The organism is Arthrobacter sp. NPDC058127, assembly GCF_042884555.1.
Lineage (GTDB): Bacteria > Actinomycetota > Actinomycetes > Actinomycetales > Micrococcaceae > Arthrobacter.
This window is the reverse complement of record NZ_JBHVTT010000001.1, coordinates 282,051-510,423: the sequence shown is the minus strand read 5'-3', so window position 1 is coordinate 510,423 and position 228,373 is coordinate 282,051. Positions and strand designations below refer to the sequence as shown.

The window sequence follows — 228,373 nt, the reverse complement described above, 5'->3', positions numbered from 1 at the left end:
GGCAGCGGCCTACCACCGGGGTACCTTGGTGATCGACCATGTGGAGCCGCACACTGACGCGATTGCCGGAGCGAAGGCCCGCTTCTCCTTCTTTGGCGAGCTCCTGGCGGGTGCGCTCCGCCGCGTCGGGGTGCAGGCCGCCGTCGGGGAGATCCCCGGCGAATACTGCCCTGGTGAGTTCAGCGTCCACGGCCTGGACCCGGATTTCCCAACGCACCAGATCAAGCTGGTCGGCACCGCCCAGAGGGTGGTTTCCGGGGGATGGCTGTTCAGCTCGGTGATCGTCGTCGAGAACTCGGCGCCCATCCGCGAAGTCCTCACTGCCAGCTATGAAGCCCTCGGACTGGAGTGGGACCCCGCCACCGCCGGTGCCGCCAATGACCTCTTGCCGCAACTGGACGTACCCACGGTGGAAGACGCCGTCGTCGCGGCTTACGCGGAATACGCCGAACTCATCGACGGCGATTTCCAGAGCCTGCTCCCGGTGACGAGCACCATTACGCCGTTGTAGCGGATTCCGGCCGGTACTACGCTTGAGGCCACAACCATGAGTACCGGGCGGTGGCTTCCTCCCGGAAATGGAATCTGCCGCCCTCCTGAAGCGAGGTAGAGCAATGGACAAGAAGCCATCCGTTGTCCACGATTCCGACGCGGACCTCACCGTCGGTCCGCCGAAGCGCTCTGCCGCGGGCTTGCCCAGCCTGGTGGACTCCTTGCCCCGCGCGGTGAGCCAGATGGGGCCGTCCCGCACCTGGAAGTCCTTGCTGGCCATGAACCAGAAGGACGGCTTCGACTGCATGAGCTGCGCGTGGCCGGATCCTCCCGAGCGGAAGCTGGCCGAGTTCTGTGAGAACGGTGCAAAGGCCGTCGGGTGGGAGGCGGATCCGCTCAAGGTTCCGTCCACCTTCTGGGACGAGAACGACGTCGACTCCCTCGCCGGGCGCTCGGAATACTGGCTGGGACAGCAGGGCAGGCTCGTGGAACCCGTCTACAAACCCGCAGGGTCGAACCACTACCGTCCCATCAGTTGGGACAATGCGTTCCGGATTGTGGCCCGTGAACTGAATGCCCTGGAATCGCCCGACGAAGCCACCTTCTATACGAGCGGACGGACAAGCAACGAAGCCGCGTTTGTCTACCAGCTCTTCGTCCGCGCCTTCGGTACCAACAACCTGCCCGATTGCTCGAATATGTGCCATGAGTCCACCGGGCTGGCCCTCGGTGAGACGCTCGGCGTGGGCAAGTCCGCCGTGAGCTACACGGACTTTGCCAAGGCGGATTTGATCATCATCATGGGCCAAAACCCGGGGACCTGCCATCCGCGGATGCTCACGGCGTTGGAAGAGGCAAAGCTCGCCGGTGCCAGCATTGTGGCGGTGAACCCGCTGCCGGAGGCCGGACTCATCAACTTCAAGAACCCGCAACGTCCCCGTGGGCTGGTGGGCAAAGGAACGGACCTGGCGGACCAGTTCCTGCAGATCCGCCTCGCAGGGGACATGGCGTTGCTTCAAGCCGTTTCCAAGCGCGTCCTGGAAGCGGAGAAGGCGGCACCGGGGGCAGTTCTGGATCATGCGTTCATCGAGGAGCACTGCCAAGGCCTCGAAGCGTTCCGAGCCCATATCGACAACCTGGATGAGCGGGACGTCCTTGCCGCAACGGGCCTGGGGGTACAGGAAATCGACGAGCTTGCCTCCCGGTACCTGCGTGCGGAGAAGGTCATCATCACCTGGGCCATGGGCCTGACCCAGCACAAGAAGGCCGTGGCGACCATCAAAGAGATCGTCAACCTGCTCCTCCTCCGCGGGAACATCGGCAAACCGGGCGCCGGCCCGTCGCCGATCCGTGGGCACAGCAACGTCCAGGGGGACCGCACCATGGGCATTTGGGAGAAGATGCCCGAACCGTTCCTCAACGCCCTGCAGCGGGAATTCGGCTTCGACCCGCCGCGGCACCCGGGCGTCGATTCCGTGGACAGCATCCGAGGCATGCGCGACGGGCGGATCAAGGTGCTGGTTGCGCTCGGCGGAAACCTGGTCCACGCGATGTCGGACACCACGGCGGCTGAGGCCGCGGTCCGCAAGACCCGGTTGTCGGTCCAGATTTCCACGAAGCTCAACCGCTCCCACGCCGTGGTGGGGGAACAAGCGATGATCCTGCCGACGATGGGCCGCACGGAAATAGACCGCCAGGCCAGCGGCGAGCAATTCGTCACTGTGGAAGACACAGTCTGCGCGGTTCACCGTTCTGCGGGAAGGCTGGAGCCGATCTCCGACAAAGTCTTGTCCGAAGTGGCGATCGTGTGCCGCATGGCCGACACGGTGCTCGGCGATAAAGTCCCGGTTGACTGGGGAGCTTTCGAGGCGAACTACGATTCCGTGCGCGAGCACATTTCCCATGTGGTGCCGGGCTTTGAGGACTTCAACCAGAAAGCCCGGAGCCGTGACGGTTTCGTCCTTTCCCACGGACCCCGGGACGAGCGGAAGTTTCCCACCGCCACCGGGAAAGCAATGTTCACGGTCAACGATCTTGAGACCATCCACGTACCGGAGGGGCGCCTGCTGCTCCAGACAGTACGCTCCCACGACCAATTCAACACGACCACCTACAGCATGAATGACCGTTACCGGGGCGTGAAGAAGGGCCGCCTGGTGCTCTTTGCGCACCGCGACGACCTGGCGGATCTGGGCCTGGCCGACGGCGGCTATGTGGACGTGCACAGCGAAGCCGACGACGGCGTGGACAGGGTCCTGCGCCAGTTGCGGTTGATCGCGTACCCCACAGCCCGCGGTTGCGTGACTGCCTATTACCCGGAAGCGAACGTCCTGGTACCGCTGGATTCGACCGCCGAAGGCAGCAACACGCCGGCGTCCAAGTCGGTAGTGGTGCGGCTGGAACCAGCCGCACCACCGGACTTCAGCGCCAGTGCCCACTAGCGTTCCCCAAAAGGGGGTGACGCACTTAGTGCCCCCTGGCGATCCATTCCTCCAATTGGGGCGCCTCGGCTCCAACCGTAGTGGAGCTGCCGTGGCCGGTCAGGACGAGGGTGCTTTCCGGCAACGGCAGGATCTTGGAACGGATGGAATCGATGATCGTGGGGAAATCGCTGTAGGAACGCCCGGTGGCACCGGGTCCGCCCTGGAACAGCGTGTCGCCACTGAACAGTATTCCTTCGCTCTCCAGATAGAAGGACACGGAACCGGGTGAGTGGCCCGGTGTGTGGATGACGCGGAGCCGGGTGCCGGCGACCTCGAAGATCCCGCCGTCGGCGATGCCGCCGTCGGGATTTGCCGCGGGGTACACCGCCTGCCACAGCATCCAGTCGTCACCATGCAAGTGGATGGGCGCCCGGACGATGTCCCGGAAAGCCCCCGCGGACCGGATGTGGTCGTCGTGGCCATGCGTAAGAAGGATGGCTTTGACGGTCCGGTCCCCGACCGCCTCCGCGATGGACTCGGGCTGGTGCGCGGGATCGATCACGATGCACTCGGAATCGTCTCCGACAATCCAGACGTTGTTGTCCACGTCCCAGGTACCGCCGTCGAGCGAGAAGGTGCCGGAGGTGACGACGCGGTCAACACGAACGGTCTTGCTTTCCTCGGTCACAGTTCAACCACCGATCGAAGGACAGACCCTGAATGCATCTTGTCGAAAGCCTCCTCGATATCGGCGATGCCGATCCGTTCCGTGACGAAGGCGTCGAGATCGAGCTTGCCTTGCCGGTACAGGCTGACGAGCATGGGGAAGTCGCGGGACGGCAGGCAGTCGCCGTACCACGAGGACTTCAGCGAGCCGCCCCGGCCGAAGACGTCCAGCAACGGGAGTTCGAGCGTCATTTCCGGCGTCGGGACTCCCACCAGCACCACCGTGCCGGCGAGGTCACGCGCGTAGAACGCTTGCTTGTAGGTCTCGGGGCGGCCGACGGCGTCAATCACCACGTCCGCTCCAAAGCCGCCGGTGAGTTCGCGGATTTGTTCCACGGGATCGCCTTGCGAGGAGTCCACCACATGGGTGGCTCCGAGCTCGCGTGCACGGTCCAGCTTCTTGGCGTCGATGTCGACGGCGATGATGGTGGTGGCGCCTGCCAAGGCAGCGCCGGCGATGGCGGCCACGCCGACACCGCCGCAGCCGATCACGGCCACCGAATCGCCGCGTTTCACGCCTCCCGTGTTGATTGCGGCGCCCAGCCCGGCCATCACACCGCAACCGAGCAAGCCGACGGCGGCAGCATCGGCGTCGGGATCAACCTTGGTGCACTGCCCCGCGGCGACGAGCGTCTTCTCCGCGAAGGCGCCGATGCCCAGCGCGGGGGAGAGGACCGTGCCGTCCTCGAGTGTCATCTTCTGTGTGGCATTGTGCGTGTTGAAACAGTACTGGGCCTGGCCGCGGTTGCAGGCGCGGCAATTGCCGCAGACTGCCCGCCAGTTCAGGATCACGCGGTCTCCCGGGACGATGTCGGTGACATCCGGACCGACGGCGCTCACAACGCCGGTGGCCTCATGGCCGAGAAGGAAAGGGAAATCATCGCTGATGCCACCGAGTTTGTAATGCAGGTCGGTGTGGCACACGCCGCTGGTGAGGATGTCCACCAAGGCTTCGCCCGGGCCGGGCTCCGGGATGAGGATCGTTTCGAGGGTGACAGGTGCGCCTTTCGAGCGGACTACTGCCCCTTTGACTGCGTGGACCATGGATAACTCCCCTGTGAGGTTCGTGGACCGCGGACTGGTGTCCGGGTCTGATCCCAAACTGTCTATCACACGGGCCGGACTGCGGTCCGGGGGTTGCTGCGCATTCAGCGTGTGGCGTAGCTGCCTGCGAACGACGGAGGCCGGTAGCACGGACACCCTGCGTCCGTGCTACCGGCCTCCGGAAAATCAGGCGGCGAGGCGCGCTTCGACCTCGGCGGCGGAGGGGTTGGTGGCCGCGGTGCCGTCAGGGAAAAGGACCGTGGGGACGGTCTGGTTGCCGCCGTTCAGCTTCTCCACGAGTTCGGCAGTGCCCTCAACCTCTTCGATGTTGATCTCGTTGTAGCCGATGCCCTTGGCATCCAGCTGCTTCTTGAGGCGGTTGCAATAGCCGCACCAAGTGGTCGAGAACATAGTGATGGTGCCGGATTCGGGGGTGAAGTCCACGGATTCTCCTGTCGTCTTTGTTATGAACTACTCGCGTCAACGGTAACCCGGCAGGCACTATTCCTCCGCGCGCATGTGTCACATGACACGCCAAGGCCAATCGGGCAGGGGTTTGGGCACCCGGGAAACTTCCCTGGACAGAGCCGAGCCGGCTCAGACGGTGACTTTGCCGCCGTCGTCGACTGTCCACGTCGGGTTGTAGGCAATCTCCCATCGGAAGCCATCGGGGTCCGCGAAGTAGCCGGTGTAGCCGCCCCAAGGTTGGGCCTTCGGGGGAGCGACGACGACGGCGCCCGCGGCCTGCGCTTCGGACATTGTGCGGTCCACGTCCCCGGGGCTGGAGACGTTGTGGCTCAGCGTGATGCACGGGACTCCCGACGGCGGATCGACGGCAGCTTCACCCTGCATCTGTTCCACATTCCAGAGGGACAACATCAGCCCGTGGTTGACCTGGAGGAACAAGACGTCGCCTGGAAACTCGGCGTGGACCGGCCAGCCAAGGCCGTCCACATAGAAACGGCGCGACACATCAATGTCGCGCACGCCCAACGAGATGAAATCGACGCGCGGTTCCATAGGACCGTAAGTATTCGGTCCTAGAGCGATTCTTCGACGGCGACGCCGGACTGGAATTCGCGGCCGTCGGCTTCACTGAAGGCCGTCATCACATGTCCCTTGCCAAGGCCGTTGATCGCCGAGAGAGGGAAATGGCCCGTAATGGTGTTCCCGGAGTGCTCAACGCCCTTGAGGTCGTAGTTCTCTTCGGCACTTTGGTCATGGTTAAACGAGAAGAATGCGATCGCCTCCCCGTTCATGAACTCGATGCCCAGTCTTCGTTGAGAGGAATAGTCCGGAGTCGCCGCTACAAGGCCTACGACAAAGGCGCCGGAACCAGGGATGTTGCCCTCGATCTCGAACTTCGCCACGAGCGTGGCTTCCGTGGCGGTGATGCTGGCCTGCTTCAGAAGTGCCTCATGGATGCTCATGGCTCAATCCTGCTCTGTGCAACCTCCGCCGTCCACCCCTGATTCGGGATTTGTCAGTGCTTTGCCGTCGGCCGGATTCGATCGGACATATGGCCGAAATCCGCCCTGACCAGCCGGAAGACTCGGTGATACAGGTACCGGCAGGGCCTCCCTCGCGGCGCGGAAGGCTTCTAGGGTTGAGGACGTGGATAACCGGAATGAACGCATGCAGCGCTTGCTCGTCCCGTCTGCGGCGCTGCTGTGGGGGTTCCAGTTCGCGTTCCTCAACCCTGCGTTGGCACTACTGTTGGTGGCCCTGTTCAACGCCACACCAGCCGAGGTGGGGTGGGTCCTCGCTGTCTACAATGCCAGCGGCTTTGTCGCTTCCCTTCTCGTGCCTGCCTATGCAGACCGGGCGAACGACTACCTGCGGCCCATGCTGGCCTGCGGGGTCCTGACGCTGGCGCTGTCCGCCCTCCTGGCGGTGGGCACTTCGCTGCCGCTCGCCGTCGTGGGCTTGATCGTCCTTGGCGGTCCTGCGGGGGTAGGCAGCTCGCTCTTATTCGCCCACCTCAGGCACTCAGGTGCCGGAACGTCGGATGTGGTGAACACGCGCGCGATTGTCTCCTTCGCCTGGGTGGCGGGACCGCCCCTGGCGACGTTCATCATGGGCGCGCTGGGCAATCGGGCCATCCTGCTCGCCCTCGGTGTGGTGGCCGTCCTCAATGTCGCCACGACCGCTGCCATGATTTCCCGACGGCGGACTGCCGCCGTCGAGGATCGGCCCAGGGCCCAAGGCGACGAGGACGGGCACCCGTTTTCGAAATTCGGGGTCGCCGCCGTCGTCTTCGCTTTTGTCGCCTTGCAGGCCACCAACAGCGCCGCTGTGTCCATCATGAGCCTGTTCGTGACGCAGGGGCTCGGCGTGGATGTCATCTGGGCGGGCATCGCGCTTGGTGTGTCGGCCGCGCTTGAGATCCCTGCGCTCTTCCTGATCGGGCGGCTCGCGCGCCGCTATTCCAGCCGGGCGCTCATCGCATCCGGCTGCGTGGCCGGGATGGCCTACTACGCGTCCATGGCGTTTGTCTCCAACCCCTTCACCCTGATCGCGCTCCAGGTCCTGAATGCCTGGTTCTTCGGGATTGTGGCGGGCGTGGGGCTGACCCTGTTCCAGCGGCTGATTCCCCGTCCCGGCCTGGCCTCGGGGCTCTACACCAACACCAGGCGCGTCGGCGCTATCGTTTCCGGCCCCATCATCGCTTTGGGATCGACGACGGCGCTCGGCTACCAAGGCATCTTCGCGGCCTGTGCGGCCCTCACCGTCCTGGCGCTGCTGGTCATCGTGCTGGCCGGACGGCCGTCGCGGCGGATGCCGCCGAAAGAGCGGCTTGCCGCCTCGGCTCCCGGTGCCCGCTCTTGACGCTATCGATTGAGCCTGACCACGCGCAGGATGATGCCTGCCGCGAACATGAGGACGCCCAGGCCCGCCGATAGCGGCGGAAGCGTGGCCACGAGGATTACGCAAGCAAGGGCTCCGAACACCTGGAGCGCTTTGGGGTATCGGCGGTCTTCGGCCGGCTGGGTGAACGCCGCAACGTTGGCCACCAGGTAGTAAATGAGCACGCCGAAGGAGGAGAAGCCGATCGCGCCGCGCAGGTCGGCGACCGCGACGATCAAGCAGATCACGACGGCGAGGGCGACTTCGGCCCGGTGCGGGACACGATAGCGGGGGTGGACGGCGGCGAGCCAATGCGGCAGGTCGTGGTGCCTGGCCATTGCCAGGGTAGTGCGGCCCAAGCCCGCGATGAGGGCCAAGAGGGCACCGAGGGAAGCCACGGCGGCTCCCACGCGGACCACCGGAACGGCCCAGGCGAAGGTCCCGGCACCGACGGCGGCAGCGAGCGGCGTCGGGGTGCCTGCAACGCCGTCCGGACCGAGAGCGGCGAGAAGAGTCACGGCGATGATCGCGTAGACGACGACGGCGATGCCCAACGCGATCCCGATGGCACGCGGAATGGCAAGGCGGGGATTGCGGACTTCCTCTCCCATGGTCGCGATCCTCGCGTAGCCGGCGAAGGCGAAGAACAGCAAACCGGCGGATTGGAGGATCCCGTACCAGCCGTGAGCAAGCAGCCCATCCCCGGGGATGTTCGCCGGGGAGGGAGCAGAACTACTCCAGCAGGCTGCCACCCCAATGGCGAGGGCCGCCAGCACGGCGAGAACCAGGATGCGTGTCAGGCCCGCCGTGCGGGTCACCCCGTGATAATTCACGGCGGCGAGGACGACGACGGCGGCGATGGCCACGGGACGTTCCCACCCCGGAGGGGCCGCATAGGCGGCGAATGTCATGGCCATGGCCGCCGCGCTGGCGGTCTTGCCGATGACGAATCCCCATCCGGCCAGGTATCCGGACCACGGTCCCAGCCGTTCGCGACCGTAAATGTACGTTCCACCCGATGTGGGATATGCGGCGGCGAGCTGTGCGGAGGACGTCGCATTGCAGAATGCCACCGCCGCCGCGACGACGAGTCCAATCAGCAGGCCTGAACCCGCTGCGGAAGCGGCCGGGGTGAAGGCCGCGAACACGCCGGCGCCGATCATGGAGCCTAATCCGATCACGACCGCGTCGAAGGTACCCAGCCGACGGGCCAGGGCCTGCGGGTTGCTCATGACCCTAGGACTTCCCCGCGACTGTCAGTACGATGAGGACGCAGTTGAGGCCCACGATGAGGGCGGCACTGGTCCACCCGGCAATCTTCAATGGCGTGGAATCCGTATGGATGCCCATGACCTCGCGCTTGCCGGTGAGCCGGATCAGTGGAATCAAAGCGAAAGGTATGCCGAAGCTCAAAAGGACTTGGCTCAGCACGAGTGCCAGGGTGGGTTCTATGCCCGCGCCGAGAATGACCAGGGCCGGGACCAAGGTGACCACGCGGCGTATCAGCAAGGGCACCCGGATCTTGAGGAGTCCGCCCATGACCGTTGCGCCGGCGTAGCATCCGACGGACGTCGAAGCAAGGCCCGAGGCAAGCAAACCGACGCCGAAAGCCACGCCGATGATTGGTCCAAGGGCCGAAGTAACAGCGGCGTGGGCCCCGGCGATGGTGTCGGTTCCTTCTACTCCCCGCAGGCTGGAGGCGGCCAAAAGGAGCATGGCGATGTTCACGACGCCGGCCAGCATCAAGGCCCCCACGACATCCACGCGGGTGGTCTTGATGAGCCTCGTCCGTACAGCGGGATCTTCCGAGAAGCCATGCCGGTCCCGGGCCAGGGCCGAATGGAGGTAGATGGCGTGCGGCATGACGGTGGCTCCGAGCATGCTGGCAGCGAGGAGGACGGTGTCCGTGCCCTCGAATCGCGGCACCAAACCGGCCAACACGCCACCGGTCTCCGGGGGATTGACGAAGAGCCCCGAAACGAAACCGACGGCTATGACGGCCAGGAGCATCATGATGGCGTACTCAAAGGACTTCTGGCCTCGTGACGACTGGAGCGCCAAGAGCAACATGGATGCCAGGCCGATGATGATTCCGCCCATGAGAAGCGGCAGCCCGAACAGAAGATTGAGGGCTACCGCTCCGCCGATGACTTCGGCCATGTCGGTAGCCCCGGCAACCACCTCTGCCTGGACCCAGAACAGTCTGCGGCGGTGGGTTCCCAAGCGCTTGCCCAGGAGTTCCGGAAGGCTGTGGCCAGTGGCCAGGCCGAGCTTCGCCGACTGGTACTGCACCAAGACCGCCATGATGTTCGCCGCCACCAGGACCCACACGAGCAGGTAGCCGTAATTCGCTCCCGCAGTGAGGTTTGCCGCGACGTTGCCCGGATCCACGTATGCGATCGCAGCCACGAAGGCCGGACCCAACAAGAGCAGCCGGGACCTCCACCGGGTCTTGCTCGCCGGTCGCTCAACAATCGTGGCAGCCATGGTTTCCTCAACGTCGGGGATACGGTCATGAAGAGGATACCGTTAAGTTAGGCGTACCGAAAAGTAGTTTTTAGGTATGGCTTAGGCGTGGGTGGGTTCTTCCACCAATGCCGTGGCGATGCTATCCGCATCCTCGAGGGCGGCGAGGTACCGTTCGGCATCCAAGGCCGCGGCGCAACCCGTGCCGGCGGCCGTAATGGCTTGGCGATAGCGGTGGTCCACGGCGTCACCGCAAGCGAAGACTCCTGACAGATTGGTGACAGTGGTGGGGGAATCGACCTTGATGTATCCCTCGGCGTCGAGTTCCACTTGTCCCGCAACAAGGTCCGTCCGCGGGACATGTCCAACGGCAACGAATATGCCCGTCGCCGCATGTTCGCGCGATTCACCGGAACGCGTGTCGGCCAGGGTTACCCCGGTGACTTTGGCGTCGCCGTGGATGGCGGTGATGGCCGAGTTCCACGCGAAGCGGATTTTCGGATTGTCCTTGGCCCGCTGCGCCATGATCCGGGAGGCCCGGAGCTCCTCCCTGCGGACGACGACGGTCACGGTCTTCGCGAACCGGGTCAGGAACATCGCTTCTTCCATGGCGGAATCCCCGCCGCCCACCACGATGATTTCCTGTTCGCGGAAGAAGAAGCCATCGCATGTGGCGCACCACGAAACGCCGTGTCCGCTCAGCCTCTTCTCTTCGGGCAAGCCGAGTTCCTTGTAGGCGGAACCGGTCGCAAGGATCACGGCGGGTGCCTCGTGGGTGTCACCCGAGCCGGTGACCACGCGCTTGAGGTGGCCAAACAGCCGGACTTCAGTGGCGTCGTCGAACACTATCTTGGCGCCGAAGCGCTCGGCCTGCTCCTGCAGGCCATCCATGAGCTCGGGACCCTGGATCCCGGCGGGGAAGCCGGGGAAGTTCTCCACCTCCGTGGTGTTCATCAACGCGCCGCCGGCGGTGACTGATCCGGCAAGGACGAGGGGGCTCAGGCCCGCCCGGGCGGCATAAATTGCCGCGGTGTAGCCGGCGGGGCCGGACCCGATGATGATCAGCTGTTCTTTGCTCATGGGACAAGTGCAACAAGGTCGAGGGATTCAATCAAGGGGCTCGTCAATCCACGTGCATAATGGGTGAATGTTTAACGAAGCCGGAGCCGTTCTGATCCGGCCCATGAGTCACGAGGATTGGCCCGAGGTCCGTGCGATTTTCACGGAGGGTATCGAGACCGGGCAAGCAACCTTTGAAGCAGCGGCACCCGAGTGGGAGCAATTCAACGGGAGCCGCCTTCCCGATCACCGATTCGTGGCTGTTGCATCCGGCCGCGTGGTGGGGTGGACGGCCGTTTCCGCTGTGTCTACGCGTCCGGCGTATGCCGGCGTCGTCGAACACTCCGTCTATGTCGCCGGTTCTGCCCGCGGACGGGGCGTCGGAAGCCTGCTCCTGCAAGCGCTCGCTGCGTCGACCGAAGAGCACGGCATCTGGACCATCCAATCGAGCATTTTCCCCGAAAACCAGGCCAGCATCCGCTTTCACCAAGCGAATGGCTTCACGATCGTTGGCCGCCGTGTACGCATCGCTCGCATGAGTGCCGGGCCCCTCGCCGGCCAGTGGCGGGATACGCTCCTGCTCGAACGCCGCTCACTCCGGGTCTGAGCAGCGAGGTTTGAGCGGCGCGCCAGTGCCGCGCACCGGGGGCGCCTCATGGCACTTGGCAGAGGCTGTTGAGGGCTGCCCATTGGAGGAGCATGATCGACTTTCCGTCCACGATGCGGCCGTCGTGGATCATGGCGAGGGCGTCGGCGAACGCAATCTCGATGATTTCGATGTCTTCACCCTCCGCGGCTACTCCACCGCCGGGGCCTGTCTGGTCCGCAGGGGTATAGGGCGCGACGTAGAAGTGCAGCCTTTCGGTGACCGATCCGGGGCTCATGTATGCGTCGAAGACGTGCCGCAGCGCTCCGACGTCGACGCCCAGCTCCTCGCTGGCCTCGCGACGGATAGCGGTTTCGGGATCGTCGTCGTCCAGCAATCCGGCAGCGGTCTCGATCAGCATCCCGTCCGGATGATTGTTGACATAGGCCGGGAAGCGGAACTGCCGGGTGAGTAGAACCGTGCCCCGGCCGGCGTCGTACAACAGAATCGTCGCGCCATTCCCGCGATCGTAGCTTTCGCGTTGCTCCGTGACCCATCGGCCGTCCCTGCGGCGGTAGTCGAAGGTGGTGCGACGCAGCACGTGCCAACCGTCGGAAGTCACTTCGACGTCGCGCACCACCACGGCGGGATTGCGGTCGAGGCCTCGGCCGGCCTGGTCGAGACCGGTGCGGCCGCGGTGGTCGGGTACATCAATTCCAGGACGCAACGTTGTGGGTGGGGCATCGTTTCTCGGAGTCATCCCGCTAGAATAGTGCATGATCGTGCAACATCAGGAAGGAATGGGCATGCTTGCTGCCGAACGGCACAAATTTCTACTCTCGCGGCTTGCGGCCGATGGCAAGGTGATCGCCAAAGACATCGCCCACGAACTTGGATTATCCGAAGACAGCGTGCGCCGCGATCTCCGCGAGCTTGCGGCGGCCGGGCTCTGCCAACGTGTCTACGGCGGTGCCCTGCCGGTTTCCCCCGCCATCGCCGACTATGCCGCCCGCGCTACGGTCGAGCCGGAGAGCAAGGGCCGCATTGCTGCCCGCGCCGCTTCGATGATCCAGCCGGGTTCCGCCGTGATCCTCGACGGCGGCACCAGCACCCTCGCGGTGGTTCACGCGTTGCCCGCCGAACTCGACTGCACAGTGATTACCCACAGCCCGACCATCGCCTCGGCGCTTGTCGAGCATCCCCTCGTCGAGGTGTTCCTCCTCGGTGGCCGCTTGTTCAAACACTCTGCCGTGACCTGCGGGGCCGCGGCCGTCGAGGCCACCCAGGCCATTTCCGCCGAGCTGTTCTTCCTCGGTGTCACCGGAGTCCACCCCGTCCACGGACTCACCACCGCCGACGCCGACGAAGCCGCCATGAAACGCGCCCTGGCTGCCCGTGCGGCAGACACCTACGTCCTCGCGAGCACCGAGAAAATCGGGGCCGCTTCGCGCTATTCGGTGTTGCCCTTCACCAGCATCGCCGGCATCATCACCGATGCGCCAGCCAACGATCCAACCATGAGGCAGCTCTCGCGCCTTGGCGTAGCCCTTGTTGGCGCCGGTTGACCCTGGTTCGCGCTATTCCACACGGTCCTCGTGTGCACGGGTGACGAAGTGTTCAACGCGCCGGTCAGGAACCAGCCAGATCATGGCCACGACCGTGTAGGCCGCGACGCCAAGCAAAGGATGGAGCAGGCAGAGGCCCAGACCGGCCACATAGATGAGCGGCGAGGCCTTCCCCTTCCAGTCCCGGCCAATTGCCTGGGCGAGCGCACCCTGCCGCCCCTGGTGCCGGATCAACGACTGCTGCAGGACGAAGTAGGCAACGGCGGCGCATAGCAGGTTGAAACCGTATGCCAGCACAGGCACCTCGGCGAAGCCCGACTCGTCCATCCAACGTGTGCTGAACGGGAAGAGGGATATCCAGAACAACAAGTGCAGGTTCGCCCACAATATTCGGCCGTTGACCCGATCCGCCAGGTGGATCATGTGGTGGTGGTTGTTCCAGTAGATCCCCACGTAGACGAAGCTGAGCAAGTAGCTGAGGAACGTGGGAAATACGCTGAGCAGGGCATGCCAGCTCGGTTCCGCGGGCACCCGCAGCTCAAGCACCATGATGGTGATGACAATGGCGAGGACACCGTCGCTGAATGCCTCGAGCCGGTTCTTGTTCATCGCATTGCCTTCATGGGGACATCATCGTTGCTGCGGACGCCCGCGGCCAAGAGATTACGCCCGCCCTTCCCGCCTAGCCCAGTGTGGACGCGTCAATGACGAAGCGGTACCGCACATCGGAGGCGAGCACGCGCTCGTAGGCATCGTTGATCTTGTCCGCCGGGATGACCTCGATCTCGGCGCCAAGTCCATGTTCGGCGCAGAAGTCGAGCATGTCCTGGGTTTCCCGGATGCCGCCGATCGCCGATCCCGCGAAGGAACGCCGTCCCGTGATGAGTGAGAACACGTTGACAGGCAGCGGTTCGGCCGGTGCGCCGACGTTCACCAGCGCGCCGTCGAGCGTCAACAACTGAAGGTAGGAACTGATGTCGATCGGGGCGCTGACCGTGTTGATGATCAGGTCGAAGGTTCCCGCGAGCTTTTCGAAGGTGGCCGGCTCGCTCGTGGCGAAATACTGGTCAGCGCCCAAGCGCAAGCCGTCTTCCATTTTCTTCAGCGATTGGGACAGCACCGTGACGTCGGCGCCCATGGCGTGGGCGAGCTTGACGGCCATGTGGCCCAGCCCGCCGAGTCCGACGACGCCGACCTTCTTGCCCGGGCCCGCACCCCAGTGCCGAAGCGGCGAATAGGTGGTGATGCCTGCGCACAGCAGGGGAGCGGCGGCGTCGAGCCCTATTCCTTCGGGGATGCGCACCACGAAGTCCTCGGTCACCACGACGTGGGTGGAGTAGCCGCCCTGGGTGATGGTCCCGTCGCGGTCGACGGCGCCGTAGGTCCCGGTCATGCCTTTCAGGCAGTACTGCTCCTCGCCCTTGCGGCAGTTACCGCATTCGCGGCAGGAATTGACCATGCAGCCGACGCCGACGCGGTCGCCGACTTTGTGGCGCGTGACTTCGGAGCCGATTTCAGTGACGATTCCGGCGATTTCGTGGCCCGGCGCGAGTGGGTAGGACTGTGGTCCCCAGTCGCCGCGGACGGTGTGGATGTCTGAATGGCAGATGCCTGCGTACTTGATCTCGATGAGCACGTCGTGGGCACCGACGTCGCGGCGCTCAATGGTGGTCGGGACGAGGGCCTCGCTCGCGGACGGGGCGGCGTAAGCACTTACGGTCAGCATTTTTCTCCTGTGGGTGGACGGAGGATTGGCACTATCCATCCAACCGGAGATTTCCGACGTGAGGGAGTCCCTGCTGGTACGGGTACTGGCAGGGACTCCCTCAACTGAATCGGATCTGTTGCGGACTAGCTTGCGCCCAGGAAGATCGGGTTCGTCAAGGCTGCCATGGGGCCGAGCGGGATGACCGTTCCCATCTCCGTGCCGCTGCCGGACGTTCCGTCGATCTTCGGATGCCGGACTTCGACGCGCACGTACGCCGCGAGCTGCGGGGTGGTAAGCCACGTGCTCGTTCCCTGGCCCGACGCGGGAAGCGTGACTTGCTGGGTTTGTCCTTCATCCGTGATGAAGCGCACGACGCCGTTCGGCACGCCGGCGATTTTCGCCGTCACCGTGACCGGGGCGTCTACCGCGACGTTGAGCCGCTCGCCGACGGTTGCGCTCTTGCCGCCCGACGCGACTTGGAAGTCCACCGAGACGTCAGCCGACTCGGCGATCCAGTTCCGTCCGTTACGGATGCCGTCCAGCAGGGCATCCCGGGACAACGCCGCGGCGTTGACCACGTTGTGCGGGAGTCCGATGACCTGCGGGACACTGTGGGCGTCGCTGTTGCCCATCGCCGGGAGCCACCGGCCACCTGTGCGCGCGGAGTGGGCGAGCATCGAGTCCCAGGTGTTGACGGAGGACTCGTCGTCCAGGGTCCACGGGCCCGTCCATACCTCAACCGCATCGGCGTCGTCGTAACCGAACTTCCAGCGGCACGCGACGTAGGGGCAATAGGGGTGTGCCGGAACAACGATTCCACCCGAGGCGTGGATCCGCTGGGCTTCCTGCTCGAATCCCTTGTCGCGGGCCCGATAGCGCCAGTCGATCCATTCGCCCGGCTCCAAGCCGAGCGCGAGGTAGTGGCCGTTGCGCGTGGTGACTTCCTCGCCCGTGAGGATGAGCAGGTCGTTGCCGGCGAGCGGCCCCCAGGCGCCGTGCGATGCCGGCGTGTTGTGGTCCGTGGAGATCATGAAGTCGAGACGCGCAGTGCGGGCGCCGGCTGCGACTTCCTCGGGGGTTCGCTTTCCGTCCGAGTAGACGGTGTGCAGGTGCGCATCGCCGCGGTACCAGGCTGCGCCGCGGCCGGCGATCTGCTGTGGCGGGTACTGGGGCTTGAAAGGGGCGACGTCGGGTCCGTACTCAAGGGTGACGTTCACGGTGTAATCAAGGCCCTGCCCTGCCACCTGGTACGGGCCAAGAACAACGTTCCACGTGCCCTTTCCAATCGGCCCCGGCAGGTAGCCCGGAGTCGTTTCGCCCGCGCTGATGCTGAACTCGGTCCGGAAACCGCCGGACCAGCCGCGGAAACCCTTTCCGGCGAGGTCGGTGCCCTTCTCATCGAAGATTCCGATGTCGCAGGCGTTCGCGAGGAGTCCTGAGGCCACCTGGGGCTTGCTGTAGGTGTAGGAAACGCTGATTTTGTTGACGCCGGCCGGGACCTCGACCGGCAAATACACGAAGTCCGCTGCACCGGGATCCAGATGGCCGGTGATCGTCTTGCTCTTGCTGGTTCCGGTAGCGGCGGCCGCGAACGAAACCGGGGCCAGGGTCAGGGCCGCGCCGGTCAGTGCGGCGGCCAGGAAGCCGCGCCGGGTAGAGGAAAAGGAGGCATTGTCGCCCGAATGGGCTTTGCATGGTGAAGTCACCCGCTCGATGTTGCCCACCGTTACTGAACAGTAGGCAACGGAACCAAGAACGCAGCATGAAAGCAGGAGCGCCAGCAAGCGGCGTCCATTCAGTGGACCTGTCCCAAATTGACCCTTGCCACGAGCCATGCCCGGGCTTACTGTTCTTGGCATGCACCAAGGTCTGGGGCGACGGCGCAAACCTTTCCCATGGACCGAACAGGACGGTGTTTTAGATGTGCGATATTCCGGGTTTGATCAGTCGCCTTGAGGCCGAAGACCTCGCTCGATTGCGCGAGGCAGGCAAAGAAAAGCCCTTGGAACCGGGGATGGTCGCCGCCATAGACGCCGCGGCCGGCGGGCCAGGGGAAGGCCGCGGGTACTACGTGGTCAGTGGTTCCCTGTATCCGGTCGAAGCAAGGGACTACCACCTCAGGGAAGACGTAGCGGAGGCCGTGCTCGCAGCGGAAGGAACCTCTGTAGGCGTCACTGCATAGGCCCGGGGATGCCGGCATCCACGCCGCAATAACCCAAGCCGCTGGCACCGGCCCACACTGGAAAACCAGGTGGGCCGGTGCTTTGGGGTATAGGGTGCTTTCGGCTACAGGGTGCCCAGCAGCTCCTGCATTTCCTTGATCTCGGCCTCCTGGGCCGTCACGATATCCTTGCCGAGTTTGAGGGCATCGGCGTTCTCGCCCTCGGCGCCTTCCTTCTGTGCCATGGCCACGGCCCCTTGGTGGTGGGCGATCATGTGGGTCAGGAACAGCCTGGCTGCTTCTCGGCCTTGGGCGGCCTCGAGTTTCTTCAAGTCCTCGTTGTCCACCATTCCGTCCATGGCGTGTTCGCCCGACATCCCGGCGGGCTCGTTCCACTCCTTGAGCCAGCCCTCCATCTTCTCGATCTCGGGGCCTTGGGCTGCCTTGATCCTGCCGGCGAGCGCAGTCACTTGTGCAGGGACGCCCTTCTTGGCGAGCACAACATCGCTCATCTGAACGGCCTGGGCATGGTGGGGGATCATCATCCGGGCAAACCCTGCGTCCGCCGCGTTGTGGCCTCCGGCTGTGCCCGCGGCCGGACCGGATGGGGAGGCGCTTCCGTGGTTCATTCCCGGCATGCTGCTGTCACCGCCGGTTCCGGCCGAGCAGCCAGCAAGTGCGATCGCTGTAGCCACAGTAAAGGTGGTCATGGTCAGGTTTTTTCTCATGGTTTTGGGGTCCTTCAATCAATCAGCCTGCAGACTTGCGGCCGCGTGGGACGCGCACAGCAAGCCCACCTCGTGGGTGGCGCGTCATGGTGGAGTCTTGTGCAGCGGGCCGGCGGCTCGATGCGGCTGTGGATTTTACGTGCGACTGATGCAGAGATCACCCGGGGAAGGACTACCCGGGCGGTGCGAATATCCGGAGACCAGGACGCCGCCCCCGGCGGTGCCCGCATTGGCATATGGGGGGACGCCGGGTAAAGGAGCTGTCAGCGTGTTGTGGCCCGGAGCAGGCACGCAGACGGCGTGCAAGGCCGACATTCCGGTGCAGGTGCCTGGGCATGTACAGGGCGCCGCGGGTGACGAAGTCGCGTGCTGAACTGCGGCTTCATCCGGCAGCGACGCACGTTCAGCGTCCGTGTGGACACCATGCGACTGGCTCACGACGGCGGACTGGCTCACGACCGCGGACTGGCTCACGACGGGGGTGGCGTGCATGCTGTGGCCACCCGCCATGACATGCATCCCGACGATTCCGGCGATGATCGCCAGCAGTCCTGCCAACAGAGCTATGCGGAGAAGGAAGGCGGTGGCGCGGCCCCGTAGGGGGTCGGTCATGGTCTTCCTCCTTCCGCAGCTTGTGCGCTCTGTACCCAGGCTTTACGACGGGTTCAACGAGTATAGGCGCAGTTCCGTTTCACCCCGCCATGGTCCGTCCCGTCATGGTCCTTGGCGGTTGCGCGGCTTTCGCGGCGGCGGCTTCGCGGGCAAGGAATGCTCCGAGTTCGCCGATGGTGCTCATCAAGGGCGCGGGGAAGACGACGGTGGTGTTCTTGTCCACGCCGATCTCCACCATGGACTGCAGGTTGCGCAACTGCAGCGCCAAAGGGTGGGCCATCATGGTGTCAGAGGCCATGCCAAGTGCTGCGGCGGCGAGGGACTCGCCTTCGGCGGCGATGATCTTGGCGCGCTTCTCGCGCTCGGCCTCGGCCTGGCGGGCCATGGCGCGCTTCATGCTGTCCGGCAGTTGGATGTCCTTGAGTTCCACGAGGGTCACTTCGACGCCCCATTCCAAGGTCAGTCCATCCAGGATCTGGCGGATGTTGGCATTGATGACATCCGTTTCCGCGAGCGTTTCGTCAAGCGTGTGCTGGCCCACCACCTTGCGCAGCGTGGTTTGCGCGATCTGGTCTATTGCGGCGTAGACGTTTTCGATGGCGAGGACGGATTTGATGGCGTCCACCACCCGAAAGTACGCGACGGCGGAAATGTCCAGGCTGACGTTGTCCCGCGTGATGATGCCCTGGGACTGGATAGGCATGGTGACGATCCGCAGGGAGACTTTCCTCAACCGGTCGACGAACGGGATGATGAGGACAAGCCCCGGGGTCCGGAGGCCCTGGACCCTCCCAAGCCTCAACAGGACACCGCGCTCATACTGCGTGACAATGTGGACGGCCATCGCAAACCAGATGACCAGCAGGACAATCAAGACAATCAGCCAGGTGATGGCGTCCGCTGTCATGGCCGCCCACCGGCTTCATCGCGTAGTGCTGATGCGTTCATGACGGAGATCCTTCGGTGGCAGTGGAGGGAAAAGGGAGCCCACTTTCCGCAGCGAGGCAGGCGAACCCGCTTACGTTGTATCTCCAGTAAATACCTTGGATTCGCGGAGTTGTAGGGCCACACATGAAAGGAACGCCCCTGGGACGTTCCTTTCAATTTCGTGGCTTAGACCCTTTCGCGGGTCCGGTCGATAACCGGCTCCGGATCGTTCGTGAACTCACGATGGCGGCGTGGGAAGGCCCAGAACATGAAGTCCTTCGCGTCCACCTTGGGCTCAGGGCGTTCCTCGGGTTCCTGTGAGGCATCTTTCCTGGTGTCCCGCCGGAAATCCTTGTTGTAGCCGTAGCACATCACAGACCTCCTTCTAGCAACTGCCTTTTAATCGTCCTCCCGATTCGGCAAGCAGTCCACCTTTCAGGGTCGGATCCGCATATATGGACAATGGAGGAGTGAAATCCCCACTCGTTCCGCGGAACGCCGCGCTCGCATACCGCCCTTTCGACCTGGACCGGATTGGCGCGGGACTGGTCTTCGGAGAATCGCTGGGGGAACTCGCCGAAGCCCTCAGGGCGGGAGGATCGGCAGGAGCCGCCGTCGTGCAAGCGCCTCCGGGGACCGGCAAGACGACGCTCGTCCCGCCCTTGCTTGCCAATATGACCTTCGCCAACATCGCGGCCGGCGCCGTCACGGGGACAGAGCGCCCCCGGGTGATCGTGACCCAACCACGACGGGTCGCCGCGCGCTCAGCCGCACGGCGCCTCGCGGCCCTGGACGGTAGCCGGCTGGGCGATCGCGTCGGGTACACGGTCCGCGGAGAAAGCCAGGCGGGCCCCGGGACCATCATCGAGTTTGTCACTCCCGGAATCCTCCTGCGCCGCCTGCTCGCCGATCCGGGACTTGAGACTGCCGGCGCTGTGATCCTGGACGAGGTTCACGAACGCGGCCTGGAGACAGACCTATTGCTCGGGATGCTTATTGAAGTCCGTGAGCTGCGGGACGACCTCACTCTCGTCGCGATGTCGGCAACCCTGGACGCGCCACGGTTTGCCGCGCTGATTGGTCGGAGCGTCGGAGAAGGTACGGACGGAAGGCCCGACGGCGGCGGGCCGGCACCCGTCGTCGACTGTCCGTCCGCCCTGTATCCCTTGAAGGTGGACTGGGCGCCCACGTCCGCTCCACGGCTGGACGGACGCGGCGTAACCCGAGCCTTCCTGGACCATGTGGCGGACACGGCCGCGGCGTCGTACATGGACACGCTCGCAACTGATCCGGATATCGACGCCCTCGTGTTCGTCCCGGGCGCGGGGGAAGTCTCCTACGTCGCTTCCCGGTTGCGCGCCCGCCTTGCTGCGAGGCTACCGGACGCCGAGGTATTGGAGCTTCACGGCCAGGCAAGCCCGGCGGAACAAGACCGGGCGGTTTCCGGCCGTGAGCCCGGCGGACCTCCCCGGATTGTCATCTCGACTGCCCTGGCCGAATCCTCCCTGACCGTTCCGGGAGTCCGGCTCGTCATCGACTCCGGACTGTCCCGTGAGCTGCGTCGTGACGCCAACCGCGGCATGTCCGGCCTCGTGACGGTCTCCTGCTCCCGCGCCTCCGCCGAACAGCGCGCCGGACGCGCGGCGCGCCAAGGGCCTGGACGGGTGGTCCGCTGCTACGAGCAAAAAGCGTACGGCGCTGCACCGGCGCACCCCACCCCGGAAATCGCGGCCGCGGACCTGACGGGCGCCGCGCTCGTCCTGGCCTGTTGGGGGTCACCGGGTGGCCGGGGACTGGCTCTTCCGGACGCACCGCCCCAAGGCGCGATGGACGACGCCATCGAGGTATTGGGAGAGCTTGGCGCGATTAGCCCGGACGGACTTGCCACGGACGTGGGAAAGACCCTGGCCAGGATTCCCGCCGATCCACGTTTGGCCCGCGCACTGCTGGATGGTGCCGCCACTGTCGGGCACCGCGCGGCTGCCGAGGCGGTCGCCCTCGTAGCAGGGGATCAACGGGCTCCAGGAGCCGACCTGACGCGCCTCCTGGCCGCACTCCGGGCAGGCAAGGACCCTGCCGCCCGGCGTTGGGCGGAGGATGTCCGCCGCATGGAGGCGATCGCGCGCCAGGAGGGACCCGGCGTCGGGCCTTCCCTGGCCGCGCCGCCAAGCCGGTCTTCACCGGCGAGTCCCGCCGAAGCCTTGGGGTTCGTCGTCGCGCTCGCGTTCCCGGACCGTGTGGCGCGCCGCGTTCCAGGCACCGGCCCTGAACGGTACCTGCTGACGTCCGGGACACGTGCCGGACTGCCGGCGGGCAGTCCGCTCGCCGGGCACGAGTGGCTCGCCGTGGCCGAAGTGTCCCGTGCGGAGGGCCGGGATGCGGCAGGCACCGGCGCAGTCATCCGTTCCGCCGCGCCCTTGGCGGCGGATGCGGCGGAAGCTGCCGCCAGCCACCTCCTGCGCGACACGGTGGAGGCCGAATTCAAGCAGGGACGTGTCACCGCCAGGCGGGAACGGCGGCTGGGAGCGATCGTGCTTTCGTCGACGCCTGTACTGCCCTCCATCGACGACGGGCGCGCTGCCGTAGCCCGTGCCCTGGCGAAAGAGGGCTTGGGGACCATCGGATGGTCGACAGTAGCCGATGCCTTGCGCCGGCGACTGGCTTTGCTGCACAGGGAACTGGGCGATCCGTGGCCGGACGTCTCCGAACCGGCGTTGCTGGCCCGGCTGGACAAGTGGCTGGCGCCGGAGCTCGAAGCCCTCGCAGGAGGCGCTGCTACGAGCGGGATCGACCTGGCCGAGCCGTTGCGGCGGCTTTTACCGTGGCCGGAAGCGGCCCGTCTCGGCGAGCTGGTGCCGGAATGGCTTGAGGTGCCGAGCGGCTCCCGGGTGCGGATCGACTATCCGGACGCGGCAGACGACGGCGGGCGGCCGGTAGTGGCCGTGAAGTTGCAGGAGTGCTTCGGCTGGGCTGCAACGCCCCGTTTGGTGGGCGGACGGGTACCGGTGCTGTTCCATCTTCTTTCTCCGGCCAGGCGCCCGCTGGCCGTGACAGATGACCTGTCTTCCTTTTGGTCCGGCCCCTATGCCCAGGTCCGTGCCGAAATGCGCGGCCGCTATCCGAAGCATCCCTGGCCCGAGGACCCGTGGACAGCGCCCGCCACGGCCAGGACCAAGCGAAAGATGTGACTTCGGCTTGTCGGCAGTTCCAGCCATCTGGGTGGCATTCACAGGCTCGTTCTTTAGGATGCCACGGTGATGAACATGGAATTGCGTCCCGCTGACCTGGCCAACGACTGGTGGCAAGCCGTGCTGCGGGGATTCGCGACGCAAGAGGTCCCGAACCTTGCGACACCTGTTGTGCTGGGCATCCTCGCTGCGGCCGTCGTGCTGAGCATCCCGCGGGCCACCTGGCGCTGGTTCGGCCTGTACGTGACGTTTGTGCATGAACTGGGCCACGCTTTCGCCGCCCTCATGACGGGGCGGGTTGTCCACGGGCTCCGGATCGGGCTGGACCATTCAGGACAGCTCCTGAGCAGCGGGCGCGGCAAGTTCGGGGCGGCCTGGTCCGGTTTCTGGGGCTATCCGAGTCCGGCGGTGGTAGGCGTGGCGCTCATCTGGTCCGTGTCGGCCGGGCGCTCGGGAGCGGCCATGTCCATCGGCGCGCTTGTGTTGCTGCTCGCACTGATTTTTCTGCGGAACTTCACCGGAATCTTCGTGGCGCTCCTGAGCGCGGCGATTGCCCAGCTGCTTGTCATGTTCGCCACTGCCTCGACGGTGAGCCATGTGGTGCTGGGACTCGGCATAGCCCTCGAGGTGGGGGCCGTGCGGGATTGGTTCAAGGTGGCTTCGGTCCATACCCGCCGCCGGGACCGGCTTGCGTCGTCGGACGCCTACATCCTGGCCCGTGCCACCGGGGTGCCGTCCTTGCTGTGGCTGGTGGCTTTCGCCGTTGTCATTGCAGCGAGCGCGGCCTTTTCCGTTCGCCTGGTGTGGGTCATGCTCTCCTAAGCCTGCGGTTTCGGCACAGACGGCATGGATTGCTCTTGCCGTGCGCCGGTCCAGGGTGTGGAATCGGTTAGCAAAGGACGCGGGGGATCCGGCTTCTAACCCAGGAGGTGCTCATGTCGGTGAAAGGCCCAGGCAGTGCGACGAAGGGGTCGAACCGGACCAACCCCGATCTTCGACGCGCGGACCCCTCTTCGGTGCCGGCCGATCGGCCCGAGAATATCCGCAACGTCGTCCTGATTGGCCGCTCGGGCGCGGGAAAGACGATGCTGCTCGAATCGCTCCTTTACGCTGCCGGCGTTGTGTCCCGCATGGGTTCGATCGTGGATGGCACCACTGTGAGTGACTCGGAAGCGACGGCCATCCACCAGCAGCGGTCCATCGGGCTATCCGCGGCGCCGCTGGTCTTCGACGACGTCAAAGTGAACCTTCTCGACACCCCGGGCTACGCCGATTTCATGGGAGAGTTGCGCGCGGGGCTGCGTGCCGCGGATGCGGCGTTGTTCGTGGTGTCGGCAGTTGACGGCGTCGACGCCGGAACCACCGCCCTCTGGGGCGAATGCGAGCGCGTTCGCATGCCTCGGGCAGTCGTCATCAGCCGGCTTGACCATCCGCGGGCGAACTACGATGCTGTCCTGGCCGAATGCCGGGCCGCCTTCGGTGATTCCGTCCTTCCCCTTCACTTGCCTGTCCGCAAGGGTGACGCCGTCTCGGGAGTGCTCGGGCTGCTTTCGGGCTCGGTATCGGAGTACACCTCCGGGGAGCCCAGACCTGCTGTCCGTCCGGCGACCGCGGAGGAACTGGCCGGCGCGGAGGGTGTCCGGGGGGAACTCATCGAGGGCATCATCTCCGAGAGCGAGGACGAGACCTTGATGGACCGGTACCTCGGAGGCGAGGAGGTCCCCATCGACACGCTCGTGGAAGACTTGGAGACCGCGATCGTCCGCGGGACGTTCTTTCCCGTGCTGGCCAGCTCCTCGGTGACCGGGGTCGGCACGGCCGAACTGCTGGAAGTGCTGACCAGGGCGTTTCCGTCTCCAACCGAGGGAAGCCTCCCGACGGTAACCGACCTGGGAGGGACACCTGTCGCACCACTGACCTGCGATCCGGACGGTCCGCTCCTTGGCGAGGTCGTGCGGACTACCGTTGACCCGTTCCTGGGACGGGTGTGCTTGGTCCGGGTCTTCTCAGGGACGCTTCGCGAGGACTCCGCCGTGCATGTAGGCGGGCACGGCCTGGCCGAACGCGGCCACCCCGACCACGACAGCGACGAGCGGATCACTCATCTCTACTCGCCGCTGGGCTCCAACCTTCGGCACGTACAGTTTGCAGTGGCCGGGGACATTTGCGCGCTGGCGAAGGTGGCGAGCGCCGAGACGGGAGACACGGTTTCCGCCCGTGAGGCTCCCTTGCTCGTGGAAACCTGGGACATGCCCGAACCGCTGATGCCAGTGGCGATCGAAGCGGCCTCGCACGGAGATGAGGATGCGCTGTCCAAGAGCCTTGCGAAGGTCGCGGCAGGAGATCCTACCCTTCGGGTGGAGCGCAACTCCGAGACACACCAGCTGGTCCTGTGGTGCATGGGCGAGGCCCACTCGGAGGCAGTCCTGGACCGCTTGCGGGAACAGGGGGTGAAGCTGCAGACCGTGGACGTCGTCACGCCGCTCCGGGAAACATTCGCCGCACAGGCCGCCGGCCACGGGCGCTATGTCAAACAATCCGGCGGCCACGGACAGTACGCGATTTGCGATATTGAAGTGGAACCACTTGAACGCGGCGGAGGCTTCGAGTTCGTCGACAGGATCGTTGGTGGGGTCATCCCCGGCACGTACGTTGTGTCGGTCGAGAAAGGCGTCCGGGCCCAGATGGGCAAGGGGGTGCGGGCAGGTTTCCCGGTGGTCGACATCAGGGTGACCCTGGTAGGCGGCAAGACGCACAGCGTCGATTCATCGGACGCGGCTTTCCAGGCGGCCGGCGCGTTGGCCTTGCGGGAAGCCGCTGCGGCGGCCAGCATTCAACTCCTTGAACCGATTTCGGCCGTGACGGTCCTTGTGGCCGACGATCACGTGGGTGCGGTCATGAGCGATCTGTCCTCCCGCCGCGGGCGCGTCACCGGGACGACGTCCGTGGGCGGCGAGAGGACCGAGATCAGCGCCGAAGTCCCGGAACAGGAACTGCTGCGGTACGCGATCGTGCTGCGGGGGCTGACGTCGGGAAGCGGTCGGTTCCGCCGTGAGTACTTGCGGCATGAGCCGCTGCCTCCCGGCATCGCCGTTGCCGCGGCGAAAGCCTGAGGCTCAGCCGTTCTTTCGAAGGAACGCTGACACCGGAGCCGCCAATGAGGCTCCCACCTCCCCAGCGCTCTTCTTGACCCCGACACGTGCAAAGGAATGGTCGCCGCCTTCCCACCACTCGATAATGGCAGAGGGTCCAATCCGCGCCACGACGTCTTCGAGCAGCTCGGGCGTAGCGAAGGTGTCCCGGGTGCCCTGCAGGAAAAGCATGGGCAGCGTGAGCCCGTAAAGGTGCTCGTCACGGAGCTTCTCCGGTTTTCCCGGCGGGTGCAGGGGGTAGCCGAGGTAGACGAGTCCAGCGGCGGGCATGCCTTCGGCCACCGCCATCGACGCCATGCGACCACCGAAGGACTTGCCGGCCGCCCACAGCGGTTCGCCCTCCGAACGGGACGCCGCTTCCGCCATGACGGCCCGCCATGCCGCGATCGCGGCAGGCGGCCGGTCGGGGAACCGCTTGCCGGCTTCCCGGTAAGGGAAGTTGAAGCGCAAAGTCGCGACGCCGTCGTCGTTCAACGCTTGCGCGAGTCCGCCCAGGAACGGGTGCTCCATGCCTGCCCCGGCCCCGTGGGCGAGAACAAGGGTCGCGACCGGTTTGTCCGGCCTTGCGTAGATACCGGAGATCGGTGCGCCGTCGACGTCGATCGTGACACGGGATTCGGCGATGCTCATGCTCACTCGAATCGGGAGGGATCGCCGGTGCCGCGCCTGACCACTTCGGCCGTGCCGCTCGAGAAGTCCACCACGGTTGTCGGCTCGGCGCCGGTGTCCCCGGAATCGATCACGGCTTCCACCAGATTGTCCAGGCGTTCCTTGATTTCCCAGCCTTGGGTCAAGGGCTCCTCCTCGTCGGGGAGCAGCAAGGTGCTGGAAAGGAGCGGTTCGCCCAGTTCGGCCAGCAGGGCCTGGACAAAATTATGGTCCGGAATCCGCACGCCCACGGTCTTTTTCTTGGGGTGCAGGAGCCGGCGCGGCACTTCCTTCGTTGCAGGCAAGATGAATGTGTAGCTTCCCGGGGTGACGGCCTTGATGCTTCGGAACACATCGTTGTCGATCATGACGAACTGCCCGAGCTGCGCGAAGTCCTTGCAGACCAAGGTGAAATGGTGTTTGCTGTCGAGCTGCCGGATCGAGCGGATCCGATCGAGGGCTTCCCTGTTGCCGATTTGCGCCCCGAGTGCGTAGCAGGAATCGGTGGGGTAGGCGATGAGCCCGCCGGACTGGAGGATATTCACCACCTGGGCAATTGCGCGTGGTTGTGGGTCCTGGGGGTGGACATCGAAGAATCTTGCCATGCCACGAGCTTACGGGCAGGCAGTACTTCAGGACAGGACATCCTTGCTCGTGAACTTGCCATAAGCCAACGCCCCGGCCGCCACGATGTAGGCCGCCTGCAAGAGGGCGTTGTCGCCGAAGCTCGTCCACGAGATGGGTTGGCGCAAGAGATCGGCAAACCCCAGCCAGTAGTGGCTGAACAGCCACGGGTGCAGCCACTCAAGTTGCGGCAGGTTGTCGGCCACTTGCGACACCACGGACAAGACGATGGTTGCAGCCATGGCTCCGACCGGCACGTCCGTAAAAGTGGAAATTGCCAGCCCGATGGCGGACAGCCCCAACAGCGACACCGCGATGTACGCGGCAATCAGCAGGGAACGCACCACGGATTCGCCCACGCCGATTGTGTCGCCCGACAGCAGGGTGACGGGACCCACCGGGAAGAGCGCGACACCGGCCAGCGCACCGGCGGCGGCCACCGTGAGGGTCGCTGCGAGGCAGAACACCGCGGCGGCCCCGTATTTGATCAACAAGAGGCGGACGCGACCGGCCGGGGCGACCAGCAAGTACCTGAGCGTGCCCAGGTTCGCTTCACCGGCAATCGTGTCGCCTGCCACCACTCCGATCGTGAGGGGAAGGAACAAGGGCACGGAGACGATCATTGCCGTCACGCCGACGAAAAGCCCGTTTTGGGTGATGCGGTCCAGGAAAGGCGGGCCGCGGCCCGGCGCCACGGGATGCGAGCTCAGCTTGACCGCCGCAGCAATGAGGACGGGAATCGCCGCGAGGGCCAGGAGCATAGCCCACGTCCGCAGCCGCCTGAACAGCACCGAAAGCTCCGAGGCCATGAGTGACCACGAGCTTGATGCCCTGGCCGCTGGCTGGCCGGGTAAAGATTCGGTTCCGCGTTCAGCCGGCAATGTCGAAACCCTCTCCGGTGAGGGAGACGAAGCGCTCCTCCAGGCTGGCGTTCTCCACGCCGAAACCCCGGACCCGCACGCCGTCGGACACAAGGGCAGCCACAATCTCCTCGGGAGCCACCTCGTGCCCCGGCGGACCGGTGCTGACGAGGCTCTGGCCATCGGGCCCGTATGAGCCGGGCGGCGGAGCAGACAGCTCCGACTGCAGGCCCAGCCTGGAGAGGACACGGACAGCGGCCTCAATATCGGGCGTGTGGACCCGGATCGTGGCCTTTCCCGCGGCGCGCAGTTCGTGGAGGGTTCCTTGCGCCACGAGTTTGCCGACGCTCATGACGCCCACATGGGTGCACATCTGTTCCACTTCCGCGAGGAGATGGCTGGAAACGAACACCGTGGTGCCTCCTGCCGCCAGGGAACGGACCAGGCTGCGCACCTCCCGGGTACCTTGCGGATCCAGGCCGTTGGTAGGTTCATCCAGGACAAGCAGTTCCCTCGGCCGCAGCAAGGCATGCGCAATCCCCAGGCGTTGCTTCATCCCGAGGGAATAGGCCCGGACCTTCTTGCCTGCGGCATGGGACAACCCCACCCTCTCGAGCGCTTCATCCACCCTTGCGGCCCTGGTTCGCGGGGAGGCATGAAGGTCGGCGCTGTCCAAGCGCCGAAGGTTGGCCGCCCCGGACAGGAAAGGGTAGAAGGCCGGGCCTTCCACCAGCGAGCCCACATTGGGCAGGACCGTCGCCAGCTGGCGCGGCATTTCGCCGCCAAGAACCCGGATGCGGCCGTTCGTGGCGGCCGCCAAGCCAAGCAGCAACCGGATGGTCGTGGTCTTGCCGGAGCCGTTTGGACCAAGGAAACCAAAAACTGAACCGCGGGGAACCGCCAAGTCGACACTGTCGACGGCGGCCCGGTGGCCGAAGCGCTTGCTGAGGCCTTGCGTCTCTATCGCCAGTTCAGCCGGCGGGGATGCCTCCGTCATTTCGCGGCGGCTGCGGCCTGCAACCGCTCAAGTGGCACCATTCCCGCGAAGACGCGGCCGTCGTCGAGCATCAAGACAGTTACCAGGCTGGTGGTCAGCGCACGGCCGCCCGGCACCGCTTGGGTGAGCTGGGTCAACATCGGAGCCGAGCGGACATCAGGGGTCATCGTGCCCGCGGGCAGGCCCATCACGGCGTCCCAGCCGGTGCCCGTGATCGTGGGCCGGCTCGCTGTTGCCTTTGCCTGCGGTGCCTGCCCGGTCTTACCGGGGAGGGTGCGCGGCTGCGGGCTTGCCTTCTCTTCCACGGCGGCACCGCGGGGCGGAGTGAAACTGAACAGGGCGGCGTCGGGCGCGGACAAGCTCAAGTCAGTGAACGCGAGCGAAAAGGCCGCTGCGGCCTGGCCCCGTGCCCGCACATCGACGCTGAGCGGCAAGCCCGAGGCGGAGTCGACGGCGATTGTCACTGAATCGACGAGCGTGCCGGTACTGCGCGGCTTGATCGCCAATGGGTACGCCGTGCGGCCGGCCACCGTGGTTCCGTCGCCCACGGTCACGTCTGTGGTGGGCCCGACGGCGGCGAGGAAGTGTTGCGCGACGACGTCAGGCGTGGTTACTCCGGGAGTCGGTGTCGCGTGTGGCGCCGCAGCGCGCGCCGGCTCTGCGGGCATTGTCATGTGCGCCGCACTGTTGTCGGCCGAGTTGTAGAGCCAGAGATCGTTGCCATTGCGGACGAGGTCGCGCTCGGCGAGCATGTCCATCACCTGGAACCTGGCTTTGGCGGGACCGTCAATGTAGACCCGGGCCGTGTGTGAACCGCTCAAAAGCTCCATGACCGACGCGGGGCCTTGGGTTGCCGTTGGCCCGACCGAGGGGAGCTGGGGGAGTCCCAGATCGGAACTTTGTTGAAGGGTCCCGGACAAGGCACGGACGTCGGCTCGGCCGATCATCGCGATGACTTCCTCGGCGGTTTTGTGCGGCAGGCTCGTCGCAGCTCCTGCCTGGTAGGAACCAGCCAGGGCCGCCGCAGCAAGGGCTGCCGGAACCAGCGCGGCCGGCAACCAACGCAACCAGGCGCGGGTCATGGCAACCTCGCGAACCATCCACCATCGGGGAAGTTCATGGTTCCAGACTACTCCTGGTGCCCGGAGTGATCACGTGCCCATGGCCTCCTTGTCCGTGCCGGGCAGCGCGGAGATTCGATTCCCGATCATCGGTAAGCGCATGGCGCCGGTCACACGAAAACCGCGAGTGTTGATCTCCTCACCCCCGGATCTCCGTCCGTACAGAGACAATGCCGTCCCAAGGAGAAACCCCATGGCAATAACCACCCGGAAACTGGCAACGATGCGCAAAACCCCCGGAAAAGCAGCCCTCGCGTCGTTCCTCGGGAGCACCCTCGAGTATTACGACTTCTTCATTTACGGCTCTGCGGCCGCGCTGGTCTTCGGGCCGCTGTTCTTTCCCTCCGACGATCCCGCCGTCGGCCTGATTGGCGCCTTTGCCACGTTCGGCGTCGCTTACATAGCGCGCCCGGTGGGAGGGCTTGTGATGGGCCATTTCGGCGACAAATTGGGAAGGAAGAAGATCCTGCTCATCACGCTCGGCGTCATGGGCCTTTCTTCGCTGGGCATCGGCTTCCTGCCGAGCTACAGCCAGATAGGGTACTGGGCGCCGGTCCTGCTGGTTGCCGGTCGCCTGGCGCAGGGTTTCTCTGCCGGGGCTGAGTCTGCGGGAGCATCGACGCTGACACTGGAACACTCGCCGGAAGGCCGCCGCGGCTTCTTTACCAGTTTCGTGATGACCGGCTACGCCTCCGGGATGGTCCTCGCCACCTTGGTCTTCATTCCGGTCGCCGCCTTGCCCCGCGACGCACTCATGAGCTGGGGGTGGAGGATCCCCTTCTGGCTGTCGATTGTGGTCCTGGCCATCGCCTACTGGGTCCGCACCCATCTGGATGAGACTCCCGTCTTCGAAGACGCAAAAGAGAAGGATGCGGTGGCTTCCTTGCCGATCCGCGATGTGCTCAAGTTCCAGTCCATGGACGTGGTGCGCGTTATTGGGATGTCCATCATGTCGGTCATGCAGACCATCTTCACCGTCTTCGGTTTGGCCTATGCAACGGGTGCGGCCGGCTTCGACAAGACGGCAATCCTTACGGTGAATGCCGTGGCGATCGGACTGTCAATGTTCGTCATGCCCCTCGTCGCGAGGCTATCGGACAAAGTGGGGCGGCGACCATTGCTCCTGACCGCAGCCATCGGCTGCTCGGCTACGATCTTTGCCTACTTCTGGACGCTGTCCACCGGCAACATCTGGCTGGTTTTCGCCGCGGCCTTCGTCAACATGACACTGCTCTACTCATGCTTCAACGGCATCTGGCCTTCATACTTCGCCGAACTGTTCGCGGCCCCCGTCCGCTACTCCGGCATGGCCATTGGCAACCAGCTAGGACTGGTGGTCGCGGGTTTCGGCCCGCTGATCGCCGGGCTGCTGCTCGGCAAAGGCGCTGACGGCTGGGTGCCCGTGGCGGTGTTCGCGTGCGCCTGCATGGCTATTGCCGCTGTCTGCGTAGCTTTGTCGAGGGAAACAGCGAAGACGCCGATCGGGGAGCTAGGCGCGCCCTACCTGCTGGGCATGGAGCTTCGGGCGTCCCAAAAGGATGGCAGCGGCTATGCCTCCAACATCGTCCGGACGAACTCCGCGCTTGGCCGTGAATAGGCGGCTCCCAGATGCTCGAACAAGGCGATTCCCGCCGTGCCGGGCCAATCCTCGGGAAGGAACTCCGCCGGCAGCCCCGGATCCAGGTACGGAATGATCCGCCACCGGTCAATGCATCGGACATAACGGGCGAAGATTTCGGCGGAGGCCGGGCCGCCGTCGGAATCGTTGCCCTGGCCGCCTTCTTCGGCCGCGGAACCGTGATGCCGGATGAAGTCGCGATGCAGTTCTGCCACGGCGTCCAGGTCCCACCACGCGGATGCGGCATCGCGGAGGCTGCCGCCCACCAAGGGAGTATCCGTGACGAAAACCGTGGCCATGCCGCGCAGTTCCAGGTCCTCCAGGATCTCCTCCACTTCCTCCCGAAGGGAATCCGGGCAGATCCACAGCCCTGCTGCCACCGTGCCGCAGCCGATCCAGTGCAATCGCCGCCGCAATTGGTGCCGTTTTTCGCGCTCCGTTTCCGGAATGGAAAAGGACACGAGGCACCAGCGGTCCTCCGAGGACATAAGGCGGGGGTTGAATATCCGCCGGTCGCCGCGGGCAAGCATCGATGCGGCGCCCTCGGTGACGGCGAAGCCGGGAACACCGTGACGCTGCTGCGGAAGGACGATTTCCTTCTTCTTCAACCGTGACAAGGCCGTCCGGGAAACAGCCGCGGTCACGCCAAGGGCCTCCATGAGGGCGATGATGTGCCTGGTGGACATCCATCCGCCGGCGTCGCGCAGGTACAAGCCGATCACCGTGCGCAGCAACGACGTGGTACTCCCGGGCCGGGAGTCCATGTCGTCGAGGACGGCACTCACAGGAGCTCGGCGAGGGCGTCCCGGATGGCGGTCACGCCCAGCTCAACCTCCGCGTAGCTGGTGCTGAGCGGCGAGAGGCCGATCCGCAGTCCGTGCGGGGGGCGGAAATCCGGAATGACACCCCGCTCCCAAAGCGTCTGGGTCACCTCGCCGAACAACGGATGGTCCACCGTGATGTGCGAGCCACGCTCTGCGGTGTTGCGCGGGCTGACAATCTCGGCACCGAGGGGGACCAACATGTCCTCGGCCAAGGCAGCTGCGTACTCGGTGAGTTTGATGGACTTCTCCCGCACGGCGTCCATGCCCACCGACGCGATCAGCTCAACCATGTCCTTGAGCGGCTGCATGGCCAGCACCGGGGGTGTGCCGGTGATGAAGCTGCGGATCCCCTTGGCGGGTGCGTAGCTCTCTGTCATGCCGAAAGGGTTGTCGGCGCCCATCCAGCCCCAAATGGGCTGCTGCAAGCGGTCCTGCTGCGCCGCGCTGACATACGCGAACGCGGGAGAGCCCGGGCCGCCATTGAGGTACTTGTACGTGCAACCCACAGCAAGGTCCACGCCCCAGGCGTCCAGTTCGAGGGGGACCGAGCCTACCGAGTGGCACAGGTCCCAGAGCATGAGAGCACCGGATTCCTTGACCATCGCGGTGATTGCCGCGGCATCCGCCAGGAAACCGGAACGGTAAGCCACGTGGCTGAGCACGACGACGGCGGTCCGCTCGCTGAGCAGTCCCTCAAGGTCCGTGGTCCGGACGCCGCTGGCCGGATTGGAAGCGACCCACTTGATGGTGGCGCCCTTCTCAGCGGCGATGCCCTCGATGATGAAACGGTCAGTGGGGAAGTTGTCCCGGTCCACCACAATCTCATCGCGGCCCGGCTGGGCGTCTACCGCTGCCCGGATGAGCTTGTAGAGCATCACGGACGTGGAATCTCCCACGGTGACCTGGCCGGCGGCCGCACCCAAGGTGACGACGCCGATCCGGTCGCCCACCGTAGTGGGCTCGTCCATCCACTGTTCGTCCCAGCCGCGGATAAGTCGGCTGCCCCAGGCGTCCTCGACGAAGGACGCGAGCTTTGCCGACGTCGCCTTGAGCGGCCTTCCGAGCGAGTTCCCGTCAAGGTAGGCGGTGAGCTGGCCGTCCGCCGGGGAGTAAAAGGCCTCGCGCTGCCCGGCGAGGGGATCCGCGGCGTCGAGTTCCGCCGACGTCGGCCGTTGCGTTTGCTGCGCGCTGTTCATGTCTCTCCTGAAACTGCTGGGGTTGCTTGGAATTACTGTTCAGTTGCCGATTTCGGTGCGGACGGCGTAGAGCTCCGGGAAGAAAGTCAGGTCAAGGGCCCGCTTGAGGAAGTCGACGCCGGAGGAGCCTCCCGTGCCCACCTTGAATCCGATGGTTCGCTGCACTGTCCGCAAGTGGCGGAAGCGCCAGGCATGGAAGTTGTCCTCGATGTCCACGAGGTCTTCGCAGGCCTCGTAAAAACCCCAAGGCGTGGCTTCCGATTCGTAGATCTCCTGGAAGACCGGGACAAGGTCCTTCTGGAATGTCCACGGTTCGCTCGTGTCACGTTCCAGGATGTCGGCGGGAACGGCATAACCGGCCCTCGCCAGCACTGCGAGGAAGGCGTCATAAAGAGTCGGCTCCTCCAAGAGGGTGCTGAGCTGGCTGTGCGCCGCCGGATCGCTCTCGAAGACCCGGAGCATGTCGCGGTTCTTGTTGCCCAGGAGGAACTCGACGCCGCGGTACTGGTGGGACTGGAAGCCTGATGAACTGCCCAGGAAGCGCCGGAATTCGGAGTACTCGCGCGGAGTGAGCGTGCCCAGGACAGACCACTGCTCGGTCATGGTCCGCTGGATCGCCTTGACGCGCGCGATGCATTTGAGGGCCTTGGCAAGGTTGTCCACATCAAGGAGCCGGCGGGCTTCAAGAAGCTCATGCAGGATCAGTTTGAGCCACAGTTCGCTGGTCTGGTGCTGGATGATGAACAGCAATTCGTCGTGGTGTTCGGGTGTGCTCAATGGGTGCTGGGCAGTGAGGAGGCGGTCAAGGTCCAGATACCCGCCGTAGGACATGGCCTGGCTGAAGTCGGTGCGGACCGAATCCTCGATAGGCCTGATGCTTTGGGCGGAGTGGCCGGTACGGTTTTCCATACATTGATCGTATCACTATCATGACGAACGTCAAGATAATGAAAATCTGAGGATGCGTGACTGACGTTCCAAGGCCACTTTTTGTTGCCTAAGTGAACCGCTGGCGGAGTCTGTACGTCGTAAGATCGGCAGGGGGGTATGCGGGCTCCAGGAGGCTCCATGTACCAGCAGACAGTCAGCATTCGGGATTTACCAGCAGACCGTCGGCATCCGGAGGTAGACGGCCTAGAACACTTCCTCGGTCTCGAACAGATGGCGTTACGTACACGCTCAAAGCTTCGGGCCCGGGACCTCATAGTGCAGAAATACGGGGGCTCCTCCGTAGCCGATGCGGCAGCCATCAAGCGGGTCGCCCGGCGGATCGCCGAGACCCGGGAGGCCGGACACCCGCTGGTGGTGGTGGTTTCGGCCATGGGCGACACCACCGACGAACTGCTTGACCTGGCCGTGTCACTCAGCCCCAGTCCTCCCGCCAGCGAACTTGACGCGTTGCTGACCACGGGTGAACGGATTTCCGTGACGCTCCTGGCGATTGCCCTGTCCGACCTTGGTGTCCCTTCCCGAACCTTCAGCGGAAAGAAGGCCGGACTGATTACCGACGGCATCCACGGCAAGGCGCACATCGTCAACGTTGACCCGCACCATATCCGCGCCTGCCTGAAACGCGAAGAAGTTGCCATCGTCGCTGGTTTCCAAGGGAAGGGCCTCAAGAAGAAAGAGGTCACCACGCTGGGCCGGGGCGGTTCGGACATCACGGCCGTCGCCTTGGCGGCCGCGTTGGGGGCCGGTATGTGCGAAATCTATACCGACGTCGATGGCGTTTATACCGCGGACCCGCGGGTCGTTCCCCGCGCGCGGAAAATCGATGTCATTTCAAACGAGGAAATGCTGGAATTGGCTGCGTCCGGTTCCAAAGTGGTGCATGCCAGATGCCTTGAGTATGCCCGCCGTTTTGGCGTCCCCATCCATGTGCGTTCGTCTTTCAACCGTGTCATGGGCACCCTGATCCTCCCAAGCCAGGACCAAGAGGCGGTGTGGGACCACAAGCCGGTCTGGGAACGGGCTCCGGCCGTTGAGCAGCCAGTGGTCTCTGCAGTTCTCTGTGACCGGTCCGTGGCGAAGCTAAAGGTCATAGGCGTCGCGGATGGGGTGGGAAAGTCTGCGGAAATCTTCGGGCTTCTTGCCGACGCGCGCGCCCAGGTTGACATGGTCGTTCAAAACAGCTCGGCCGCGCGTGCCGGCGGCAGCGACATTTCGCTGGCGATTCCCAGCCGGGACGGATTCCGTGTCCGTGAGGCCTTGTCCGCTGCCCAGGGGGCCATCGGCTTCATCGACCTCCAGTACGACGGCCAGATCGGCAGGCTGTCGCTGATCGGGGTGGGCCTGCGCACTGACGCCCAGGTCTTTTCGCGGCTCTTCAAGGCCCTTTCGGACGCGGGAGCCGAGATCGAGCTGATCTCGGCCTCCGACATGCGCATCGACGTCGTTGTCCGCGCGGCAGCGCTCGAGGACGCGCAGCGCTCCGTGCGGTTCGCCTTCGGGCTGGACCATGCAGGAAAGGACCCGGCAGGACAGGACCCGGCAGGACAGGAGCAGGCAGGGCAGGACCAGTCAGGAGAGGAGGCCAGCAAAGCGCCGTAGCGGGGCCGCAGCACCGGCACCCCATCTTCCCCGCGTCGCAAAAGGCACGGCAGCGGGACGCGCTCAGTCATTGATCCGCCGCCGCGGATCCACGGGATAAGGACCCGATCGCCATGCACACACACCCGCAGCAGGCTACCTTGACCTCGGCACATGTAACCGGGCCCCTGCCAGGACCCGGATCTGCTGAATTGTTGGCTCGCCAGGAACTCCACGAATCCAATGCCCGTACCTATCCGCGGCATCTTCCCATCGCCATTGCCGAGGGCTCCGGTGCCTTTGTGCGGGACGTCGATGGCAATGTCTTCATTGATTTCCTAGCCGGTGCCGGGGTTTTGTCCCTCGGGCACAGCCATCCGGAGCTGGTCGAGGTCGTGGCGGAACAAGTGCGGATCTTGAGCCATGGGCTTGATTTCCCGACGCCGGTGAAGGACGCCTTCACGAGCGCACAGCTGTCCATGCTTCCTTGGGGACTTGGCGATCGGATGAAGATCCACTTCTGCGGACCAACCGGTGCAAATGCCGTGGATGCTGCCATCAAATTGTGCAAGACCGCCACCGGACGCGGGGACATCGTGTGCTTCCAGGGAGCATTCCATGGCAGCAGTGCCGTGGGGATGGCGTTGACTGGACTAGTTGAACAGAAGCAACCGGTGGCGAACGGGATGCCCGGAGTTCACTTCTTCCCCTATTCCTACTGTGCGCAGTGTCCCGTAGGCCTGCGCCCGGAGACTTGTGCGACCAACTGTGTCCAATTCTTCGAACATTCCCTCAAAGACCCGCTCGGGGGCATTCCACTTCCCGCAGCCGTCATCATGGAAATGGTCCAGGGCGAGGGGGGAGTTGTACCGGCCACCGTCGAATTCGCGCGAACCGTGCGCAGGGTGACCCGTGAGCTGGACATCCCGCTGATTATCGATGAGATCCAGACCGGGTGCGGGCGCACCGGAACGTGGTTCGCGTTCGAGCAGTACGGGATCGAGCCCGATGTCATCGTGGCATCCAAGGCCCTTAGCGGAATAGGCCTCCCCGTTGCGCTGATCATCTACAACAAGGACCTCGACCTCTGGCTCCCGGGTGCCCACACCGGGACATTCCGCGGAAACCAGTTGGCATTCGCCGCGGGGGCTGCAGCCGTGGAGATCATCCGGCGCGACGACGTTCTCGGCAACGTCCGTAGCCGCGGCGCGCAGATTGCCCGGCTCCTCGCGCCCTTGACCGCAAACCCCTGGGTGCGCGAGGTACGGGGCCGGGGCCTGATGTGGGGAATCGAGTTCCGCGATCCGGGGACAGGACGTCCTGCCGGACACCTGGCCCGCGCAGTGCAGCGAAATGCCCTGGAGCGGGGCCTGATCCTGGAATGCGGCGGGCGGGACGACTGCGTGGTCCGGCTCTTGCCGCCGCTGAACATCACGGCGGAACTCGTCGACGCCGCTTGCGGGCTGCTGCTGGCTGCCATTGCCGAACAAAGTTCCATCGCAGGACAGAGTGCCAAGGCAGGGGCGGTCCGATAGGGCCCGCCGGCCGGACACAGGGACAGGACCAGGAGGGGAACATGGGAAGGCACGTGACTGCTCAGGGCAGTACGACACAGGGCAACACAACGCAGGGCAACACAAGGCAGGGCAACACAACGCGGGGCAACACGATCCGGTGGAGCCCGGGCGAGCGGCTTGAGGAGCTCTTCGAGGACCGGTGCGACCGGCAACGAGCCGAAGGCGGCAGCCGCCATCCGGCAGTGGAAACAGCGGATGGTTCGCTCAGCTATGAAGAACTCGACTCCCGGGCCAACCGGCTCGCCCGCTACCTCCTTGCGCGCGGTGTGAGCCCGGGCGAAAGAATCGCACTGCTGTTCGATGACCCGGTGTGGTCCTATGTCAGCATGCTCGCGGTCCTCAAGGCCCATGCCGTCTACGTGCCCCTCGACCCGGCGTTCCCTCCAGAGAGAATTGCCTACATTGCCGCCGACGCGGACGTCACCATGATCCTGACTGTCTCCCGCCTCGCGGACAGCCTCCTGACCGGGACTGCGGCCCCCGCGGTTCGCATGGACAAGGAGGACCGCCGCATTGCCGCGTTCGAACCCTCCCGCTTGGGCTGGGCGGGACAGGAGTCCCCGGCCAACGGACTGGCCTACATCATCTACACCTCGGGATCCACCGGACGGCCAAAGGGAGTAGCCATAGCCCACGCCAGCATCTGCCACTTCGTACGGATTGCCGCCGAAACCTACGGCTACGATTCCGGCGACCGGGTCTACCAGGGCATGACCACGGCTTTCGACTTCTCCGTGGAGGAGATCTGGGTGCCTTGGATGGTGGGGGCCACCTTGGTGCCCCGACCGCCCGGGAACAACCTCCTCGGGCCGGATCTTGCCGAGTTCATCGAGGCCCGGAACATCACCGCCCTTTGCTGCGTGCCGACCCTGCTCGCCACGCTCGATGACGACCTGCCCGGGTTGCGGTTCCTGCTCGTCTCCGGTGAAGCCTGCCCGGAGGACCTTGTGGAGCGTTGGCACCGGCCCGGCCGGCGGTTCCTGAATGTCTACGGGCCCACCGAAGCGACCGTGACGGCAACCTGGGGCACGGCGGAGCCCGGCAAGCCCGTGACCCTGGGCAAACCGTTGCCCGGCTACTCGGCGGTCATCCTGGATCCCGTCCAGGACCGCGCCTTGCCTCACGGCGAGCTGGGCGAAATCGGTCTGGCGGGGGTGGGGCTCGCCAGGGGGTACATCAACCGGCCCGAGCTGACAGAAAGGGCCTTCATTCCCGATTTCCTGGGCTTGGCGGACAACCCCTCCCATCGCATTTACCGCACGGGTGACCTGGGCCGGTTCAACGACGACGACGAGATCGAGTACCACGGCCGCGCCGACACACAGGTGAAGGTCCGAGGCTATCGGATTGAGCTGAGCGAAATCGAAAACGTCCTTCTGCAGATACCCGGGATAGCGATGGCCGTTGTGAAGACGTGGGAGCCCGAGCCGGGAATCACGGAACTTGCCGCCTACTACACGATGCACCAGAACGTCCCCGAGGTGGCAGGAGGAGACATCCGTGCCTGGCTGCGCGAGCGGCTTCCCGCCTACATGGTGCCGGGCTATTTCCAGTCCCTCCGGACCATGCCGATGATGGTCAGCGGGAAAGTGGACCGCAGCCGCCTTCCACATCCCGCCGGGCCGCGCACGGTCAGTACAGACTTCGCTGACACCAGTCCGGTGACGCCCACGGAACGGATCCTCGCCCCGGCTTTGGCTGCGGCGCTCCGGCTCACGTCGGTTTCCACCACCGCCAACTTCTTCAACGACCTCGGGGCAAACTCCCTGCTGATGGCGCATTTCTGCGCCAACGTCCGCAAGGAAGCCAACTCACCCTCAGTCTCGATGCGCGAGATCTATGCATATCCGACCATCGCCGCATTGGCGGCCGCCCTCGACGCCGCGAACGACGAGGCACTGGCGGGGGTCGGCGCCGGAGGGAGGGGAACTGCGACGGCTGAACCGTTCCTGCGAGTGGGGACTGCCCAGTACCTGCTGTGCGGGGTTTTGCAGGCGTTGGCCGCCCTGGCCTACGCGTACGTCGTCGTGCTCATCCCCTCCGCCGGCGAACAGTGGATCGGCGGGTCCCGGCAGCCGGGCGTCCTCGTGGCGCGCTCCGTCGTCGTCGGCACCATATCGTTCCTGGCCCTGGCAGTCATGCCCATTGCGCTCAAATGGGCGCTCATCGGCCGGTGGAAGGCCGAGGAGTTCCCTCTCTGGTCCTTGCGGTACGTCCGCTTCTGGTTCGTGAAGACATTAGTCAACACAAGCCCTGTCCGCTTGTTCGTCGGGACACCGGTCTTCCCCCTGTACCTCAGGGCGCTGGGGGCCAGGATCGGCCCGAGGGTAACCATCCTCTCCTCAAGGATTCCGGCCTGCACCGACTTGCTGACAGTGGGAGCGGACACAGTGATCCGGAGGGACTCAACGTTCAGCTGCTACCGTGCCCACGCCGGCCGGATCCAGACGGGGCCCGTCATCCTAGGCCGAAACGTCCTGATCGGCGAACAAACGACGCTGGAGATTGACACAGCCATGGGCGACGACGCCCAACTGGGGCACAGCTCCTGCCTGCATCGCTTCCAGAGTATTCCGCCCGGCGGCGCCTGGGCCGGCTCCCCGGCCGAGCCCACCAACACCAGCTATCGCAGGGCGGGACAAGCCGCGTCCGGGACGGCCAGCCGGGCCAGTTTCAGTTTCTGGACCGTGGTGGTCCACGTGGTACTGGTGTCGTCCATCGGGCTTGGAGTCATCGACGTCGTACTCGCTTCCCTCCCCACGGGCGAAACAAACCCGGCCAAGCCGCTATTCTGGCAAGCGCTCCTGCTGATCTCCGCCGTCCTTCTTTTCGGCAGCATCCTGGCCGCTTTCGCCGTCGCCGCCACCGTTCCGAGGCTGCTGGCGTTGCTTCTGGTTCCAGGCAAGGACTACCCCCTCTACGGCGTCCGCTTCGGACTGTTGCGGACAGCCCAGCGGCTGACCAACCTCAAAGCACTCCTCCAGCTCACCGGAGACAGTTCCCTGATCGTGTACTACCTGGACGTCCTGGGCTATCACCAACCGGACATGGTGCAGACCGGATCCAATTTCGGCGTCGGGCTGAAGCATGACAGCCCCACACTGACTACGGTCGGCAGCGGCACCATGGTCTCGGATGGGCTTTCAATCATCAATGCCGACTACTCGAACACCGCTTTCCGCCTTTCGCCCGCCACCATCGGGGCCAGGAGCTTCTTCGGCAACAACATCGCCTATCCCGCCGGAGCCAGGATGGGGGACAACTGCCTCCTGGGGACCAAGACCATGGTGCCTTTGGACGGTCCGCTACGCGAGGGGGTGGGCCTCCTGGGCTCACCGCCCTTTGAAATACCGCGCACCGTGGACCGTGACAACACCTTTGATCGGTTCAGGACGGCGGAGGAATTGCGGCGCCGGATCCCTGCAAAGAACGTACACAACACCGTGACGGTGATCCTCTACCTGCTTGCCCGGTGGGCTGAACTGTACGTGATTCTCCTCGCCGCCTGGGCATCGCAGGCCTTCCTTCCCGCCGCAGGGGGACTCGCTGCGGTGGCGGCGCTGGGAACAATGGTCATTACCACGGGCGTCCTGATGGTCCTCGTGGAACGGGCGTCCCTCGGCTTTGGACGACTTTCGCCGACCTTCTGCTCCATCTACGAAGTGCCCTTCTGGCGGCACGAGCGCTACTGGAAACTCGGCGCCGGGGGAATCGTGCAAATGTTCAACGGCACGCCCTTCAAACCCGTGATCTGGCGAATCCTGGGCGTCCGGATGGGCAAGAAGGTCTTCGACGACGGTTGCGGGATCCCGGAAAAGACCCTCGTCACCATCGGGGACTACTGCACCCTCAACGCTTACGCCGTGGCGCAATGCCACTCCATGGAGGACGGCGCGTTCAAACTCGATGCCATCACCCTTGGCGCCGGCTGCACCCTGGGCGTGGGTGCGTTCGTCCATTACGGCACCACCATGCATGACGGCTCGGAACTCGAAGCCGACTCGTTCCTGATGAAGGGCGAGGATGTCCCGGCCGGCGGCATCTTCGGCGGCAATCCTGCACGCGAACTGACCCGGCAAACGGTCCCCGGACTGCTATAACGCCAACGCGTGGCTTACGCTGGCCTTGTTGGCACGTCCGGGAGGGGGACTGCATGACCACCGTGTCGCTGTATCTGGACGTCGACGGCGTGGTGAACCCCTTCGGTCCCATGGGCTTCACTGATTGGGGTACGGAATGGAAAATCGCCGACGCCGGAATCCTCGACGTCGTGTACGCGTCCGAACTGGTTGGCGAACTCAATGAGCTGGCCGCGCACCCCGCGGCGAGGTTTGTTTGGCTGACCACGTGGCAGCGGCTCGCCCCTGAGTTCCTGTGCCCTGCAATCGGTCTCCATGGCGAGCATTGGCCCGTCCTGACCAGCGACGGTTGGGACCAGACCGCCGATTGGTGGAAGCTGGACGTCTTGCAGAAGGACGTCCAGGAATCCGGAGCCGAACGCATCGTGTGGATGGACGATCAGCTGAACCATGAAGCCGCTGCCCGGTCCTGGGCCGAGTTCCTCGGCAACCGTGTGCTTTGGATCTCACCGGACCCGCGGCGGGGCCTGTCACGCAGCGATATCGCGGCTGTTCGGCAATTCCTTGGATGATGCTGGGCCTACGTTTTGCCATGCCGGCAATGGCACGTAAGATTCTTAAGGTTTCACGCCCGCCATAGTTAATTCCGCCAGTACAGTCAGATGAACGCGTGCTGAACTGTTTTTTGTTGGGCAGGCCCGGGGAAGTGGAACTGCGCATCATCGACTCTGCAGATTGGGCACCAGGTGGGAATCACCTTCATGGTCGCGCTTGTCATAGCGCTGGCCTTATTTTTTGACTTCACCAACGGCTTCCACGACACTGCGAACGCCATGGCGACTCCGATCGCCACGGGTGCCATCAAACCCAAGACGGCTGTTGCCTTGGCCGCGGTGCTCAACCTCGTGGGCGCGTTCCTCTCGACCGAAGTGGCGAAGACCATTTCGGGAGGACTTATCCGAGAGGGCACGGACGGTATCCACATCACGCCGGAGATCATCTTCGCCGGGCTGATGGGGGCCGTCCTGTGGAACATGTTCACGTGGCTCAAGGGGCTGCCGTCGAGTTCTTCGCACGCGCTTTTTGGCGGCCTCATCGGGGCGGCGATCGTCGGCATCGGATTCCACGCCGTCAACTTCGATACCGTGCTCCAGAAGGTCATCCTTCCGGCCGTCTTCTCGCCACTGCTCGCCGGTGCCGTGGCCTATCTATGCACCAAGCTGGCCTACGCCCTGACGTCCCGGCATGACCCCGAAACCGGCGACAAGCTGACCCAGAAGCGCGGCGGATTCCGTACCGGCCAGATCTTCACCTCAAGCCTTGTCGCCTTGGCGCACGGTACCAACGACGCGCAAAAGACCATGGGCATCATCACCCTCGTCCTGATCGCCGCCGGAACCCAGCCGGCCGGCAGCGGCCCGCAGTTCTGGGTCATCGGGGCCTGCGCACTCGCTATCGCCATCGGAACCTACGCCGGCGGATGGCGCATCATCCGGACGATGGGTTCCGGGCTGACCGACGTCAAGCCGGCCCAAGGCTTCTCTGCCGAAGCGAGCACCGCTTCGGCCATCCTCGCTTCCTCCCACCTCGGCTTCGCGCTCTCCACCACGCAGGTGGCCTCCGGGTCGGTCATTGGCTCGGGCCTCGGGCGCAAAGGCACCACGGTGCGCTGGGGAACCGTGGGGCGCATCGCCACCGGCTGGCTCTTCACCCTCCCTGCGGCTGCGATCGTGGGCGCCTTGACCGCGTTCCTCATCGGTACAGGCACTGTCGGCGTGGTTATCGCTGCAGTCGTGGGCACCGCCGTCGTCGTCTACATGTTCATCTACTCGAGGAAGTCGCACGTGGGCCACCACAACGCCGTCGAAGTCGAAGAAGCCGGCACCGCAGTCCGCTTCCGCAAGAAGAACGCCAAGAAACAGAGTCTGAGCAAAAGCATGAGTAAGGACATCCAGGCATGAAGTGGTTGGATCTGGTGCAGGTGGCCGGCGCGACCCTTGTGGCAGCCGTGCTCCTCGTAGTGCTGTATTCGCTCGGTGTCCGCCTCACCGCCATCGCGGGCGACGCCCGGCAGAAGTCGCCGGTCATGGTGCGGTCCCTTGCGTACGTGTGTTTCGCGGCTTGCGGAATCGCCGTGCTTTTCGGGATCTATCTGATCGTTCCGTACTTCACGAAGTAGCTGGGAACGCCGCCGCCTCATGGGTAGGGTGGGGCCATGGCGGATTTCCAGTACTACGTGGCATCCTCGCTTGACGGGTTCATCGCTACCAAGGATGACGATCTCGGCTGGCTGCTCCAGTTCGAAGAGGCCGAGGGTGTCACCGAAAGCTACGAAGACTTCATGGCGGGCATCGGCTGCATAGTCATGGGCGGCCAGACCTATCGCTGGCTCATGGAACATGAACCGGGCAAATGGCCGTATCCGGGTGTTCCATGCTGGATCTTCACCCACCGCGAATACGCGGCGCCGCCCGGCGCGGACGTCACGTTCGTGCGTGGCGAGGTTGAGGAATTCGCGCCGGACCTGATTGCCGACGCCGGCGGCAAGAACGTGTGGCTGGTTGGCGGTGGAAACCTGGTAGCCCAGTTCGCCAAGGCCGGCCTGCTGGACGAGATGATTGTCACCCTTATCCCGGTCGCCTTGGGTTCCGGTAAGCGCTTGTTGCCTGTCGAGAGCCCGACGGCGCCGCTTGAGTTGATCTCGTCCCGCACCCTGGGTGGCGCGGCAGTCGAGGTGCGCTACAGGTTCCCCAAGCGTGCCGGGTCAGCGGGCCCTGTTCTCCCGGATCATGTTGGTAATCCGGGCAGTTGACAGCCGTCGGCCGTGTTCGTCGGTCATGACGATTTCATGGGTGGCGAGCGTACCGCCCAAGTGGATGGCAGTGCACGTACCGGTGACCAGGCCGCTTGCTATGGAGCGATGGTGGGTAGCGCCCACCTCGATCCCTACGACGTGGCGTCCAGCTCCGGCATGCAGGGCCGCCGCGAAGGAGCCCAGGGTTTCGGCGAGAACCACGTGGGCTCCGCCGTGGAGGATGCCCGCAACCTGGGTGTTGCCTTCCACCGGCATGGTGGCGACGGTCCGTTCAGGGCCCAGTTCAAGGAACTTGATGCCCATCTTCGCCACGAGCGAGCCTACGCCATAGCGGGAAAGCCAACCGTGCAACTCCTGCGGAACGCCGGCCGCATTGAGTTCGTCGGTGAACGGGCCCGGCGTGAAATTGTCCATCATGGCAACTAGGCTGGCACCTGTGAGCGAAACAACCAAACCGGACTCAGTTCCAACGGCAACGCCAGTGTCAACTGGAACAACAACATCAACTGCAACAGCAACGTCAACTGGAACAGCAACATCAACTGCCACTGCAACGGCACCAGACCCTTCAACAAGCATTGCGGACACCGCGGCAGGTGGCCGGCCGAGGCTCTTGGTCCTTGATGGCCACTCGATGGCGTTCCGGGCGTTCTATGCCCTGCCGGCTGAAAACTTCGCCACATCCTCGGGTCAGCACACCAACGCGGTGCATGGCTTCACGTCGATGTTGATCAACCTCATCAAGGATCAGAAGCCCACCCACGTTGCGGTGGCATTCGATGTCTCGGACGACACGACGTTCCGCAAGGCGGAGTACAGCGAATACAAGGGTGGCCGAAACGAGACGCCGCCGGAGTTCCGCGGACAGATCGACCTCATCGACCAAGTCATGGAAGCGTGGGGCATCAAGACCATCAAGATGCCCGGATACGAGGCCGACGATATCCTCGCCACGCTCGCGGCGCGAGGGGAGGCCGCTGGCTACGAAGTCCTCCTGGTTTCAGGGGACCGCGACGCTTTCCAGCTCATCACCGACAACGTGTTCGTCCTGTACCCGAAGCAGGGCGTGTCCAATATTCCCCGCATGGACTCGGCAGCCATCGAAGAGAAGTACTTCGTTCCCCCGTCCCGCTACTCCGATCTGGCCGCGCTGGTAGGGGAGTCCGCTGACAACCTCGCCGGCGTTCCCGGCGTCGGCCCCAAGACCGCAGCCAAGTGGATCAACCTTTACGGCGGCCTGGAAGGGATCCTGGAGAACCTGGATTCCATCGGCGGCAAAGTCGGAGGAGCCCTCCGGGAAAACATCGACGCCGTCAAGCGCAATCGCCGCCTCAACCAGCTCCTCAAAGACCTTGAGCTCCCAGTGACGCTCGCCGAACTCGAGGAGCCGCGCCCGAACCGCCAGGAGGTCGAGACACTCTTCGACACCCTCGAATTCAGGACCCTCCGTGCCCGGCTGTTCGCACTCTACGGCGACGACACAGCCGGAGCGCCTCCCGAGACCATCGACGCGCCCGACTACGCGGTCCTGCAGGACGCCGCCGCCTTGGAGGCCTTTTTCGCTGCGGGCTCGGGCAGCCGCGCCGCAGTTGCCGTGCAGTTGGTTCCCGGGCGGATTGGCGACGACGCCGCTGCCCTCGCCGTCGTTCGGTCCAACGGGGCCGCTTATATCGAGCTGTCGTCCTTGGACGCTGCGGCTGATGCCGTCCTGGCCAAATGGCTGCGGGATCCCGAAGAAGCCAAGGTCATGCACGAGTTCAAGGACGCTCTGAAGGCCTTGCACCACCGAGGACTTGGCCTGGAAGGCGTGGTGGACGACACCGCCATTTCGGGCTACTTGATCCAGCCGGACCGCCGCAGCTACGAGCTCGCCGAACTCGCCCAGCACCACTTGAGGATCACCATCACGGCTGTGGCGGCCCAAACCGGCCAGCTGGAACTCGATCTTGGTGATGGGCCGGACGGTGCCGCGGCCAGCGCGCTCGTCCAGCAGGCCGCCGTCGTGCACGCACTGAGCAAGCACTTCGAAAGCGAGCTCGCCGAGCGCAAGGCCGAGGCGCTCCTGACCACGCTGGAGCTGCCGGTCGCACGGGTCCTGGCCCAGATGGAACTCTCCGGCATTGCCATCTCTACGGAACGCCTGAACGAACAGCTCGCGGACCTCGCGAAGGTGATCGACAACGCCCAGGAGCAGGCATTTGCCGCAATCGGCCACGAGGTCAATCTTGGCTCTCCCAAGCAGCTCCAGACCGTCCTCTTCGAAGAACTTGGCCTGCCCAAAACCAAGAAGATCAAGTCCGGCTACACCACGGACGCCGCCTCGCTGAAGGCGCTCCTTGAGAAGACCGGCCACGAGTTCCTGGTGCAGCTCATGGCTCACCGGGAATCCTCCAAGCTGGCCCAAATGCTGGAGACGCTCAAGAAATCAGTGGCTGAGGACGGACGTATCCACACTACGTACGCGCAGAACGTCGCGGCCACGGGGCGCATTTCCTCGAACAACCCCAATCTGCAGAACATCCCGGTGCGCAGTGAGGAAGGCCGGCGCGTCCGCGGGATCTTCGTCGTCAGTGAGGGCTACGAATGCCTGCTATCGGCTGACTACTCGCAGATCGAAATGCGTATCATGGCGCACCTGTCCGGCGACGAAGGACTCATCCAGGCGTACAAGGAGGGTGAAGACCTGCACCGCTATGTCGGCTCGCACATCTTCAACGTTGCGCCGGAAGAGGTCACCAGTGCCATGCGCTCCAAGGTCAAGGCGATGTCCTACGGATTGGCCTACGGGCTTACCTCGTTCGGCCTGTCCAAGCAACTGGAAATCTCCGTCGACGAGGCCAGGACCCTCATGAAGGACTACTTCGACCGCTTCGGCGCAGTGCGCGACTATCTGCGTGGCGTGGTGGAGCAGGCCCGGATCGACGGCTACACCTCCACGATCGAGGGCCGCCGCCGCTATCTTCCGGACCTGACCAGCACGGACCGCCAGCACCGGGAGATCGCCGAACGCATCGCGCTGAACTCGCCCATCCAGGGCTCGGCGGCGGACCTCATGAAGCGGGCCATGCTCGGCGTCTCTGCCGAGTTGACCAGCCAGGGGCTGAAGTCCCGGATGCTGCTGCAGGTCCATGACGAGCTCGTGCTCGAGGTAGCCCACGGCGAACGCGAAGCGGTCGAAAAGCTCGTCACCGAGCAAATGGGGACGGCAGCCCAGCTCACGGTCCCGCTGGACGTGCAGGTAGGTGTCGGCTCCAGCTGGTACGACGCCGGCCACTAGCAGGCGCACCGGCCTGCTTGCAGGCTCGCACGGGGCACGCCGCCGCTATGGTGGCGTGCCCCGTGCTGTCTGGCTAGGCTCGGGACGTGGCTGATCCCAAGGAAACCAAGGAAAAATACAACGTCAAGCGCTTTCGTTCCGTCGACAAGGAGAACCCTGACTACGGACAAGCACGTGATTGGCTCCGGGCCGTCGGCTTCGGATTCCACGACGAGCAACGAAGCGATGAGCTCATCGACAAGATCCTCGCGATGTACCAAGCGGACAACCGTGAGCTGACGGGCGTCTACGTCAACGACGAACCACCGTTGCACGCGCTCAACCCGGGGTTTCCGGTGGCTACCTTTGGAACGCTGGAAAACAAGCTGAATGTTGGCTTCGGCCAGGAACTGCGGACCCGCCAGATCACGGCTGTCACCGTCCGCGGAACGCACCGGCGGCACGGCATCCTGCGGGGGATGATGACCGTGGATCTCGCCGATGCCAAGGATGACGGCTTCGCCATGGCCGCCCTGACCGCGTCCGAGGCATCCATCTACGGCCGCTTTGGCTTTGGCGTCGCAACCTTTGAGCGGAGCATCAAGGTTGACACCGGTCCGAAATTCCGCGTCCGGCACGAGCCCGTTGGCCGGGTGGAGATCGCAGATCCAAGAGTCCTTCTCGAACTCGCGCCCGAGGTTTTCGAACGCGCTCACCACCGCACGCCGGGGTCCATCGTGAGGCAGGACTCCTACCGCCATCACGTGTCCGGGGCCATGAAGCGCGACGGCAGTGAGGACAAGGCCATCAAATGTGCGCTCCACTACGCACCCGATGGCACCATTGACGGCTACGTGTCCTACAAGTTCGCCGGCTGGGAAACGAAGCCATACACCGTGGAAGTCGTGGACCTTGTCGCCGCGACGGACTCCGCGTACCTGGAACTGTGGCAATTCCTGGGCAGCATCGATCTCATCGAACAGGTCTCCTGGCCTGAAGCCCCCGTTGAAGACCCGCTGGCGTGGGCGCTCGAGGACGGACGTTGCGTCACGTCCTCCGACTATCGCGACATGTTGTGGTTGCGCGTCCTGGACGTCCCTGCGGCCTTGTCAGCCCGCCGCTACGGCGCCGATGGACGCTTGGTGCTGGAAGTCCGGGATGCGCTTGGTTTTGCCGACGGTATGTGGGAATTGACGTCCGACGGCGGCGTCGTCACCGTCAGTGAGTCGAGTGGCGGGAGCCAGGAATCGGGCCCGGACCTGAGCATGGATGTCACGGACCTGGGGTCTGTCTATTTGGGTGCCGTCAGTCCTGTAATCTTGGCTTCGGCAGGCCGGATCCGTGAGCACACGCCCGGAGCAGCATTGGCTGCCCAGCACATGTTCGCCGTCGAACGCCCCGCCCATTGCCTGACGCACTTCTAGGCACATCTCCACACGCAGGATCAACAACAGAAGAAGGATTCCATGGGGGAATTCCAGCCGGGGGGCCGCTCCTCCGGCACATCAGGGCTGCCGGGCCGGAGGTCGTTGCTGGCGGTCGCCGCCGGACTCGCGGTGACCGGCCTGGCCGCCTGCGCCCAGCAACCGGCAGGTGCACCGTCGCTTCGCCCCACATCGGCTTCAACGCCGGTCGTCGAAGCGGTGGGCCAGCGTCCGGTCGTGCCCGAAACGCGGCCCGCGCCGCCGTCGAGGTCCCAGGTTGTGGCCGAATTCTCCGGGCGCAAGCCCGTCGAATGGGGGCTTGATGTCACTGGCGTTGTTTCAAAAACACCGTCCACGCATGCGGTCTTGACGTTTGATGCCTGCGGTGGCCCCCACGGCTCGGACTGCGATCAACGCTTGCTCAAGACCCTGCGCATGCTCAACGTTCCCGCCACGTTGTTCGTCAACGGCCGTTGGATCAAGGCCAATCCCGGGCTGGCGGCCGATCTCGCGGCCGATCCGTTGTTCGAACTCGGCAACCACGGCTTCCGGCACGAACCCTTGTCGGTCACCGGTCGCTCAGCGTACGGCATTCCGGGCACGGCCAGCGCGGGAGAGGTTTATGACGAAATCATGGGCAACCAGGAAGTCATGGAGCATCTCTGCGGCAAGGCCCCCCGCTTCTTCAGGGCGGGCACTGCCTACTACGACGACGTCGCGGCGGCGATCACCAATGCCCTCGGACTGGTGCCGGTGAGCTTCACCGTGAACGGCGACGGCGGCGCCACCTTCCCGGCCCCTACTGTCGCCACGGAAGTGGGAAAAATCGCCGCGGGACGGGGCTCAGGCCAGATTGTGATCTCGCACTTCAACCAGCCCGCCGGCGGCACTGCGGAGGGCTATGCACGTGTCCTGCCAAGCTTGTTGGACCGCGGTGTGACGTTCGCTCGGCTGGGTGACACGCTGCCGCTTTGACCCTCCTTGAGGCGAACGACTAGAATGAACGGGCGCATGCTACGTGCGCGCAAATTTACAATCCACAATTCAGGATGACCCGGCGTTTTGCCGTGTCCTGCGGACCGGCGACGGAAAGCGGGCGGTTTGCCTGACCGATACTCTATCCACAACGGAGCCCCTACTACATGACCATCACCTCCACCGAGAAGCCCGGTACCCCCGTAGTCGCCATCAACGACATCGGTACCGCTGAGGACTTCCTCGCAGCTGTCGACGCCACCATCAAGTACTTCAACGACGGAGACCTCGTCGAAGGTATCGTCGTCAAGGTTGACCGCGACGAAGTCCTGCTCGACATCGGTTACAAGACCGAAGGTGTCATCCCTTCCCGCGAGCTTTCCATCAAGCACGACGTTGACCCCGGGGACGTCGTCTCCGTTGGCGATCAGGTCGAAGCCCTGGTGCTCACCAAGGAAGACAAAGAAGGCCGACTGATCCTCTCCAAGAAGCGTGCTCAGTACGAGCGTGCCTGGGGCGACATCGAGAAGGTCAAGGAAGAAGACGGTGTTGTCACCGGCACCGTCATCGAGGTTGTCAAGGGTGGTCTTATCCTCGACATCGGTCTGCGCGGCTTCCTGCCCGCATCCCTCGTCGAGATGCGCCGCGTCCGCGACCTCGCTCCGTACATCGGTCAGCAGATCGAAGCCAAGATCATCGAGCTGGACAAGAACCGCAACAACGTTGTTCTTTCCCGCCGTGCATGGCTCGAGCAGACCCAGTCCGAGGTTCGCTCCACGTTCCTCAACAAGCTGGAAAAGGGCCAGGTTCGTCCCGGCGTCGTTTCCTCCATCGTCAACTTCGGTGCATTCGTGGACCTTGGCGGCGTCGACGGTCTGGTTCACGTTTCCGAGCTGTCCTGGAAGCACATCGACCACCCGTCCGAGGTTGTCGAGGTTGGCCAGGAAGTCACCGTCGAGGTTCTCGAAGTGGATCTGGACCGCGAGCGCGTGTCCCTGTCCCTCAAGGCCACGCAGGAAGACCCGTGGCAGACCTTCGCCCGCACCCACGCCCTCGGCCAGGTTGTTCCGGGTAAGGTCACCAAGCTGGTTCCGTTCGGTGCGTTCGTTCGCGTCGAAGACGGCATCGAAGGCCTCGTTCACATCTCCGAGCTGGCTGTCCGCCACGTTGAGCTTGCTGAGCAGGTCGTCTCCGTTGGCGACGAGCTCTTCGTCAAGGTCATCGACATCGACCTCGAGCGCCGCCGCATCTCCCTCTCCCTCAAGCAGGCTAACGAGGGCGTTGACGCTGACAGCACCGAGTTCGACCCGGCTCTGTACGGCATGGCCGCTGAGTACGACGAAGAGGGCAACTACAAGTACCCCGAGGGCTTCGACCCCGAGTCGAACGAATGGCTCGAGGGCTACGAGACGCAGCGCGCCGCTTGGGAGCAGCAGTACGCTGACGCCCAGGCGCGTTGGGAAGCTCACAAGAAGCAGGTTTCCCAGCACGCTGCTGACGACGCCGCTGCTGCCGCTTCCGGCGAGAGCGACTCCGGCACCACCAGCTACTCCTCCGAGCCGGCTGCTGCCGAGTCCAACGCGGGCACCCTGGCATCCGACGAGGCCCTCGCAGCTCTGCGCGAGAAGCTGACCGGCAACTAATTCAGCCGAAAAGCCACGAAGGCGCCCCTTCCACTTGGAGGGGGCGCCTTCCGTTTAACCCAACGCGGGGTCACTTACGGCCCGTGTTGGCGCCCGACATGGGCCGTAAGTGACCCCGCGTTGGCAGCGAGGAGTGGGCATATGCCCACTATGTCCAGTGGTGGCGGGCACGGGAGGGCATGTCCCTGTGGGGTGGACGCTCGGCCCTGGACGTCGACCGATTTGAGTCCCGACGAGCTGCCGGTCACGGATGCCAGCCCTTCACCGGGATCGCACCGGAGATTTGGGGATAACTAACTGATGACGATCTATCAGATACGTCGCACGCGCTGCTAGCATGTGGTTGGCTCTTTGGACAAGGTCAATGAAACCAAGGGGAAAGTCATTGTGCTAAAACATCTCAGGACCGGCCTTGTGATCGCTTCGCTATCGACCTTGCTGGCTGCGGGGGCAGCCGTTCCGGCCTATGCCGCGACTTCCGAGAAAACCGTCGAGAACGTGACGAGGAGTTCAGGTTCGCGGGTATAAGCGTGACGAAGGTTCGCCTGACCGGGACGTACGTTACGGGAAGCGGCGTCGTGTTGAGCACGAACGGTGCAACTGCACATGTTGTGCACTCATACGAGCCCGGATCGAGCATATCCTTTAGTAACTTCAGCCACTACGTTTCTGGTGGGCGGGGCTATTTCCAGACCACAGTGACCGTGACCCGGTCCATTTTCGGGTGGAACCACTCCACGAGATCCGCTAATCTCCGACTGGTTACCAGCGGCCCCGGAGTAGTCTCGTGCGGATGGGCGTGATCAGACTTATGAACCCCTTGGTTCCAACTTTTTCAGAGGCGGTACTTTCTTTTGCCCCGCTGGCTTTCCTCTTGCTGGCAGCGCTGGCGATCATGACTTTCTATACGATCAAGCTATTCCGAAAGGCAAGATCCAGGGCGCGCCCGCAGAGTTCACTCGGAAGGACTGCATCGCAGGATTACCACGATCTGAAATAACAGTTTGCCAGGATCCAAGCGTCAACCACAGGACATGCCCCTCGTTGACTGCAAGGAGTGGACATATGCCCACAATGTCCAATGGTGGTGGTCAGGGGAGGGCATGTCCCTAGCGCGGGTGCTCAGGCCTGGACGTCGACCCATTCCGTTCCCCGCAATTGGAGGCCCGAGGCGCCGCCGGTCATGGATGCCAGCCGCTCACCGGCGTCCGCGATTGCGCCTGGATCATCGGGTAGCGCCACGCGCAGGATCGTCTCCGAGGGCTCGTAGCTTGTTTCGGCCATGACGTAGCCCGCGGAGCGCAGATCGTTTTCAAGCCTCCCGGCCGCTTGGTGGGGCACGGGGATGTCGCAAATCCGCAGGCGGCGTCGCTGAACCAGGGGAGCAGAGTCCAGTGCGGCCGAGACTGACTCGGAGTAGGCGCGGACCAGTCCGCCGGCGCCCAGGAGTATGCCACCGAAATAGCGCACGACGACGGCGCTGACGTCGCTGAGGTCAGTCACCCCGGGCAGTGTCTCGCGTTTGATGAGCGCCTCAAGCATGGGGATGCCGGCAGTTCCGGAGGGCTCGCCGTCGTCGTTGGAACGCTGGATGACGCGATCCGGACCGAGGACGAATGCCGAGCAGTGGTGCCGGGCGTCATGGAACTCCTTGCGCAGTTCCGCCACCAAGGCGCGGGCGGAGTCCTCGTCGGAGGCGCGGCGCAGCACCGTGATGAAGCGCGAACGCTTGATCTCGAGTTCGTGGCGGAAATCGTCTCCCGGCGCCAACGTTGTGTACGCCGTCGCCCGGCTTTCTTCCTGTTCTGCCACCGACCCAGTCTAGTGTGGAGGGGTGCTGAAGATTGGACTTACCGGCGGGATCGCCTCCGGCAAATCACTCGTGTCCGCCCGGCTGAGGGAGTTGGGCGCTGTCTTGATCGATGCCGATGCGCTTGCCCGCGAGGTCGTGGAGCCGGGCAGTCCAGGCCTGGCGGGGGTCATGGCCGAGTTCGGTGAAGACATCGTCGACGCCGAGGGTCGCCTTGACCGGGCACGCCTCGGCGCGATCGTGTTCGCTGAGCCGGATCGCCGGGAAGCGCTCAACGCGATCATCCATCCGCGCGTCAGGGAGAAGGCTGCGGCGATGCTCGCGACCGCAAAACCCGGAGACATCGTCGTCCAGGATATTCCGCTCCTGGTCGAAACCGGGCAGGGCAGCAGCTTCCACCTGGTGCTGGTGGTCGATGCGCCGGACGAAGAACGGATCCGGCGCATGACGGAGATCCGCGGCATGACCGTCAAGGACGCGGTGTCCCGGATGGCCGCGCAAGCCAGCAGGGATGAACGGCTGGCGGCGGCGGACATTGTGCTGGACAACTCCGGAAGCGTTGAGGATGTCACGGAGCTTGTGGAAAACCTATGGGAAGAACGCTTGGCGCCGTTTGCCCGCAATCTTGCAGCCGGCCGCCCGGCACCACGATCCGGCGGCCCCGTGTTGTCACCGCCAAACCCCGGCTGGCCGGTCCAGGCTGAACGGCTGCTTGCCAGGATCCGCCGGGCATCCCCGGAGGTGTTGGGCGCAGACCACATCGGTTCGACATCGGTACCCGGTCTTCCTGCTAAAGACATCATCGACCTGCAGGTAAATGTGTCCTCGCTGGAAGCCGCGGACCGGATAGCACGGGACTTGGGTGAGGCCGGATTCCCGTTGCGGGAGGCCTCCGCCTGGGATACGCCCAAGCCGCCGGACCTGGATCCATCGGCATGGCAAAAACGTTTCCATTGCAATGCGGACCCCGGGCGGCCGGCCAATGTCCATGTCAGGGTCCTCGGAAGCTCTGGCTGGCGATATGCGTTGTTGTTCCGGGACTGGCTCCGCGCCAACCCCGACGCCGTGGGAATGTATGCGGCGATGAAACAGGAGCTTGCCGTGCAGCACGCCGGTGACGGCCGGACCTTGGCATATGCGGAAGCCAAGGAGCCCTGGTTCACCGAGGTCGCCTGGCCGCTCATGGATGCCTGGGCCAGCAGAAGCGGGTGGCAGCCGCCGTCGTACTCGGTGGCGCAACGCTAGGCATGGCACGCATGGCCGGGAAACGGAGAATCACGCCGCATCTTGACGGGCAGCGCCTTGGCGCCGTTCGCGGCCTGGCGTGGGCCGGCGTCGTTCTCATGGCCGGCGCTGCGCTGTTGTGGTTCCTGGCCGGCGGCCGCGAGGAGTTCGTCGCCGGAACCCAGACGCCGACGTGGCGCGTTCTCGTGCCGGCCGCAGCCTTCTGGCTCGCATGGACCGTCTGGCTTGTGTCCGGAGTGTGGTTCGCCATCAAGATGTTCCGTTCCATCATGGGGCGGCTCGACGACAGCTGGATCCGGCCCGGCGGCGACGGTTCAACCCGAAAACGCGGACAGTAGCTGTCCGCGGGCAGGGGTACATTGGATTCATGAGTCTTGCCCAGGAGATCAACCGTGTCGTCGCGCCCTTCGAGGTCATCAGCGAATTCAAGCCGGCAGGTGACCAGCCGGCCGCTATCGCGGAGCTGACCGAACGGATCAACAACGGCGAGAAAGACGTGGTCCTGCTCGGCGCCACCGGTACGGGCAAGAGTGCCACCACCGCCTGGTTGATCGAACAAGTGCAGCGGCCCACGTTGGTGATGGTCCAAAACAAGACCCTGGCCGCGCAGCTCGCCAACGAGTTCCGGGAGCTGCTGCCCAACAACGCGGTGGAGTACTTCGTTTCCTATTACGACTACTACCAGCCCGAAGCCTACGTTCCCCAGACGGATACCTTCATCGAAAAGGACTCTTCCGTCAATGAGGAGGTCGAGCGGCTGCGGCACTCGGCAACCAACGCGCTGTTGACCCGGCGGGATGTCGTCGTGGTGGCTACCGTGTCCTGCATTTACGGCCTCGGTACCCCGGAGGAATACATCGCCGGGATGGTCACTCTCAGCAAGGGCGCCGAGATGAACCGGGACGATCTCCTGCGCAGGTTCGTCGCCATGCAATACACCCGCAATGACATGGACTTCCACCGCGGCACTTTCCGCGTCCGCGGAGACACCGTGGAAATCATCCCCATGTACGAAGAGCTGGCCCTGCGCATCGAGTTCTTCGGCGACGAGATCGAGAACATTTACACTTTGCATCCGGTCACGGGCGACGTCATCCGCGAGGAAACGGAGATGTACATCTTCCCGGCCTCACACTACGTCGCCGGGCCCGAACGCATGTCCCGCGCCATCACCGCCATCGAAGAAGAGCTCGCGGAACGGCTCAAAGTGCTCGAAGGCCAGAACAAGCTGGTGGAGGCCCAGAGGCTGCGCATGCGCACCACCTACGACCTCGAAATGATGCAGCAAATGGGTTTCTGCAACGGCATCGAGAACTACTCACGCCACATCGATGGCCGCGGCTCCGGCACAGCCCCGCACTGCCTCATCGACTACTTCCCGGACGACTTCCTGCTGGTCATCGACGAATCGCACGTTACGGTTCCACAGATCGGCGCCATGTACGAGGGCGACATGTCGCGCAAGCGCACCCTCGTGGACCACGGCTTCCGGCTTCCTTCCGCCATGGACAACAGGCCGCTCAAATGGGATGAATTCCTGGAGCGGGTGGGCCAGACCGTCTATCTTTCCGCGACCCCCGGCAAGTACGAACTGGGCAAGGCGGACGGGTTCGTCCAGCAGATCATCCGCCCCACCGGCCTGATCGATCCCGAAGTCATCGTGAAGCCGACCAAGGGCCAGATCGACGACCTCCTTGGCGAAATCCGGACGCGGGTGGAGCGCGACGAACGCGTGTTGGTCACCACGTTGACCAAGCGAATGGCCGAGGACCTCACCGACTACCTGCTGGGCCACGGGGTCAAGGTCCAATACCTGCACTCCGACGTCGACACCCTCCGGCGTGTGGAACTGCTCCGTGAACTCCGCATGGGCAGCTTTGACGTCCTGGTGGGCATCAACCTTCTCCGCGAGGGCCTCGACCTGCCCGAAGTGTCACTTGTCAGCATCCTCGACGCCGACAAGGAGGGTTTCCTCCGATCGGCCACCTCCCTCATCCAGACCATCGGCCGCGCCGCCCGAAACGTCTCAGGCCAGGTCCACATGTACGCCGACCGGATCACGGACTCGATGGCCAAGGCCATCGAGGAAACCAATCGCCGCCGGGAAATCCAGGTCAAATACAACACGGACAACGGTGTCGATCCCCAGCCGTTGCGCAAGAAGATCGCAGATATCACCGATCAGCTTGCCCGCGAAGACGCCGACACCCGCGAGTTGCTGGCCGCAGCCGGAAAGGGCGGCAGGACCGGCAAGGGCAAGGGCGCTTCGAAGGTCCGGCAAGATGGCCTGGCCGCGGCGCCGGCCGAAGACCTGGTGGGTCTGATCGAACAGCTGACCGAGCAGATGCACGCGGCCGCCGCCGAGCTCCAATTTGAGATCGCTGCGAGGATCCGTGACGAGGTGGGCGACCTTAAGCGCGAGCTCCGCCAAATGCAGTCCGCCGGGCACGCTTAGGGTAAAGTTGGGGCTACGTAGGGGAGTATCCCAAGCGCTAAGTCCGTCAACACGCAAGGCACAGACGCCTCGCCGGGCCTAGCGGATTGCCATTTGAGCGTTGTTGCCTTCGGGCATGGAGACGCAGGCAGGTCGGAGAGACTTACGCCGTTTTGGCGTACCTGCGAAAGGCATTTTAGATGCAACTCCCCGCCTGGTTTGAGATCGGCTCTTTCGTCGTTCTCGGAATCATCCTCCTTGTCGACCTTCTCCTGGTGGTCAAGCGTCCGCACGAACCCTCCATGAAGGAAGCAGGCCTCTGGGTCGCTTTCTACGTCACCCTCGCCTTGGTGTTCGCCGGAGCGATGTTCGCTTTTGCCGGCCCGGAGCATGGCAGCCAGTTCATCGCCGGTTGGGTGACCGAATACAGCCTGAGTATCGACAACCTCTTTGTCTTCATCATCATCATGGCGCGGTTCTCGGTGCCCCGTAAGTACCAGCAGGAAGTGCTGATGGTGGGCATCATCATTGCCCTCGTCCTACGGGGTATCTTCATTGCCCTTGGTGCCGTGGTGATTGAGCAGTTCAGTTGGGTCTTCTACATCTTCGGCGCGTTCCTGCTGTGGACCGCGTGGAAGCAGGCCACGGACAACGGCGAAGACGAGGAAGAAACCTCCGAGAATCCGCTTATCGCCCGCATCCGCAAAGTTGTCCCGATGTCGGAGAAGTTCGACGGAGGCAAGCTTCGAACCACGGTCAACGGCAAGAAGCTGTTCACGCCCATGCTGATCGTCTTCATGACCATCGGCATGACGGACCTCTTGTTCGCCGTGGATTCCATTCCGGCGATCTTCGGACTGACGCAGAGCGCCTTTATCGTCTTCACGGCCAACATCTTCGCCCTCATGGGCCTGCGCCAGCTCTACTTCCTGCTTGGCGGGCTCATGAGCCGGCTGATCTACCTCAAGCACGCACTGTCGGTCATCCTCGCGTTCATCGGCGTGAAGCTGGTCCTGCACGCCATGCACGTCAACGAACTGCCCTTCATCAACGGCGGCCACCATATTGAATGGGCTCCGGAGATCCCGACCTATGTGTCCCTGGCCGTCATCCTCGGCACGATCGTGGTGGCGGTTGTCGCGAGCCTCCTGACCCCGGCCGCCAGCAAGTCCAAGCTGGACGCTCGGCTCGAGGAAGATTCCCGCAAGAGCATGAACAAGGTTTCCGGGCACTAGTTACTACGGAGCCGCTGACAACTGCGGAACGCTTCTGAGCCCCGGTCACTATGGTGGCCGGGGCTCAGTTCGTGCCGCGGGCCATTCCCAGGAGTCGTTTGAAGATTCCTTCCCCGTCTTCGCCGATGCCATCGTGATGAAAGTCCCCTGTGGTCCAGGCCTGCAGTCCGCGCACGGCCGCCGCGGTTTCCATGGAGAGCTGGTAGTCCACATAGATGTCGTCGCGATACACAGCAGCCGCGACGGGCACGGTGTTCGCCTTCAACCGGGACACATCGTAGAGGGGTTTCCAGTCTTGCTTGCCGGCCAACAGCGCTGCCACTTCCTGCAGTGGCACAAGCGCCGGATCCTGTTCGAAATACCAGGGGTAGACCATTTCGCCCGTCAGGAGCGGCTCTGCGGCATCGGGATGGAACTCGGGGAACTCCTCGCGCACCCGCCACGCCGCCCAGTCGGTGGCTTGCCCTTGGCCGTAGATGGACTCGTGCAAAACCGCGTACAGGGGATTCGATGCCCGGGAAACGAGGCCGTGGACCTGTTCCAGAAACGCGTCGGAGAGGCGTTCTCCCCGGGGAGAGGGCACGAAAGCATCCTCCAGGAGCGAGTGCAGGGCATCCACACGGGCGTTCCCGCCCAGGAAGGATCCCACCATTTGGAAGCGTTCCGTGGTGAGGCGTTCCCCGCTGGGCAGGCGCTCCTCCGTGGAATCCAGATGCCGCGCGATCCGGGTGACCCGCTTGCGGTCCTCCGGATACCACGCGAAGTATTCCGCGTTGCGGTCCGCGACCCGTCGGAAGGTGGCGCGGTAGACGCGTTCGGCGGCACCTTCCAACGGGGCCAGACCTCCCGTGATGAGCACTTCGTTCAAACCTTCGGGCGCGAAGGACAAGTATGTCAGCGCGCAGAAACCGCCGAAGCTCTGGCCAAGGACGGTCCATGGCTCCGAACCCAAGGTCTTCCGGATAAGTTCAGCGTCGGCCACGATCGAGTCGGCACGGAAATGTGTGAGGTAGTCCGCCTGCGCCGCGGCATCGCCCCGGAGCGGCAAGGTGTTGCGGTCTGCCGGGGTGGACAAGCCCGTGCCCCGCTGATCCAGCATCAGGATGCGGAAACTCCTTGCGGCAGCCTTCATCCAGCCGGACAGGGTCGTGGTCCGGGTGCCGCGCCCGCCGGGCCCGCCCTGGAGGTAGAGCAACCACGGCAGCCGGGCCGTGTCCTCCTCCGAGTGCTCGGCGGAGACGAACTCCCGGGCGAAAACGGTGATCGTTTCCGCGTTGCCGGAAGCCGCCATACCTTCCAACGCCCAATGGTCGAGGGGGACCGTGAAGAAGTGCTCGGTGGTGCGGACACCCCGGAATTCGTGCCGTGCCCGGATCGTGTGCGCCGCTCGCTCAGCCACCCGCTCAGCCACGTGCCATGACCTTGTCATCGCTGCCGAATGCGCCCAGCGCTTCGCCGGTCAGCCGGAACGTCGACCAGCCGTCCATGGGCACGGCACCTAGGCTGCGGTAGAAGTTGATGGACGGTTCGTTCCAGTCCAGGACACTCCATTCCACCCGTGCATAACCACGTTCGACGGCGGTGGCCGCCAGATGCTGCAGGAGCGCCTTCCCGTGGCCCTCGCCCCGCGCACCCGGCGTGACGTAGAGGTCCTCGAGATAGATGCCGTGGACGCCTTCCCACGTGGAGTAGTTCAGGAACCACAAGGCGAATCCCTGGACGTCCCCGGCTGCGTTTTCCGCCATGTGCGCGTACACCCGCGGATTCTCGCCGAACAGGGCATCGCTCAGCATTTCCGGCGTGTTCTTCACGGCGTCGGGCTCTTTTTCGTAGACCGCAAGCTCATGGATCATCTGCAGGATCGCGGGTACATCGGACACTGTGGCAGGGCGGATAACACTCATGATTCGAGCTTACTAGGCGCCTAGAGGCGGTTGACGGCCGTCACCCTGACCACAGCGGTGCCGCTCTCGTCGGAGGCTGCCAAGTCCACTTCGGCGGAAACACCCCAGTCATGGTTGCGGGCCGGGTCATCGAAAATCTGCCGCACCCGCCAGATGCCGGGTTCCTCGGTGATCATGAGGAGTCCCGGGCCGCGGGCATCGGGGCCGGTTCCGATGTCGTCGTGTTCGTCGAAGTAGTCGTCCAAAGCGTCTTCCCAGCGCTCCGCATCCCAGCCGCTGCCGGCGTCGAGCTCGCCCAAAGCGGCCGCGTCCTCGTCCGCGAACAGCTCAACACGGCGGAACATTTCGTTGCGGACCATGACCCTGAAGGCGCGGATGTTGGACGTGAGCGACGGCGGTGGGGGAGGCGGAGCGTCGTGCGGCGTCGGAGCCACCCCGGAGGTGAGTTCTTCCCACTCGTCGAGCAGGCTGGAGTCGACTTGGCGGACCAGTTCACCCAGCCAGGCGATGAGGTCCTCGAGGTCTTCGCGGAGCGCGTCCTGCGGCACGGTCTGACGCAAGGCCTTGAAGCCGTCGGCCAAATACCGCAACACGATCCCCTCGGATCGGGCCAGCCCGTAGAACTGGACGAACTCACCGAAATTCATGGCGCGCTCATACATATCGCGGACCACCGACTTGGGAGCAAGCTCAAAGTCGCCCACCCAAGGGGCTGCCTTGCGATACACCTCGAACGCTTCGCCTAGGATCTCCGCGAGGGGCTGCGGGTAGCTCACCTCTTCGAGCATCGCCATACGCTGGTCGTAATCGATCCCATCGGCCTTCATCGCTGCGACGGCCTCGCCGCGTGCCTTCTTCTGCTGCGCGGAGAGGATCTGGCGGGGCTTCTCGAGGGTCGCTTCGATCACGGACACGACGTCCAAAGCGTACGACGGCGACTCCGGATCCAGGAGCTCGAGCGCGGCAAGGGCAAACGGCGAAAGCGGCTGGTTCAGCGCGAAGTTGGCTTGCAGGTGAACCGTCAGCCGCACGGAACGGCCTTCTTTCTCCTGCTCGGCCTCAGGAATGCGTTCAACCACTCCGGCTGCCAACAGCTCGCGGTAGATACTCAGGGCCTTCTTCATGAGCTGCAGTTGCGCGGGCCGTGCCTCGTGGTTTTCGGTGAGGAGACGGTGGGCAGCGGCGAAAGGATCTCCGGGGCGCTCCATCAAGTTGAGCAGCATTGCATGCGTCACGGTGAAACTCGAGGTCAACGGGTCCGGCACGGACTCCACCAAACGGGTGAAAGTGGGCTGCCCCCAGGAGACGAAGCCTTCCGGCGGCTTCTTCCGCACCACTTGCCGCAGTTTCTTCTGGTCGTCGCCGAACTTTGCGGTGGCTTTTGCCATCGCCTTCGCGTTCTCCACCACGTGTTCGGGAGCCTGCACCACTACCGTTCCGGCAGTGTCATAGCCCGCGCGGCCCGCGCGGCCGGCGATCTGGTGGAACTCCCGGGAGTTCAGCAGGCGGGTGCGAACGCCGTCGTACTTGCTGAGCGCCGTCAGGAGGACTGTGCGGATGGGAACGTTGATCCCGACGCCGAGCGTGTCGGTCCCGCAGATGACCTTCAGGAGCCCTGCCTGTGCCAATTGCTCCACGAGGCGGCGGTACTTCGGCAGCATGCCTGCGTGATGGACGCCGATGCCATGGCGGACCAGCCGGTTCAGGGTCTTGCCGAAGCCGGCGGCGAACCGGAAACCGGCAATCAGCTCGGCGATCTTGTCCTTTTCCTCGCGGGTGCACATGTTGACGCTCATGAGGTTCTGGGCACGCTCGATGGCCTCGACCTGGCTGAAATGCACTACGTACACGGGAACCTGCTTGGTGCTCAGCAGTTCCTCGAGGGTTTCGTGGACCGGCGTTTCCTGGAAGTAATAATGCAGCGGGATGGGCCGTTCGGCCGAACTGACGGTGGTCGTGGACCGTCCGGTGAGTTCGCTCAGGCCGGTCTCGAAGCGGCTGACGTCTCCCAGGGTGGCCGACATCAGCAGGAACTGGGCCTGGGGGAGTTCCAGGAGCGGCACCTGCCACGCCCAACCGCGCTGGGGATCGGAGTAGAAGTGGAATTCGTCCATGATGACAGTGCCGAGCTCGGCTTCCTTGCCTTCGCGCAAAGCGATGTTGGCGAGGATTTCGGCGGTGCAGCAGATGATCGGGGCGTCCTGGTTGACTCCTGAATCACCGGTGATCATGCCGACGTTCTCGGCTCCGAAAATGTCGCAGAGCGCGAAGAACTTTTCGGAGACCAAGGCCTTGATGGGGGCCGTGTAGTAGCTGCGCAAACCCCGGGACATCGCCTCGAAGTGCGCGGCGATCGCCACCAGCGATTTCCCGGAACCGGTGGGGGTAGCGAGGATGACATTGGAGCCGGACGCGAGTTCCATGATGGCCTCGTCCTGGGCTGGATAGAGCTGAAGCCCGCGGCTCTCCGTCCATTCGACGAAGCGGGTATAGATTTCGTCCGGGTCAACGGATCCGTCGCCGGGGAGCTGCTCAAGAAGTTTCATTGCCTTCCAGCTTAGTGTGGGTGGAGCAGACCACGGAGACCGACGATGGAGGATGCAGTGAAGTGGGATCCAGCCAAGTACATCGAGTTCGGCAATCACCGCGACCGGCCGTTTTTTGACCTGACCTCAAGGATCTTGGCGGAGGATCCGCGGCACGTCGTGGATCTGGGCTGCGGCCCGGGAAACTTGACGGCGACCCTCGCGACGCGATGGCCAGGTGCCGCCGTCGTCGGGCTGGATTACTCCGCCGAAATGCTGGCGAGGGCCCAAGTCCTCGCTGCCGCGCAACCGGGCCTTTCGTTCGTCCATGCCGACATTGCGGAGTGGGCACCGGAAGCGGACACCGACGTCGTGGTCAGCAACGCGGCGCTCCAATGGGTGCCAGGGCACTTGACGATGCTCGCCGCTTGGCTGGAAGCGCTGAAACCGGGCGCATGGTTTGCGCTCCAGGTCCCCGGAAACTTCGGCGCGCCTTCCCACGTGCTCATGCGCGAGCTGGCCGCTTCGCCGGAATGGTCCGGAAGGCTCTCCGGTGTGCTCCGCCACGACGATGCCGTCGGGGAGCCGGCCGACTACCTGCGGATCATGCTCGACGCCGGATGCGACGCCGACGCGTGGGAAACCACCTACCAGCAACTACTGCCGGGAGCCGATCCTGTACTGGAGTGGGTGCGGGGGACCGGCCTGCGCCCGGTGCTCGCCGCCCTTCCCGAAGACGAAGCGCGCACCTTCGAAAACCAATACGCAGCCGTGCTCCGCGAGGCCTATCCACGGGACCGGCACGGGACCGTGTTTGCATTCCGCCGGATTTTTGCCGTGGCGCAAAAGCGGGGCTGATCGGGCCCAGCTCCACACGCCTCCGGAAGTGCCGCCATTACAAGGTTTCGCACTGTGATCTGAACTACAATGGCAACGCGATCGCGGGGCGGCATCGTGTGGAATCCGCTGCTCCGGAGGCCAACGATTGGAGGCAGTGTGCTGGCATCCTTGCTGTTGCAGCGCTTGGCCCCCTACAAGTCCCACGTGCTGGCCATTGTTCTCCTGCAGCTGGTCCAGACCGGCGCCACACTCCTCCTGCCCACCCTCAACGCCAAGATCGTTGACGATGGCCTCGTCGCCGGAAACAGCGAGGTGATCCTGCGCTTGGGCGCTTGGATGCTGGTTCTCACGGTCGTCCAGGTGCTTGCCGCCGTGCTGGCCGGTTACCTTGGAGCGATTGTCGCCATGAAGATCGGCCGCGGGCTGCGGCAGGACCTCTTCGACAAGATTCACTCCCTGCCCGACCAGGACGTCGCGGCCTTCGGACCGGCCAGCCTCGTGGTCAGGACCACCAATGACGTCCTGCAACTGCAGAACATCACTGTGCTTGTTTTCAGCATGCTCGTGGCAGCACCCGTCATGGGCATCGGCGGCGTGATCCTGGCAGTCGAACAGGACGTTGCCCTGTCCTGGATCGTTTTCGCCATCGTTCCCGTGTTGCTGGTCATCATGCTGTTGATTGTCCGCAAGCTCGTCCCGCTGTATCGCGAGGGACAAGGCTTGGTGGACCGGATCAACGGCGTGCTCCGAGAACAGATCCTGGGGACCGCGGTCATCCGCGCTTTCGTCCGCCAGCCGTTCGAGATGAAACGGTTCGAGGCCGCCAACGACGCCCTGACAAAGAACAACCTCCGTTCTGCCCGGATAGTCGCTGCCATGCTTCCGCTCGTCATGACCGTGGTCAATCTCTCTTCCGCCGGCGTGGTCTGGCTCGGCGGCCATCGCATTATTGCCGGAGACATGCAGCTGGGTGCGCTGACTGCATTCATCGCGTACATCATGCAGATCCTCCTGGCGATCATGATGGCAATGTACGTGTTGAGCACTGCGCCCCGCGCGGCTGTCAGCGCCGAACGCGTCACCGAGGTGCTCAAGACGGAATCTGAAACGGTCCTGCCGGGAAACACAGCCGATGGGATGGCTGAAGGCACCTCGCAGGCGGAGGGCCTGCGCTTCGACAATGTCGTTTTCGCCTACCCGGGGGCCGAAACGCCCGTGTTGGAAAACATCACCTTCCATGCGGCCCCGGGAACCACGACGGCGGTCATCGGCTCCACGGGAAGCGGCAAGTCGACCATCGTCAGCCTTGTGCCAAGACTGCTTGAGGCGAGCAGCGGCAGCATCTCGCTCGATGGACGGGACATCGCTGGCGTTCCCCTCGGTGCCTTGCGCGACCAGCTCGGCGTCGTGCCCCAGGAGACCTGGCTGTTCCGCGGAACCATCGCCGAGAACCTGCGGATTTCACTACCGTCCGCGACAGATTCGCAATTGTGGCATGCCCTTGAGGCGGCCCAGGCAGCGGATTTCGTCAACGAGTTGCCGCAAGGACTGGAAACCACGTTGTCCCAAGGCGGTGCCGGCCTCTCCGGCGGTCAGCGACAGCGCCTATGCATAGCCCGCGCAATCCTGCGCCCCGCATCTGTCTACCTCTTTGACGACAGCTTCTCGGCGCTGGACACAGTGACGGAAGCAAAGCTCCGTGCAGCGCTTGAACCGGAACTCCGCGGGGCAACCGTCATCATCGTCGCCCAGCGCGTCAACACCGTAGTGTCGGCGGACCAGATACTGCTCATCGACGAGGGCCGCCTGGTGGCAAAGGGAACCCACGACGAACTTCTTGAGTCCTCGGAGACCTACCGGGAAATCGTGGCGTCCCAGCTGGAAACGGAAGAAGCCGCATGAGCAGCGAAGGCGAGCAACTCGCCGCCACAGGGAAACCATCGCGCTCGCTCCTCCGCCTGGTTGGCTTGATGAAGCCCGCCCGCGGAGTCATGACGGCGGCGATCCTGTGCATCTGCGGCTTTGTCACGCTCAATGTCGCCGCCCCCAAAATACTCGGAGACGCCACCGACGTCATCGCGGCTGCCGTGTTCGGCGCGCAGTTCGACACTGGGCGCTTCGTCTTCCTGCTGCTCGTGGCCGCGGCCATGTATTGCGTCACTTCATTGCTCAGCTGGGCGCAGGGCCGCCTCAACGCCCTTGCCGTCCAGCGGCTCGCGTACGAGCTGCGGGAAGCCGTGGAAGCGAAACTGCACCGGCTTCCCGTCGCCTACTACGACGGCCGCTCCCGGGGCGACGTCCTGAGCCGTGCCACGAACGACCTCGACAACGTGTCGCAAACGCTCAACCAACTCCTTTCCCAGCTCTTGACCTCGATGTTGATGGTCATCGGTTCCCTCGGGATGATGCTCCTGCTTTCGCCGCTCCTCGCCGTGGTGTCCCTCCTGGCTGTTCCGGTATCGGCCTTGGCATCGGTTATCGTGACCCGACGCTCGCAGAAACACTTCGTCCGGCAGTGGGAAGCCACGGGAGACGTGAACTCCCTCGTGGAGGAGACAGCCACAGGTCACGAGACCATCAAGCTTTTCAACGCCCAATCTGCGATGGCGGTCCGCTTCGCTACCCACAACGACGGCCTGTACGCCGCCAGTTCCAAGGCACAGTTCGCTTCGGGGTTGCTGGTACCCCTCATGGCCTTCGTCTCGAACGCCAGCTATGTGGGAGTTGCGATTGTTGGTGCCCTGCAGTTCCTCGCGGGGGCGATGAGCATTGGCGGCATTCAAGCGTTCATCCAATTCAACAGGCTCTTCAGCCAGCCGCTGGGCCAGATCGGCGGAATGGCCCAGGTCCTGCAATCGTGCGCAGTTTCCGCCAGCCGGGTCTTCGAGCTGTTGGACGCCGCCGAATTGACGGGGGAACCGGCGGAACGGGACGCTGGTTCCCGCGCCGACGCCGGTTCGGGGCTTGAGGCAGGGCTTGATCTCCAGTCCGATTCCCCTACGGGGAGGGTAGCCTTCGAACGCATCTCCTTCAGCTACCGGCAGGATGCGCCCCTGATCGAGGACCTGTCCTTCCACGTGGAACCGGGACAGACCGTTGCTATTGTCGGGCACACCGGAGCGGGGAAGACCACGCTAGTCAGCCTGCTCATGCGTTTCCACGAACTCGGATCCGGAAGGATCACCATCGACGGCGTGGACATCGCCGGCCTGGGACGTGACGCGCTCCGCCGGAATTTCGGCGTCGTTCTCCAGGATCCGTGGATTTTCACTGGCACCATCCGGGAGAACATTGAGTATGGACTTCCGGGCGCCAGCGAAGCAGAGATCGTGGCCGCGGCCGAGGCAAGCCATGTTGACCACTTTGTCCGCTCGCTGCCCAACGGCTACTCAACCATGCTCAGCAACGGAGGCGAACCCCTCAGCCAGGGCCAGAGGCAATTGCTGAGCATCGCGCGCGCAAGGCTCTCGGGCCGCCCCATTCTGATCCTGGACGAGGCGACAAGTTCGGTGGACACCCGCACGGAAGTCCTCATCCGCCAAGCGATGCACCGTCTGCGGAGCAACAAGACCTCATTCGTCATTGCGCACCGCTTGTCCACTATCCGCGACGCTGATCTAATTCTCGTCATGGACCACGGACGGATCGTTGAACACGGCACCCATCATTCGCTGTTGGAGCGCGGCGGGCACTACGCCCGCTTGCACGAAGCACAGTATGCCGCCGGTGGCGGCGAACTCGCCGCGATGCCCGTGAGGTCCGCCAAGCATCGCGCCAGCCAAGGGGAGAGGGAAGCCTCATGAGCCCGCTCGGGTTTCCCGGTTCGTGGCGTCCCAATCAGTCCAGCACCGTCGCACTGTATGAACAGCTTCGGCTCCGGATTATCGAGTTGGCCGACGGCGGCACCCTGGCTGTCGGTACCAAACTTCCCGCGGTGCGCAGCCTGGCTGAACAGTTGGATGTCGCCCCCCACACAGTGGCCCGGGCCTACAAGGAACTTGAAGCTGCGGGAGTGGTTGCAACCCGTGGCCGCAACGGAACAGTCGTGTGTGCCCGGGATGACCGCTGGAGCGCATTGGCAGCGGTCGCCGCGAGTTACTCGGCGGCGGCCAAAGCGCAGGGCGCCAGTTTCGCGGAGGCTGTCCAGCTTCTGGCAGCCGCTTATGACGCCGATTGATACCCATCGGTAGGGTGTGGGAAGCCACATGGAAATTCGAAGAAGTTTTCGATTAGCATTAGTGGGTGCCTAAAGCCGTAGCTGAAGTCCCCCCCGTCGAATCCTTCACAAGCGTTTCCGCGCAGCAACCTTCCACGCCCGTAAGACATGACCTGTCCCGGCTCGTGGTCAAGGGAGCGCGCGAACACAACCTCCGGAACGTCGATCTCGACCTTCCCCGTGACGCCATGATCGTTTTCACCGGTTTGTCGGGTTCAGGTAAGTCATCCTTGGCTTTCGACACCATCTTCGCCGAAGGCCAGCGCCGGTACGTGGAGTCATTGTCGGCCTATGCCCGCCAATTCCTGGGCCAAGTGGACAAACCGGACGTGGATTTCATCGAGGGTCTTTCCCCGGCAGTCTCCATCGACCAGAAGTCCACCAGCAAGAACCCGCGCTCCACCGTGGGCACCATCACCGAGATCTACGACTACATGCGCCTTCTCTGGGCACGTGTCGGCCGGCCGCATTGTCCGGTGTGCCACGAGCCGATCACGCGCCAGACGCCGCAGCAGATTGTCGACCAGTTGCTGGAACTCGAATCCGGCACCCGCTTCCAGATCCTCGCTCCCGTGGTCCGTGGACGCAAGGGTGAATTCGTCGAGCTCTTCAAAGAACTCACTGCCAAGGGATACTCGCGTGCCCGGGTGGACGGTGACCTCGTCCAGCTGAGCGATCCGCCCAAGCTCGGCAAGCAATTCAAGCACTCCATTGAAGTGGTTGTGGACCGGTTGGTGGTCAAGGAAGGGATCAGCCAGAGGCTGACCGACTCGATCGAAACCGCGCTCGGACTCGCGGAAGGACGCGTACTGGCCGAGTTCGTGGACCTCGACGCCGAAGACCCCGCCCGGATCCGGGCCTTCTCCGAACACCTTGCCTGCCCCAATGAGCACCCGCTGGCCATCGACGAAATCGAGCCACGCTCCTTCTCCTTCAACAACCCCTTCGGTGCATGTGCCGCGTGCAGCGGTATCGGCACCAAGCTCGAGGTCGACGAAGAATTGGTGGTCCCCAACCCGGAACTTTCCTTGAACCAGGGGGCCATCGCGCCCTGGTCGCTGGGCACTGCCACCACGGAATACTGGAACCGGCTCCTGGAAGGCCTTGCCTTGGAGCTCGACTTCTCCATGGACACGGCGTGGGAGAAACTGCCGCAGGAAGTGCGGCAAACCGTGCTGCATGGCAAGGACCACAAGGTTGTCGTGCAGTACCGCAACAGGTTCGGCCGGGAGCGCAAGTACAGTACGGGCTTCGAGGGCGCCATCCAGTATGTTCACCGCAAGCACGGTGAAACGGACTCCGATTGGGCGCGCGACCGCTACGAAGAGTACATGCGCCAGATTCCTTGCCCTGAATGCAATGGCGCCCGGCTCAACCCGGCATCGCTTTCCGTGCTGATCAACGGCAAGTCCATCGCTGAAGTAGCGGCCCTCCCGATGCGGGACTGCGCCGACTTCCTCGGCAGCCTCACGCTCACTGACCGCGAGGCCCAGATTGCCCACCAGGTCCTCAAGGAGATCCAGGCGCGCCTGACATTCCTCCTGGACGTCGGGCTCGAATACCTGAATCTCGAACGGCCGTCCGGGACTCTGTCCGGTGGCGAAGCCCAGCGCATCCGGCTTGCCACCCAGATCGGCTCCGGCTTGGTGGGCGTGCTGTACGTCCTGGATGAGCCGTCCATCGGCCTGCACCAAAAAGACAACCGCCGCCTCATCGAAACGCTGACCAGGCTTCGGGACCTGGGCAATACGCTGATCGTGGTCGAACACGACGAAGACACCATCCACGAGGCCGACTGGGTAGTGGATATCGGACCCGGCGCCGGTGAGCACGGCGGCCAGGTGGTTCACTCCGGTTCCTATAAGGAGCTTCTGGAAAACCGGAATTCGCTGACCGGTGACTACTTGTCCGGGCGACGCAAGATCGACATCCCGGCGAAGCGGCGCAAGTATGACAAGAAGCGCGAGCTCAAGGTCATCGGCGCACGCGAAAACAACCTGAACAACGTTGACGCCACCTTCCCGCTGGGCCTCTTCACGGCAGTCACGGGCGTCAGCGGCTCCGGGAAGTCCACCCTGGTGAACGAGATCCTTTACAAGGTTCTTGCCAACAAGCTGAACGGAGCAAAGCAGGTTGCCGGCCGGCATCGTTCCGTGGCAGGCCTCGAGCACCTCGACAAGGTGGTCCACGTGGACCAGAGCCCCATCGGGCGGACCCCGCGTTCCAACCCCGCCACGTACACCGGCGTGTTCGACAACATCCGGAAGCTTTTCGCGGAAACCACCGAAGCCAAGGTCCGCGGATACCAGCCCGGACGCTTCTCCTTCAACGTCAAGGGCGGCCGCTGCGAGGCGTGCTCCGGTGACGGCACCCTGAAGATCGAGATGAACTTCCTGCCGGACGTCTATGTTCCCTGCGAGGTTTGCCACGGTGCCAGGTACAACCGGGAGACCCTGGAAGTCCATTACAAGGGCAAGACCATCGCGGACGTCCTCAACATGCCCATCGAGGAGGGTGCCGAGTTCTTTGCCGCCTTCACCCCCATCGCCCGGCATTTGAACACCCTCGTCGACGTCGGTCTCGGCTATGTCCGGCTCGGACAGCCCGCCACCACGCTTTCAGGTGGCGAGGCGCAGCGCGTGAAGCTGGCCTCGGAACTGCAGAAGCGTTCGAATGGCCGGAGCGTATACGTCTTGGACGAGCCCACCACGGGCCTCCATTTCGAGGACATCCGCAAATTGCTCATGGTGCTCCAGGGTCTCGTGGACAAGGGCAACACGGTCATCACCATTGAACACAACCTCGACGTCATCAAATCCGCCGACTGGATCGTGGACCTTGGCCCCAATGGCGGTTCGGGCGGCGGGCGCATCGTGGCAACGGGCACGCCCGAACAGGTTGCAAAGTCCACGGAAAGCCATACCGCTGCCTTCCTGGCGGAGATTCTCGGCTAGTCCTGCGGGAAGGGCCGGGGAATATTTCGCTTGAAGCCGAAGTATTCCCTGGCCGGCATGTGAGTTTCAGGCATGCCTCAACTCGTGAGAAACTAACCCGGTGACTCAAACAATGGTGCCCGTAATCTTTGATCTGGACGGCACCCTTGTCGATCCTGCAGGTGGCATAACCGGTGGCATCGCCGCGGCCCTGCGCGAAATGGGCCTCCGTGTCCCGGAACAAGCAGTGCTGGACTCCATGGTCGGGCCCAAGCTCAGCGACTCCCTGGAGCACATTGCCGGGGTTCCCGCGGCAAAAGTCGACGAAGTCATTGGCCTTTACCGTGGTTACTACCGTTCTGTGGGAATCGGCCAAAGCCGGCTCTATCCCGGTATCCGTGAGCTCCTGGAGTTCTTCGCGGAGTCGCGGCGGCCGGTTGCCGTGGCCACCCAGAAACCCCAAGGCTTGGCGCACGTCGTGTTGGAGCACCACGGCATTGCCGATTTCTTTGCTTCCATTTGCGGTGCCTCGGACGACGAATCAATGGCGGCCAACACAGCTCCGGGCAAAGTGGCAATTGTCGGTGCGGCGCTGGCCACGTTGCGTTCCCAGCCCGCGGTGATGGTCGGGGACCGCCATCAGGATGTTGCCGGTGCGATGGCCAATGGCCTTGACTGCATTGGGGTCAGCTGGGGATTTGCGCCCGACGGCGAACTTCAGGAGGCAGGCGCCGTCGCCGTCGTGGACACCGCGGAGCAGCTGCTGAAGAAGATCGAAGAACTTGACGCTGTCCGCGCGGCGGCCCTGAGCGAGGTGCAGAACGATGGAAGCCTTTGATGTCATCCGCTGGACCACGCGCGGACTGATTTCCAGCACCTGCCGGCCCACGGTCATCGGGCTGGAAAACGTGCCCAAGGAAGGGCCCTTCATTGTGGCCCCGAACCATTTGTCCTTTCTGGACAGCGTGATTGTCCAGGCCTTGATGCCGCGCCCGGTGGGCTTCTTCGCCAAGGCCGAGTACTTCACCACCAAAGGCTTCAAAGGCCGCGCGATGAAGGCGTTCTTCGAGGCTGTCGGATCCATTCCGGTGGAACGCGGAGAGCAGGCGGCCAGTGTGCAGGCCCTCAAGACCCTCCTGGACATCCTGGAGAACGGCCGGGGCATCGGCATCTATCCGGAGGGGACGCGCTCCCGCGACGGCTTGCTGTACCGCGGGCGCACCGGGGTCGGCTGGCTTGCCCTGACCACGGGGGCACCCGTCGTGCCGGTTGGCCTTATCGGCACGGACAAGTTGCAGCCGGTGGACCGCAACACTGTCCGCCCGCAGCATTTCACCATGAAGGTGGGCGAGCCGCTGTACTTCGAGAAGACAGGCCCGGACCATTCCCTGCCTGCCCGGCGCGAAGTGACGGACAAGATCATGGATGCCATTGCGGTATTGAGCGGCCAGGAACGTTCCACCAGCTACAACCAGAGCAAATCCGCGGGGTAACTCTCCGCGAAGCCGGTGCGTACAGGGTGACGTCTTTCCCTTACTAGACTGGATCTGTGGCAGATCCAGCGAGTTATCGACCCCAGGCGGGAGAAATCCCCACCACCCCCGGTGTCTATCGGTTCCGGGATCCGCACGGCCGTGTCATCTATGTGGGCAAGGCGAAGAACCTCCGCTCCCGGTTGAACTCATACTTCGCCAACCCTGCGGGCTTGCTGCCGAAGACGCATGCGATGGTGCACGCGGCCAGTAGCGTCGAGTGGACGATGGTGGGCAGCGAGCTTGAGTCGCTTCAGCTCGAATACACCTGGATCAAGGAATTCAAGCCCCGCTTCAACGTCGTCTTCCGTGATGACAAGACTTATCCGTACCTTGCCGTGAGCATGGGGGAGAAGCTCCCCCGGGTCCAGGTCATGCGCGGGGAGCGCCGCAAGGGAACCCGCTACTTCGGACCGTATACGGCCGGCGCCATCCGCGAAACCATGGACACCTTGTTGCGGGTCTTTCCGGTCCGTAGCTGCAGTCCCGGCGTGCTGAAGCGCGCCCAAGCCAGTGGCCGGCCATGCTTGCTCGGCTACATCGACAAATGCTCGGCCCCGTGTGTCGGGCGTGTCACCGCCGAAGAGCACCGGGCCATCGCCGAAGACTTCTGCTCGTTCATGGGCGGCGAAGCGAAACGCTTCATTACCCGCCTCGAAAAGGACATGGGCGCCGCCGTCGCCGAGTTGGACTACGAGCGGGCCGCGCGGCTCCGGGATGACATCATCGCCCTCCGCAAAGTGTTCGAGCGCAACGCCGTGGTGCTTTCCGAAGACACCGACGCGGACGTCTTCGCCCTGCACGACGACGACCTCGAGGCGTCCGTGCAGGTATTCCACGTCAGGGGTGGCCGGGTGCGCGGCCAGCGGGGCTGGGTCGTGGAAAAGGTCGAAGACGCCACCACTCCGGAGCTCATCGAGCACCTGCTGCAACAGGTCTACGGAGAGGACAGCGACAACCAGGGCCGTATTCCGCGCGAAGTCCTCGTGCCGGAGATTCCGAGCAACCATCACGAACTGCTGGAATGGCTCGGTGGCCTCAGGGGCGCCAAGGTGGATATCCGGGTGCCGCAGCGCGGTGACAAGGCCGCCCTCATGTCCACCGTCCGAGAAAATGCCGAGCAGGCCCTGAAGCTCCACAAAGTCCGGCGCGCCGGCGATATCACCGTCCGCTCGCAGGCGCTGCAGGAACTGCAGGAAGCCCTCGAGCTTCCCGTGCCGCTGCTCCGGATCGAGTGCTACGACATTTCCCATGTGCAGGGCACCAACGTGGTTGCATCCATGGTGGTGGTGGAGGACGGCCTCCCCAAGAAGGCCGACTACCGGAAGTTCTCCATCACCGGCGCGGCGGCAACAGACGATACCGCTGCGATGCACGACGTCCTTACGAGGCGCTTCAGGCACTACTTGCAGGATAAATCCGCCCAGCTTCCCAAGAGCGGAGAAGTTCCGAACCCCGGTGTCGGGGAGCCGCCGTCGTCGTCGGACGATGCTGCCGTCACGGGAGCCAAGGCGAGATTCGCCTATCCGCCCAACCTCGTGGTCGTCGACGGCGGGCAGCCCCAGGTGAATGCGGCCGCGCGGGCACTCGCGGAACTGGGGATCGACGACGTCTACGTCGTGGGCCTCGCCAAGCGGCTCGAAGAAGTCTGGCTGCCGGACAGCGACTTCCCGGTGATTCTGCCCCGCACTTCGCAAGGACTCTACTTGCTCCAGCGCATCCGCGACGAGGCCCACCGTTTCGCCATCACCTTCCACCGGCAGAAGCGTGGAAAGGCCATGACGGTGTCCGCGCTCGACGGCGTTCCCGGCCTCGGCGAAGCAAAACGGAAGGCGCTCGTGGCGCATTTCGGCTCCCTCAAGAAAATCAAGGCAGCGACGGCACTCGAACTCACAGCCGCGAAGGGGATCGGCCCGGCATTGGCGGAAGCCGTCGTCAGCCATCTGGCGGCGGCGGGCGCCTCGGGCGAGGCCGCTCCGGCCGTGAACATGACCACCGGCGAAATCCTTGAAACTTAGCTAGGGTAATAGGCGGACCCCTCCTGAAGAGGTCCGCCTTTGGACCATCCCAGAAACTTTGGACCATCTCAGAACGGGGAAACTTGATGTCAGAGCCAACAGCAGGATCCGGCGCGGAGCAGGACGGTCTCGTACCCGTCAAGCCTGTCGAAGCGGAACTGCTGGTGGTGACCGGCATGTCCGGAGCAGGCCGCAGCACAGCGTCGGACGCCCTGGAGGACCACGGCTGGTACGTCGTCGAAAACCTCCCGCCGCAGATGCTGGGGACGCTGGCGGAAATCGTCTCGCACGCACCCCAGTCCATCCCGAAGCTTGCCGTCGTCGTGGACGTGCGCAGCAAAGGCCTCTTCACCGATATCAGGACGGCGCTCGGCGCCCTCAGCGCCAGCGGAATCACCTTCCGCGTCCTCTTCCTCGATGCCAGCGACAACGTCCTGGTACGGCGCTTTGAGCAGGGCCGCCGCCCGCACCCGCTCCAAGGCGGTGGACGGATCCTGGACGGCATCGCGGCGGAACGCGACGTCCTGAAGGAACTCCGCGAATCGGCCGACGTCGTCCTGGACACGAGCACATACAACGTCCACGGACTGGCGACAGCCATCACCGAACTTTTCACCGACACAGGCCCTGTGGCACTGCGCTTGAACGTCATGAGCTTCGGCTTCAAATACGGCCTGCCCGTGGACGCCAACTTCGTGGCGGATGCGCGCTTCATCCCCAACCCGCACTGGGTTCCGCAATTGCGACCGCACACGGGGCTCGACGCCGACGTCAGCGACTATGTGCTGGGCGCCGCGGGCGTGAAGGACTTCGTTGACCGCTACGTCCTTGCCCTGGAGCCTGTCCTCGATGGCTATCGGACGGAAAACAAGCACTACGCCACCATTGCTGTCGGTTGCACAGGCGGCAAGCACCGTTCAGTCGCGGTCGCCGTCGAACTCTCCAAACGGCTCGCGCAATATCCTCGCGTCACTGTCACCACAAGCCACCGCGATCTGGGTCGCGAGTAATGGGGGTCCTTACCGGACCCCTGCCGCTGGTTCCACCGAAGGGCACCCCAGGCAGCCAACCTGCCAAAGGCCCCACAGTAGTGGCACTCGGCGGCGGACACGGGCTTTCAGCATCATTGTCGGCGTTGCGGCTGCTGACCTCGGAGCTCACCGCGATTGTCACGGTTGCCGACGACGGCGGATCCTCCGGGCGGCTGCGCGAAGAGTACGGCGTCCTTCCGCCCGGCGATCTTCGAATGGCGCTGAGCGCCCTTTGTGACGACACGGATTGGGGGCGCACCTGGCGGGACGTCATGCAGCATCGCTTCAAGACCCCGAGTGGTCGCCAAGGCTCCTTGGACGACCATGCCATGGGGAACCTGCTCATTGTCACCCTCTGGGAGCTTCTGGGCGACGCCGTCGCGGGACTGAAATGGGCGGGCGCGCTCCTGGGTGCCCGCGGCCAGGTTCTTCCGATGTCCACCCAGCCACTGAACATCGAGGGTGACGTCAGGGTGCCCTTGCCCGGGGGCGGGTACGAGTTCCAGGCCGTCAAGGGCCAGGCCAAGTGCGCCGTTGCCGGATCCCTCGAAAACGTCAGGCTCTTTCCGGAGGACGCGCACGCCTGCATCGAAGCGCTGACGGCCATCGAGCTCGCGGACTGGATCATTCTGGGTCCCGGCTCCTGGTACACGTCCGTGTTGCCGCATTTGCTGCTGCCCGAAATGCGCCAGGCCTTGTGCGACACTCCTGCCAAACGCTGCCTCACCATGAACCTCGCCATGGACACCAAGGAAACCTCCGGGATGTCCGCCGCGGACCATCTGGATGCCTTGCGACACTACGCGCCGGAGTTCAGCGTGGACGTCGTCCTGGCCGATCCCTCCTCGATATCGGACCTCAAGGAATTCGAACGGGCTGCCGGGATGATCGGTGCGGAGGTGGTCTTGGGTAAAGTGGGGGCGTCGAGCCGCCGTCCAGTCCACGACCCGCTGCGTCTGGCATCGGCTTATCACGATATCTTCGGGAATAGTTAGGAACATGCGATGGCACTGACCGCATCGGTCAAGGAAGAACTTTCCCGGCTGGACATCAAGAAGTCGTCCGTCCGCAAGGCCGAAGTTTCGGCCATGCTGCGCTTCGCCGGCGGACTGCACATCATTTCGGGCCGTATCGTCATCGAGGCAGAGGTGGATCTCGCCTCCACTGCACGAAGGCTGCGCGCCGCGATCGCCGAAGTCTACGGGCACCAGAGCGAGATCATCGTCGTCTCCGGTGGTGGCCTCCGGCGCGGTAGCCGCTATGTTGTCCGCGTAGTGCGCGACGGCGAAGCCCTGGCCCGCCAGACCGGCCTCCTGGATGGCCGCGGACGGCCCGTACGTGGCCTGCCGTCCGCCGTCGTCAACGGTTCGGCGTCCGACGCGGAGGCCGTGTGGCGCGGCGCCTTCCTGGCTCACGGTTCCCTCACCGAACCCGGCCGGTCCTCTTCGCTTGAGGTCACGTGTCCCGGGCCGGAATCTGCGCTTGCCTTGGTTGGGGCTGCCCGGCGCCTCGGCATCCAGGCCAAGGCCCGGGAAGTGCGTGGCGTGGATCGCGTGGTTATCCGTGACGGCGACACCATCGCCGCGCTGCTCACCCGGATGGGTGCCCATGACGCCCTCATGGTGTGGGAAGAGCGCCGCATGCGGAAGGAAGTCCGTGCCACGGCCAACCGCCTCGCGAACTTCGACGACGCCAACCTGCGCCGCTCGGCCCAGGCCGCCGTCGCGGCCGGCGCCCGGGTGGACAGGGCCTTGGAAATCCTGGGCGACGACGTTCCGGACCACCTTAAGTACGCCGGTGAACTCCGCGTGGCGCACAAGCAGGCCAGCCTCGATGAACTGGGCCGGCTTGCCGATCCGCCCATGACCAAGGACGCCATCGCCGGGAGGATCCGCAGGCTGTTGGCCATGGCGGACAAGCGGGCCGGGGATCTGGGCATCCCGGGCACCGAGGCAAATGTGACCCCCGAAATGATGGACGAATAAAGCCCTCGCCCTAGAATCGTCAGGGTGTAGATTTCCGGCCGGTTCGCCGGTCGGATGAACAAAACGAGAGTTACCAACCGGACCCCGGTCCACTACATTGGAGGATTTCGTGACAGAGTACGTACTGCCCGAGCTCGGCTACGACTACGCAGCACTTGAGCCGCACATTTCGGCGAAGATCATGGAGCTGCACCACAGCAAGCACCACGCTGCCTATGTAGCAGGCGCCAACAACGCTTTGGCCCAGCTGGCCGAGGCCCGCGACAAGGGCGACTTCGCCAACATCAACCGCCTCTCCAAGGACCTCGCGTTCCACACCGGCGGCCACATCAACCACTCCGTCTTCTGGAACAACATCTCCCCGGACGGCGGCGACAAGCCTGAGGGCGAGCTGGCGGCGGCCATCGACGACGCCTTCGGCTCCTTCGATGCATTCCGTGCACAGTTCTCCGCAGCCGCGCTCGGCCTGCAGGGATCCGGCTGGGGCTTCCTCGCCTACGAGCCCATCGGCGGCAACCTCCTCATCGAGCAGCTCTACGACCAGCAGGGCAACGTCGCAGTGGGCACCACGCCCCTGCTCATGCTGGACATGTGGGAGCACGCTTTCTACCTGGATTACGTGAACGTCAAGGCTGACTATGTCAAGGCTTTCTGGAACATCGTCAACTGGGCCGACGTCGCAAAGCGCTTCGAGGCGGCCCGCGCGAACGCCACTGGACTGATCGTTCTCTAGGGAACTCCGCCCCGAATCGGTGAGTGACGCGGAATACACAGGGATGTAACAAACTTCACATTCAGGTGAATTTCGCCCAAATACCGGATTGTCTGCCCCCGCAGTTGCGGGGGCAGACGTAGTTAAACGTAAGATGGGTCACGGAAGGCGGTTAGCCTTCAGCAACGTGGCTGGTCGCCCTCCGATCTGATAATCACTTCTGCCCAATGATGTGCGGGAATTGTTAGTTGGAATCAAGATCCGACTCACTAGGTGTGCTTGCAAGAGCACCAAGGAGACTGAAATAGTGACCACCCGTATTGGTATCAACGGCTTTGGCCGCATCGGCCGCAACTACTTCCGCGCAGCACTCGCCCAGGGTGCAGACCTCGAAATTGTTGCGGTCAACGACCTCACGAGTCCCGAGGCACTTGCCCACCTTTTGAAGTACGACTCCGTCGGCGGCCGCCTGACCGAGTCCGTCGAAGTCAAAGAGGGCAACCTCATCGTCGACGGCAACATCATCAAGGTCCTTGCAGAGCGCGATCCTGCGAACCTCCCCTGGGCCGAACTGGGCGTCGACATCGTCATCGAGTCCACCGGCTTCTTCACCAAGGCCGCCGCGGCACAGAAGCACATCGATGCAGGTGCCAAGAAGGTCCTGATCTCCGCTCCGGCTTCGGACGAAGACATCACCATCGTCATGGGCGTCAACCACGAGCTCTACGACCCCGCAGCACACCACATCATTTCCAACGCTTCCTGCACCACCAACTGCCTCGGTCCGCTGGCCAAGGTCGTCAACGACGCCTTCGGCATCGAGCGCGGCCTCATGACCACGGTCCACGCCTACACGGCAGACCAGAACCTGCAGGACGGCCCCCACAGCGACCTTCGCCGTGCCCGCGCCGCAGCGATCAACATGGTCCCCACCTCCACGGGTGCCGCCAAGGCCATCGGCCTCGTCCTTCCGGAGCTCAAGGGCAAGCTGGACGGCTACGCCATCCGCGTTCCGGTCCCCACGGGTTCCGCCACGGACCTGACCGTCACGGTTTCCCGCGAAGTGACCGTTGAGGAAGTCAACGCTGCACTCAAGGCAGCTTCGGAGACCGAGCAGTTCAAGGGCATCCTGAGCTACACGGCAGACCCGATCGTCTCTTCGGACATCGTCGGCGACCCCTCTTCTTCGATCTTCGACTCCGGCCTCACCAAGGTCATCGGCAACCAGGTCAAGGTTGTTTCCTGGTATGACAACGAATGGGGCTACTCCAACCGCCTCGTTGACCTCACGGAGCTCGTCGCATCCAAGCTGGGCTAGGGTAGACACATGACATCTCACACCCTCAACGAACTGATCGCTGAAGGTGTCCGCGGGCGGTACATTCTTGTCAGAAGTGACCTGAATGTGCCGCTCGACGGCTCTACAGTGACCGACGACGGCCGCATCAAGGCCTCCCTCCCGGTCATCGAAAAGCTCTCGGACGCCGGTGCCCGCGTGCTCGTCACGGCCCACCTGGGACGCCCCAAGGGCTCTCCCGAGGCCAAGTATTCGCTCAAGCCCGCAGTAGCGCGCCTTGCGGAGCTCGCGCCATTCAAAGTCCAGCTCGCGGAAGACACCGTTGGTGAGTCCGCCAAGGAATTGGCCGGGTCCCTGGGCGACGGAGACGTCCTGGTCCTGGAGAACGTCCGCTTCGACGCCCGCGAAACCAGCAAGGACGACGCCGAGCGCGGCGCCTTCGCCGATGAACTCGTGGCGCTGACCGGCGACAACGGTGCCTTCGTGGATGACGCCTTCGGCGCTGTCCACCGCAAGCACGCCAGCGTCTACGACGTCGCCACCCGGCTCCCTTCCTACCAAGGGGACCTCGTGCACACCGAGGTGGAGGTTCTGCGCAAGCTCACCACGGACACCCAGCGCCCGTACGTCGTGGTTCTCGGCGGCTCCAAGGTCTCGGACAAGCTCGCGGTGATCGACAACCTCCTGGGCAAGGCTGACACGATCCTCGTCGGTGGCGGAATGCTCTTTACGTTCCTCGCGGCGGCCGGTCACAAGGTGGCGGGCAGCCTGCTTGAAGCCGACCAGATCCCCGTGGTCCAGGACTACCTCAAGCGCGCTTCCGACGCCGGTACCGCCTTCGTCATCCCCACCGACGTGGTTGTGGCCAGCCGCTTCGCCGCGGACGCTGAACACGAGGTGGTCGCCGCGGACGCGATCGAGGACAGCTCGTTCGGCGCCTCCGGGATTGGCCTGGACATCGGACCGGTATCCGCCGCGGCTTTCGCCGAGCAGATCAAGGCCGCCCAGACCGTGTTCTGGAACGGCCCCATGGGCGTCTTCGAATTCGAAGCCTTCTCGGGCGGCACCCGTGCCATCGCCCAGGCTTTGACCGAGACACCGGCATTCACCGTGGTTGGCGGCGGCGACTCCGCCGCGGCCGTCCGGACCCTCGGCTTTGAGGACTCCCAGTTCGGACACATTTCCACCGGCGGCGGCGCCAGCCTGGAATACCTTGAAGGCAAGGATCTTCCCGGCCTGAGCGTTCTGGACCGCTAAGGCTACACGGCCGGCGGGGCGCCCTTCCTTGAAGGCAAGCGCCCCGCCGGCTTTCCCTATCTCAACGCATCTTTGGAGCACACGTGACAACTTCTGCCAACGGAAACTTCATCCGCAAGCCCTTCATTGCCGGCAACTGGAAGATGAACATGGACCATGTCCAGGGCATCACCCTGCTGCAGAAGCTGGCATGGACCCTCTCCGACGCCAAGCACGACTACAGCCGGGTGGAGGTTTCGGTCTTCCCGCCGTTTACCGACCTCCGCGGTGTGCAGACCCTCGTCCAGGGCGACGAGTTGGACGTAGTCTACGGCGGACAGGACCTCTCGCAGTTCGACTCCGGAGCGTACACCGGCGATATCTCCGGCCAGTTCCTCAACAAGCTTGGTTGCGCCTATGTCCTGGTGGGCCACAGCGAACGCCGCACCATCCACAACGAGGACGACCAGGTGCTGAACGCGAAGGTCAAAGCCGCCTTCCGTCACGAGGTCACCCCGGTCCTCTGTGTCGGCGAGGGTCTTGAGATCCGCCAGGCCGGCACCCACGTGGAGCACACGCTGGCCCAGCTGCGCGCCGGCGTCGAGGGCCTCTCCGCAGACCAAGCGGGCGAACTGGTTGTCGCGTACGAGCCCGTCTGGGCCATCGGGACCGGCGAAGTCGCAGGTCCCGAAGACGCGCAGGAGATGTGCGCCGCGATCCGTTCAGAGCTTGCATCCTTGTTCGACGATGCAGTGGCTGCCAAGACCCGCCTCCTCTACGGCGGTTCGGTCAAGGCCAACAATGCGGCAGCGATCATGGCCGAAAGCGACGTCGACGGTCTGCTGGTGGGTGGCGCGAGCCTGGACCCCGCCGAATTTGCTAACATTGTCAGGTTCGAGAGCCACCTCAGCGCGGCTTAGTCCGTTTTTAGGTTCCGCTCCCGTTTTCCGTTCTTCTGAAAGGCCGTCGTGGACGTTCTTCAAGTCATTCTGCAGATCCTGCTGGGCATTACCAGCCTTCTGCTGACGCTGCTCATCCTCCTCCACAAGGGGCGTGGCGGCGGGTTGTCCGATATGTTTGGCGGTGGCATGAGCTCGGGGTTGAGTTCGTCAGGTGTCGCAGAGCGAAACCTCAACCGCTTCACCATCGTCTTGGGCTGCACTTGGGGCGTCGTGATCATTGGACTCGGCCTCATCATGCGTTTCACCGCCGGCGGAGACTCCTAGCACTGCCGTCGTCGGGATCCTCCCACTAGACTAGGCTGCATGGCCTTCACCGCCATGCAGCCGAACTCTTAAGGGGATCGACGATGGTTCATGGTACTTCTGGATTCCGGGGCACCCGGGCTGGCGTCACAGCTGGATCGGCCCCGAGAAACCAACCGGACTCGGTAGTCGGCGAAAGCTTGCCGCGTATTCGTGTTCCCTATTGGTGCGCCAAGGGACATGAAACGCGGCTTGTTTTCGTTAAGCTTCCGGAAGATCAAATTCCGCTTCGCTGGGACTGCCCGAAATGCGGTCTGATTGCCGTCCGCGAACAGGGCGAGGCCACGATGGAACGGGCAGACGACGAGGTCTTCAAGAGCCACCTGGATTACGTTAAAGAAAGACGCTCCAGCCAGGACGCGGAGATCGTCCTGGCCGGAGCGCTCAAGCGGCTACGCGCCCGCGGGGTCCTTGCGGACGAGCTGCTGGGGGACACGTGAGGCTGCGTTTTCGTCGATGAGCCATAGGGTCCTCGACCGGCCACTAGGGCCGGAAGCGGGAACCTGGACCGGGTTGGCCCCCGCGAGGGCCAGTCCCACGGCTCCGGCCTTGTCCTCGCCTGCCACAACCATCCAGATTTCCTGGGCGGAGTTGATGGCTGGCAACGTTAGGGAAATCCTCGACGGCGGTGGCTTGGGGGAGTTCTCGACCCCCACCACGGTGCGGTCCTGCACGCGGATACCGGCCTGCTCGGGGAAGAGCGAGGCGATGTGCGCGTCGGGACCCACTCCGAGCAACAGGATGTCGAATCGAGGCAACTCGCCGGCCTCCTCCGGACGATTGTCCGAAGTATCCGCGGCGTGCTCGGCTTCGGCAGCAGCCTTGAGCCGGGCAGCGTAGTCCGCTGCGGCGTCATCCGCCGTGGCGAACTCGTCCGATGAGCCCGGTTCGTGCACGCGGGCCGGATCCACCGGCAGGCTGGAAAGCAGTGCCTCATGCGCCTGCACGGTGTTGCGGTCCGTGCTGTCCTTGCCGACGAAGCGCTCGTCACCCCACCAGAAGTTCACGCGGGACCAGTCAACGGCGGGCGCCGCGGGCGAGTCGGCAACGGCTTTCAGGGTGCCGATACCCACGGTTCCGCCGGTGAGGACCACCGTGGCTTCGCCGTGCTTGTCCTGCACGTCCACCAGCTTGGTGATGAGCCGTGCTGCGATCGCGGCCATAAGGACGGCGGAGTCGGGATGGATGCTTACTCTGGGGTCAGCGCTCACTGGGACGGTCACTCCTTGCTATTGGTTCGGGGCAGTCCCATAGTAATCACTTCTCCGAAGACATCGTCCGGATCAAGGCGGCGCAGCTCTTCGGCGAGGCAGTCGCGGAGGCTGCGGCGCGGCAGTGAAATCCGCTGGGCGGGCTGGCCCGGCTGGGTCAGTTCCGCAACGGTGAGGCCGGGACGGATGAGCTGGACGTCCCCGGTGGCGCGGCTCAGCCGTACCCGGCGGATGCCGGTTCCTGCCGGGTCGGCGACGATCTGGACCGGCGCGTCGAGGAACAGCGTGAGCCAGGCGGCCAGCAGCAGGGTGCTGGGGGAGTCCGAAGCGCCCTCGACGGCGATGGCCGTGACGGGGGATTCATCCACCTGGTCCAGGGCTGCCGCGAGCTGGAGGCGCCAGTTGGTCAGGCGTGTCCAGGCGAGGTCCGTGTCGCCTGCCCGGTACGTTTTCCGGATCCGGGCGAGCGCTGCCGCGGGGTCGGGCTCGTTTGCGGAGTCCGTGATGCGGCGGTGCGCGATCCTGCCGATGGAGGTCTCGCAGGCGTTCTCGGGGGCTCCGTGCGGCCACCAGGCCACGATCGGCGCGTCCGGGAGCAGCAGCGCCGCGACGAGCGATTCGCTTTCCTTGGCGAGTTCACCGTAGCCGCGCAGGACGATGACCTCTGATGCTCCGGCGTCGCCGCCCACCCGGATCTGGGCGTCGAGGCGGTTGGGCGCTTCGCTTCCCGCGTCCGCGAGGACGATGATGCGGCAGGGGTGCTCCCGGCTGGCCTCGTTGGCGGCCTCGATGGCTTCTTCCTCGAGGCCGGACTTGGTGACGACCACGAGTGTCAGGACGCGTCCGAGGGCGATCACACCTCCCTGCTCGCGCAGGGAGGTGATCTTCTTGGAGATCTTGGAGGTGGTGGTGTCGGGAAGATCTACGATCATGGCCTTCTCCAGGTTCGTCCGTCGCGGGCAAGCAGCTCATCGGCCGAGGCCGGGCCCCAGCTGCCGGGAGCGTAGGGTTCGGGTTGTTCGTCGAGTCCGGCCCAGTATTCTTCGAAGGGGTCCAGGATCTTCCAGGACTCCTCGACTTCCTGGTGCCGGGGGAAGAGCGGCGGTTCACCCAGCAGCACGTCCAGGATGAGGCGTTCGTACGCTTCGGGGCTGGACTCGGTGAACGAGTGTCCGTAGCCGAAGTCCATCGTGACGTCGCGGACTTCCATCTGCGTTCCCGGTACCTTGGAGCCGAAGCGGATGGTGGCGCCCTCGTCGGGCTGGACACGGATGACCACGGCGTTCTGGCCGAAGTCGTCCTCGCCGTGGCCGCGGAAGAGCAGGTTGGGTGCCCGCTTGAACACCACGGCGATTTCGGTGACGCGGCGGCCCAGCCGCTTGCCGGCCCTCAGGTAGAACGGTGCCCCGGCCCAACGCCGGGTGTTGATGTCCAGGCGGATGGCCGCGTAGGTTTCCGTCTTGGAATCGGCGGGAATGCCTTCTTCCTCCAGGTAGCCCTGCACGAGCTCGCCGCCCTGCCAGCCGCCGGCGAACTGGCCGCGGGCGGAGTGGGTCGAGAGATCGTCGGGGAGCCTGACCGCTGCGAGGACCTTTTCCTTCTCGGCACGCAGGTCATCGGCGTTGAAGGAGATGGGCTCCTCCATCGCCGTCAGGGCCAGCAGCTGCAGCAGGTGGTTCTGGATAACGTCGCGTGCCGCGCCGACGCCGTCGTAATACCCTGCCCGGCCACCGGTGCCGATGTCCTCGGCCATGGTGATCTGGACGTGGTCAACGTAGTTGGCGTTCCAGAGCGGCTCGAACAGCTGGTTGGCGAAGCGCAGCGCCAGGATGTTCTGGACCGTCTCCTTGCCCAGGTAGTGGTCGATGCGGAAGACCGCGTCCGGCGGGAAGACCGACTCCACGATGTCGTTGAGCTTGCGCGCGGACGCCAAGTCGTGGCCGAAGGGCTTCTCGATGACCACCCGGCGCCACTGCCCGTCGCCGGCCTGCGCGAGCCCGTGCTTGGAGAGCTGTTGGCAGACCTGCTCGAACGCCTTGGGCGGAATGGACAGGTAGAAACCGTGATTGCCGCGGGTGCCGCGGGTCTCGTCCAGTTCGTCAAGGGTGGCGCTGAGGCGTTTGAACGCCTGGTCGTCGTCGAACTCCCCCTGCACGAAGCGGATGCCCTCGGAGAGCTGGTTCCAGACGGCGTCGTCGAACGGGGTGCGGGAGTGCGCCTTGACGTTCTCCTTGACTTCGTTCGCGAAGTCCTCGTTGCTCCAGTCCCGCCGGCCGAAGCCGACGAGCGCGAAGCTCGGCGGCAGCAGCCCGCGGTTGGCGAGGTCGTAGACCGCCGGCATGAGTTTCTTGCGGGCGAGGTCACCGGTGACTCCGAAGAACACCAATGACGAAGGCCCTGCGATGCGGTTCAGGCGCCGGTCCCGAGGATCCCGGAGGGGATTGCGGTGGCTTGCCTTTCCCGTGGACCTGTAACCGATTTCAGTTTCTGGCATGTTTGGGTTTGTGCCTTAGCTTTCGAGCGCGCTGGCCTGGCCGGCCAGCGCGGCGACGATGTCCTGGAGCTGGGCGACTCCGGCTCCACGATCCGTGAGGTGCAGCCGCAGGACCGGACGGCCGTGGTTCTCGAGAACCTGGGCGTCACCGGCGGCCTGGGCCGCAATCAGCTGACCGAAGGTGAACGGCCGTTCCGGGATGGCGATGTCGCCGCTCGCGGAAGCCGTCACCTGCAGGAAGGAACCGATGGCCGGTCCGCCCTTGTGGAACTGTCCGGTGGAGTGCAGGAAGCGCGGACCCCAGCCGAAAGTGACCGGACGGCGGCTGACTCCGGCGAGTTCGTCGCGGATGCCTTCCAGCTGAGCGAACGCGATCCGGTCGAAATAGGCCTGGACGCTCAGGTAGCCGTCCGTGCCGAGTTCGCCGAGAAGTGCCTTGACGGCATCGGCGGCCGTAGCCGCGTCGCCGAGCCACGCACCTCCGCGGACCTCGATCGCGCCGTCGACGAAGTTCGCCGGCGTCGGCTCGGGACGCGCGTCCAACAGGCCGCGCGCGGCAATCTTGGCTGCCTCGACGTCGGGCTGGTCAAAGGGGTTGATGCCCAACAGGCGCCCAGCGACCGAGGTGGCAAACTCCCAGACGAACATCTGGGTGGCCAGGCCACCGGCGATGGCGGCTTCGTTATCGCCGAGTTCGACGTCGGATTCCGCACCGACGAGGCGGATCACCAGGACGTCTTCGGCGCCGCTGCCGACCTCGGGTGCGGAAGGGCCTGCAACTACCGGCAGGACGCCCGTGCCGAGCTTGCCGGTGGATTCGGCGATGAGCTGTTCGGCCCAGTCCGCAAATCCCACGATTCCGGAACCGTCTTCGACGATGACGATCTTGTTGCGCAGCGGGGTGGTTCCGCCCAGCGCGGCACCGAGCCGGAGCCCGATGTTTTCGGCTGAGTCTTCGTTGAGGATTTCCGCAGCTTCCTCGGCCTCGTCCAGGAACGCCTGGATGTCGACCCCGGCGAGGCCACTGGGGACCAAGCCGAAAGCCGTCAGCGCCGAAAAGCGGCCGCCGACGTTAGGGTCGGCGTTGAAGACGGCACGGTAGCCGGCTTCACGGGAGGCCTTGTCCAGCGGGGAACCGGGATCGGTCACGATGATGATGCGGCTCTTGGCATCGATGCCGGCCTCGGTGAAGGCCTGCTCGAATACCCGTCGCTGCGAGTCGGTTTCCACGGTGGAGCCTGACTTGGAAGAGACCACGATGGCGGTCTCGGCCAGGCGGTCCGCGAGGGCAGCACCGACCTGTTCGGGGTCTGTGCTGTCCAGCACGGTCAGCTCGACGCCAGCGGTGCCGGCAATGACCTCGGGGGCAAGCGAAGAGCCGCCCATGCCACACAGGACAATGCGGGAGACGCCTTCGGCCCGGAGGGCGTCCCGGAGTTCCAGGATCCCTTCAACCAAGGGCTGGGAAACGGTTGCCGCTTCCACCCATCCGAGACGGATGGCGGATTCGGATTCAGCATCCGGACCCCACAAAGTGTGGTCCTTAGCGAAAATCCTGGTGGCAATCCGGTCTTCGACAAGTGCCGGTATGTGTTGCTCGATGGCCTGCTGTGCAGCGCCGCTGGCGTCGTAGCTGAGAGTGCTCATGTGGGTTAGGAAGCCTTCCGTGCAGAGGCGAGGGCGCCTTCGACGTCGGCCAGAAGTTCCTTCCAGCTGGCCACGAACTTGTCCAGGCCCTCGGATTCGAGGATTGCGACGACGTCGTTGTAGGAGATGCCGAGGCCCTCCAATGCGTTGAGGACGCTGTTTGCTTCCTCGTAGGTGCCGGAGACGGTGTCACCCGTGACGACGCCGTGGTCGAACGTGGCGTCGAGGGTCTTTTCCGGCATGGTGTTGACGACGCCGGCGGCGACCAGTTCGGTCACGTACAGGGTGTCCGGGTAGGCCGGGTCCTTGACGCCGGTGGAAGCCCACAGCGGACGCTGGGGGAGCGCGCCGGCTTCGGCCAGGACCGCCCAGCGCTCGGTGGAGAACAGCTCTTCGTAGACCTGGTAGGCGAGGCGGGCGTTGGCAACGCCTGCCTTGCCCTTGAGGGCCTTGGCCTCATCGGTGCCGAGGGCGTTGAGGCGCTTGTCGATCTCGGTGTCCACGCGGGAGACGAAGAAGGACGCCACGGAGTGGATCTTGGAGAGGTCGTGGCCGTTTTCCTTGGCCAGTTCGAGGCCGGACTGGAAAGCGTTGATGACGGCCCGGTAGCGCTCCAGGGAGAAGATCAGGGTCACGTTGACGCTGATGCCCTCGGCCAGGGTTGCCGTGATGGCGGCGAGGCCTTCCAGGGTTGCCGGGATCTTGATGTGGACGTTGTCCTTGTTGACCTTCTTGTAGAGGTGCTTGGCCTCGGCGATGGTGCCTTCGGTGTCCCATGCGAGGCGGGGGTCCACCTCGATGGAGACGCGGCCGTCCACGCCCTTGCTCGCTGCCGCGACCGGGGCGAAGAGGTCGCAGGCATCGGCGACGTCGGTGGTGGTGATCTCGAAGACAGTCTCTTCGACGGTTGCGCCCTTGGCAGCCTCTTCGGCAATCACGGCATCGTAGTCGCTGCCGGCGGTGATGGCGGCGTGGAAGATGGACGGGTTGGTGGTGACACCAACGACGTTCTTCTCTTCAATGAGCTTCTGCAGGCTGCCGCTGGAGAGGCGTTCCCGGGAAAGGTCGTCAAGCCAGATGGACACGCCGGCGTCGGAAAGCTGCTGGGTGGGAGTCGTAGTCATTTCTTTAATCTCCTTGGAAATCTGTTCGTTGCAGTCGGATTCGTCTCAGACGCGTTTTCAGCTACCGAGACCCGCGAGGGAGTCCTTGGCGGCGGCGGCGACTGCTTCCGCCGTGATGCCGAACTCCTTGAAGAGGCGCTTGTAGTCGGCCGAGGCGCCGAAGTGCTCAAGGCTGATGGAGCGTCCGGCGTCGCCGACGAATTCCTTCCAGCCCAGTGCCAGGCCGGCCTCGACCGAGACGCGGGCCTTCACGGCGGCCGGAAGCACGGACTCGCGGTACGCGGAGTCCTGCTTGTTGAACCACTCGACGCACGGCATGGAGACAACGCGGGTGGCGATGCCTTCGGCCTGGAGCGCTTCACGGGCGTTCACCGCGAGCTGGACTTCGGAACCGGTGCCGATCAGGATGACCTCGGCCGGGACCGTAGCGCCGTCCTTCGAAGCCTCCGCCAGGACGTAGCCGCCCTTTGCGACGCCGGCGGTGGAGCCGAAGGTGTCACCCTCGGCAACGCCCTCGCCGCGTGCGTAGGTCGGGATGTTCTGGCGGGTCAGCACGATGCCTGCCGGGTTCTCGTGGTTCTCCAGCATGGTCTTCCATGCTGCGGCAACCTCGTTGGCGTCGCCGGGACGGACGACGTCCAGGCCCGGGATGGCGCGCAGGGTGGACAGCTGTTCCACCGGCTGGTGGGTGGGGCCGTCTTCGCCCAGGCCGATGGAGTCGTGGGTCCACACATACAGCGACGGGACACCCATGAGGGCACCGAGGCGGATCGCGGGACGCTGGTAGTCACTGAAGATCAGGAAGGTACCGGAGAACGCCCGGGTGCGGCCGTGCAGCGAGATGCCGTTCACGATCGACGCGGCGGCGTGCTCGCGGATACCGAAGTGCAGCACCCGGCCGTACGGGTTTCCCTTCCAGGCGCCCGTGGAGCGCGAGGCCGGAATGAACGACGGCGAACCCTCGATGGTCGTGTTGTTGGACTCGGCGAGGTCGGCGGAGCCGCCCCACAGTTCCGGAAGGACCGGGCCGATCGCGTTCAGGACCTTGCCGGAGGCGGCGCGGGTGGAGACTTCCTTGCCTGCTTCGAACACCGGCAGGGCGGCGTCGAGCTCGACCGGAAGCTTCTTGGCCTCGATGCGCTCAAGCAGCGCAGCGTTCTCGGGGTTGGCGGTCTGCCAGGCCTCGAAGGATGCCTGCCATTCGCTGCGGGCGGATGCGCCGCGCTCGACGACGGCGCGGGCGTGTGCCAGGACGTCCTCGTCAACCTGGAAGGAACGCTCGGGGTCGAAGCCCAGGACTTCCTTCAGTGCTGCGACTTCCTCGGCGCCGAGGGCGGAACCGTGGATCTTGCCGGTGTTCTGCTTCTTGGGGGCTGGGTAGCCGATGATGGTGCGCAGCGAGATGATGGACGGCTTGGTGGTCTCGGCCTTGGCGGCGAGCAGGGCGCCGTAGAGTTCCTGGACGTCTTCGACGTATTCGCCGGTCTTGGTCCAGTCCACGCGCTGGGTGTGCCAGCCGTAGGCCTCGTAGCGCTTGAGCACGTCTTCGGTGAAGGCGATGTCGGTGTCGTCTTCGATGGAGATGTGGTTCTCGTCGTAGATCACCACGAGGTTGCCCAGTTCCTGGTGCCCAGCCAGCGAGGACGCCTCGGATGTGACGCCTTCCTGGAGGTCGCCGTCGGAGGCGATGACCCAGATGGTGTGGTCGAACGGGCTCTCGCCGGCGGGGGCGTCGGCGTCGAACAGGCCGCGCTGGCGGCGCTGGGAGTAGGCGAAGCCGACCGAGGAGGCCAGGCCCTGGCCGAGCGGGCCGGTGGTGATCTCGACGCCGGCGGTGTGCTTGTATTCCGGGTGGCCGGGGGTCAGCGAACCCCAGGTGCGGAGGGCCTCGAGGTCCTTCAGCTCCAGGCCGTAGCCGGAAAGGAACAACTGGATGTACAGGGTCAGGGATGTGTGCCCGGGGGACAGGATGAACCGGTCACGGCCGATCCAGTCAGGGTTCTTCGGGTCGTGGCGCATCAGCTTCTGGAACAGCAGGTAAGCGGCCGGTGCAAGGCTCATGGCCGTGCCGGGGTGACCGTTGCCGACCTTCTCGACGGCGTCAGCGGCCAAAACGCGGACGGTGTCCACGGCGCGCTGGTCCAGGCTGGTCCAAGTCAGTTCTTGCTCTTCCAAATGTGGCACGTAAACCGAGCCCCTCTCTGTGCTGACGGCTGGTGACGGCACATGGCAAACCTCGGGCACAGGATGGCGCCCGCTGCGAAGTGTCTACCAGCCGTTCACCATTGAAACGTTGATCTATCATCCAGACATGCAAATCTGAGAATACGCTTTCTCGGAAACCTTGCGTGAGCTGATCTGCAGACAGCTTAGCCCGGTTCGCGGGCCCAAATGGTGGGAATCTCAAAAAATGGACGCAAATTCCGTTTTATGAATCACCGCGACGTCAAAGTGCCGGTGAACTTTCGGAAACACACGAAAAATCCGGGTGCCGTGGCGTCGGACAGGCCACGGTATGATATCTGGAGGCCGAAGCGAGGTGCCGCCGCCGCGAGAAACCCGCCTTGACAACACCAGCAAAGAACAGAGTGACTGCCAACGTGAGCACAACAGATACGCCCCTCAATGCTTCCCCGGCTGTGGGGAAGGGCGGAATGTCCCGAAAGTTCAAGGCGTATCTGGCACTGACCAAACCCCGAGTGATCGAGTTGCTGCTGGTCAGCACCTTGCCCACCATGATCTTCGCGCAGCGGGGTTTTCCCTCCATCGGGTTGATCCTGGCCACATTGGTGGGCGGCGCCTTTGCCGCCGGCAGCGCAGGGGTCTTCAACTGTTACATCGACCGCGACATCGACAAGTTGATGCACCGCACTGAAAAGCGGCCCCTCGTAACGGGCGAAGTCACTCCCCGCGAAGCACTCGTCTTCGCTTGGATCCTTGGAGCTGCCTCGATTGCCATCCTGTGGTTCGGGGCCAACCCGCTCTCGGCTTGGCTCGGCCTTGGTGCGATTGTTTTCTACGTTGTCATCTACACGATGATCCTCAAGCGCCGCACGGCACAGAACATCGTGTGGGGCGGTGCTGCCGGCTGCTTCCCGGTGCTGATCGCCTGGGCAGCCGTGACAAACACGGTTGAGTGGCCCGCCATCGTGCTCTTCATGGTGATCTTCCTGTGGACTCCTCCGCACTACTGGCCGCTGTCCATGCGGTACGGCGAGGACTACCGCAACGCCAACGTCCCCATGCTGGGTGCCATCGCCGGCGCCAAGGTGGTTTCGGTCCAGGTGGTCCTGTACGCGTGGGCCATGGTTGCGTGCTCGCTGCTTTTGGTGCCGGTGGGCCGCGCGGGTTGGGTGTACACCATCGCCGCCGTCCTCGCGGGCGCCTGGTTCCTGTATGAATCACACGCCCTCTACAACCGTGCACAGGGCGGCGACGTCTCGAACAAGGGAGCCATGAAGGTCTTCCACGGTTCCATCAGCTACCTGACGCTTCTCTTCATTGCCCTTGCGGTGGACCCGTTCATCGGCTCCCCGATCATCGGCGGCTGACCCCCGTTACGCGCGCCGTTCATCTGCTCCTCGATCATCGGCCGCTGACGGCCCCGTCACCGTGGGACGCTCGCTCACTTATGACGCCGTTTCCCCAAACGCCCGCTCACCTTTAGGCGTAAAACAGAAGACCCTCTTTCACATCGCATGATGCGAAAGAGGGTCTTCCCTTTGGCTAAGGCGGAGGCGGGCAACCGCCCGGGGGCTAGAGCTTAGGTCTGAACTAGACTTTCGGGCTGAACCGGGCCACATCCGCGGCGTTCGTTGCGGCACTCATGAGCAGGGCGGCACCCAACATGTGTGCGCCTACCAGGAGGGCAGGGATGCCGTTGTAGTACTGGGTAAAGCCAATGACCGCCTGCAGGACCGTCACGGCGAGCAGCAGCAGGGCAGCTGTGCGGAACAGGCCGGTGATTCCCTTACGCAGGACGAAGTAGACGGCGAAGACGGCTCCCGCCGTGATGAGGTACGCGGGCACTGCGTGGATGTGCGAGAAGAGGTCCCAGTCGAGATCGTTGCGCGGCGCGTTAGCGTCGCCGGCGTGGGGTCCGGCGCCAGTCACCACGACGCCCAGGCACACAGCGACTGCCGAGAAGAACGCGACGGCGGTCATCACGGGGCTCATGGCGCCCGGAATCGATGCCAGTGTCCGCTTCATGAAGCGGCCGGTCCGGCCATAGGCGCGGTTGACCAGGAGCATGGAGAAGACAACCAGGGCCATCGAAACCAGGAAGTGCAGGCCGACAACCCACGGGTTCAGATTGGACAGCACGGTAATGCCGCCGATGATGGCCTGTGCCGGAATGCTCGCGAGCAGGCCCACAGCCAGGAGGAAAAGGTCGCGACGTTCCTTGCGGAGGTTCCACAAATACACCAGCATCAGGACGGCGACCGCCGCCAATGCGAAGGTCAACATGCGGTTGCCGAATTCGATGAAGCCGTGGATGCCCATCTCTGGCGTGTTCACAAGCGAACCGCTGGTGCAGCGCGGCCACGTGGGGCAGCCGAGGCCTGAGGATGTCAGCCGGACCGCGCCGCCGGTGACCACCAGTACCACCTGGCCGATCAGTGACAACATCGCCAGCCTGCGGATGGTGCTGTTGACCTCCGTGGGAAGCTTGGCGGTCAACTGCTGGATGGACTTCGGGAGGCGGGAAGCCGTGCTCACAGTTTTCTCAATTCTCGGTACTCAATTCACGCTGACGGTTCGGTTCCACAAGGGGACGCTCAGTTCCATTTGAACCAGCGGACGGCGGCCGCGCCAGGGACGATGGTCCACAGCAGCAGCACAAGAACGTAGGGCAGGGAGACGTTGCCGTGGAGGAAAGCGTCCCTGAGAGACTGCCCCAGTGCTCCCGAGGGCAGGAAGTGCACGACGTTCTGCGCCAGTTCGGGCAAACGCTCGGCAGGGACCACGATTCCGCCGAGGGCGCCCAGCAAGATCCAGAGCAGGTTGGTGATGGCGAGGGTTGCCTCCGGCCGCACGGTACCGGCAACCAGGAGCCCGAGCGCAGTGAAGGCCGCAGCGCCGAGAACCAGAAGGCCCAGGCCCGGAAGCCAGCCTTCGGGACGCGGATGCCAGCCCAGCAACGCGGCCACGGCGCCGATCACCAGGACCTGGAGGACCAGGACGGCCAAGACGGCGATGATCTTGCCTGCAATGAGGCCGGTCCGGCCCAGGGGAGTGGTCGAGAGGAAGCGGAGCACACCGTAGCGGCGGTCGAAGCCGGTGGCGATGCCTTGGCCGGTGAACGCCGTGGACATGGCGCACAGAGCGAGGACGCCCGGGGTCGCGATGTCCACCCGGTTGGCACCCAAGCCATCGAGCAGGGGTGTGACGGTGAGTCCCACCAGGGCCAGCAACGGCATGATCACTGCGAGGATCAGCTGCTCGCCGTTCCGGATCATAGTCAACGTTTCGTAGCGGCCCTGCAGCAGGATCCTGCGCATCAAGGGCGCCGGTCCGGCGTGGGGTGTGCTGCGCACGGGGATGGCACTGGTCATCGGATGTCCCTTCCGGAGATGTCCAGGAAGACGTCTTCCAAGCTGCGAGCCTCCAAGCGGAGGGACGCCGGCATGATGCCCTTCTCGGCCCACCATGCCGTGAGCTTCGCCAGATGTTGCGGCGTCAGCGTGCCTGCGATCGCGTAGCTGCCCGCGCGGCTTTCGGTGATGGTCAGTTCATCGCCGATGGCTGCCGCAATGTCGAGTCCGGCCGGGGCGTCGAAGAACAGGGTGCGTTCGGTCACCCCGTCCATGGCCTCATGGCCGTGGCTCAACAAGTCGGCGACGGTGCCCTCCGCTACGTTGCGGCCGGCGTCGATGATGTACACATAGTCCGCAAGCCTTTGGGCGTCGTCCATGAGGTGCGTGGTGAGGATGATGCCCATGCCTGCATCCCGCAGTTCGGCGATGAGTTCAAAGACGATTTGGCGGGACTGGGGATCGAGCCCTGCGCTGGGCTCGTCCAGGAACAGGACTTCGGGATTGCCGATCAGGGCAGCCGCGAGCGAGAGCCGCTGCTTTTGGCCTCCGGACAAACGGCGGACGCCGGTGCGGCTGAAGGTGTCGATGCCCAAGCGCTCGACGAGTCCGTCCAGGGGAAGGGGGTTCTGGTACATGCCTGCGATGTGCCGAAGCAATGGGATGGGACGGGCCGACGGCGGGAGGCCGCCGTCCTGCAGCATCACGCCGACGCGCGAACGAAGGTTCGCGCCGGCGGTGTCAGGGTCTTCGCCGAGGAGCCCGATGCGGCCGCCGGTACGCTTTTGAAGGCCTTGCGCGCATTCGAGCGTCGTTGTCTTGCCCGCGCCGTTGGCGCCCAGCAAAGCCGTGATCTGGCCGCGTTCTGCGAACATTGACAGGTCGCTGACTACCCGGAGCATCTTGCCGTCAAGGGAAGCCAGCGGGCCAACGTCCTTGATGAGTCCATCGATGGTGAGGACAGGGGATTCGGGGGATCGCACCAAAGTATTCTACGTGAAGTAGTAGGGGTGCGGCGGGCAAGGTGCCGCAGGCCAGCCTTGCCTTACTGGATGCACGGACTAAATTACGACATGATTGTGTTGTGTATTCCATGAGGAGTTCTGTTTCCGTGCCCGCAGGGCACAGCGCGGTCATGTCTGTGGCCGATGGGACCGCCGTCGGCGTGGCTGACGCGGAAGACCGTACCCGGGACCGCGTTCTCAATGCGGTGTTGGAGCACGGTCCCGTCAGCGCAGCTGAACTCGGCGACATGCTGGGTTTCACGCCCGCAGCTGTCCGCCGGCATCTGGATCACCTCCAGCGTGCCGGGGTCATAGAGGTAAAGCGCGTCGCGAAGGCAGGAGCCGGCGCAGGCCGGCCGGCCCGTCGCTATGTCCTCAGCTCACGGGGGCAGTCGAAGCTCGGGGATGACTACTTGAACATTGCCAGTTCCGCCTTGCGGCGCCTGAGGGACCTCGCAGGCGAGGAAGCTGTCAGGGACTATGCGGTAGAGCGCTTCGCCGAGATGGAACAGCGCTATGCGCCCGAAATCGACCGGGCAGGGTCCGACATAACGGCCCGCGCTGTGGCGCTGTCGAAGGCGCTTAGCAGGGACGGATATGTTGCATCGGCTGCATCGATTGAGACCAAGGCGCCCCTGCCCGCTTCCCTCTCAAGTGTCCAGCTGTGCCAGGGCCATTGCCCCATCCAGCAGCTCGCCGCGGAATTTCCCGTTTTTTGCGACACCGAGACCGAACTGTTTTCCCGTTTGGTCGGCGTCGATGTCCGCAGGCTCTCTACCCTCGCGCAGGGCGGACATGTCTGCACCACCCACATTCCTACCGGCAGGCCAGCCGCCAAGGAGGCCCTCGGGTTTCCAAAGCTGCGGGCCACGCCCCATGTCGAATCAAACAATCAGTAAGAAAGGCCGTGATGACGGGTCAATTAGCTGAAGGAACAGCAGAGAAAGCGCTAGCTGACGGTGCTGTGATCTCGGAGATTCTGGAGAAGAATCCCGAGCTGCACGGTATTGGCAACTACGAGTACGGATGGGCTGACAAGAACGACGTCGGCGCAAACGCACGCCGTGGTCTCAACGAAGAGGTAGTCCGCGACATTTCGGCGAAGAAGAACGAGCCGGAATGGATGCTGGACCTGCGCCTCAAGGGCTTGAAGTACTTCGACCGCAAGCCCATGCCCACCTGGGGTGCAGACCTCTCCGGCATCGACTTCGACAACATCAAGTATTTCGTGCGCTCCACCGAGAAGCAGGCTGCCACGTGGGAAGACCTCCCCGAGGACATCCGCAACACCTACGAGAAGCTGGGCATCCCGGAAGCCGAGCGCAGCCGCCTCGTGTCCGGCGTGGCCGCGCAGTATGAGTCCGAGGTCGTGTACCACCAGATCCGCGAGGACCTGGAAAAGCAGGGCGTGATCTTCCTGGACACCGACACCGCGCTTCGCGAGCACCCGGAGATCTTCCAGGAGTACTTCGGCACCATCATTCCGGTGGGCGACAACAAGTTCGCGTCGTTGAACACGGCCGTTTGGTCCGGCGGTTCCTTCGTGTATGTCCCCAAGGGCGTCCACGTGGACATCCCGCTGCAGGCCTACTTCCGCATCAACACCGAGAACATGGGCCAGTTCGAGCGCACGCTGATCATCGCGGATGAGGACTCCTACGTCCACTACATCGAAGGCTGCACCGCTCCGATCTACACTTCGGACTCGCTGCACTCCGCCGTGGTGGAAATCATCGTGAAGAAGGGCGCCCGCGTCCGTTACACGACCATCCAGAACTGGTCGACCAACGTGTACAACCTGGTCACCAAGCGTGCCATCTGCGAAGAAGGCGCCACCATGGAATGGATTGATGGCAACATCGGCTCCAAGGTGACCATGAAGTATCCGGCCGTCTACCTGGTCGGCGAGCACGCCAAGGGTGAGACCCTGTCGATCGCGTTCGCCGGCGAAGGCCAGCACCAGGACACCGGCTCGAAGATGGTCCACATCGCGCCGAACACCAAGAGCTCAATCATCTCCAAGTCCGTGGCCCGCGGCGGCGGCCGTGCAGCGTACCGAGGCCTGGTCCAGGTCCGCGAAGGCGCCAAGCACTCCGCCAACACCGTGCGTTGCGACGCTTTGTTGGTAGACACCATTTCCCGTTCCGACACCTATCCCTACATCGACATCCGCGAGGATGACGTGGTGATGGGTCACGAGGCCACCGTTTCCCGAGTCAGCGAGGAGCAGCTCTTCTATCTGATGTCCCGCGGTATGCCCGAGGACGAGGCCATGGCCATGATCGTGCGCGGCTTCATTGAGCCGATTGCCCGTGAGTTGCCTATGGAATACGCCCTTGAACTCAACCGCCTGATTGAACTGCAGATGGAAGGATCCGTCGGTTAGCAATGACTGAAATCACTACTGAAAAGGCCCGCATCGGCGCGCCCTCGGCACAGCCATTTATCGACGGCTTCACCGAAGAAGGCGAGAACCTCTCGCCCGTCAACACCGGCACGAACACGTCTTCCACCTCGGAAAAGGCCTTGGAACAGGCTCCTTCGGCCGGACCGCTTGCGGGCGCCTCGGCCAAGAGCCACTCCCACGGCGGCGGCGTTGGAATTCCGGACAGCTCACGCGCAGGTCGACTGACCTCGTACAAGCTGGCCGACTTCAAGCCCCTCACCGGGCTGGAAGAAGACTGGCGCTTCACCCCGCTCAAGCGCCTTCGCGGCCTTCACAACGAGGTCCTCTCCGGTTCGGCACCGTCGGTCGCCGTTACCGCCCCGGAGGGCGTCGTCGTCGAGACCGTGGGGCGGGACGATGCCCGCATCGGGTCGGCGGCCATTCCGGAGGACCGCGTGTCCGCCAACGCTTGGGAGAACTTCAAGGAGGCCACCGTCATCACGGTGCCCGCCGAGCTCCAGCTCGACGGCGAAGTGTCCGTCCTGCTGACCGGCACCTCCACGGAAGCTTCCGCCCAGCACATAGTGATCGTGGCAGGGCGCTTCTCCAAGTCCCGGATCGTCCTGGACCACCAGGGCAGCGCGATCGTTTCCGAGAACGTCGAAATCCTCGTCGAAGACGGTGCCGACCTGACGGTCATCTCGCTCCAGGAATGGAACGACGACGCCGTTCACGCCTCGTCGCAGCAGGCCAAGCTGGGCCGTGACGCCAAGTTCAAGCACATCGTGGTCAGCCTCGGCGGCGACGTCGTGCGCATGACTCCGTCCACGCGCTTCACTGCACCGGGCGCTGAAGCCGAGATGTTCGGCCTGTACTTCGCCGACGCCGGACAGCACCTTGAGCAGCGCTTGTTCGTTGACCACGCCGTGGCCAACTGCAAGTCCAACGTCCTGTACAAGGGCGCCCTGCAAGGCCGCAACGCGCATACGGTGTGGGTTGGCGACGTCCTGATCCGCAAGGAAGCCGAAGGCACCGATACCTACGAGGCCAACCGCAACCTGGTCCTCACGGACGGTGCGCGCGCCGACTCGGTGCCGAACCTGGAAATTGAAACGGGCCTGATCGAGGGTGCCGGCCACGCCAGCGCCACCGGCCGCTTCGATGACGAACACCTGTTCTACCTCATGGCACGCGGCATCCCTGAAGACGTAGCCCGCCGATTGGTGGTCCGCGGCTTCCTCAACGAGATCATCCAGCAGATCAAGGTACCGGCACTCGAAGAGCGCCTGACCGAAGCTGTTGAGCGTGAGCTCGCCGCGAGCGACAACTAATACAAGCCAAGCAGGGAAAACAGACTATGAGCGATCAGCCACAAGGCGAACTGGTATGCAACGCCAACGAGATCCAGGTCAAGCAGGCGCTGCGCATCCTGATCGATGACTACCCCGTAGCCATCGTCAAGGACTCGATGGGTCAGATCCACGCCATCGGCGACACCTGCTCGCATGCGGACATTTCGCTCTCCGAGGGCGAAATCGAAGGCTGCGCGATCGAATGCTGGGGCCACGGTTCCCAGTTCGATCTCCGCACCGGACAGCCCTTGCAGCTCCCTGCCTACGACCCCGTCCCGGTCTTCGCCGTCAGCCTCGACGGCGACGACGTCTACGTGGACGTGACCAACGTTGTGAACGGCGCCTCAGTACAGAACTACTGAGCGCCAAGTGCCTAAAGACTTACGAAAGAAAGAAGAGCATGTCTACTCTTGAGATCAAGGACCTGCACGTCAGCATCGAGACGGAGCAGGGCACCAAAGAGATCCTGAAGGGCGTCAGCCTGACCATCAAGACCGGCGAGACCCACGCGATCATGGGCCCCAACGGTTCGGGCAAGTCCACCCTGGCGTCCACCATTGCCGGCCACCCGCGCTACAACGTCACACGCGGCACCATCACGCTCGACGGCGAAGACGTGCTGGCCATGAGCGTTGACCAGCGCGCCCGCGCAGGCGTCTTCCTGGCCATGCAGTACCCCGTAGAGGTTCCGGGCGTCACCATGACCAACTTCCTGCGCACCGCCAAGACCGCAATCGACGGCGAAGCTCCCGCCCTCCGCACCTGGACCAAGGACGTCAAGGCGGCCATGCAGCAACTGCGTATCGACGCCGACTTCGCACAGCGCAACGTCAACGAGGGCTTCTCCGGCGGCGAGAAGAAGCGAGTGGAGATCCTCCAGCTCGAACTCTTCAAGCCGAAGTTCGCCGTGCTTGACGAGACCGACTCCGGCCTGGACGTCGACGCGCTCAAGGTCGTCTCCGAGGGCGTCAACCGCGCCCACGCCACGGGCAACATGGGTACCTTGCTCATCACCCACTACACCCGCATCCTGCGCTACATCAAGCCGGACTTCGTCCACGTGTTTGTCGATGGCCAGGTTGTCGAAGAGGGCGGCCCTGAATTGGCCGACCGCCTCGAAGAAGAAGGCTACGACCGTTACGCCACGGGCGCCGGCGCAGCCACCATCGCTGCTGCCGCAGCAGCACAGGCCTAGTTAGGACTCCCGCCATGACCGAAATCAACGCGGCTCGCACCAGCCTCGAGGACGTCGAGGAGGCGCTCAAGGATGTCATTGACCCGGAACTCGGTGTCAACGTGGTGGACCTTGGGCTGCTCTACGGTCTGAAGTACTCCGAGGAGGACGGCGCTCTGCTCATCGACATGACGTTGACGACGGCGGCCTGTCCGCTGACGGATGTCCTCGAAGAGCAGGTCGGCCAGTCCCTCGACGGCATCGTGGACGACTGGCGCCTCAACTGGGTATGGATGCCGCCATGGGGTCCCGAGCGGATCACGGACGACGGCAAAGACCAGATGCGGGCCCTCGGCTTCAACATCTAGGTCCCCACCGCCTCCCTAGCCTCGCTTCGCTTCGGCCAGGGAACCCTCGGCGGCGGAGGCCCCTGCTTAGGTTACGACGACGGCCGGTCACCTTTCGCGAAAGGTGACCGGCCGTCGTCGTACCTAGATCTCCCGACCGCACGAGTGGCGTCACAGTAAGCCGCGGACCCACCGCACAGGCTAAAATTCGATGATGCCTTTTCTGGACAAACTTCAGCTCTGGGCCGATGAACGCCCCGACGACACCGCCGTCGTCGTCGGCGGCAAACGGCTCAACTGGGCTGACCTTCGGGACGCCGCCACCCTGCGCCTGGAGGAGACGGCCGCGACGACGGTACTCGCCGAGCCCAATTCCCTTGACTTCGTGGTGGCTTACACGGCCGCCGTGGCCGGCGAACGGCGCTGCGCCGTGCTCGACCCGTTGTGGCCGCAAGCCATGATCGATGAGGTCGCCCAGAGGATCGGACAAGCCGGGCCCGCCACCAGCCGGGAGCTTGGCAACGGTGACGAGTTGGCCGACGGCGATCCGGACTCCACGTTCCTGATCGGACTGACGTCCGGAACCACGTCCGTTCCCAAAGCCTTCACCCGTTCACGGCATTCGTGGCAAGTCTCGTTCGACGCCTCCATCGAGTTCTTCGGGCTCACACCGGAGGACAGGACGCTCGCGCCCGGACCGCTGGCCGCGAGCTTGAACCTGTACGCCCTGTCCGAATGCCTGTATGCCGGGGCGGCCTTCCACACTTTGGAGACATTCGACGTCGGCGATGTCCACGCAGCGATCAGTTACGACGGCGTCACCCGGCTGGTCCTCGTGCCCACCATGCTGCGACTGTTGAGCGAGCGCGGATTGACCGGGGGCGTGGACGCATCCGGCGTGCGGAGCATCATCTGCGCAGGCTCGAAGCTCGACGCCCGTACCCTCGAAGCGGCCAGGCGTTGGGCGCCCAATGCTGCAATTTTTGAGTACTACGGCGCGTCCGAGCTCAGCTTTGTTTCCGGAACGCGGCTCGCTGCCGGTGAACCGCTCGACGCCGGCGGCACGGGAATCGGCCAACCGTTTCCCGGCGTCGAACTCAAGGTCATGGACGACGACGGCGCGGAGCGGCCCGAAGGGGCCGACGGGAATATCTGCGTCCGGTCCGGCATGGTCAGCAACGGGTATCTCTGGGGCGATGACGGCCAGGCGCTACGTTGCTTTGACGGTTGGTACACGGTGGGGGACCAGGGCTATGTGGATTCCGGTGTCCTGCATATCCTCGGCCGTCGGTCCGACATGATCATCACCTCCGGGAGGAACGTCTACCCCCACGAAGTGGAGCTTGCCTTGGCATCGGTTCCCGGGGTTTCGGCGGCCGTCGCGGCTGGAATGCTGGACGAAGTCCGCGGCCAGAAAGTTGTCGCCGGAATCGTTCCCGCCTACGGTTCCGTGACCGCAACCCAGGTGAAGACGGGCTTGGACGGTCTGCTCGCCCGGGACAAGCGGCCCCTGCGGTATTTCACGCTGTCCGAATTGCCCGTGACGGACCGCGGGAAGATCAGCCGCCAGATGTTGCTCGACTGGATTGAGAACAACGATCCGCGGGCGAAACCCCTTGCCTAGCCGCGAGCCGGGCACAGGGCCGGACCCTTCGCGCCAGCCGGTGATCATCTCCGCCCTGCGCACACCAATTTGCCGGGCCAACGGACAATTGAAGTCGCTTCGCGCCGAGGAGCTCCTCTCTCCCGTGCTGCGCGCACTGCTGACAGCCACGGGTGTTGCCGGCTCGGACGTCAGCGACGTCGTGATCGGCAATGCGGTGGGCGGGGGCGGAAACCTGGCCCGGTATGCCGCTTTGCGGGCGGGACTGCCGGTGGGGGTTCCCGGACTGACTGTCGACCGGCAATGCGGCTCCGGACTCGACGCCATCGCCTTGGCATCCCGGCTCGTTGCCGCGGGCGGTAACGGGGTCTTCCTGGCCGGGGGAGTGGAGAGTATCAGTACTGCTCCGCTGCGTGCCAGGAGGAATCAAGACCCCGACGGCGAACCGGACTTCTACACCCGCGCCACCTTTGTGCCGCCCGAGTTCGGGGACCCGGACATGGGTGTGGCCGCCGAAAATGTGGCACGGGAATTCTTCGTGAGCCGCGAACGACAGGACGAGTTCGCCTTGCGGAGTCACCAGCGCGCCGTCGCTGCCACCGCCCAGGGCGCATTCGCCCCGGAAATTGTGCCCGTGGAAGCAGGGGGCGCCGTGGTGCAGGCGGATGACGGACCCCGGGCATCCCTCAAGGCCGGACTCATGCGCCGCTTCCAGCCGGCATTCGTGCCGGGCGGCACTGTTACGGCCGGAAACTCGTGCTTCGACGCTGACGCGGCCTCCGCCGTCGTGATCACTTCACTCCAGCGGGCACGGCAACTTGGTGCCGCGGACGGATTGCTCGTCCTGGGCTGCGACACTGCGGGCGTTGAGCCGGAACTGCTGGGCATCGGAGCTTCAGTGGCGGCCAAGCGATTGCTCGCGGAGCTTGGTCTTGAACCGGGGAAACTGGACCTCATGGAATTCAACGAGGCGTTCGCTTCGCAGACCCTCGCCTGCCTTGACGCGCTTGGCGTGGAACCGGAACGGGCGAATCTTGACGGTGGCGCACTGGCCTTGGGACACGCGTACGGTGCGTCGGGGGCTGTCCTGGTGACACGGCTGCTGGCCCAAGCCCGCAGGATCGCCGAAGATCAGCCAGGCCGGGAGAGCCTGGCGCTGGCGATGATCAGCATCGCAGGTGGAATGGGCACGGCAGCGATGTTCCAGTACGCGCAGTTGACGGCCGATTAGTCTTCGGGGTCGCCAAGGCCGCGCGCGGCCAAGGCGTCGCCGGTCTGCCGCGCATAGGCAACCGTGGTGATGAACACCGGCAACACCAGGGCGCGGGGATTGCGTTCAAGCCCCCTTGCCCGGGCTGAGTCACGGACATCGGAGAACGCGCCGGCAATGAACGGAAGGCTGCGCAGCATGATGGCGATGGTCAGGGCGAAGCGCTCAGGGTCCGCCCCGAAACGCTTGAACGGCTTGGACAGGGCAACCACCCCGTCCAGCAATGCCTGCACGGGAGTCGTGACGGTCAGCACCGACGCCGCGACGACGCAGACAAGCACATTGAGCACGATCCGCGCGGCAACGGGGCCGCCAAGCTGCCACCATTGGAAGGCGCCGATCGCAACGAGGATGGGCGTCACGAGCCACACGGAACGGGCGAGCCGTTTGAATCCGGCACCGCTCAGCAGGAAGAGTCCGCACTTCACTGCGAGGACCGCCGCCGAGACAAGCCAGTCCACGATCAGGAACGATGCCAAGCCGCAGCCGGCAACCAGCAGGAACTTGAGCCACAGCGGCGTGCGGTGCACGATCGATTCGCCCCGCACATAGTTGGGGATCAGCACCCCGCGGCCCCTCACGTCGCCTGCACCTTGCCTTGGAGGGATTCAGCTACGCACAGCGCGCGGTAGTGTTCGACGGCGTCGGCTGCTCCGCCGTCGAACACTATCCGTCCGCAATCCACCACCAAGGCGCGATCGGCTTCGAGGGCAAGATCGAGATCGTGGGTGGACATGATGATCTGTTGCTCCAGGCCTGCAAGGGTTCGCCTCAGCAGTTCCCGGTTGCGCAGGTCCAGCAGCGTTGAAGGCTCGTCGAGGACCAGCACGGCGGGGTTCACCGCGAGGACGGCGGCGAGGGCGAGCAGCTGCCGTTCTCCGCCGGAGAGCTCGTAAATACTCTGGTCGGCGAGGTCCAGGAGCCCGAACCGTTCCAGCACAGCTTCCGCCCGGGCCGCGCGCTCTTTGGAGTTCTTGACGGAACGCCGCAGGGAGAGTTCAACATCCTCCCGGCCCGTAGGCATGACCAGCTGCGACAGGGGATCGGTGAAGACGAAGCCCACCTGGCTGCGGACCTGGCGTACGTCCCGCAAGCTGTCGGCGCCGTTGACGCTGACGGTACCTTCGCTGGGAACCACCAAGCCGTTGAGCAAGCGCAGCAGGGTGGACTTTCCCGAGCCGTTGGCCCCGATGACCGCGATGCGTCGCTCTGTGAGTTCCAACGAGACGTCCTGCAGCAAAGTCTTGGGCGCCGGGCTGCCATCGACGGCTACGCGCACTGAGACTTCGCTGAGAATGATGGTGTTCATGTACTGATTGTTCCCGCTCTACTTGACGCGGCGGACCAGGATGTCCGGGAAGGCCTTGTGGAGCGAGACGGCGATGATCGCCGCCAGGACGTTCTTGATGGTATCCCCGGGGTAGTACGGCAGGTCGGCGAGGACTGCCTTGGCGAAGTCGAACTTGCCATTGACCATGAAGCCAAGCACTCCGAGGCCGTGGATGAGGACGATGGTGCTGATCATGGCTGCGGCAAACAGGAAAACGGCGCGGTACTTGACGGTCTTGCGGATCACGATCGCTGCCAGCCAGCCGGTGGCGGCCGCCGCCAAGGGAAAGGCGATGATGTAGCCGGCCGACGGCGTCGCCAGGATACCGAGCCCGCTCCGGCCGCCGCTGAAGATCGGCAGTCCCGCGAAACCGAGCAGGGTGTAAAGGCCGACGGCGGCGAAAGCCCGCCCGCCGCCGAGTACGAGTCCCGTCAGGATGACGGTAAGGGTCTGCAGGGTGATCGGCACGCCCAAGGCGCCGACCGGAATGCCTGGAATCAGCGTTGAGGCGGCCACGAGGGCCGCGAATACCGCGATGAGGCCGATGTCCGTGGACGTCCAGCGCGTGCGGGGAGAGGTTCCCCGCGTGGAAGCGGTTTCGGTGCTGCTCATGGTGTGTCCTGTCTGTGCCTGGGGCGGAGTGAATCCCCTGGAACCGACACTACAGAGCGGTCTGACACGGCATTTTGTAGGGTCTCCACGAGCAGCATGGCAAGGCCTTGGGCCCAAGGTACAAAGAGCGGCGCAGCTGGGCCGGAGCCGCCGTTGCTACGCCTCGACGTCCTCTGCTGTTGGGGTGAAGCCCGCGCGGTCCACCTTCCGGTGGTAGTGCATGCCGGCCAGTCCGCCCAATACCGCGGCGGCGAGGGTCACTGCTGCCACCACGACGGCGGCGATGATGCCGGTTGTGCTGAGCTGTCCCTCATTCACGGGAATCCTCGGGAAGCTGTTCACGTTGGCGAGGATATTGAACCGCGGTCCGGCGAGCAAGCCCAGCAACGCCACCAGCACGGCGACGATAATTGCCCAAAACCAGACCATGAGCCCTTGCCTGACGCCGTTGAACCGGGCCATGCGTCCGGCAACGTAGCCGCCGCAATAATAGGAGAGGAACAGGATCACCAGGAGCGCGATGATCCCCGCAATGCCTACGGGCTGCGAAGATGCCAGGTTCACTGCATCACTGACGTTCGCGTTGTTGGCGAGCCCGACAGCGATCCCCGCCGCCGCAAGGAGGGCGACCAGCAGCACGGCCATCCCCGTGGCGGTCAGCCAGCCGAAGAAGGCAGAGCCAATCTTGATTCCGCCGAACTGCTCCTTTTCGCGGGCGATGACGGTCTCACGGGTGGCCGCGCCCGGCTCGGAAGCTGCGGGAACCACGGGATAGCTGCTCGTTTCGTCAACGTAGCCACGGTCAACGTAGCCACGGTCAACGTAACCGGGGCCGTTTCCACGTACACCGTCTACCCGGTCGCTCCGTGGTTCGGCGGCATATGGGACTTCATCCTGGCCGCGGTCGGCCCGGACGTGTTTGCCATCGGATCCTGTTGCACTGCTCATCGAGAGCCTCCCTTGCAATCGTCCTACCTTCACCTAACCATGCGCCGAAAATAGTAGCAAGGGTGCTTACTATTTCAGGGCCATCCGCGCCCTGCCCTGGCGCTGGCGAGTGTGGGACCCGGTGGGCGGTAGAATCGTAAAGGCCGTTTGTTCGGCCCCTCCACTTCAGCCGCGCCTTGACCTCCGGTGCTGCGGGTGTTCCCCATTGAAAGGCATCCCCCGAATTGATTACCGTCCAGGAACTCGAACTGCGCGCCGGCGCCCGCCTGCTCATGGACCAGGTGAGCTTCCGCGTGGATAAGGGGGACAAAATCGGTCTGGTGGGCCGGAACGGCGCAGGCAAGACGACCCTCACCCGCGTTCTTGCCGGCGAGGGACTGCCCGCGGCAGGCAAGGTTGCCCGCAGTGGTGAGATTGGCTACTTGCCCCAGGATCCGCGGACCCCGGACATGGAACAGCTGGCACGGGACCGCATCCTTTCCGCCCGCGGGCTCGACGTGGTGGTGGGCAAGCTAAAGCAAGCCCAAACGGACATGTCCAGCGAAGACGCAACGGTCCAGCGCAAAGCCATGAACCGCTACGACCGCTTGGAAGCCGAGTTCCTCGCAGGAGGCGGTTATGCCGCCGAAGCCGAAGCCGCAGCTATCTCCTCCAACCTGGCCCTTCCCGAGCGGCTCCTGAACCAGCCTCTCAAGACACTTTCCGGCGGCCAGCGCCGCCGCGTGGAGCTGGCCAGGATCCTCTACTCGGACGCCGAAACGCTCCTCCTCGACGAACCCACCAACCACCTCGACGCAGACTCCATCACCTGGCTCCGTGACTTCCTCAAGGGCCATCAGGGCGGGCTGATTGTGATCAGCCACGACGTGGAGCTCCTCGAAGCCACGGTCAACAAGGTTTACCACCTGGACGCCAACCGGGCGCAGATCGACTTCTACAACATGGGCTGGAAGCGTTACCTGCAACAGCGTGAAACCGACGAGCGCGCCCGCAAGCGAGAACGCGCCAACGCCGAGAAGAAGGCCCAGGTCCTCATGGACCAGGCCAACAAGATGCGGGCCAAGGCCACCAAGGCCGTTGCGGCGCAGAACATGGCGAAGCGTGCCGAACGGCTGCTTGGCGGCCTGGAAGCAGTCCGCGAGCATGACCGCGTAGCGGCTTTGCGTTTCCCGGATCCTGCTCCGTGCGGCAAGACTCCGCTCACGGCGGAAGGCCTGAGCAAGTCATACGGCTCCTTGGAAATCTTCACCGATGTGGACCTGGCAATCGACCGCGGCTCCAAGGTGGTCATCCTCGGCCTCAACGGTGCGGGCAAGACCACCCTCCTGCGGATGCTTGCAGGGGTGGACAAGCCGGACACCGGCGAGATCGTCCCGGGCCACGGGCTCAAAGTGGGCTACTACGCACAGGAACACGAAACCCTGGACCACGACCGCACCGTCCTGGAGAACATGCGTTCATCAGCTCCGGACATGAAGGACGCAGAGGTCCGCGGGATCCTCGGTTCCTTCTTGTTCTCGGGCGACGACGTCGACAAACCGGCGGGTGTGCTTTCCGGTGGTGAGAAGACGCGGCTGGCCCTCGCCACGATCGTGGCCTCGAGCGCCAACGTGCTGCTCCTGGACGAGCCCACCAACAACCTCGACCCGGCCAGCCGCGCTGAGATCCTCGGCGCACTGCGGAACTATTCCGGCGCCGTCGTGCTCGTCAGCCACGATGAAGGCGCCGTGGAGGCTCTGAACCCGGAACGCGTGGTGCTGCTTCCGGACGGCGTCGAGGACCACTGGAACGAAGACTACCTGGACCTCATCACCCTCGCTTAGGCGATCGCCTCAGGGCATTTCCCACGGCACGGAGGCAAGTGGCCGGCCTAGTTCGATGTAGCTTTTCAGATTGGACAGGACCGCCGACCAGCCGCGGCCTGCAATCGCCAACTGTTCGTCGTCCGCGATGTTCCTGTGATGGACCGTGAGCCTGGCAATGCCGTCATGTGACTCGATGGTGAAGGTGACTACGTCGGGCTTCACCACTGCTGGAACCGCGGGATCCTCCCACGTGTTCACAAGGCGCGCCGGCGGGGTTGCCTCCAGGATGGTTCCCACGACGTCGGCCGTTCCGGAGCCGTCCGTGCGCCGGTGTTCCCAGCGTGAACCTGCCTTCCAGTCCGAGACATTGGCGTGGCCCCAGTACTCAGCGCTTTGGGCTTCGTCCGTCAGTGCCGTCCAAATCTGGTCCGGGGTTCCTTCGATGTACGTGACGTAGGTGTATTCAGCCATGCTCACAGCCTAGCCCCAGGCCGCGGCGGATCAATGACCCGCGGGTCAATGACCAACCGGATCATAACCGCGGGAGACTAACGCCTCAGCGGACCTTCAAGGGCTGGGCGGCCGTAATCCGTTGGAGCTCGCTGTAACTGATGGAGAACATCGAGTTATGGTCACCCGCGCCTGCCCAGAGCAGTGGATGCTCCTGGAGCGAAATATCGAGGATGGTTCGAATGGGCTGCGGGTGTCCAACGGGAGCTACGCCGCCTACGGCCTGGCCGGTGTGCTCAAAGACAAAGTCAGGGCTTGCCCGGCGGATCCTGGCCGTCCCCAAGGACGCCGCCACCAGGGCGGTGTCCACCTTCGCGGCCCCGCTCGCGAGAATCAACAGGGGAGCGCCGTCAAGCTCGAACACCAGGCTGTTGGCGATGGCCGCAACATCGCAACCCAGCAACGAAGCCGCCGCGGCCGCGGTGGGGACTTCGTCGTCGAACGTGCGCACCGTGTCTTGGGCGCCGGCCGCGGTCAGGGCCGACTTCACATTCAGCACGGGTGCCGGGACCATCTCAGTAGCCTTGTGCATCCAGGATGGCGTCTTCCTCTTCTTCGGCCGTTGGCCGCTTTGATTTCCGTGGCGCGGGCTCCTTGCGGCGAGGAATCGCGCTTAGCTCTTCTTCCTCGTCCTCGGCATCAATCCGGGCATTGCGGGCCTGTTGCCGGGCCGCGTAGCCGAAACCGACGAACATGAGCACGCCGAAGGCAAACCACTGCAAGGAGTAGGAGAGATGGGTACCCTCGTCCGTGGCCGGCTTGGCGAACGGCGCGGGCATCACCTGGACAGCCGGCGACTCTGTGGCGAGCTGCCCGTAGGCACCGGTCATGATGGGATAGCCAAGTTCCGTGGCGTAGGAAGGAAGATCGATCGATTGCAGCTGGCCATCGACGGCGCCACGCCCTAGGTCGGCCTCCGAAGCCTGCAATCGTACGACGACGGTGACCTCCCCGGCCGGCGGGGCCGGGATGCTGTCGGGGTGGCCGGGAGTCTTGTTTCCGATGGGCAGCCACCCGCGATCAACCACAACCGCTTCGCCGCTCGACAACCGGAACGGGACCACTACCTCGTAACCCGGCTGGCCGTTGAGGGGACGGTTACGGACGACTCGTTGTCCCGAAACGTCGTACCTTCCGTGCAGCTCAACTTGCGCCCATTCCCGTTCGGGATCCAAAGACTGGAACTCCGCCTTGGCAGCAGAGAAGGGAAGGGGAGTGGCCGAATAGTTGTTGACGACACGATTGATTTCCGCCAACGTCTCGGCCCTGCGGTCCATTTGCCAGCGGCCCAGCAAAACGCAACCCGTGGCGAAGATCACGGCCAAGACAAAGTAGCCCAGCCATTTGCTGGAAAAAAGAAAGCGGTACATTCAGCGGGCCTCGCCTGGGTCAGTGGGCTTGTCGAAAGGTAATGTCTCTTTCCAAAGGCCGCGGGTCTGCAGGTAGTCCTCCAACCATTCCCGGTGCTCCTCGCAGGACAGCCACACCTTGCGGCGTTCGGGAGCGTGGATACGGGGATTGTTCCAGAGGAGCTGCCACGTGGCATCCGCGCGGCACGCCTTGCGTGAGCACACAGCCGCAGGCGTCTCGCCCTGGCCGGCATGTTGCTCACTCTCTAGCCCAAGCCCGCCCAAAGTGAAGATGTTCATGAAGCCGCCTGTTCTTCCCCGCTGAACGGATAGTGGTGCTTGCCGCCGGTGGTGTCATCCGGCTCCGGGCCGGAGGCATCTTGGCGGGCGTCGTCGTCGATGAGTTCGCCCTCCAAGATGGTGACGGGCGCTGCGGCCGGCTCCCCTTCATCGGGTGACGCTTCCAGCTCCGCGGCCGGGACGTAGTCCAACAAGGCGTCGCTGTGTACTTCGGCCTTGTCGCTGCCATTGGCGATCACTACGGCAATCCAAGGCAAAAACACGGCCCCTGCGACGGCGATGATCTTGAACCAGCCATCGACCACGAAAATGAGGATGAGGCACACCAAGCGGATACCCATCGCCACGGCATACTTGATCATTCGTTCGCGCATGTCGTCCGAGTGGGCGGCAGCGGCGTCGGTAATGCTGTGCACCACGGGGTCGCCTGAAACGGCGTCCGGGTCCCCGGGTGCCTGCAGGGGACTGCTATCTCTTGTCACGGCTGATTCATCACGCTCCAACGGCTTCCCTCAATTCTCTCACCCCCGAACGGGCCTCCCAAACCGCGCCGGGCGCAGCTACCCGCGGCCGGAGGCTCGCGGCGGCTAAGATCGATGCAGGAAATCACCCACTTTCAAGCGGCACGGTGCTGCCGCGGAACTCTGGAGAGCAGCATGTCTGAAGCAGTATCAACCGCCCGCAGTGTCCTCATCACGGGCGGAAACCGCGGCATCGGCCTGGCTATCGCAGAGGCATTCCTCGCCAACGGTGACAAGGTCGCCGTGACGTACCGCAGCGAAACGCCCCTTCCCGAGGGCATCCTTGGCGTCAAGGCCGATGTGACCGACGAGGCTTCCCTCGATGCCGCGTTCAAGGAAGTCGAGGCCGCCCACGGACCTGTTGAGGTTTTGGTAGCCAACGCGGGAATCACCAAGGACACCCTGCTTTTGCGCATGAGCGAGGACGACTTCACCTCCGTCATCGACACCAACCTCACTGGTGCCTTCCGGGTCATCAAGCGGGCTTCGAAGGGCATGATCCGCCTGCGCAAGGGCCGGGTTGTGCTGATCTCTTCCGTGTCTGGCCTCTACGGTGCCCCGGGACAGATCAATTACTCGGCCTCGAAGGCCGGCATGGTGGGCATTGCCCGTTCCCTCACCCGGGAACTCGGCAGCCGGGGCATCACGGCGAACGTGGTCGCACCGGGTTTCATCAACACCGACATGACCGCGGAGCTTCCCGAAGACACCCAGAAAGCCTACTTGGCGAGTGTTCCGGCCGGCCGTTTTGCAGAGGCCTCCGAGGTCGCCAACGTGGTCCGCTGGATTGCCAGTGACGAAGCCGCATACATTTCCGGTGCCGTCATCCCCGTGGATGGCGGCCTGGGCATGGGCCACTAGATCACCAATCCCGCTGGCATGATTGACTCGGGACCAATAGATCTTGGATGTTTTGAACAAGTTGGACGTTTTGAATAAAGGAGCATGAATGGGACTGCTGGACAACAAGACGGCAATCGTCACCGGTTCTTCACGCGGCATCGGCGCTGAAGTAGCCAAGATCCTGGCTGGCGAGGGCGCCGCCGTCGTCGTCAATTACCGCCAGAAGGCCCCCCGGGCCAACAAGGTAGTGGGCGAGATCCAAGCAAGCGGCGGCCGCGCTGTAGCCGTCGGCGCGGACCTGACCACCCAGGAAGGCGTCCAGGCGCTGGCCAGCGCGGCCATGGAGGAATTCGGTTCGCTGAACGTCCTCGTGCTCAACGCTTCCGGCGGCATGGAATCCGGCATGGAGGAGGACTACGCCCTCAAGCTGAACCGCGATGCCCAGATCAACATGCTCAACGCGGCAGTTCCGTTGATGCCGGAAGGTTCACGCGTGGTGTTCGTCACGAGCCACCAGGCGCACTTCGTCGAGACCGTGCCTACGATGCCCGAGTACGAGCCCGTAGCCCGCAGCAAGCGCGCCGGCGAAGACGCATTGCGCGGACTGCTCCCGGACCTTGCCGACAAGGGCATCTCGCTCGTCGTGGTTTCCGGCGACATGATCGAGGGCACCGTGACGGCCACCTTGCTGGACCGCTCCAACCCGGGCGCCATTGAGGCCCGCCGGGCCGAGTCCGGCAAGCTGTACTCGGTGGAGGAATTCGCCGCCGAGGTGGCAAAGATGGTCACGGCCGACGTCGAGAGCGGCCACACCGAATACGTCGGCGGCGCCGACTACTTCGGCAAGAGCGCCTGATCACCCTTTAGCGCATCAAGAAGCGGCCCGGGACTGTCTGAATGACACAGTCCCGGGCCGTTTCTTCGTTGCGCGTGAATTCCCGCCTAAACGCCGGCGATATGCCGGACGGCGTCCAGGTACGGCATGTTGATGGCGGCATCGGCTACCGCCCGGACGGCAGGCTTGGCGTTGAACGCCACACCGATGCCCGCAGCGCCCAGCATGTCGAGGTCATTCGCGCCGTCACCCACGGCAATGGTGTGCTCCAGGTCGATTCCCTCGGCGGCTGCCCACTCGCGAAGGTATTTCTCCTTGGCGGCGCGGTCGATCACGTCGCCAACGACTTTGCCCGTGAGGAAGCCGTCAACGATTTCAAGTTCATTTGCGATCCAGTAGTCCAGCCCGAGTTCCTCAGCGATAGGCCGCAGGATCTGGTTGAAGCCACCGGACACCACCGCCACCGCATGGCCGGCGGCCTTGAATGCAGCCACGAGTTCGGCCGCCCCCTCGCTGAGGCGCACCTCGGCGCGGACGGCGTCGACGACGGCGGTCGGCAGGCCTGCGAGGACCGCCACCCGGGCGTGAAGGCTTTGTGCGAAGTCCAGCTCGCCGCGCATCGCGGCCTCCGTGACGGCCGCTACTTCCTCGCGTTTGCCGGCATGTGCGGCAAGCAGTTCGATCACTTCCTGCTGGATCAGGGTGGAGTCCACATCCATGATCAGCAGCTTGCGCGATGCGTCACGCAGCGCGTCGGCGACGATCGCCGTGTCCATGCCCGGTGCGGCGGCCTCGGCGACCCTGCGCCGGATGCCTGATAAATCGGCGACGGTAGCCCCGTCAACGGCCAGGCCCATGGTGTAGACCCCGAAGCGCTCGTCGCCCGAACGCGACTCCGACGTGAAGGAAGCCCCCGATCCGGACAGCACCTTGCGCAGGTGTTCAAGCTCCGAAGGGGACAAATTCACGCCATAGCTGACCGCGGTCAAGTTCGAACTCATGGCTGCAATCTTAGCGAGGGCGGAACCGCCGCCCGAATTCCTGTTTCATTCATGGCGGCGCGCAAACAGTGTGACCGAAGTTTCGGTTATCAATCGCCCCCGTTTTTGTCCTAGTGTCTACTCCTATGAGTGATGTTCTTGAATTGGCTTCCGTCAGCGTTGTCCGAGGTACCAAGACCCTGCTGGACAAGGTTGACTGGCAGGTCAATGAAGGCGAACGCTGGGTCATCCTCGGTCCCAACGGCGCCGGCAAGACCACTCTGCTCCAGATCGCCGCCGCACGGATGCATCCCACCAGCGGGAAAGCCGGGATCCTTGACGAGACGCTTGGCCGCGTGGACGTGTTTGAGCTCCGTCCGCGCATCGGCCTTTCCTCCGCGGCCTTGGCCACCCAGATCCCGGAACAGGAAAACGTGCTGAACGTCGTGGTCACCGCTGCCTACGGTGTGACCGGCCGCTGGCGCGAAGGGTACGAGCGCGACGACGAGCGCCGGGCCTTCGGTCTCCTCAATGAGTGGGGCATGGGTCCGCTGCTGAACCGCTCCTTCTCCTCGCTTTCCGAAGGTGAGCGCAAGCGCGTGCAGATCGCCCGGGCCCTCATGACCGATCCGGAGCTGCTCCTGCTCGACGAGCCGGCAGCCGGCCTGGACCTTGGCGGACGCGAAGAGCTCGTCCACAAACTCGGTGAGCTCGCCCGCGACGAGGACGCTCCGGCAATGGTCCTTGTCACGCACCACCTTGAAGAGGTTCCTCCGGGATTCACCCACGCCATGCTGCTTCGCGACGGCGGGGTGGTTGCCGCAGGACCCATCGAGGAAGTCCTCACCGCAGAACACCTCAGCAACACCTTCGGCCTGCCCCTGGACGTGACCGAAAACTCCGGCCGCTACACGGCCACCGCCCGCCGCTAGGCCGGGGCAGCGAAAAGCAGTGGAGATCCTTAACGGCATCCTGATTTTTTTCGCGGGCTTGTGGGCCGGAACCATCAACAGCGTGGTCGGCTCCGGCACGCTGGTCACGTTCCCGGTCCTCATCGCCCTGGGCTACGCACCCGTCACCGCGACCATCAGCAACGCCATGGGGCTTGTGGCAGGCAACGTGACAGGGGCCTGGGGCTACCGCCACGAACTCAGGGGCCGTGGCCGGCAACTCCTCAGGCTCTTGCCCGCGTCGCTGCTCGGCGGCATCACGGGTGCCTGGCTGCTGCTGCACCTCCCGGAGAAGGTCTTCTACTACGCCGCTCCCATCCTGATCGTCGTCGCGCTGCTCATGGTGCTTTTCCAGCCCAAACTCCAACGGTGGGTGCAGGACCGGGCAGGCAACCCGGAGCACGCCATTCATGACAAGCGCCACACCGTTGTCCTGGTGGTCCTGGTGTACCTCGCAGGGGTCTATGGCGGTTATTTCGTGGCGGCCCAGGGCATCCTGCTGGTCGGCATTCTGGGTGTCTTCATGACCGGCACCATCCAGAACGCCAACGCGATGAAGAACATCCTCGTGCTGGCCGTCAACGTGGTGGCAGCGTGCTCCTACCTCCTGTTTGCCTTTGGCCGGATCGAATGGCCGGTGGTGGCCGTCATTGCGGTCAGTTCGTTGATCGGCGGATTGGTGGGCTCCAAAGTGGGCCGGCGCCTGAAGCCCCTCGCGCTGCGCATCGTGATCTTCGCGCTCGGCATCGTGGCCCTCGGCTTCATGATCGCCAACCTGCTGAAATAGGAACCCGTGACTTTCCACTACCTCGAAACCGCCGACGACCCGCGTGTTTCCGACTACACGCAACTGACGGATGTCCACCTCCGCAAGCTCCGCGAGCCCGTGGAAGGCATGTACATCGCAGAGTCGTCACGGGTGCTGAGACGCGCCCTCGCAGCCGGGCACCAGCCCCGTTCCTTCTTCCTCGCGGAGAAATGGCTGGAAGACCTCGACGACGTTTTCCAACAGTTCCCCGAGGTGCCGGTCTATATCGGCAAGTCTTCCCTGCTTGAGGAAATCACCGGATTCCACCTGCACCGCGGTGCCATGGCAGCCATGCACCGGCCCGCGCCCGTGCCCCTCGAAGAACTTCTCGCCGATTGCGTTCGTGCACGAGGGCGATCAAGGATCGCAGTGCTTGAGGACCTTACCGACCATACGAATGTCGGAGCCGTGTTCAGGTCAGCCGCGGCCATTGGCGTTGACGCCGTGCTTGTGACGCCTCAGTGTGCCGATCCGTTGTACCGGCGCTCGATCAGGGTCAGTATGGGCACCGTTTTCCAGGTGCCGTGGACAAGGATCGACCCGTGGCCGGCTAGCATCGAACAGCTGAAAGAGGCGGGCTACTTCGTGGCAGGCATGTCCCTGGGGGAGGGGGCCATCACTCTGGATGAGCTGGTGGCCCAGGATCATCAAAACCTGGTGCTGGTTTTCGGAACCGAAGGCGACGGGCTGAAGCCCGAGACAGATCAATTACTTGATGCCCGAGTGACGATTCCGATGTTGAACGGCGTCGACTCGCTGAACGTTGCTGCGTCGTCGGCTGTGGCCTTCTACGCGACGAGGTAACGAACGGCAGGCAGGAAAATCTGAGTCGGGTCAGGGTGCCCAGACATGCATCTGCTGCACGTCGATGCTGTCCGTGCCGAGCCGTGCGAGGCTCGCCTCGGTGCACTCGCGGAGATAGCCCTTGGGGAAGGCCTCCGAGACCGGCGTATCGGCCGCCGCGGGCCATTGCCTGTTCTTCGGCGAGGCCTTGGTCGCGACGACCACCGGCTCCTGCCGATCGGTGAGCACCTTCCCGATCAGCTGCTCGCTGTGTCCGTCGCCATATCCCATGGCAGCCCTGACGCGTCCTGACCGGGTCATTCGCTTGCTCGAGTCATCACCGCAGGGGATCGTCTTTGCGCCGTGCCGCCTGCTTCAGCTCGGCGATCCGCAGCCGAAGGAAAACAATGACGAGGACCAGGGCGTACACCGCCAGTCCGGCCAGCACGAACGTGACGATCGCGTACAGAACCCCAATAACACTGAAGGCTGGACTTAAATTCACTGGTTCCCCCCAATAATCGTTAGCCCTAGGCTACGCGGGCGGGGACAGTTATCAGATCAGGTGGACGCCGCCCTCTGGCTTCACGGCGTCACTGTCACAGATCGGGCGCGGGCGGTGTCTTCATGTCGTAGGACCCAGAACCGACCCGCAGGAGGAGTCATGACCAGCAGGATCCCGGCCGCAGAGATCACCGGTTTCTACGGCGCACTCATCAAGAAGTTCAGCGCGAAGATGTTTGGCAAAGTCCCGGAATCGCTGGGCGTCATGTGGCACAACCAGCCCGTTCTCAAGGCATCCATGGGCTTTGGACAGAAGCTGCAGAAGTGGAACAGCTGTGACGAGTCGCTGAAGTCCTACGCGCACATGGCCGTGGCCTCACTCATCGGTTGCACGTGGTGCCTGGACTACAACTACTTCATGGCCCACAACCACGGCCTCGACCTGGAAAAGGCACAGCAGATCCCGCGCTGGCGTGATTCCGGGGTCTTCACGCCCCTGGAGCGGGACGTGCTGGAATATGCCGAAGCGATGAGCACGACCCCCGTAACGGTCACTGACGAGCTCGCTGCCCGGCTGCTGGAGCAGCTCGGCGCACCGGCCCTGGTTGAGCTGACCAGCGTTATCAGCTTTGCCAACCTCACGACCCGCGGCAATGTCGCCCTCGGCATTGAGTCCGAGGGTTTCGCGGATGCCTGTGGTTTGAAGCCGCTCGCGGCACGAAGCGGTGCGCGGTAGCGTGGCGGGCATGAGTAGCTCCGGCGCCACCGACAGCTTGGACCATTTCGTCGCCCATCGCAGCCTGCTCTTCACCGTCGCCTACGAAATGCTCGGCTCCGCCGCCGATGCCGAGGACGTGGTGCAGGAGGCCTGGCTGCGGTGGTCTGACCTGGGCGCCGGAGCCCGCGCGGAGGTACGTGACCCGCGGGCCTATTTCGTCCGTATCGTCACCCGCCAGGCGCTCAACCGCCTCCGCGCGCTGTCACGACGGCGGGAGGATTACGTCGGGGAATGGCTGCCCGAGCCCCTGCTCACCGTGCCGGATGTCGCCGAGGACGTGGAACTGGCCGAAAGCGTCTCGATCGCCATGCTCACGGTTCTCGAATCGCTCACCCCTGTGGAGCGGGCGGTCTTCGTACTACGGGAGGTTTTCGACGTGCCCTACGAAGAGATTGCCGAGGCCGTCGGCAAGTCAGCGGCGGCCGTGCGCCAGATCGTCAGCCGTGCGCGCTCTCATGTGGCCGCCCGCCGCCCCCGCATGCGCGTGGACCGCAGCGAGCAGCAGCAAGTCGTCGAACGGTTCCTGGCGGCGGTCACCACCGGGGATGTACAGGGCTTGATGGATGTGTTGGCGCCTGACGTCGTACTCATCGCCGACGGCGGCGGCCTCGCGCAGGCGGTTCGGGTGCCCGTGTACGGTGCGAAGAAGGTAACAAATCTGCTGCGGTCCTTCCCGGAGGCCGCGCTCAACCCGAAAATCGCTCTGCTTTGGCTCAACGGCGGCCTCGGCATCCGGATCGACGACGAAGCAGGCGGTCCGTCACTCATCAGCCTGGTGGTGGAGGACGGCAGGATCGCACGGATCTTCGCCATGCGGAACCCGGACAAGCTCGGCCACTTGGAGGAGGAGACCCGGCTGGCGCGTTAGCCGCTCAGACCCTCCATTGCGATCTCGGCGCAAGTCGGCGTGGCCTCGTACAGCTGAAGTGGGATCCACCGCTCCACATGCGGACTTCTGAGACAAAGTGCAGCATGATTCTTTGGCTGGGGTCTGCTGTCTCTTCGCCAACTCGAGCCCGCGATTCCGACCCGTCGAACACTAGACGGGCGAGCCAAGCAACAGCCGGCGCTCTGCCCCGGTCGGGCACGCCTGCGGCGCGAAGGGTCTGAGCGTCGTTATCCGGCTCATCCGATAGGTGGACCAGGCAAAACCGAATCGGCGCACAATCTAGTCCCCGAGGATGACGTTTCCGTCGACGCCGCAAAATAAAGTGAAAGACGGCTATCACCTTTGGTGTTGCTGATTCCAAGTCAATCCGAGGTTAGGGGACAACTTGATGAATGCACTGAAGAAGTTGCTCAGGGGAACCGCGGCAGCGGCAGTTCTGATCGCGTCCGTCGGCCTCGCCGCACCTGCCAATGCCGCCGAACAGCAGTCTGTCAAGGACGCGGTCCAGACGGTCAAGAGGATCACCGCCAAGGCTTCCGGCCTTCTCAAGGGCGACGCCGTCGTCAAGAAGCAGGGTGCCATGGTCGGGACTGCGAGAGTCCACGGCGAAGCCGAACCACTCGGCGCCGCCATCGCCGCCGACGACGTGCAAAACTCCGTGGTCGCCCGCACCAAAGATACCCAGAGCATGATCATGGTCCTCGACCGGGGCAAGTCTTCCGCGGACTTCTCCATGTCGATCCCGGACGGGTACGTCGCAGAACTCACCAACGACGGCGGCGTGCAGCTCCGCAACCAGTCCGCCGCATCGTGATTCCATTCATCAGTGCCCCATGGGCACTCGACTCCAACGGCAAGAAGCTCCCGACGTCGTATACCGTCAACGGGTCCAAAATCACCCAGCACGTCAACACCAACGGTGCTGCCTATCCAATCGTCGCGGATCCCTCGATCCAGTGGATTCCATACCCGGTCGTCGCCATGTACGGCTGGGAGGCTGACACCATCCGCAAGATGACGGCCTCGATTCTTGTGGCCGGCCCAGGCACTTCCTGCACGCTGGTCGGCATCACCGGCTGGGTCGGGAAGGTCTTCACCGCCATCTGCTCCCTCGTCGGCCTCGGCTCGGCCAAGGACATCGTCCGCAACATCGGAAACGTCTGGCAGTCCAGCTCAGGGCTTCTCCTGTGGGGTTGCTACGGATTCAGGATTTGGAATCCTGGAGCCGGGGCCATACCCATGCCAGCCCGCGACTGCGCATAACGCACGAGGAGAAACATGCTTGTCTTCCGGTACATCTATAGTGCTGTATTCGGCTTCGCAGTGTTCTGGGCGATCTTTCTCGAAGACCTCCCTGTCTTCGGGCGGCTCGTCTTCCCGCTCTTTGCGCTCATTCCTCTGATACTCAACGAAATACAGATCCAGAAGACGCGGAAGCTGAAAGCAGAACTCCGCTCACGCGAGGCAGAGTCCCTGCCGAACGACGTCCACCACGACTACAGGGAAGCAAACTAGCCAGGACACTTGCAGGCACTCCTGACAGGCGCGGCCAATGAGGAGACCGCCCCCGCGGCTGACCTCGGTTCGTTTGGCCCTGCGGTTTCCGCTATGATTGATTGTTGGCCCGGCACCGGAAAACCGTTATGAACGGCAGGCGGTGCGCGGACCGAATCCATTCATACCTGGCAGCTGGCAAAATCCAGCTGCGTGAACAAAAGGTCCCATTATGAAGTCTGATATCCACCCGAAGTACGAAGCTGTTGTATTCAACGACCTGGCTTCCGGCGTCAAGTTCCTGACCAAGTCCACCGTGTCTTCTTCCAAGACCATCGAGTGGGAAGACGGCAACACCTACCCGGTCATCGACGTCGAAATCTCCTCGGAGTCCCACCCGTTCTACACGGGCAAGCAGCGCATCATGGACTCCGCAGGCCGCGTCGAGCGCTTCAACGCTCGCTTCAAGGGCTTCGGCGGCAAGAAGTAATCAACTTCACCTCCAAGCTTCTGTGAAAGCCCGCACCTGCCGTACCTTCGGCGGCTGCGGGCTTTTGCGTTTTCCGGCAGGATGGAAACCATGACTTCCAGCATGCCTTTCGAGCAAGACGAACCCCGGCTCCATGGCGAATACAAGGTCCCCGGCGGAAAACTCGTGGTGGTCGACCTCGACGTCGTGGACGGGCGGTTCGCGCACGTCTCGCTCAGCGGCGATTTCTTCCTCGAACCGGACGAGGCCCTGCTGGACATCAACCGGGCGCTCACGGGCCTTCCGGAAAGTTCGACGCCGGCGGAGATTTCCGCCGCCGTCACCGCCGCACTGCCCGCCGACACGGTCCTGTTCGGCTTCTCTGCCGACGCCGTCGCCGTTGCTGTCCGCAGGGCGCTGTCCAAGGCGAGCGGGTGGGCGGACCACCAGTGGGAGGTCATCCCGCCGTCGGTCCTTCCCACCCACCTCAATGTAGCGCTGGACGAGGTCCTCACCGAACAGGTCGGGGTCGGGCTACGCAAGCCCACCCTGCGCTTCTGGGACTGGGAAGAGCCGTCGGTGGTGATCGGCAGCTTCCAGTCCTTCCGCAACGAGGTGGATCCCGACGGCGTCGCGCGCCACGGCATCACGGTGGTCCGCCGCATCAGCGGCGGAGGAGCCATGTTCATGGAGGCGGGCAACTGCATTACCTATTCGCTCTATGTGCCACAGAGCCTCGTCGATGGCATCAGCTTCGCCGATTCCTACGCTTTCCTGGACGCGTGGGTCATGGCTGCCCTGGAAAAACTGGGCATTACCGCGTTCTATGTCCCGCTCAATGACATCGCCACCGAGCAGGGCAAGATCGGCGGTGCCGCGCAAAAGCGCCTCGCCAACGGCGGAATGCTGCATCACGTCACCATGAGCTACGACATCGACGCCGACAAGATGGTGGAGGTCTTGCGCATCGGCAAGGAAAAACTATCCGACAAAGGCACCCGCAGCGCAAAGAAGCGCGTGGATCCACTCCGCCGGCAAACCGGCCTGGCACGGACAGAGATCATCAAAGCCATGCAGGAAGTTTTCACCGAGCGCTACGGCGCCACGGAGTCCAGCATCACCGACGCCGAATTGGCAATAGCCCGGGAACGGGTGCAGTCAAAGTTCGGTACCGAAGAATGGCTGCACCGTGTCCCTTAACTCCGGGTGCCCCTTAACTGCCGGTGTCCCTTAACTGCCGGTGTTCCCTAGTTACCCGGCCCGGTACGCGTTCACTGCCTGTTCCAGGACCGGACCGTAGAGCGGCCATGAATCGGCCGAAGCAGCCACGATGAGGACGCTGATGCCCTTGCTCCCCGCTACGAGGCAAGCCATTTCACGGTAACGGTTGTTGCCGACGCGGGTTACGTAGCTGTCCTCCACGCAGGAACCCGTGCCTCCGCGGAAAGCCATTCCGGTGCGTTCAGCGATTTTGGTGGGTGGCGAGGAGTTCTCGTCCGCCAAGTGATCGAGCCTGAAGGTGCTCCAATTGTCCAGCGACTCGCTGCCCTGCCGGGGTGTGGCGTTGAGGTACACCCGCAGTTCGCCCGTTGACGACGACACAGTCGCGGACACGCTGCCGGGGTCGCTTTCGGCAGGACTCGCATCGGGAGGGACTGAAAGGACCCCGGTGCCATCCGGAAGGTCCATGGTTCTCCAGCCTGCCGGGGCCGGAGCTGCCGTGAACCACGCGAACGGCAACTCCGCAGACTGCACGGTGCTTGTCCCCGGGCTTTGAACAGACGAACTGCAAGCTGCGACGGCCAGCATCGCAGCAACCGCGCCCAGGGAGAGCACGGCGAACAGTGTTGTTCTGTGGCGCCTTGGCGCGCTAGCGGTTTCCATCGCCGTCGTCCGGTCCGCCGTTATCGTCGCCGTCGCGGTCGCCGCCATTGGGGTGCCGCGGGGGCGGCGGAACCATGTGGGGTGGCGCCTGTGCTGGAGGCCGGACTACGGTTGGCGGCGCCTGTACAGGCGGCGGAACGACGGTTGGCGGCGCTGGGGGTGGAACGACGGCGGGCGGGGTAGTAGTTGGCGCGACCGGCGTCGCCGTCGGTGCAGGCGACGGCGCGCTTGGGGCGGGCGTTGTGCTCGCCGGTGGGCTTGCGGGTGCCGGAGCGGCGGGTTGTCCGCCGAAGCAGCCTCCGAGCAATAGGCTGGCGCTCAGCACTGCGGCGGCAAGCACGGGGCGAGGAATCTTCATGGTGACCGTCCTCAGGAAAGGCCCATGCGGAGCGCCGGGCTTTGCATCTAAAGACGATGCCGGCGATCTCCTTGGTTCAAAGGCCAGCTCGTCAACGCCGGCTCCCGCGTCAGCCCTGCTGCAGTGCCACAGCTTCTTGTTGCGAAGCGCCGGCGGCTTGCGCCGTCAGGGCGCGGAACAAATGGCTTCGCTGCTCAATGATGATGCGCCGGAGTGCACGCGGAGCCGCCGTGTGGGCGCTAAGCCAATCGTCCGTGCGCCGAAGCACAGGATGATCTCCCGGAGCCGTCCCGGCCTGCAGATCCTGGGCCGCGGGGAACAGGCCCCGCACAATCCGGCTTGCGATCTCGATGCTCCGGGACTGCCAGATATCCTCCAGGCAGTCGAAGTACGGTTCCGTGAAGCCGTCCAGGAGCCCGGACGGGGCAAGGGAGAAACCTGCGATTGTGGCGCTCAGAATCTCATTGGAGAGCCCAGTGTCGTTGACCGCGGCATTCCATGCGCCGGTCTTGACGTCAATATCGGGACGGGCAGCTCCGGCCAGAGCATGGCCTTCGCGCCCGGAAGCGGTGTGGTCCAGGGCTAGCTCGGCATCCAGTTCCGAAAGCGTGGCCGCTCCGTTGGCTGCCAACGCCTGCCACAGGCTCCACCGGAGATCCGCATCCACCGTCAGCCCGTCCACGGTCACGCTGCCGGAGAGAATGCCCCGGAGGAACTCGACGTAAGCCCCATCATGGCGCGACAACTGGGCCAGGGCCCTGGCCCACGCGAGTTGCTGGTCCGAGCCCGGCTCGGAGGTCCGCAGCTGCCTCGCGCTGGCCGCCATCAGGCGCTCCCGGACTTCATCCCGCTGCAGAGCCGGGATGTAGCGCTCGACGGCGGTCACCGCGTTGTCCAGAACGTTGAGGAGGACGCCGATTCCTGACTCGGCGGGGGCGAAGCGTTCGACGGCGGCGACGTACAGCGCCGCCGGGGTAACGGCGTCGCGCGCTGAATCCCACAGGGCTGTCCAGCACAACGCCCGGGCCATGGGGTCGCTGAGGCGGTCCAAGGAGGAACGTACTGTTGCTTCGGATCCCGCATCCAGGCGGACCTTGGCATAGCTGAGGTCGTCGTCGTTCACGAGCAGGAGGGCCGGGCGCGGCTTTCCTTCGAGTGCCCCTACCGTGGTTTCGGCGCCGTCGACGTCGAGCTCGATGCCCTCCGTGCGGAGCAACTGGCCGCCGTCGTCAAAGTTGTAAAGACCGATCCTGAGCCTGTGCGGCCTGTGTTCTTGCTTGCCCGTGACGGGATCCACGGAGTCCTGGCGCAGGGTGACCGTTGCCATGGCATCGCCGTTTCCGGCGATCTCGGCCGCAACGGTGGAGATCCCGGAGGTCTGCAGCCACTGCCGGGCCCATGCTCCAAGGTCCCGGCCCGACGCTGTGTCCAGGGCTTGGAGGAGGTCGGCCAGCGAGGTGTTGCCGTACTCGTGATCCTTGAAGTAGCGGCGCGAGCCGGCAATGAACGCCTCGAATCCGACGTAGGCCACCAATTGCTTGAGGACGGATGCGCCCTTGGCATAGGTGATGCCGTCGAAGTTCTGCTTGGCGGCCTCGAGGTCGGGAATGTCCGCGACAATAGGGTGGGTCGTGGGCAACTGGTCCTGCAGATATGCCCAGGACTTGCGCTTGTTCGCGAAATTCACCCAGGCGCTGTCCCAGTCCGTGGCCTTGTCTACGCCGAGGGTACCCATGTAGTCGGCGAAGGATTCCTTGAGCCAGAGATCGTCCCACCAGGTCATGGTCACGAGGTCGCCAAACCACATGTGGGCCATCTCGTGCATGAGGGTGTTGGCGCGGGCTTGGTACTGGGCATCGGTGGCCCGTGAGGTGAAGACGTACTTTTCCGTGAAGGTGACCAGGCCGGGATTTTCCATGGCACCAAGGTTGTACTCGGGCACGAACGCCTGATCGTACTTGCCCCAGGGGTACGGATAGTCGAAGAGATCGTTGAAGAATTCCAGGCCGTTCTTCGTCAGCCGGAAAAGCCCGGCGGCATCGAAGGACCCCTGCATGGATGCGCGGCAATAGAGCGCCAGGGGAACCTCAAGGCTGGTCCCGTCGTCGAGCGTCTTGCTCCATTGGTCCGTGGCGCGGAAATAGGGACCGGCGAGGACCGTGGTGATGTAGGTGGACATCCGCTTGGTGGTGGCGAAGTCCCAGCGGCTCGTCGCCGGATCGCTCGTCAGTTGCGTCCGGGCGAGCTCGGCGCCATTGGAAGCCACCTGCCAAGAAGAAGGAGCCATGATGTGGAAGGTGAATTCGGCCTTCAGGTCCGGCTGCTCGAAATTCGCGAACACACGGCGGGCATCCGCCGGTTCGTATTGCGTGTAGAGGTAGCACTGTCCGTCCGCGGGATCGACAAAGCGGTGCATGCCCTCGCCGGATCGGCTGTAAAGGGCGGTTCCGGTGACCGTGACCTGATTTTCGGCCTGGAGATTGTTGAGGTGGATCCTGTCGCCGTCCACTACCTCGGCGACATCCAGTCGCTTTCCGTTGAGGAAGACGCTGTGTACACCGCCGTGGATGAAATCCAGGAACGTGGACGAACCAGGCTTGGCCGAGAAGTTGATGACGCTGCGGCTTGTGTACCCCGGTACGCCGGCATCGGCGGCTTCGCGGACGTCAAGGGAGACGTCGTAGCTGTGAGTGCTGATCAGGGCTGAACGGGTGGCGGCCTCAGCGCGCGCCAAGTTGTGATTCGACACCCAGCTATCTAATCATGAGGAAGACGGCGCCCAGCCCAGGAGGGCAATAAGGAACCAGGAGCCAAGCGCAACCAGCACCGCACGGGCGCGTCCGGCGGCCCATGCGGCCGTGCCCGGTATATTTGCAGCTAGCAAACCCCGCGCTACAGCCGGTGCCACTGCGCAACATGCAGAACGCGAAATGCGTTCGTAATCGAAAAGGTGATTGTCTGAATCCCATGTCAGAGCTATTCCGGGATTACTCCGAGGCCGCCGCCCGTTCCGGCGCCTACGACGAAATGTTCGCCCCGGGCACCGTTGCCCGAAAGTCCTACGGCCAGGTGGACGGTGCTCTCCGCGAGCTTTCGCTTGCGGATGTGAGCGCCCGTGCCGAGTCGATGGCGCGGACGTTCCTGGACCGGGGTGTGACGTTCGATTATGCGGGGGAGGAGAGACCCTTCCCGCTGGATATCGTGCCGCGGGTGATTCCGGCTGATGAGTGGGATGTGCTGGAGCGGGGTGTGGCGCAGCGGGTGCGGGCGCTGGAGGCGTTCCTGGACGATGTCTACGGGCGGATGGCGGTGGTCGCTGACGGCGTGGTGCCGCGGGCATTGGTGACCACGAGCGCGCATTTCCACCGTGCCGTGCACGGTTTCGAACCGGCCGGTGGCGTGCGGGTGCACGTGTCCGGTATCGACGTTGTCCGTGATGCGGCGGGCACCTTCCGGGTGCTGGAGGACAACGTCCGTGTGCCTTCCGGCGTGTCCTACGTGCTGGAGAACCGGCGGGCGATGGCGAAGGGTTTGCCGGAGGCGTTCGGGCAGCAGCACATCCGTCCGGTCGAGGAATACCCGCGCCGTCTGCTCTCGGCGTTGCGGAAGACGGCGCCTTCCGGGGTCGATGATCCCACCGTGGTGGTCTTGACCCCCGGTGTGTTCAACAGCGCCTACTTCGAGCACACGCTGCTGGCCGGGTTGATGGGCGTTGAACTGGTCGAGGGCCGGGACCTGATCTGCCGCGGTAACCGGGTCTACATGCGCACCACGGCCGGTGAACAGCGGGTGGACGTGATTTACAAGCGGATCGACGACGAATTCCTGGATCCGCTGCAGTTCCGCTCCGATTCGATGCTCGGGTGTCCGGGACTCGTGAACGCGGCCCGGGCGGGCGGGGTGACGATCGCGAACGCCGTGGGCAACGGGGTGGCCGATGACAAGCTGGTCTATTCCTACGTGCCGGACCTGATCAGGTACTACCTGCATGAGGAGCCGGTGATCGCGAACGTGGAGACGTTCCGGCTGGAGGAGAAGGAGGCCCGGGAGCAGGTCCTGGACCGGCTCGGGGAGCTGGTGGTCAAGCCGGTGGACGGGTCCGGGGGCAAGGGCCTGGTGATCGGTCCTGATGCCTCGGCCGAGGAGCTGGAGGCGTTGCGGAAGCGGGTGTTGGCGGATCCGCGGGGCTGGATCGCGCAGCCGGTGCTGCAGCTTTCCACCGTGCCCACGCTCTCGGGGGAGAAGTTCGGGCCCCGGCACGTGGACTTGCGTCCGTTCGCGGTCAACGACGGCGATGACGTGTGGGTGCTGCCGGGCGGGCTGACCCGGGTGGCCTTGAAGGAGGGCTCGCTGATCGTGAATTCCTCCCAGGGCGGCGGGTCCAAGGACACCTGGGTGCTCTCGGACTCCCCGCGGCTGCCCGCCGTCGAGCTGCCGCGGTCCGCCATCACGGTCCGCGAACAGGTCTCGGTCTGGCCCGTCGAAAGCAACTGGCGGGACCGCCAATCGGACCAGCAGCAGTGATCCGTCACGCCGTGGTGCCGGAGCAGGATACATCCATCGTTACAACGCAGGACCCGAAGGAGGCACAGCCCCATGCTGAGCCGTATTGCTGAATCCCTTTTCTGGATCGGCCGTTACGTGGAGCGGGCCGACGGCACGGCCAGAATCCTGGACGTCCACCTCGAACGCCTGAACCACCTGCCGCTCGAGGAACAACGCAGCGTAGCGAGGGAACTTCTGGCTGTCATGGGAGCCAGGCCGCAGAGTGAGGAATTCGGCTTGCCGGAATTGCTTCACGCCCTCGCCTATGACAAGACGAGTGCCACGTCCATTGCCGGTTCCCTCGGGGCTGCGCGTGAGAATGCCAGGCGGGCACGCGAGACCGTGTCGTCTTCATTATGGGAAAGCCTTAACACCACGTACTACGGTCTGAACCAGCACCGTAAGGACGTCGTGGGCACGTACCGCTTCTGCAACTGGGTCCTGGAACGCACAGCCATGGTCAGGGGCCTCGCGGACACCACGGTGAGCCACGACGAAAGCTGGCTTTTCCTGGTCCTCGGACGCTCGCTCGAACGTGCCGACATGACCGCGCGGATGCTATCCACCAGGGATGTCCTTTCCGCGGGAATGTCATGGGTGAACATGCTGCGTTGTGCGGGCGCCTACGAGTCGTTCCTTCGGACCCGCCGTGCGGCCTTCGGGGACCAACACGCTGCCGAGTTCCTCCTGCTGGACCGTCTGTTCCCGCGCTCCATCGTCTTCGCCCTGCGCGACGCTGACGAGTGCCTGGCCAAGTTGGATCCCTCCGCGCAGCGGGTGGGCTTCATCAACGACGCCCGTCGGATCGTCGGCCAGGCCCGTACCTTCCTTGAGTTCCATCGCACGGACGATCTCATGTCCGAGCTGCCCGAGCATATGGACCGGGTGCAGAAGGCCGTCACGCAGGCTTCCGACGCGATTTCCCGTAAGTACTTCAATCAGGCGGATGAACTGGCCTGGGTGGGAGAAGTTTCATGACCCGGCTGAGCATCGTCCACAAGACGGCCTACAAATACAACCGCCGTGTGACTCTGTCGTACAACGAGGCACGCATGACGCCGTTGACCGATCCGCAACAGGTGGTCCTTGAATCCTCACTGAAGATCACGCCGTCGCAAGCTGCTGTGAGCACCTACCGTGACTATTGGGGCACCCGCGTCACCGCCTTCGATATGCAGATGCCGCACGAGCGCCTCGAAGTGGTGGCCACCACCACCGTCGAGGTCCACCGGGTGGAACGGGTAGCCCTCGACGCCGAGATCGTCGGCTGGGATGTGATGGCTTCCGACGAGATCCGGGACCAGTTCAGCGACTGGTTGCCGCAGTCGCAGCTCAGCGGTCCGGGGGAGGAAGTCCTCGGAATCATTCCCGCCGTCGTGGCCGGCAAGAACCCGCACGAGACAGCCCTGGCCATTTTCGAATGGATGCGCGGCGAAATGAGCTATGTGAAAGGCACTACAGGCGTCACCACCAACGCAGAGGAAGCCTGGAACCAGCGCCAAGGAGTCTGCCAGGACCTCGCCCACTTGGCCATCGGTTCGCTCCGAAGCTGCGGCATTCCAGCCCGGTACGTGTCCGGTTACATCCATCCGCGGCCCACGGCCGAGATCGGTGAGACGGTCGCAGGCCAATCCCACGCGTGGCTGGAATGGTGGGACGGCGAATGGCGCAGCTGGGATCCCACCAACCACAAGCCTGCCGGAGACCTCCACGTCACTGTGGCGCGGGGCCGGGACTACCGGGATGTTCCTCCCTTGAAGGGCATCCTTTCCGGCGGAGGCGGCTCAGGCCTCACCGTGACAGTCGAGATCACGCGGTTGACTTAGAAGGGACTGCGGCCCTCCGCCTGGATTACCAGGGGGAGGGCTTGTAGTCCTTCAGGAAGACCCCGTACTGGTCTTCGCCGTTTTCGCCCATGACGATGGGATCGTAGACACGCGCCGCCCCGTCCACGAGGTCGAGCGGTGCGTGGAAGCCTTCCTCCATGAGCCGGACCTTGGTGTAGTGCGGGCGTTCATCGGTGATCCACCCGGTGTCGACGGCTGTCATCAGGATCCCGTCGCTGTCCAGCATCTCTTGTGCGCTTGTCCGTGTCATCATGTTCAACGCGGCCTTTGCCATGTTGGTATGCGGGTGCCCGGGGCCCTTGTAGGCGCGGGAGAACTGGCCCTCCATGGCCGAGACGTTCACGATGTACTTTCTGCGTGCCGTGGAGCGCTTCATGGCCCCACGGAGCCGGCTGACCAAGAGGAACGGCGCTGTGACGTTGCAGAGTTGAACTTCAAGCATCTCCAGCGGATCAACCTCGTCCACTACTTGGGTCCAACTGTTGATGGTCGCAAGGTCGGGAACCAGGCCGCCGGCGTCGATCGCGGTGCCCGTCGCGATCCGCTCCAACGACGCGGAGCCCGTGGACAGCGCGAGCGAGGTAATCGCATCTCCCGCGAGCACGGGATGTTCCGTGACGCTGTGCGTGATGGCCAAGGGGTGTTTGTCGTGGGCATGGCCGAACGTGACCAGTTCCGGGCCGCCGTTGGCTGCCTGCAGGGCTTCCGGCAGCGGCTCGTCCTCGGCATCCACCAGCGGCTTGTAGGCATTCCCCGAACGCCGGACGGTTTGGGCGGCGTTATTGATGATGATGTCGAGCGGGCCGGCTTCGTTGAGGGAATCGGTGAGGGCCATGACCTGTGAGGGGTCCCGGAGGTCGATGCCCACAATCCTGAGCCGGTGCAACCAGTCCGCACTGTCTTCCATGGCGGCAAAGCGGCGTGCCGCGTCCTTGGGGAAGCGAGTGGTGATTGTGGTGTGTGCGCCATCGCGGAGCAGTCGCAGGGCGATGTACATGCCGATCTTGGCACGCCCGCCCGTGAGGAGGGCACGGCGTCCGCTGAGGTCCGTGCGGGCATCGCGCTTACTGTGGCTGAAAGACGCACATTCCGGGCATAACTGGTGGTAGAACGCGTCCACTTGCGTGTAGTGCTGCTTGCAGATGTAGCAGGGCCGGGACCGGATGAGATGGCCTGCGATTTCGCCGGTGGCCGAGGTGGCGAGCTTGTTGCCGCGGGTCTCGTCGTCGATCCTGTCCGGGGCCGCGGTGGCGGTCAGTGCGATGACAGCGCGGTCGGCTTCCGCGATTTCGTCCCGTTTGGTGACCCGGCGATGCCGCTTGACGGCCTTGAACATCTTTCCCGTGGCACGACGGATGGCGACGTAGTCCGGGTGCTCCTCGTCGTAGGCGTGGATGGTGTTCAAGACCTTGAGGCAGGCCTGGATCTCTTCAGGCGTCAAATCGGCGGGGCTCATTGGGTCAATTTTACAGGGTCGGGCACAGCAAAGCCTCCCAGGCGACAGAGGCTGGAGGCCTGCTGTCGCCTGGGAGGCCGGGGGCTGTCCTGGTTCCGGGTTCCGGGTCAGACCTCTACCGAGTCAGCCTGGATTTTCGTGACCTGCTCCGCGGAGTCCCTGATGTCGGGGAACTTCTCCGTGGCAGCCTTGATCGCCTCCGGCACCGTGCGGCGGTGCTCGGCAGCCAGGGCGAGCTCGGACGCATCAGGCTCGGGTACCACTTGCCCCTTGGCGAGTACGGTGATTCCGGACTCGGTGACTTTGAAGCCACGGGCGCGGTCCAGGTCGGCATCCAAGCCAATGGCGGCCCCGGCAGGGACTTTCACGTTCTTGTCGATGATGGCCCGCTTGACGACAGCGCCTTCACCGATGCGCACCTTGTCCATCAGCACCGAGTCCTGGATCCTGGTGGCCGGTCCAACGTAGACGTCGTTGGAGAGGACGGACCCTTCCACGATTCCTCCGGAGATCACCGAGCCACTGGCCACGATGGAGTCCAAAGCGGTGCCGACCGTGTTGTTGTCGCCCCGGACGAACTTGGCCGGCGGTGAAATGCTCTGCCGCGTGTAGATGGGCCATTCCGAGTTGTACAGGTTGAACACGGGAACCGGGGAAATCAGGTCCATGTGGGCGTCATAGAACGAATCGATGGTTCCTACGTCGCGCCAGTAGGTGCGGTCGCGGTCGGTTGATCCGGGAATGTCGTTGAGCGTGAAGTCGTAGACGCCGGCCTCGCCCTGGGACACGAAATAAGGGATGATGTCGCCGCCCATGTCGTGCTTGGTGTCCAGGCGCTCCGCATCGATGCGAAGTGCTTCCACCAACGCGTCGGCGTCGAAGACGTAGTTGCCCATGGAGGCAAGGAACTGCGTGGGATCGGCGGCGAGGCCTTCCGTTTCGGCGGGCTTTTCCACGAACGCGGAAATCTTCTGGGGATCGTTTTTGTCGACCTCGATCACGCCGAACTGGTTGGCCATGTTCAGCGGCTGGCGGACGGCAGCGACCGTGGCCTTGGCCCCACTGGCCACGTGCTGTTGGACCATTTGCTGGAAGTCCATGCGGTAAACGTGGTCCGCTCCGACGACCACGACAATGTCGGGGTTGGCGTCGTGAATCAGGTTCAGGGACTGGTAAATGGCGTTCGCGCTGCCGAGGAACCAGCTCTTGCCCACGCGCTGCTGGGCGGGAACCGAGGCCACATATCTGCCCAGCTGGGTGGACATCCGCCAGGTCTCGGAGATGTGGCGGTCAAGACTGTGCGACTTGTACTGGGTCAACACCACGATCTGGAGGTACCCGGAATTGACCAGATTCGAGAGAGCGAAATCGATCAATCGATACCCCCCCGCAAACGGCACAGCAGGTTTTGCCCTGTCTGCCGTCAATGGCATAAGACGGTTTCCTTCGCCGCCAGCCAACACAATTGACAATACTTTCTTCAACGCCATGGTTTTTGCTCTCCCTGTACGTCTTTGTAGCCCCCGAAAAAAGCCCGGGTTGCCGGACCCTTTCACACTAGAACACATACTCGGGAAGGACTACGTTAGGTAGCGTGCGCGTAGACATTGTGACTAAAGAGTTTCCACCCGAAATCTATGGCGGGGCCGGTGTGCATGTTGCCGAGCTCAGCCGCGTCTTGGCGAAGCACGTGGATCTGCAGGTGCGCGCCTTCGGCGCGCCCCGTGATGCGGACTTCCACGGGGCAACGGTGACGTCGTATTCCACACCGGATGATCTGGGCTCGGCCAATGCCGCCGTCCAGACCCTCGGCGTGGATTTGCGCATCGTGCCGGACATCGCCGGAGCGGACCTGGTCCATTCCCATACCTGGTACGCCAACATGGCCGGCCACTTGGCGTCGCTGTTGCATGGGATCCCCCATGTACTCAGCGCCCATAGCCTGGAACCTTTGCGGCCATGGAAAGCGGAACAGCTGGGCGGCGGCTATGCCTTGTCCTCGTGGGTTGAAAAGACCGCCTATGAGGCCGCCGCGGCCATCATTGCTGTCTCGGACGGCATGCGGAAGGACATCCTGCGCAGCTATCCGAACGTGGATCCCGCCAAGGTGCGGGTGGTCCACAACGGTATCGACGTCGACATGTGGCAGCCGGACGAGGGCGAAGACGCAATCCGCGCGCTCGGCATCGACCCCGCCAAGCCCAGCGTGGTCTTCGTTGGGCGCAACACCCGCCAGAAGGGTGTGCCGTACCTCCTGAAGGCTGCGGCCAGCCTCCCGGAAGATGTGCAGCTGGTGCTTTGCCTCGGCGCAGCGGACACTCCGGAACTCGCGGCGGAAACCGCCCGGCTCATCGAGGACTTGCAAAGCAAACGCGAAGGGGTCCTGGTCATCGAACGCATGCTTCCGCGGCATGAGCTCATCCAGGTCCTCAGCCATGCCACGGCGTTCGCCTGCCCGTCGATCTACGAGCCCCTCGGCATCGTCAACCTCGAGGCCATGGCATGTGGCGCGGCCGTGGTGGCAAGTGCCACGGGCGGTATCCCCGAAGTGGTTCAGCACGGTGAAACGGGACTGCTGGTTGAACTGGAGCAGGTCACGGACGGCACAGGCACGCCGCTGGATCCCGAAAAGTTCGTCGCAGATTTCGCCGCTGCCCTCAATGAGGTTGTGTCTGATCCTGCGCGGGCCAAGGTCATGGGTGCCGCGGGCCGCGTCCGGGCGGAGGAGCATTTTTCCTGGGAATCGATCACCCAAACAACCCTTGAGGTCTATCGCTCAGTCCTCGCCCCCTGACCCACTAGGAACGACGACGGCGCCTCACCCCTCAGCGGGGGTGCGGCGCCGTCGTCGTTAAAGGATTCGGCAGATGTTCACCGGCCGGTCACGGCAGGATGCTAGCTGGATTTCCTTCCCTTCAAGGCGAGGAGGCTCTTCTCCTCGACGGGTGCCTCGCCGCTTGCCCGGTGCTCCCGGAAGTAGCCGCGGGCTTCGTCCTGGCGTTCCTTCTCAGCCCCGGAGGCGATGGCCGCCCGCAAGTGCTCCGGACCGTATCCGAAGGAATCAACCAGGTCCAGCGCGTGGGGACGGATCTTGACGAGCAGCCTGTTGATGTATGCCCCCACGGTGCGTCCCCGCTGCATGGAGAGGCGGCCGTTCATGAGGTACCAGGACAAGTGCTTCTCGATAAGCGACAGGCCAAACAGGTCGCGCAGCCATGTCAGCACCCGCAAGGTGCCAGGATCGCCGACCTTGCCGAGCGCTTCCGTGAACGCTTCCCATTGCAGGAGTTCGGCGTGGGCCTGCGCGGCTTCAATCAAATCGTCCTGATGCTGGTTGAAAAGTGCGGCGCCCTGATGCTGCGGAAGCTTGTTCGCACCCTTGAGCGCAGAACCCACCTCCGCCACCATGGACTGCACCCGGTCCGTCAGGAGCGTGCGTTGGCCTTCTTCGTCCCGCAGGGCCAACGCGGCCTTCTGGACTGATCCCGTGTCCGCCACGAACTGCGCCACTTGCCGCAGGCCGGTCCGGTTGATGGCGACATCGGCGGCCTGGGCAGCCACGAAGCGGGCGAGCACGCCAAAGTCGACGTTGCGGAATTCCTTCGCGTAGTCGGCCAGGAGGCGCTTTGCGACGAGCTGCAGAAGCACAGTGTTGTCACCTTCGAACGTGGCGTAGACGTCAAGGTCCGCACGGAGGGAGGCGAAACGGTTCTCGATGAGGAATCCTGCGCCGCCGCAGGCCTCGCGGCACTCTTGCAGCGTGTCAAGGGCGTGCCAGGTGCTCATGGGCTTGAGGGCCGCGGCGAGGGTCTCGAGGTCCTGGCGGTCGGCGTCGGTGTCGTGCAGGCCGGAGAAGACGTCGTCGAACTTTTCGAGCAGTTGCTCGTGCGCGAAGCTCGCCGCAAAGGTAGTGGCAAGCCGGGTGAACAAGCGGCGCTGGTGGCGCTGGTAGTCCAGCAGGACTTCCTCGTCGGTTGGGGATGACGCGTTGAACTGGCGCCGTTCGGCGGCGTAGCGGATGGCGGTCGTCAAGGCCACCTTGCTGGCGGCGACCGCCGCGCCGTCGAGGGAGACGCGGCCCTGCACCAAGGTGCCGAGCATCGTGAAGAAGCGCCGTCCAGGGCTGGCGATCGGCGAGGTGTACTCGCCATCGGGGGAAACGTTGCCGTAGCGGTTGAGCAGGTTGGTGCGCGGGACACGGACATCGGTGAAGTGCAGGCGGCCGTTGTCGATGCCGTTGAGCCCGCCCTTGATGCCGTCGTCCTCGCCGCCGATTCCGGGCAGGAACTCTTTGGTGTCCGGATCCCTCAGCTCGACAAAAAACGCGTGGACGCCATGGTTCACGTTGCGGGTCACCAGTTGGGCGAACACGACGGCGGCCAGGCCGTCATCGGCTGCGTTGCCGATGTAGTCCTTCCACGCAGCACGGAACGGAGTGTTGATGACGAACTCCTGGGCGGCCTCATCATAGGTGGCCGTGGTGGCAATGCTCGCAACATCGGAGCCGTGCCCGGTTTCGGTCATGGCGAAGCAGCCGGGGATCTCCAGGCTCATGATTCCGGGAAGCCATTTGTTCTGGTGCTCCTCCGTGCCGAGGTGCATCACCGCTGAACCGAAGAGACCCCATTGCACACCGGCCTTGATCTGAAGTGAAGGATCGGCAGTGACGAGTTCCTCGAAGCCGGCGATGTTGCCGCCGTGGTCATCCGAACCGCCCAGGCTGGCGGGGAAAGCCCGGTGCACGGCGTTGTTGTCCACGAGGTACTTCAGCTGCCCGAACACGCGCTTGCGGTGCTCGGTATGCGTCAAGCCCTCGATCTTGTGTACCTCGGGGCGGCCCGCGAGGTCACGTGCCGTGTGCCGGATGTGGGCCCATTTGCCGAGCAGCAGTTCGCCAAGAGCCGCTACGTCCACCGTGGGGGCTGGCACAGCAGGCTGTGTGGTTGCAGCCGTTCCCGCGGCCGCCCGGTTGCTGGAGGAGGTGCGGTCCACTACTTCAGTCATGGTGATTCCTTCTTTGGTTCCGAACAACGTGGAGTCATTGCTGATATTCAGGGGAGTTGATCTTGAGTTCCGGGGCGATACCCACGCACAGCCAATCGGTGATCTGGGCCGCCATGGTTTCCTGGTCGGGCTTCGCGGGGGAGGCGGGACTTCCGAGCCACCTTTCGCCGGCGTTGCGGACCAGCCCGATGGCGGCAGTGGGCCAGTAGTCGATCAGTGCTTCCTTTTCCGCGCCCAGGTGTTCCCGCATGGGGCGGGCGATCATGGCGCTGATCGACTCGAAGAAGTGGCCAAGGGCTCCTGAGGCGGCGATGGCGTCTTGCGCCGAGGGTTCCCCTTGCGAGAGCCGCGTGATGAACGCGTAGACGGCGGGGCTGGACTCCGCCATTTGCAGGTACGCGGAAACCATGGCGAACAGGCCTTCGCGGGGAGTCTGCGCGCTTTCCGCCGCTTCCTTCATTCGCCGCTGCATTTGTCCGAGCACTACTTCGCCCATTGCCTGCTGCAAGCCGGCTTTGTCCCCGAAATACCGGTAGTACACCGACTTGGAGGTACTGGCCGCGGTCGCGATGTCCTCCATGGAGGCGTCGCTGCCCAGCGCATGGACGGCTTTGCGGGCGGCCTTGATGAGATCCCGCCGGCGTTCTTCGCGGTGGACCTGCCAGCGGGCGGCACGGCCGTCGACGGCGGGAGAGTCGCCGTCCGCGGGGGGCGGAGTCCCGGCGTCGTGGTCGGCAGGAAGTCCAGGGCTGGGGATGTTCACGATACTCAGCGTATCAGGTACGCTGGGTATCAGTAACCCGATGTGATCATAAGGAGCAACGCATGCCTGCAGCAGCACATTCCGCGAACGCACCACACGAATCCCCCGTAGCCCCGGGCACACTCCGCAGGGCCGTGGTGGTTGGCGGGAACAGGATTCCCTTTGCCCGGACCGGCGGCGCCTACACCAAATCATCGAACCAGGACATGCTGACGGCTGCGCTGGACGGGCTGATCCCACGCTTCGGCCTTCAAGAGGAGCGGATCGGTGAGGTCGCCGCCGGAGCCGTTCTGAAGCACTCCCGCGACTTCAACCTGACACGCGAAGCGGTGCTTGGCTCGGCCCTTTCGCCGGAGACGCCTGCCTACGATCTCCAGCAGGCATGCGCCACCGGCCTTGAAACCGTCCTGGGTCTCGCCAACAAAATCAAGCTTGGCCAGATCGACTCGGCTATCGCCGGCGGCGTCGACTCGGCCTCCGATGCCCCTATTGCAGTCAGCGAGGGCCTCCGCGAAATCCTGCTCGACCTCAATCGCGCCAAGTCGTTGCCCGATCGGCTCAAGGTCCTCGCACGGCTGCGTCCCAAGGACCTCGCGCCGGATGCTCCGAACACCGGGGAACCACGGACAGGCCTCTCCATGGGAGAGCACCAGGCCCTGACTACGGCCCAATGGAAGATCAGCCGCGAAGCGCAGGACGAGATCGCGTTCAATAGCCACCACAACCTCGCCGCGGCCTACGAACGTGGCTTCTTCGATGACCTCGTGACTCCGTACCGTGGGCTGAGCCGTGATTCGAACCTGCGGCCCGATACATCAATGGAGAAGTTGGCCACCCTCAAGCCCGTCTTCGGCAAGAGCCTGGGAGCGGAAGCCACCATGACGGCCGGCAACTCCACTCCGCTCACGGACGGTGCCTCCACGGTGCTCCTCGGCACTGAGGAATGGGCGGACGCCCGGGGCCTGCCCAAGCTGGCCCTCGTCGTCGACGGCGAGGCCGCCGCCGTCGATTTCGTCCACGGGAAGGACGGACTCCTCATGGCCCCGGTCTTTGCAGTGCCGCGGCTCCTGGCCCGCAACGGGCTGTCCTTCGAAGACATCGACTTCTTCGAAATCCACGAAGCCTTTGCGGGCACCGTCCTGAGCACGCTCGCCGCGTGGGAGGACGAGGAATTCGGCCGCACCCGGCTGGGACTGGATGGTGCCCTCGGCAAGATCGACCGTGCCAAGCTCAACGTCAACGGCTCGTCTCTCGCCGCCGGCCATCCCTTTGCTGCCACCGGAGGACGCATCGTCGCCTCATTGGCGAAGATTCTCCACGACAACGGCCCGGTGGACGGCCGTCCGGCCCGCGGACTCATCTCCATCTGCGCCGCCGGAGGGCAGGGCGTCGTCGCAATCCTCGAGGCCTACTCCGCTCCGGAAGGGCGGTAGCCGGCATGACGGACAAATACACACAGTTTGTCAGCCACGGGATCGGCAAGGACCTGGCCAAAAAGCTCGGCCTGCCCCAACCTGCCGTGCTTCGAAGGTACAAAGCAGGAGAACCGCTGGTTCCGGGTCCGGTCCTTGTGCTTGGGAACGGCAACGGCAGAACCGCCGGCTCCGACGAATTGGCTGCTGTTCTCGTGGGGTGGGGCCTCGACGTTCGGCGTGCCGCGTTGCCCAAGGAAAAGCTGGGCGCGATCATCCTGGTGCTCGACGCCGTCGAGCACCCCGATGAGCTTGTCGGACCTGTTCTCACCGCGGCACCGTCGCTTCGCGATTTGGCCCCCGGCGCGAGGGTCGTCACGATCTCCCGCACCTCCGCTTCTGCGGCAAACCCGGCTGTTGCCGCCGGTCGCCAAGGAGTTGACGGGCTGCTGCGTTCGCTCGCCAAGGAACTCCGGGCGGGTGCCACAGCCAACGGTATTCTCCTCGGGGACGGTGCCGGTACCACGAGCCCCAGCACCCTGGGTGCGCTGCGCTTTTTCCTGTCAGGACGGTCCGCGTTCGTGGATGGCCAGTTCCTGACTGTCACGTCGGGCTCCGGCGAGCTTGCCGCCGACGCCGACAAGCCCTTGGCCGGGAAGGTCGCCGTCGTCACCGGCGCCGCCCGTGGCATCGGCGCGGCGATCGCGAGGACCCTGCACCGGGACGGTGCGCGGCTCGTGGTGGTGGATATTCCCGCGGCGGGGGACCACCTCGCCGCCGTCGCCAACGAGGTCCATGGAACTGCCCTGCAATTGGACATCACGGCTGAGGACGCCGGGAGGCGGATCATCGACCACGCCGTGGAACGCCATGGCGGGCTCGATATCGTCGTCCATAATGCCGGCATTACCCGGGACAAGCTCCTGGCCAACATGGATGAGGGCCGCTGGAATTCCGTCATCGGCGTGAACATCGCCTCGCAATTGAGGATCAACGAAGCACTCCTGGGCTCGGACCAGCTCCACAAAACCCCGCGGATCGTGTCGGTGGCCTCCACCAGCGGCATCGCCGGCAATCGCGGGCAGACCAACTACGCTGCTTCCAAAGGGGGAGTGATCGGCATGGTCAGGGCCACGGCGCCCTTGCTGGCAGAACGCGGCGGCTCCATCAACGCCGTCGCGCCCGGCTTCATCGAGACCGACATGACCGCCCGTATCCCGTTCGCCACGCGGGAAGTGGCCCGCAGGCTGAATTCGCTGCAGCAGGGCGGCCTGCCGGGGGACGTGGCAGAGGCAATTGCGTTCCTGGCATCGGATGCGGCCGCTGGAATCACGGGAGAAGTGCTCAGGGTCTGTGGACAGAACCTGGTGGGTGCATGACCACGGAACAACCACTCATCCTGGGGGACCTGCCGTCCCTCTCGAAGCTTTATGTGAATGCGGCGGCAACGGCCGCACGGAGGAGGGTGCTGGGGTTCCAAGCGGCCACTGCGCTGCCCCCCGGGAGCCACGAGGTCCGCGGGGTGCGGGCCGACGTCGCGAACCTCACCGCCTACCAGCACCTGATCGGCGAGACTGCGAGTGACGTACTGCCGGCGGGCTTCATCCATGCCCTCGCGTTCCCGGTTGCCATGAGCGTGCTGAACCGGGACGACTTCCCCCTTCCGCTGCTGGGGATGATCCATTTGAAGAACCATGTGGAGCAATTGCGGGCAGTTCAGTTCAGTGAACCGCTCGATGTCCGGTCCTGGGCAGAGGACATGCGCGGCCACAGGGCGGGAACCCAACTGGACGTCGTTGCCGAAGTCCGGTCAAGCAACGACGGGGCCCTGCTTTGGCGGGGCGTCTCGACGTATTTGGCCAAGGGGGTCTTCCTGCCGGGAGTCGACAAGGCCGGCGCGGCCGCCGCTCCGACGGAATTCGCGGCGCCCGCGCCAACCGCCGTCTGGCAGCTCGGCGTGGACACCGGCCGCATGTATGCCGCCGTCTCCGGGGACTTCAATCCGATCCACTTGAGCCTCCTCTCGGCCAAGGCGCTGGGCCTGCCGCGGTCAATCGCGCACGGCATGTACCTTGCATCCCGGGCCCTGGCCGACGTTGGCTCGGTGAAGTCGGAAGCGTTCCGGTGGGACGTGATTTTCGAGGCGCCGGTGTTCCTCCCGGCACGGGTGGCCCTGGAAATCGGCACGGTCCACTCCGCGTCAGGCTCGTGGGAACGTTCCGACTATGTCGCCTGGAACCCGCGAAGCGGCAGGAGGCACTTCAGCGGATCCGTGACGGCGTTGTAGGGCACCGGTTTCGGAGTTCAAGGTTCGGGGTCCAGGAACAGCTACGACGACGGCGGTCACCCACGCGGGCGGCCGCCGTCGTCGTCCCTGGCGGAGCCAGATTCAGAGCCAAGTCCGAACCCCGGTCCACTGCCGTGAGTGAATTGCCGGTAATGCAATTTAATAAATGTGACGAACGCCGCATTAGCGTCCGAAAAGGCAAATTCAGGTTAAACAAACAAGGCCTGGAATTCTCCGAATTCCAGGCCTTGCAATTGTGCGCGGAGGGGGACTTGAACCCCCACCCCCTTTCGAGGACTAGCACCTCAAGCTAGCGCGTCTGCCATTCCGCCACCCGCGCAGGTGGTGTTCGGAGCCTTCGTTCTGCGCCTCTCGGCGCTTCTCTTTCCTCCGAAGCAGCGAGAAAAACTCTAACACGATTTCCGGGAAATAAAAAAACCGGAGCTGGAGAGGGGGCCGGCAACGGCAATTGGGCCTTGCCAATCCGCGCCAAAACGCGGGAAGCACGCGGCCAAACAAGCGTGCGGTGGGTAGGCTGAGGGAAGCGCGCGGGAGCGTCCGCACCATCTGCCTTCCCGCCGGAGTACGTCCATCCCAGCCAGCAAGGAGAGTTCCATGACTGATATCCGACCCGAGGACGAAGTAGTCCGGATCTGCCAGGAACTCATCCGCATAGACACCTCGAACTTCGGTGACGATTCGGGTCCCGGGGAACGCGCCGCAGCGGAATACACGGCGGCGCTTATTAATGAAGTGGGATTGGACGCTGAAATCTTTGAGTCGGCTCCGGGCCGGGCCAATGTGGTCACGCGCATGGCGGGGGAGGACCCCTCGGCCGGCGCCCTCGTGGTGCATGGCCACCTCGACGTCGTTCCGGCGCTCAAGGACCAGTGGTCCGTGGATCCCTTCAGCGGCGAACTCAAGGATGGACTCATCTGGGGACGCGGTGCCGTGGACATGAAGGACATGGACGCCATGATTCTCTCGGTCATGCGTGACTTCGCCCGCACGGGACGCAAGCCGAAGCGCGACATCATCTTCGCGTTCTTCGCCGACGAGGAAGCCGGGGGCAACTACGGCGCGCGCTACGCCGTCGAGCACCGCAGGGAACTCTTCGACGGCGCTACGGAAGCGATCTCCGAAGTAGGCGGCTTCTCGGCCACCATCGGAGGCAAGCGCACCTACCTGCTCCAGACTGCGGAGAAGGGCCTTTCCTGGCTGCGCCTCGTGGCCCACGGCCGTGCCGGGCACGGTTCGCAAATCAACACGGACAACGCGATTACCCGCCTGGCCGGGGCAGTCACCAGGATCGGCGAATACCCCTGGCCGATTGAGCTGACCCCCACCACCCGGCAGTTCCTCGACGGCGTGACGGAATTGACCGGCGTCGAGTTCGATCCGGACAATCCCGAGACCCTGCTGAAGGAACTCGGCACCGTAGCGCGTTTCGTGGGGGCAACCCTCCAGAACACCTCAAACCCCACGTTGCTCAGCTCCGGATACAAGCACAACGTCATCCCCGAATCGGCGGAAGCGCTGGTGGACTGCCGCACGCTGCCAGGCCAGCAGGAGATGGTCTTCGAAACCATCAAACAACTTGCCGGAGATGGCGTGGACGTCAGCTACGTCAACAAGGACGTGTCCCTGGAAGTGCCGTTCGCCGGCAATCTCGTAGACGCCATGATCGATGCCTTGCACTCGGAAGACCCCGGCGCCAAGGTGCTGCCCTACACCTTGTCCGGCGGCACCGACAACAAGTCGCTCAGCAAGATCGGCATCACAGGCTACGGATTCGCCCCGTTGATGCTCCCGGAGGAACTCGACTTCACCGGCATGTTCCACGGCGTTGACGAACGCGTTCCTGCCGATTCGCTCAAGTTCGGATCCAGGGTGCTCAACACCCTGCTCAGCAACTACTAGGGAGAACGCTGTGACTCCCGAGGAGATCCTTCCGGACGAGCTGCTCCGCCGCATCCGGGGCCGCGCCGCGGGCTATGACCGGAACAACTCGTTCTTCCACGAAGACCTTGAGGAGCTCGCTGCGGCGGGTTACCTGAAGATCTTCGTCCCGGAGTCCGACGGCGGACTGGGGCTCGGACTCGAAGCCGCGGTGGCGCTTCAGCGCCGGCTCGCGACGGCCGCCCCGGCCACAGCGTTGGCTGTCAACATGCACCTTGTCTGGACCGGCGTCGCGCACGTCCTGGCGGCCCGCGGCGACGACTCCCTTGACTTTGTCCTCAAGGAGGCCGGACAGGGCGAGGTCTTTGCGTTCGGGATTTCCGAGCCGGGGAATGACTCCATGCTCTTTGATTCAGGGACTACGGCGGAACCGCAGCCAGGCGGCGGGTACAGCTTCACCGGGCGGAAGATTTTCACGAGCCTGTCGCCGGCGTGGACCCGCCTCGGGATCTTCGGCAAGGACAGCGGAGCGCGGGAGGGGAGCGGAGAGCTGGTTTTCGGCTTCATCCAACGCGACGCCCCGGGCCACGAGACGCTGGGTGACTGGGACACCCTGGGCATGCGGGCCAGCCAATCGAACACCACGCTCCTCCATGGCGCCGTGGTACCGGCGGAACGGATCTTCCGGAAACTGCCCGTGGGACCCAATCAGGATCCGTTGATCTTTGCGATCTTCGCGTGCTTCGAAACGCTGCTCGCCGCCGTCTACACGGGCATTGCGGAGCGCGCGTTCGCCCTGGCGGTCGAGGCCGCCAAGCGCCGTACCTCCGCCAAATACGGCGGCCGAAGCTTCTCGCAAGACCCGGACATCCGCTGGATGATCGCCGACGCCGCCATGGCCATGGATTCCATCCAGCCGCAGCTGGCGTCAGTGGCCCGTGACGTGGATGCCCTGGTCGATCACGGGACGCAGTGGTTTCCTAGGTTCGTGGGCCTCAAGGTGCGGGCCACGGAGAACGCCCGGAGCATGGTGGATGTGGCCATCCGGGTTTCCGGAGGCTCCAGCTATTTCCGTGGCTCGGAACTTGAGCGGCTGTATCGCGATGTGCTGGCAGGGATCTTCCATCCCTCCAATGACGAGTCTGCGCACAACACCATAGCCAACGCGTGGCTCGGCCCGCTCGAAGGCTAAAACGCTCAAAGCCGGAGCGGGGAACCCGAAAACACGGCGTTGCAGCTACACGGTGCGCTGCACGTTGAGGACTCTACGGCGCAGCCAGAACCGGCGACCGCCGCCGATGTAGAGGATGCTCCGCTCCAGTTCCCACTTGCCGTATTCGGAGTGTTCCACGAGCCGACGCCGCGCCTCGGGCAAGGAATCGTCGGGGCTCACGGTCAGTACGAGATACTCGTACTGCCTTGCGTAGTCCCGCTGACGCTCCACTGAACTGCTCAGAAATTGTTCTCTCATCCCTCTCCATTTTCGTCTTTTTCGGGCTAACGTGAAGTCATGAGCATCGATCCGCGTGTCGCGCTTCAGTCATTGACAGCCGCCTTGGAAGAGCACCTGATTGCCGCTTCCGCCCGCCGGGGCGAAGGAGATCCCACTGTGGAGGCAGCGTTTTTCGCCGTCGCAGATGCCTTTGAGGTATATGAGGACTCACTATACGAGGCCTACTCGGAAGTCACACCCCTTCAGGTGTTTGACGACGATGAAGAAGATGACGACGAGGACAACAATGAACTCCTCGATGAAGACGAGCTGGAGATCCTCGACCAGTGATGCCGACCAGTAATGCCGGGCCAGTAGTGCCCGATGGTAATGCCCGAGTTTCAGCTAAGTCAGATCGCTGAAACGTCTTCCAGTGCCCGCGAAATTTCGGCGGGAAGAGGCGCCAGCTGCGCATCGAGTAGTTCCTTGAGTTGGATCGCATTGCGTGCGCCCACGACGGCCGTGGATACTCCCGGGCGGGAGAGCAACCAGCTCAGCGAGACGTCGACGGCGGACCGTCCCAAGCCGCGCGCGGCCATTGCCGCGGCTTCGACGATCCTTGCCCCCCGCGCGTCGAGGTACTTTTCGACGTAGCCGCTCAGGCGGTCTTCAGCGGCCCGTGATTCAGTCGGAATCTGTCCACGGTATTTGCCGCTGAGAACTCCGCGTCCGAGGGGCCCCCACGCCATGAGGCCGAGTCCGGCATCCTCGATGGCGGGCACCAGTTCGTCTTCGGGCTTCCGGTGCAGGAGCGAGTATTCGGATTGGTTGGCCACCACGGTGAATCCCGCGACGGCTGCGGCCTTGGCGGTCTGCCAGCCGTTGTAGTTGGAGATGCCGACGTACCGTGCTCGTCCCGAGCGCAGGGCAAGGTCCAGGGCGGAAAGTGTTTCGTCCAGGGGAACGTTGCCGTCCCAAGCATGCGCGAACCAGATGTCTACGTAATCCGTCCCCAAGCGGGCAAGGCTCGCGTCGAGTGCGGACAGCATGGAACCGCGGGAGGCATCGACGCTGCGCCGGCTGTCCGACGTCGAGACGCCCGCTTTCGTGGAGAGGACAACCTCCGAGCGTGCCACAACGTCCCCCAGCATCGAACCCAGGAGAGCTTCGGCTTGTCCGCCTGCGTACGAGGCGGCGGTATCGATCATGGTGCCGCCCGCCGCGATGAAGGTATGGAGCAGCTCCCGTGCATCCTGTTCGTCCGTTTCTTCCGCCCAGGACATAGTGCCCAGGGAGAGGGTGGACACCCGAAACCCACTGTTTCCGACGTAACGCTGCTGCATAGCTGATAGCTTACGGGGAGATCGGGTAGATCATGACGTAGGGTCTATTCACGTGAACTGGATAGAAGCAGCCTTCCTAGGCCTCGTGCAGGGCCTGACAGAATTCCTTCCGATTTCTTCAAGCGCACACCTGCGAATTGTCGGGTCGTTCCTGCCTAATGCAGCGGATCCAGGTGCCGCTTTCACGGCTATTACGCAGCTGGGCACCGAGACGGCCGTCATCGTCTTCTTTTGGCGGGATATCGTCAGGATTCTGCGCGCTTGGTTCGGATCGCTGCGCGGCAAGGTCTCCAGGGACGATCCCGACGCGCGCATGGGGTGGTTGGTCATCCTCGGCAGCCTGCCCATCATCGTGCTCGGCTTGCTCTTCCAGGACCAGATCGAGTCCGTCCTGCGCAGTCTGTGGATCGTGGCAACCATGCTCATCGTCTTCGGCATGATCCTCGCGGTAGCCGACGCCGTTGGCCGCCAGGAACGCGAGCTGAGCCAGTTGACCGTCAAGCACGGCATCCTTTACGGGCTGGCACAGGCCATGGCGCTCATCCCGGGCGTCTCCCGCTCCGGCGGAACCATCACCGCCGGCCTGTTGATGGGGTACACGCGGGAAGCGGCCGCACGGTATTCGTTCCTGCTGGCCATCCCTGCCGTCTTCGGCAGCGGCCTGTACCAGCTGTACAAGGTGGTTTCGAAAGAAGGAATCTCCGGGCCTTTCGGCTTGCCGGAAACATTGCTGGCCACGGTCATCGCGTTTGTTGTGGGCTTCATCATCATTGGCTGGTTCCTCAAGTTCATTTCCACCCACAGCTACCGTGTCTTCGTGTGGTATCGCATTCTCCTTGGACTCGCCCTCTATGTATTGCTCGGTTTCAATGTCATCAGCGCCTAGCACTATGGTTGAGGCTGTGAAATCGTGGATCTCCCGCCCTGTGCCTGAACTACCCGGCAGCATGCCCCCGTTGAGGCTGTTCGATACCGCCCTCAGGGCCCTGGTGGAAGTCGAGCCACGCGCGGAGCAATCCATGTACGTCTGCGGCATCACGCCCTACGACGCCACCCACATGGGCCACGCGGCCAGTTACGTCGCCTTCGACCTGCTCAACCGGGTGTGGCGGGACAGCGGCCAGCGGGTTGCGTACGTCCAGAACGTCACCGACGTCGACGATCCCCTCCTGGAGCGCGCCACCGCCACCGGCGTTGACTGGCGGGAGCTGGCAGCGAGCCAGATTGAGCTTTTCCAGACTGACATGGACGCCCTCAATGTGTTGGCTCCGAATTACTACATCGGAGCCGTCGAGGCGATCCCGATGATTGTTCCGGCTATCGAGAAATTGATTGCGGACAAGCTCGCCTACCGCGTACACGGCACCGGCGGCGAACCCGACGGCGACGTCTATTACGACGTCGAAGCAGCCGGCAAGGCGTCGGATAGCCCGGACGCGTGGACACTCGGCGACATCTCGGGGCTCGGCGAAGTTGAAATGCTGGAACTTTTCGCCGAACGAGGCGGCGATCCCGGCCGCTCCGGCAAGCGAAATCCCCTTGATCCTTTGCTATGGCGCGTGGCCCGCGACGGCGAGCCGAGCTGGCCGGGCGCAAGCCTCGGTGACGGACGTCCCGGCTGGCATATTGAATGTACTGTCATCGCCCAGAAGTACCTGCCAGCTCCCTTCACTGTGCAGGGCGGCGGATCTGACCTCGTCTTCCCGCACCACGAAATGGGCGCCGGACACGCGTATTCGCTCAGTGGCATCCCTTTGGCACGCCACTACGCCCACGCCGGAATGGTTGGCCTGGACGGCGAAAAGATGAGCAAGTCCAAGGGCAACCTGGTGCTGGTATCCAAGCTCCGTGCCGCGGGCGAAGAGCCCGCAGCAATCCGCCTGGCGATCCTGGCCAACCACTACCGCTCGGATTGGTCCTGGACCGATGAAGGATTCGCCCAGGCCAAGGAACGGCTCAACACGTGGCGGGCCGCCCGGGACATCGCTCCTGAGGGAACAGCGGCGGAGCTGCTGACGCGGATGCGTGCCGAGCTCGCCAACGACCTCAATGCTCCGGGTGCGATCGCCGCCGTCGACGCCTGGGCTGCGGCGGCCCTCGCCGACTCGCACCGAGCCAATCCTGAAGGGGCCCAGCCCAGCGCCTTGGATTCCGCCCTGGTGAGCGACGCGATCAACGGATTGCTCGGCGTCGAGCTCTAATATCTAAACAACGCGGGGTCACTTACGGCCCATAATGTCCCCTTGGACGGGCCGTAAGTGACCCCGCGTTGGGTTAGGGTTTGTCCTTGCCCCTGCGCTTGAGGTAGCGCTCGAATTCGCGCGCGATGGATTCGCCACTCGCCTCCGGCAGGTCGGCCGTGTCCTTGGCCTCCTCGAGCTGCCGCACGTAGGCGGCGATTTCGGGGTCTTCAGTGGCCAGTTCGTCCACGCCGCGCTCCCACGCCTCGGATTCCTCGTTGAGGGCGTGGGTGTCCAGGGGCACTTGGAGCAGGTCCTCGATCCTGTTCAAGATGGCGAGTTGCGCTTTGGGGGAAGGCGGTTGGGCGACATAGTGCGGCACGGCCGCCCACAGCGACACGGTGGGCAAGCCCGCGAGCAGCGCGAATTCCGCCAGTACCCCCACAATGCCGACCGGCCCCTCGTATTGCGAAGCCTCGAGGTTCAAGCGCTGCCGCAATCCGCTGTCGTCCGAGGTGGTGCTGACAGGGATCGGGCGGCTGTGCGGGACATCGGCCAGAAGGGCGCCGATCAACACCACATAGTCGACTTTGAGCGTTTCGGCATGGACCAGAAGCTCGGCGGTATAGGCGCGCCAGCGATAGGAAGGCTCGGTGCCGAGCACGAACACCACATCCACGTTGCTGTCCGGGACGCTGGCCTTGTACAGGCGCGTGGAAGGCCATTTGACCTTGCGCGTCCCGGCTGCCGTGCGTCGCACGGTCGGCCTGGTGAACTGGAAGTCGTAGTAATCGTCGGCATCAACGGATGCCACTTTCTTTCCCTGCCACAACTTGTTCAAGTAGTGCAGGGAATCGCTGGCCGCCTCGCCTGCGTCGTTCCAACCTTCGAAAGCCGCCAGCATCACGGTGATGCGCTGGCCTTCGGCTACAGGCTGGAGAAGGCGCTCAGGCTCCGGTGAAGTGGCCTGTCCGTCAGGGGCTCCGTCCAAACTGTTCATTCACTCACCCTACGTCCAACACCGCCACCGATGCATGGCGTGAGGGGACCGGCGTGGCCATACTTCGCCCCGGGCGTAGAACGGCAATTGCCCGCTCTCCTTCCACGTAGACTTTAGGCATGCTTGCTTCAGCCACCCAGCCCCTGCTCAAAGCCGCGCTATGGGACATGGATGGCACCCTGGTGGACACCGAGCCGTACTGGATTGCCGCAGAGCGCACCCTCGTGGAGTCCTACGGAGGCGCCTGGAGCCACGAACAAGCCATGCAGCTCGTAGGACAATCGCTCATGCACTCGGCCGGCATTCTCCAAAGGGCTGGAGTGGACTTGGAAAAGCGGGAGATCGTTGACTCCTTGAGCGCCCAGGTCATCGACCGCCTCCGCGTCGAGGTGCCGTGGCGGCCCGGTGCCAAGGAGTTGCTTGACGAGCTGTATCAATCGGGCGTCCGCTGCGCCCTCGTGACAATGTCCGAAGGCCCGATGGCGCGGGAAGTCGTCGCCAACCTCCCCAAGCCCTACTTCGAGTTCCTCATCACCGGGGACACCGTCAGCCAAGGAAAACCCCACCCCGAGGCTTACCTCGCCGCCGTCGAGCGACTCCGGGACACGGACCCCGGGCTGACTGCCGATCACTGCGTCGCTCTCGAGGATTCCGTCCCGGGAGTCGCGTCCGCGATCGCCTCCGGGGTGGTCACGGTGGGAATTCCGCACCAAATGCCGTTGCCTGAGGATCCTCGCCGTGCAACCTGGGACACCCTCCAGGGACGGAAGGTCTCCGACCTTGAAGCGCTTGTCGCCGCCCGCGCTTCCGCCAACATGCCCGCCGCGGCTTTCCTTGGACAGGCAAACTAAGTGAGCACTCCCCGGAACGGTGGCCACAGCACACGTAGCAGCAGGAAGGACGGCATTCCACTCGGCCGCATCGCGGGAATCCCCGTGTATCTTGCGTACTCCTGGTTCATCATCGCCGCGTTCACGGTGATCGTCTATGGACCAGCGCTGCTCATCCGGAACCACTCCTTGGGAATCGGCGCCTACTTCGTTGCCTTTGCCTACGCACTCCTCCTCGCGCTCTCCGTGCTCGTCCACGAACTTGCGCACGCTTTGAGCGCCAAGGCCTTCAACTGGCCCACAGAGAAGATCGTCCTGAATCTCTGGGGCGGGCACACCCAGTTCGAGAGTTTCATCGCTTCCCCGGGCCGCTCGGTGGTTGTTGCCTTGGCAGGACCCGCGGCCAACTTTGTCCTTGCGGGCGGTGCCTGGCTATTGCTGCAGGCCGGTGTCTTCACCGGGGTAGGGGACACGCTGACGAACATCCTCATGTGGGCCAATTTGCTGATCGGCATCTTCAATGTCCTCCCGGGCCTGCCTCTTGACGGTGGTCGCCTGGTGGAGTCCGCGGTATGGAAAGTGACCGGCAGCCAGGAAAAGGGGACGGTGGCGGCTGGCTGGGCCGGACGGGTCATCGTGATCGTCCTGGTTGTTTGGTTCGTCGTACTGCCAGTTCTGAGTGGAAATACCCCCGATCTCAGCCTTATGCTCATCACCTTCCTTGTTTGCAGCTTCCTGTGGATGGGCGCCTCCGGTGCGATCAAGCAGGCCACGCTCCGCGGCCGACTCCCTTTGGTGAGTGCCTCAGCTTTGGCCGAACCCGCCGTCGGGATTCCGAACTCGGCCACCGTCGCCGACGTCTTGCGCGTGGCACCCAACGGCACTCCCGCCGTCGTGATCTGCGGACCGGATGGGCGGCCGCAGGGTCTCGTCGATCCGCATGCCACGGCAGCCGTGCCGCCCTCTGAGGTGTACACAACGCTTGTGACCGCAGTCTCGACCCCGCTCGCCGACGGCGCCTACGTCCCCTGGACGTCCAGCGGCCAGGAACTGATCCAGTATTTGGCGCAGCTCAGCGGCGCCGAATACGCCGTCGTGGACGAACGCGGTACGGTCATGGGCCTGCTACGGCAGCAGGCCGTAGTGACAGCCATTACAGGTAAAGTAGCCCGGCGGAGCGGACGCCCATAGGACCTTCCCGGTAGAGTTACCTGCCGGCCGTGAAATAACCCGGCCGGCAGTGCGCATCACTAAGCAGTAACTGCGGCAACAAATGACGGCACAGCCGTACAGGAGCGAGGAATCACCCATGAGCAGCGAAACCGCCGCCAACTACACGGCCACCGGTGCCGCCAACACCGCCATTCAGCCGACCGGTGCGGCACGGCGCCGAGGGCCGTTCCGTGTTGGCGAGCGGGTTCAACTCACGGACGAACGCGGCCGGATGAATACGATTACCTTGGAAGAAGGCGGCGCCTTCCATACGCACCGCGGCTTCCTCAACCACGACGAAATCATCGGCCAGGTTGACGGCTCCGTGGTGGCCAACAACATCGGCCAGCAATACCAGACGCTCCGTCCGCTGCTCTCGGACTTCGTGCTGTCCATGCCCCGCGGCGCCGCAGTGGTCTACCCCAAGGATGCCGGCCAGATCGTCACCATGGCCGATATCTTCCCGGGTGCCCGCGTCGTGGAAGCCGGCGTTGGTTCCGGCGCCCTTTCGATCTCCCTGCTTCGTGCAGTGGGCGACGGCGGTTACCTGCACTCTTTCGAGCGTCGCGAGGAATTCGCCGACATCGCCCGCGGCAACGTGGAAACCATTTTCGGCGGTCCGCACCCGGCCTGGAAGATCTCGCTGGGCGACTTCCAAGAAGAAGTTGTCCGCAGCGAAGAGCCCGGATCCGTGGACCGTGTGGTGCTGGACATGCTCGCTCCGTGGGAATGCCTCGACGCCGTAGCGACCGTTCTGGCCCCTGGTGGCGTGTGGATCAACTACGTGGCCACGGTGACCCAGCTGTCCCGTACCGCCGAAGCCATCCGCGCCGACGGCCGCTTCACGGAACCGGACGCCTGGGAGTCCATGGTCCGTGGCTGGCACCTTGAGGGCCTTGCCGTCCGTCCCGACCACCGCATGGTGGCCCACACCGGCTTCCTCCTGGTGACCCGTCGCCTCGCCGACGGCGTGACCGGGATCTCCGTCAAACGGCGTCCCTCCAAGACGGAGTTCAGCGAAGAGGACCTGAATGCCTGGACACCGGGAGCCGTGGGAGAGCGCGCTGTTTCCGACAAGAAACTGCGGCGGGCGGCACGGGATGCGATTGCCGGCACCAACGTCAAGGACGACCCCACACCTGCTCCCTAAGGAAAGATCACAAACTGGTCCGCATTCCGGATGTCACAGGTTTCCCGACGCTTTTGAGGGCTAAGGTCTATTTATAGAAAGCGGGAAGGAGCTGATGCTTCGTGGATACGTCGAACAATGACTTCGGGCGAACAACACCGGAGGAGCCATCGAACAAGGCTGTGACTGAGGGAAAAGCGGGACACGGGAGTGGGGCAATCCAACCGGTGGACGACTCCGCGGAACTCACCGTCGCGGAACGCCAGATAAACATCCTTCGAGACAAGCTGCGCCACATCGACCGTCAGCTTGCCGCCGCCACCCAGAACAACACCAAGCTTGTGACCATGCTGGAAACGGCGAAGGCCGAAATCCTGCGGCTCAAAGGCGCCCTTGAGCAGGACGGCCAACCGCCGTACAGCTTCGGGACCATCTTGCAGATCAATCCCAGGCGCCAGCCGACGGCGGGCAGCACCGGCCAGGCGGCCACTGAGGAATCGGTTGACATCTTCAATGCCGGCCGCAAGATGCGCGTGGGCGTCAGCCCGCTCGTGAACATCAACCAGCTGGCGGTTGGACAGGAAGTCCTCCTCAATGAGGCCCTGCTCGTGGTGACCGGCCTGGGCTATGAACGGGCAGGCGAACTCGTCACGCTCAAGGAAATGCTCGGCACGGACCGCGCCCTCGTAGTGGGCAGGGCCGATGAAGAGCGGGTAGTCCGGCTTTCAGGCGCCTTGCAGAAGGTGCACCTGCGCGTCGGTGATGCCTTGTCGCTGGATTCCCGCACGGGCTACGCCTTGGAGAAGGTGCCCCGGGCAGAGGTCGAAAACCTGGTCCTTGAGGAAGTCCCGGATATTACCTACGAGGACATCGGCGGCCTAGGCCCGCAAATCGAACAGATCCGTGACGCGGTGGAACTCCCGTTCCTGCACCCGGACCTGTACCGCGAACACGGGCTCAAAGCGCCCAAGGGCATCCTGCTTTACGGTCCTCCGGGCTGCGGCAAGACGCTGATCGCGAAGGCCGTTGCCAACTCGCTTGCCGCCCGCGCCTCCGAACGGGCCGGCAACGTGGACCTGAAGAGCTACTTCCTGAACATCAAGGGACCTGAACTCCTTGATAAGTACGTGGGCGAAACAGAGCGGCACATCCGCCTGATCTTTGCGCGCGCCCGGGAGAAGGCCTCGGATGGCAGCCCCGTGGTGGTGTTCTTCGACGAGATGGACTCGCTGTTCCGCACCCGCGGCACCGGTGTCTCTTCCGACGTCGAAACAACCATCGTCCCGCAGCTCCTGAGCGAGATCGACGGCGTCGAACGGCTGGACAACGTGATCGTGATCGGCGCCTCGAACCGTGAAGACATGATCGATCCGGCGATTCTTCGTCCCGGCCGGCTGGACGTGAAGGTCAAGATCCAGCGGCCCGACGCCGAAGCGGCCGCCGACATTTTCGCCAAGTACATCACCACTGACCTTCCTTTCCACGCGACGGATCTGGCGGAGCACGGCGGCGATGTCCAGGCCACGGTCGACGCCATTATCCAACGCACCGTTGAAGCCATGTATTCGACGGAGAAGTCCAACGAGTATCTCGAAGTCACCTACGCCAACGGCGATACCGAGATGCTCTACTTCAAGGACTTCAATTCCGGAGCAGTCGTCCAGAACGTCGTGGACCGGGCCAAGAAGTACGCCATCAAGGACCTCCTGCTGACCCAGCAGAAAGGGCTGCGGATAGACCACTTCCTGCGCGCCGTCGTCGACGAATTCCGCGAACACGAGGACATGCCCAACACCACCAACCCGGATGACTGGGCACGCATCTCGGGCAAGAAGGGCGAACGCATCACCTACATCCGCACCATCGTCCAGGGCAAGGCCGGCCAGGAGCCCGGGAAGTCGATCGAAACGACTCCCAACACCGGCCAGTACCTGTGACGGCCCGGCCGGAAGGCCTGCCTTCGGACAAGCTTCCCGTGGGCGGGGCCATGCGGGTCATGGGTTCGGAAACTGAATACGGTATCCATTCGCCGTCCGCACCGGGGGCGAACGCCACGATGATGTCCGCACGGATCATCCAGGCCTACGCCAACCTCACGCGTCAGCGCGCGGCCGGTGGCGCTGAGACCCGCTGGGACTATACGGACGAAGAACCGCTGCATGACGCGCGCGGTTGGACGGTGGAGCGCAGCGCCGCCGATCCCAGCCAGCTGACTGACAGGCCCCCCGTGCTCGACGCCGAAGCCGTCGCGCTGGCATACGGCCGCCAGGAGCTGGAGGCCGACGGCGGCGACGAGTCAGGATCGTTGCTGATGAACATGGTCCTCGGCAACGGGGCCCGGCTCTACGTGGACCATGCCCATCCGGAGTATTCCAGCCCCGAGGTCACGAATCCCCGTGACATCGTCGCGTGGGACGCGGCTGGCGACCTCGTTGCCCTCGCCACGGTTCGGAAGGTGGCAGCCGATCCCGATTTGCCGGCCATCAATCTGTACAAGAACAACACCGACAACAAATCGGTGTCCTACGGTTCCCACGAGAACTACCTCATGCCGCGTTCCGTGCCTTTCGGGGACATTGTCCGAGGCCTGACACCGTTCTTCGTCACGCGCCAGGTCATCTGCGGTGCAGGCCGGCTCGGCAAGGGCCAGGACGGTTCAACTGCCGGGTTCCAGATCAGTCAACGCGCGGATTTCTTCGAAGCCGAGGTGGGGCTGGAAACCACTATCAGGCGTCCGATCATCAATACCCGGGATGAACCGCACGCCACCGCCGACAAGTATCGGCGACTGCATGTCATCATCGGCGACGCCAACCTGAGCCAGGTGTCGAACTACTTGAAGTTCGGCACCACGGCTTTGGTCCTGAGCCTTATCGAAGCGGGCCAGGCTCCGAAGATCGAAGTACATGAGCCGGTGGCGGGCCTGCAGGCAATCAGCCACGACACTTCCCTGACTGCCACCGTCAGGCTGCTCGACGGACGGCGCGTGACAGCCCTTGACATCCAGTGGATGTACTACGAGGCTGCGGCAAAGCTTGGCCAGGAAACCGGGGTCTCCGATTCCTTCAGTGGAGACGGCCACACTCGTGATGTCCTGGAGCGTTGGGAGTCGACGCTGGGGCTCTTGGGGAGCAACCCCGCAGGTGCCGCGTCTTCTGTCGAATGGCTGGCGAAGATGTCCCTGCTTGATGGCTACCGGAACCGTGACGGTCTGGAATGGAACGATGCCCGGCTGGGCCTTGTCGATTTGCAATGGTCCGACGTGAGGCCGGAAAAAGGCCTGTACTACCGCATGCTTTCCCGCGACCGCATGCAGACTATCGTCGACGACGCCGCAATCAACCGGGCCGTCATCGAACCGCCGTCGGATACCCGCGCATATTTCCGCGGGAAGTGTGTTTCCAGCTTTGGCAAGGACGTGGTCGGCGCGAGTTGGGATTCGGTCATCTTCGACGTTCCCGGGATCGGGAAACTTCAGCGGGTGCCCACCCGGGAACCCCTCCGCGGCACGGAAGCACTCACGGGCCAGCTGTTCCGGAAACACGCAACAGCGGGCGCATTCCTCCGTGAATTGCTCGGCCTGGACCCGGCCCCGCCCGCGTGAACGGCAAGCTGACGAAAGGCTGCCAAACGGGCCCTTAAAACCGCAGCGTCGCGGCCCGGCCCGTGGCAGTATGGCATTACAGGAAGTCCCCGTAGCCGGGGATGGACAGAATGGAGAAGGAAATGGCAGCTCAGGAGCAGCAGCAACCGCAATCGCGGGACGTCGAGGCAGAGGCCGACGCCCCCGAGGCGCCGCCCGCAGCACCGGAGGCACAGGCCTCGGTCGCCACGCAGGGCGTGGACGATCTCCTCGACGAAATCGACGGCGTCCTTGAGTCGAACGCTGAAGAGTTCGTGCGGGCATTTGTGCAAAAGGGCGGCCAATAGCGAGCCGCCAGCTAAGCCAAGGGCCCGGCCGGCGCGAGGCCGCCGGGCATCGGATGTCAGAGTCGAAGGAGCGCAGCAATGCAGGATCCATCAGCCGGCCACCTGGCCACCCAAGCAACGTCTTCGTTCATAGAGCATCTGCAACGCTCCAGGCCTGAACTCCTCCCTTTCAATCAAGCGCTGCCCGCGGGACAGATTCCGCCGGTGCCCCATGCCACAACGATCGTCGCCCTCAGTTACCCCGGCGGCGTCCTGATGGCCGGGGATCGGCGTGCCACCATGGGCAACGTGATCGCCAGCAGGCACATCGAGAAGGTCTTCCCGGCCGACGAATACTCGGTCCTGGGAATCGCCGGGACGGCAGGCCTGGCCATCGACATCACCCGGTTGTTCCAGGTGGAACTGGAACACTACGAGAAGATCGAAGGCACGCTGCTGAGCTTGGACGGCAAAGCCAACCGGCTTGGAGCCATGATCCGGGGAAACCTGCCGATGGCCATGCAGGGTCTCGCGGTGATCCCCCTTTTCGCCGGATTCGACCAGGCGGCCGGCGTGGGACGGCTTTTTTCCTACGACGTCACAGGCGGACGGTACGAGGAATTGGAGCACCATTCGGTCGGCTCCGGTTCCGTCTTCGCTCGTGGCGCCTTGAAGAAGCTGTGGCGGCCGAACCTCACCGAAGACGAGGCCGTCGCCGTCGCGGTTGAAGCCCTCTATGACGCTGCCGACGACGACTCCGCCACGGGCGGTCCGGATCCTGTCCGGCAGCTCTGGCCGGTGGTGTATACCGTCAACCGCGCCGGTGCCCGCCGGGTGTCGGAACGGGAGTTGGCGGCGATCGCTGGATCCATTGTTGAATCGCGCGCAGTTGCCGGACGGGAGGCCTGAGATGACCCAGCAGTTTTATGTTTCGCCCGAGCAGCTGATGAAGGACCGCGCGGACTTCGCGCGGAAGGGCATCGCCCGTGGCCGTTCCGTCGTCGTGATCAGTTGCGCCGACGGGATCGCGTTGGTGGCGGAAAACCCTTCGCCGTCGCTCCATAAGATCGGCGAGATCTACGACAAGATCGCCTTCGCCGCCGTGGGCAAGTACAACGAGTTCGAGAGTCTTCGGCAAGCGGGTGTCCGCTACGCCGACGTCCGCGGCTATTCGTACGATCGCGAGGACGTCACGGCCCGCGGGCTCGCGAGCGTCTACGCGCAGAGCCTTGGCGCCGTCTTCACGGCGGAACAAAAGCCGTTCGAAGTCGAGCTTGCGGTGGCCGAGGTGGGGCACACGCAGGGCGATGACCATCTTTATCGCCTGACCTTCGACGGCTCGATTGCCGACGAGAACGGTTTTGTGGTGATGGGCGGCTTGGCAGAGCAAGTAGCCGAGACTGTGGCCCACGGTTGGAAGGCTGACCTCAACCTGGCCGGCGCACTGCGCCTGGCCGTCAAGGCGCTTGCCACGGACAAGGAAGTGGACGCCCTGCCCGGCACCGCCGTCGAGGCCGCAGTGCTGGACCGAAGTCCGGAAAGCGGGCGCGGATCCCGGCGGGCCTTCCGTCGGCTCCGGGCGGAAGAAATCACGCAGCTGCTGGCAGGGGAGGCCTGAGATGGACAAAAGGATATTCGGGATTGAAACCGAGTTCGGTATTTCGTATTCGAGCCCGGACTCACGGCCACTGGCCCCCGAGGAAGTCGCCAGGTACCTGTTTCGCAAAGTAGTGAGCTGGGGCCGTTCCTCCAACGTCTTCCTCACGAATGGTTCGCGCCTGTACCTGGATGTCGGTTCGCACCCGGAGTACGCCACTGCGGAATGCGACGACCTCGCGCAGCTGATCGCCCACGACCGGGCCGGGGAGCTCATTCTCGATGACCTCGTTGATGAAGCGCAGGCGCGGCTTGCGGCCGAGGGATTCAACGGAACGGTCTACCTGTTCAAGAACAACACCGATTCCGCCGGCAATTCCTACGGCAGCCACGAAAACTACCTGATTCCCCGGCGGGGTGAGTTCTCGCGGCTCGCCGAGATCCTCATTCCTTTCCTCGTCACTCGGCAGCTGATCGCCGGTGCGGGCAAGGTCCTGAAAACACCCCACGGTGCCACCTTCGCGTTCTCCCAACGTGCCGACCACATCTGGGAAGGCGTGTCTTCAGCGACGACGAGGTCCCGCCCGATCATCAACACCCGTGACGAGCCGCACGCCGATGCCGAGTTCTTCCGCCGTCTGCATGTGATCGTGGGCGATTCCAACATGTCCGAGACCACCGCCCTGTTGAAGGTGGGAACGGTGGATCTGCTCCTCCGCATGATTGAGGCTGGAGTGATCATGCGGGACATGCGCATGGAGAACCCCATCCGCAGTATCCGGGAAATCTCCCACGACCTGAGCGGTAAAGCCCTGGTGCGACTGGCCAACGGCAGGCAACTGACGGCCTTGGACATCCAGCGCGAGTACCTTGCAAAAGTCAGCGCCTTTGTAGCATCAAACGGAGCACACAATCCGCACGTACCCCTCATCTTGGACCTTTGGGAGAGGACGCTGGACGCGATCGATAGCGGCGACACCAGCGGAATAGACACGGAAGTGGATTGGGCCATCAAGAAGAAGTTGATGGATGGATACATGCGTCGCCATGGAATCGGCCTCGATTCCTCGAGGATCGCGCAACTGGACCTGACTTATCACGACATCTCGCGCAAGCGCGGGCTCTTCTTCCTGCTCCAGTCACGCGGTGCGGCACGGCGCCTCGTCGCCGACACGGACATCAAGGATGCCGTGGATGCACCGCCGCAGACCACCCGGGCAAAACTCCGTGGCGACTTCGTCCGGCGCGCCCAGGAACTCGGCCGCGACTACACGGTGGACTGGGTCCATTTGAAGTTGAACGACCGCGCGCACCAGACGATTTTGTGCAAGGATCCTTTCCGCAGCGTCGACGAAAGAGTGGATGCCCTCCTGGACTCGATGAGCTGACTCCCAGCTTCACCAGCTATTCTGGAGGTTGGCCTTTTAACAGGCCGCTACGCGCATGGCCGAGCCTGGCCCGGCCATGCCCTCCTTTTGCCCCGACGAAAGTTCAATTTGTGCGACGTCTACTAGCAATTCTTATCCCTGGCCTCTTGCTGCTCACCGCCTGCGGCGGAAGTCCGGCAACAACAGCAACCCCGGAGCCCACCAGTCAGTCCGCCGGCGATGTCGCCAAGCTGGATTCCCTCAAGGTCTCCGACAATGGAGACAAGAAGGCGCCCGGCCTGGAATTCAACAAGCCGTTGGACGTAACGCAGCCGACCATCAAGATGGTCAGCGACGGCACCGGCGACAAGGTGAAAGCCGGTCAGGTGGCGCAGATCACCTACATTGCCGTGGATGGCAAGGATGGCAAGACCCTCGAGGACACTTTCCCGACCGGGTCCCAGCCCGTCGAACTGAACGACCAGCTCAAGACCGGCAGCGCTGTGCTTTACAACGCTCTGGTCGGTGCGAAGGTGGGCGCTGACATCGCTTTCGCCGTCCCCGGAACCGCGGCGTCGGCTGAAGCAGCGGCTACGTCATCCCAGCTCGTGGTCTTCAAGATCACCGGCGTCAAGGACGCAGTCAAGCCCCTGGACAAGCCCGAGGGCGATACCGTAACTCCGCCCGCCGGCCTCCCCACGGTCAAGGTCGATGACAAGGGAATTCCGCAGATTTCCGTTGACGGCGCAAAGGCCCCGCAGGCCCTCGTCTCCCAGGATCTCATCAAGGGCAAGGGCGCAGTCGTCAAGGAAACAGACACGCTGACGGTCAACTACGTCGGCGTCACCTTGGCTGATGGCAAGAAGTTCGACTCCAGCTACGACAAGGGCCAGACCGCCAGCTTCGCGCTGAACGGCGTCATCAAGGGCTGGACGCAAGGCCTTGCCGGCAAGACTGTCGGCTCCCGTGTCCTCCTGGTGATCCCCAAGAGCCTCGCATATGGCGACACCGCCGCAGCCCAGGGCCAGCCTACGGGCGATCTGGTCTTCGTCGTGGACATCCTCGGCGCCCAGTAACCTTCCGCAAACTTCCACAACACTGTCCCTATCAAATTGAGGAGTACCCATGTCATTTGGTCAGCGTGATTACGACCGCACGAAGCCCGAGATCGACTTCCCGGAGGGCGACGTCCCCACGGAACTCGTTATCAAGGACATCATCGTTGGTGACGGCGCCGAGGCTCAGGCCGGCGACACCGTCTCCACCCACTACGTTGGCGTTGCCTGGTCCACCGGCGAAGAGTTCGACGCATCCTGGGGCCGCGGCGCGCCGCTGGACTTCCGCGTGGGCGTCGGCCAGGTCATCCAGGGTTGGGACCAGGGACTGCTTGGCATGAAGGTCGGCGGCCGCCGTCGCCTCGAGATCCCTTCCGAACTTGCGTACGGCTCCCGAGGCGCGGGCGGGGCCATCAAGCCCAACGAAGCCCTGATCTTCGTAGTGGACCTCGTGGCGGTCCGCTAGGTTTCGCAGCATAGGAAGGCGCGTCCGCAGTCGGAGAAATCCGGCCGCAGACGCGCCTTCCGCCTTTGCCGGAGGAATTTAGTAACGTTGCAATCGTGTCCGCATCACGTACCGAACGACTCCTGAACCTGCTGATCGCCCTCCTGAACACGAAATACGGGCTGTCCCGGGCCGTTCTCAGGGAGAAGGTCTACCATGACGCCGGCGCCAGCGACGTCGCGTTCGGACGCATGTTTGAACGCGACAAATCGGACCTGAAGCAGTTTGGCTTCGACATCGAAACGCTCTTCGACCACGGGTTCGGCTCGGACGATCCCGCGTCGGCCCGCTATCGCATCGGCAAGGAATCCAATCGCCTGCCGTATGTGCAACTGACCCCGGCGGAGGGCACGGTGTTGCTTCTGGCTGCGCAGCTGTGGGAACGCGCGGCCCTTGGCTCGGCCGCTGCAAGCGCGCTACGGAAGCTGCAGGCTTCCGGCGACCTTGCCGACGTCGAACTCCCTGCCGGTGTCCAGCCGCGCATCAAGCCCGCCGGCCAGGCCTTTGACGACATCATCGCGGCCATGAACGGCCAGCACCCCGTGAGTTTCGGCTACCGTGCCGCCAGCACCGGAAAGGACGAACGCCGCCTGGTAGAGCCTTGGGGCCTCGGGAGCCGCTTCGGCCAGTGGTACCTAGTGGGATTCGACCGGGGCCGGAAGGCGAAACGCTTTTTCCGGCTGTCCCGGATGACGAGCGATGTCCATGTTGAGGCCGGTCAGCACTGCGAGATACCGCCAGGGTTTGATACCCGCGCCGAATTGGATGGCCTCAGTGAACTTCCCTTGCAAGAGGCCCATCTCGACGTGGCCGAAGGCCGTTTGCTGGGTCTTCGGAAGCGTGCGGTGGATGTCACAGGGGCCGCCGCCACCAGCGGCTCCCAGTCGGGCATTGACCGCCTGTCCGTGCCGTTCCGGGACAGCGAGCTGCTCGCCGAAGAACTGGCCTCTTATGGTCCCCACGTCCGCGTGGCCGGACCTCCCGAGCTGCGCGGCGCCGTGATCCGCCGCCTTGAAGCTGCCGCCGCGTTCGCCTCGAGCCCCGCCGTCGATATCCACTTCCCGAACGCCGGACCTGCGCCGCGGGCCCGCAAGCGGACCTCGGAAGACCAGCTCAACCGCATGCTGCAATTGGTCCCTTTCCTTGTCCATAACCAGGGCCTGCCCATCCAGGAAGTCGCGGACCGCTTCGGTGTCACCCGCAACGAACTGGTGGACGATCTGACGATACTGATTTGCTCCGGCCGCCCCGAAGGGTATCCGGACGACTTGTTTGATATCGATTGGGAAAACGAGCACGTCTACATCCGCGAGCACCTCGAACTCAACCGGCCCATCCGCTTCAGCGTGGACGAGGCTTGCGCCCTGCTGACGGGCTTGGCCACCCTGGGCGGGCTTCCCGCCCAGGCCGGCATGTCCGAGGACGAGCAAAGCGGAGCCCTGGAGTCCGTGACCCTGAAGCTCACCGGCGCGGCGGGGGAGGCCGGCCGTTTGGCAGCGGCCGTCGCCGGCCCACCCGTCACCCCGGCCGACGCCGGGGCCTTCGACACCATCACCCGCGCGATTCAGTCGGGGCATCAATTGCGGCTTCGCTACTTGTCACAGCAGCACGACTCTGTTTCCGAGCGGGACGTCGACCCCTTCCGGCTGTATTCACTGGACAACACCTGGTATTTCGAGGCGTACTGCCACAGCAAAGCCGGACTGCGAAACTTCCGCCTGGACCGCATCGAGGAGATCGTGCCCAACGGCCGTCTGGTTTCCGAGGGCGCCGGGACTGAGCAAGGCGTTCCGGTGAAGCTGTACACGCCCAACGACGACGACGTGGTTGTCGTCCTCCAATTGACCCGGCAAGGCGCCGGGCTGGCGGATGACTATTATGCTGAGCGGACGGCTGTGCTCCCTGACGGCGGCTTGCTCGCCGAGGTCCGGTTCGGAAATGCTGACTGGTTGCCGATGTTCGTTGCGCAGCACGGTGGTGCGGCCCGCATTTTGCAACCCTCCGAGCTGGCGGACGCTTCTGCAGCGTGGGTGGCAGCGGCCCTCCGGCAGTACAAGCAAGCGGACCCGATACAAACTGTGAAGGCTGGTTAGACTACTCAAATGCCTTGGTGGTCCTGGATCCTTCTGTGGGTCGCTCTCGTTGCGGTCTCGCTGCTCTGCTACGTCCTGCTGGGCATACGCCTTTTCCGGAAGTTCATGGCCACGGTGCATGAATTGAGTGCCGCAGGGGAGCGGCTAGGGCACCGCACGTACCTTCCTGAACGCGCCGACGACGACGGCGGGGCTTCAGTGAAAGTGTTCGGTGCGGCTGTTTTTGCCTCACCGGAAGAGATGCGTCATGATTACGTGACGGCCAAGGCCTCCCGCCAGGAAGTGCGTCGCCAAAAGCGCGTTAAGCGCAAAGCAGAACGGGGCCAACCCCAGTCTCTGCACGACATCGAATTCAGTTAGACGTAGGATGTATTCCAACGAAAGGACTTCCCGTGGGACGACTATTTGATGGCCCTTGGCCAATTGTCATTATCATCATCGTGGCCCTGCTGCTGTTTGCGGCACCCAAGCTGCCCGCAATGGCCCGTAGCCTCGGCCAGTCGATGCGCATCATCAGATCCGAAGTCAAGGAAATGAAGAACGACGGCAAGCCGGCGGCCAAGGACGACACGGACCCCGTTGAAGGCAAAGTGGTCAACCACCCCGAAGCGAACAAGAGCGGCAACGACACTGACGTTCCGCCCGCAAACCGTAGCTAAGCAGTAGTGGCAACGAAGACGGGCCGCAAAGCCAACCCCGAAGGGCGGATGGCGCTCCTAGACCACCTGAAGGAGCTTAAGAACCGGCTGATCAAGTCTGCCATCGGCGTTCTCCTCGGCGCCGTGGCAGGGTGGTTCCTCTATGAGCCTGTGGTTAACAGCCTGTCGGATCCGTTGGTCAAGATCGCCCAGGAGACCAAACGGACCGCGGTCCTGAACTTCGCGAGCGTGGGGGATCCCTTCGACTTCAAGCTCCGTATAGCCATCCAGATCGGCCTGGTGCTCTCCAGCCCCGTCTGGATCTACCAGGTCTGGGCCTTCATCACGCCCGGCCTGACCAAGAAGGAGCGCCGCTACACGCTCGGGTACATGGCCGCCGCGGTGCCGTTGTTCCTGGCTGGCGTATACGTCGCATGGACGGTCATTCCAAACGTCGTGCGCGCGCTGCTGCAGTTCACACCGCAAAACGGTGCCAACAACATCGACGCATCCCAGTACCTGACGTTCGCCACGCACATGCTTCTTTTCCTCGGCATTGCGTTCCTGGTACCGGTGGTGTTGGTGGGCGTCAACATGGCAGGTGTCTTGAGCGGCAGGACCATCCTCAAGGCTTGGCGCATCACGGTCTTCCTCGTGTTTGTCCTCGCGGCCGTTGCCGCGCCCGGTGCGGACGCGCTGTCGATGTTCATGCTCGCCGGTCCCCTCCTTGCCTTGTTCTTTGCCGCGATCGGGCTCTGCATGCTGAACGACAAACGGCGTGCGCGCCAACAGTCGAAGATCACCGCTGAGACGGAAGCCACTGCCGACGTCGCCACACCTGCCTCCGATCTGGAGAATCTGTAGTCTCACGGCCACTAGGCTTGAAGCATGTCCTCCAATTCAGGGGCCCTTTCGCCCTCAGAAGCCTTTCAAGCCGCAGCGCAGCGGAGTGCTGAGTCGAAAACCTATCTAGGCACCTTTGCCCAGTCGCTGGAGTTCGAACTTGACGCTTTCCAGCGTGACGCGTGCCGTTCGCTCCAGGAAGGCAAGGGAGTGCTGGTGGCGGCGCCCACCGGGGCCGGGAAGACAATCGTGGGCGAGTTTGCCATCTACCTGGCGCTCGAACGCGGGCTCAAGGCGTTCTATACGACGCCCATCAAAGCACTGAGCAACCAGAAATTCTCCGAGCTCTCGGCGAAGTACGGTGCCTCAAGCGTGGGACTGCTGACTGGTGACACCACCATCAACGGCGAGGCTCCGATTGTGGTGATGACCACTGAGGTTCTCAGGAACATGCTGTACGCGGACTCGGACACCCTGGGGGACCTTGGCTACGTGGTGATGGATGAGGTGCACTACCTGGCAGACCGCTTCCGCGGCGCAGTCTGGGAAGAAGTGATCATCCACCTGCCCAGCGAGGTGCAAGTGGTTTCCCTCAGCGCCACGGTGTCCAACGCGGAAGAGTTCGGCGCGTGGCTTGACACAGTGCGCGGACACACGGACGTCATAGTCTCCGAACACCGTCCCGTCCCCTTGTGGCAGCACGTCATGGTAGGGCGTGAGATCGTCGATCTCTTCGCGGGGGATACCAGCTTTGACGAGATCGCTCCGGAGGCGCCAGACGGCGAAGCGCCCGCGCCGGAAGTAGTGCGCGAGCCTGAGCGGAATCCCCTGCAGCGGGAATTCGAGGTCAACCCGGAACTATTGTCCATGGCCCGGGCGGAAAGCCAGATGAACTTCCGTGGCCGCTTTGGCCATGGCGGACGCAGCCGCCGCCGGCAGGACCGCCAGCGCGACAACACTGCCGGGGAGCAGCGCAGTCCGGTGCGCAAGGCCAGCCGGCCCCAGATCATTGCGAGCCTGGACCGCCAAGGACTGCTACCGGCCATTACCTTCATCTTCTCCCGTGCCGGCTGTGACGGGGCAGTCGCCCAGTGTGCCGCCGCCGGGCTGTGGCTCACAACGGAGCGCGAGCAACAGATCATCGCGTCCCGGGTCGATGAGGCCAGCCGCGAGATTCCCGCCGACGACCTCGATGTCCTGGGATTCTGGAGCTGGCGTGACGGACTGCTCCGCGGGCTCGCTGCACACCACGCCGGTTTGCTGCCGACCTTCAAGGAAGTCGTGGAGACGCTCTTCGCCGATGGCCTGGTGAAGGCCGTTTTTGCCACGGAGACCCTCGCGCTGGGCGTCAACATGCCAGCCCGCTGCGTTGTCCTGGAGAAGCTCGACAAGTTCAACGGCGAAGCACATGTCAACATCACCGCGGGGGAGTACACCCAGTTGACCGGGCGTGCCGGAAGGCGTGGAATCGACGTCGAAGGCCACGCCGTGGTCCTTTGGCAACCGGGTACTGATCCCGCCGCCGTCGCCGGCCTCGCTTCGCGGCGCACCTATCCGCTCAACTCGAGCTTCCGTCCCACGTACAACATGAGCATCAACTTGATTGCCCAGTTCGGCCGGCCCCGGGCACGGCAAATCCTCGAGTCGTCGTTCGCCCAGTTCCAGGCGGACCGCTCCGTGGTGGGGCTGGCCCGGCAGGTTCGAAGCCGCGAAGAGTCGCTGGCCGGCTATGCGGAATCCATGAAGTGCCACCTGGGCGACTTCACCGAGTACGCCAAACTCCGGCGGGACCTTGGCGAGGCCGAGCAGTTTGCCTCACGCAGCACCTCGCGGGCCCGCAAATCGCTGACCGTGGACTCCTTGGCCCGGCTCATGCCCGGCGACATTGTCAAGGTTCCTGGCGGGCGCACGCCGGGTTACGCCGTCGTGCTCAACGCCGATCCCAACTCGCGTGAACCGCGGCCCGCTGTCCTGACGGAAGACAATCAGTTGCACAGGATCGGTGCCCACGAAGTCGAGGGGCCGGTTGCTCCTGTGTCCTGGATCCGGATTCCCAAGTCGTTCAACGCGAAGCTGCCCAAATCCCGTCGTGATCTGGCATCCGCCATGCGGAACGCCGTGCGCGAGGGACGTCCGCCGGCCCGCGGCACGAACCGGAGCGAGGACTTCGGCCGGGCACGTTACATGCCGGACCAGGAAAAGAAGATCGCGGACCTCCGCCGGGCACTGCGCGCCCATCCTTGCCACGGCTGCAGCGAGCGCGAGGACCATGCCCGTTGGGCCGAGCGCTGGTGGAAACTGCGCCATGAAACCGATGGGCTCGTGCGGCAGATCCAGGGCCGTACCAATACGATCGCGAAGACATTTGACCGCGTCTGCGATGTCCTCGCCGCCTACGGTTACCTCCAGACGTCCGACGCCGGCCATGTCACCATCAGCGCGGACGGCCAGCGCCTGCGCCGCATCTACGGCGAAAAAGACCTGCTGATCTCGCAATCCATACGGCAAGGGGCCATCAAGGACCTCGATGCCGCCGAGCTGGCCGCGCTGGCCAGCACGATGGTCTACCAAGCCAAGCGCGACGATCGCGGCCTGCGGCCCAAAATGCCGTCCGTATCCCTCGAAACATCCGTGGACATCGTGGTGCGTGAGTGGTCTGCGCTGGAGGACGTCGAGGACAAGAACAGGCTGCCGTTGACCGCTGAGCCGGAACTGGGACTCGTGTGGCCCATCTTCAAATGGGCCAAGGGCCGCCATCTTCAAGAGGTTCTCAGCGGCACCGACCTCGCTGCGGGCGACTTTGTGCGCTGGGCGAAGCAAGTGATCGACCTGTTGGACCAGATGGCCAAGATTCCAGGGCTCGAACGGCGCCAGACCAAGATGTGCCGCGAGGCGATCGACTTGGTCCGCCGCGGCGTCGTCGCGTATTCCAACGTCTCCTGACCCACCACTGATTCCCAGCAAGGAGCATTTCCATGACCCATCCAGGCGTGCCCGCCGATACCCGTCCCCGCAAGGTCACGATGTACCGGAACGGCTCCGTCTACACGGCCGCCGATCCCTTCGCGACCGCAATGCTGGTTGACGGCGACACTGTCGCCTGGGTTGGTTCGGAGCAGGCAGCTACCTCGATCGCCGATTCTTCGATGGAGGTCATCGATCTCCGGGGGGCCTTGCTGGCGCCCGGTTTCGTGGACTCGCACATGCACCTCACGGAGACCGGAATTGCTTCGGATTCCCTCCAACTGGCCGGGGTCCACTCCGCACGGGAACTGCTCGACGCCGTCGCCCTGGCCGCCAAGGCTCTCGGCACCACCGCCGCCGTGCTTGGCCACGGTTGGGACGAGTCCGTGTGGCACGAAAGGACGCTCCCCACGCCCGAGGAGCTCGACCGCGCCGCCGGCGGGCGCAAGGTGTACCTGGCGCGAGTGGATGCGCACTCGGCCCTTGCCTCATCCTCCTTGGCGTCCGCGGCCGGCCTGGACGGCATCGACGGGTACGACGGTTCAGCGCACGTCCAGAGGGCCGCCCACACTGCTGCCCGGCTGGCTGCCAGGCAGTTCCCCGACGCCGAACGCCGCCGATACCAGGAACTGGCCCTCCGCGAGGCCGCCGCCAACGGCTATGTCGCCTTGGCCGAAATGGCGGCACCGCACATTTGCAGTGTCGAAGACCTCCGGATGTCCGCGTCGTGGAACTCCGCATCGTGGAATGAGGGCAGGGCGGGCGTCCCCGGAATCCTTCCCTATTGGGGCGAACTGGCCACCTCGGCCGAGCACGCCTCTGCCATCCTGGAAGGCTTGGGCGTTGCCGTCCTTGGCCTGGCCGGTGATTTGAACATCGACGGTTCCATCGGATCGCGAACGGCCGCGATTAGCGCAGACTACGCCGACGCGCCGGGCCACCGCGGAAGCCTCTATGTCTCCGTCGACGAAGCCGCCGGCCACCTTGCCGCCTGTTCAGCGCTCGGCATCCAGGCAGGCTTCCACGTCATTGGCGACGCGGGACTCAAAACGGCGCTCGATGCCTTGGACCGTGCCGCGTCGGAAGTTGGGGAGCAGAGGGTACGTGCCGCTGCGCACCGGCTCGAACACGTGGAAATGGCGGACGCCGACGATCTCGCCCGGCTGGCGAAGTATTCGATTACGGTGAGCGCACAGCCCGCCTTCGACGCCGCCTGGGGCGGGCCAGGGAAACTGTACGAGCAGCGCCTGGGGGAGCGAAGCCTGGCCATGAACCCCTTCGCTTCGTATTACTCCAAGGGCGTGCCGGTCTGCTTTGGAAGCGATAGTCCTGTCACCCCGTTGCGCCCCTGGTCCAGCGTGCGGGCATGCTTGGAACACAGCAATCCGGATCAACGCATCTCGGCGCGGGCTGCGTTCCTCGGACACACCCGGGCCGGTTGGCGGGCCAGCAAAGAGCGCAATCCACTCATGGGGCAATTGGTCCCCGGGGCCCCGGCAAGTTTTGCGGTGTGGGAAGTCGAAGAACTGATGGTGCAAGTTGCCGACGACCGCGTCCAGTCCTGGTCCACTGATCCGCGCGCACGAACGCCCCTCCTCCCCGCGCTGGACAGCGGCAGCGATCCCGCTTGCCTGCTGACCGTGCGCGAAGGCCAGGAGATCTTCGCGAGTGAAACTTTGCGGTCATAGTTGCAGATCGTTTGCTGGTCCTGAGGGCCCCTGACCTGCGTGTATGAACAAAGCCCCAGCTCAGGCGGCGCTTGACAGGATTTGTGAAGTCCGTAGCATTTAGGGTCAACAGGCTTCCACAGGGAACACCTGGTTGTCTGGCCGCGGTGGGGTCCGCTGCCAAAAACTGTCAACGGACCCGTTTTCCAAGACCGCGGCACTCGTAGTGGGCAGGTCCACGGTGCTGCAGAAAACGGTTCGGCCTCGAGTTCAACACGCGGGCCGGCACTGGACCTGGGCTTGTGGACCTGCCCGCGGCCACGCGCGACTTGTGTGGCGGAAGCCACAGGTGGCCCGGGTGCGTCAAGTTGTCGTCCTATAATGGAGAGTTGCGCCTGAATGCCAGCCATGCTGCTGCTCCGGCCCACTGACCGCTCCATCAAGGAAAGGCCTCTTCTTGCGTGTCCTGACGATCATCCCCACGTACAACGAGCTGGAATCGCTACCCAAGACCCTTGGACGGCTGCGCGCGGCTGTGCCCGCCTCCGACGTCCTGGTTGTCGATGACAACAGCCCTGACGGCACGGGACAGCTCGCCGACAGCATCGCCGCCGAGGACAGCCAGGTCCATGTCCTGCACCGCAAGGGCAAGGAAGGCCTCGGGGCCGCGTATATTGCCGGATTTAAGTGGGGTATGGCCGCAGGTTATGACGTCCTCGTTGAGATGGACGCCGATGGTTCGCACCAGCCAGAGCAACTGCCGTTGCTGCTGGACGCGATCAACGATGGCGCCGACCTCGCCATGGGCTCACGCTGGGTTCCGGGTGGCGGCACGGTGAACTGGCCCCTCTACCGCCAGGCGATTTCACGCACGGGCAGCACCTATGCCCGGCTCATGCTTGGCTTGAAGATCAAAGACATCACCGGCGGCTACCGTGCGTTCCGCCGCAGCACCCTTGAGGCGCTCAAGCTGGACCAGGTCGAATCGGTTGGCTACGGCTTCCAGGTGGACTTGGCATGGCGGGTCGCCAAGCTCGGCCTGAAGATTGTTGAACGCCCCATCACCTTCGTGGAGCGCGAGCTCGGGGCCTCCAAGATGAGCGGCAACATTGTTGTTGAGGCCATGATCAACGTCACCAAGTGGGGGCTGGCCTCCCGTTGGGCCGCGTTGACTGGGAAGAAGACTCCGGTCTCAAAGTAGGCCAAACAGGCAATGGCCGGGTCCGCGCTCTGAAAAGAGTGCGGACCCGGCCATTTCTGCAGCTCGGCGCTATTTGGGATGTGGTTGCCGGATGGGGCGCCGGCGTGTAGCTTAGGCGATGCCAAGCAAGCTTAGTATTACCCGCCACCGCCGGGTCCGCGGTTCAGCAGGAGGTACAGCAGTGGGTATCGGATCATCCATCTTCCTTATTGCCATCGGCGCTATTCTGGCCTTCGCCATCCCCGGAGACGTCGTGTCATTCATCGACCTCCACATGGTCGGCTACATCCTTATGGTCGCTGGCGTCATCGGCCTGATCGTTTCCCTCGTTGTGTTCGGCCCGCGCCGGACCCGTCGAATCACCGAAAGCCGCGCCACTGTAGACCCGGCAACCGGGGAACGAATCGTGACGAGGGACAGCCGCGATAGCGGACTCTAGCAACCGTCGTTGCCGTCGGGACCGTTCTTACCCGCCATTACCCTTGCCGTTGCCCTTGCGGTGCCCTGGGGCCGGTGCTACGGGAACCGGCGCAACCGGCGTCGATGGCTCAATGCTCGGTGACGGCGTTGGCGTTGAGGCGCTGGGCGTGGGCGTTGCCGAGACGGACGGGGCCGGGGCGGCGGGAGCAGGCGGCTGGAAGGCGCTCACACCAACGATCACCAGGGCGGTGGTGAGAAGTGCCGCGCCGACAGCCCACGCAAGTCTGCGCGCGCGGCTTACGTGCTTCCCTCGCCATTCGCGCCTGTTTCCTACGGCCGGACCGATCGCGGCGCCATCGCCCGCGTTTTCGCCTGGCGCTGCCGCGGGCTGCACCCGCATCTGGATAGTTGCCTTTGCTGTGCGGGGCGGGCGATCGGGCATACGGGGAAGGCTCTGCGTCGCTCCGTTCGGGGCAACGGGCGTCGCCGCGGGGACGCCGGAACTGAAGGCATCCCGGAGTGCTTGCTCAACCTCCAGTGCGCCGGGACGCGCAGAGGGCTCAGTCGATGTCATGGCGGTCAGGAGGTCAACCCACCGCGTCCCAAGGACCTGCGGCACACGGGGTGGGCGGTGGAGCCTGGCAACGGCCGACTCCACGCTGGTTCCCGGGTATTCGAGCTTTCCGGTCAGGCATTCGAGGAGCAGGAGTCCGAGGGAGTAGATGTCGCTGGCCGGTCCGAGGGCAGAGCCGGTGGCCTGTTCCGGGCTCAGGTATGCGGCGGTTCCCACCATCGTGCCTGTTGCGGTGAGGCGCGTTCCCTCGATGATGCGGGCGATTCCGAAGTCGGTGAGCTTAGGCCGGATGGGGGATCCTACGGGGGAATCGGCCAGGAGGACATTCGCGGGTTTGATATCGCGGTGGATGATCCCGCGCCCATGGATGTATTCCAGGGCAGACGCCAGATCCGCTCCTATGTGGGCTACGTCCCGGGTCGTCAGCGGTCGGTCCCGCAATCTGGCGTACAGGTCAGGACCGTGAATCAGTTCCATAGTGAGGAATGTCCGGGCATGCTCCGGGTCCCGATGGTCGGTACCGGCGTCGAAGAGAGTCACGAGCGACGGATGGTTGAATGTCGCAAGGAGCCGCATCTCGTTTTCATGCCGGGCGAGCTCGTCCGGCCCGCTGAGCAGGGGAGCAAAGAGCTTTAGCGCCACGTCGCGGCCTAGCCTCTCGTCCTGCGCCCGGTACACCGACGCGGTCGCGCCGCGGCCGATCAGCGTTCCCAGCCTGTACCTACCCGCAACAAGAGCCTCGCTGTCCCCAGTGATAGGGCCATCCGGCACGGTTTCACCTCGCATTCTTTGAACCGACGGAGCCCGTACAGTCTAGGCCCCCTTGCCGGGACGTGGACATTCGTCCCCTCTGGGGTAATCGTCCCGGACGAAGGGAAAGTTACGGTTCGGCCTGGCGGGCCAGGTCGAGGGTTGTCGAAATGACGGCCACGCGCTGCTCCACTGTCTCAGCCAAGCCGCGCCATGGTCCCGGGAACGGTTGTCACGATGTGCTCATCGACTGACCGGTTCACCGTTGCCGAGGAGTCGCAGCTCATCGCGCCGGGGGAGCCCCTCCCAGTCGCCGGGCACAAGGCACACAAAAGCCCCCGTGCTCACTGCTGTCCGAAGACGTTCCTCCGCGCCCAGGCCCTCTACGAATTCGGCGAGGTATCCGGCCACGAACGCGTCGCCGGCGCCCACGGTATCGAGGACGTCGATTGCCATCGCCTCCTGTCTGAAGAGTTGGCCGTCGATGAATGCCAAGGCGCCATCTGCACCCAGCTTGATAACCACTTGGCTCGGACCCATGGCAGCGATGCATCGGGCGGCCTCTTCGGCGTCGCGGGCTGTCCCGATCGCGACTTCGGCCTCCTCAAGGCCCGCGAAAACGATGTCGACATGCGCGATAATCTCGCGGTAGGCGCGTCCGGCGGTCCCGGCGTCCCAGAGCTTGCTGCGGTAATTCAGGTCGAAAGAGACCGGAACGCCGGCTGCTTTGGCCGCGGCGATAGCGTAGTGAAGGGTGGAAGCGGCCTGCGGAGAGAGTGCCGGGGTGATCCCGCTGACATGGAGCAACGCCGCCCCCGCAATCAGCCGTTCGTCGACGTCGTCGGGCGCAATCCGGGAACCTGCACTGCCGGAGCGATAGTACGCAACCTTCTGGGCTGTCGGGGTCCGGCGTTCCTTGATCATCAGGCCGGTGGGCGCGTCGTCGTCCACCGTCACGTGGACGACGACGCCCTCGGCGCGGATCTCCCGCTCCACAAGCTGGCCGAGCGAATCCGCCCCGATCCGGCCGCACCAGACAGCCTGGACACCCAAGCGTTGCAGGCCAATGGCCACGTTCGATTCAGAACCTCCGATGCCAAGGCTCAAGGTGGACGCATGGGCCAGCGGGCCGGCCTTGTCCGAAGCCATGAGCGCCATGGTTTCGCCAAGGGTGACGACGTATGTTCCATGACTCATAGGGATTCACGTGCCTCATCAACGAGCTTGCGGACCCGCCGCGCCCGCGTGGTCAACTCCGGCAGGCTCCCGCCCTTGAAGACATCGCCGAGGAGCGGCCCTCCGAGGCTCACCGCCAATGCGCCTGCGCGAATCCATGCAGGTACGTCTTCGATATTGACGCCGCCTGAGGGGACCACTTGGATGTCAGGGAACGGCCCGCGGACTTGCGATATGTAGCCGGGCCCGACCGTAGAGGCGGGGAAGAGTTTGACGGCGGTGGCGCCCAGCTTCCAACCAGTGTGGAGCTCGGTGGGGGTGAGCCCGCCAGGAAAGACGGGCACGCCGCGTCGAGCGCAGGCGGTGATGACGTCCGGTTCGGTGATGGGCGTGACGATGTATGCGGCGCCCAGGTCGAGCGCCGTTTCGGCTTCGGCAGGAGTGGTCACCGTGCCGACGCCGATTTCCACGGCATCACCGAAGCGGTCCAGTAACAGCGGAAGCTCCTCGAACACCCCCGGCGTGCTCAAGGTCAACTCAATACTGAGCACACCGCCGTCCCGAAGGGCTTCGATGACGGGGCTGTAGTCCTTGGCATGCTTGGCCCGCAGCACTGCCACGACCCTGGTGTCGCGGAGGATGGCGGATGGCGCCGGACGGGAGACGGTGTCCGGGGTTTCGAGATGGAACATGGATGTCCTTCGTGCGGTGGTTGGCTGGCGGGCCTTCTCGACGGCGGCACTTGCCGCCGTCGAGGCCCTTCGGGTGCTATTAGGCGTGCTGCGCTTCGGAGGTCACCGGGACAATCCCGCTTTTGCTGTGGGCGGCGTCCTCGGGGTCCGTGAGGTCGCGGTTCAGGGTTTCCGGTGACATGCGGGTGGCGATGAAGCTGATCAGCATGGTCGCCGACATGTAGATCGCCACAGGAATCCATGAGTTGCTAAACATGCCCAGCAGGGCAGCGCAGATCATGGGAGCGATGCCTCCGCCGATGATGGAAGAGAACTCGCGGCCCAAGGTGACACCCGCGTAACGGTAGCGGCTGCCGAAGATCTCCGGGAAGTAGCTCATGTGCACGCCGACCACGCCCTGGCATGCCAGGACGAAGCCGACCACAACCACCAACACGATGGCTACCGGCGAGCCGGTGGTCAGCAGCAGGAACGCTGGGGCGGGGAACAGGATGAGTGCCCCGGTGATAAGTGAGACGACGCGCCGGCGCCCGATCTTGTCGGACAGGATTCCGAAGGAGACGGCCGCGACGCCGCCGCAGAGCGAACCGATGAGGAGCACGGGGGGAATGAACTTCGGGTCCGTTCCAATCACGGTGATCAGGTACGAGGCCATGAACACCTGGATGGTGTAGGACTGCGTGCTGACTCCGAGGTTCATCAGGATGACGCGCAGGACGTTGGCCTTGCCGTACTTGGCAACTTCCCGCAGGGGTGCCGGGGGTTCCGTGCGGGCCTGCTTGATCTCTTCGAAGACCGGTGATTCGTCCAGCTTGCGCCGGATGACCAGCGCTGCGATGGTCACGAAGATGCTGGAGAGGAAGACGAGCCTCCAACCCCACGTGAGCATGTCGTTGGGTGCCAAGGACTGCGCCGCGATCCACACGAGTGCGCCGAGCGCCGTTCCTGCGGCCGCGCCAACCATGATCAGCGAGGCCAGCTTGCCCCGGGTTCCAGGGGCTGCGGACTCCGTGAGCAGAGTTGCGCCGCCTGATTGTTCAGCACCGGCGCCGAAGCCCTGGGCAGCGCGGCAGAGACACAGCAGCACCGGCGCAAAGAGGCCGATCTGGCCGAAGGTCGGCAGGAGCCCGATCGCCAGCGTCGCCCCGCCCATGAGCAGCAAGGTGACCACCAGGACCCACTTGCGGCCGAGGCGATCACCGAAGTGGGAGAAGAAGATTCCGCCGAGCGGGCGGAACAGGAATCCGACGGCGAAGGTGCTGAAGCTGGCCAGTAGCGCTGCGGCGGGCGAAATGTTCGGGAAGAACAACTTGCTGAAGACGAGTGCCGACGCGGTGCCATAGATGACGAAATCGTAGAGTTCCAGCGTGGTGCCGATGAGCCCGGCGACGGCGGCTTTCCGGACCTTGCTTTGGTCCACCGGCGTGGGCGGGAGGTTTGCTGCTGTGGTCATTTCCATACTCCTTTGAATGGATGTCCGCTGGCCCGTACGTGGGCCGAGTCAGTAGGTGATGAGGACTTTGAGGTTGGTGGGGTCTGCCACGGGGGCGGTAAGTGCGGCCGCCGCGTTGGCGAGGGGATATGTGGCGGTGATGATGGAGCGAAGGTCCACCACCCCGGAGGAGGCGAGCTGGATCGCCGTCGGGAACGCGTTGGCGTAACGGAACGCGGTCACCAGGTCGATTTCAAAACGTTGGAGGAAACCGAGCGGGATCCCGTCGACCGTGGGGCGGGCTTGGCCGACCACGGTGGCCCGGGCTGCCGGCGCGAGGGTGTAGATGCCGTCGGCCAGCGCGCGGGTGTTGCCTGAGCATTCGATCAGGCGATCCATGTCTTTCAGATCCAAAGCGGTGACCGAGGTGTTGATGGTCCGGGTGGCGCCGAACCGGGCGGCGACAGCGAGGCGATCGTCGTTGACGTCGGTCACGATGATCTCCGACGCGCCGCGGGATGCCGCCACTTGGGCCACGAGCAGCCCGATCGGTCCGGCGCCCGTGATCAGTACCCGGTGCCCGGCTTGGACTTGGGCGCGTTCAACCGCCCAGACGGCGACGGCGAGGGGCTCGATCGCTGCCCCGATCTCGGCCGGGATGTTGGCCGGGAGTTCGTGGAGGGCGGCTTCGGGCACCACCACGTGGCGGGCGAACACCCCGTCCGTGGGCGGGGAACCGAAGCACGTCCCCGTCGGGCACACGTTGTAGCGTCCGGAGAGGCACGTTGGGCAGTCCCGGCACGGGAGCGCCGGTTCAATCACGACGGCGGTGCCCGCGGCAATGCCGGCTGCTTCACCGCATGCGATGACGACGCCGGCTCCCTCGTGGCCGAGGGCAGTGGGCTGGTGGAGGACATTGGTGCCGTTGCGGCCGTCAGCGAAGTAGTGCATGTCCGAGCCGCAGATTCCGCCGGAGCGCATTTCTACCAGGACATCGTTCGGCCCCAGGGTCTTCAGGGGTTTCTCTTCAATACGGAGATCTCCTGCGCCGTGGAGCACGGCGGCTTCCGTGGCCAGCGGCAGGGAGGATCCGTCAGTGCGGCGGACAGTTTGGGTGGTCATCGGATGCTCCGGGTCTGTGCGGGAAGAAGTGATGTTGACTCGACCGCCGCGTTTGCGGCGGCGAGGGGGCCTTGCCGGTGGATGATGTCGATGAACTCGCCGGTGCGCCGGATGAAGCTTTCACGGGTCGAGAGTTCGTCACCGAGAAGATGGTGCTCGCCGAGCACCTTTGCGGCGAGCTCCCGCCCGGAGCTTGATCCCTTTGCGAGCTCCTGGAGTGTCTCGCGGGCGGGGTCTTGCATCTCCTTGGCATGGTTGCCGGGTTCGAATCCCTGAAGCGGCGCGATGCATGAGAGATACGCCGCGACGGTGAGGGCAAGGTAGTGGGGCATGGCGCCGGCGTCGAGCATTTCCAAGGCGGGAATCGGGATCCGCTGGCGAAGCTTGACGGAGCCGTCGCTGCCTACCTGGCTGGTCCGGTGCCCCAATGCCGAGTTGCGCCACCGCGAGAAGAGTTGCTCCTCGTAGGCCTCGACGTCGACGGCTCCGGGCACAGTGACGCTCGGCAGGTACTCGTCGCGGAGGACCCGGCGGGCGGCGGCTTCGATGTAGTCGATGCCCGTCGCGTCCGGAATGGTGGCTGCACCGGACAGGGCCCCGAGGTACGCGATCAGGGAATGGGTGCCGTTCAAGAGCCTGACCTTGAGCTGCTCATAGGCTGCGACGTCGTCCGTGAAGATCGCGCCTCCGGCCTCCCACGCAGGGCGGCCGGCTATGAAGTTGTCCTCCAGGATCCACATCGTGAAGGGTTCGGCCGGGACGGGGATCTGGTCCGCGTAGCCGAGTTGTTCGGCGACGAGGCCACGGTAGTGGTCCGTCGTGGCGGGCACGATCCGGTCCACCATGGATGACGGGAAGGTGACGTTGGCGTCGATCCATCGCAGCGTCTCGGCGGCCTCGCCGGCCGGGAGCAATGAGGCAAATTCGCGGACGAGCCGTTGGGTGTGGTGCCCGTTGTCCGCGAGGTTGTCGCAACTGAGGACCGTCACTGGTTTGCCGTGGGTTCGTGCCCGCTGCTGAAGCCCGCGGACGATCTGCCCGATCGGGGTGTAGGGCGCAGGGCCGTTGGCGAGATCGTGCTGGACGTCAGGGTCGGCAACGTTCAGCGAGCCCGTTGCCGGGCTGTAGGTGTAGCCGTTTTCCGTAACCGTCAGTGACACGATGCGCGTGGTCTCGGCACCGATGACGGCCACGACGCGCTCCGGTTCCTGTGCTGCGACGAAGGCGTCCGTGTGCACGCGCGGGGTCGAGAACTTCGATCCCTCGGGCGAGATTTCCACCACGGTGTAGAGCATGTCCTGGGCGTGCATGGCATCGGTGATGGCTGAGGAACGGCTGGAAATTCCGATGATCCCCCAGTCACCGCCGTGGGCGGCTATGGCGGCTTCCGTGTACACGGCCTGGTGTGCGCGGTGGAAGTTTCCGAAGCCGAGGTGCACGATGCCGGGAGCAGGGGCGACGCTTCGGCGAAGGATTCCGGGCGTTTCCGCGCTGAGCGGCGGCAGGATTGACGTGGCCATGTTTCACCAGTCCTTCATGGAGCCGTCGAGCTCCCGCGCGATGGGCAGGTAAGCCTGCGTGTACGGGAAGCGGGCTGCGGCTGCTTCGTCCACCTGGACGCCCAGGCCGGGCTCGTCACCTGGGTGCAGGTAGCCGTCTTCGAAGCGGAAGCTCGATTGGAAGACTTCCGAGACCAAGGGGTCGTAGCCCATGTACTCCTGGATGGCGAAGTTGCTGGTGGCCAGGCCCAGGTGCAGCGATGCCGAGAGGTTGATGGGGGAGACGTCGGACGGGCCGTGGGGTGCGCCCTTGATCTGGTAGACCTCGGCGAGAGCCAGGATCTTGCGGACGTGGGAAATGCCTCCGGCATGCACGACGGCGGTGCGGATGTAGTCGATGAGCCGTTCAGTGATGAGCAACTCGGTGTCCCAGACGGTGTTGAAGACTTCGCCGATCGCCAGCGGAATGGTGGTCTGCTGGCGCAGCGTGCGCAACAGCCGCTGGTTCTCGGCAGGTGTGGCGTCCTCGAGCCAGAACAGGTCCACGTCTTCCAAAGAGCGGGCCAAGCGGGCGGCTTCGGTGGGGTTGAGCCGGTGGTGGACGTCGTGGAGGAGCTTCAGCTCGGGACCGACGTGCTCACGGACTGCGGAGAGGATCTTCGGGGCGTGGCGCAGGTAGGCAGAGGTGTCCCAGTCTTCTTCGACTGGACCGGCACCGCGTCCGGCCGGTTCATAACTCGCGGCACCCTTGGTGACGCCATAAACCTTGTCGAGGCCGGGGACGCCGGACTGGGCACGGACGGCGCGGAAGCCCTGCTCGCGGCGTTGGTCTATCGAGTCCAGCAACTCCGGAAGGTCCCAGCCGGTGGCGTGCGTGTACGTGAGGATCTTGTCGCGGGCCGCGCCGCCCAGGAGTTGGTAGACCGGAACCCCGAGGGCCTTGCCTTTGATGTCCCAGAGGGCGAGGTCGATGGCGCCGATCGCGGCCATGGTCACCGGCCCGCGGCGCCAGTATGCACCTTTGTAAAAGTATTGCCAGGTGTCTTCGATGCGGTCCGCGTCCCTGCCCAGCAGGGCTGGGGCAAGGTGATCGCGCAGATAGCTCGCGACAGAGAGTTCGCGGCCGTTCAGCGTGGCGTCACCCCAACCGACGATGCCGTCGTCGGTGGTGATCTTGAGGGTGACGAAGTTGCGGCTGGGGCTGGTTACCAGGACGTCGACGTCGACGATTTTTCGGGTCATCGGGAAATCACTACATTCTTCAGCGGCTGGTTTTTGGAAAGGCGGGTGATGTTTTCGGCGATCTCAAGCGCACGGCTGCGGAAGGTCTCTGCAGTGACGCCGGAGGAGTGCGGGGTCATGATGATGTTGTCCAGCCGGCCGAACGGCAGGGTGGAAGGATCGCCGCGGCCGTCAGTGCCCGGGTATTGGTACCAGACATCGATCGCAGCGCCCGCGATCCGCCGGTCTTTCAGGGCTTCATAGAGGGCGGTTTCGTCGACGACCGGTCCGCGGGCAATGTTGACGAGCAACCCGTCCGGACCGAGATCGTCGAGTTCGGCCGCGCCCACTATGCCGGTGGTTTGCTCCGTTAGCGGGATGCTGACCACCAGAATGTCCGATTCGCTCAGTGCCTCGCCGAGGCGTTCAGTGGTGCCTGCCCACCGTAAGGAGTTGGCGTGTGCGTCGACGCTTCCGCTGCGGGTGATGGCGATGCCTTCGGCGCCGAAGGCCTTGAGGAGCGACCATGCCGCTCCGCCGATGTGCCCGAACCCGAGGAATGTCACCACAGCGCCGCGCAGTGTTTCCGGCTGGCGGATTTCGGAGGAGTAAACGGACGAAGACCAGACACCGCTCCGAAGCGCCGCGTCTTGACCGATCAGGTTGCGACGGAGGGCCACCAAAACCGTGGCGATGTGTTCGGCAATGGAGCTTTCGTGGTGGAAGGTGTTCGCGCACACCGCCCCTGCGGGCAGTGCGGACGCGTCGATACCGTCGTATCCGGCACCGCCCACGTGGACCAGGCGCAAGTTGCCCGCGGCCGCGCCCATGGCTTCGGTGAAACGTGGCCCGACGTAGACGTCGGCATCTTTGAGGTCGGTGAGCACCGCATGCTCGCTCCAGCTGTCGTGCCAGGAGGCAAGGGCGCCCTCGGGAAGCGCGGTTTCGAAAGTGGAGCGGTGGGGCATCAGGTTGGGGTCTGCGATGACGATTCTCATGGTTACTTTCCCTGGAGGGCTTGCTCTGCGGTGCGCGCGGCAAAAGTGGAGCCACGCACGATGAGTTGTGAACTGAGGTGCACGGCTTCAGTTGCTGTCGGCTTTCCGGCCATCTGCTCCAGGAGGAGCTCAAGGCTGAGGGCGCCGCTTCGGTCAATGGGTACGCGGATGGAGGTGAGCCCCGGTTCTGCCGCGGCGGCAATGTCGAGGTCGTCGATGCCGACAACGCTGATGTCCTCCGGGCAGTGGTAGCCGAGGGTCCGGGCGCCGGCGAGCATGCCGATGGCGACCAGGTCGTTGTAGGCAATAACAGCGGTGGCACCGCTGGCGACCACGGAAGCCGCCGCGGCCAGTCCGCCGTCGACCGTTGCATTCTGGTTCCCCACGGTCACGAGTTCGATGCCCCAGTCGGCGCAGAAGCGGGTGATCGCTGCACGGCGTTGGCCGTTGGCCCACGACGACGCCGGTCCGGGGATATAGGCGAGCTTGCGGTGGCCGAGTGCATAGAGATGCTCGACGGCTTGGCGGATTCCCTCGCCGGCTTCCATGAGCACCCGCGCGGCGTGCTCGGCCTCGCCATTGATGACCACCAGCGGCGCGCTACCGGCGAGATTGTGAATCTGCTCGGAAGGCAGGCGGGGCGAGCAAAGGATGATCCCATCCACGCCCGTCGCGAAGGATTCGAGATGTGCCTGTTCCCGCGAGGAGGACTCGGAGGTGTCGGCGAGGACCATCCGGTGGCGGCCGTGCCATGCCTGGTCCTGGATGGCTTTGATGAGGGCGGCGAAAACCGCATTTGAAATGTCGGGGACGATGACGCCGAACGTCCGGCTGCCCGTCACTCCGGGCACGTCGTATCCCAACTGCTCGGCCGCGGCCATGACCTTCTGCCGCGTTTCGGCTGCCAGCCGGCCGGGGTCTCCGAATGCCCTCGACGCCGTTGCCAGGGAGACCCCCGCCAGCTTTGCGACATCCGTGAGTTTTGCCGACATCTGTCCTCCAGTTGCTTCGTTGAAACCTTGTCCTGCAAGTATGGAAAGTCTTGTACAAGTTTGTCAATGGTTTGCACAAGGTTGTTGGGACTGCCGGCTTGCCTGGATCCGTTGAGCGTCGCGTAGCTGCGGAGTAGGGTGGCCACACCCACCTCGCACCACCAATTGAGGAGCGACCATGTCACATCTCAAACTTCGACTGGCCACCATGACGGCAGTACTCGCGGTAAGCGTGACGAGCGGCGCCGTCACCAACCCTGCCTTTGCCGATCCGCGCCAGACCGAAAAGACCGCCACCGCCACCGGATACGGCGGCGCGGTCAGCACCGTAGACCCAGAAGCATCCGCTGCCGCCATCGAGGTCCTCCGCAAGGGCGGCAACGCAGCCGACGCGGCCGTCGCCGCCGCCGCGACGCTGGGCGTGACCGAACCGTACAGTGCCGGGATCGGTGGTGGCGGCTACTTCGTGTTCTACAACGCGAAGACCGGCAAGATCGGCACCATCGACGGGCGCGAGACCGCGCCGGCGGCGATGCCCCACGACGCGTTCATCGATCCCGCCACGGGGAAGCCGTACAACTTCACGCCCGAGCTAGTTACCAGTGGCGTCTCAGTCGGTGTCCCCGGAACAGCGGCAACCTGGGAGCGCGCCCTGGACCGTTGGGGTACTTTGAGCCTTGGAGATGCCCTCCAGCCGGCAATCAAGGTTGCGAGCCGCGGCTTCGTCGTCGACCCAACTTTCCGCCAACAGACTCTCGACAACAAGCTCCGCTTCGCGGCGTTCAGCTCCACCAGCAAGCTGTACCTACCAGGAGGCGACGCACCCGCCGTCGGCAGCGTCTTCCAGAACCACGACCTCGCCGCGACCTACCGGCTCCTCGCGAAGGAGGGCATCAGCGCCTTCTACGACGGCCCGCTGGCCGCCGAGATCGCGGCAACAGTCCAGGCCCCGCCGAAGACTGCCACCACCACGCTTCCCGTCCCCGTGGGGCACATGACCACAGCCGACCTCGCCGCCTACAAGGCCCTGGACCAGGCGCCCACCCACGTCGACTACCGCGGCCTCGACGTCTACGGCATGGCGCCGTCGAGCAGCGGGGGCACCACCGTGGGCGAGGCGCTCAACATCCTGGACGCGGTCAACCTCTCGGAAATGTCCAAACCCGCCGCCCTGCATCACTACCTCGAGGCGAGCGCGCTCGCGTTCGCCGACCGTGGAAAGTACGTTGGGGACCCGGCCTTCGTCGATGTTCCTACGGAAGCGCTCACCGACCCGATCTTCGGCAAGGAACGCGCCTGCCAGATCGACCCGCTGCACGCGGCCACGAAGCCCGTCGCACCGGGGGATGTGACCGGGTACGACGGCGTGTGCCCGGCTTCCGCGGCCGCGCTCGCCGATGAGAAGGACACCGAGAACATCTCGACGACCAACATGACGGTCGCGGACAAATGGGGAAATGTGGTCGAGTACACACTTACCATCGAGCAGACCGGCGGATCGGGAATCGTAGTGCCCGGGCGGGGCTTCTTGCTCAACAACGAGCTGACCGATTTCTCGACCGTCTACAACGCGACTGATCCGAACCGGATCGAGCCGGGCAAGCGCCCGCGCTCCTCGATGTCCCCGACCATCATCCTCAAGGATGGCAAGCCGTTCCTCGCCCTCGGTTCACCCGGTGGATCGACCATCATCACCACCGTGCTGCAGACGATTCTGAACAGGGTGGACTTGGGCATGAGCATCTCCGATGCGATCGCTGCCCCGCGTGCTTCGCAACGGAACACCGCCAAAGTGACGGCCGAGCCGGACTTCATCACGGCGTATGGGAGTCAATTGACACCGTTTGGCCATCAGTTCACGCCATCGGGTGATGCTTTCACCTCGGCCGCGGAGATCGGTGCGGCAACGGCGATCGAGTTCAGGCCCGGCGGGCTCATGATCGCTGCCGCAGAGCCAGTGCGGCGCGGAGGAGGGTCAGCGATGGTTCTCAAACCGTCGCGATGAGCGATGAATGCGGAATTCGTTCAAGCTGCTGACACCGTGGGTAGCGTCGGAGTAGCTTGTCCCCATGGCTACCGAAGCAACCATCCTCACCGTTGACGGCCCGAACGGTCCTCGCGAAATACGGATCTCCAGTCCTAGCCGGGTCCTTTGGCCGGAGCTCGGCCTGACCAAGCTGGATCTCGCGCGCTATATCGTTGATGTCGGGGAGCCATTCATCTCTGCAAACGGCGACCGGCCGGTCTCGCTGCAGCGCTTTTCGGACAACATCGACGGCGAGCAGTTCTTCTCCAAGAATCCGCCCAAAGGGACACCGGACTTTATCCGATCAGTGAAGGTGGTGTATCCGAGTGCGCGCTCGCATCCCCAATTGGTGCTCGATGAGCCAGCCGCGGCTGTGTGGGCAGTCCAAATGAACACGGTGGTCTTTCACCCATGGCCTTCGCGGGTCGAAAACACGGACAACCCTGACCAGCTGCGGATCGACCTGGACCCGCAGCCCGGAACAGATTTCGACGACGCGATTCCCGCGGCTCTTGCGCTGAAAGGTGTACTCGCGGAGGCCGGATTGACCACCTTCATCAAGACCTCCGGAAACCGTGGGCTCCACGTCTATGCCCCGATCGAGCCTTCGCATGAGTTCTTGGACGTACGGCATGCCGTCATTGCCGCCGCCCGGGAGCTCGAGCGCCGAATGCCGGACAAGGTCACGACGGCCTGGTGGAAGGAAGAACGAGGTGAACGGGTGTTCGTCGATTTTAATCAAGCCAACCGTGACCGGACCATAGCGGGCGCGTACAGTCCGAGGGCGCTCGCTCATGCTTCCGTGTCCTGTCCAATCACGTGGGACGAACTTGAATCTGCGGACCCGAAGAACTTCACCATCCTGACCGTGCCCGGCAGGTTGAAAGCCCTTGGCGATCCGTGGAGTGACATGAATTCCAAAGCAGGGAGGATCGACGTCCTGCTTCAATGGTGGGAACGCGACCTCGGCGCAGGGCTCGGGGAAATGCCGTTCCCGCCTGACTACCCGAAGATGCCGGGCGAACCGCCACGTGTGCAGCCGAGTCGAGCGCGCAGGCACGACTGACTGACAGGCTGGGAATGTGGCCTCGGCAGACAATGAGTGGGAGAATTAGGGCTGGACCAAAACGGCCGGCGGCGCATCTTGCCTGCTGAGACCCAGGTGAGTCCCCCAGTGCGCCGTCGGTCCTGACGTTACCGACCTCTTACGCCGCGCCGGTCCATCTGGGCGCGGTTGCCGCTCGCCGGAGTTCCCTGGCTCGGGTGCGGAATCCGTCTGCGGCCTTCCGCGGTTCGTCACAGGCCTGGGAAACAGCAGCGTGGGGGATTGCGTTCGGAAGAGCGGTCGCGGCAGGTTCACGTACGCCCGCCGCCGGGCAAAGGTCGGTGACCAGTCCCATGCCTGCACACTCCCGCGCTGCGGCGATGCCGGCGGCAACCGCTGGCTTGTCCTCGTATTGGGTCGAAACGGCAATGACCGCTCCATCAGGTGATTTGAGGCGGAACCTGAAAAAGGAGTCCCCGTCAACAAACACTTCGAATATGCCGGCCACTGCTACCTCCACGGTCTGCGGATCCTGCTCCGTAGCTACTTCACTACGAGCGGGACGGAGCATCGCTGCATTCCTCGTCCGCTGCTCTGGTTGAACAACCACCATGAATCGTTGTTCACGTGATATTCAGTCTGTGCTGACTGCGTCGAGGCTAACAAGACCGGGTGGGTAAACCCTGTGTAAAAGGTGTGCAACCCCCGGGCGGGTCAGCTGCCACTCGCCCGGTTCATCAGGTGCTCGAGCAGGGCCAGTTCCGGGAATCCGGGGTGCCGGGCGATGCTGGCCCTGAGTTTTGCCCGGAGATGTTCCCCGCTTGGCTCGGTTCCGTTCAGGACTTCGTCGATGATCTCCTGCGCTTGCCCACGCAGGGCAGACAGGCTGGCACTGTCGTCCCCGGGAACCAGAACCGGTTCCGGTTCGACGAGTGGGTCTTCAGATTCCAAAGGTTCCGACATTGCCAGCTCCTGATATTTCATCCCGGCAAGTCCCAGCGGAGTCCGGAATTCGCTCCCCATGCACTCTCGATAGTAATGAGGGTGCCCGGATTGTTCATTGCTTGCGGATCAGAACGATGAAAATGGCAACGAAACGACGATTTGTGACGCGGACACGATGGCGGATGGCTGGGCCCTCTTCATGGGGGCGCCAGCCATCCTGCGTGGCTAGGAGAACCTGCCGGGACGGAAGGTGGAGAGCATGGGGTGCTTGATTCCCGTGAGGATTTCACCCGCCAACAGTTCGCCGACGATGAGTCCGAGCGTGGCTCCGGAGTGCGTGAAGGCGACATAGCAGTCCGGCACTTGATCGAGTTCGCCGAGCACGGGCTCACCGTCGCCCGGAATGGGCTTGTAGCCGATCTTCCAGGACGCCGGCTTGAGCTCGGGATTGCCGGCGATGAGTTTGGATGCCTCGTCGGCGAGTTCCTGGACGATGCCATCAGGGATGCTGAAGGAACCGTCCTCGTGCTCGGTGATGTGCTCTTCGTACCAGTCGTGGTCCAGTGCGAAGGTGTTCCCAGGGTTGGGCCGGATGGCGGCGCGGGGGGTGTTCATGACGGCTTTCACCTCATGATCCACGGCTTTGGTCAGCACGAGCATGGAGACGGGGGAACCGTTGGGGATGTCGACGCCGAGCGGCGCGACGACGGCAGGGGTAGCGGCACCGCAAGCCACCAGGACGGCGTCGGCTGGGTAGGTTTCGCCGGCGACGGTCTCCACGCCGGTGGCGCGGCCGCCGTCGACCGTGACGGAAGCCTTGCCGGCGTTGAGGACAAGCCGGCCACCGCGGGCATGGAATTCTTCCATGAGGAATTCGATCAGGTCCGGAAGGCTGACCCAGCCTTCCCCCGGGTTGAAAATGGCGCAATCCGGCACCGCGCTTGCATTGATTCCGGGGGTGGCGGATTCAATCTCCTCAGGCTTCAGCAGCTTGGAGTCATAACCCACGGATTTCTCGTAAGCGTGGCGTGCTTCCGTCACGGCGTGCTGTCCAGCAGCGTTCCACATGAGGCCGCCGCCGAATTGCAGCCATTCACGCCTTGGATCCGCGGCGAACATTGTGCGGTAGCGGTCGACGCCGGCGAGGCGCAGACGGTGGTAGGGGGTGGAGCGTTCTCCCGCGGAGTTCAACCACGAGAGCGAGCGGCCGCTAGCCTCGCTGGCGAGGCCGCTTTCGGTGAGCAGGGCAACTGACGCGCCTTCGCGGAGCAGGTGCACCGCTGTGGAGACTCCGAGGATGCCGCCGCCGATGACGACGACATGTTTCGTAGAGGGCGTGGAGGACATAGCTCTCCCTTTCGTTTGGGTTTGGTTGTCTGGCCGCGCGGAACCGCGGCAAATCTGAAAGGCCGCCTACGCGACGGCGTGGATTCTTTCGATGACTTTGAGGGTTTCAAGTGATTCCGCGGGGTCCACGGGCAATGGCCTGTCCCCGCGAATGGCTGCCGCAAGTTCGGCATAGAACCGGGGGTAGGCGCCGGTTTCGGCAGGTACGGGCTCATGGTCTCCATCGGTCCCCAGAACGCCCCATGTAGCTACGGGGTCAACGCCATAGGCCGGATCCGACGGCGGCAGGCCGGCTGCGAGGGCCTCCTCCTGGCTGTCCAGTCCCCACTTGGTGTAGCCGGCGTTCGAACCCAGGACATGGAACCTCGGCCCTACTTGGGCAGCCATGCCGTTCATCCACAACCTGGATCGCACGCCTGAGGTGTGGAGCAGCGACACGAAGGCCTCGGTATCGGCGCCCGCCGGGTGCTGTCCGTGATTTGCGGTCTCGCCGTAGCAACCTTCAACGGGACCGAACAACTGGATGGCCTGGTCGATCAAGTGGGCACCGAGGTCATGGAGGATGCCGCCGCCCTCGCTCACGGACGCGCTGTCACGCCAATTGCCGAAGCCTTCCGGGCGCCACCACTCGAATCGCGATTCAAAGCTCCGGACCTCGCCAAGGCCGCCTTCCCGCAAGACCTTCTGGAGGGTGAGGAAATCGGCGTCCCACCGGCGGTTCTGGAAAACCGTCAGCTGCACGCCGCCGTGGGACGCCCTGGCGATGAGCTCTTCACCGTGAGCCGCTGTTGTGGCGAAAGGCTTGTCCACCACCACGTGGAGGCCGTGGGCGATCGCGGCTGCCGCCAGGTCGAAGTGGGTGAGCGGGGGAGTGCCGAGGACCACGAGGTCCAGGTCGGGGGCCAGTGCGAACAATGCTTCCGGGGTGGGGACAATCTGCGCGCCGGGATAGAGCCTTGCCGCTTCCGAGGCACGCCGCGGGTCTGCGGTGACGATGACGTCGAGGGAGTAGCCGGGGTCCGCCGCGACCAGCGGCGCATGGAAGACCTTTCCGGAAACCCCGAATCCGACGACGGCCGTCCGGATGGGAGAGGGGGCAGGGTTCGGCATTACAGCACTTCCGAGAGGAATCGTTGGAGCCGTTTGCTGCGGGGGTTGTCGAAGAGCTCGGCAGGGGTGCCTGACTCCACGACTTCACCCTCATCCATGAACACCACTTGGTCGGCGACCTTCCGGGCGAAGCCCATTTCGTGTGTGACAACCAGCATGGTCATGCCGCGCCGTCCCAGGCCGGCCATGAGGTTCAATACGCCTTTGACGAGCTCTGGGTCCAGTGCGCTCGTGGCTTCGTCGAAGAGCATGACCTCGGGTTCCATGGCAAGCGCCCGGGCGATGGCGACGCGTTGTTGCTGGCCGCCGGAGAGATCGCGGGGGCGGTGGTCGGCGCGTTCGGCGAGCCCCACTTCGGCGAGGCTGCGGCGGGCACGTTCCCTGGCTGCGGCCTTGGACATTCCCTTGACGCTCCAAAGTGCCAAGGCCACGTTCTCAAGGGCAGTGTGGTCAGGGAAGAGGTTGAAATGCTGGAACACCATGCCGATGCGGCTGCGCAGGATGTCCGGTTTGACCTTGAGTGTGCTTTCACCGGCAAGGAGGACGTCGCCGCTCTTGGGTTCGTGGAGCCGGTTGACGCCACGGAGCAGGGTCGACTTGCCGGATCCGGAGGGGCCGATGATGCACGTGGTGGTGCCGGGCGCAACGTTCAGGCTGACATTGCGCAGCACCTCGATGTCGCCGTACGCCATGGTCAGGCTTCTTAGCTCCAGGCTGGAACCGTGGAATGTCTGGACACCAGTGGTGGTGTTGTTGGTGCTGGTGCTGGCGCTCATGTGTTGCTCCCGGTGATTAGCGGCGATGCCGCGTCGAGTTCTGTGACTTCCTTCAGGCCGCTGCTCGGCGCGCTGGGCCGACGGCGGCCTGTGCGGAAGCGGCTGTCGAAGTAGTTCACGAGGTGGGTCAGCGGGACGGTGATGATGAGGTAGAAGACACCGGCCATGACCAGCGGCGACAGGTTTCCGGAGAGCACGGCGGCGTCCTGGCCTACCCGGAAGAGCTCGCGCTCGCCGACCAGCAGGCCGAGGAAGTACACCAGCGAGGAGTCCTTGACGATCGCGATGAACTGGTTCACCAGGGCCGGCAATACCCGGCGGACGCCTTGCGGCACCACCACGAGCCGCATCGATTTGGCGTAGCTCATGCCCAGGGCTCGGCACGCCTCGCCTTGGCCTTTGTCGACGCTTTGGATGCCGGCGCGGAAAATCTCACCGATGTAGGCGCTGGCGATCAGGCTCAGCGCGATGATGCCGAGCGGGTAGGGGGAGGGGCCGAAGATCGACTGGCTCAGGCGGGCGAAGCCCTGGCCGATCAGCAAGATGGTGAGGATGGCCGGGAGGCCCCTGAACAGGTCGGTGTAGATGCGGGCAGGGACGCGCAGCCAGGCAGAGGGCGAGATCCCCATGACGGCGACTACCATGCCCAATGCGACGCCGATGATTGTGGCGGAAACCGAAATGATCAGTGTGTTCAGCAGTCCCACAGCGATCAGTTGCGGCAGGACCTCGGCCATTGCGCCGAAATCGAAGAATGTACGTGTGATGGTGCTTAACCAGTCCATGGTTTGCTCTCAGACTTAGGTGGCTGCTGGGCAGGCGGACCGCGAATGGTCCGCCCGCCAACAGGTGATTTACTTGCTAGGCGCGGGGCTGGCGGTCTGCTCAGCCTTGGGCAGGTACTGGGTAGGCATCGGGGAGCCCGGGAACCACTTCTGGTAGAGCTTTTCCCAGGTGCCGTCTTCCATTGCCGCGGCCAGTCCCTTGTTCAAGGCATCCTTGAGGGCGGTCTTGTCCTTGGCCAGTGCGAAGCCGGCGGGTGCGTCAAAAGAGGGAATATCAGCGGCGCTGACCAGCCCGAACTGCTGTTCGTAGGACTTCGCGGCCTCGTAGTCAAGGAAGTGGGCGTCAGCCGAACCGCTGTTCACAGCCGAGATCGCGGAGTTGTTGTCCGGGAAGCGCACCAGGTTTGCAGAGGGGAAGTTCTTCACCGCGTAAGCCTCTTGCAGAGTGCCCTGTACAACGCCGAGCCGCTTGCCGGCGAGTCCGTTGACATCCTTGATCCCGGAGGTTTTGGTCGTAAGGACAGTCAGGTATCCAGCCAGGTAGCCGTTGGAGAAGTCCACGGTCTGCTTACGCTTGTCCGTGATACCGATGGCCGCTACCCCGACGTCGAACTGTCCGTTGGCGACGGCCGGCAGGATCGCCGAGAAGTCTTGTCCGGTAAAGACGACCTTGTCCACACCGGCGCGGTGCGCGACATCCTTGAACAGCTCGACGTCGAATCCCGTGAAGTTTCCAGTGGCGTCCGTGAAGGTGTAGGGCTTGGCATCGCCCAGGCTGGCTACGCGGATGGTGCCGGGTTCGATGAGGCCGTAAGGGTTTCCAGCCGTCGCCGACGAGGCGGGTGTTGATCCGCCGCACCCGCTGAGGGCGAGGAGGGCCGCGACGGCAGCCGCAACGATCACACCCGGGCGGAAGTTCAGTCGTTTAGTCACAGCAAATTTCCAATCATGAGAAGCAGGAAGCGGCCTTAAAGCCTTGCGGATTTCCTCTTGTTGAGTCCGGTCTCAGTGATTAGGATTGAGACCGGACTCACAAGGGGTTGCAAAAAATGTAACCCAAGCCACACTGGCCGTCAAGGCCCCCTTCGGAAGGCATACATGAGCAGCAACGGTTCGAGGCGACGCGAGATTACGGTCGCCGACGTCGCGAAAGCGGCACAGGTGTCCAAGGCGCAGGCTGCACGGGCACTGGGAAATTACGGGGCTGTCAGCGAAGAAGTCCGGGGCCGGGTCCTTGCGGCAGCAGAGGAGCTTTCCTATAGGCCCAACGAGCTGGCCCGCAGCATGAACACGGGGAAATCCAACACGATCGGGGTAGTCGTGGGCGACATTGAGAACCCCCACTTCGGACTCGCAACGAGGGGGATTACGGACACTGCCAAGAAGAGCGGCTACAACGTCATCCTGATCAACACCGATGAGGAATTAGCCGCGGAAGTCGAGGCGGTTCAGGTCCTGCTCGACAAGCGCGTGGACGGACTGATCGTGGCGCCGGCGTCGTCTGTCGAAACAAAACATTTACAGCACGTTCACGAATCCGGGCGGCCCCTGGTGCTCCTGGACCGAAAAGCCGAGGGGCTGGACGTTGAGACCATCGCAGTAAGCATGATCGACATTTCCTACGAGTCCACCCGGTATCTCCTCGAGGCCGGCCACCGCCAGGTCGCTTTTGTCTCCACCCTCAAGACCGACTCTGCGTACCGGGCCGGGATGGTGCTGGATTCCACGCAGATCTCGGAGCGTCTGGAGGGTATGCAGCGCGCCTTCTCGGAAATCGGACTAACGCTCTCGGAGGACCATGTGCGGCTCAACGCCGGCGACGCGGATTCCATCCGGAACATCACCCGCGGACTTCTGCTCATGCCCGAGCCTGTCACCGCCATTGTGGCATCCGACGGCCTTATAGCGCTCAGCGTCGTCGAAGCCATCCAGGAGCTGGGTCTCGCGATCCCCGACGACGTTTCGTTCCTGATGTATGACGATTTTTCCTGGACACGCCTGACCAGCCCCCCGCTGACCGTCATTGCCCAACCTGTGTACGAAATGGGCGTGGCCGCTGCCAGTGCCCTGATTCGGCAAATCGAGGGGCGGAAGCCCGTGGCCAACGGGCCCGAGTTCTCCGCGCGTCTTATCCGGCGGGGTTCGGTCGCAATGCCGCGTACCGCAAGAGTCTAGGTTCGTTCAACAACGGCCCGCGGCGGCCCGCGGCTTCACACTGGCGGCGCCGTCCCGCCGTTGCGTTATCAGTCCATGACCAGATCGCGCGCGGCGGCAGCGATGTGGCGCGCGGAGATACCTGCGGCGTTGAGCAAGTCTTTGGGTTCGCCGGAACCCGGCAGTTCCCTTACGGCGAGAAGTGCCATATGGAGTTTGGGAGTGTTGGCACTCGCGAGCGCTTCGAGCACGGCCGAGCCGATGCCCCCTTGGGCGTAGTGGTCTTCTGCGACAACTATCCGGCCATCGGTTTCGAGGCACGTCCGGCGCAGGGTGTCGACGTCGATCGGCTTGATGGAGTAGAGGTCGATGACGCGGGCCTTGATTCCCGACTGGGCCAGTTGCTCGGCGGCTGCGAGGCATTCGTGGAGTGTGACGCCGGCGCCGATGAGCGCCACTTGGTCCTCGGGGCTGGCTCCGTGGACCTTGCTTCCGCCAAGGGGGAACTGTTCGTCCGGCCCGTAAATCACGGGATAGGCACCCCGGGTGGCGCGCAGGTAGGAGATTCCGGGCGTGTCTGCCATGGCGCTCACGAGCTGTGCTGTGGACGGGGCGTCGGACGGATAGAGCACCGTGGAACTGTGCACTGCCCGCACGGCGGCAATGTCTTCCAGCGCCATTTGCGAAGGACCGTCCTGCCCGATTTCAGCGCCGGCATGCGTGCCGACGAGCCGGATGTTCACCTCTGAGACTCCGGCCATACGGATGAAGTCGAATGGCCGCGAAACCAGGAAAGCCGCGAAACTTGACGCGAAGGCCACGTAGCCGCGAACCGAGAGACCGATGGCGGCGGCAACGAGTTGCTGCTCGGCAATGAATACTTCGAAATACCGCTCAGGGGCCACCTCCTTGAAGTCTCCTGCGTGAGTCGAATTTCCCACCTCTCCATCCAGGACCACCACGTCGGGCCGAACGGCAAGAGCGGACACGGCGGCGCCAAAGGCGGCCCTGGTGGCCACTTTGTCGCCGACCTTCCAATCCGGAAGTGTGACCGCAACGTGAGTGTCCGGCGTGATTGCTGGAGCGCCGGACTCCGGAGACCGGGTGGTCACGTGGACGCTGCTTGGTCCGCCAAGGGCTGCTATGGCTTTCTCGGCCATGTCTGCAGGTAGCGCTTTGCCGTGCCAGCCGTTTTGGTCTTCGATCTCAGGCACCCCTTTGCCCTTGATCGTCTTGGCCAGAATGACCGTCGGTTTATCAGGATCGCTCCGGGCCCGGCTCAGCGCGTCGTCGATCTCTGATAGATCATGTCCGTCGATGATGAGGGGACGGGCCCCGAAAGCCTCAACGCGCCGGGCGTAGGCGTCCATATCCCATTGCAGTTCGGTAGGGCCATTCTGGCCTAGCCGGTTGACGTCGACGACGGCGGTGAGGTTGCCGAGCTTGTAGTAGGCCGCCTTGTCCAAGGCCTCCCAAATCGACCCTTCGGCTAGTTCGCTATCTCCGCATAACACCCAGGTGTGGAAGGGCAGCTTGTCCAGGTACCGTCCACCCATGCTTACCCCGACGGCGACCGGCAGCCCTTGTCCCAGCGAGCCGGTAGCCACATCGACCCAAGGCAGCACCGGGGTCGGGTGGCCCTGAAGCCGGGCACCGAACTGACGGTAGGTGTTCAGCAGCTCATCTTCCTCGACCACGCCCACGGCCCGATACATGGAATACAGGAGGGGTGAAGCATGTCCCTTGGAGAAAATGAGGTGGTCGTTGTTCGGCAAGGCCGGATTATCCCAGTCGTAGCGAAGGTGCCTGGTGAGGAGGACCGCCATAAGATCCGCGGCCGACAACGACGACGTCGGATGACCCGAGCCGGCGTTGGTGCTGCACCTGATGGAATCCACACGCAATTGCGTGGCCAGTGCCCGGATGGAATCCGCTTCTTCGGCTTGCATCGGTGCAGGCCGCAATTCTGGACCTTTTGACATCTCAGTTGCCTTTCATACGCTCCGAGCGGGCGCGCCTGTCCTACGTGCCGGGCTCACAAAATCGTGAGGGGCGGCTCTCCCAAGGGCCGCGAGGGCGGGAAGGGAAGGTCCGGACCCGGCTCGGGGACAGGGGACGGGTCCGGCTCGGGCAGTGGAACCGGCTCGGGGGTTCCCGGGCGGGGCCCGGGTTCAGGCTCCGGGCCAGGGGTCGGGACGGGCGTAGGACCTGGCTCCGGGAACGGGACGGGCTCCGGCGCCGGGCTTGGGCCGGGCTCCCGGGTGGGGTCAGCGTTCGGGTCGCGCGTGGGGTCGGGAGGGAACTCGCTCATTGTTTGCTCCTCGGAGTGTCTTCCGTGGTGTAGTCGCCTTCGATCCGCTCGGCGGACAGATCCGTGACCCGCTCCGTGCCGTAGTCGCCCTCGGTGTACTGGCCAACACGAGGCGCGTCACCGCCGTCGGCCGCTTCCATAGCTGCAGGGGTCGTCAAGTCAGGATCGACGGCGGGCAGTTCCGAGGTGGTGACGACAGGGGAGACTGGTTCCCCAGAGTCGTCGACATCGCCGGCGGCTACGGAGCCTCGCCAAGCTCCGCTCTCATAGCCGCGTTCTTCGATGAATTTCTTGAACTTGTCGAGGTCGGCTGAAACCCGCATATCGTCGATGCCCACCAGGGAGCCGGCCTTTTCGGCAAGGCCCTCCGGCTCCCATTCGATCTCCACACTCACCCGCGTACGGTCCGCACCAAGGGGCTCGAAGCTTACCGTGCCCGCGTTCCTCGGTCCGTCAATGCTGGCCCAGCTGACCAGTAAATCCGGGACCTGCTCCAGGATCTGGGCGTTGAAGTCGCGCTTGACGCCGCCGACCTTGGTGGAAAAATGCAGGGCGGTCTCGTCGATTTGTTCGACCGCTTCGACGCCCTTCATGAATTCCGGGAAAGACTCGAACTGGGTCCATTGGTTGTATGCCACTGAAACGGGAACTTCCACGTCGATTGTTCGGTTAACCGTAGCCATGTTCATGCTCCTTGCTTGCGCTTGTTCCTGCGGAGTTTGGTGCTCGCTTAGGCGATCTAGCCGGCGTCGAATGTTTCGCCGTCGTCGTCTTTCGGGGACTTATCCTCGGGCAGCCCTGTTGCATCGCCCTTCGGCTCCGACGAAAAAGACCTTCCGGGATCGGTCCCCTCGGAGTTCGAGTCGTCCAGCTCGGCATCGGCCGATGGGACAGCAGCTGAATCGTCGTCCTCCTCGGGTGTCGTTGTGTCGGTGTCCTTCGACTGATCCGCTTGCTGCCCCTCGCGTCCTGGCATTTCTTGTTCGGGCGTCGGGGTTCCGTAACCTCCGAACTCCTCTTCCTCGGCTGCATGGTGCTCGTGCATATCCATACCGTCCTTCCGCATTGGTTGAACCTGTTGATGGAAAATCAAGAACCGGCTACTCACGACGTCTTCGGTCGTGACCGGGAGGGCGGCCTGGAGATCCAGGACCCGGGCCCCGGACGAGAGGGACGCCGGCCCTCTTTCGGCGGTCGCTTGAGCTTGCTACCACATCGAAATTAGTAGGCTGGCGGTCCGTTGTCCATGGATTCCGGGAAATTGATCAGCAAACTTACTATCTTGATCTTAAAGGCCTAGACTAGGCCGGCATTGGACCTCGAACTAGGGTTCCGAAGCTACCTTCCGGCGCCGGGGAGACCAGGAAAGCAGGGGGTACAGCAGCACGAGGGCCGCGAGAGCGACAAGAATGCCGCCACCCGCCGCGAGGCCTGCCTCGGGCCCCACGGCAACGCTGAAGATCAGTCCGGCGCATCCTGCAATCAGTAGGGCTACGCAAGCCAGGACGGCCTTGACGATCAGGTTCCCTGCAGCCACCAGCCGGTACTTGACGTGATGCTGGAAAAGTCGCCGGTGCAGGCTGACCGGAACCAGCATGAGGCCGGTAGTCATGGTTGCCAGGACAACGAGGAGGAGGAACCACCATTTCTGCAGCTCCGTCAGCGTGCCGAATCGCTGTTGGAAGGGAAGGGTCAGCAGGAAGCCTCCAATGATTTGGACGCCTGTCTGGAGGACGCGCATTTCCTGGAGCAGCTCATTCCAATTGCGGTCCATCCGTTGGTCCTCGGACTCGTGCCTGGTGTCGGGAGCCGGCCCGGGGAGCAGGGGATCTTCCGGTCCGCTCACGACGGACGCGGCAGTTCGCAACCTGCCACGGGGTTCAGTCCCATGTAGTTCAAGGGACCGGCAACAATATTCAGGCTAATCGTTGCGAACTGGGAGCACTGCGCCGGGACGGCGCTGAAGTAGCCTCGCTGTCCGGCCGCTACTGCTCCTATGACGAGCCAGATCACCACGATCAGCCCGAAAATCGACCCGAATCGCATGGCCATCGACCAACCTCTCATCGATTCCGAATATCATCAGCTTACTTATTCAGGGACGTCGACCATAGGCTGGCCGATAACGACGGCGGCGGGAATGCGGTCCGTAACGCCCAAACCTTCCGATCCTTCCTGGGCGACCACCAGGGGCGGCCTCCACCATTGTTGGGTACCGTAGCTTCCATGGCTCAAACCAAGAGGGTCAAGATGCAATCGTCATCACTCATGACCGTGATCTTGGCGTTTGCGGCAAATCTCCTTGTCGCCGCGGCGAAAACCGTTGCTGCCGTGATGAGCGGGTCTGCCTCGATGATCGCCGAGTCCGCCCACTCCTGGGCCGACACCGGAAACCAGGTCTTCCTGCTGGTGGCCGAGAGGAGATCCTCGAAAAAGCGGGACGTGGCCCATCCAATGGGCTACGGCAGGGAAGCATACGTGTGGTCGATGTTCGCTGCGTTTGGGCTTTTCACCGCCGGCGCAGTGGTCTCCGTGATGCACGGCATCCAACAGCTTTTCGCACCGGAGCCCGCCCGCGATTTTGCGATCGCCTACGCGGTTTTGGCGATATCTTTCGTCCTCGAAGGGGGATCGTTCGTCCAGGCGTTCCGGCAGGCCCGCAAGTCCGCACGGGAGCTTGAACGCCGCACTTTGGAGCAGGTCCTCAAGAGCTCGGATCCCACCATGCGTGCTGTCTTCGCGGAGGACAGTGCCGCATTGATCGGCCTCGTCATTGCCTCCATGGGCGTCTTCCTGCACCAGGTCACAGGATCCCCGGTGCCTGACGCTCTCGGATCCATATTTGTCGGCATCCTTCTCGGTGTCATCGCAGTGGTCCTGATAGATCGCAATCGTCGCTTCCTTGTAGGCCAAGGCGTTACTCCCGAGCTTGAGAAATCGATGGCAATGCGCGTCTTGGAACATGCGGAAATCGAACGGCTGACGTACTTGCACTTGGAATTCGTTGGTCCACGCAAGCTGTATTTAGTGGCCGCCGTTGATATCAAGGGCGACCTCCGGGAACATGAAGTGGCCGTGGCCCTGCGCCGCGTCGAACGCGAACTCGAGGACCAGGAAACCGTGGAGGAAGCCGTGCTGACCCTGGCCACCCCCGACGAACCCTCATTGACCTTTGGCACCCGCAGGCACTCTCCAACCGTGGAGTAGCTGTCTGGCTGGCAATCCGCTGGCGCTGCCCTGGCGAAAACAAGTAGACGACACTCGTGCCATGCTTCACGCAAAGTTGTTGACTCAAGGAACCTGCCTCCGCGCGCTATCCGAGGACGCCGATCTCAGCTGGCCAACGGCAGGGTCGGCCGCAGGATGGAACCGGCGCGGCGGATGCTCAGTCAATGTCGAGGGGAGCTGCAATGGACGGGCAAATTTGGATTTGGATCGTGGTGGCGATTGTAATCATCGCGCTGATCGTCGCCGTCGTCGTTTTTGGGCGCCGTGCTAAAGACGCCGCCAACCGCAAGCGCGCCGCGGACCTCCGCGAGAAGGCCCGGGCCGACGCCGTCGGAGCTCATGAGCGCAGCGCTGAGGCCGCTCGAGCGACGGCCGACGCCGCGCGTGCCGAGAGCGAAGCGGAACGGCTGCACAAGGAGGCCGCGGACAAGCAGAAGGCTGCCGAGCGGGCCAACGAAGTCTCGCAAGACAGGCTGCGGCGGGCGGAAGAGCTGGACCCCGATGCAGGCAACCGCTCGGACCCGGATGGTACGGAAAGCCGCCGGGACAGGGACGACGACGAAACCCGACGGGAACGCGAGGACGACCGAGGCGACGAGGAGGGACGCCGGGACCCGAGATCGTAGGCTATCCCGCTGCCGTCACACTCCACCTGCAGCAGGTGCGGCTTGGGGTTGCTCTGCCATTTCCTGGGTGGCGGCCCAGCTCGCGAGGAGGCGCAGGGCATCTGCGGAAGGGGAGCCAGGTTCCGCAGGGTAGATGAATAGGGAGAGCCCGGTGTCCGCCGACAGTTCCATTGCCTCGAACAGCAGGCGGAGTTCGCCCACAACGGGGTGGTGGAAGTGCTTGAAACCGCTGTAGTGGCGGCGCACGTTGTGTGCGGCCCAGCGAGTGCGGAATTCATCGCTTCGGGTGGAAAGCTCTCCTACGAGGTCGCTCAGCCCGCGGTCGAACGGGTCGCGGCCGGCCTCGGTGCGCAGGATGGCCACCATGTTGTTGGCGGCAAGTTCCCAATCCGGGAAGAACCGCCGCGCCCGCTCCTCATCCAGGAATATGAAGCGAGCATAGTTGGCCGGCCGGACCGGGTTGACATACATCTCGGAATGCAAAGCAAGGCCGAGTTTGTTGGCAGCCAGAATGTCCATGCGCGCGTTGCGGACAAATGCCGGCGCGTCAGTGATGGCATCAAGGGCAAACTGGACACTTGGCCGGACCTGCTGCGGGGCCGACCGACGCTGCCGCTTGCTTGTTCCGGCCGTGCGGGCGAGATCGAAGAGGTGTGCGCTCTCAGCCTCGTCGAGTTGGAGGGCATTGGCCAGTGCTTCCAAGACGCTTTCAGACACTCCCGCAAGGTTTCCGCGTTCAAGACGGGTGTAATACTCAACGCTTACCCCGGCCAGGGTTGCGACTTCTCCGCGACGGAGCCCGGGTACTCGGCGGTTCCCGCTCGACGACGGCAGCCCCGCCTGTTCGGGGGTGATCTTCGCCCGACGGGAAGCAAGGAAATCGCGAGCGTCGTTCCGGTTGTCCATGCGATCAACGATAGTGACCTAAAAGCGCCTTGAGGGAGTCCCTGCCAGTACCTCTATCAACGGAAACTTCCCAGCGGCGGTGGTGGCCCCGACGTCGGCCGAGACCCGACGTCGTCCTAGAAGATGTGGAAGTCGCCGGCGTCGGCGTTCGCAGACGGGTACACCACGGGTTCCCGTCCCAGCTCCAGCAGGACGTCGTTGATGCTCATTTGCCCGTCGAGTTGGACGGCCGGGACGAAGGCGGTTTCGGATTCGACTTCAGCGGTCATGGATCGATCTTATGCGCGGCAGGGCCCATGGACACGATGAACACGCGGCCTTCAGGCTAAGACGCCGAGCGCTGGCTTGTGGTCGAGGATCACGGTTTCTGGGATGCGGCCGCGGAGGGGGAGAGGTCGGACAGGGTTAGGGGATGTGCCGGAGCCTCCGGGAACGGGTGGCTGATAGTCACAGCCAAATCCGGATTGACGTGGACCAGAGCGCCGGCGGGCAGCGCACTCCACTGCGGGTTGTCATCCATCGGTTCGGTGGCGATGAGGACGTGTCCGGCACGCGAGGCCTCCCTGCTGTGCGCGCGGATGCGGGAGCTCCTTGCGTCCAGGGGAGCTGCCTCGTCCGAGCGGGCAGGCAGCCGTTCCAGAATGTGAAGCTCATGCGTGTCCGGGTACCTGACTGCCCAAACATCGCTCGCGGTCGTCAGGATGAGGTTCAAACTGAACACCGGTAACTCCTTGGCGATCCAGCTGATCGCCTGGGTAATTCCTTCGCCGACGTCGCCATCCGCCCGTCTGCTTTCCGCGGTGATCAGCGCGAAGAGGCGCTCACTGTCGGTCTGGCCCTTCACCAAGTCCGCGACCCCGAACTCAGCCAGCCGCTGATCGAGCCGTTCAAGGTCGCCGAAGGCTCCGTTGTGGGCGAACAACCGCCCGTCCTGCTCGAACGGATGGGTATTGACCATGGTGTGCGCGCCGGTGCTGGCATACCTCACATGGGCCAGGAACGTCGTGCTCTTCAGGACCCGTGCCTCACGTGCAAAGGCGTGGTCCTCCCATGCGGCGAGCGGTTGTTTGGCGACATGGGCCTTACCGTCGCCGTCAAAGGTGCCTATTCCGGCGCCGTCGGGCTCGCGCTTGCTCTGGTCAGCGAGGCTGTCCGGGGCGTCCAAAAGCCAGAAAGTGGCCCGGACTGCTTGTGAACCGGCATGCAAGCCGAACAACCGGCACATGGCACGCATCCTTCCTTGAAGCGGCTGGCATTGAAGCGGCTGGCTAGTGGTGGAACGCCTGGGTTTGCCCGCCGGCGGGCATCGGCGCGGTGAGGCCGTCCAGGTAGGCGACTTCCTTCTTGAGGTCGGCCAGGAAGCTGGACGCGAGGTCGCGCGTGAAGCCGTTGCGGACAACGATCCGCTGGACAGTAATCTCGCTCAGTCCTTCGGGCATGGGGTATGCGGGGACGAGCCAGCCATTCATCCGCAGCCGTTCGGACAAGTGGTGGAGGTTCCACTTTTCCGTGTAGCCGTCAGTGAGCTGCCAGGCAAAGACCGGAATGTCCGATCCGTCGCTCCACAAAGTAAACGACTCCATCGCCCCTATTTCGCTGGAGAGATAAAGCGCCACGTCCCGGGAAGTTGCCTGGACGGATTTGTAGCCCTCATATCCGAGCCGGAGGAACAGGTAGTACTGAAGGAGCACCTGGGCGCCGGGGCGTGAGAAGTTCAGGGCGAAGCTCGGCATGTTGCCGCCCAGGTAACTGACATGGAAGATCAGGTCTTCGGGCAGCGCCTGCTCGTCACGCCAGATGACCCAGCCGAGGCCGGGATAAACCAAGCCGTACTTGTGGCCGGACGTGTTGATCGAGGCAACCCGCGGGAGTCGGAAGTCCCAGACGGTCTCCCGCTGCAGGAAGGGTGCAACCATGGCTCCAGAGGCGCCGTCGACGTGGATCGGAATATCCAGGCCGCGTTTTTCCTGGATTTCGTCCAGCGCCGCCGAGATCTGTTCCACGGGTTCATATGCTCCCGTGTAGGTCACTCCCATGATCGCTACAACGCCAATGGTGTTCTCGTCCACGTACTTGTCCAGCTCGTAGCCGTCCAGCACTTGGTGTTCCTTCGATACGGGAACGTACCGGGCCTCCACGTCCCAATAGTTGCAGAACTTCTCCCAGCACACTTGGACGGCCGAGCTGAGGACCAGGTTGGGTTTGTCCGTGGAAAGACCGGCCGCCCGCCGTGCGTGCTGCCAGCGACGCTTCAAGGCCAGTCCGCCCAGCATGCATGCCTCGGAGGAACCGATCGTTGAGGTCCCAACGGATTTGGCGGGCTCGGGCGCGTTCCACAAGTCTGCGAGCATCCGCCAGCAGCGGGTCTCGATCAAGGCCGTCTGGGGGTATTCGTCCTTGTCGATCATGTTCTTGTCGAACGTCTCGGCGTACAGTTTCGACGCTTCCGGTTCCATCCACGTTCCAACGAACGTTGCCAGGTTCAAGCGGGAGTTGCCGTCCAGCATGGCTTCGTCGTGGACAACCTGATAAGCAGTGGAAGGAAGGGACTCCCCGTCCGGAATGGTGAACCGTGGAAAAATACTGGATTCTCCCGGTCGGCTGAACACCGGGTTCAGTTCTACTGCAGTGTCGGGTTCATGGGCTGATATTCGGTGTGACCTATTGATGGTTCGCTCCTTTGACTCGCCGCAGCGCAGGCCGCTGCAGTGGCATGGCCCGCCAAGGCCCCACGCTACCGTGGGTGGCCGCCCTGCCCAAGCCCTTCCGGGAGCCGCAATCGCTCAGGTTGGCGCAGCTCAAAGAGGTGATCGTCGCAGCTTGAGGTCTCTCCCAGGCCATGGTGCCAAAGTGGCTCCTGGTGCATAATCTCAGGGGACTGAGCTTTGTCACCGCGAGGGTAGGAGGCACCAATGTCGATGCAGGACACTCCAGAAGATCGCCAGCCGGGGGAGACGCAAAGCGTTCCGCTGCCAGGATCAGAGAGGGCTCCCGCTCCGGGCGTCCGGGCTATCTTCGGTCCCGTTGATCCTTCCCGTCGGATCGAGGCGACGGTCATCCTGAGGCGCCGGGAAGAAATGGCCGACGTTCCGTCCGCAGCCCTTTCGCGGGACGAACTTGCCTCCCGATACGGCGCATCGGCAGCAGACCTGGATCTGGCTGTAGGCACTTTCGCCAACCTCGGTCTCGACGTCGTGGAGTCGGACGCGGCCAGCCGCAGGATTCGGCTGGCCGGAACCGTGGAGCAGATGAGCAACATCTTCGGGACGTCCCTCGACGAGCTGACGAGCCGCAGCCCGGACGGCACCGCTGTCACCCACAGGCATCGCACCGGCGGCCTGCAACTACCTGCAGCCCTCGACGGCGTCGTCGTTGCCGTCCTCGGCCTTGACGACCGGCCGCAGGCCCGTGCACAATTCCGCGCCATCCCCCTGGCCGCGGCCAGTACCAGCTATACCCCGCCCCAGCTGGGAAAGATCTACAACTTCCCTAAGGGAACGGACGGGACGGGTCAAACCGTAGCCATCCTCGAGCTGGGCGGCGGCTACGGGCAGCAAGACCTTGACGCTTACTTCCAGGAGCTTGGTATCGCGACGCCGAGCATCACCGCGGTAGGAGTCGACGGCGGGGCGAACCAGCCGGGGCAGGATCCGGCAGGCGCCGACGGGGAGGTCCTGCTCGACATCGAAGTGGTCGGCGCCTTGGCGCCGAAGGCCAACATTGTGGTCTATTTTGCTCCCAACACCGACGCCGGGTTCCTGGATGCGATTGTCGCAGCCTCCCATGCAAACCCGGCGCCGGCCGCGATCAGCATCAGTTGGGGCCAGAGCGAAGACGCCTGGACCGCCCAGGCCCGGTCCGCTTTCGACCAGGCCATGGCGGACGCCGCAGCCCTCGGAGTGACGGTGACAGCAGCAGCCGGGGACAACGGCAGTGCGGATGGCGCAACGGACAGCAAGGATCATGCCGATTTCCCGGCGTCGAGCCCGCATGTGCTGGCCTGCGGCGGAACCCGCCTTCAAGCAGACGCCGCAACAGGTGTCATCAGCGCGGAAACGGTCTGGAACGATGGCCCCAACTCGGCTACCGGCGGAGGATACAGCGATGTCTTTCCGGTTCCTTCTTGGCAGTCGGGCATCTCGGGACATGCCAAGCACAAGAAAGCTGGAAGGGGTGTGCCCGATGTCAGCGGCGTCGCCGACCCGCAAACCGGCTACCAAGTGCGCGTCGACGGGAAAGACATGGTGATCGGGGGAACCAGTGCGGTGGCGCCTCTCTGGGCGGCCCTGGTTGCCCGCCTCGCCCAGGCCACTAACAGGCGCTTCGGGCTGATCCAGCCGCTGCTCTACCAAAACGGCACCCAACCGGCGTCGGGCTTCCATGACATCACCTCAGGCTCCAATGGAAGCTACCATGCCGGGACCGGCTGGGATCCCTGCACGGGCCTGGGCAGTCCGGACGGCAGTGCTCTCCTTGCATTGCTGGAAGCCAAGCCCTAGCGGACCTGCGGAACCGTCGCTCTACTCCCAAAAACTCACCGCCCAAAGGGGTTTGGCTCGGTAGACTGGTTGGTGTCCTTTACAACCTCGGGTTTCAAAGGAGGCCACACAATGGCTGGATACTTTGAGCTGATCGACGGACCCAACGATGGGTACAGGATTGCCCTACGCGACGGCGAAGGCGACATTCTGGCGATGTCTACGACCTTCTCCACCAAGCAGTCGGCTGTTCGCGGGATATCCACACTCAGGGAGATCGCCGGAACGGCCCTCATCAAGGACCGGAGCCACGGACGGTGGACGCCGTCCCTTGAGCGTCAGGCACACCACTTGCATCTGTTCCACCAACCCGCATGGCGGAAGCACGAAGTAAGAAGCGCGGCAGGCCGCTTGTAGCCCTGCGGCAGCGCGGTTTCACGAACCGCCCCGCACTCCAGTCCCCAAGGCCCTCCCCGTTACGGGTTCCACGGGCCGCAATGAGGCATGCCAAAAATCCGTCCGCCACCAAGTCTTCCTGCTGAAAAACGGCTCGCCCGCGCCTGCTTTGGCTGCCCCAGCCCGAGCGGATACGATGGACGATGGCTGGCTGTGGTCCCCGTACGCCACAAGCTATGAAGCCTTATCAATGAATAGGAGACACCCGTGTCAGATGCCCAGCAGATCACCCTCATCGTCGATGGCGAAGAGACCAAGGTGACGGAAGGGACCACCGGCGCGGAACTCTTCTTTGAGCGCCGCGACGTCGTAGTGGCCCGTGTCGACGGCGAACTCAAGGACCTTGACCAGGTACTGCCCGAGGGAGCCCAGGTTGATGGCGTCACCATCGATTCGCCGGACGGCCTGAACGTCCTGCGCCACTCCACCGCACACGTCATGGCTCAGGCCGTGCAGCAGCTTCGTCCGGATGCCAAACTCGGAATCGGCCCCTACATCACAGACGGCTTCTACTTCGACTTCGACGTTGCCGAGCCCTTCACTCCTGAAGACCTGCGCCAGCTCGAGAAGATGATGCAGAAGATCATCAACCAGAACCAGAAGTTCGTGCGCCGCGTCGTCACCGAAGACGAAGCCCGCGAAGCCATGAAGGCCGAGCCCTACAAGCTCGAACTGCTGGGCAAGAAGAACGACGCCGCCGACGCCGGCGAGGGAGTCAACGTCGAGGTGGGCGCCGGAGACATCACCATCTACGACAACGTGGACCGAAAGAGCGGTGAGAGCGTCTGGTGCGATCTCTGCCGCGGCCCGCACCTGCCCAACACCAAACTGATCTCCAACGCCTTCGCCCTGACCCGCTCCTCGGCGGCATACTGGCTGGGCAACCAGAACAACCAGCAGCTGCAGCGTATCTACGGCACCGCCTGGCCCACCAAGGACGCACTCAAGGCGTACCAGGAGCGCATCGCCGAGGCTGAGCGCCGCGATCACCGCAAGCTCGGCGCCGAGCTGGACCTCTTTTCCTTCCCGGATGAGCTGGGCTCCGGCCTGCCGGTGTTCCACCCCAAGGGCGGGATCATCCGCAAGGCGATGGAGGACTATTCACGCCAGCGCCACGTGGACGCCGGATACGAATTCGTCTATACCCCCCACATCACCAAGGGACACCTCTACGAAGTGTCCGGCCACCTTGACTGGTACAGGGACGGCATGTTCCCGGCGATGCACATCGACGCGGAATTGAACGACGACGGCACCGTGCGCAAGCCCGGCCAGGACTACTACCTGAAGCCGATGAACTGCCCCATGCACAACCTCATCTTCCGTTCGCGCGGCCGCTCCTACCGGGAACTGCCCCTTCGGCTCTTCGAATTCGGCTCTGTTTACCGCTACGAGAAGTCCGGTGTTGTCCATGGTCTGACCCGCGTGCGCGGCATGACACAGGACGACGCCCACATCTACTGCACCCGCGAGCAGATGAAGGACGAGCTCACCACCACCCTGAACTTTGTCCTTGGCCTGCTCAAGGACTACGGACTAGACGACTTCTACCTTGAACTGTCCACCAAGAACGAAGACAAGTTCGTTGGCGAGGACGCCGCCTGGGAGGAAGCCACCCGTACCTTGGCCGAAGTAGCCGAGGCCTCCGGGCTGGAGTTGGTCCCGGATCCGGGTGGAGCCGCGTTCTACGGCCCCAAGATCTCCGTGCAGGCCAAGGACGCGCTGGGCCGCACCTGGCAGATGTCCACCATTCAGCTGGACTTCAACCTGCCTGAGCGGTTCGAGCTGGAGTTCCAGGCCGCCGACGGCACCCGCCAGCGTCCGGTCATGATCCACCGTGCCTTGTTCGGCTCGGTAGAGCGTTTCATGGGCGTCCTGACCGAACACTACGCGGGAGCATTCCCTGCCTGGCTTTCGCCCGTGCAGGTGGTTGGCATTCCGGTGGCGGAGGCGTTCAACGACTACATGTTCGACGTCGTCGGCCAACTCAAGGCCGCGGGCATCCGTGCCGAGGTGGACATTTCCTCCGACCGCTTCCCCAAGAAGATCCGCACCGCGAGCAAGGACAAAATTCCTTTCGTCCTCATTGCCGGCGGGGAGGACGCAGAGGCGGGTGCGGTGTCGTTCCGCTTCCGTGATGGCAGCCAGGACAACGGTGTGCCCGTTGCCGAGGCCGTCCGAAGGATTGTGGACGCCGTCAAGAACCGCGAGAGCTGACGAGTCGGACACCGCGGGGGGCAGAAACAGTGCAGGAGAACACGGGCGTGACAGCTGATTATCCGGGCGATGCCGAAGTGACCGACGACTTCGGTCTGGCAGGTGTTCCTGATGCCTTCCAGCGCCTGTGGACTCCGCACCGCCTCGCCTACATCAAGGGCGGGCAAAACCAGTTCAAGAACCAGGACGACTGCCCGTTCTGCGTGGCTCCGAGCCGCACGGACGAGGAAGCCCTCATCGTGCGCCGCGGCAAGACGTGCTACGTGGTGCTCAACCTATTCCCCTACAACCCCGGTCATTTGCTGGTGTGCCCCTACCGGCATGTTCCGGACTACACGGACATCACGGTGCAGGAAACGGCGGAAATGGCGGAGCTCACGCAGACCGCGATGCGGGTGCTGCGAAAGGTGGCCAACCCGAGCGGTTTCAACCTGGGCATGAACCAAGGTGTGGCCGGCGGGGCCGGAATCGCCGCGCACCTGCATCAGCACGTGGTTCCGCGCTGGGGTGGGGACGGAAACTTCTTCCCGATCATTGCCCAGACGAAGGCCATCACACAGACGCTTGACGAGGTCCGGCAGCAGGTGGCCGACGCTTGGCCGGAAGAGTCGGAGCTATCCGGGGAGCCGGATGCTTAATCGGCACGCCCGCGGGTTTTTCACCGGGTTGTTCTCGCCCCTTGCCCGATTCCTGCTCAAGGTGGGAGTCTCGCCCGATGCCGTTACCGTCGTCGGCACCGCGGGCGTAGTTCTCGGCGCACTGATTCTCTACCCGCTGGGCCAGCTCTGGTGGGGTTCGCTGCTGATCGCCGTTTTCGCACTGTCCGACGTCGTGGACGGCATCATGGCGAGGGAGCAGGGACGCAGCGGCCCGTGGGGAAACTTCCTCGACTCCACGCTGGACCGGCTGGCTGACGGCGCCATTTTCGCCGGCGTCGCAATCTGGTTCTTCACGGGCGGCGGGAACGGCACGATTGCCATGGCGGCACTCGCGTGCCTGGTACTCGGGATGGTGGTTTCGTACGCCCGCGCCAAGGCGGAATCACTGGGCTTCTACGCCAATGTGGGCATCGCCGAGCGCGCGGAGAGGCTCATTTCGGTGCTCCTCGTCACCGGCCTGACCGGACTCGGGTTGCCTCCCGTCGTCTTGCTGGTGACCCTTGTCATTCTCGCCGCCGCCACCGGCGTCACGGTCGTCCAAAGGATGGCGGCCGTCCGCGAACAGGCGATGGCAGACGTCGACGGCGGGACGCCAGCCTAAGCGGTGATTTGCCCGCGGCCGGCCCTGTTTTTGCGCGACGGCGATCAACCCCGTGTGCAGGCGCGTTTCGTGTCTGTGCAGGTTTATGTCCGGGTGGGTCTGAAGTAGTGGTTGCGTCGGGGTGTTTGGCGGGGGTCGAGGTGGGGTGGTGGTTTGAACCATGCCGTGCCGGTTTCCATGGTGATGGTCCAGTGTTCTTTGTGGATGACGTGGTGGTGGTGGCTGCATAGCAGGGTGCCGTTGTCGGTTCCGGTGGTGCCGCCGTTGGACCAGTAGGTGATGTGGTGGGCTTCGCACCAGGGTGCGGGGATGGTGCAGTCGGGGAAGGTGCAGCCTTGGTCGCGGGCGATGATGGCTTTGCGGATGTGGGGCGGGAAGATCCTGGTGCTGCGGCCGATGTCCAGGACGCGGCTGTCGCTGCCGAGCAGGACGGGGATGATGTCCGCGTCGCAGGCGATCTTGCGGATGACCGAGGGGTGGATCGGGCCCTGGAAGGTGGAGGCACCGGTGCCGGGGCGGGGGCTTGTGCCGGGGCGGAGGTTCGCGGTGGTGGGGGTTTCGCGGTCGATGCGCTCGAGCAGCTCTTGGTAGTCGATGGTCACCATGACCTGGGGCCGTAGTCCGCCGTTCGCCGGCAGCCCGCCGGTGGCCAGGGCGATGCTGCAGGCGCCGGTGAGTCCGTCGAGCAGCTTCTGTGCCCGGGAGCGGCGGTCCAGGGCGGGGTCGGCGGTGTGCTCCGGGTGTCCCGCGGGGCCGCCGGTGGTGCCGGCTGGATCCGGATCCTGTGCTCCGGCGGGGTGGGCTGCGTCGTCTGTGTGGTGCTGGAGGCGGGGGTTGGTGGCGGTGTTCATGGCGGTGGCGAGTGTTTCGAATTGTTCGGCGGTGGCGAAGATTTCCAGGTGGTGCAGGCCGCGGCGGGTTTTGCGGATGAATGCTCCTTGGCGGTGGCGGAGTTCTTCTTCGCCGGGTTCGGTTCCGTCCTGGTCGATGGCGTCGACCCAGCGCTTGGCCATGCGGTTCACGAAATCGGGGTCGCTCTGCACGGCGGTTCGGGTGAGTGAGTGCTCCATCTGCAGGGTGGTTTCCTGATCGGCGAGGTGTCGTACCTGGTCCAGGGCCGTGCTGATGATGGTGGCCGATCGGGACGGCACGGCTGCGGTGGAAAGGGCCACGGCGAGGACTTCGTGGCGTGCGGGTATGTCCTGTCCGGTGATCCCTGTCCGGGGGAGCACGCGGGAGGCCAGGGTGAGCCGGCGCCTGGCCTCGCCGATGCCGATCCGCAGCCTGGCGCGCAGGAATTCGGCCGCGTTCCGGTAACCGTCGTCCACCGCGCCTACTGAGGCTTCCGTGGGTTCGGTCCAGCCGGTCCTCCACCCCGGGGCCGCGGATGGCTGCCGTGCCGCCTGGGCTTCGCTGCGGGTCCGTTCCACGGCCTGGGCGGCGACGAGCTGCAAGAACTCCACCGTCCGTGAGATCTCTTCGACCTTGCCGGCGAAATCCGCGGCATCGGGGAAAGTGAACGAGCGGGTGTCGGAGGGAGCGGTTGCGCGCAGCGCATCCATCGCCGCCACCGCCAGGTCGAGGCCACCCGCGGGGGACGGTGCGGCGGCGGCCGGGTTTTGGAACTGGGAAGGGATCTGGAACTGGGAAGAGTTTTGGAGCTGGGAAGGAATTTGGAACTGGGAAGGGTTTTGATGCTGGGCGTGGCGGGCAGCGACGGGCTTCAGGCGGCGGGACAGGCGTCCCGGCGCCGCGATCCCGCCGTCGGGCAGGGCTGCCCGACGTGCCACGAGTTGACCGATGCCTTCCATGACTAAACCCTGTCACGGGGGTCTGACATTTAAGGCTCCCGCACAGCCCTTCGGCGTCGCGAAAAGCGAAACAAGGAAAACTGGTCCCAAAATCAGGTGCTGAGTTCCCAATGAATCCGGATCGCGTCAGCGATCGGGCCGGCGGTGACGGGTGCCTGGGGCTGTCGGGGGCATTCACTTGGAGTAAAAGGTAGGACGTGCATTCCCGCAAGCCAGCGACGGCTTACAAATTCGATCCGGCGACCAATCTGGCGCCGTCAATGGCCACCTGAAGTATCGCGACACGCGGACCCATATCACCCGGTTTGTGGCGCCTGCCGGTGTGGGCGGAACTAGGTGGCCCGGCTCCGGTAATCAAGTACGACGGGCACAGCGCAGGGGACTAGTATTGAAGTTACTTGGTCAATGTGACCTGGAAATCCGGTGTGCGCTGTGTGTGGCCTCTGTCCGCCTGCGCCCCGGCCAAGGTCTTCTATCTACCCATAGGGGTTTTTGTGTCTACACCTGATGTAAGCAACGAAGCCGGTTCGTCCGCAGCCAGCGTTACGGGCAGCAGCCGCGTCAAGCGCGGCATGGCCGAGATGCTCAAGGGCGGCGTCATCATGGACGTCGTCAACGTCGAGCAGGCCCGCATCGCCGAAGATGCCGGTGCCGTGGCCGTGATGGCGCTCGAGCGCGTTCCCGCCGACATCCGCGCCCAGGGCGGCGTGTCCCGCATGTCGGACCCGGACATGATCGACCAGATCATCGCCGCCGTGTCCATCCCCGTCATGGCCAAGGCGCGCATCGGCCACTTCGTCGAGGCACAGGTCCTGCAGTCCCTCGGTGTTGACTACATCGACGAGTCCGAGGTCCTGACCCCGGCCGACTACACCCACCACATCGACAAGTGGAACTTCACCGTTCCCTTCGTCTGCGGTGCCACCAACCTGGGCGAGGCGCTGCGCCGCATCAACGAGGGCGCGGCCATGATCCGCTCCAAGGGCGAGGCCGGCACCGGCGACGTCTCCAACGCCACCACCCACATGCGCCAGATCCGCGCCGAGATCCTCCGCCTCTCTACCCTGCCCGAGGACGAACTCTACGTCGCGGCCAAGGAACTGCAGGCCCCGTACGAGCTCGTCAAGGAAATCGCCGCCACCGGCAAGCTCCCCGTCGTCCTCTTCACCGCTGGCGGCATCGCCACCCCGGCCGACGCTGCCATGATGATGCAGCTCGGCGCGGACGGCGTGTTCGTCGGTTCGGGCATCTTCAAGTCCGGCAACCCGGCACAGCGTGCCGCCGCCGTCGTGAAGGCCACAACCTTCTTCGACGACCCCGACGTCATCGCCAAGGTCTCCCGCGGCCTGGGCGAAGCCATGGTGGGCATCAACGTCGAGGAAATCCCGGAGCCTCACCGCCTCGCCGAGCGCGGCTGGTAAGTCTTAGTTAAGCCGGCGCTCTGTTGGTGCGCCGGGCGGCGCTGATCCTCGGCGTGCTATTCCCCGCGTTTCGCTGCCGCGGCTTTGCGGCGGCGAGGGGCGGGGGCCCTTTTACGCACGCTGCCGGATCACACCGTCCGGCGCCTCGGCCGGATCACATCGTCCGGCGCCTTGCGCGACCGGTTGGCGGGCCGGCAGGCCCCGATCCTCGGCCTGCTATTCCCCGCGGCCCGCTGCCGCGGCTTTGCAACGGCATAGGGCGGGGGCCCTTTTACGCAGGCTGCCGGATCAGTGCCCGCCTCGCTCTCCCGCTAAGTACGACGCCGGTCGGTCACCTTCTTCGGTGACCGGCCGGCGTCGTCCGTTAACCCAACTGACTCGCAGTTGTTGTCGTTATGAGGCTCCATAACGACAACAACTGCTAGCTAGTTGGGTCGGCCAGCCCACCTATTCGAGGCCGCGGCGCTTGAGGAGGGGCTCCAGGGCGGCGTCGCGGCCGCGGAGCGTGCGGAACGATTCCAGTGGATCCCGGCTGTTGCCTCGGGAGAGCAGCTCCGAGCGGAATCGTTCGCCGTTCTTGCGCAGCAGTCCGCCGTTTTCCGTGAACCAGTCGACAGTTTCCGCGTCGAGCACTTCACTCCAGATGTAGGAGTAGTACCCCGCCGCGTAGAAGTCCCCGGCGAAGATGTGCTGGAAGTACCCTGTGCGGTACCGGGGCGGTATGAGGGAGTGCGCCACACCGGCCGAAGCCAATGCCTTGGCTTCGAAGTCCTGCGCGTCCTGAGGAACGCCGTCGACGTCCAGCACGTGCCAGGCCAGGTCCAACAGGGCCGCCCCGAGGTATTCCGTGGTGGCAAAACCTTCGCCCCAGAGCTTGGACGCGTTGAGGCGGTCAATGATGTCCTGGGGGAGCGGTTCGCCGGTGGCATAGTGCCGGGCGTAGTTGCCGATAATCTCGGGCCACATGATCCACATCTCGTTGACCTGTGACGGATACTCCACGAAGTCCCGGGGGACCGATGTTCCGGAAAACCGTGGATACGTGACGTTGGAGAAGAGTCCGTGCAAGGCATGGCCGAACTCGTGGAACGTGGTCCGGACCTCGTCCAGGGTAAGCAGGGTGGGTTCTCCGGCCGGCGGTTTGGAGATGTTCAGGTTGTTGATCACAACCGGCTTGGTACCTAGCAAAGCTGACTGCTCGACGAGCGAGTTCATCCAGGCGCCGCCGCGCTTGGAGTCCCGAGCGTAGTAGTCGCCAAGGAAGAGGCCAAGCTCGGAGCCGTCCTCGTTTCGCACCTCCCAGACCCGGACGTCGGGGTGGTACCCCTCAAGGTCTTCCCGCTCGTGGAAAGTAATACCGAAGAGGCTCGTGGCTGCGAAGAACACTCCGTCCACCAGTACCCGGTCCAATTCGAAATAGGGCCGTAGCAGCTGTTCGTCCACCTCGTACCGCTCCCGGCGGACCTTCGAGGAGTAATACGCCCAGTCCCAGGCTTCCAGCGGGTGGCCTGCGCTCTCCGCCAAGGCGCCCGCTTCGGCGTCGGCGTTGCGGATGGCTGCAGGAGCGAGCCGGTTGAGCATCGCCTGAACGGCCGCGAAATCGGGGGCGGTCTGGCGGTCCATGACGAGTTCGGCGTAGTTGCCGAACCCGAGGAGTGTCGCCTTCTCTGCCCTCAGACGCACCATCGCCTTCGCTAGCTCCATCACGTCCAGGCTGCCGCCGTCGCTGCCCCTCGCAAGGGATGCCTCATAGAGGCGACGGCGGAGCTCGCGGTCCTGCAGAGAAGCCAAAGCAGGCTGGTTGCTCGGCTGTATGAGGGTCAGGAGGTATTTCCCCCAGTGTCCAGCGGTGCGTGCTGCCTCGGCGGCACTGGCGATCTCGTCCGCCGGCAGGCCGGCAAGTTCCGTGGCGTCATCCACCACAAGGGCGGCGGCCTTCATGGCTTCCTTGACGCGTTGCCCGTACTCCGTTCCCAGACGGGACAGCTCCGCATTGAGGCTCTTGAGCGTTTCCTGGTCATCTGGATCAAGCTGGATGCCCGACTGGCGGAATTCGCGGAGGTACTCCTGCACCAGCCGGATGGATTCGTCATCGAGTCCTGAGGTGTCTACGGCCGCGAATCGCTCGTACAGTCCGCGGTTGAGATAGACCGCGTCCCGATGGCTCGCGAAGCGGGGAGACAGCTCGGTTTCGAGTTCGCGGATGGCCTCCGAGGCGTCGGCGGAAACCAATGTGAAGAAGGATGCCGATGCCCGCTCCAGCAGGCGTCCTGAGCGTTCCATCGCAACCGCCGTGTTTTCGAAGGAAGCGGGCTCGGGATTGTCCACGATGGATTGGATCTCGGCCAGGTGCTCAGCGAGCCCCGCGTCTACGGCTTCGGCGTAGTGGCTGTCGTGGATTGTTGCGAAGGGCGGCAATCCGTAGGGAAGGGTACTCGGCTCCAAGAGAGGGTTCGTCATGAAGCAACCCTTTCATGCAGGGCCCCCGCCCACAACGGTTTTCCCGTGTTAGCGCGGCCGCCGTGCCGCGTGTTCGCGCGCGAGGCGGGCAAAGTCGTCGTCGGGCGTTCCGGGGACGAAAGTACCGTACTTGCGTTCGACGGCGGTCCGGATCAGGAAATCGGCGATGGCAGGATTCTTGGGCAGCAGGGAACCGTGGAGGTAGCTGGCAACAACATTCCGGTGCCTGGCCCCCTCATGGTTGTCTTTGCTGTTGTTGCCGGCACCTTTGGACACGGTGCCGAGGGGCTCGACGCCGGGGCCCAGGGAGGTCTGTCCGCTGTGGTTTTCGTAGCCCATGATTTCGCCGAACTCGGGCGAGGTGAGGGTGACGTTTCCGATGAGGCGTTCGTCGGTACCGACGGTCTCGACGTCAAGGATGCCGATACCGGGGATAACAGGGCCGCTCTTCGTCTTGAAGAACTTGCCGAAAAGCTGGTAGAGCCCGCAGATAACCAGCATGGGCGTTCCGTCCTCGGCCATCCCGCGGAGCTGCTCGCCGCGTGCCTGGAGATCGTCCTGGATGACGACCTGGCCACTGTCCTGTCCGCCACCGCCCACAATGAGATCGACATCTTCGGGGAAGTCGTCGCCCACGTTGTATTCAAGGAGTTCGGGCGTATATCCGTGCCAGAGCAAGCGCTGCCTCAAGACGAGTGCGTTTCCCCAGTCCCCGTAGATGTTCATGTCGCGGGGGTACAGCTGCAGGACCCGGATGTTGCCCTTGCTGGCGTGGAGGGTGGTGTCTTCGGCCGGGGTCATGAGACCACCTCTACTGTGGTGATTTTGGAGAGTTCACGCCGGATGGCCAACATCGCGGTGTAAGTGCAGAACACGCGTTTCGGCTTGCCCGCCGACCCCCGGATGAATTCAGCCAAGGCCGCAGGGATGTCCGTGTTCACGGAGCCGAAGCGGACCTCGTCGTACTGGAGGCGCAGGGCCATGTCGTACGCACGGACACCGCTGAGGACCTCGACGCCGTCCTCGCGCAGGGATTCGAATTCAACGTCCCAGAGCCACGACATGTCACGGCCATCGGCATAGTTGTCGTTGATGGCGATCATGGACGCGTAGCCCTTCGCCGGGAATGACTTCAGGCCCAGGCGGAAACCGCTCGGGTTCTTTACCAGCACCAACTCAAGGGGCTGGCCATCCACCGTCAGGCTCTCGCCGCGGCCAAATGCCGGAGCCACCTCGGAGAGCGCCTTGACCAGCTTGGCGGCATCGCCGGGCCGTCCGCTTGCCCCGGTGATGCTCCTGGCCAGCACCAGCGCGGCGGCGGCGTTGAAGATGTTGTAGACGCCGCGGAGTTTCATGTGCGTGGACACACGGGTTCCGTCGAACTCGAAGTCGGCGTCGTCCGTACCAACCCGGCGGAGTACGACGTCGGCTGTTTCGACGGCGGGAACGTCACCGCGAACGCTGGTTTCCGAAGCCGCGGCCCGCATGTCGTCGTCGTTCGGGAAGGTGCTGCGGAGCGATTCGTCCAATCCGAAGTAGAGCACCTCGGGGCCGCTCACGGCTCCGGCAATACGGGCGACCCGGGGATCCTCGCGGTTCAAGACCACGGTCCCGGTGGTGCGCTCAGCAATGCGCTGGAGGAGCAGCGCGGTGGTGTCGATTTCGCCGAAACGGTCCAGTTGGTCGCGCAGGACGTTGAGGAGAAGGCAATAGCGCGGCGGGACCTTGTTCACGAAATGCACGGCATGCGCCTCGTCGAGTTCCAATACCGCGACGTCGGCATCCAGCCTGCCGCGCCAGTCCACCTCACCCAGAAGGGCAGCTGCCACGCCTCGGGTGAAGTTGCTGCCCGTGCGGTTGGTGAAGACCTTAAGGCCTTGGCTTTCGAGGAGCTCCACCACCATTTTGGTGGTGGTCGTCTTGCCGTTGGTTCCGCTCACCACAGCCACGCCGTGGGGGAGCGAGGACAGGGTCCTCTGCATGAAGCCGGGGTCGATCTTCTCGACCACGAGGCCAGGCAAAGCCGAACCCCCGCCGCGAAGCCGGGACACAGCACGGACCAGCTTGCCGAGCGGAACGGTGAACGAAAACATGCTCTGTAATATATCCCAGTTGGTGCATAAACCACGTGCCGCAAGGCTGCCATGGGGTTGCAGGGCGAGCCCGGCGGTGGAGGCGCATTATGATGGTCGAATGACCAATCCCCCTTCCGAGGCGTCATCAAGCGTGGGCTCGGGCCTGCGCATCGGCGTCCTCGCCCTACAAGGCGATTTTCGTGAGCACATCCACGCCGTCGAAGCGGCCGGTGCCACCGGCGTCGGCATCCGGCGTCCGGCGGAACTCGACGACATTGACGGCCTCATCATTCCGGGCGGCGAGTCCACCACCATCGACAAGCTGGCGCGCATCTTCGAACTCGCCGATCCCATCCGCAAGCAGATCGCGTCCGGGCTGCCGGTCTATGGATCCTGCGCCGGCATGATCCTGCTCGCGGACGATATCGCCGACCCCGCCACGGACCTGGCCGGGAATCCGCAACAGACTTTCGGTGGATTGGACATCACGGTGCGCCGCAACGCCTTCGGCCGGCAGCGCGAGTCGTTCGAAACCGACCTTGACTTCAAAGGCCTCGAGTTCAGTGCAGGCGAGTCCGGCGTCGACCCAGTCCACGCCGTCTTCATCCGCGGACCGTGGGTGGAACGGGTCGGTCCCGGCGTCGAGATCCTTGCCCAGGTAGAACCGGGAAAGGCGACCCACACGGACACTTTGCATGGGTTGGCTAGAATTGTTGCAGTGCGCTCAGGTCGGTTGCTGGCCACCTCCTTCCACCCGGAAGTGACTGGGGAGAAGCGCGTGCATGAACTGTTTATTCGAATGATCAGAGGGGAAGTTTAAAGCATGTCAGGCCACTCCAAATGGGCGACGACCAAGCACAAGAAGGCCATCCTCGATAGCCGCCGGGCCAAGTCGTTCGCCAAACTGATCAAGAACATCGAAGTCGCGGCCCGCATGGGCGGCCCGGACCTTGCGGGCAACCCCAGCCTGGAACTGGCTGTCACCAAGGCCAAGAAGACGTCGGTCCCCGCTGACAACATCGACCGCGCCATCAAGCGCGGAGCCGGCCTGACCGGCGAAGTCGTCGATTACACGGAGATCATGTATGAAGCTCGCGGTCCGCAGGGTTCCGCCCTTCTGATCGAGTGCCTCACGGACAACAAGAACCGTGCCGCCTCCGAGGTCCGCCTCGCCATCTCCCGCAACGGCGGCACCATTGCCGACCCCGGCTCCGTGAGCTACCTCTTCACCCGCAAGGGCGTCGTCAACCTGCCCAAGAACGGGCTCAGCGAAGACGACATCCTGATGGCTGTGCTCGACGCCGGCGCCGAGGAAGTCAAGGACAACGGCGACACCTGGGAAATCCACTCGGAGCCCACCGATCTCCCCGCAATCCGCGAAGCCCTCAAGGAAGCCGGCATCGAATACGAGACGGACGAAGCTGAATTCGTCCCGTCCATGCAGGTGCCGCTGGACCTCGACGGCGCCAAGAAGTTCATGAAGCTCGTCGACGCCCTCGAGGATCTCGACGACGTCCAGAACGTGTACACCAACGCGGACATGAGCGAGGAAGTCCAGGCTGCGCTCGAAGCCGAGTAGTGCCTTTTGCGACATAGCCTGACAACAAACAGGGAGGCCCGGACTTGACTCTTCGCGTATTGGGAGTCGATCCGGGCCTCACCCGTTGCGGCATCGGAGTAGTCGACGTCGAACGGAACCGCCGCGCCACCATGGTGGCCGTCTGCGTCGTGGGAACCTCCCCGGAGCAATCATTGGACCAGCGCCTGCTGGTCATCGCCAAGGCCATCGATGAATGGCTGGACCTGTACAAACCCGACGTGCTTGCGGTCGAACGGGTTTTCTCCCAGTTGAACGTCAGCACGGTCATGGGCGTCGCCCAGGCGTCCGGCGTGGTCATCGCGGCCGCTGCGCGGCGCGGCATCCCGGTGGCGCTCCACACGCCGTCGGAGGTCAAAGCTGCCGTCACCGGAAGCGGCACCTCCAACAAGGAAGCCGTGACGAAACTCATCACCAAAATCCTTCGTCTTGACGCCCCGCCCCGCCCGGCCGACGCCGCGGACGCGTTGGCCCTCGCTGTCACCCACGCGTGGCGGGCCGGCAGCGGTGCCGCAGTTGCTACCACCGGGCCAGGTAGCAGCGCATTGACGCCCGCCCAGCGGGCGTGGGCTGAAGCCGAGGCGAAAGCGCGCCGCGCCCGGTAATTGTCGGCGGCCCTTGCTAGGGTATTCGTAGATATGTTCGGATAGCCCGCGGCGCAGCCGCACGGGGCAGTACTTCAGGAGCCGGGTCTTGATCAGTTTTCTCCGCGGAACCGTGGCACACGTCAGTCTCTCCACGGCCGTCATCGATCTCAACGGTGCCGGAATGAGTGTTTACGCCACGCCCCAAACGCTCAGCCACCTGCATGTCGGCGAGGAAGCGAAGCTGTTCACTTCGTTGATCGTCCGGGAGGACTCACTGACGCTCTTTGGTTTCTCGAACGATGACGAACGGGAAGTCTTCGATGTCCTGCTCAGTGTGAGCGGGGTGGGGCCGCGGCTGGCCCTCGCGGTCCTGGCCGTCCATGAGCCCGAAGCGATCCGGGTGGCCGCGCATTCAGGTGACGCCAAGTCATTCACCAAGGTCCCCGGTATCGGGCCGAAGGTGGCAGGCAGGATCGTCCTGGAGCTTGCGGGGAAACTCGTACCTCACGGCACCGCGCCCGGGGCAGCCCCCGCCGTCGCGGCCGAGTCCGTGTGGAAGCCGCAGGTGGTCGCGGCCATGACGAGCCTAGGCTGGTCGGAGAAGGACGCCGCCGGCAGCATCGACAAAGCAATGGCCGATTCCCCGGAACTTGCCGACGCCGGCAACGTCGCCCAGATCCTGCGCGCAACCCTGCGCTGGCTTGGGCAGGACGGGGCCCGCGCCGGAAACCGGGTAGGCAGCCGTGGCTGAACAGTCCCTCGTTACCGGGGGAGAGGAACCCGAAGAGCGCGTCATCGAGGCCGCGCTGCGCCCGAAGAACCTGCACGACTTCGTAGGCCAGCACCGCGTCCGCAAGCAACTCTCGCTCGTGCTGGAAGCCTCCAGGATGCGTGGTCGGAGCGCGGACCACGTCCTGCTTTCGGGCCCTCCAGGGCTGGGCAAGACCACGCTCTCCATGATCATCGCGGCCGAGATGAACGCTCCCTTGCGTATCAGCAGCGGCCCGGCCATCCAGCACGCCGGAGACCTCGCGGCCATTCTCTCCTCGCTTTCTGAAGGCGAAGTGCTCTTCCTTGATGAAATCCACCGGATGTCCCGGCCCGCAGAGGAAATGCTGTACATGGCCATGGAAGATTTCCGGGTGGACATCGTGGTAGGCAAGGGTGCGGGCGCAACTGCCATTCCGCTTGAGTTGCCGCCCTTCACCCTCGTCGGGGCAACCACGAGAGCCGGACTGCTGCCCGGACCGCTGCGTGACCGCTTTGGTTTTACCGGGCACCTGGAGTTCTATTCCGTAGCGGAGCTCGAACTGGTTCTGCGCCGCTCGGCCGGACTGCTTGATCTCAAGGTCAACTCGGCCGGGTTCAGCGAGATCGCGGGCCGTTCCCGCGGAACTCCGCGTATCGCCAACCGGCTTCTGCGCCGTGTCCGGGACTGGGCTTTGGTCCACGGCATCGAACAGATCGATGCCCGTGCCGCCTCCGCCGCGCTCGACATGTATGAGGTGGACCAGCGTGGATTGGACCGCTTGGACCGCGCAGTGCTGGAGGCGCTGATCCTCAAATTCAACGGCGGTCCCGTGGGGCTCTCCACCCTTGCGATCGCCGTCGGGGAAGAACCGGAAACCGTCGAGACGGTCGCTGAGCCGTACCTGGTGCGCGAAGGCCTTTTGGGGCGGACGCCGCGCGGCAGGATCGCCATGGCGTCAGCATGGACGCACCTTGGATATGCGGTGCCGGCGGGAGTGTTCGGGCAGGACCCGCTGGCGTTGTTCGAGGACAGCGAAAACGGGGCAGAAAGCATCGACACCGGCCGATAGCACGATCCTTTCAGCTTAACCCTCTAGACTGGTATGACACTCGGCACGTTCGAGTCCTTGGTTCTGTGCCCGCACGTCGGAGCATTGTGCGGCCAAGTGGGCGAAAGCTCCACGGCCGCCGGATCCACCGGGCAGACATGGCCGTGAAACCAAAAACGTAAGTAAAGAACGGAACTTCCCTGTGGATCCAATGACAATCCTGCTGTTCGCCATGCTCGGCGTCTTCATCTTCATGATGTTCCGCCGCAACAAGAAGACGCAGCAACAGCAGGCCAAGCTGCAGTCCCAGTTCGCCCCCGGCGTTGACGTCATGACCAGTTTCGGACTGTTCGGGCGCATCGTCTCGATGGACGACGCTGAGAACAAGGTTGTCCTTGAACTGTCTCCGGGCAACCTCGCCACGGTGCACCGCCAGGCCGTTACCAAGATCGTTGAGCCCGCCGAGGAGGCCTCGGTTGACGTTCCGGATGACGCGTCGTCGCTGACGGCCGCCGATGCCGAAGCGTCGGCATCCGCGGAGACCCCGGAGGAAACCCTCAAGCGCCTCAATGACGAGGGCAAGAAGGACAACTAGCCCGTACCCGCTCTACAAGCGGGAATAGTTCTACGGCAATGAATCGCCGCCGGCCTGCGCTCACCCGTGCATGTCGGCGGCTGTTCCGTCATCAACAGGAAGATCGAACATGGCACGAACCGGCCACAAAAATGCAGCCCGCAGGGTGCTGATCTGGCTTGTCGCAATATTCGCTGTACTGACAGCAGTCCTCGGTGGGGGCGTCATCACCGGTCATGCAAGCTGGGCTCCAAAGCTCGCGCTTGACCTTGAGGGCGGCACGCAAATGATTCTCGCGCCCAAGGTCGAAGGATCCACCGGCATCAACGAGGAACAGTTGAACCAGGCCGTTGCGATTATTCGCCAACGCGTTGACAGCTCCGGCGTTGCGGAAGCGGAAATCACCACCCAGTCCGGCCGTAACGTCGTAGTGAGCCTTCCCGGGACGCCCAGTTCGGAAACCCGTGCCCTGATCCAGGCATCTGCCGACATGAACTTCCGCCCGGTGATCACCACGGGAGACCCTGCGGCCGTTCCCGTGGCATCGCGGACGCCGGACGCAAGCCTGCCCAAGCCCACGGCTGCGCCAACCAACGCCAGCGACAGCAACTGGGTGACAGCGGACGTCTACAAAGCCTTCGAAGCCCTGGACTGCGCCAATCCCGCCCAGGACAAGCAACCTCGGTCAGATCCCGCCAAGCCGCTGGTGACTTGCGAGCCGGCAACGGCAACGACTCCTGCCGTCAAGTACATCCTTGGCCCGGTCGAGGTGAAGGGCCAGGACATCGTGTCGTCCTCCTTCGATCCCGTCCAGGGCGCACAGGGCTCGGTCACCAATGCGTGGGGCGTGACGATCACGTTCGACGCCAACGCCACCAAGACCTTCAAGGACGTTACGCAGAGGCTCAACCAGTTCTACGTGGCATCCCAGGCACAGGGCGGCAACGACCCCAAGGCCCAGTTCGCCATCGTCCTGGATGACCAAGTCATCTCCGCGCCGCGCGCCCTCGCCGTCATCACCGATGGCAAGCCGCAGATCACGGGTAACTTCACGCAGGCATCCGCACAGGCGTTGTCGGACCAGCTTCGCTACGGTGCTTTGCCCATCAGCTTCGATATCCAGTCCGAGGAGCAGATTTCCGCTACCCTCGGTGGCGAGCAGCTGCGTCTTGGCCTGCTGGCCGGTGTGATCGGCCTCCTGCTCGTGGTGGTCTATTCGCTCTTCCAGTACCGGGCCCTGGGCTTCGTCACCATCCTCTCCCTCGTGGTGGCCGGCGGACTCACGTACCTCGCCATCGCGATTCTGGGCTGGACCGAAAACTACCGGCTGTCCCTGGCCGGTGTGGCGGGTCTCATCGTGGCCATCGGCCAAACAGCAGACTCCTTCATCGTGTACTTCGAACGCATCCGTGACGAACTTCGTGAGGGCAAGGGCCTTGTGTCCGCCGTCGCGAATGGTTGGAAGCGGGCCAAGCGCACGGTCCTTGCCTCCAAGGCCGTCAACCTGCTCGCTGCCCTGGTGTTGTACTTCGTCGCTGTTGGAAACGTCCGCGGCTTTGCCTTCACCCTTGGCCTCACCGCGTTGGCAGACCTCCTGGTCGTCTTCATGTTCACGCACCCGACGCTCCAGGTGCTGGCCCGGACCAAGTTCTTCGGCGAAGGTCACCGCTTCTCCGGGCTCGACCCTGAGCGCCTGGGCGCCGTGCCGCTGTACCGCGGTGCCGGCAGGCTCCGCACGCCGACCGAGAAGCCCGCCGTCGTGCGCGCCCGCAACACCGGTGCTGCCGCGGAAGCCGAGCGCCGCATGACCATCGCCGAACGTCGGCTTGCCGAGAAGCAAGCTCAGCTGGCTGGTTCTTCCAACGGCACCAAGGAGGAGAAGTAATGACCACGAGCTTCGCAAAGTTCGGCAACGAGCTCTACACGGGCAAGCGCTCTTACAACTTCGTGTCCAGCAAGAAGATCTGGTTCATCATCGCCGCTGTGGCGGTGGCGATCTCCATCCTCCTGCCGGTGGTCAAGGGCGGCTACAACCTCGGAATCGACTTCCGGGGCGGTTCCGAGTTCACGGTGTCCAATGTGAAGACCACCGAGTCCGCCCCAGGCGAAAAGGCGGTCCACGACGTCGTACCCGGTGCGGTTCCCCGCGTCGCCAACGTCGCCGGCAGCACCATGCGTATCCAGACCGACAAACTCAGCGATGACCAGACCGTCAAGATCAAAACGGATCTTGCAAAGGCGTATGGCGTCACCGACAACCAGGTCACCTCGACCTTCATCGGCCCCACCTGGGGGCAGGATGTCACCAAGCAGGCCTTGATCGGCCTCGCGGTGTTCGTGGGCCTGGCCGCTCTTTTGATGGCTTTGTACTTCCGCACCTGGAAGATGTCGGTCTCTGCCCTCGCCGGCATGCTGGTCACGATGTTCAGCACCGCCGGTGTCTACTCCTTGAGCGACTTCGAGGTGACACCGTCTGCCATCATCGGCTTCCTGACGGTCCTCAGCTACTCCCTGTACGACACCGTGGTGGTTTTCGACAAGATCCGTGAAAACACCTCGGACATCGCCACCTCCAGCCGGCGTACCTTTGCCGAAGAGGTCAACCTCGCCGTCAACCAGACCCTGGTGCGCTCCATCAACACCATGATGGTGGCAGTATTGCCCGTCGCCGCGATTCTTTTCATCGGTGCCGGACTGCTTGGCGCCGGCACGCTCCGCGACCTGTCGCTGGCGTTGTTCGTCGGCATCCTGATCGGGACCGCGGCGACGATCTTCATCGCGGCTCCGCTCTACGCGTGGCTGCGGCAGAGTGAACCGGAGCTGCAGAAGCAGGCCAAAAAGGTGGCAACCCGACGCGCGGCAGCCGCCAGTTCGAGCGCGGAAGCCGCCGCCGTATAGCCTGGTTTCCCGTTGAAGGGCCGGTCACCGCTGAAAAGCGCTGGCCGGCCCTTTGCGTTCCCGGCTCCGTCATCTGGGTACCGGTTCTTGGAGAGGTCACCAGCGGGAATAGACTGGGAGAATTAAGTCAGTCGTGAGAGGTGCTTTTGTGGAGGAACGTACGACGTCGGCGCCGCCGGCGGGCGGAGAGGACGGCCTGAGCCGCGTGGCCGGCACCGCAACTGCAGCTACGGGCAGCACCGTGGATGGTGTGCCCGTGGACAGCCCGGGCGTGCGCCCGACGTTCCCCGGACGGCGCGAGCGGACGCGCTCCAGGCTGGCGAAATTGACTGGGCGGGGCGCGAGCACCTATTCGCCCATCCTCGAACCGCTCTTGCGGACGGTCAGGGCCAACAACCCCAAGGAAGACCTCGATCTCATCCAGCGGGCCTTCACCGTAGCCGAGCGCAGCCACCAGGGGCAGAAGCGGAAGAGCGGCGATCCGTACATCACCCACCCCGTGGCAGTGGCCACGATCCTGGCCGAACTGGGGCTCACCGGCACAACCTTGGCCGCTGCCCTCTTGCACGACACTGTGGAGGACACGCCCTACACCCTCGCTGACCTGACGCGCGATTTCGGCCCGGAGGTCGCGATGCTCGTGGACGGCGTCACCAAGCTGGACAAAGTCCAGTTCGGTGAGGCGGCACAGTCCGAGACCGTCCGCAAAATGGTTGTGGCCATGGCCAAGGACATCCGGGTGCTGATGATCAAGCTTGCGGACCGGCTGCACAATGCCCGCACCTGGCGTTTTGTTTCCGCTGAATCATCCGCACGCAAAGCGCGTGAAACGCTTGAGATCTTTGCGCCGCTGGCCCACCGCCTCGGCATGAACACCATCAAATGGGAGCTCGAAGATCTTTCCTTCGCCGCCTTGTATCCGAAGGTGTATGAAGAAATCGTCCGGATGGTGGGGGACCGCACTCCGGAGCGCGAGAAGAGCCTGAGCGTTATCCGCAACCAGATTGCCGAAGACCTCCGCGTTGCCCGCATCAAGGCCACCATCACTGGCCGCCCCAAGCATTACTACTCGATCTACCAAAAGATGATTGTCCGGGACAAGGACTTCGACGACATCAACGACCTCATGGGCGTGCGCGTCCTGGTGGACTCCGTCCGTGACTGTTATGCAGCTCTTGGCACCTTGCATTCGCGCTGGAACCCCCTTCCGGGGCGGTTCAAGGACTACATCGCCATGCCGAAGTTCAACATGTACCAGTCCTTGCACACCACGGTCATCGGTCCCGGGGGCAAGCCCGTCGAGATCCAGATCCGTACCCACGAAATGCACCGCCGTGCCGAGTATGGCGTGGCGGCGCACTGGAAGTACAAGGACCAGCCCAACCGGACCGCCGTAGGCCCGGGAAGTCCCAAAGACGGGGACATGGGCTGGTTGCGTTCGTTGGTCGACTGGCAGCAGGAAACGTCGGATCCCGGCGAGTTCCTGGACTCGCTGCGTTTTGAGATCAATGCCCGGGAAGTGTTCGTCTTCACCCCCAAGGGCGAAGTCATGGCCCTTCCCGCAGGATCGACGCCGGTGGACTTCGCCTACGCGGTCCACACCGAGGTGGGTCACCGGACCATCGGTGCGCGCGTCAACGGCAAGCTGGTTCCGCTCAACAGCGAACTCAATCACGGCGACTGGGTGGAGATCTTCACCTCCAAGGCCGAGGGCGCAGGACCAAGCCAGGACTGGCAGCATTTCGTCAAGAGCGCCCGGGCCCGCAACAAGATCCGGCAGTGGTTCAGCAAGGAACGCCGCGAAGAGGCCATCGAGCGCGGCAAGGACCAATTGACCCGGGCCATGCGCAAGCAGAACCTGCCGCTGCAACGGCTCATGACGCATGACGCCCTGTCCACGGTGGCGGAGGAATTCCACTACGTCGACATTTCCGGGCTGTATGCCGGTGTGGGCGATGGGCATACTTCGGCGCAATCCGTCATGGAAAAGCTCATGGAGCACCTTGGCGGCCACGAGACGCCCGATGAGGACCTGGACGAAGTCAGTATTCCCTCGCAACTCCAGAAGACCCGGTACTCGGATTCCGGCGTCATTGTCCGGGGTGTGGGGGATGTCTGGGTGAAGCTCGCGCGCTGCTGCACGCCTGTACCGCCCGATCCGATCCTCGGGTTCGTGACGCGGGGCTCGGGTGTGTCGGTACACCGCACCGACTGTACGAATGTCTCCGATCTGCGGGACCAGCCCGATCGGATCGTCGAGGTTGAATGGGCTCCGACGCAATCCAGCGTCTTCCTCGTTGAGATCCAGGTGGAAGCACTGGACCGGAAGTCGCTGCTCTCCGACGTTACCCGCGTGCTGTCTGAAAACCACGTCAACATCCTGGCCGCTTCCGTGCACACGTCGAGCGACCGGGTGGCCATCTCCCGCTTCGCCTTCGAAATGGGCGACCCGAAGTACCTGCACCATGTGCTCAGTGCCGTGCGCAGGATCGACGGTGTCTTCGACGTCTACAGGACCACGGGCAATCGCAGGAGAAGCTGAACGGTAGCAACTCAGGCGGCCGCCTCAGGTGGGAATGCCTCGGCCGGCATCGCGTCAACGGTTTGAGCCAGCGTGGCGAGCTTGCGCAAGGCGGCCTTCTTGTGGGGGACCCTCGCGGACGCCTCCACTGCGAGGGTCAAGAGCCGCAGCCGGACCCCCAGCTCATCCCGGGACAACAGCATTCTCAGTGCGGGCAGGGCCCTGTCCGCTTCGACGTGAAGTGCCACGTCCACGGCCGTCCGAAGGGGACTGGTCACGAGGAGTCCGCCGATGCTGACCACGTCCAGTTGACCCAAGCGCACTTCGTGCAGGATGCAGCCACGGGCCGATCGCACGCTCGATATACGGTGTTTGGCATCGACTAGGAGCGAGAGCCTTTCAGGTGCATCCGCGCAACCGTAGATCCAGGCCGCGGTCATGCGGCCCGCAATGACCTTCCTGCGGATGCGATCCGGGACCGCAAGGGCGGCCGCGCGGGCGCGGAGCTTCGGCGTGACAACCAGCCCGGAAGGAGTGAAGCTCTTCTCGTAGAGCGGGGTGAGCACGCCGTCCGCAGCCATTGATTGAAGCTCGGCCCACGTGAACTGCGGGCTGGGCGCGTACAGTTCCTGGGCAGGGAAGTCCTGTTGCTGCGAAGGCGGTAATCTCGGGGCCATTCAGCAATCATCGCGTGGCCACCGCAACGGGAACAGGCCCCGTCCCGGTTATGTGGATAACCGGGACGGGGCCTGTTGGTTCAAGCTTGTACTGCTAGGCGAGGTCGCTGGCCGAGCGCTGGATCTGGTCAAGCCAGGCCTCGCGGGCTTCAAGGGCCTCACGGGCATTCTTGATGCGGCGCTGGTCCCCGGCCTTTTCAGCCTTTTCCAGGTCTTCCTTCAGGCCGGCGATGGCCGCCTCCAGCTGGGACAAGGCACTGTTGGTGCGGGCCTTGGTTTCAGGGTTGCTCCTGCGCCACTTGTCCTCTTCGGCTTCGCGGACGGCGTCCTCGACCTTGCGCAGGCCGGCTTCGATCCTGCCCATGTCGGCGCGGGGGACCTTTCCGGCTTCTTCCCAACGGTCACGGATGGACTGCAGGGCCTTCTTGGCAGCATTGAGGTCCGTGATTGGCAGCAAGGCCTGGGCCTCGACGATGAGCTCTTCCTTGACGGAAAGGTTGGCCGTGTACTGCTGGTCGATCTCATCGTTGGCGGCCTGGCGGTTGCTGAAGAAGACGTCCTGGGCGGCACGGAAACGGAGCCAGAGGGCGTCGTCGTCCTTGCGGCTGGCGCGAGGCGTAGCCTTCCACTGGTCCATGAGGCGGCGGTATTCGCCGGCCGCGAAACCCCAGTCCGTGGAACTGGAGAGGGCTTCGGCCTCGACGATCAGTTGTTCCTTGGCAACCTTCGCGGCCGAGTTGGTGCTGTCCAGCTGGGAGAAGTAGGCGCGGCGGTGGCGGTCGAAGACGGTGCGTGCCGAGCGGAACCGCTTCCACAGCGCGTCCTCGTTGCTTCGTCCAAGCCGGATGCCGTTCTTCTGGGCTGTCTTCCAGCTCTCGAAGAGTTCGTTCATGCGGGCGCTCGACGTCTTCCACTGGACCTGGGATGGGTCCTGGGACGCGATGGATTCGGCTTCGGCAACGATCGCCTCGCGTGCCGCGAGCTCCGCGGAGCGTGCGGCGTCGTGCGCGGCCTTCTCGGACTTCTCCAATTCGGAAATCTGTCCGGCCAAGGCGTCGAGTCGGGCTTCGGCAGTGCGGATGTCGCCCACCATGTTGCGCTCGGCCAGCTGCTCGCGCAGGTGCTCGACCGTCTTCTGCATGTCCGTGGCCGGGGCCTTGGACTCCACACGGTGTTCCATCAAAACGATCTGCGCGACCACGTCGTCGTACTTCCGGGCGAAGTATGCCAGCGCCTCGTCGGTGCTCACACCCGGGTACTGTCCCACCGGCTGCTCTTCGCCGTCGATGGTCAGGAAGACGTGGCCGTCACCCTCGGCGCGCCCCCACTTGGCGGCTTCCGCCAAGGACACAGCCGTAGGCTGGGCGGCCGGCGCTGCCGGAATCACGCTGGCTGCGGCTTTCGGCCGGGCAGCAAATGCGGCGGGAGAAGGTGCATGCGAGGGCGCAGGGCGTGGCGTTGGAGAAGCAGGCTTGGCAGCGGGCTCTGCCGGGGCAGCTACGGGCTCTGCCGCATCCACTGCCGCGTCAGCTACGGGCTCTGCCGGGGCAGCCACGGGCTCTGCCGCGTCAGCTACCGGGGCAGCCACGGGTTCTGCCGGGGCAGTTGGCTCGACGCCGGGTTGCTCGGCTACCGGTGCCTGGGTTTCTTCGTCGTTGGCCACTACTGCAGTTTCGTCGGATTTCTGACTGTCTGTCACCGCTAAAAGTCTTTCGCTTGGAGGGATTACTAAGGTAATGCGCCGTGGACCATGGCCCGGGCTGGTTACTTCAGAGAAAATGAGTCTATCGTGACAGCTGCCACAGGGGCGCCGTCGGTGGCGCTGCTGCCCGGATTAATACCCGCTTGGGCAATCTTCGTCACAACATCCATCCCGCTCGTCACCTTGCCGACAATCGTGTACCCGCCGGCAGAATCCGGGGGAATGACCGTGTCCTTGTACACGATGAAGAATTGGTGCCCATTGCCGTAGGCGTTGTTGCCGGTCCTCGCGACGGCGATGGTTCCGGCCGGGTAGGTGTTGTTGGCGGGGGTGTTCTCGAGTGGTCCCCAGTGGAAGTTGGGGTCGTCGCTGGTGTCCGTTCCCTTGGCTCCGCACTGCAGCACCGAAAAGTTGTCGGCGGTGGTCAGTCGAGGGCACTTTAGTCCGCTGTAATAGCTCGCATCGGTGAGGGATTTGAATACGGCTGCTGCCTGGGGAGCTGTTGTGCCGTCCAGTTCGACGCCGACTGCCCCTCCGTTGAGGCTGAGCTGGCCAGTGAACGTCTTACCCGCGGCGGTATCCGCTTTGGGGATGCCGGCACTATTCGAGCCTGTCGCTGCGGCGGACGCGGAGGGGTTCGCGGAGGCCGACGGCGAACTGAGTCCGGCCTGCGCCGCTGCGAACTCCGACTCGCTCGGGTTCGAGTTGAACACCGTGAGTTGGAGTACGACGGCGGCAATCAGGGCGGCGGCACCCACACCGACGGCGATCACATTGTCCCGGCGGCGGCGCTTGCCCTGTGCACGCCGAAGCTCGCGCTTGGCTTCCATCTGCCTGATGCGCCGTTTGGCTTCACGGTTGTCCCGCGGCCTTGTAGACAAGAGTCCTCCTGGTTGTCTGGACAAGCTTCCATCGCAAGCAAGCCAAACCCGGGTGCCCGCATTAGATGTGCAGGCGCCGAAAGCATAAACTGGCTGCCGCACATAGTTTATGCATGACTGGCTGGACGCCCGCCTAACCTGAGCCGAATCGGGCCGTGGTTCGTGGCGCCAGGTCCGGCCCGCGCAATCATTGAGGAGAAATTTCCACCATGGCTCGTACTGCCTCCCTGTCCGGATTCCCCGAGTGGCTTCCCCAGGAGCGGTTGGTGGAACTGCATGTGTTGGACACGTTGCGCAAGACGTTCGAACTCCATGGCTTCTCTTCCATCGAGACCCGCGCTGTGGAAACAGTCGGCCAACTCCTCCGCAAGGGCGAGATCGACAAAGAGGTATACGGTCTCAGCCGCTTGCAGGAAGACGAGGACGCCGGCGAGGGCGGAAAGTCGGACAAGGCGGATCCAAACGCCCTGGCCCTCCACTTCGACCTCACGGTGCCGTTTGCCCGCTACGTTGTCGAGAACGCCGGCTATCTCGCCTTCCCGTTCCGTCGCTACCAGATCCAGAAGGTGTGGCGGGGTGAGCGTCCCCAGGAAGGCCGCGCCCGCGAGTTCACGCAGGCGGACATCGACGTCGTGGGCGACGGCGAACTGCCGTTCCGCTACGACGTCGAGATTGCCCTCGTCATTGCGGAAGCGTTGAGCGCCCTTCCCATTCCGGACTTCCGCCTGCGTATCAACAACCGCAAGTTGGCCGAGGGCTTCTACCGCGGTATCGGCCTCACGGACACAGCGGGCGTGCTTCGCAGCATCGACAAGCTTGAGAAGATCGGCGACGCGAAGGTTGCCGAATTGCTCAGGAGCGAGCTTGGCGCCACGGATGAGCAGGCAGCACTCGCCTTGAAGCTTGCAAGCATCCGCACCGAAGACACGTCCTTCGTGGCGCAGGTGCGGGCGCTCGGTGTCTCGGATGAGCTTCTTGAAGAGGGCCTCAGCGAGCTGGAACAAGTCATTGAGGCTGCAGTGCAGCGCGCCCCCGGCAAGGTTGTTGCCGACCTCAGCATCGCCCGCGGCCTTGATTACTACACCGGCACGGTCGTCGAAACCGTCCTGGTGGGACACGAGCAGCTCGGTTCCATTTGCTCCGGAGGCCGCTACGACGCCCTTGCCAGCAAGGGCAACCGCAAGTTCCCCGGCGTCGGCCTCTCGATCGGGGTGACCCGCCTCGTCTCCCGCATCCTGAGCCAGGAATTCGCGACGGCGTCGCGCTCGGTGCCCACGGCAGTGCTCGTTGCGCTGAACAACGACGACAGCTGGTCTGCTGCCCAGGATGTCGCGGCCCAGCTGCGCGGACGGGGGATCGCAACCGAAGTCGCGGCGAAGGCCGAGAAGTTCGGCAAGCAGATCAAATTCGCCGACCGACGCGGCATTCCTTTCGTCTGGTTCACGGACGACGACGGCAAGCACCAGGTGAAGGACATCCGCACCGGAGAGCAAGTCGACGCGGATCCGGCCAGCTGGGAGCCGTCGCCCGAGGATCTCCACGTCCGCATCACCACGCGGTAGGAAAGAACCGGCGCCTCAAGGGCCTCAACCCTTAGGCGTCAGCCGGGAGCAGACCGGGCCTGGTGGGTCCACGCTTCATTCATACGGGTAAACTCGAACGGGATCGTTTTGTCATGATCCTGAAAATCATGTTGAAAGGAATGCTGTGCTGCGCACACATGACCTCGGATCCTTGCGTTCCGAGCACATTGGACAGACCGTCACCCTGGCAGGCTGGGTAGGCCGCCGCCGAGATCACGGTGGCGTGGCCTTCGTCGATCTGCGTGACGCGTCCGGTGTCGCCCAGGTGGTTGTCCGCGAGGAAGAGGTCTTCCACGGGCTGCGCAATGAATACGTGCTGCAGATCGTTGGCACCGTCAGCAAGCGTCCCGAGGGCAACGAAAACCCGCACCTCGCCACCGGTGAGATCGAGGTCATCGCTGAGAAAGTGGTGATCCTCAACACCTCGGATCCCCTGCCGTTCCAGATCGACGAGCACGTGGAGGTCGGTGAGGAAGCCCGCCTCAAGCACCGCTACCTTGACCTGCGCCGCCCCGGCCCCGCCCGGAACATGCGCCTGCGCTCCGAGGCTAACCGCGTGGCCCGCGAGTTGCTTCACCAGCAGGGCTACGTGGAGATCGAAACTCCCACGCTGACGCGCTCGACGCCGGAAGGCGCCCGTGACTTTGTTGTTCCGGCGCGTCTGGCCCCGGGTTCCTGGTACGCGCTTCCGCAGTCGCCGCAGCTTTTCAAGCAGCTGCTCCAGGTGGGCGGTTTCGAAAAGTACTACCAGATCGCCCGTTGCTACCGCGACGAAGACTTCCGTGCGGACCGCCAGCCGGAATTCACCCAGCTCGACATCGAAGCCAGCTTCGTTGACCAGGACGACATCATTGAGCTCGGCGAAGGCATCGTCAAGGCA

At 64.1% G+C, this 228,373-nt stretch carries 208 protein-coding genes and 1 tRNA gene (2 of these 209 only partly in view); 117 read left to right on the top strand and 92 right to left on the bottom strand.

Annotation, left to right across the window (positions count from 1 at the left end; all coding sequences use genetic code 11):
* Both ACFVTG_RS02390 and ACFVTG_RS02385 read left to right on the top strand, forming a co-directional pair.
* Positions 1–511, top strand: partial view of a lipoate--protein ligase family protein gene (locus tag ACFVTG_RS02390; protein ID WP_284752716.1) — the 3' portion only. The gene continues 266 nt to the left of window position 1, outside the view; only the last 511 of its 777 coding nucleotides appear in the window; its start codon lies off the left edge, out of view; the stop codon is at positions 509–511.
* Between the two features lie 103 nt (positions 512–614).
* Positions 615–2,933 (top strand): FdhF/YdeP family oxidoreductase, encoded by a 2,319-nt coding sequence (locus ACFVTG_RS02385; RefSeq protein ID WP_390277640.1) that lies wholly within the window; start codon positions 615–617, stop codon positions 2,931–2,933.
* 25 nt (positions 2,934–2,958) lie between these two features.
* Here the strand turns inward: ACFVTG_RS02385 and ACFVTG_RS02380 are convergent, their stop codons facing one another.
* From ACFVTG_RS02380 to ACFVTG_RS02360, 5 genes are all read right to left on the bottom strand, one after another.
* Positions 2,959–3,603: an MBL fold metallo-hydrolase gene (locus ACFVTG_RS02380; protein ID WP_390277638.1), complete on the bottom strand. Its 645-nt coding sequence runs from the start codon at positions 3,601–3,603 to the stop codon at positions 2,959–2,961.
* A complete protein-coding gene (locus ACFVTG_RS02375; protein WP_390277636.1) occupies positions 3,600–4,685 on the bottom strand; it encodes an S-(hydroxymethyl)mycothiol dehydrogenase in 1,086 nt (361 codons plus the stop codon). Before ACFVTG_RS02375 ends, ACFVTG_RS02380 begins: the two co-directional genes overlap by 4 nt.
* Before the next feature lie 186 nt (positions 4,686–4,871).
* Positions 4,872–5,129 carry a mycoredoxin gene (locus ACFVTG_RS02370; protein ID WP_059389319.1) on the bottom strand — a complete coding sequence of 86 codons (258 nt, stop codon included), beginning with the start codon at positions 5,127–5,129 and terminating at the stop codon, positions 4,872–4,874.
* Positions 5,130–5,282: 153 nt separating this feature from the next.
* A complete protein-coding gene (locus tag ACFVTG_RS02365; protein WP_284752720.1) occupies positions 5,283–5,705 on the bottom strand; it encodes a VOC family protein in 423 nt (140 codons plus the stop codon).
* Between the two features lie 20 nt (positions 5,706–5,725).
* A complete protein-coding gene (locus ACFVTG_RS02360; RefSeq protein WP_184735461.1) occupies positions 5,726–6,115 on the bottom strand; it encodes a hypothetical protein in 390 nt (129 codons plus the stop codon).
* A gap of 184 nt (positions 6,116–6,299) precedes the next feature.
* Between ACFVTG_RS02360 and ACFVTG_RS02355 the strand changes: the two genes are divergently transcribed.
* The gene (locus ACFVTG_RS02355; RefSeq protein WP_390277632.1) at positions 6,300–7,514 is read left to right on the top strand and encodes an MFS transporter; all 1,215 of its coding nucleotides are present in this window, start codon (positions 6,300–6,302) and stop codon (positions 7,512–7,514) included.
* A gap of 2 nt (positions 7,515–7,516) precedes the next feature.
* On the opposite strand, the gene ACFVTG_RS02350 is transcribed toward ACFVTG_RS02355, so the two are convergent.
* The 3 genes from ACFVTG_RS02350 to trxB form a co-directional block, all read right to left on the bottom strand.
* Entirely contained in the window at positions 7,517–8,764 is a 1,248-nt protein-coding gene (locus tag ACFVTG_RS02350; RefSeq protein ID WP_390277630.1) for an APC family permease, read from the bottom strand.
* Between the two features lie 4 nt (positions 8,765–8,768).
* The gene (locus tag ACFVTG_RS02345) at positions 8,769–10,019 is read right to left on the bottom strand and encodes an Nramp family divalent metal transporter (RefSeq protein WP_284752723.1); all 1,251 of its coding nucleotides are present in this window, start codon (positions 10,017–10,019) and stop codon (positions 8,769–8,771) included.
* Between the two features lie 81 nt (positions 10,020–10,100).
* The gene (trxB, locus tag ACFVTG_RS02340; RefSeq protein ID WP_390277627.1) at positions 10,101–11,078 is read right to left on the bottom strand and encodes a thioredoxin-disulfide reductase; all 978 of its coding nucleotides are present in this window, start codon (positions 11,076–11,078) and stop codon (positions 10,101–10,103) included.
* A 67-nt stretch (positions 11,079–11,145) separates the two neighbouring features.
* Here trxB and ACFVTG_RS02335 point away from each other — a divergent pair, with 67 nt between their 5' ends.
* Positions 11,146–11,664 carry a GNAT family N-acetyltransferase gene (locus ACFVTG_RS02335; RefSeq protein WP_390277624.1) on the top strand — a complete coding sequence of 173 codons (519 nt, stop codon included), beginning with the start codon at positions 11,146–11,148 and terminating at the stop codon, positions 11,662–11,664.
* Positions 11,665–11,710: 46 nt separating this feature from the next.
* Here ACFVTG_RS02335 and ACFVTG_RS02330 read toward each other — a convergent pair whose 3' ends face one another.
* The gene (locus ACFVTG_RS02330) at positions 11,711–12,403 is read right to left on the bottom strand and encodes an NUDIX domain-containing protein (protein ID WP_390277622.1); all 693 of its coding nucleotides are present in this window, start codon (positions 12,401–12,403) and stop codon (positions 11,711–11,713) included.
* A gap of 46 nt (positions 12,404–12,449) precedes the next feature.
* Here ACFVTG_RS02330 and ACFVTG_RS02325 point away from each other — a divergent pair, with 46 nt between their 5' ends.
* Positions 12,450–13,208: a DeoR/GlpR family DNA-binding transcription regulator gene (locus ACFVTG_RS02325; RefSeq protein ID WP_390277620.1), complete on the top strand. Its 759-nt coding sequence runs from the start codon at positions 12,450–12,452 to the stop codon at positions 13,206–13,208.
* Between the two features lie 12 nt (positions 13,209–13,220).
* On the opposite strand, the gene ACFVTG_RS02320 is transcribed toward ACFVTG_RS02325, so the two are convergent.
* The 3 genes from ACFVTG_RS02320 to ACFVTG_RS02310 form a co-directional block, all read right to left on the bottom strand.
* Positions 13,221–13,817 (bottom strand): TMEM175 family protein, encoded by a 597-nt coding sequence (locus ACFVTG_RS02320; protein ID WP_390277618.1) that lies wholly within the window; start codon positions 13,815–13,817, stop codon positions 13,221–13,223.
* Between the two features lie 73 nt (positions 13,818–13,890).
* Complete coding sequence (locus ACFVTG_RS02315; protein WP_390277616.1) at positions 13,891–14,934, bottom strand: NAD(P)-dependent alcohol dehydrogenase; 1,044 nt, start codon at positions 14,932–14,934, stop codon at positions 13,891–13,893.
* Positions 14,935–15,059: 125 nt separating this feature from the next.
* Positions 15,060–16,622: a CehA/McbA family metallohydrolase gene (locus ACFVTG_RS02310; protein WP_390277614.1), complete on the bottom strand. Its 1,563-nt coding sequence runs from the start codon at positions 16,620–16,622 to the stop codon at positions 15,060–15,062.
* 233 nt (positions 16,623–16,855) lie between these two features.
* Between ACFVTG_RS02310 and ACFVTG_RS02305 the strand changes: the two genes are divergently transcribed.
* Positions 16,856–17,098, top strand: coding sequence for a hypothetical protein (locus ACFVTG_RS02305; protein ID WP_284752730.1), 243 nt, complete (start codon positions 16,856–16,858; stop codon positions 17,096–17,098).
* A 104-nt stretch (positions 17,099–17,202) separates the two neighbouring features.
* On the opposite strand, the gene ACFVTG_RS02300 is transcribed toward ACFVTG_RS02305, so the two are convergent.
* The 4 genes from ACFVTG_RS02300 to ACFVTG_RS02285 form a co-directional block, all read right to left on the bottom strand.
* Positions 17,203–17,787 carry a DUF305 domain-containing protein gene (locus ACFVTG_RS02300; RefSeq protein WP_390277612.1) on the bottom strand — a complete coding sequence of 195 codons (585 nt, stop codon included), beginning with the start codon at positions 17,785–17,787 and terminating at the stop codon, positions 17,203–17,205.
* Between the two features lie 153 nt (positions 17,788–17,940).
* Positions 17,941–18,417, bottom strand: coding sequence for a hypothetical protein (locus tag ACFVTG_RS02295; RefSeq protein ID WP_390277610.1), 477 nt, complete (start codon positions 18,415–18,417; stop codon positions 17,941–17,943).
* A gap of 79 nt (positions 18,418–18,496) precedes the next feature.
* The gene (locus ACFVTG_RS02290) at positions 18,497–19,324 is read right to left on the bottom strand and encodes a slipin family protein (RefSeq protein WP_284752733.1); all 828 of its coding nucleotides are present in this window, start codon (positions 19,322–19,324) and stop codon (positions 18,497–18,499) included.
* Positions 19,325–19,530: 206 nt separating this feature from the next.
* Entirely contained in the window at positions 19,531–19,716 is a 186-nt protein-coding gene (locus ACFVTG_RS02285; protein ID WP_078108763.1) for a hypothetical protein, read from the bottom strand.
* A gap of 98 nt (positions 19,717–19,814) precedes the next feature.
* Between ACFVTG_RS02285 and hrpB the strand changes: the two genes are divergently transcribed.
* The 3 genes from hrpB (at position 19,815) to ACFVTG_RS02270 (ending at position 25,645) form a co-directional block, all read left to right on the top strand.
* Entirely contained in the window at positions 19,815–22,532 is a 2,718-nt protein-coding gene (gene hrpB, locus ACFVTG_RS02280; protein ID WP_390277608.1) for an ATP-dependent helicase HrpB, read from the top strand.
* 69 nt (positions 22,533–22,601) lie between these two features.
* Positions 22,602–23,354: a M50 family metallopeptidase gene (locus tag ACFVTG_RS02275; RefSeq protein WP_284752817.1), complete on the top strand. Its 753-nt coding sequence runs from the start codon at positions 22,602–22,604 to the stop codon at positions 23,352–23,354.
* 113 nt (positions 23,355–23,467) lie between these two features.
* Positions 23,468–25,645 carry an elongation factor G-like protein EF-G2 gene (locus ACFVTG_RS02270; RefSeq protein ID WP_390277606.1) on the top strand — a complete coding sequence of 726 codons (2,178 nt, stop codon included), beginning with the start codon at positions 23,468–23,470 and terminating at the stop codon, positions 25,643–25,645.
* A gap of 3 nt (positions 25,646–25,648) precedes the next feature.
* Here ACFVTG_RS02270 and ACFVTG_RS02265 read toward each other — a convergent pair whose 3' ends face one another.
* From ACFVTG_RS02265 to ACFVTG_RS02245, 5 genes are all read right to left on the bottom strand, one after another.
* Positions 25,649–26,314, bottom strand: coding sequence for an alpha/beta family hydrolase (locus tag ACFVTG_RS02265; RefSeq protein ID WP_390277604.1), 666 nt, complete (start codon positions 26,312–26,314; stop codon positions 25,649–25,651).
* Positions 26,315–26,316: 2 nt separating this feature from the next.
* Entirely contained in the window at positions 26,317–26,937 is a 621-nt protein-coding gene (locus ACFVTG_RS02260) for an L-threonylcarbamoyladenylate synthase (RefSeq protein WP_059389303.1), read from the bottom strand.
* 27 nt (positions 26,938–26,964) lie between these two features.
* Positions 26,965–27,765 carry an ABC transporter permease gene (locus ACFVTG_RS02255; RefSeq protein WP_390277602.1) on the bottom strand — a complete coding sequence of 267 codons (801 nt, stop codon included), beginning with the start codon at positions 27,763–27,765 and terminating at the stop codon, positions 26,965–26,967.
* Positions 27,766–27,826: 61 nt separating this feature from the next.
* Positions 27,827–28,813, bottom strand: a complete 987-nt coding sequence (locus tag ACFVTG_RS02250; RefSeq protein ID WP_390277600.1) for an ABC transporter ATP-binding protein — start codon at positions 28,811–28,813, stop codon at positions 27,827–27,829.
* Positions 28,810–29,895: an outer membrane lipoprotein carrier protein LolA gene (locus ACFVTG_RS02245; protein ID WP_390277598.1), complete on the bottom strand. Its 1,086-nt coding sequence runs from the start codon at positions 29,893–29,895 to the stop codon at positions 28,810–28,812. The genes ACFVTG_RS02250 and ACFVTG_RS02245 overlap by 4 nt, the downstream gene beginning before the upstream one ends.
* Positions 29,896–30,127: 232 nt before the next feature.
* Here ACFVTG_RS02245 and ACFVTG_RS02240 point away from each other — a divergent pair, with 232 nt between their 5' ends.
* A complete protein-coding gene (locus ACFVTG_RS02240; protein ID WP_390277596.1) occupies positions 30,128–31,531 on the top strand; it encodes an MFS transporter in 1,404 nt (467 codons plus the stop codon).
* On the opposite strand, the gene ACFVTG_RS02235 is transcribed toward ACFVTG_RS02240, so the two are convergent.
* Genes ACFVTG_RS02235 through kynA form a run of 3 tightly spaced genes read right to left on the bottom strand, consistent with a single transcriptional unit; the run spans position 31,483 to position 34,481 of the window.
* Positions 31,483–32,337 (bottom strand): PaaX family transcriptional regulator C-terminal domain-containing protein, encoded by an 855-nt coding sequence (locus ACFVTG_RS02235; protein WP_390277594.1) that lies wholly within the window; start codon positions 32,335–32,337, stop codon positions 31,483–31,485. The two genes, ACFVTG_RS02240 and ACFVTG_RS02235, sit on opposite strands and share 49 nt — an antisense overlap.
* Positions 32,334–33,572 carry a kynureninase gene (gene kynU, locus ACFVTG_RS02230; protein WP_284752743.1) on the bottom strand — a complete coding sequence of 413 codons (1,239 nt, stop codon included), beginning with the start codon at positions 33,570–33,572 and terminating at the stop codon, positions 32,334–32,336. The genes ACFVTG_RS02235 and kynU overlap by 4 nt, the downstream gene beginning before the upstream one ends.
* Positions 33,573–33,611: 39 nt before the next feature.
* Complete coding sequence (kynA, locus tag ACFVTG_RS02225; protein WP_390277591.1) at positions 33,612–34,481, bottom strand: tryptophan 2,3-dioxygenase; 870 nt, start codon at positions 34,479–34,481, stop codon at positions 33,612–33,614.
* A gap of 159 nt (positions 34,482–34,640) precedes the next feature.
* On the opposite strand from kynA, the gene ACFVTG_RS02220 reads away from it, so the two are divergent.
* The 7 genes from ACFVTG_RS02220 (at position 34,641) to ACFVTG_RS02190 (ending at position 44,569) form a co-directional block, all read left to right on the top strand.
* Positions 34,641–36,122, top strand: coding sequence for an aspartate kinase (locus ACFVTG_RS02220; RefSeq protein ID WP_390277589.1), 1,482 nt, complete (start codon positions 34,641–34,643; stop codon positions 36,120–36,122).
* Positions 36,123–36,235: 113 nt separating this feature from the next.
* Complete coding sequence (locus ACFVTG_RS02215) at positions 36,236–37,636, top strand: diaminobutyrate--2-oxoglutarate transaminase family protein (protein WP_390277587.1); 1,401 nt, start codon at positions 36,236–36,238, stop codon at positions 37,634–37,636.
* A gap of 41 nt (positions 37,637–37,677) precedes the next feature.
* Positions 37,678–41,778 carry a Pls/PosA family non-ribosomal peptide synthetase gene (locus ACFVTG_RS02210; RefSeq protein ID WP_390277585.1) on the top strand — a complete coding sequence of 1,367 codons (4,101 nt, stop codon included), beginning with the start codon at positions 37,678–37,680 and terminating at the stop codon, positions 41,776–41,778.
* Positions 41,779–41,831: 53 nt separating this feature from the next.
* Positions 41,832–42,329 carry an HAD domain-containing protein gene (locus ACFVTG_RS02205; protein ID WP_390277583.1) on the top strand — a complete coding sequence of 166 codons (498 nt, stop codon included), beginning with the start codon at positions 41,832–41,834 and terminating at the stop codon, positions 42,327–42,329.
* Between the two features lie 174 nt (positions 42,330–42,503).
* Positions 42,504–43,718: an anion permease gene (locus ACFVTG_RS02200; RefSeq protein ID WP_284752748.1), complete on the top strand. Its 1,215-nt coding sequence runs from the start codon at positions 42,504–42,506 to the stop codon at positions 43,716–43,718.
* Positions 43,715–43,936, top strand: a complete 222-nt coding sequence (locus ACFVTG_RS02195) for a hypothetical protein (RefSeq protein ID WP_284752749.1) — start codon at positions 43,715–43,717, stop codon at positions 43,934–43,936. The genes ACFVTG_RS02200 and ACFVTG_RS02195 overlap by 4 nt, the downstream gene beginning before the upstream one ends.
* Before the next feature lie 36 nt (positions 43,937–43,972).
* The gene (locus ACFVTG_RS02190) at positions 43,973–44,569 is read left to right on the top strand and encodes a dihydrofolate reductase family protein (RefSeq protein ID WP_390277581.1); all 597 of its coding nucleotides are present in this window, start codon (positions 43,973–43,975) and stop codon (positions 44,567–44,569) included.
* Here ACFVTG_RS02190 and ACFVTG_RS02185 read toward each other — a convergent pair.
* The gene (locus ACFVTG_RS02185) at positions 44,522–44,989 is read right to left on the bottom strand and encodes a hotdog fold thioesterase (RefSeq protein WP_284752751.1); all 468 of its coding nucleotides are present in this window, start codon (positions 44,987–44,989) and stop codon (positions 44,522–44,524) included. The genes ACFVTG_RS02190 and ACFVTG_RS02185 overlap by 48 nt on opposite strands.
* Positions 44,990–45,206: 217 nt before the next feature.
* On the opposite strand from ACFVTG_RS02185, the gene polA reads away from it, so the two are divergent.
* The 4 genes from polA (at position 45,207) to rpsA (ending at position 51,870) form a co-directional block, all read left to right on the top strand.
* Positions 45,207–47,849 carry a DNA polymerase I gene (gene polA / locus ACFVTG_RS02180; RefSeq protein WP_284752819.1) on the top strand — a complete coding sequence of 881 codons (2,643 nt, stop codon included), beginning with the start codon at positions 45,207–45,209 and terminating at the stop codon, positions 47,847–47,849.
* Positions 47,850–47,935: 86 nt separating this feature from the next.
* Positions 47,936–49,252 (top strand): GNAT family N-acetyltransferase, encoded by a 1,317-nt coding sequence (locus tag ACFVTG_RS02175; protein WP_390277579.1) that lies wholly within the window; start codon positions 47,936–47,938, stop codon positions 49,250–49,252.
* 42 nt (positions 49,253–49,294) lie between these two features.
* Positions 49,295–50,227 (top strand): polysaccharide deacetylase family protein, encoded by a 933-nt coding sequence (locus ACFVTG_RS02170; RefSeq protein ID WP_390277577.1) that lies wholly within the window; start codon positions 49,295–49,297, stop codon positions 50,225–50,227.
* A 167-nt stretch (positions 50,228–50,394) separates the two neighbouring features.
* Positions 50,395–51,870, top strand: a complete 1,476-nt coding sequence (rpsA, locus tag ACFVTG_RS02165; protein ID WP_284752754.1) for a 30S ribosomal protein S1 — start codon at positions 50,395–50,397, stop codon at positions 51,868–51,870.
* Positions 51,871–52,992: 1,122 nt separating this feature from the next.
* On the opposite strand, the gene ACFVTG_RS02160 is transcribed toward rpsA, so the two are convergent.
* Positions 52,993–53,682: an IMPACT family protein gene (locus ACFVTG_RS02160; RefSeq protein ID WP_390277574.1), complete on the bottom strand. Its 690-nt coding sequence runs from the start codon at positions 53,680–53,682 to the stop codon at positions 52,993–52,995.
* A gap of 22 nt (positions 53,683–53,704) precedes the next feature.
* On the opposite strand from ACFVTG_RS02160, the gene coaE reads away from it, so the two are divergent.
* From coaE to ACFVTG_RS02140, 4 genes are all read left to right on the top strand, one after another.
* The gene (gene coaE / locus ACFVTG_RS02155) at positions 53,705–54,925 is read left to right on the top strand and encodes a dephospho-CoA kinase (RefSeq protein WP_390277572.1); all 1,221 of its coding nucleotides are present in this window, start codon (positions 53,705–53,707) and stop codon (positions 54,923–54,925) included.
* Positions 54,889–55,263: a hypothetical protein gene (locus ACFVTG_RS02150; RefSeq protein WP_390277570.1), complete on the top strand. Its 375-nt coding sequence runs from the start codon at positions 54,889–54,891 to the stop codon at positions 55,261–55,263. The genes coaE and ACFVTG_RS02150 overlap by 37 nt, the downstream gene beginning before the upstream one ends.
* A gap of 29 nt (positions 55,264–55,292) precedes the next feature.
* On the top strand, positions 55,293–57,380 hold the full coding sequence (gene uvrB / locus ACFVTG_RS02145; RefSeq protein WP_390277568.1) for an excinuclease ABC subunit UvrB: 2,088 nt from the start codon (positions 55,293–55,295) through the stop codon (positions 57,378–57,380).
* Between the two features lie 179 nt (positions 57,381–57,559).
* Positions 57,560–58,594, top strand: coding sequence for a TerC family protein (locus ACFVTG_RS02140; protein WP_390277566.1), 1,035 nt, complete (start codon positions 57,560–57,562; stop codon positions 58,592–58,594).
* A gap of 64 nt (positions 58,595–58,658) precedes the next feature.
* On the opposite strand, the gene ACFVTG_RS02135 is transcribed toward ACFVTG_RS02140, so the two are convergent.
* From ACFVTG_RS02135 to ACFVTG_RS02125, 3 genes are read right to left on the bottom strand one after another with little or no spacing between them, the layout of a single operon-like run.
* Positions 58,659–60,005, bottom strand: coding sequence for an alpha/beta fold hydrolase (locus tag ACFVTG_RS02135; protein WP_390277563.1), 1,347 nt, complete (start codon positions 60,003–60,005; stop codon positions 58,659–58,661).
* On the bottom strand, positions 59,998–60,498 hold the full coding sequence (locus ACFVTG_RS02130) for a GNAT family N-acetyltransferase (RefSeq protein WP_284752762.1): 501 nt from the start codon (positions 60,496–60,498) through the stop codon (positions 59,998–60,000). Before ACFVTG_RS02130 ends, ACFVTG_RS02135 begins: the two co-directional genes overlap by 8 nt.
* Before the next feature lie 20 nt (positions 60,499–60,518).
* On the bottom strand, positions 60,519–63,044 hold the full coding sequence (locus tag ACFVTG_RS02125) for a DEAD/DEAH box helicase (protein ID WP_390277560.1): 2,526 nt from the start codon (positions 63,042–63,044) through the stop codon (positions 60,519–60,521).
* A 57-nt stretch (positions 63,045–63,101) separates the two neighbouring features.
* On the opposite strand from ACFVTG_RS02125, the gene ACFVTG_RS02120 reads away from it, so the two are divergent.
* From ACFVTG_RS02120 to ACFVTG_RS02040, 17 genes are all read left to right on the top strand, one after another.
* The gene (locus ACFVTG_RS02120; protein ID WP_284752764.1) at positions 63,102–63,881 is read left to right on the top strand and encodes a trans-aconitate 2-methyltransferase; all 780 of its coding nucleotides are present in this window, start codon (positions 63,102–63,104) and stop codon (positions 63,879–63,881) included.
* A gap of 69 nt (positions 63,882–63,950) precedes the next feature.
* Positions 63,951–65,765 carry an ABC transporter ATP-binding protein gene (locus ACFVTG_RS02115; protein ID WP_390277558.1) on the top strand — a complete coding sequence of 605 codons (1,815 nt, stop codon included), beginning with the start codon at positions 63,951–63,953 and terminating at the stop codon, positions 65,763–65,765.
* Entirely contained in the window at positions 65,762–67,666 is a 1,905-nt protein-coding gene (locus tag ACFVTG_RS02110; RefSeq protein WP_390277556.1) for an ABC transporter ATP-binding protein, read from the top strand. The genes ACFVTG_RS02115 and ACFVTG_RS02110 overlap by 4 nt, the downstream gene beginning before the upstream one ends.
* Positions 67,663–68,040: a GntR family transcriptional regulator gene (locus tag ACFVTG_RS02105; RefSeq protein ID WP_284752767.1), complete on the top strand. Its 378-nt coding sequence runs from the start codon at positions 67,663–67,665 to the stop codon at positions 68,038–68,040. The genes ACFVTG_RS02110 and ACFVTG_RS02105 overlap by 4 nt, the downstream gene beginning before the upstream one ends.
* A gap of 65 nt (positions 68,041–68,105) precedes the next feature.
* Entirely contained in the window at positions 68,106–71,033 is a 2,928-nt protein-coding gene (gene uvrA / locus ACFVTG_RS02100) for an excinuclease ABC subunit UvrA (protein ID WP_390277553.1), read from the top strand.
* 100 nt (positions 71,034–71,133) lie between these two features.
* Entirely contained in the window at positions 71,134–71,850 is a 717-nt protein-coding gene (locus tag ACFVTG_RS02095; protein ID WP_284752769.1) for an HAD hydrolase-like protein, read from the top strand.
* Entirely contained in the window at positions 71,837–72,505 is a 669-nt protein-coding gene (locus tag ACFVTG_RS02090; protein ID WP_284752770.1) for a lysophospholipid acyltransferase family protein, read from the top strand. The genes ACFVTG_RS02095 and ACFVTG_RS02090 overlap by 14 nt, the downstream gene beginning before the upstream one ends.
* Positions 72,506–72,561: 56 nt before the next feature.
* Positions 72,562–74,562, top strand: coding sequence for an excinuclease ABC subunit UvrC (uvrC, locus tag ACFVTG_RS02085; RefSeq protein WP_390277549.1), 2,001 nt, complete (start codon positions 72,562–72,564; stop codon positions 74,560–74,562).
* Between the two features lie 86 nt (positions 74,563–74,648).
* Positions 74,649–75,572 carry an RNase adapter RapZ gene (gene rapZ, locus ACFVTG_RS02080; RefSeq protein WP_284752772.1) on the top strand — a complete coding sequence of 308 codons (924 nt, stop codon included), beginning with the start codon at positions 74,649–74,651 and terminating at the stop codon, positions 75,570–75,572.
* Positions 75,572–76,588: a uridine diphosphate-N-acetylglucosamine-binding protein YvcK gene (gene yvcK, locus ACFVTG_RS02075; protein WP_284752773.1), complete on the top strand. Its 1,017-nt coding sequence runs from the start codon at positions 75,572–75,574 to the stop codon at positions 76,586–76,588. Before rapZ ends, yvcK begins: the two co-directional genes overlap by 1 nt.
* Positions 76,589–76,597: 9 nt before the next feature.
* On the top strand, positions 76,598–77,578 hold the full coding sequence (whiA, locus tag ACFVTG_RS02070; protein ID WP_133202987.1) for a DNA-binding protein WhiA: 981 nt from the start codon (positions 76,598–76,600) through the stop codon (positions 77,576–77,578).
* A gap of 109 nt (positions 77,579–77,687) precedes the next feature.
* A complete protein-coding gene (locus ACFVTG_RS02065) occupies positions 77,688–78,311 on the top strand; it encodes a superoxide dismutase (protein WP_059389282.1) in 624 nt (207 codons plus the stop codon).
* A 286-nt stretch (positions 78,312–78,597) separates the two neighbouring features.
* Positions 78,598–79,608, top strand: coding sequence for a type I glyceraldehyde-3-phosphate dehydrogenase (gene gap / locus ACFVTG_RS02060; protein WP_284752774.1), 1,011 nt, complete (start codon positions 78,598–78,600; stop codon positions 79,606–79,608).
* 9 nt (positions 79,609–79,617) lie between these two features.
* On the top strand, positions 79,618–80,844 hold the full coding sequence (locus ACFVTG_RS02055; RefSeq protein ID WP_284752775.1) for a phosphoglycerate kinase: 1,227 nt from the start codon (positions 79,618–79,620) through the stop codon (positions 80,842–80,844).
* Between the two features lie 83 nt (positions 80,845–80,927).
* Complete coding sequence (gene tpiA, locus ACFVTG_RS02050; RefSeq protein ID WP_284752776.1) at positions 80,928–81,743, top strand: triose-phosphate isomerase; 816 nt, start codon at positions 80,928–80,930, stop codon at positions 81,741–81,743.
* Between the two features lie 48 nt (positions 81,744–81,791).
* Positions 81,792–82,049, top strand: coding sequence for a preprotein translocase subunit SecG (gene secG, locus ACFVTG_RS02045; protein WP_059389278.1), 258 nt, complete (start codon positions 81,792–81,794; stop codon positions 82,047–82,049).
* Between the two features lie 83 nt (positions 82,050–82,132).
* Complete coding sequence (locus ACFVTG_RS02040; RefSeq protein WP_284752777.1) at positions 82,133–82,528, top strand: RNA polymerase-binding protein RbpA; 396 nt, start codon at positions 82,133–82,135, stop codon at positions 82,526–82,528.
* Here ACFVTG_RS02040 and pgl read toward each other — a convergent pair.
* From pgl to tkt, 6 genes are read right to left on the bottom strand one after another with little or no spacing between them, the layout of a single operon-like run.
* On the bottom strand, positions 82,481–83,299 hold the full coding sequence (gene pgl, locus ACFVTG_RS02035; RefSeq protein ID WP_284752778.1) for a 6-phosphogluconolactonase: 819 nt from the start codon (positions 83,297–83,299) through the stop codon (positions 82,481–82,483). The two genes, ACFVTG_RS02040 and pgl, sit on opposite strands and share 48 nt — an antisense overlap.
* Positions 83,300–83,307: 8 nt before the next feature.
* On the bottom strand, positions 83,308–84,231 hold the full coding sequence (locus ACFVTG_RS02030) for a glucose-6-phosphate dehydrogenase assembly protein OpcA (protein ID WP_284752779.1): 924 nt from the start codon (positions 84,229–84,231) through the stop codon (positions 83,308–83,310).
* Positions 84,228–85,793 (bottom strand): glucose-6-phosphate dehydrogenase, encoded by a 1,566-nt coding sequence (gene zwf, locus ACFVTG_RS02025; protein WP_284752780.1) that lies wholly within the window; start codon positions 85,791–85,793, stop codon positions 84,228–84,230. Before zwf ends, ACFVTG_RS02030 begins: the two co-directional genes overlap by 4 nt.
* A 15-nt stretch (positions 85,794–85,808) precedes the next feature.
* On the bottom strand, positions 85,809–87,440 hold the full coding sequence (locus ACFVTG_RS02020) for a glucose-6-phosphate isomerase (RefSeq protein WP_390277544.1): 1,632 nt from the start codon (positions 87,438–87,440) through the stop codon (positions 85,809–85,811).
* Positions 87,441–87,445: 5 nt separating this feature from the next.
* Positions 87,446–88,564, bottom strand: a complete 1,119-nt coding sequence (tal, locus tag ACFVTG_RS02015; RefSeq protein WP_284752782.1) for a transaldolase — start codon at positions 88,562–88,564, stop codon at positions 87,446–87,448.
* Between the two features lie 57 nt (positions 88,565–88,621).
* Positions 88,622–90,739 carry a transketolase gene (tkt, locus tag ACFVTG_RS02010; RefSeq protein WP_284752820.1) on the bottom strand — a complete coding sequence of 706 codons (2,118 nt, stop codon included), beginning with the start codon at positions 90,737–90,739 and terminating at the stop codon, positions 88,622–88,624.
* 413 nt (positions 90,740–91,152) lie between these two features.
* On the opposite strand from tkt, the gene ACFVTG_RS02005 reads away from it, so the two are divergent.
* A complete protein-coding gene (locus tag ACFVTG_RS02005) occupies positions 91,153–92,115 on the top strand; it encodes a heme o synthase (RefSeq protein WP_390277936.1) in 963 nt (320 codons plus the stop codon).
* 223 nt (positions 92,116–92,338) lie between these two features.
* Here ACFVTG_RS02005 and ACFVTG_RS02000 read toward each other — a convergent pair whose 3' ends face one another.
* Genes ACFVTG_RS02000 through ACFVTG_RS01990 form a run of 3 tightly spaced genes read right to left on the bottom strand, consistent with a single transcriptional unit; the run spans position 92,339 to position 95,081 of the window.
* Positions 92,339–93,283, bottom strand: a complete 945-nt coding sequence (locus ACFVTG_RS02000; protein WP_390277542.1) for a heme A synthase — start codon at positions 93,281–93,283, stop codon at positions 92,339–92,341.
* Between the two features lie 59 nt (positions 93,284–93,342).
* On the bottom strand, positions 93,343–94,119 hold the full coding sequence (locus ACFVTG_RS01995; RefSeq protein ID WP_284752784.1) for an ABC transporter permease: 777 nt from the start codon (positions 94,117–94,119) through the stop codon (positions 93,343–93,345).
* A complete protein-coding gene (locus tag ACFVTG_RS01990; RefSeq protein ID WP_390277540.1) occupies positions 94,116–95,081 on the bottom strand; it encodes an ABC transporter ATP-binding protein in 966 nt (321 codons plus the stop codon). The genes ACFVTG_RS01995 and ACFVTG_RS01990 overlap by 4 nt, the downstream gene beginning before the upstream one ends.
* Positions 95,082–95,233: 152 nt before the next feature.
* On the opposite strand from ACFVTG_RS01990, the gene ACFVTG_RS01985 reads away from it, so the two are divergent.
* The 8 genes from ACFVTG_RS01985 (at position 95,234) to ACFVTG_RS01950 (ending at position 103,195) form a co-directional block, all read left to right on the top strand.
* Complete coding sequence (locus tag ACFVTG_RS01985) at positions 95,234–96,001, top strand: MarR family transcriptional regulator (RefSeq protein WP_284752822.1); 768 nt, start codon at positions 95,234–95,236, stop codon at positions 95,999–96,001.
* A gap of 11 nt (positions 96,002–96,012) precedes the next feature.
* On the top strand, positions 96,013–97,488 hold the full coding sequence (gene sufB / locus ACFVTG_RS01980) for a Fe-S cluster assembly protein SufB (RefSeq protein WP_284752786.1): 1,476 nt from the start codon (positions 96,013–96,015) through the stop codon (positions 97,486–97,488).
* 2 nt (positions 97,489–97,490) lie between these two features.
* Complete coding sequence (sufD, locus tag ACFVTG_RS01975) at positions 97,491–98,819, top strand: Fe-S cluster assembly protein SufD (protein ID WP_284752787.1); 1,329 nt, start codon at positions 97,491–97,493, stop codon at positions 98,817–98,819.
* 26 nt (positions 98,820–98,845) lie between these two features.
* Positions 98,846–99,202, top strand: coding sequence for a non-heme iron oxygenase ferredoxin subunit (locus ACFVTG_RS01970; RefSeq protein ID WP_284752788.1), 357 nt, complete (start codon positions 98,846–98,848; stop codon positions 99,200–99,202).
* A gap of 38 nt (positions 99,203–99,240) precedes the next feature.
* Entirely contained in the window at positions 99,241–100,035 is a 795-nt protein-coding gene (gene sufC / locus ACFVTG_RS01965) for a Fe-S cluster assembly ATPase SufC (RefSeq protein ID WP_184735326.1), read from the top strand.
* Between the two features lie 14 nt (positions 100,036–100,049).
* Complete coding sequence (locus ACFVTG_RS01960; protein WP_059389266.1) at positions 100,050–100,382, top strand: metal-sulfur cluster assembly factor; 333 nt, start codon at positions 100,050–100,052, stop codon at positions 100,380–100,382.
* 193 nt (positions 100,383–100,575) lie between these two features.
* Positions 100,576–101,985 carry a class I adenylate-forming enzyme family protein gene (locus ACFVTG_RS01955; protein ID WP_390277537.1) on the top strand — a complete coding sequence of 470 codons (1,410 nt, stop codon included), beginning with the start codon at positions 100,576–100,578 and terminating at the stop codon, positions 101,983–101,985.
* Positions 101,978–103,195 carry a thiolase family protein gene (locus ACFVTG_RS01950; protein WP_390277535.1) on the top strand — a complete coding sequence of 406 codons (1,218 nt, stop codon included), beginning with the start codon at positions 101,978–101,980 and terminating at the stop codon, positions 103,193–103,195. Before ACFVTG_RS01955 ends, ACFVTG_RS01950 begins: the two co-directional genes overlap by 8 nt.
* Here ACFVTG_RS01950 and ACFVTG_RS01945 read toward each other — a convergent pair.
* From ACFVTG_RS01945 to ACFVTG_RS01930, 4 genes are all read right to left on the bottom strand, one after another.
* The gene (locus ACFVTG_RS01945; RefSeq protein ID WP_390277533.1) at positions 103,192–103,815 is read right to left on the bottom strand and encodes an energy-coupling factor transporter transmembrane component T family protein; all 624 of its coding nucleotides are present in this window, start codon (positions 103,813–103,815) and stop codon (positions 103,192–103,194) included. The genes ACFVTG_RS01950 and ACFVTG_RS01945 overlap by 4 nt on opposite strands.
* The gene (locus ACFVTG_RS01940; RefSeq protein WP_390277531.1) at positions 103,812–104,543 is read right to left on the bottom strand and encodes an energy-coupling factor ABC transporter ATP-binding protein; all 732 of its coding nucleotides are present in this window, start codon (positions 104,541–104,543) and stop codon (positions 103,812–103,814) included. Before ACFVTG_RS01940 ends, ACFVTG_RS01945 begins: the two co-directional genes overlap by 4 nt.
* A gap of 18 nt (positions 104,544–104,561) precedes the next feature.
* On the bottom strand, positions 104,562–105,176 hold the full coding sequence (locus ACFVTG_RS01935) for a biotin transporter BioY (protein ID WP_284752793.1): 615 nt from the start codon (positions 105,174–105,176) through the stop codon (positions 104,562–104,564).
* 156 nt (positions 105,177–105,332) lie between these two features.
* Complete coding sequence (locus ACFVTG_RS01930; RefSeq protein WP_390277529.1) at positions 105,333–106,124, bottom strand: hypothetical protein; 792 nt, start codon at positions 106,122–106,124, stop codon at positions 105,333–105,335.
* A gap of 224 nt (positions 106,125–106,348) precedes the next feature.
* On the opposite strand from ACFVTG_RS01930, the gene ACFVTG_RS01925 reads away from it, so the two are divergent.
* Positions 106,349–107,947, top strand: coding sequence for an ABC-F family ATP-binding cassette domain-containing protein (locus ACFVTG_RS01925; RefSeq protein ID WP_184735294.1), 1,599 nt, complete (start codon positions 106,349–106,351; stop codon positions 107,945–107,947).
* A 9-nt stretch (positions 107,948–107,956) separates the two neighbouring features.
* Here ACFVTG_RS01925 and ACFVTG_RS01920 read toward each other — a convergent pair whose 3' ends face one another.
* The 5 genes from ACFVTG_RS01920 to ACFVTG_RS01900 form a co-directional block, all read right to left on the bottom strand.
* Positions 107,957–108,400, bottom strand: coding sequence for an SRPBCC domain-containing protein (locus ACFVTG_RS01920; RefSeq protein ID WP_284752795.1), 444 nt, complete (start codon positions 108,398–108,400; stop codon positions 107,957–107,959).
* Positions 108,401–108,485: 85 nt separating this feature from the next.
* Complete coding sequence (locus tag ACFVTG_RS01915; RefSeq protein WP_284752796.1) at positions 108,486–108,971, bottom strand: YbaK/EbsC family protein; 486 nt, start codon at positions 108,969–108,971, stop codon at positions 108,486–108,488.
* Positions 108,955–109,809, bottom strand: a complete 855-nt coding sequence (locus ACFVTG_RS01910; protein WP_284752797.1) for an SURF1 family protein — start codon at positions 109,807–109,809, stop codon at positions 108,955–108,957. Before ACFVTG_RS01910 ends, ACFVTG_RS01915 begins: the two co-directional genes overlap by 17 nt.
* Complete coding sequence (locus tag ACFVTG_RS01905; protein WP_390277526.1) at positions 109,810–110,088, bottom strand: hypothetical protein; 279 nt, start codon at positions 110,086–110,088, stop codon at positions 109,810–109,812.
* The gene (locus tag ACFVTG_RS01900) at positions 110,085–110,591 is read right to left on the bottom strand and encodes a DUF3099 domain-containing protein (RefSeq protein ID WP_284752799.1); all 507 of its coding nucleotides are present in this window, start codon (positions 110,589–110,591) and stop codon (positions 110,085–110,087) included. The genes ACFVTG_RS01905 and ACFVTG_RS01900 overlap by 4 nt, the downstream gene beginning before the upstream one ends.
* A 153-nt stretch (positions 110,592–110,744) precedes the next feature.
* Between ACFVTG_RS01900 and ACFVTG_RS01895 the strand changes: the two genes are divergently transcribed.
* Together ACFVTG_RS01895 and ACFVTG_RS01890 are read left to right on the top strand one after the other, a co-directional pair.
* Positions 110,745–111,470, top strand: coding sequence for a beta-ketoacyl-ACP reductase (locus ACFVTG_RS01895; RefSeq protein WP_059389256.1), 726 nt, complete (start codon positions 110,745–110,747; stop codon positions 111,468–111,470).
* 88 nt (positions 111,471–111,558) lie between these two features.
* Positions 111,559–112,308 carry an SDR family oxidoreductase gene (locus tag ACFVTG_RS01890; RefSeq protein WP_390277523.1) on the top strand — a complete coding sequence of 250 codons (750 nt, stop codon included), beginning with the start codon at positions 111,559–111,561 and terminating at the stop codon, positions 112,306–112,308.
* Positions 112,309–112,394: 86 nt separating this feature from the next.
* Here ACFVTG_RS01890 and serB read toward each other — a convergent pair whose 3' ends face one another.
* Positions 112,395–113,288, bottom strand: coding sequence for a phosphoserine phosphatase SerB (gene serB, locus ACFVTG_RS01885; protein WP_284752802.1), 894 nt, complete (start codon positions 113,286–113,288; stop codon positions 112,395–112,397).
* A gap of 125 nt (positions 113,289–113,413) precedes the next feature.
* Between serB and ACFVTG_RS01880 the strand changes: the two genes are divergently transcribed.
* Genes ACFVTG_RS01880 through ACFVTG_RS01870 form a run of 3 tightly spaced genes read left to right on the top strand, consistent with a single transcriptional unit; the run spans position 113,414 to position 115,829 of the window.
* The gene (locus tag ACFVTG_RS01880; protein WP_059389255.1) at positions 113,414–114,199 is read left to right on the top strand and encodes an ABC transporter ATP-binding protein; all 786 of its coding nucleotides are present in this window, start codon (positions 113,414–113,416) and stop codon (positions 114,197–114,199) included.
* Between the two features lie 19 nt (positions 114,200–114,218).
* A complete protein-coding gene (locus tag ACFVTG_RS01875) occupies positions 114,219–115,004 on the top strand; it encodes a sulfite exporter TauE/SafE family protein (protein WP_284752803.1) in 786 nt (261 codons plus the stop codon).
* Positions 115,005–115,010: 6 nt separating this feature from the next.
* The gene (locus ACFVTG_RS01870; RefSeq protein ID WP_284752804.1) at positions 115,011–115,829 is read left to right on the top strand and encodes an RNA methyltransferase; all 819 of its coding nucleotides are present in this window, start codon (positions 115,011–115,013) and stop codon (positions 115,827–115,829) included.
* A 30-nt stretch (positions 115,830–115,859) separates the two neighbouring features.
* Here ACFVTG_RS01870 and ACFVTG_RS01865 read toward each other — a convergent pair whose 3' ends face one another.
* Complete coding sequence (locus ACFVTG_RS01865) at positions 115,860–116,129, bottom strand: aldo/keto reductase (protein WP_284752805.1); 270 nt, start codon at positions 116,127–116,129, stop codon at positions 115,860–115,862.
* Between the two features lie 16 nt (positions 116,130–116,145).
* On the bottom strand, positions 116,146–116,313 hold the full coding sequence (locus ACFVTG_RS01860; RefSeq protein WP_284752806.1) for a hypothetical protein: 168 nt from the start codon (positions 116,311–116,313) through the stop codon (positions 116,146–116,148).
* Positions 116,314–116,472: 159 nt separating this feature from the next.
* Here ACFVTG_RS01860 and ACFVTG_RS01855 point away from each other — a divergent pair, with 159 nt between their 5' ends.
* The 7 genes from ACFVTG_RS01855 to ACFVTG_RS01825 all read left to right on the top strand — a co-directional run bounded on the left by ACFVTG_RS01855 (position 116,473) and on the right by ACFVTG_RS01825 (position 121,142).
* The gene (locus ACFVTG_RS01855) at positions 116,473–117,048 is read left to right on the top strand and encodes a carboxymuconolactone decarboxylase family protein (protein WP_307053026.1); all 576 of its coding nucleotides are present in this window, start codon (positions 116,473–116,475) and stop codon (positions 117,046–117,048) included.
* Between the two features lie 10 nt (positions 117,049–117,058).
* Entirely contained in the window at positions 117,059–117,958 is a 900-nt protein-coding gene (locus tag ACFVTG_RS01850) for an RNA polymerase sigma-70 factor (protein ID WP_390277518.1), read from the top strand.
* Between the two features lie 409 nt (positions 117,959–118,367).
* Positions 118,368–118,793 carry a hypothetical protein gene (locus ACFVTG_RS01845; protein ID WP_390277516.1) on the top strand — a complete coding sequence of 142 codons (426 nt, stop codon included), beginning with the start codon at positions 118,368–118,370 and terminating at the stop codon, positions 118,791–118,793.
* Positions 118,790–119,242, top strand: a complete 453-nt coding sequence (locus tag ACFVTG_RS01840) for a hypothetical protein (protein WP_390277514.1) — start codon at positions 118,790–118,792, stop codon at positions 119,240–119,242. The genes ACFVTG_RS01845 and ACFVTG_RS01840 overlap by 4 nt, the downstream gene beginning before the upstream one ends.
* A 15-nt stretch (positions 119,243–119,257) precedes the next feature.
* Positions 119,258–119,494, top strand: coding sequence for a hypothetical protein (locus ACFVTG_RS01835; protein WP_390277512.1), 237 nt, complete (start codon positions 119,258–119,260; stop codon positions 119,492–119,494).
* 211 nt (positions 119,495–119,705) lie between these two features.
* Entirely contained in the window at positions 119,706–119,963 is a 258-nt protein-coding gene (locus ACFVTG_RS01830) for a type B 50S ribosomal protein L31 (protein ID WP_009358283.1), read from the top strand.
* A gap of 81 nt (positions 119,964–120,044) precedes the next feature.
* Entirely contained in the window at positions 120,045–121,142 is a 1,098-nt protein-coding gene (locus ACFVTG_RS01825) for a biotin/lipoate A/B protein ligase family protein (protein WP_390277510.1), read from the top strand.
* A gap of 51 nt (positions 121,143–121,193) precedes the next feature.
* Here the strand turns inward: ACFVTG_RS01825 and ACFVTG_RS01820 are convergent, their stop codons facing one another.
* Both ACFVTG_RS01820 and pepN read right to left on the bottom strand, forming a co-directional pair.
* Positions 121,194–121,874: a hypothetical protein gene (locus ACFVTG_RS01820; RefSeq protein ID WP_390277508.1), complete on the bottom strand. Its 681-nt coding sequence runs from the start codon at positions 121,872–121,874 to the stop codon at positions 121,194–121,196.
* A 419-nt stretch (positions 121,875–122,293) separates the two neighbouring features.
* A complete protein-coding gene (pepN, locus tag ACFVTG_RS01815; protein ID WP_390277506.1) occupies positions 122,294–124,933 on the bottom strand; it encodes an aminopeptidase N in 2,640 nt (879 codons plus the stop codon).
* A gap of 218 nt (positions 124,934–125,151) precedes the next feature.
* Between pepN and ACFVTG_RS01810 the strand changes: the two genes are divergently transcribed.
* The 3 genes from ACFVTG_RS01810 (at position 125,152) to ACFVTG_RS01800 (ending at position 128,555) form a co-directional block, all read left to right on the top strand.
* Entirely contained in the window at positions 125,152–126,708 is a 1,557-nt protein-coding gene (locus tag ACFVTG_RS01810; protein WP_390277504.1) for a circularly permuted type 2 ATP-grasp protein, read from the top strand.
* A 72-nt stretch (positions 126,709–126,780) separates the two neighbouring features.
* A complete protein-coding gene (locus ACFVTG_RS01805) occupies positions 126,781–127,707 on the top strand; it encodes an alpha-E domain-containing protein (protein WP_078108851.1) in 927 nt (308 codons plus the stop codon).
* The gene (locus tag ACFVTG_RS01800) at positions 127,704–128,555 is read left to right on the top strand and encodes a transglutaminase family protein (RefSeq protein WP_284755639.1); all 852 of its coding nucleotides are present in this window, start codon (positions 127,704–127,706) and stop codon (positions 128,553–128,555) included. The genes ACFVTG_RS01805 and ACFVTG_RS01800 overlap by 4 nt, the downstream gene beginning before the upstream one ends.
* 25 nt (positions 128,556–128,580) lie before the next feature.
* Here the strand turns inward: ACFVTG_RS01800 and ACFVTG_RS01795 are convergent, their stop codons facing one another.
* A complete protein-coding gene (locus tag ACFVTG_RS01795) occupies positions 128,581–130,032 on the bottom strand; it encodes an SDR family oxidoreductase (RefSeq protein WP_284755637.1) in 1,452 nt (483 codons plus the stop codon).
* A gap of 107 nt (positions 130,033–130,139) precedes the next feature.
* Complete coding sequence (gene glgC, locus ACFVTG_RS01790) at positions 130,140–131,522, bottom strand: glucose-1-phosphate adenylyltransferase (protein ID WP_284755635.1); 1,383 nt, start codon at positions 131,520–131,522, stop codon at positions 130,140–130,142.
* A gap of 104 nt (positions 131,523–131,626) precedes the next feature.
* Here glgC and glgA point away from each other — a divergent pair, with 104 nt between their 5' ends.
* Positions 131,627–132,826 (top strand): glycogen synthase, encoded by a 1,200-nt coding sequence (gene glgA, locus ACFVTG_RS01785; RefSeq protein WP_284755633.1) that lies wholly within the window; start codon positions 131,627–131,629, stop codon positions 132,824–132,826.
* Between the two features lie 101 nt (positions 132,827–132,927).
* Here glgA and ACFVTG_RS01780 read toward each other — a convergent pair whose 3' ends face one another.
* Both ACFVTG_RS01780 and ACFVTG_RS01775 read right to left on the bottom strand, forming a co-directional pair.
* Complete coding sequence (locus ACFVTG_RS01780; protein WP_390277500.1) at positions 132,928–135,036, bottom strand: acyl-CoA dehydrogenase; 2,109 nt, start codon at positions 135,034–135,036, stop codon at positions 132,928–132,930.
* Between the two features lie 34 nt (positions 135,037–135,070).
* Positions 135,071–135,793 carry a TetR family transcriptional regulator gene (locus ACFVTG_RS01775; protein WP_390277933.1) on the bottom strand — a complete coding sequence of 241 codons (723 nt, stop codon included), beginning with the start codon at positions 135,791–135,793 and terminating at the stop codon, positions 135,071–135,073.
* A 68-nt stretch (positions 135,794–135,861) separates the two neighbouring features.
* Here ACFVTG_RS01775 and ACFVTG_RS01770 point away from each other — a divergent pair, with 68 nt between their 5' ends.
* The 3 genes from ACFVTG_RS01770 to ACFVTG_RS01760 are packed head-to-tail and all read left to right on the top strand — an operon-like array spanning position 135,862 to position 139,498.
* Positions 135,862–137,232: an acetyl-CoA C-acetyltransferase gene (locus tag ACFVTG_RS01770; protein WP_390277498.1), complete on the top strand. Its 1,371-nt coding sequence runs from the start codon at positions 135,862–135,864 to the stop codon at positions 137,230–137,232.
* Positions 137,233–137,237: 5 nt separating this feature from the next.
* Positions 137,238–138,590, top strand: a complete 1,353-nt coding sequence (locus ACFVTG_RS01765; RefSeq protein WP_390277496.1) for a 3-oxoacyl-ACP reductase — start codon at positions 137,238–137,240, stop codon at positions 138,588–138,590.
* Positions 138,587–139,498, top strand: coding sequence for a MaoC family dehydratase (locus tag ACFVTG_RS01760; protein WP_390277494.1), 912 nt, complete (start codon positions 138,587–138,589; stop codon positions 139,496–139,498). The genes ACFVTG_RS01765 and ACFVTG_RS01760 overlap by 4 nt, the downstream gene beginning before the upstream one ends.
* A gap of 257 nt (positions 139,499–139,755) precedes the next feature.
* On the opposite strand, the gene ACFVTG_RS01755 is transcribed toward ACFVTG_RS01760, so the two are convergent.
* A tRNA-Leu gene (locus ACFVTG_RS01755) sits at positions 139,756–139,838 on the bottom strand.
* 275 nt (positions 139,839–140,113) lie between these two features.
* On the opposite strand from ACFVTG_RS01755, the gene ACFVTG_RS01750 reads away from it, so the two are divergent.
* Positions 140,114–141,418 (top strand): M20/M25/M40 family metallo-hydrolase, encoded by a 1,305-nt coding sequence (locus ACFVTG_RS01750; RefSeq protein WP_284755626.1) that lies wholly within the window; start codon positions 140,114–140,116, stop codon positions 141,416–141,418.
* A gap of 10 nt (positions 141,419–141,428) precedes the next feature.
* Positions 141,429–142,589 carry an acyl-CoA dehydrogenase family protein gene (locus tag ACFVTG_RS01745; RefSeq protein WP_390277492.1) on the top strand — a complete coding sequence of 387 codons (1,161 nt, stop codon included), beginning with the start codon at positions 141,429–141,431 and terminating at the stop codon, positions 142,587–142,589.
* A 45-nt stretch (positions 142,590–142,634) separates the two neighbouring features.
* Here the strand turns inward: ACFVTG_RS01745 and ACFVTG_RS01740 are convergent, their stop codons facing one another.
* On the bottom strand, positions 142,635–142,868 hold the full coding sequence (locus ACFVTG_RS01740; RefSeq protein ID WP_059389241.1) for a DUF5703 family protein: 234 nt from the start codon (positions 142,866–142,868) through the stop codon (positions 142,635–142,637).
* A gap of 39 nt (positions 142,869–142,907) precedes the next feature.
* Here ACFVTG_RS01740 and ACFVTG_RS01735 point away from each other — a divergent pair, with 39 nt between their 5' ends.
* Positions 142,908–143,180 (top strand): hypothetical protein, encoded by a 273-nt coding sequence (locus ACFVTG_RS01735; RefSeq protein ID WP_059389240.1) that lies wholly within the window; start codon positions 142,908–142,910, stop codon positions 143,178–143,180.
* A 59-nt stretch (positions 143,181–143,239) separates the two neighbouring features.
* On the opposite strand, the gene ACFVTG_RS01730 is transcribed toward ACFVTG_RS01735, so the two are convergent.
* Positions 143,240–144,172 carry an aldo/keto reductase gene (locus ACFVTG_RS01730; protein ID WP_284755623.1) on the bottom strand — a complete coding sequence of 311 codons (933 nt, stop codon included), beginning with the start codon at positions 144,170–144,172 and terminating at the stop codon, positions 143,240–143,242.
* A 52-nt stretch (positions 144,173–144,224) separates the two neighbouring features.
* Between ACFVTG_RS01730 and ACFVTG_RS01725 the strand changes: the two genes are divergently transcribed.
* Positions 144,225–145,058, top strand: a complete 834-nt coding sequence (locus tag ACFVTG_RS01725) for an undecaprenyl-diphosphate phosphatase (RefSeq protein ID WP_284755621.1) — start codon at positions 144,225–144,227, stop codon at positions 145,056–145,058.
* Positions 145,059–145,074: 16 nt separating this feature from the next.
* Positions 145,075–146,373: a cysteine--1-D-myo-inosityl 2-amino-2-deoxy-alpha-D-glucopyranoside ligase gene (gene mshC, locus ACFVTG_RS01720; RefSeq protein WP_390277489.1), complete on the top strand. Its 1,299-nt coding sequence runs from the start codon at positions 145,075–145,077 to the stop codon at positions 146,371–146,373.
* 73 nt (positions 146,374–146,446) lie between these two features.
* Here the strand turns inward: mshC and ACFVTG_RS01715 are convergent, their stop codons facing one another.
* Positions 146,447–147,352, bottom strand: a complete 906-nt coding sequence (locus tag ACFVTG_RS01715; RefSeq protein WP_284755619.1) for a PAC2 family protein — start codon at positions 147,350–147,352, stop codon at positions 146,447–146,449.
* A gap of 119 nt (positions 147,353–147,471) precedes the next feature.
* Here ACFVTG_RS01715 and ACFVTG_RS01710 point away from each other — a divergent pair, with 119 nt between their 5' ends.
* The 19 genes from ACFVTG_RS01710 to ACFVTG_RS01620 all read left to right on the top strand — a co-directional run bounded on the left by ACFVTG_RS01710 (position 147,472) and on the right by ACFVTG_RS01620 (position 168,800).
* Complete coding sequence (locus ACFVTG_RS01710; RefSeq protein WP_284755617.1) at positions 147,472–148,203, top strand: HAD family phosphatase; 732 nt, start codon at positions 147,472–147,474, stop codon at positions 148,201–148,203.
* Positions 148,204–149,373, top strand: coding sequence for a site-2 protease family protein (locus ACFVTG_RS01705; RefSeq protein ID WP_284755615.1), 1,170 nt, complete (start codon positions 148,204–148,206; stop codon positions 149,371–149,373).
* A 118-nt stretch (positions 149,374–149,491) separates the two neighbouring features.
* Positions 149,492–150,544, top strand: a complete 1,053-nt coding sequence (locus ACFVTG_RS01700) for a tRNA (adenine-N1)-methyltransferase (protein WP_269997809.1) — start codon at positions 149,492–149,494, stop codon at positions 150,542–150,544.
* A 101-nt stretch (positions 150,545–150,645) separates the two neighbouring features.
* Complete coding sequence (gene arc, locus ACFVTG_RS01695; protein WP_390277486.1) at positions 150,646–152,460, top strand: proteasome ATPase; 1,815 nt, start codon at positions 150,646–150,648, stop codon at positions 152,458–152,460.
* A gap of 50 nt (positions 152,461–152,510) precedes the next feature.
* Complete coding sequence (gene dop / locus ACFVTG_RS01690; RefSeq protein ID WP_390277931.1) at positions 152,511–154,127, top strand: depupylase/deamidase Dop; 1,617 nt, start codon at positions 152,511–152,513, stop codon at positions 154,125–154,127.
* A gap of 122 nt (positions 154,128–154,249) precedes the next feature.
* The gene (locus tag ACFVTG_RS01685) at positions 154,250–154,453 is read left to right on the top strand and encodes a ubiquitin-like protein Pup (protein ID WP_234749319.1); all 204 of its coding nucleotides are present in this window, start codon (positions 154,250–154,252) and stop codon (positions 154,451–154,453) included.
* 78 nt (positions 154,454–154,531) lie between these two features.
* Complete coding sequence (gene prcB, locus ACFVTG_RS01680; protein ID WP_390277484.1) at positions 154,532–155,341, top strand: proteasome subunit beta; 810 nt, start codon at positions 154,532–154,534, stop codon at positions 155,339–155,341.
* 1 nt (position 155,342) lies between these two features.
* Positions 155,343–156,050: a proteasome subunit alpha gene (gene prcA / locus ACFVTG_RS01675; protein WP_284755612.1), complete on the top strand. Its 708-nt coding sequence runs from the start codon at positions 155,343–155,345 to the stop codon at positions 156,048–156,050.
* Position 156,051: 1 nt separating this feature from the next.
* Complete coding sequence (gene pafA, locus ACFVTG_RS01670) at positions 156,052–157,416, top strand: Pup--protein ligase (protein ID WP_390277480.1); 1,365 nt, start codon at positions 156,052–156,054, stop codon at positions 157,414–157,416.
* Between the two features lie 110 nt (positions 157,417–157,526).
* Entirely contained in the window at positions 157,527–158,471 is a 945-nt protein-coding gene (locus ACFVTG_RS01665) for an FKBP-type peptidyl-prolyl cis-trans isomerase (RefSeq protein WP_284755609.1), read from the top strand.
* Between the two features lie 49 nt (positions 158,472–158,520).
* Entirely contained in the window at positions 158,521–158,916 is a 396-nt protein-coding gene (locus tag ACFVTG_RS01660; protein ID WP_059389230.1) for an FKBP-type peptidyl-prolyl cis-trans isomerase, read from the top strand.
* A gap of 95 nt (positions 158,917–159,011) precedes the next feature.
* Positions 159,012–161,048, top strand: coding sequence for a helix-turn-helix transcriptional regulator (locus ACFVTG_RS01655; RefSeq protein ID WP_390277478.1), 2,037 nt, complete (start codon positions 159,012–159,014; stop codon positions 161,046–161,048).
* A 9-nt stretch (positions 161,049–161,057) separates the two neighbouring features.
* Positions 161,058–161,408 (top strand): hypothetical protein, encoded by a 351-nt coding sequence (locus ACFVTG_RS01650; RefSeq protein ID WP_284755606.1) that lies wholly within the window; start codon positions 161,058–161,060, stop codon positions 161,406–161,408.
* Positions 161,409–161,440: 32 nt separating this feature from the next.
* Complete coding sequence (tatA, locus tag ACFVTG_RS01645) at positions 161,441–161,707, top strand: Sec-independent protein translocase subunit TatA (RefSeq protein WP_234749305.1); 267 nt, start codon at positions 161,441–161,443, stop codon at positions 161,705–161,707.
* Between the two features lie 48 nt (positions 161,708–161,755).
* Entirely contained in the window at positions 161,756–162,550 is a 795-nt protein-coding gene (tatC, locus tag ACFVTG_RS01640; protein WP_284755645.1) for a twin-arginine translocase subunit TatC, read from the top strand.
* Positions 162,551–162,574: 24 nt separating this feature from the next.
* On the top strand, positions 162,575–165,472 hold the full coding sequence (locus ACFVTG_RS01635) for an RNA helicase (RefSeq protein ID WP_284755605.1): 2,898 nt from the start codon (positions 162,575–162,577) through the stop codon (positions 165,470–165,472).
* Between the two features lie 32 nt (positions 165,473–165,504).
* Positions 165,505–167,181: an amidohydrolase gene (locus tag ACFVTG_RS01630; protein ID WP_390277474.1), complete on the top strand. Its 1,677-nt coding sequence runs from the start codon at positions 165,505–165,507 to the stop codon at positions 167,179–167,181.
* 436 nt (positions 167,182–167,617) lie between these two features.
* Entirely contained in the window at positions 167,618–168,361 is a 744-nt protein-coding gene (locus tag ACFVTG_RS01625) for a polyprenol monophosphomannose synthase (protein WP_284755602.1), read from the top strand.
* A gap of 181 nt (positions 168,362–168,542) precedes the next feature.
* On the top strand, positions 168,543–168,800 hold the full coding sequence (locus ACFVTG_RS01620; protein WP_284755601.1) for a DUF6458 family protein: 258 nt from the start codon (positions 168,543–168,545) through the stop codon (positions 168,798–168,800).
* Positions 168,801–168,827: 27 nt separating this feature from the next.
* On the opposite strand, the gene ACFVTG_RS01615 is transcribed toward ACFVTG_RS01620, so the two are convergent.
* From ACFVTG_RS01615 to ACFVTG_RS01575, 9 genes are all read right to left on the bottom strand, one after another.
* Positions 168,828–170,126, bottom strand: coding sequence for a serine/threonine-protein kinase (locus ACFVTG_RS01615; protein ID WP_390277472.1), 1,299 nt, complete (start codon positions 170,124–170,126; stop codon positions 168,828–168,830).
* A gap of 222 nt (positions 170,127–170,348) precedes the next feature.
* Positions 170,349–171,302 (bottom strand): sugar kinase, encoded by a 954-nt coding sequence (locus ACFVTG_RS01610; protein ID WP_284755599.1) that lies wholly within the window; start codon positions 171,300–171,302, stop codon positions 170,349–170,351.
* Entirely contained in the window at positions 171,299–171,973 is a 675-nt protein-coding gene (locus ACFVTG_RS01605) for a bifunctional 4-hydroxy-2-oxoglutarate aldolase/2-dehydro-3-deoxy-phosphogluconate aldolase (RefSeq protein ID WP_284755597.1), read from the bottom strand. Before ACFVTG_RS01605 ends, ACFVTG_RS01610 begins: the two co-directional genes overlap by 4 nt.
* 79 nt (positions 171,974–172,052) lie before the next feature.
* Positions 172,053–173,426, bottom strand: coding sequence for an MFS transporter (locus tag ACFVTG_RS01600; protein WP_390277470.1), 1,374 nt, complete (start codon positions 173,424–173,426; stop codon positions 172,053–172,055).
* A 48-nt stretch (positions 173,427–173,474) separates the two neighbouring features.
* Positions 173,475–174,527 carry an NAD(P)-dependent alcohol dehydrogenase gene (locus ACFVTG_RS01595; RefSeq protein WP_390277468.1) on the bottom strand — a complete coding sequence of 351 codons (1,053 nt, stop codon included), beginning with the start codon at positions 174,525–174,527 and terminating at the stop codon, positions 173,475–173,477.
* Positions 174,524–176,047: a mannitol dehydrogenase family protein gene (locus ACFVTG_RS01590; protein WP_390277465.1), complete on the bottom strand. Its 1,524-nt coding sequence runs from the start codon at positions 176,045–176,047 to the stop codon at positions 174,524–174,526. Before ACFVTG_RS01590 ends, ACFVTG_RS01595 begins: the two co-directional genes overlap by 4 nt.
* Positions 176,048–176,050: 3 nt before the next feature.
* Entirely contained in the window at positions 176,051–177,268 is a 1,218-nt protein-coding gene (manD, locus tag ACFVTG_RS01585) for a D-mannonate dehydratase ManD (RefSeq protein ID WP_284755591.1), read from the bottom strand.
* A complete protein-coding gene (locus tag ACFVTG_RS01580) occupies positions 177,265–178,245 on the bottom strand; it encodes a 2-hydroxyacid dehydrogenase (protein ID WP_390277462.1) in 981 nt (326 codons plus the stop codon). The genes manD and ACFVTG_RS01580 overlap by 4 nt, the downstream gene beginning before the upstream one ends.
* Positions 178,246–178,247: 2 nt before the next feature.
* Complete coding sequence (locus ACFVTG_RS01575) at positions 178,248–179,237, bottom strand: LacI family DNA-binding transcriptional regulator (RefSeq protein ID WP_284755587.1); 990 nt, start codon at positions 179,235–179,237, stop codon at positions 178,248–178,250.
* A gap of 178 nt (positions 179,238–179,415) precedes the next feature.
* Between ACFVTG_RS01575 and ggt the strand changes: the two genes are divergently transcribed.
* Positions 179,416–181,242, top strand: a complete 1,827-nt coding sequence (gene ggt / locus ACFVTG_RS01570) for a gamma-glutamyltransferase (protein WP_390277459.1) — start codon at positions 179,416–179,418, stop codon at positions 181,240–181,242.
* A gap of 64 nt (positions 181,243–181,306) precedes the next feature.
* Positions 181,307–182,329: a non-homologous end-joining DNA ligase gene (gene ligD, locus ACFVTG_RS01565; RefSeq protein WP_390277457.1), complete on the top strand. Its 1,023-nt coding sequence runs from the start codon at positions 181,307–181,309 to the stop codon at positions 182,327–182,329.
* Between the two features lie 139 nt (positions 182,330–182,468).
* On the opposite strand, the gene ACFVTG_RS01560 is transcribed toward ligD, so the two are convergent.
* The 7 genes from ACFVTG_RS01560 to ACFVTG_RS01530 form a co-directional block, all read right to left on the bottom strand.
* Positions 182,469–182,879 (bottom strand): DUF1508 domain-containing protein, encoded by a 411-nt coding sequence (locus tag ACFVTG_RS01560; protein ID WP_350225172.1) that lies wholly within the window; start codon positions 182,877–182,879, stop codon positions 182,469–182,471.
* A 143-nt stretch (positions 182,880–183,022) separates the two neighbouring features.
* Positions 183,023–183,271, bottom strand: coding sequence for a hypothetical protein (locus tag ACFVTG_RS01555; RefSeq protein WP_284755583.1), 249 nt, complete (start codon positions 183,269–183,271; stop codon positions 183,023–183,025).
* A 207-nt stretch (positions 183,272–183,478) separates the two neighbouring features.
* Positions 183,479–184,600, bottom strand: a complete 1,122-nt coding sequence (locus ACFVTG_RS01550) for an NAD(P)/FAD-dependent oxidoreductase (protein ID WP_390277454.1) — start codon at positions 184,598–184,600, stop codon at positions 183,479–183,481.
* A 66-nt stretch (positions 184,601–184,666) separates the two neighbouring features.
* Entirely contained in the window at positions 184,667–185,710 is a 1,044-nt protein-coding gene (locus ACFVTG_RS01545; protein ID WP_390277452.1) for a Gfo/Idh/MocA family oxidoreductase, read from the bottom strand.
* Complete coding sequence (locus ACFVTG_RS01540; protein WP_390277450.1) at positions 185,710–186,486, bottom strand: amino acid ABC transporter ATP-binding protein; 777 nt, start codon at positions 186,484–186,486, stop codon at positions 185,710–185,712. The genes ACFVTG_RS01545 and ACFVTG_RS01540 overlap by 1 nt, the downstream gene beginning before the upstream one ends.
* Positions 186,483–187,271 carry an amino acid ABC transporter permease gene (locus tag ACFVTG_RS01535; protein WP_284755576.1) on the bottom strand — a complete coding sequence of 263 codons (789 nt, stop codon included), beginning with the start codon at positions 187,269–187,271 and terminating at the stop codon, positions 186,483–186,485. Before ACFVTG_RS01535 ends, ACFVTG_RS01540 begins: the two co-directional genes overlap by 4 nt.
* Before the next feature lie 69 nt (positions 187,272–187,340).
* A complete protein-coding gene (locus ACFVTG_RS01530; RefSeq protein WP_390277447.1) occupies positions 187,341–188,204 on the bottom strand; it encodes an ABC transporter substrate-binding protein in 864 nt (287 codons plus the stop codon).
* A 165-nt stretch (positions 188,205–188,369) separates the two neighbouring features.
* On the opposite strand from ACFVTG_RS01530, the gene ACFVTG_RS01525 reads away from it, so the two are divergent.
* Entirely contained in the window at positions 188,370–189,446 is a 1,077-nt protein-coding gene (locus tag ACFVTG_RS01525) for a LacI family DNA-binding transcriptional regulator (RefSeq protein ID WP_284755572.1), read from the top strand.
* Between the two features lie 68 nt (positions 189,447–189,514).
* On the opposite strand, the gene ACFVTG_RS01520 is transcribed toward ACFVTG_RS01525, so the two are convergent.
* From ACFVTG_RS01520 to ACFVTG_RS01500, 5 genes are all read right to left on the bottom strand, one after another.
* A complete protein-coding gene (locus ACFVTG_RS01520; protein ID WP_390277445.1) occupies positions 189,515–191,407 on the bottom strand; it encodes a transketolase in 1,893 nt (630 codons plus the stop codon).
* 325 nt (positions 191,408–191,732) lie between these two features.
* Entirely contained in the window at positions 191,733–192,419 is a 687-nt protein-coding gene (locus tag ACFVTG_RS01515; protein WP_390277443.1) for an SRPBCC family protein, read from the bottom strand.
* A gap of 56 nt (positions 192,420–192,475) precedes the next feature.
* Complete coding sequence (locus tag ACFVTG_RS01510; RefSeq protein ID WP_390277441.1) at positions 192,476–192,802, bottom strand: hypothetical protein; 327 nt, start codon at positions 192,800–192,802, stop codon at positions 192,476–192,478.
* Positions 192,803–193,060: 258 nt separating this feature from the next.
* Positions 193,061–193,582, bottom strand: coding sequence for a DUF6328 family protein (locus ACFVTG_RS01505; protein ID WP_350225171.1), 522 nt, complete (start codon positions 193,580–193,582; stop codon positions 193,061–193,063).
* A complete protein-coding gene (locus tag ACFVTG_RS01500; protein WP_284755563.1) occupies positions 193,579–193,788 on the bottom strand; it encodes a hypothetical protein in 210 nt (69 codons plus the stop codon). Before ACFVTG_RS01500 ends, ACFVTG_RS01505 begins: the two co-directional genes overlap by 4 nt.
* A 174-nt stretch (positions 193,789–193,962) precedes the next feature.
* Between ACFVTG_RS01500 and ACFVTG_RS01495 the strand changes: the two genes are divergently transcribed.
* Together ACFVTG_RS01495 and ACFVTG_RS01490 are read left to right on the top strand one after the other, a co-directional pair.
* Positions 193,963–194,943 (top strand): cation transporter, encoded by a 981-nt coding sequence (locus ACFVTG_RS01495; RefSeq protein WP_284755559.1) that lies wholly within the window; start codon positions 193,963–193,965, stop codon positions 194,941–194,943.
* A 203-nt stretch (positions 194,944–195,146) separates the two neighbouring features.
* Positions 195,147–195,590: a hypothetical protein gene (locus ACFVTG_RS01490; protein ID WP_284755558.1), complete on the top strand. Its 444-nt coding sequence runs from the start codon at positions 195,147–195,149 to the stop codon at positions 195,588–195,590.
* A 15-nt stretch (positions 195,591–195,605) separates the two neighbouring features.
* Here ACFVTG_RS01490 and ACFVTG_RS01485 read toward each other — a convergent pair whose 3' ends face one another.
* The 4 genes from ACFVTG_RS01485 to ACFVTG_RS01470 all read right to left on the bottom strand — a co-directional run bounded on the left by ACFVTG_RS01485 (position 195,606) and on the right by ACFVTG_RS01470 (position 199,165).
* Positions 195,606–196,496, bottom strand: a complete 891-nt coding sequence (locus ACFVTG_RS01485; RefSeq protein ID WP_284755556.1) for a helix-turn-helix transcriptional regulator — start codon at positions 196,494–196,496, stop codon at positions 195,606–195,608.
* Between the two features lie 116 nt (positions 196,497–196,612).
* Positions 196,613–196,765 (bottom strand): hypothetical protein, encoded by a 153-nt coding sequence (locus tag ACFVTG_RS01480; RefSeq protein WP_172465612.1) that lies wholly within the window; start codon positions 196,763–196,765, stop codon positions 196,613–196,615.
* Between the two features lie 89 nt (positions 196,766–196,854).
* Positions 196,855–197,721, bottom strand: coding sequence for a class II glutamine amidotransferase (locus tag ACFVTG_RS01475; RefSeq protein WP_390277437.1), 867 nt, complete (start codon positions 197,719–197,721; stop codon positions 196,855–196,857).
* Between the two features lie 43 nt (positions 197,722–197,764).
* The gene (locus ACFVTG_RS01470) at positions 197,765–199,165 is read right to left on the bottom strand and encodes a glutamate decarboxylase (RefSeq protein ID WP_390277928.1); all 1,401 of its coding nucleotides are present in this window, start codon (positions 199,163–199,165) and stop codon (positions 197,765–197,767) included.
* A 243-nt stretch (positions 199,166–199,408) separates the two neighbouring features.
* Here ACFVTG_RS01470 and ACFVTG_RS01465 point away from each other — a divergent pair, with 243 nt between their 5' ends.
* The 5 genes from ACFVTG_RS01465 (at position 199,409) to pgsA (ending at position 204,907) form a co-directional block, all read left to right on the top strand.
* Positions 199,409–200,995 (top strand): protease pro-enzyme activation domain-containing protein, encoded by a 1,587-nt coding sequence (locus ACFVTG_RS01465; protein WP_390277435.1) that lies wholly within the window; start codon positions 199,409–199,411, stop codon positions 200,993–200,995.
* A gap of 111 nt (positions 200,996–201,106) precedes the next feature.
* On the top strand, positions 201,107–201,391 hold the full coding sequence (locus ACFVTG_RS01460; RefSeq protein WP_390277433.1) for a YegP family protein: 285 nt from the start codon (positions 201,107–201,109) through the stop codon (positions 201,389–201,391).
* A 246-nt stretch (positions 201,392–201,637) separates the two neighbouring features.
* On the top strand, positions 201,638–203,647 hold the full coding sequence (gene thrS / locus ACFVTG_RS01455; protein ID WP_390277431.1) for a threonine--tRNA ligase: 2,010 nt from the start codon (positions 201,638–201,640) through the stop codon (positions 203,645–203,647).
* A 29-nt stretch (positions 203,648–203,676) separates the two neighbouring features.
* Entirely contained in the window at positions 203,677–204,285 is a 609-nt protein-coding gene (locus tag ACFVTG_RS01450; RefSeq protein ID WP_390277429.1) for an HIT family protein, read from the top strand.
* Positions 204,278–204,907, top strand: coding sequence for a phosphatidylinositol phosphate synthase (gene pgsA / locus ACFVTG_RS01445; protein ID WP_390277426.1), 630 nt, complete (start codon positions 204,278–204,280; stop codon positions 204,905–204,907). Before ACFVTG_RS01450 ends, pgsA begins: the two co-directional genes overlap by 8 nt.
* 83 nt (positions 204,908–204,990) lie before the next feature.
* On the opposite strand, the gene ACFVTG_RS01440 is transcribed toward pgsA, so the two are convergent.
* On the bottom strand, positions 204,991–206,718 hold the full coding sequence (locus ACFVTG_RS01440; RefSeq protein WP_390277423.1) for a DUF222 domain-containing protein: 1,728 nt from the start codon (positions 206,716–206,718) through the stop codon (positions 204,991–204,993).
* A 494-nt stretch (positions 206,719–207,212) separates the two neighbouring features.
* Between ACFVTG_RS01440 and pdxS the strand changes: the two genes are divergently transcribed.
* Entirely contained in the window at positions 207,213–208,139 is a 927-nt protein-coding gene (pdxS, locus tag ACFVTG_RS01435; protein ID WP_306959754.1) for a pyridoxal 5'-phosphate synthase lyase subunit PdxS, read from the top strand.
* A 447-nt stretch (positions 208,140–208,586) separates the two neighbouring features.
* On the opposite strand, the gene ACFVTG_RS01430 is transcribed toward pdxS, so the two are convergent.
* The 3 genes from ACFVTG_RS01430 to ACFVTG_RS01420 are packed head-to-tail and all read right to left on the bottom strand — an operon-like array spanning position 208,587 to position 212,692.
* A complete protein-coding gene (locus ACFVTG_RS01430) occupies positions 208,587–210,599 on the bottom strand; it encodes a M3 family metallopeptidase (RefSeq protein WP_390277421.1) in 2,013 nt (670 codons plus the stop codon).
* Positions 210,600–210,647: 48 nt separating this feature from the next.
* Positions 210,648–211,400 (bottom strand): type 1 glutamine amidotransferase, encoded by a 753-nt coding sequence (locus ACFVTG_RS01425; protein WP_390277419.1) that lies wholly within the window; start codon positions 211,398–211,400, stop codon positions 210,648–210,650.
* Positions 211,397–212,692, bottom strand: a complete 1,296-nt coding sequence (locus ACFVTG_RS01420; RefSeq protein WP_390277417.1) for a MurT ligase domain-containing protein — start codon at positions 212,690–212,692, stop codon at positions 211,397–211,399. Before ACFVTG_RS01420 ends, ACFVTG_RS01425 begins: the two co-directional genes overlap by 4 nt.
* Before the next feature lie 100 nt (positions 212,693–212,792).
* On the opposite strand from ACFVTG_RS01420, the gene pdxT reads away from it, so the two are divergent.
* From pdxT to ACFVTG_RS01375, 9 genes are all read left to right on the top strand, one after another.
* Positions 212,793–213,494, top strand: coding sequence for a pyridoxal 5'-phosphate synthase glutaminase subunit PdxT (gene pdxT, locus ACFVTG_RS01415; RefSeq protein ID WP_236810687.1), 702 nt, complete (start codon positions 212,793–212,795; stop codon positions 213,492–213,494).
* A gap of 3 nt (positions 213,495–213,497) precedes the next feature.
* The gene (locus ACFVTG_RS01410; protein ID WP_284754939.1) at positions 213,498–214,253 is read left to right on the top strand and encodes a YebC/PmpR family DNA-binding transcriptional regulator; all 756 of its coding nucleotides are present in this window, start codon (positions 213,498–213,500) and stop codon (positions 214,251–214,253) included.
* A 44-nt stretch (positions 214,254–214,297) separates the two neighbouring features.
* Positions 214,298–214,876 carry a crossover junction endodeoxyribonuclease RuvC gene (ruvC, locus tag ACFVTG_RS01405; RefSeq protein WP_078108969.1) on the top strand — a complete coding sequence of 193 codons (579 nt, stop codon included), beginning with the start codon at positions 214,298–214,300 and terminating at the stop codon, positions 214,874–214,876.
* An 88-nt stretch (positions 214,877–214,964) separates the two neighbouring features.
* Positions 214,965–215,609, top strand: a complete 645-nt coding sequence (gene ruvA, locus ACFVTG_RS01400; RefSeq protein ID WP_284754937.1) for a Holliday junction branch migration protein RuvA — start codon at positions 214,965–214,967, stop codon at positions 215,607–215,609.
* Positions 215,602–216,678 (top strand): Holliday junction branch migration DNA helicase RuvB, encoded by a 1,077-nt coding sequence (gene ruvB / locus ACFVTG_RS01395; protein WP_390277414.1) that lies wholly within the window; start codon positions 215,602–215,604, stop codon positions 216,676–216,678. Before ruvA ends, ruvB begins: the two co-directional genes overlap by 8 nt.
* Positions 216,679–216,868: 190 nt before the next feature.
* Positions 216,869–217,252: a preprotein translocase subunit YajC gene (gene yajC / locus ACFVTG_RS01390; RefSeq protein WP_284754953.1), complete on the top strand. Its 384-nt coding sequence runs from the start codon at positions 216,869–216,871 to the stop codon at positions 217,250–217,252.
* Positions 217,253–217,361: 109 nt separating this feature from the next.
* Positions 217,362–219,116, top strand: a complete 1,755-nt coding sequence (gene secD / locus ACFVTG_RS01385; protein WP_284754934.1) for a protein translocase subunit SecD — start codon at positions 217,362–217,364, stop codon at positions 219,114–219,116.
* Positions 219,116–220,129 carry a protein translocase subunit SecF gene (gene secF, locus ACFVTG_RS01380; protein WP_390277412.1) on the top strand — a complete coding sequence of 338 codons (1,014 nt, stop codon included), beginning with the start codon at positions 219,116–219,118 and terminating at the stop codon, positions 220,127–220,129. The genes secD and secF overlap by 1 nt, the downstream gene beginning before the upstream one ends.
* A gap of 148 nt (positions 220,130–220,277) precedes the next feature.
* Positions 220,278–222,671, top strand: a complete 2,394-nt coding sequence (locus ACFVTG_RS01375) for a RelA/SpoT family protein (protein ID WP_390277926.1) — start codon at positions 220,278–220,280, stop codon at positions 222,669–222,671.
* Between the two features lie 11 nt (positions 222,672–222,682).
* On the opposite strand, the gene ACFVTG_RS01370 is transcribed toward ACFVTG_RS01375, so the two are convergent.
* From ACFVTG_RS01370 to ACFVTG_RS01360, 3 genes are all read right to left on the bottom strand, one after another.
* A complete protein-coding gene (locus ACFVTG_RS01370) occupies positions 222,683–223,327 on the bottom strand; it encodes a hypothetical protein (RefSeq protein ID WP_390277410.1) in 645 nt (214 codons plus the stop codon).
* 94 nt (positions 223,328–223,421) lie between these two features.
* Positions 223,422–225,026, bottom strand: coding sequence for a DUF349 domain-containing protein (locus tag ACFVTG_RS01365; protein WP_390277408.1), 1,605 nt, complete (start codon positions 225,024–225,026; stop codon positions 223,422–223,424).
* Between the two features lie 65 nt (positions 225,027–225,091).
* The gene (locus tag ACFVTG_RS01360) at positions 225,092–225,859 is read right to left on the bottom strand and encodes a peptidylprolyl isomerase (protein ID WP_390277924.1); all 768 of its coding nucleotides are present in this window, start codon (positions 225,857–225,859) and stop codon (positions 225,092–225,094) included.
* Positions 225,860–226,119: 260 nt separating this feature from the next.
* Here ACFVTG_RS01360 and hisS point away from each other — a divergent pair, with 260 nt between their 5' ends.
* Positions 226,120–227,472 carry a histidine--tRNA ligase gene (gene hisS, locus ACFVTG_RS01355; protein WP_390277406.1) on the top strand — a complete coding sequence of 451 codons (1,353 nt, stop codon included), beginning with the start codon at positions 226,120–226,122 and terminating at the stop codon, positions 227,470–227,472.
* Between the two features lie 145 nt (positions 227,473–227,617).
* A protein-coding gene (aspS, locus tag ACFVTG_RS01350) for an aspartate--tRNA ligase (protein ID WP_390277404.1) crosses the window boundary here: on the top strand, positions 227,618–228,373 show its beginning. Its footprint extends 1,038 nt past the window's final position; 756 of the gene's 1,794 nt are visible here — the first part of the coding sequence; its start codon is at positions 227,618–227,620; the stop codon falls past the right edge of the window.

Excerpts from the sequence above, each read along its gene's own strand:
- yvcK (WP_284752773.1), top strand. The coding sequence starts at position 75,572 with ATGGGGGTCCTTACCGGACCCCTGCCGCTGGTTCCACCGAAGGGCACC.
- rpsA (WP_284752754.1), top strand. The coding sequence starts at position 50,395 with ATGACCATCACCTCCACCGAGAAGCCCGGTACCCCCGTAGTCGCCATC.
- ACFVTG_RS02265 (WP_390277604.1), bottom strand. The coding sequence starts at position 26,314 with ATGAGCATCGCCGAATCCCGTGTCACGATCGACGTCGACGGCGCACCG.
- ACFVTG_RS01905 (WP_390277526.1), bottom strand. The coding sequence starts at position 110,088 with ATGAACATCTTCACTTTGGGCGGGCTTGGGCTAGAGAGTGAGCAACAT.
- pdxT (WP_236810687.1), top strand. The coding sequence starts at position 212,793 with ATGACCAATCCCCCTTCCGAGGCGTCATCAAGCGTGGGCTCGGGCCTG.
- ACFVTG_RS02290 (WP_284752733.1), bottom strand. The coding sequence starts at position 19,324 with ATGACAGCGGACGCCATCACCTGGCTGATTGTCTTGATTGTCCTGCTG.
- sufC (WP_184735326.1), top strand. The coding sequence starts at position 99,241 with ATGTCTACTCTTGAGATCAAGGACCTGCACGTCAGCATCGAGACGGAG.
- ACFVTG_RS01760 (WP_390277494.1), top strand. The coding sequence starts at position 138,587 with ATGACCACGGAACAACCACTCATCCTGGGGGACCTGCCGTCCCTCTCG.
- ACFVTG_RS01805 (WP_078108851.1), top strand. The coding sequence starts at position 126,781 with ATGCTGAGCCGTATTGCTGAATCCCTTTTCTGGATCGGCCGTTACGTG.
- ACFVTG_RS01960 (WP_059389266.1), top strand. The coding sequence starts at position 100,050 with ATGACCGAAATCAACGCGGCTCGCACCAGCCTCGAGGACGTCGAGGAG.
- yajC (WP_284754953.1), top strand. The coding sequence starts at position 216,869 with ATGACAATCCTGCTGTTCGCCATGCTCGGCGTCTTCATCTTCATGATG.
- ACFVTG_RS02020 (WP_390277544.1), bottom strand. The coding sequence starts at position 87,440 with ATGAGCACTCTCAGCTACGACGCCAGCGGCGCTGCACAGCAGGCCATC.
- ACFVTG_RS01595 (WP_390277468.1), bottom strand. The coding sequence starts at position 174,527 with ATGACCACCCAAACTGTCCGCCGCACTGACGGATCCTCCCTGCCGCTG.
- ACFVTG_RS02205 (WP_390277583.1), top strand. The coding sequence starts at position 41,832 with ATGACCACCGTGTCGCTGTATCTGGACGTCGACGGCGTGGTGAACCCC.
- ACFVTG_RS01590 (WP_390277465.1), bottom strand. The coding sequence starts at position 176,047 with ATGGCCACGTCAATCCTGCCGCCGCTCAGCGCGGAAACGCCCGGAATC.
- ACFVTG_RS01740 (WP_059389241.1), bottom strand. The coding sequence starts at position 142,868 with ATGAGAGAACAATTTCTGAGCAGTTCAGTGGAGCGTCAGCGGGACTAC.
- ACFVTG_RS01520 (WP_390277445.1), bottom strand. The coding sequence starts at position 191,407 with ATGTCAAAAGGTCCAGAATTGCGGCCTGCACCGATGCAAGCCGAAGAA.
- ACFVTG_RS02275 (WP_284752817.1), top strand. The coding sequence starts at position 22,602 with ATGAACATGGAATTGCGTCCCGCTGACCTGGCCAACGACTGGTGGCAA.
- ACFVTG_RS01830 (WP_009358283.1), top strand. The coding sequence starts at position 119,706 with ATGAAGTCTGATATCCACCCGAAGTACGAAGCTGTTGTATTCAACGAC.
- ACFVTG_RS01370 (WP_390277410.1), bottom strand. The coding sequence starts at position 223,327 with ATGGCCCCGAGATTACCGCCTTCGCAGCAACAGGACTTCCCTGCCCAG.
- ACFVTG_RS01460 (WP_390277433.1), top strand. The coding sequence starts at position 201,107 with ATGGCTGGATACTTTGAGCTGATCGACGGACCCAACGATGGGTACAGG.
- ACFVTG_RS01835 (WP_390277512.1), top strand. The coding sequence starts at position 119,258 with ATGCTTGTCTTCCGGTACATCTATAGTGCTGTATTCGGCTTCGCAGTG.
- ACFVTG_RS01515 (WP_390277443.1), bottom strand. The coding sequence starts at position 192,419 with ATGGCTACGGTTAACCGAACAATCGACGTGGAAGTTCCCGTTTCAGTG.
- ACFVTG_RS01410 (WP_284754939.1), top strand. The coding sequence starts at position 213,498 with ATGTCAGGCCACTCCAAATGGGCGACGACCAAGCACAAGAAGGCCATC.
- ACFVTG_RS01855 (WP_307053026.1), top strand. The coding sequence starts at position 116,473 with ATGACCAGCAGGATCCCGGCCGCAGAGATCACCGGTTTCTACGGCGCA.
- ACFVTG_RS01440 (WP_390277423.1), bottom strand. The coding sequence starts at position 206,718 with ATGGAAGGCATCGGTCAACTCGTGGCACGTCGGGCAGCCCTGCCCGAC.
- ACFVTG_RS02270 (WP_390277606.1), top strand. The coding sequence starts at position 23,468 with ATGTCGGTGAAAGGCCCAGGCAGTGCGACGAAGGGGTCGAACCGGACC.
- whiA (WP_133202987.1), top strand. The coding sequence starts at position 76,598 with ATGGCACTGACCGCATCGGTCAAGGAAGAACTTTCCCGGCTGGACATC.
- ACFVTG_RS02345 (WP_284752723.1), bottom strand. The coding sequence starts at position 10,019 with ATGGCTGCCACGATTGTTGAGCGACCGGCGAGCAAGACCCGGTGGAGG.
- ACFVTG_RS01715 (WP_284755619.1), bottom strand. The coding sequence starts at position 147,352 with ATGAACAGTTTGGACGGAGCCCCTGACGGACAGGCCACTTCACCGGAG.
- ACFVTG_RS02090 (WP_284752770.1), top strand. The coding sequence starts at position 71,837 with ATGGAAGCCTTTGATGTCATCCGCTGGACCACGCGCGGACTGATTTCC.
- ACFVTG_RS01770 (WP_390277498.1), top strand. The coding sequence starts at position 135,862 with ATGCCTGCAGCAGCACATTCCGCGAACGCACCACACGAATCCCCCGTA.
- sufD (WP_284752787.1), top strand. The coding sequence starts at position 97,491 with ATGACTGAAATCACTACTGAAAAGGCCCGCATCGGCGCGCCCTCGGCA.
- ACFVTG_RS02315 (WP_390277616.1), bottom strand. The coding sequence starts at position 14,934 with ATGCTGACCGTAAGTGCTTACGCCGCCCCGTCCGCGAGCGAGGCCCTC.
- ACFVTG_RS01910 (WP_284752797.1), bottom strand. The coding sequence starts at position 109,809 with ATGTACCGCTTTCTTTTTTCCAGCAAATGGCTGGGCTACTTTGTCTTG.
- sufB (WP_284752786.1), top strand. The coding sequence starts at position 96,013 with ATGACGGGTCAATTAGCTGAAGGAACAGCAGAGAAAGCGCTAGCTGAC.
- secD (WP_284754934.1), top strand. The coding sequence starts at position 217,362 with ATGGCACGAACCGGCCACAAAAATGCAGCCCGCAGGGTGCTGATCTGG.
- uvrB (WP_390277568.1), top strand. The coding sequence starts at position 55,293 with ATGAGTCTTGCCCAGGAGATCAACCGTGTCGTCGCGCCCTTCGAGGTC.
- ACFVTG_RS01865 (WP_284752805.1), bottom strand. The coding sequence starts at position 116,129 with ATGACCCGGTCAGGACGCGTCAGGGCTGCCATGGGATATGGCGACGGA.
- ACFVTG_RS01560 (WP_350225172.1), bottom strand. The coding sequence starts at position 182,879 with ATGCTCCGTCCCGCTCGTAGTGAAGTAGCTACGGAGCAGGATCCGCAG.
- ACFVTG_RS02335 (WP_390277624.1), top strand. The coding sequence starts at position 11,146 with ATGTTTAACGAAGCCGGAGCCGTTCTGATCCGGCCCATGAGTCACGAG.
- ACFVTG_RS01970 (WP_284752788.1), top strand. The coding sequence starts at position 98,846 with ATGAGCGATCAGCCACAAGGCGAACTGGTATGCAACGCCAACGAGATC.
- ACFVTG_RS02185 (WP_284752751.1), bottom strand. The coding sequence starts at position 44,989 with ATGATGGACAATTTCACGCCGGGCCCGTTCACCGACGAACTCAATGCG.
- ACFVTG_RS01735 (WP_059389240.1), top strand. The coding sequence starts at position 142,908 with ATGAGCATCGATCCGCGTGTCGCGCTTCAGTCATTGACAGCCGCCTTG.
- manD (WP_284755591.1), bottom strand. The coding sequence starts at position 177,268 with ATGACCCGAAAAATCGTCGACGTCGACGTCCTGGTAACCAGCCCCAGC.
- ACFVTG_RS02170 (WP_390277577.1), top strand. The coding sequence starts at position 49,295 with ATGGGGGAATTCCAGCCGGGGGGCCGCTCCTCCGGCACATCAGGGCTG.
- ACFVTG_RS02325 (WP_390277620.1), top strand. The coding sequence starts at position 12,450 with ATGCTTGCTGCCGAACGGCACAAATTTCTACTCTCGCGGCTTGCGGCC.
- ACFVTG_RS01360 (WP_390277924.1), bottom strand. The coding sequence starts at position 225,859 with ATGGAAGCCAAGCGCGAGCTTCGGCGTGCACAGGGCAAGCGCCGCCGC.
- dop (WP_390277931.1), top strand. The coding sequence starts at position 152,511 with ATGCGGGTCATGGGTTCGGAAACTGAATACGGTATCCATTCGCCGTCC.
- ACFVTG_RS02295 (WP_390277610.1), bottom strand. The coding sequence starts at position 18,417 with ATGACCGACCCCCTACGGGGCCGCGCCACCGCCTTCCTTCTCCGCATA.
- ACFVTG_RS01940 (WP_390277531.1), bottom strand. The coding sequence starts at position 104,543 with ATGAACACCATCATTCTCAGCGAAGTCTCAGTGCGCGTAGCCGTCGAT.
- tatC (WP_284755645.1), top strand. The coding sequence starts at position 161,756 with ATGGCGCTCCTAGACCACCTGAAGGAGCTTAAGAACCGGCTGATCAAG.
- serB (WP_284752802.1), bottom strand. The coding sequence starts at position 113,288 with ATGAGTTCGAACTTGACCGCGGTCAGCTATGGCGTGAATTTGTCCCCT.
- ACFVTG_RS02030 (WP_284752779.1), bottom strand. The coding sequence starts at position 84,231 with ATGATCGTAGATCTTCCCGACACCACCACCTCCAAGATCTCCAAGAAG.
- ACFVTG_RS01765 (WP_390277496.1), top strand. The coding sequence starts at position 137,238 with ATGACGGACAAATACACACAGTTTGTCAGCCACGGGATCGGCAAGGAC.
- ACFVTG_RS01550 (WP_390277454.1), bottom strand. The coding sequence starts at position 184,600 with ATGTCCTCCACGCCCTCTACGAAACATGTCGTCGTCATCGGCGGCGGC.
- ACFVTG_RS01500 (WP_284755563.1), bottom strand. The coding sequence starts at position 193,788 with ATGGCCATGCGATTCGGGTCGATTTTCGGGCTGATCGTGGTGATCTGG.
- ACFVTG_RS02130 (WP_284752762.1), bottom strand. The coding sequence starts at position 60,498 with ATGAGTGTTATCCGCCCTGCCACAGTGTCCGATGTACCCGCGATCCTG.
- ACFVTG_RS02375 (WP_390277636.1), bottom strand. The coding sequence starts at position 4,685 with ATGGTCCACGCAGTCAAAGGGGCAGTAGTCCGCTCGAAAGGCGCACCT.
- ACFVTG_RS02190 (WP_390277581.1), top strand. The coding sequence starts at position 43,973 with ATGGCGGATTTCCAGTACTACGTGGCATCCTCGCTTGACGGGTTCATC.
- prcB (WP_390277484.1), top strand. The coding sequence starts at position 154,532 with ATGCAGGATCCATCAGCCGGCCACCTGGCCACCCAAGCAACGTCTTCG.
- glgC (WP_284755635.1), bottom strand. The coding sequence starts at position 131,522 with ATGGCGTTGAAGAAAGTATTGTCAATTGTGTTGGCTGGCGGCGAAGGA.
- trxB (WP_390277627.1), bottom strand. The coding sequence starts at position 11,078 with ATGAGCAAAGAACAGCTGATCATCATCGGGTCCGGCCCCGCCGGCTAC.
- hisS (WP_390277406.1), top strand. The coding sequence starts at position 226,120 with ATGGCTCGTACTGCCTCCCTGTCCGGATTCCCCGAGTGGCTTCCCCAG.
- ACFVTG_RS01660 (WP_059389230.1), top strand. The coding sequence starts at position 158,521 with ATGTCATTTGGTCAGCGTGATTACGACCGCACGAAGCCCGAGATCGAC.
- kynA (WP_390277591.1), bottom strand. The coding sequence starts at position 34,481 with ATGGAAAACCGTACCGGCCACTCCGCCCAAAGCATCAGGCCTATCGAG.
- ACFVTG_RS02300 (WP_390277612.1), bottom strand. The coding sequence starts at position 17,787 with ATGACCACCTTTACTGTGGCTACAGCGATCGCACTTGCTGGCTGCTCG.
- ACFVTG_RS01610 (WP_284755599.1), bottom strand. The coding sequence starts at position 171,302 with ATGAGTCATGGAACATACGTCGTCACCCTTGGCGAAACCATGGCGCTC.
- ACFVTG_RS01490 (WP_284755558.1), top strand. The coding sequence starts at position 195,147 with ATGGACGGGCAAATTTGGATTTGGATCGTGGTGGCGATTGTAATCATC.
- kynU (WP_284752743.1), bottom strand. The coding sequence starts at position 33,572 with ATGAACAGCGCGCAGCAAACGCAACGGCCGACGTCGGCGGAACTCGAC.
- ACFVTG_RS01425 (WP_390277419.1), bottom strand. The coding sequence starts at position 211,400 with ATGACCCCGGCCGAAGACACCACCCTCCACGCCAGCAAGGGCAACATC.
- tal (WP_284752782.1), bottom strand. The coding sequence starts at position 88,564 with ATGACTACGACTCCCACCCAGCAGCTTTCCGACGCCGGCGTGTCCATC.
- ACFVTG_RS02055 (WP_284752775.1), top strand. The coding sequence starts at position 79,618 with ATGACATCTCACACCCTCAACGAACTGATCGCTGAAGGTGTCCGCGGG.
- ACFVTG_RS01700 (WP_269997809.1), top strand. The coding sequence starts at position 149,492 with ATGAGCAGCGAAACCGCCGCCAACTACACGGCCACCGGTGCCGCCAAC.
- ACFVTG_RS01890 (WP_390277523.1), top strand. The coding sequence starts at position 111,559 with ATGGGACTGCTGGACAACAAGACGGCAATCGTCACCGGTTCTTCACGC.
- polA (WP_284752819.1), top strand. The coding sequence starts at position 45,207 with ATGGCGTTCCGGGCGTTCTATGCCCTGCCGGCTGAAAACTTCGCCACA.
- zwf (WP_284752780.1), bottom strand. The coding sequence starts at position 85,793 with ATGCCAGAAACTGAAATCGGTTACAGGTCCACGGGAAAGGCAAGCCAC.
- ACFVTG_RS02385 (WP_390277640.1), top strand. The coding sequence starts at position 615 with ATGGACAAGAAGCCATCCGTTGTCCACGATTCCGACGCGGACCTCACC.
- ACFVTG_RS02210 (WP_390277585.1), top strand. The coding sequence starts at position 37,678 with ATGGGAAGGCACGTGACTGCTCAGGGCAGTACGACACAGGGCAACACA.
- ACFVTG_RS01605 (WP_284755597.1), bottom strand. The coding sequence starts at position 171,973 with ATGTTCCATCTCGAAACCCCGGACACCGTCTCCCGTCCGGCGCCATCC.
- pgsA (WP_390277426.1), top strand. The coding sequence starts at position 204,278 with ATGCTTAATCGGCACGCCCGCGGGTTTTTCACCGGGTTGTTCTCGCCC.
- ACFVTG_RS01555 (WP_284755583.1), bottom strand. The coding sequence starts at position 183,271 with ATGTCGGAACCTTTGGAATCTGAAGACCCACTCGTCGAACCGGAACCG.
- ACFVTG_RS02115 (WP_390277558.1), top strand. The coding sequence starts at position 63,951 with ATGGCAACGCGATCGCGGGGCGGCATCGTGTGGAATCCGCTGCTCCGG.
- ACFVTG_RS02260 (WP_059389303.1), bottom strand. The coding sequence starts at position 26,937 with ATGGCAAGATTCTTCGATGTCCACCCCCAGGACCCACAACCACGCGCA.
- pafA (WP_390277480.1), top strand. The coding sequence starts at position 156,052 with ATGGACAAAAGGATATTCGGGATTGAAACCGAGTTCGGTATTTCGTAT.
- ACFVTG_RS01495 (WP_284755559.1), top strand. The coding sequence starts at position 193,963 with ATGGCTCAAACCAAGAGGGTCAAGATGCAATCGTCATCACTCATGACC.
- rapZ (WP_284752772.1), top strand. The coding sequence starts at position 74,649 with ATGTCAGAGCCAACAGCAGGATCCGGCGCGGAGCAGGACGGTCTCGTA.
- ACFVTG_RS02140 (WP_390277566.1), top strand. The coding sequence starts at position 57,560 with ATGCAACTCCCCGCCTGGTTTGAGATCGGCTCTTTCGTCGTTCTCGGA.
- ACFVTG_RS02255 (WP_390277602.1), bottom strand. The coding sequence starts at position 27,765 with ATGGCCTCGGAGCTTTCGGTGCTGTTCAGGCGGCTGCGGACGTGGGCT.
- ACFVTG_RS01930 (WP_390277529.1), bottom strand. The coding sequence starts at position 106,124 with ATGAGCAGTGCAACAGGATCCGATGGCAAACACGTCCGGGCCGACCGC.
- ACFVTG_RS01820 (WP_390277508.1), bottom strand. The coding sequence starts at position 121,874 with ATGGCGGCGACCGCGACGGCGACGATAACGGCGGACCGGACGACGGCG.
- ACFVTG_RS01795 (WP_284755637.1), bottom strand. The coding sequence starts at position 130,032 with ATGAGCCCCGCCGATTTGACGCCTGAAGAGATCCAGGCCTGCCTCAAG.
- ACFVTG_RS02320 (WP_390277618.1), bottom strand. The coding sequence starts at position 13,817 with ATGAACAAGAACCGGCTCGAGGCATTCAGCGACGGTGTCCTCGCCATT.
- ACFVTG_RS01780 (WP_390277500.1), bottom strand. The coding sequence starts at position 135,036 with ATGACTGAAGTAGTGGACCGCACCTCCTCCAGCAACCGGGCGGCCGCG.
- ACFVTG_RS02240 (WP_390277596.1), top strand. The coding sequence starts at position 30,128 with ATGGCAATAACCACCCGGAAACTGGCAACGATGCGCAAAACCCCCGGA.
- ACFVTG_RS01955 (WP_390277537.1), top strand. The coding sequence starts at position 100,576 with ATGCCTTTTCTGGACAAACTTCAGCTCTGGGCCGATGAACGCCCCGAC.
- ACFVTG_RS01915 (WP_284752796.1), bottom strand. The coding sequence starts at position 108,971 with ATGCACAAGGCTACTGAGATGGTCCCGGCACCCGTGCTGAATGTGAAG.
- ACFVTG_RS02245 (WP_390277598.1), bottom strand. The coding sequence starts at position 29,895 with ATGACCCGCGCCTGGTTGCGTTGGTTGCCGGCCGCGCTGGTTCCGGCA.
- ACFVTG_RS01895 (WP_059389256.1), top strand. The coding sequence starts at position 110,745 with ATGTCTGAAGCAGTATCAACCGCCCGCAGTGTCCTCATCACGGGCGGA.
- secF (WP_390277412.1), top strand. The coding sequence starts at position 219,116 with ATGACCACGAGCTTCGCAAAGTTCGGCAACGAGCTCTACACGGGCAAG.
- ACFVTG_RS01995 (WP_284752784.1), bottom strand. The coding sequence starts at position 94,119 with ATGACCAGTGCCATCCCCGTGCGCAGCACACCCCACGCCGGACCGGCG.
- ACFVTG_RS01800 (WP_284755639.1), top strand. The coding sequence starts at position 127,704 with ATGACCCGGCTGAGCATCGTCCACAAGACGGCCTACAAATACAACCGC.
- ACFVTG_RS01540 (WP_390277450.1), bottom strand. The coding sequence starts at position 186,486 with ATGAGCGCCAGCACCAGCACCAACAACACCACCACTGGTGTCCAGACA.
- ACFVTG_RS02250 (WP_390277600.1), bottom strand. The coding sequence starts at position 28,813 with ATGACGGAGGCATCCCCGCCGGCTGAACTGGCGATAGAGACGCAAGGC.
- ACFVTG_RS01845 (WP_390277516.1), top strand. The coding sequence starts at position 118,368 with ATGAATGCACTGAAGAAGTTGCTCAGGGGAACCGCGGCAGCGGCAGTT.
- ACFVTG_RS01685 (WP_234749319.1), top strand. The coding sequence starts at position 154,250 with ATGGCAGCTCAGGAGCAGCAGCAACCGCAATCGCGGGACGTCGAGGCA.
- ACFVTG_RS01480 (WP_172465612.1), bottom strand. The coding sequence starts at position 196,765 with ATGACCGCTGAAGTCGAATCCGAAACCGCCTTCGTCCCGGCCGTCCAA.
- ACFVTG_RS01750 (WP_284755626.1), top strand. The coding sequence starts at position 140,114 with ATGACTGATATCCGACCCGAGGACGAAGTAGTCCGGATCTGCCAGGAA.
- ACFVTG_RS02215 (WP_390277587.1), top strand. The coding sequence starts at position 36,236 with ATGCACACACACCCGCAGCAGGCTACCTTGACCTCGGCACATGTAACC.
- ACFVTG_RS01985 (WP_284752822.1), top strand. The coding sequence starts at position 95,234 with ATGTCTGTGGCCGATGGGACCGCCGTCGGCGTGGCTGACGCGGAAGAC.
- ACFVTG_RS01465 (WP_390277435.1), top strand. The coding sequence starts at position 199,409 with ATGTCGATGCAGGACACTCCAGAAGATCGCCAGCCGGGGGAGACGCAA.
- ACFVTG_RS02105 (WP_284752767.1), top strand. The coding sequence starts at position 67,663 with ATGAGCCCGCTCGGGTTTCCCGGTTCGTGGCGTCCCAATCAGTCCAGC.
- ACFVTG_RS02365 (WP_284752720.1), bottom strand. The coding sequence starts at position 5,705 with ATGGAACCGCGCGTCGATTTCATCTCGTTGGGCGTGCGCGACATTGAT.
- ACFVTG_RS01420 (WP_390277417.1), bottom strand. The coding sequence starts at position 212,692 with ATGTTTTCGTTCACCGTTCCGCTCGGCAAGCTGGTCCGTGCTGTGTCC.
- ACFVTG_RS01825 (WP_390277510.1), top strand. The coding sequence starts at position 120,045 with ATGGAAACCATGACTTCCAGCATGCCTTTCGAGCAAGACGAACCCCGG.
- ACFVTG_RS02350 (WP_390277630.1), bottom strand. The coding sequence starts at position 8,764 with ATGAGCAACCCGCAGGCCCTGGCCCGTCGGCTGGGTACCTTCGACGCG.
- ACFVTG_RS02040 (WP_284752777.1), top strand. The coding sequence starts at position 82,133 with ATGGTTCATGGTACTTCTGGATTCCGGGGCACCCGGGCTGGCGTCACA.
- ACFVTG_RS01880 (WP_059389255.1), top strand. The coding sequence starts at position 113,414 with ATGAGTGATGTTCTTGAATTGGCTTCCGTCAGCGTTGTCCGAGGTACC.
- ACFVTG_RS02330 (WP_390277622.1), bottom strand. The coding sequence starts at position 12,403 with ATGACTCCGAGAAACGATGCCCCACCCACAACGTTGCGTCCTGGAATT.
- ACFVTG_RS01535 (WP_284755576.1), bottom strand. The coding sequence starts at position 187,271 with ATGGACTGGTTAAGCACCATCACACGTACATTCTTCGATTTCGGCGCA.
- ACFVTG_RS01810 (WP_390277504.1), top strand. The coding sequence starts at position 125,152 with ATGTCAGAGCTATTCCGGGATTACTCCGAGGCCGCCGCCCGTTCCGGC.
- ACFVTG_RS01525 (WP_284755572.1), top strand. The coding sequence starts at position 188,370 with ATGAGCAGCAACGGTTCGAGGCGACGCGAGATTACGGTCGCCGACGTC.
- ACFVTG_RS01650 (WP_284755606.1), top strand. The coding sequence starts at position 161,058 with ATGCCTTGGTGGTCCTGGATCCTTCTGTGGGTCGCTCTCGTTGCGGTC.
- ACFVTG_RS01475 (WP_390277437.1), bottom strand. The coding sequence starts at position 197,721 with ATGTGCCGGTTGTTCGGCTTGCATGCCGGTTCACAAGCAGTCCGGGCC.
- ACFVTG_RS01920 (WP_284752795.1), bottom strand. The coding sequence starts at position 108,400 with ATGGCTGAATACACCTACGTCACGTACATCGAAGGAACCCCGGACCAG.
- ACFVTG_RS01730 (WP_284755623.1), bottom strand. The coding sequence starts at position 144,172 with ATGCAGCAGCGTTACGTCGGAAACAGTGGGTTTCGGGTGTCCACCCTC.
- ACFVTG_RS01545 (WP_390277452.1), bottom strand. The coding sequence starts at position 185,710 with ATGCCGAACCCTGCCCCCTCTCCCATCCGGACGGCCGTCGTCGGATTC.
- ACFVTG_RS01580 (WP_390277462.1), bottom strand. The coding sequence starts at position 178,245 with ATGAGAATCGTCATCGCAGACCCCAACCTGATGCCCCACCGCTCCACT.
- ACFVTG_RS01710 (WP_284755617.1), top strand. The coding sequence starts at position 147,472 with ATGCTTGCTTCAGCCACCCAGCCCCTGCTCAAAGCCGCGCTATGGGAC.
- ACFVTG_RS01635 (WP_284755605.1), top strand. The coding sequence starts at position 162,575 with ATGTCCTCCAATTCAGGGGCCCTTTCGCCCTCAGAAGCCTTTCAAGCC.
- ligD (WP_390277457.1), top strand. The coding sequence starts at position 181,307 with ATGGCTACCGAAGCAACCATCCTCACCGTTGACGGCCCGAACGGTCCT.
- ACFVTG_RS01935 (WP_284752793.1), bottom strand. The coding sequence starts at position 105,176 with ATGAGCAGCACCGAAACCGCTTCCACGCGGGGAACCTCTCCCCGCACG.
- ACFVTG_RS01600 (WP_390277470.1), bottom strand. The coding sequence starts at position 173,426 with ATGACCACAGCAGCAAACCTCCCGCCCACGCCGGTGGACCAAAGCAAG.
- ACFVTG_RS02125 (WP_390277560.1), bottom strand. The coding sequence starts at position 63,044 with ATGAAACTTCTTGAGCAGCTCCCCGGCGACGGATCCGTTGACCCGGAC.
- ggt (WP_390277459.1), top strand. The coding sequence starts at position 179,416 with ATGTCACATCTCAAACTTCGACTGGCCACCATGACGGCAGTACTCGCG.
- ACFVTG_RS01430 (WP_390277421.1), bottom strand. The coding sequence starts at position 210,599 with ATGACGAACCCTCTCTTGGAGCCGAGTACCCTTCCCTACGGATTGCCG.
- ACFVTG_RS02285 (WP_078108763.1), bottom strand. The coding sequence starts at position 19,716 with ATGTGCTACGGCTACAACAAGGATTTCCGGCGGGACACCAGGAAAGAT.
- ACFVTG_RS01485 (WP_284755556.1), bottom strand. The coding sequence starts at position 196,496 with ATGGACAACCGGAACGACGCTCGCGATTTCCTTGCTTCCCGTCGGGCG.
- ACFVTG_RS02360 (WP_184735461.1), bottom strand. The coding sequence starts at position 6,115 with ATGAGCATCCATGAGGCACTTCTGAAGCAGGCCAGCATCACCGCCACG.
- prcA (WP_284755612.1), top strand. The coding sequence starts at position 155,343 with ATGACCCAGCAGTTTTATGTTTCGCCCGAGCAGCTGATGAAGGACCGC.
- ACFVTG_RS02220 (WP_390277589.1), top strand. The coding sequence starts at position 34,641 with ATGTACCAGCAGACAGTCAGCATTCGGGATTTACCAGCAGACCGTCGG.
- ACFVTG_RS01510 (WP_390277441.1), bottom strand. The coding sequence starts at position 192,802 with ATGCGGAAGGACGGTATGGATATGCACGAGCACCATGCAGCCGAGGAA.
- ACFVTG_RS02195 (WP_284752749.1), top strand. The coding sequence starts at position 43,715 with ATGAAGTGGTTGGATCTGGTGCAGGTGGCCGGCGCGACCCTTGTGGCA.
- ACFVTG_RS01575 (WP_284755587.1), bottom strand. The coding sequence starts at position 179,237 with ATGTCGGCAAAACTCACGGATGTCGCAAAGCTGGCGGGGGTCTCCCTG.
- ACFVTG_RS01850 (WP_390277518.1), top strand. The coding sequence starts at position 117,059 with ATGAGTAGCTCCGGCGCCACCGACAGCTTGGACCATTTCGTCGCCCAT.
- ACFVTG_RS01630 (WP_390277474.1), top strand. The coding sequence starts at position 165,505 with ATGACCCATCCAGGCGTGCCCGCCGATACCCGTCCCCGCAAGGTCACG.
- ACFVTG_RS02110 (WP_390277556.1), top strand. The coding sequence starts at position 65,762 with ATGAGCAGCGAAGGCGAGCAACTCGCCGCCACAGGGAAACCATCGCGC.